The organism is Geodermatophilus sp. SMS 5-13 (assembly GCF_059428245.1).
In genome coordinates this window covers 4,697,945-4,927,066 of the sequence record NZ_CP165729.1, presented here as the reverse complement: position 1 = coordinate 4,927,066, position 229,122 = coordinate 4,697,945, and the positions used below count along the sequence as shown (strand labels likewise).

Genomic DNA, 229,122 nt, shown 5'->3' with positions numbered 1-229,122 from the left:
CGTCCGGACCGAGGACGGTGAGCTGGCGTGGGCCAAGAAGGCCGGCAAGCTGGCCAACCTCGAGAAGGTCCTGAGCGAGCACCCGCTGCCCTCCTCGACGCTGGGCATCGGGCACACCCGCTGGGCCACGCACGGTGGCCCCACGGACCGCAACGCCCACCCCCATCTGTCCTTCGACGGCAAGGTCGCGGTGATCCACAACGGGATCATCGAGAACTTCGCGCCGCTACGGGCCGAGTGCGAGGCCACGGGCGTCGAGTTCACCTCGGAGACCGACACCGAGGTCACCGCCCACCTGATCGCCACCGCCTACGCCGACGCCCCGGCGGGGCCGGGCCGGCTGGCCGAGGCGATGCGCGTGGTCTGCCGCCGGCTCGAGGGTGCCTTCACCCTGGTCGCGGCACACGCCGACGAGCCCGACACGCTGGTCGCCGCCCGGCGCAACAGCCCGCTGGTCGTCGGCGTGGGGGACGGCGAGTACTTCCTCGGCTCCGACGTCGCAGCCTTCATCGCGCACACGCGGGAGGCCCGCGAGCTCGGGCAGGACCAGGTCGTCGAGATCGATCGCGAGCGGGGCGTCACGGTCACCGACTTCTCCGGCACCGTCGTCGAGCCCACCGCCTACACCGTCGACTGGGACGCAGCGGCCGCCGAGAAGGGCGGCTACGACTGGTTCATGCTCAAGGAGATCGCCGAGCAGCCGCAGGCGATCGCCGACACGCTGCTCGGCCGGCTCGGCGAGCACGGTGAGCTGGTGCTCGACGAGGTGCGGCTGTCCGACCAGGAACTGCGCGACATCGACAAGGTCTTCGTCGTCGCCTGCGGCACCGCCTACCACGCGGGGCTGATCGCCAAGTACGCCATCGAGCACTGGACCCGCCTCCCGGTCGAGGTGGAGCTGGCCAGCGAGTTCCGCTACCGCGACCCGGTGCTCGACCGCTCCACCCTGGTCGTCGTCATCAGCCAGTCCGGCGAAACGATGGACACCCTGATGGCGCTGCGTCACGCCAAGGACCAGAAGGCCCGCGTGCTCGCGATCTGCAATGCCAACGGCTCGACCATCCCGCGCGAGTCCGACGCCGTCCTCTACACGCACGCCGGGCCGGAGGTGGCGGTCGCCTCGACCAAGGGCTTCCTCACCCAGCTGGTCGCCTGCTACCTGGTGGGGCTGTTCCTGGCCCAGGTGCGCGGCGTCAAGTACGCCGACGAGGTCGGCTCGGTCGTGGAGCAGCTGCGCCGGCTGCCCGACGCCGTCAGCGAGGTGCTCAAGGGCATGGAGCCGGTGCGCGAGCTGGCCCGCTCGCTGGCCGACCGCAACACGATCCTGTTCCTCGGGCGCCACGTCAGCTATCCGGTGGCGTTGGAGGGCGCGCTCAAGCTGAAGGAGCTCGCCTACATCCACGCGGAAGGCTTCGCCGCCGGCGAGCTCAAGCACGGCTCGATCGCCGTCATCGACCAGGGCACACCGGTCATCACCGTCGTGCCGTCGCCGCTGAGCCCGCTGCACGGCAAGACCGTCAGCAACATCCAGGAGGTCCGGGCCCGCGGGGCGCGCACCATCGTGATCGCCGAGGAGGGCGACGAGGAGGTCGTGCCCTACGCCGACCACGTGATCCGGGTGCCCCGGACGCCGACCCTGCTCGCCCCCGTGGTGACGACGGTGCCGCTGCAGGTGTTCGCCTGCGAGATCGCCGACACCCGCGGGTTCGACGTCGACCAGCCCCGCAACCTCGCCAAGTCCGTCACGGTGGAGTGACGACCGCCTGCGGCCACGATCAGCTGAGCTGATCCCGACGGGTCCTGGCTCACGGTGGGAGGTGAGCCAGGACCCGTTGCGGTGAGCCAGGACGCGGGAGCGGTGGTCCGCGGGTCACGGCAGACTGGGCCCGTGATCATCGGGGTGGGCATCGACGTCGTGCCCGTGCAGCGCTTCGCGGAGTCCCTGACCCGCACGCCCGGGTTGCGGGACCGGCTGTTCACCGCCGCCGAGCAGGAGACGCCGTCCGGGACGCCGCGCACCGGCGAGTCGCTCGCGGCTCGCTTCGCGGCCAAGGAGGCGGTCGCCAAGGCCCTCGGTGCCCCGGGCGACCTGCTCTGGCACGACGCCGAGGTGACCGTCGGCGAGCACGGCCGGCCGCGCCTGGAGATCCGCGGCACGGTCGCCGGCCGCGCCGCCCAGCTCGGCGTCACCTCCTGGCACCTCTCGCTCAGCCACGACGGCGGCATCGCCTCGGCGGTCGTCATCGCCGAGGGGCTCGGGCACGGCGGACCCGCGTGATCGGCCTCTACACCGCCGCCGAGGTGCGGGCGGCCGAGGCGCCCCTGCTGGCCGCCACCCCCGAGGGCACGCTCATGCAGCGCGCGGCCACCGCCCTCGCGACGGTGTCCCTGCGGCTGCTCGGCCGGGCCTACGGCGTCCGGATCACCGCGCTGGTCGGCGCCGGCAACAACGGCGGCGACGCGCTGTTCGCCGGCGCCGCCCTGGCCGGCCGCGGCGCGCAGGTGACCGCGGTCCTGCTCGCCCCCGACAAGGCGCACCCGGCCGGGCTGGCCGCGCTGCGCCGGGCGGGCGGCCGGGTGGTCACGGACGGCGACGACTGCCTCGACCGCGCCGATCTGGTCCTCGACGGCATCGTCGGGATCGGCGGCTCCGGGGGGCTGCGCCCACCGGCCGCGGCGGTCGTCGAGCGGGCCGCGACCGGCCCGGGGCTGATGGTGGCCGTCGACGTCCCCAGCGGGGTCGACGCCGACACGGGAGCGGTGCCCGGCGGGGTGTTCCCCGCCCAGCACACCGTGACCTTCGGCGCGGTGAAGCCCGGGCTGGTCGTCGGCGCCGGCCGCGGCTACGCGGGGACGGTGCACCTCGTCGACATCGGCCTGGACCTGCCGCGGGCGTCGGTCCACCAGCTCGCCGACGCCGACGTCGCGGCCCGGCTGCACCCGCCGGCGCCGGACGACGACAAGTACTCGCAGGGCGTCGTCGGCATCGTGGCCGGGTCGAGCACCTACCCCGGCGCCGGCGTCCTCTGCACCGGCGCCGCCCTGCGCACCCGGCCGGGCCTGGTCCGCTACGCCGGGACGGCGGCCGACGGCGTGCGCGCCGCCTGGCCGGAGGCGATCGTCACCTCCGGCCGCCCCTCGGACGCAGGCCGGGTGCAGGCCTGGGTCGCCGGGCCGGGCATGGGCACCGACGACGACGCGCGCAGCGTGCTCGCCGAGGTGCTGGCCACCGACCTGCCGGTGCTCGTCGACGCCGACGGGCTGACCATGGCGGCGCAGGATCCCGAACTGGTCCGGGGACGGGGCGCGCCCACCGTGCTCACCCCGCACGACCGCGAGTTCGCCCGGTTCGGCTTCGAGGTCGGCCCCGACCGGATCGGCGCGGCCCGCCGGCTGGCCGCCGAGCTCGGCGCCGTCGTCCTGCTCAAGGGCGACGCGACCGTCGTGGCGGGTCCCGACGGCGCGGCGTTCGTCAACGCCACCGGGACGGCGTGGCTGGCCACCGCCGGCACCGGCGACGTCCTCTCCGGGATCATCGGGGCCCTGCTGGCGACCGGGCTGCCCCCGGCCGAGGCGGCTGCGGCCGGCGCGCACCTGCACGGGCGCACCGGCCAGCTCGCCGCCGAGCGCGGTCCGCTGGTCTCGGGGGACCTCATCCGCCGGCTGCCCGACGCGGTCGGCCTGGTGCGCGGGGTTCCGGGGCGCCGCCTGGGAGACTCGTCGGTGTGAGTGATGCTCGGGCCGAGGTGGTCGTCGACCTCGACGCCATCGCGGCCAACACCGCGGTGCTGCGCGAGAAGGTCGGCCGGCCGCTCATGGCCGTCGTGAAGGCCGACGGCTACGGCCACGGCATGCTCCCCGCGGCCCGCGCCGCGCTGGCCGGCGGCGCCGACATGCTGGGCGTCGCCGTCATCGAGGAGGCGCTCGGGCTGCGCGCGGGCGGCATCACCGCGCCGCTGCTGGCCTGGATCCACGCGCCGGGGGAGGACTTCGCCGCCGCCCTGGCCGCCGACGTGGAGGTCTCGGTCAACGCCGAATGGGGCTTGACCGAGGTCCTCGCCGCCGCCCGCCAGGTCGGCCGGACCGCCCGGCTGCACCTGTTCGTCGACACCGGGCTCTCCCGTGAGGGCGCCACGATGGACGAGTGGCCGGGGCTGGTGGCCGCGGCCGCCCGCGCCCAGGCCGACGGCGAGATCGAGGTCGCCGGGCTGTGGAGCCACATGGCCTACGCCGACGCGCCCCGGCACCCGACGATCGGCCGGCAGGTCGCCGTCTTCGAGGAGGCCGTGGCCCTCGCCCGCGGCGCGGGGCTGACCGAGGCCCGGCGGCACCTCGCCAACTCCGCGGCGACCGTCGCCCTGCCGGACACCTGGTACGACATGGTCCGCCCGGGCGTGGCCGTCTACGGGCTCGACCCGCTCGGCGGTGACGCCGCCGACCACGGGCTGCGGCCGGCGATGACCGTCCAGGCCCGGGTCGCGCTGACCAAGCGCGTGCCGGCCGGCGTCGGCGTCTCCTACGGTCACACGTACTCGCCGGCCACCGAGACCACCCTGGCGCTGGTGCCGGTCGGCTACGCCGACGGCGTGCCGCGCGCCGCGGGCAACCGGGCACCGGTCCTGGCCGCGGGGGCGCACCGCCGGATCGCCGGGCGGGTGTGCATGGACCAGTTCGTGCTGGACGTCGGCGACTCCCCGATCCGGCCCGGCGACCGGGTCGTGCTCTGGGGGCCGGGCACGGACGGCGAGCCGACGGCGCAGGACTGGGCGGACGCCGTCGACACCATCCACTACGAGCTCGTCACACGGATCGGCGGCCGGTTCAGCCGCCGCTACGTGGGCTCGGCGGGCGCCGTCTGATGGCGCAGAAGCCGAAGAAGACCGCGCACCACGTCTCCAAGGGGCAGGCCGCCGGGATCGCCGGCGCCGTCCTCGGCCTGGCCGCCGCCGGCACCGCGGTGGGGGTCGCGGTCACCAGGGCGGTCGCCCGGCGGCGGCTTGGCCCGCCGCTGCCCGACGCGTCGGAGCCCGACGCGGAGCTGCGGGAGGACGACCCGCTCGGCCCCGCCGCCCGCCGGGCCGATCGCACCGCGCTGGTCCAGGCCGACGACGGCGTGCTGCTGTCGGTGGAGGAGGTCGGCCCGACCGATGCCCCGCTGACCGTGGTCTTCGTGCACGGCTACACGCTCTCGATGGCGTCGTGGACCTTCCAGCGGCTGGCCCTCGGCGCGGAGCTGGCCACCGCCAACGGCTCCCGCCCGACCGCGCGGCTGGTCTTCTACGACCAGCGGGGGCACGGCTCGTCCGGCCGCGGCACCGCCGAGCACGCCACCATCGAGCAGCTCGCCCGCGACCTCGTCGCGGTGCTCGACCGGCGGGCGCCGCGCGGGCCCGTCGTCCTGGTGGGCCACTCCATGGGCGGCATGACGATCATGGGGCTGGCGGCGCTGCACCCGGAGCTGTTCGGGGACCGCATCGTCGCCGCGGCGCTGCTGTCGACGTCGAGCGGCAACCTGGCCGACCTGAACTTCGGCCTCCCCGAGCTGCTGACCCGGGTGCGGGCGGCCGTGTTCCCGGTCGCGGCCTGGACGATGCGCCGCCGGCCGGCCTTCGCCGAGCGCACCCGCCGGTGGGCCGCCGACCTGGTCTCGGCGATCACCTGGTCGCTGTCGTTCTCCTCGGCCGAGGTCGACCCGCGGCTCGGGCACTACGTGGACGCGATGATGGCCGGCACGCCGGTCGACGTGATCGCGGAGTTCTACCCGGCGCTGGCCGGCATGGACCACACCGGGGCGCTCGAGCCGTTGCGCCGGGTGGGGGCGCTGGTGCTCACCGGGGACAAGGACCGGATGATCCCGATGGAGCACAGCGAGCTCATCGTGGACAGGCTCCCGGACGCCGACTTCGTGGTCGTCGCGGACGCCGGCCACCTCGTGCTGCTGGAGAAGCACGAGGAGGTCACCGCGGCGCTGTCCCGGCTGCTGCGCAAGGCCGCCGCCGAGGCCGGGGTGCCGGTGCGCCACCACTGAGCGGCGCCGTTCAGCCCCCGGGACCGCGGTCTCCCGGACCGCCGACCCAGCCCCGCGCCGACGCATGCCCCTGCGCGGTGGCGAGGTCCAGGGGACCGGCCCCGATCCGGCGCGGGGTCCGTGGCCGCTCGAAGACCCGCGCTCGCAGGTGTTGGTCCGGCAGGGCGTCGAGCCCGCCGAGCGCCACCCGCCGGGACGTGCCGGCGTCGTCGCGCCGGCGTTCCTCGCGCAGGACCTGTCGACCGGCCTCCGTGGGGAGGTGCTCCGGGAGGCCGCGCAGCAGGAGGGCGGGTCCGCGGACGCGGCGCACGAGCCCGGAGCGCTCGAGGTCCGCGGCGAGGGCGGTGACCCGTTCGTCCTCCGCGCAGCGGAAGCGCACGGTGTGCACGGACCGCCGCACCCGCTGGCCGACCGCGTCGAGGACCGCCGCCTCCACCGGGTGCCGGTAGCGCAGCAGCACCGTCTCCAGCTCTCCGGTCTCCGTCGCCCGCAGCCGCCCGTCCCCGAGCAGGGCCACGACGGCGGTGTCGACGGCGCGCAGCGGGCCGCCGGCGAGGCAGGCCAGGGCGTACACGTCGGCGGCGAGCGATGTTCCCGGAGCAGTCATCGTTTCTCCCGGTGCCGGACGGTCCCACACGCCGGATGCGGGTGTCGAGGCCCTGCTCAGCAGGAACCGCCGCCGCCGTCCGCGCCGCCGCAGCCGCCGTCCCCGCCGAAGCCGCCCCAGCCGCCGCCGTCGGCGCCGCAACCTCCGGCCCACATCGTCGGCACGTACGAGTGACCGCCGAAGTCGCGGGCCCGGGTCCGGCGGAGCAGCGTGGGGGGGTCGAAGAGCGAGGCCCGCAGCGTGGCGTCCGGCATGGCGCGGACACCGGTGAGGGCGACCAGCATCGCGCTGGTCCCCGGCGCCACATGGTCGGACGGCGGGTCGGCCTTCAGCCTGCGCAGCGCCGCCCGGCCGGCGCGGGTGAGCGCCGGCCGCGGCCGACCGCCGCGGAACCAGCGCTGCCGGCCGGAGAGCAGGCCGTCCGCGGCGAGCCGCTCGCCGATCGCGGCGATCCGCGGGTCAGCGCCGACCAGCCAGCGGAGCGTCAGCGCCGTCCGGCCCTGGCGCGAGCCCAGGGCGTCGAGGACGGCGGCCTCGACGGGGAACCGCCGGTGGACGTCGCTGACCGACAGCTCGCCCGTCGCCTGAGCCCGGACGCGGCCGCTCTCGGCCAGGGCCACCACCGCCGTGTCGACGACCTGGTAGGGGCCGCCGGCCAGGTAGGCGATGTCGTAGACGTCGTACCGGTCGAGCGCTGGTGCCGTGGTGGTCATCGCCATCCGTCCTTCGGTCGGAGGTGGTGTGATGCGGCCGCGCGCTCACGGTGGCACCGGTGCACCCATGCGCGAAAGATGGCTTGCAAGATTGCACGGATGCGAGCACGATCACCACGTGCTCGACAGCCCGTCCGTGCGCGAGCGCCGGCTCGCCCAGGAGCTCCGGCTGCTGCGCGAGGTGGGACAGCTGCACGGCAAGGACGTCGCCGAGCGGCTGGGCTGGTCGGCGTCGAAGGTGTCCCGCATCGAGAACGGGCGCATCGGCATCAGCCCGGAGGACCTCGAGCTGCTGCTGGGTCTGTACGAGGTGCCCGAGCAGCAGGCCGGCTTCCTGCGTCGGCTGGCGCCGTCGGCCCGGCCGAAGGGCTGGTGGGACGCCTACGCCGACACCCTCTCGGCCGGGTACGCCAACCTGATCCGCCTGGAGGCCGGCTCGCAGGCGCTGCGCTGCTACGCGGCGGTGATCCCGCACGCGTTGCTGCTGGCCCCGGACTACCTGCGCGAGGTCATCCTGGCGACCTGGGAGCGACCGGCGCAGGCGGAGATCGACCGCCGGGTGGCCGTGTGCCGCCGCCGCCAGGACCTGCTGGCGGCCGACCGGTCCGGCGGGCCGCTGCAGCTGTCCGCGGTCGTCGACGAGTCGGTCCTGCACCGGCGCGTGCAGCCCGATCCCGCGGTGCTGCGCGGCCAGCTCCAGCGGCTGCTCGAGGTCGCCGAGCTGCCGAACGTGACCATCCAGCTGCTGCCGTTCACGGCGGGCGTGCCGCCGGTGACCTCTGGCTCGTTCTCCGTCCTGGAGTCCCGCGCGACCGGCGCCGAGGACGTCGTCTACCTGGAGAACAAGACCCGGATCGTCTTCATCGACGCCGAGGCCGAGGTGCACCGCTACGCCCGGGCCGCCGACCTGCTCGGCGAGATGGCGCTGGACCCCGAGGAGTCGGCGGCCCGGATCCGCCGGGCGCTGGCCGACCTCTGACCCGCCCCGCCTAGGGTGCTGGCGTGCCCGCCCCCCGTCCGCCGCGCCTCGACGCGGCCGCCGAGGAGGTGGCGCGCACCGCCGCCGCGGCCCCGGACTGGGCGAGCCTGGCCGCGGCCGCCCGGCCCTGCGTGGCCTGTCCCGAGCTGGCGGCGTCCCGGCAGCACGTCGTCGTCGGCGACGTCCCCGCCGCCGGCCGGCCGCGCTTCGCGCTGGTCGGGGAGGCGCCCGGGGCGCAGGAGGACGAGACCGGCCGGCCCTTCGTCGGGAGGTCGGGGGCGCTGCTGGACCTGCTGCTCGCCGAGGCGGGGCTGGACCGGGGGCAGGCCGCCGTCCTCAACGTGGTCAAGTGCCGGCCGCCGGGCAACCGGACGCCGAAGAGCTTCGAGGTGGCGCGCTGCAGCGGGTGGCTGCGCCGCCAGCTCGAGCTGCTCGACCCGCCGGTCGTGGTCGCGCTGGGGCTGTCGGCCGCGAAGTGGTTCCTCGGCCCGCGCACCGTGCTCGCCGCCGTCCGCGGCGCGCCGCACGACGTCGGCGGCCGGGCGGTCTGGGCGACCTACCACCCCTCGGCAGCCATCCGGTTCGGGCCGAACGGCGCTCCCCGCGCGGGCCTGGCCGCCGACCTCGCCGCGGTGGCGGCGAGCTTGCAGGAGGCCGGCGCGTGAACCTCGAGCACACCCTGCCGACGCCTGCGGACACCCGCGCGCTCGGCGCCGAGCTGGCGAAGGTGCTGCGCCCCGGCGACCTCGTCGTCCTCGTCGGGCCGCTGGGCGCCGGGAAGACCGCGCTCACACAGGGCATCGGTGACGGCCTCGGCGTGCGGGAGCCGGTGACCTCCCCGACGTTCGTGATCGCCCGGGTGCACACCGGTGGGCGGCTGCCGCTGGTGCACGTCGACGCCTACCGGCTCGGCAGCGTCGCCGACGTCGACGACCTGGACCTCGACGCCTCGGCGGAGGAGTCGGTGACGGTGGTGGAGTGGGGGCAGGGGCTGGTCGAGCAGCTGGCCGACGAGCACCTCGAGGTGCGCCTGGACCGCCGCGACGACGACGTCCGGACGGCGGCCCTGGTGCCGCACGGCGCCGGCTGGGCGAGCCGGCTGGCCTGAGGCCTACCTGCGGAAGACGACCAGCCGCAGCATGACGAAGTTCCACGCCGTCCCCAGGCCCTGCGAGATCGCCCAGGCCACCGTCACCTTCCACCAGGTGTCCGGCAGGACGAGCAGCGCCAGCGCGTTCACGCCGAGGATCAGGAAGAACGTGGTGCCGTAGAGCAGCGCGAAGCCGGTCGCGCGACGGGCGCCGCCCTCCACCTTGAAGGCCCAGCGCCGGTTGAGGGCGTAGGCGGTCGCGGTGCCGACGACGAAGCTGATCGCGCGCGCGACGTAGGTGGGCGCGCCGAGGTGCAGGGCGAGCGTGTAGACCGACAGGTCCACGATCGCGCTGAACCCGCCGACGAGGACGAACCGCATCAGCTGGCCCAGGACCTCGCTGCGGGTCCCCTCGGTGGTCTTCTCGTCGATCACGAACACGTCCTCCAGGAAGCGGGAGCGCCTCACCCTAGGCGCGTGCCGGCCAGCTCCGCCGCACCGACGCCGGTCCGCGGTGCCCGTGTGACGGGAGGGTCCGTTCTGTCGGTGCGCGGGCCTACGGTGCGGTGCCATGACGCTTGCGGGCAGGGTGGCGCTCGTCGCCGGGGCGACCCGCGGCGCGGGCCGGGGGACGGCGGTGGCGCTGGGCGAGGCCGGCGCGACGGTCTACTGCACGGGCCGCACGACGCGGGAGCAGCGCTCGGAGTACGGCCGTGCCGAGACGATCGAGGAGACCGCCGAGCTGGTCACGGCCGCCGGCGGCACCGGGATCGCGGTGCGGGCCGACCACCTCGACCCGGCGCAGGTGGCGGATCTGGTCGCGCGGATCGACCGCGAGCAGGGCAGGCTCGACGTGCTGGTCAACGACGTCTGGGGCGGGGACCCCTTCATCGAGTGGAGCACCCCGGTGTGGGAGCACGACCTCGCGGTCGGCCTGCAGCTGCTGCACCGGGCCGTCGACACCCACCTGATCACGGCGCACCACGCCCTGCCCCTGCTGATCCGCCGGCCCGGCGGTCTGGTCGTCGAGATGACCGACGGGACGGCCGAGTACAACGCCGGGCACTACCGGGTGAACGCGTTCTACGACCTGGCCAAGGCCGCCGTGCTGCGCCTGGCCTTCGCCTGGTCCCACGACCTGGCGCCGTACGAGGCGACGGCGGTCGCGCTGACGCCCGGGTGGCTGCGCTCGGAGCACATGCTCGAGATCTTCGGCGTCACGGAGGAGACCTGGCGCGACGCGCTGGAGCGGGTGCCGCACTTCGTGATCTCCGAGTCGCCGCGGTTCGTCGGCCGGGCGGTGGCCGCGCTGGCCGCCGATCCCGACCGCCGCCGGTTCGACGGGCGGTCCCTGTCGAGCGGCGAGCTCGCCGGCGTGTACGGCTTCACCGACCTCGACGGGTCCCGGCCCGACGCCTGGCGGTACGTCGTCGAGGTGCAGGACGCCGGCAAGCCCGCCGACGCCACGGGCTACCGGTAGGTGTCAGCGGCGGATGCCGCGCACCCCCCGGTAGGTGTTCCGGGCCGCCCGCCGGGCCGCCCGCACCTGGCCGAAGAAGTAGCCGAGGTAGCCCCCTATCCCACCGCCGACGACCAACCCGGTCACGAAGGCATCCGACACGCGCGCCTCCTGTCGAGGGAGCCTGGTGGCGCGTCAGTGAAGGGAATCGCGCGGGCCCGGCCGCGGGCGACGCGCCGTCCCCGTGAGGTCGCTGTTCGGCTCTGGGCGAGCCCGAACCGTCGGTGGGCGCCGGGTCGCTCCACGTTCTCGGCGGGAGCCGCCGGCGGGCGCTCAGTAGTCTTGCCGTCCGTGCTCGTCCTCGCCCTCGACACCGCCACTCCGACGCTCGTCGCCGGCGTGGCCCGCTGGTCGGCCGGCGGGGCCGTCGAGGTGCTCGCCGAGCAGGCCGTGCCCTCCGGCAACCGGCACGCCGAGCTGCTGACGCCGGCCATCCGGGCGGCGCTGGCCGGGGCCGGTGTGGCCATGGCCGACCTCGGCGCGATCGTCGCCGGCCTCGGCCCGGGACCGTTCACCGGCCTGCGTGTCGGCGTCGTCACCGCGTCGACCCTCGCCGACGCCCGCGGCCTGCCCGCCGTCGGCGTCTGCTCGCTGGACGCGATCGGCGCGGGCGCCCGCACGGTGATCACCGACGCGCGCCGCAAGGAGGTCTACTGGGCCGCCTACGACGACGCCGGCGCCCGCGTCGCCGGGCCCGGGGTCGACCGGCCCGAGGAGCTGGCCGCGGCCGGGCCGTTGGTCGGTGACGAGCGCTTCGCCGAGCGGCTGGGCGCGCCGGTCGCGCCGGCCGACGTGACGACGGCGGGTCTGGTGGCGGCCGCGGCGGCGCAGCTGGCGGACCCGTCCTCGGCCGGGCCGCTGCTGCCGCTCTACCTGCGCCGCCCCGACGCCACCCCGCCGACCTCCATCAAGGCGGTCACCCGGTGACCTTGCTGCGGGCGATGCGGCTCTCCGACCTGCCCGCCGTCCTGGCGCTGGAGGAGGAGCTCTTCGCGCCCGACACCTGGACCGCCGCGATGTACCGCGACGAGCTCGCCCGCACCGACACCCGCTGGTACCTGGTGGCCGAGGACGACGAGGCCGTCATCGGCTACGGCGGCCTGATCGCCTATCCCGACGAGGCGCACGTGGCGACGATCGGCGTGACCACGTCCCGGCAGGGCGAGGGGATCGGGGCCCGGCTGCTCGACGCGCTGCTGGCCGAGGCCGACCGCCGGGGGAGCCCGGTCGTGCTGCTCGAGGTGCGCGCGGACAACGAGGTCGCGCAGGGGCTCTACCGGCGGCGCGGGTTCGCCGTGATCGGCCGGCGGCGCGGCTACTACCAACCCAGCGGCGCGGACGCCGTGGTGATGAAGAGGGAGCGGCTGTGAGCGAGCCCCTGGTGCTCGGGTTCGAGACCTCGTGCGACGAGACCGGCGTCGGCCTGGTCCGCGGGCAGACGCTGCTCGCCGACGCGCTGGCCACCTCGATGGCCGAGCACGAGCGCTTCGGCGGCGTCGTCCCCGAGATCGCCTCCCGGGCGCACCTGGAGGCGATGGTCCCGACCGTGCACCGCGCGCTCACCGACGCCGGGGTCCGGGCGGACGACGTCGACGCGGTCGCGGTGACCTCCGGCCCGGGCCTGACCGGCGCGCTGCTGGTCGGCGTCGCGGCGGCCAAGGCCTACGCGCTCGCGCTGGACAAGCCGCTCTACGGCGTGAACCACCTGGCCGCGCACGTGGCGGTCGACGAGCTGCAGCACGGCCGGCTGGCCGAGCCGTCGATCGCGCTGCTGGTCTCCGGCGGGCACAGCTCGCTGCTGCTCGTGCCCGACCTCGCCCGCGAGGTGCAGTCGCTGGGCCGCACGATCGACGACGCGGCGGGGGAGGCCTTCGACAAGGTCGCCCGGGTGCTCGGCCTGCCCTTCCCCGGCGGCCCGCCGATCGACAAGGCCGCCCGGGACGGCGACCCGGCGGCGATCGACTTCCCGCGCGGGCTGACCGGCCCCCGGGACGCCCCGTACGACTTCTCCTTCTCCGGCCTGAAGACGGCGGTGGCCCGCTGGATCGAAGCGCGGGAGAAGGCCGGGGAGCCGGTGCCGGTGGCCGACGTCGCCGCGTCGTTCCAGGAGGCGGTGGCCGACGTCCTGACCGCCAAGGCGGTGCGCGCGTGCCGGGACACCGGCGTGGACCACCTCGTGCTCGGCGGCGGGGTGGCGGCCAACTCGCGGCTGCGCGCGCTGGCCGAGGAGCGCTGCGCGGCGGCCGGGATCGTGCTGCGGGTGCCCAGCCCCCGGCTGTGCACCGACAACGGCGCGATGGTCGCCGCGCTCGGCTCGCGGCTGGTGGAGGCCGGGGTGGCGCCGTCGGCACCGGATCTCGGCGCGGACAGCTCGCTGCCGATCGACGTCGTCAGCCGGTAGCCGCCGGCGCGGCGAGGAACCCGTCGAGCTCGGCGCGCAGCCGCGGCACGTTGCCGAGCAGCGTGTGCCCGCCGCCCGGCAGGACGAGGAGCCGGGCGTCCGGCAGCCGCTGGGTCAGGGCGGCGGCCTGGGCCGGGCGGGGCACGGTGGAGTTCTGCGCCGTGACCACCAGCGCCGGCGCGCGGACGGCGGGCCAGTCGAGGGCGCCGGCGCACACCTCGGGGATCGCCACGTAGCTGTCGAACAGCGCGCCCTCGACCCGCGGCCCGACCGGCAGCGTGGTCGCCAGGATCTCCCGGAGCTCCCGGCGCTCCTCGTCGCCGAGTTCCCGCCAGGGGGTGCCGGTCATCGGCCGCAGCAGCGCGGGTACGCGGGTGAGCAGCCAGAAGGGCACCTCGCTGCGCAGCAGAGCCCGGAAGACGGCGCGCGGCGGCATGGCCGGTGCGGGGCCGGGGACGACGGGCGCCTCGAGGACCAGCGAGCGGACCCGGTCGGGGTGCCGGATCGCCAGCTGCAGGCCTGCCGCCGAGCCGGCCGACAGCGTGACGACGTCGGCGCGGTCGACGCCCAGGGCCCCCAGCAGCCCAGCGAGCGCGTCCGCCTGGTCCGCCGTCGTCGCGTGCGCGGGCAGCGGCGAGCCGGGGTAGCCGAAGCGGGACGGCGCGATCACCCGACGGCCGGGGCCCAGCCGGCGGCGTGCCCAGTCGACGCCCTGGTCGAAGCCCCCGCCGTTGCCATGCAGCACGAGGACGGCCGGGCCGGTCCCGTACGCGGCGTAGGTGACGAGTCCGGCGCTGGTGTGCGCGCTGTGCACCGGCACGGCCGGTCTGCCGAGCCGCTCGGAGGCGGCGCGGAGGTCGGCGCGGGCGCGGGCGGCCAGCAGCAACGCCGCTCCCGCGGTGAGCAGGGGCAGGGGGCGCACAGGCACGGGGACTCCCGGTCTCGGGGGGTGTGGGTGCAGGAAACCGGCACCCACACCCCCCGATCAAGCGGTGACGTCGCAGACGAGGGCGGTCGGTGCGCCGGCGACCCTCGTGGCGACGACGACGGCGGACTCCCGCCCCGGCCCGCGGAGCTGCCGGGCGAGGGTCTCGGGTTCGATCGGCGAGCCGCGCTTCTTCACCGTCACCTGCCCGACGCCGCGGGTCCGCAGCAGCGCGCGCAGCTTCTTGAGGTTGAACGGCAGCACCTCGGCCACCCGGTACGAGCGCACCCAGGGGGAGCCGGCCGCGGCGCCCGAGGTCAGGTAGGCGATCGTCGGGTCGACGAGCGTGGCGCCCAGTTCCTCGGCGACCAGCGCGACCAGACCCGAGCGGATGACGGCGGGATCGGGCTCGTGCAGCCAGCCACCGACCGGGCCCACCGGCGCCGGCCCGGGGTCCTCGTCGGCAGTCAACTCGAGGAACGTCCCGCCGGACAGCAGGGTCGCCCGGCGCCAGGTGGTGGACAACGCGGTGCCCCACAGCAGCGCCTCGGCGATCGAGCCTCCGGCGGAGACCCATTCGGCCTCCGCGCCGGCGGGCACGCGCTCGTGGTCCAGCCCGGGCGCCACCTTCACCACGGCCTGCGGCATCCGCTCGAGGAGAGCCGCGACGGTCGACCACGGCGGCGACCACCGGTCCGGATCGAGCTGCCGCCTGCCGGCGGCCCGTCGCGCCGGGTCGAGGACGGCGGCGCCGCAGCCGGCCACCTCGCCGCCACGCGCCGCGGCCACGAGTTCCACGGCGTCGCCCGCGACGACCCAGACCTCGTCAGCCAGGCCGAGCGCCTCCACGTTGGCCGCGGTGAGCTCGCGGGCCAGCGGGTCGCGATCGACGGCGAGCACGCGCGCGCCGGCGCGGGCCAGCGCCATCGTGTCGGTGCCGGCCCCGCAGCCGAGGTCGGCCACCGAGTCGGCGCCGCCCTCCAGCAGGCGGCGGGCGCGCCGCGCGGCGAGCTCCGGGCGGCCGGCCTGTTCCAGGGTGTCGGCGGTCAGGAACAGCAGGTCGGCGTCCGCACCGAACACCGGCCGGGCGCGGGCGCGCAGCCGGGCCAGCTCCCATGCCGGCCCGGCCAGCTCCGGGCCCGCCTCGTCGCGCAGCCGCGAGAGCCCCGGCAGCAGGTCGACGCCCTCGGCGAGCAGACCGGCGGCCCGCCGCACCGCCGCCGTCCCCTCCGCCGTCCGCAGCCGGAGCAGTGCGCCAAGCGCGGCATCGGCGGAGGCCGGGTCGGGTACTGGGGGCACGCGGAGAGCCTCGCGCACGTCGACGTCGCCGGGTCGGGGGACCCGGTTGAGCGGCTGGCACTCTCATGGGTAGAGTGCCAAATCGACACGGGCACAGTGGCCTGACCCCCGCGACGGCAGGCCGGTTCCCGTGCCACAGCATCAGCACCACTTATCAGCCGTCCGATCCCGAAGGGGGCGTCACGACGTGACGACCGCTACCAAGGTCAGCATCAAGCCGCTGGAGGACCGCGTCGTGGTCCAGGCCAACGAGGCCGAGACCACCACGGCCTCCGGCCTGGTCATCCCGGACACCGCCAAGGAGAAGCCCCAGGAGGGCACCGTCGTGGCGGTGGGCCCCGGCCGCATCGACGACAACGGCAACCGCGTTCCGCTCGACGTCTCCGTCGGCGACGTGGTGATCTACTCGAAGTACGGCGGCACCGAGGTCAAGTACGGCGGCGAGGAGTACCTGGTCCTCTCCGCCCGCGACCTGCTCGCCATCGTGGAGAAGTAGAAGGACCCCGTCCTCCTCATCCCTCGCGCGCTCGGGACGAGCCTCTGGACGGGGCCGTTCCAGCACGTCACGTGACCGCCCCGGCGACCCGTATTCCCGGGTCCCGGGGCGGTCGTCGTCTCACCCTGCGAACCCCGAGAGGTCTGGCATGGCCAAGATCATCAAGTTCAACGAGGACGCGCGGCGCTCGCTCGAGCGCGGCGTCGACAAGCTGGCCGACACGGTCAAGGTGACCCTCGGCCCGCGCGGGCGCAACGTCGTCCTCGACAAGAAGTTCGGCGTCCCCACCATCACCAACGACGGCGTGACCATCGCCCGTGAGGTCGAGCTCGACGACCCGTACGAGAACCTCGGCGCCCAGCTGGCCAAGAACGTCGCGACCAAGACCAACGACGTCGCCGGCGACGGCACCACCACCGCGACCGTGCTGGCGCAGGCGCTGGTACGCGAGGGCCTGCGCAACGTGGCCGCCGGCGCCAACCCGATCGGGCTGGGCCGTGGCATCAGCGCCGCGGTCGATGCCGTCCACCAGGCGCTGGACAAGGTCGCGATCCCGGTCGACGACCGCAGCGCGATCGCCGGCGTCGCCACGGTCTCCGCGCAGGACGCCACCGTCGGCGACATGATCGCCGAGGCGATGGACAAGGTCGGCCGCGACGGTGTCATCACCGTCGAGGAGAGCAACACCATGTCGACCGAGCTGGAGGTCACCGAGGGCGTCCAGTTCGACAAGGGCTACCTCTCGCCGTACTTCGTCACCGACGCCGACGCGCAGGAGGCCGTCCTCGACGACGCGCTCGTCCTGATGGTCACCGGCAAGATCAGCGCGCTCGCCGACCTGCTCCCGCTGCTGGAGAAGATCCTCAACAGCGGCGGCTCGCCGCTGCTCATCGTCGCCGAGGACGTCGAGGGCGAGGCGCTGTCGACCCTGGTCGTCAACTCGATCCGCAAGACCATCAAGGTGGTCGCGGTGAAGTCGCCGTACTTCGGCGACCGGCGCAAGCAGTTCATGACCGACCTTGCCATCGTCACCGGCGGCCAGGTGGTCAGCGAGGACGTCGGCCTCAAGCTCGACACCGTCGGCCTCGAGGTGCTCGGCACCGCGCGGCGCGTGACCGTCACCAAGGACGCCACCACGGTCGTCGACGGCGGCGGCTCGGCGGAGGCCGTCGCGGACCGGGTCGCGCAGATCCGCCGCGAGATCGAGGCGACCGAGTCCGACTGGGACCGCGAGAAGCTGCAGGAGCGGCTGGCCAAGCTGACCGGCGGCGTCGGCGTCATCCGCGTCGGCGCGGCCACCGAGGTCGAGATGAAGGAGAAGAAGCACCGGATCGAGGACGCCATCTCGGCCACCAGGGCCGCGGTGGAGGAGGGCGTCGTCCCCGGTGGCGGCTCCGCGCTCGTGCACGCGGCCGCGGCCATCGACGGGCTCGACCTCACCGGCGACGAGGCGACCGGCGCCCAGGCCGTGCGCCGTGCCCTGGACGCCCCGCTGGCCCGGATCGCGGCCAACGCCGGCCTCGAAGGCCGGGTCGTGGTCAGCCGGGTCCGTGAGCTCGGTCAGGGGCAGGGCTTCAACGCCGCGACCGGTGAGTACGGCGACCTGGCCGCCCAGGGCGTCGTCGACCCGGTCAAGGTCACGAAGGCCGCGCTCGAGAACGCCGCGTCGATCGCCGCGATGGTGCTCACCACCGACTCCGCCATCGTCGAGGCGCCGGAGCGGCACCACGACCACGGGGCCGGGCACCACACCCACGGCCACTCGCACGGCCACGGTCACGGCCACAGCCACTGATCAGCTGATCACGGCCTGAACGCCAGAGGGCCGGGTCCGGACATCGTCCGGACCCGGCCCTCTGGCACGTCTGTAGTGCTAGACCCCCGCGGCGACGGCGGCGGGCTCCGCGGCGATCAGCCGGGCCCGCTCCTCCTCGCTCATGCCGCCCCACACCCCGTACGGCTCCCGGACGGACAGCGCGTGCTTGAGGCACGCCTGGACCACCGGGCACTTCGCGCAGACGGCCTTCGCCGCGGCCTGGCGCCGGGCGCGCGCCGGCCCCCGTTCCCCGTCGGGGTGGAAGAAGAGGGACGTGCTCTCGCCACGGCAGGCGCCGTGCAGCTGCCAGTCCCACACCTCGGCAACGGGGGTCGGGAGTCGGCGGATGTCGGCCATGTCGTCCTCCTGGGCTCGGGTCGCGAGCCGGAGGGGGGCTGGTCCGGCTGCAAGGGGCCCGGTGCCCGAGGTCATCCGGGGTCAAACACACCCGGGGCGCGCATTTTCGCCCCATTTCCCCGAACGCGCGACCTCACCCCCGGGAGTGAGGGTGCCTGTTGCTCTCCGCACCGGTCGATCAAGGTGATTTCGGGTCGTGTCGACGACCGGGTGGGGGAACCCGGCCGCGGCACGACCCACGTTTCGGACCGGCGCCCCCTGGACGGGGGTTCCCCGTCCGAGCGACACCCGGCCGGGCGCTCTCCGGCAGGGAGGAACTGGCCGGCAACGCGTCCGGGGGAACGAGGAGCAGGCGTGATCGACGATCGGATGCGCGGTCCGGGCCACGGTGCCACGACCGTCTGGGTGTACGACGAGCGGCGTCGAGTGCGCGACGACGTCGCCTCCCGACTGGTGGCCCTGCCCTTCGTGGGCCGGGTCGAGGTGGTCGGCGACGCGCAGTCGCTGCTGTCGCGGCTGGCGACCCGCACGCCCGACGTGCTGCTGGTCGGCACCCAGCGGGCGGTCGACTCCGGCCTCACCGTCGCCACTCAGGCACTGCGCGCCCACCCGGGCCTGCCGGTGCTGGTGCTCGGCGCGCCCGACGACGCCGAGACCGTCCGGGCGGCCGTCGCGTTCGGTGCCCGCGGCTACCTGCGCTGGGACGCCAGCCCGATCGAGATGGGCCTCGGCCTCTCGCGGGTCGGCCTGCGCGCCGACGGCCGCATCCCGGTCCCGGCCGCCCCGCCGCAGCAGCTGGCCTCGGTCGGCGCCTCGTCGTCCTGGAACACCGCCCCGCTGGCCGGCTCGCAGCCGACCACCGTGCGCTCCACCGTCCGCGAGCTGGCCCCGGTCAGCCTGTCGATGCGCGAGATGCAGGTGCTCACCGGCATGAGCCAGGGCAAGAGCAACGCCCAGATCGGCCGGGAGCTCTACCTGTCCGAGGACACCATCAAGACCCACGCCCGGCGGCTGTTCCGCAAGCTCGGCGCCAAGGACCGCGCCGAGGCGGTGGCCACCGGCTTCCGCCGCGGCATGATGCAGTAAGACCGAGATCTACCCGACCGAGCCCCGGTGCCTCGTGCACCGGGGCTCGCGTCGCTTCTGGGGTCGAACTCGCCCTCCGGGGTCCTGCAGGACTCCAGGAGTGCGAACTCGACCCCGGGAGCTCAGTCGTCTCTCGCGTGGCGGCCGCGGCTCTCGGTCCCCGACTCGCGCTCGGCGGCCGCGGCGATGCCGTCGGCGTAGCCGCTGGCGTAGTCCCAGCTGACGTAGTCGTCGGGGTTCGGGTCGAACGGCGGCTCGTGCCGGCCGGTCTGCCCCTCCTCGAGCAGCTGCCGCAGGTTGGCCTGCATGAGCGCCCAGTCGACGTGGTGCTCTTCCTCGCAGTCCGGGCAGTCGACGACGATGCCCTTGACGCCGGTCGGCTCCAACAGGGTGCGGAAGACCTCGAGTTCGGCAAGGTCGTCGAGGACGCCCGCCCGCTCCTCCATGGTCAGCGGCGGCGGACCCGGTCGGTCGGCGGGCCCGAAGTCCGGTCCCGATGCGTCGTCCCAGCTGTTCACGGCTCCCACGGTAGTGCGACGGCAGGGGAAAGACCGCCCCCCTCACGCCGCCGCCTACGATCGGGGGGCGGTCCCCGCCTGCGCCCGGCCAGGGGCGCCCGTTGCCGCGGGACCCGAGAACCGAAGGGGTGGCCGCCGACGATGCAGCCCGACGATCGCGTGCCCGAGCTGCCGGCGAAGTTCGCTCCGCTCGGCCTGACCTACGACGACGTCCTGCTCATCCCGGGCGCGTCGGACGTCGTCCCGGCCGAGGTCGACACGAGCAGCCGGCTGACCCGGCGGATCCGGCTGGCCGTCCCGCTGGTCTCCAGCGCCATGGACACCGTCACCGAGGCCCGCATGGCGATCGCCATGGCCCGCGTCGGCGGCGTCGGCATCCTGCACCGCAACCTCGCCGCCGAGGAGCAGGCCGGCCAGGCCGACCTGGTCAAGCGCTCCGAGGCCGGCATGGTCACCAACCCGGTGACCGCTTCCCCGGACAACACCCTGGCCGAGCTCGACGCGCTCTCCGCCCGCTACCGGATCTCCGGCGCGCCCGTGGTCGACGCCGACGGCGTGCTGGTCGGCATCTGCACGAACCGGGACATGCGGTTCGAGACGGACAAGAACCGGCTCGTCCGCGACGTCATGACGCCGATGCCGCTGGTCACCGCGCCCGTCGGCGTGGACCCCGACACCGCGCTGCAGCTGCTGTCCCGGCACAAGGTCGAGAAGCTGCCGCTGGTCGACGAGGCCGGCCGGCTGCGCGGCCTGATCACCGTCAAGGACTTCGTCAAGCGCGACCAGTACCCGAACGCCACCAAGGACGCCGACGGCCGGCTGGTCGTCGGCGCCGCGCTCGGCGTCGGCGACGACGCGTACAAGCGGGCCGGCCTGCTGGTCGACGCCGGGGTCGACGTGCTCGTCGTCGACACCGCGCACGGCCACCAGCGGGCGGTGCTGGACATGGTCGCGCGGGTCAAGGCCGACTTCGGCGGGGACGGCGGCCTCGAGGTCGTCGGCGGCAACGTCGCCACCCGCGCCGGCGCGCAGGCCCTGGTCGACGCCGGCGTGGACGCGGTCAAGGTGGGCGTCGGCCCGGGCTCGATCTGCACCACCCGCGTCGTGGCCGGGGTCGGCGTCCCGCAGGTGACCGCCGTCTACGAGGCGGCGCTCGCGGCCGGGCCCGCCGGCGTCCCGGTGATCGCCGACGGCGGCCTGCAGTACTCCGGCGACATCGCCAAGGCCCTGGTCGCCGGCGCGTCGACGGTGATGATCGGCGGCCTGTTCGCCGGCGTCGAGGAGGCGCCCGGTGAGCTGGTCTTCGTCAACGGCAAGCAGTACAAGACCTACCGCGGCATGGGCTCCCTCGGCGCGATGCAGAAACGCGGCAACCAGTCCTACAGCCGCGACCGCTACTTCGCCGACGACGTCCTCTCCGACGACAAGCTCGTGCCCGAGGGCATCGAGGGCCAGGTGCCCTACCGCGGCCCGCTCGCCGGGGTCGCCCACCAGTTGGTCGGCGGCCTGCGCGCGTCGATGGGCTACGCCGGCGCGCCCACGATCGAGTACCTGCAGCAGCACGGCCAGCTCACCCGGATCACGTCGGCCGGGCTGGTCGAGAGCCACCCCCACGACATCCAGATGACGGTGGAAGCACCGAACTACCGGGGGCGATGACCATGCCCATCCGCGAGACCGTCGAGATCGGCCTCAACCGGTTCGCCCGCCGCGGCTACGACCTCGAGGAGGTGTCGATCGTGCCGTCGCGGCGCACGCGGGACGTCGACGACGTCTCCACTGCCTGGCAGATCGACGCTTTCCGGTTCGACATCCCGCTGGTCACCAGCCCGTCGGACGCCGTGGTCAGCCCCGAGACGGCGATCGCGGTCGGCCGGGCCGGCGGTCTCGGCGTCCTCAATGCCGAGGGGCTGTGGGCCCGCTACGAGGACCCGCTGCCGGTCTACCGGAAGCTGCGCGAGGCGGCCGGCCAGGCCGGCCCGCCGGTCGCGCTGCTGCAGGAGGTCTACTGCGAGCCGGTCAAGCCGGAGCTGATCACCGCCCGCATCAAGGAGATGCGCGACGCCGGGACGACGACGGCGGTGCGCGTCTCCCCGCAGCACACCGAGCAGCTCGCGCCCGCGGTGCTGGCCGCGGGGGTCGACCTGCTGGTCATCCAGGGCACGGTGGTCTCCGCCGAGCACGTGACCACGCAGGGCGACGCGCTCAACCTCAAGGACTTCATCGCCGACCTCGACGTGCCGGTGATCGTCGGCGGCGCCGCCGACTACCGCACCGCGCTGCACCTGATGCGCACCGGCGCGGCCGGGGTGATCGTCGGCGTGGGCGCCGACAGCTTCTCCACGACCGACCTGATCATGGGCATCCGGGTGCCGCTGGCCAGTGCGATCGCCGACGCCGCGGCCGCCCGCCGCGACTACCTCGACGAGACCGGCGGCCGGTACGTGCACGTCATCGCCAACGGCCGGATCGAGACCAGCGGCTCGATCGCCCGGGCGCTGGCCTGCGGGGCGGACGCCGTCCAGCTCGGCGAGCCGCTGCGGATCGCCCGCGAGGTCCCGGGCGGCGGCGTGTGGTGGGACTCCGTGGCCGCGCACCCGCGGCTGCCGCGCGGCGGGGCCTCGGCGCCGCTGCCGCCGGAAGGCTCGCTGGAGCAGGTGCTGCTCGGCCCGGCCGAGGAGGCCGACGGCCGCACCAACCTGTTCGGGGCGCTGCGCCGGACCATGGCCAAGACCGGCTACCGCGACCTCAAGGAGTTCCAGCGGGTCGACCTGGTGCTCGGAGGCTGACGCGTGGACTTCCCGACCGTCCTGGTCGTCGACTTCGGCGCGCAGTACGCCCAGCTCATCGCCCGGCGGATCCGCGAGGCCGGTGTCTACTCCGAGATCGTCCCGTCGACGACGCCGGCGGAGGAGGTCCTGGCCCGCAAGCCGGCCGCGATCGTGCTCTCCGGCGGCCCGTCCAGCGTCTACGAGCCCGGCGCCCCCCAGGTGGACCCGACGCTGTTCGAGTCCGGCGTCCCCGCGTTCGGCATCTGCTACGGCTTCCAGGCCATGGCGCAGTCGCTCGGCGGCACCGTCGCGCACACCGGCAACCGCGAGTACGGCGGCACCCCGCTGACGGTGACCACCGAGGGTCGGCTGTTCGGCGCCCTTCCGGTGCAGCAGTCGGTGTGGATGAGCCACGGGGACGCCGTAGCCGAGGCCCCGCCCGGCTTCACCGTCACCGCCACCTCCACCGGGGCGCCGGTGGCCGCGTTCGAGGACGTCGACCGCAAGCTCGCCGGCGTCCAGTTCCACCCCGAGGTGCGGCACACCGCGCACGGGCAGACGGTGCTCCAGCACTTCCTGTTCGACATCGCCGGCCTCGAGCCGACCTGGACGATGGCCAACGTCGTCGAGGAGCAGGTGTCGCGGATCCAGGAGCAGATCGGCGAGGGCCGGGCGCTGTGCGCGCTCTCCGGCGGCGTCGACTCCGCGGTCGCCGCCGCGCTGGTGCAGAAGGCCATCGGTGATCGGCTCACCTGCGTCTACGTCGACCACGGGCTGATGCGCGAGGGTGAGACCGAGCAGATCGAGCGCGACTTCGTCGCCGTCACCGGGGTCGACCTGCGGGTGGTCGACGCGCGCGAGCAGTTCCTGTCGGCGCTGGCCGGGGTGAGCGACCCCGAGGAGAAGCGCAAGATCATCGGCCGGGAGTTCATCCGGGTCTTCGAGCAGGCCGCGCTCGACGTCGTCGGCGACGCCAAGGCGCACGGCGAGACGATCGACTTCCTCGTCCAGGGCACGCTCTACCCCGACGTCGTCGAGTCCGGCGGCGGCACCGGGACGGCGAACATCAAGAGCCACCACAACGTCGGCGGTCTGCCCGAGGACCTCACCTTCACGCTGGTCGAGCCGCTGCGCACGCTGTTCAAGGACGAGGTGCGCGAGGTCGGCGTCCAGCTCGGGCTGCCCGAGGCGATGGTGTGGCGCCAGCCGTTCCCCGGCCCCGGCCTCGGGATCCGCATCGTCGGTGAGGTGACCCAGGAGCGGCTCGACGTCCTGCGCAAGGCCGACGCGATCGTGCGGGCCGAGCTCACCGCCGCAGGGCTGGACCGGGAGATCTGGCAGTGCCCGGTGGTGCTGCTCGCCGAGGTCCGGTCGGTCGGTGTGCAGGGCGACGGGCGCACCTACGGGCACCCGATCGTGCTGCGCCCGGTGTCCAGCGAGGACGCGATGACCGCGGACTGGACCCGCCTGCCCTACGACCTGCTGGCGAGGATCTCGACGCGGATCACCAACGAGGTGCGCGACGTCAATCGCGTCGTCCTCGACGTCACCAGCAAGCCGCCCGGCACCATCGAGTGGGAGTGAGCGGAGTGCCACGGCGCGGAGAACGCGCCCCTGGCACTCTCCATCACCGCGCTCGGTAGACCAGTCCGCGGCCGTCGGTCGTGACGAGGGTGAGGCGGTCGCCGTCGATCGCGACGGACGGCGCGCCGTCGAGGACGGCGAGCACGTGCTCGTCCTGGCGTCCCAGGTCCGCTGGGCAGCCGATGTCGTCGCGGGCCACGTCGAAGGTCAGGACGTCGCCGGCGATCTGCCACGGACCGGCGAAGCCGCGGCAGCCGGTCGAGCCGGTCGCCGTCCCGTCGTCGGCCAGCTGCAAGGTCGCCTCGCCGAGCACCGACGACGCCACGTCGCCGTCCAGCAGGGTGTCGAGGGTCCAGCTCGTCCCGGTCAGCTCCCGGTCGGGGACCGGTGCCTGCCGGGTGAACCGCAGCGCGACGTCGGCGCCGGTGAGCACCAGCTCGTCGCCCTCCCGGGCGGCCCGGTCGGCCACCCCGAGAGCGGTCAGGTAGGCGGTCTCGGCGGCCATGATCTCCGGATCGCAGCCCATCTCGGTGCCGCCCAGCCCGTCGATCGTCAGCGCGTCGCCGTCGAGGGTGTAGCCGCCCGAGTAGTGGTTGCAGAAGGAGATCCCGCGCAGCTGGCTGTCCTCGAACACCAGCGTCGCGGGAACTCCCGCGGGCTGCGGTACGCCGGACACGAGCACCCACTCGCCGAGCACGTCAGGGGAGGTGCCGGCCGAGCTCCCGGCGCAGGCAGCGGCCGCGAGCAGCGCCACCAGCACCAGCACCCGGATCACGGCCGCAGCGTGGCAGAAGGGCCCGGGGAGCGGTTGCTCCCCGGGCCCTCGCGTCCGCCCGACCGGCTAGCGCCGGTGGCGGGCTCGCCGCGTCTCGCGCAGCAGCAGGACGATCCCCGCGACGATCAGCACCGCCCAGAGGATGCCGCCGTCGTGGAACAGGGTGAGCGGCACGTCCACGCCGCTGAGCACCACGATCGCCAGGACGACGAAGGCGAGGCCCGGGACCAGCGCGACCAGGTCGACCCGCGGGCGGGGCGGGACGGGCAGGTCCTCCGTGGTGAGCGGCTGCACCTCCTGCCAGGCCCGCTCCTGCCAGGCGGTGGGCGTGGTCGGGAACTCGCTGTAGTCGGGTTCAGGCACGGGACACCTCCACGTCGCCGGCGCCGGAGTCGATGGTGATGACGAACTCGGGGTCGCCGTCGTCGGTCCAGGCGGCCGAACCGCTGCCGGCGAAGTAGCCGTCGGTCGCACCCTCGTCGAACACGTCGAGGTCGCCGATGCCCTGGTCGACGTCGATCTGGACGTCGGCCGAGTCGGGCACGAGCACCGTGAGGTCGCCGACACCGTGGTCGATGCGCGTCCGGATCGGCGCGCTGTGGTCGGACAGGGCCACGTCGCTGAGGTCGACGGTCAGGTCGCCGGCGCCGAGCTCGTACACCGGGCGGACCTGGCCGGCGCCGGCCGGCCGGTAGGTGCGGTCGCCGACGCCGCCGTCGAAGTGCCACGGCCCGCTCGAGGCCCCGATCGCCGCCAGCGACAGGACGGCGCCGATGGCGATCAGCCCGCCGCGGGCCCGCCGGCCGCCGGCGAAGGCGGCGGCGACCAGGCCGAGGCCGACGACGAGCAGCGCCGAGCCGAGGAAGCCGCGGGAGCTGATCTCCCAGACGCTGAACCGGTCGATCAGCACGAGGACGCCGACCACGATCAGCAGGCCGGCGATCGTGATGCCCGGGACCGGCGAGCGCGGCCCGGCCGCGGCCCGGCGGTCGGCGATCCGGTCGAGCGGCGCCCGGCGGTCGTGCGGGACGGCGTCGCCGGACGGCATGAGCAGCCACAGCAGCAGGTAGACGAGGACGCCGGAGCCGCCGGCGAGGGTGAGGGCGACGAACCCGACCCGCCAGAGCAGCGGGTCGACGCCGCTGTACTCGGCGAGGCCGCCGCAGACGCCGCCGATCATCTTGTCGCTGTTGCTGCGGCGGAGCCGAGTGCGTGCGGGCGGGCCGGGCGGCGGCGCCGGTGGCTCCCAGCCCGGGTCCACCGACGGTGTGGGGGGCGGTGCGGATGTCATGGCAGAAGCGTCCTCAGCACGGCAGGAGAAGACCATCGGGGAACGCCCCCATCCGACCCTGGTCCTCGCCACGCCCCCGACCCGGGTGATCACCGGTGTTCTCCCGGGCAGGGACGGTGCGACGATCGGAAACGTGAACAGCCCTGTCGCCGGTCCGCCGGCCGCCGGAGAGGCGCCCCGGCCGCCGCTGGCGCGCCCGCGCTCCGGCCGCGTGCTCGCCGGCGTCGCCGCGGGTACGGCCGCGCACCTGCGGCAGGACCCGCTCATGGTGCGGGTCGCCTTCGTCGTCCTCGCCGCCCTCGGCGTCGGCGTCGTCCTCTACGGGCTGCTGTGGCTGACCATGCCGGTCGCCGAGGAGGGCGCGGAGCCGGTCTTCGCGCTGTCGTCGGCCACGCCGCGGAGCACTCGCCAGCTCGTGGGGCTGGGCATCGCCGGCCTGCTCGCGGTCGTCCTGTTCGGCCAGGTGCTGTCGCTGGGGAGCGGCAACGTCGTCCTGCCGCTGGTGCTGGTCGCGGTCGGCCTCGCGGTGATCTGGCGGCAGCTGGACACCGACCGCACGCTCGCCCTCCCAGGCGTCCGCTGGGTGCTCGCCGGCGGGATCGCGCTGGCCGCGGGCGGCGTCGTCCTCCTGCTGGCGACGACCGGCCAGCTCGCCAACGCCCGCAACGGGTTCGCGGCGACCCTGGTGATCCTCGTCGGCATCGTGCTGGCGACCGCGCCGCTGTGGCGGCGGCTGCTTGCCTCGCGCGAGGCCGAGCGCGCCGCCCGGATCCGCTCGGAGGAGCGGGCCGCGGTCGCCGCGCACCTGCACGACTCGGTGCTGCAGACGCTGGCGCTGATCCAGCGCAGCGCCGACGACGCGGAGGCGGTCAGCCGGCTCGCCCGCGGCCAGGAGCGCGAGCTGCGCACCTGGCTCTACGAGCCGCAGGTCGCGGCCGGCGGCACCTGGGCCGGGCTGGTGGCCCGGATCGTCGCCGAGGTGGAGGCCGACCACGCGCTCACCGTCGACCCGGTGGTCGTCGGGGACGCCCCGCTCGACGACGCGCTCGCCGCCCTGGGCGCGGCCACGCGGGAGGCGTTGGTCAACGTGGCCAAGCACTCGGGGGTGACCTCCGCGGACCTCTACACCGAGGTCACGCCGGACCGGGTGTCGGTGTTCGTGCGCGACCGCGGCAAGGGGTTCGACCCGGAGACGGTGTCCGACGACCGGCGCGGGCTGCGGGACTCGGTGCGCGGCCGGATGGCCCGGCTGAGCGGGACGGCGGAGATCCGGTCGGCGCCGGGGGAGGGGACGGAAGTGGAGCTCGAACTGCCGCGGGAGGCGTCCGCATGACCGTGGCGACCGATGAGGTGCGGGTGTTCGTCGTCGACGACCACGCGATGGTGCGCGCCGGGGTGCGGGCCGAGCTGGGCGACGACGTCACGTTCGTCGGGGAGGCGGCGGACGTCGCCGGCGCGGTCGAGGGCATCCGGGCGACCGTCCCGGACGTCGTCCTGCTCGACGTGCACCTGCCGGGCGGCGGCGGGCGGGCGGTGCTGGAGAGCCTGCGGGCCGAGCTGCCCTCGGTGCGCTGGCTGGCGCTGTCGGTGTCCGACGCGGCCGAGGACGTCATCGCGGTCATCCGCGCCGGGGCCCGCGGTTACGTGACCAAGACGATCTCCGGACCGGACCTGCTGGCCGCCGTCCGCCGGGTCGCCGACGGCGACGTCGTGTTCAGCCCGCGGCTGGCCGGCTTCGTGCTCGACGCGTTCGCCGCGGCCGGCCCCGCCCCGGCGCCCGCGGAGGACCCGGCCACCGACCCCGGGCTGGACCTGCTGTCCGCCCGCGAGCGCGAGGTCATGCAGCTGCTGGCCCGCGGCTACACCTACCGGGAGATCGGCTCGCGGCTGTTCATCTCGGTGAAGACGGTGGAGTCGCACGCGTCGAACGTGCTGCGCAAGCTGCAGCTGTCCAACCGCAACGAGCTCACCCGCTGGGCGGCGACCAACCGGTTGCTGTGAGACGTGCGCTGCTCGTCGTCCTCCTGGTGGCCGTCGTCGTGACCGGGCTGCTGTGGGCGTTCCAGCGGCGGCTGATCTACCTGCCGCAGGGGTCGCCGGGACCCGTGCCGGCGGGTGCGCGGGAGGTCTCGCTGGAGACCTCCGACGGCCTGCGGCTGGGCGGGTGGTTCTTCGCGGCGGACGACGGGGCGCCGGCGGTCCTGGTCGCCAACGGCAACGGCGGCCACCGCGGGCTGCGGGCGCCGCTGGCCGAGGCGCTGCACGCCGCCGGGCTGTCGGTGCTGCTCTTCGACTACCGCGGTTACGCCGGCAACCCCGGCAGCCCGAGCGAGGAGGGGCTGGCGCTCGACGTCCGGGCCGCCCGCGCTTTCCTGCTGGAGAAGGTGCCGCCGGACAGGCTGCTCTACCTCGGCGAGAGCCTCGGCGCCGCCGTGGTGACCGAGCTGGCCGCCGAGCACCCGCCGGCCGGGTTGGTGCTGCGCTCCCCGTTCGTCGACCTCGCGGCGGTGGGCAGCGTGCACTACCCGTTCCTGCCGGTCCGGGCGCTGCTGCGGGACCGCTACCCGGTGGCCGAGCGCGTCGCGGACGTGCGGGTGCCGACCGTCGTCGTCCTCGGCACCGCCGACTCGATCGTGCCGCCGGAGCAGAGCCGCGCCGTGGCGGACGCGGCGGCCGACCTGGTCCGGCTGGTCGAGGTGCCCGGCGCCGACCACAACGACCTCGCCCTGCTCGACGGACCGCAACTGGTCGGGGCCGTCGTCGAGCTGGCCGGTCAGCTCGACTGAGCGGCCACGAAGGCGCGCGCCTCCTCGGCCAGCGACGGCCACTCGGTCGACGGGGCGACGACGACCCAGCCGTTCATCGGCCGGCCGTCCATCGGCTCGAACGGCTCGGCCCGGCCCGCGGCCACCAGCGCCTGCTGCCGCTCGGCGGGCAGCTTCAGCACCAGCCGCTCGTGCCACCAGATCGCGAAGAACTTCCGGCCCGTCCGCAGCCCCTGCGAGCCGAACATCCGGCCGCGGGTGACCTCGCCGCCCACGGCGCCGTCGGCGAGCTCGTCCCAGCCGCCGGGCGCGCTCATGCCGTGAACACCACGTGGAAGGCCTCGGCCAGCCGGCCCTCCGGCAGGCCGAACCGCTGCGCCGTCTGGCCCATCCAGCCGCGCACGAAGCCCTCGAGGTCGTCCACGTGGCTGACCTGGCTCTTGTGGCAGGACAGCGCCTCGATCTTGCGGGCGGCGACGTCGGTGACGTCGACGGCGTGGTCGGCCCGCGGGCTGGCGCCCAGCCAGACCTCCGACACCGTCCACGGCTCCAGGCCCTCGTCGGCCAGCAGCTCCGGGAACGCGAAGGGGTTGCGGGCGTCGGGGTAGACCGCCCGCAGCGTGGACTCGCCGACCGTCAGGTGGTCGGGGTGGCTGGCCCCGATCCGCTCGTAGAACCGCTCGGGCGAGCTGGTCAGCACCCGCTGGGGGCGCACCTGGCGGATCACCCGGCTGATGTCGCGGCGCAGGTCCAGCGTGAGCTCCAGCCGCCCGTCCGGATAGCCGAGGAAGCGGACGTCCTCGACGCCGCAGGCCGCGGCCGCCGCCCGCTGCTCGGCCCGCCGCAGCGGGCCCATCTCGTGCCGCGGCGTCTCGTCGAAGCCGCCGGCGTCCCCGTCGGTCACGATGCAGTAGCTGACCTCGGTGCCCGCCGCCGTCCAGGACGCCACGGTGCCGGCGCTGCCGAAGTCGACGTCGTCGGGGTGGGCGAGCACGCAGAGCGCGCGCTCCACGTGCTCCGCGGGCGTCGTCGGGCGGGCGAACGGGTTGGTCACCCGGCGCAGCCTAGGTTCCGCCCGGCGCCCCGGCGATCCCGGCCAGCTTGTCCGGGTTGCCCATGAAGAACACCCGGTCGACGAGCCCGTCGACGAGGACCAGCTGCAGGGCCATGTACGGCCCGTCGTCGGTCCACGCGACGACCGCCGGCGCGCCGTTGATCTCCGCGAACCCGATCCGGAGCCCGAGTCCCGCGGCCTGCGGGCCGACGCCGGCCAGGAAGCGGGCCACCTTGTCCGCGCCGAGGATGGGTCGCCGGGCCGCCGAGACCTTGCCGCCGCCGTCGGAGACGAGGACGACGCCGGGTGACATGGCCGCCAGCAGGCTCTCGACGTCCCCGCCGACGGCGGCGGCCAGAAGCCGTTCGGTGACCTCCCGCGCCTTCTGCGCGTCGGTGTCGAACCGCGGACGGCGCGCTTGGACGTGCTCCCGCGCCCGGTGCCCCAGCTGGCGGACGGCGGCCTCCGACCGGTCGAGGACTCCGGCGACCTCGGCCCACGACATGCCGAACACCTCGCGCAGCACGAAGACCGCGCGTTCGACCGGCGAGAGGGTCTCCAGGACGACGAGCACCGCCAGGGAGACCTGTTCACCCAGCTCGGCGGCCTCGGCCGGGCCGGGGTCCGGGTCGGTCAGCAGCGGCTCGGGCAGCCACGGCCCGACGTAGGTCTCCCGCTGGGCGCGGGCCGACCGCAGCCGGTCCAGGGCCAGGCGGGTGACGATGCGGACGAGGTAGGCGCGCTCGTCGGCAACGTCGCCGCGGTCGGCCGCCGACCAGCGCAGCCACGCGTCCTGCACCGTGTCCTCGGCGTCGGCGACGCTGCCCAGCATCTCGTAGGCGACGGTGAACAGCAGCCGCCGGTGCCGGTCGAACGCGGCGAGCAGCTCGTCGCCGGCGCCGACCGTCACGACGCCGCCCGAACCGGTGCCACGCGGGCCGCCGGGATCTCGCAGCGGTCCGTGAAGCCCTGGCTGGTCAGCCCGAGCGCGCTGTTGAACCGGGACCGCTCGTTCTCCACGGCGATCATCATCGTCAGCTCGACGAGCGCCGCGTCGTCGAGATGCGTGCGCAGGTCGGCGACCATCTCGTCGGTCACGGTGGGCGGGGTCGCCGTCGCCGCTTCGGCGTAGGCGAGCACCGTGCGCTCGAGGTCGGTGTAGACGTCGCTGTCCCGCCAGCGCGGGACGTCGCGCAGCTTGACCGGATCGACGCCCCGGTTCGTGCTGATCCAGTAGCCGAAGTCCACGCACCACGAGCAGCCGATGGCGGCGGCCGACGCCAGCTCGGCCAGCGCCTTGAGCGTGGGGTCGAGCCGGTGCCACTTCTCCACCGCCATCTCGAACCGGGCGTTGCCGATCAGCACCCGGGGGTGGTGCCCCATCGCGGCGGCCGGGTCGGCGACCACCCCGAATCGCCGTCGCGAGTACCAGGCGACCAGCCGGTTGACCGGCGTGCGGGGCGGGTCGAGCGAGATGCGTGCCATGACGAACTCCTCTTCAACGGGTGAACACCCATGAAGACGGGACAGGCACGGCGGATGTGACACCAGCGCGCCCGACGGGGCCTCCCGGTTCGGCGACGGGGGGGCCGACTTCCCGCCGGCCGACCAGCGCCGGTCGTAGGGCCCCGTCGTCAGAGGCGGCCGCGGCCCTGGCGGAGCAGCATCATCCCCAGCGTGGCACCGTCCGCACCGAGCGCGCCCTGGAACTTCGCGAGGATCTGCTGTTCGCGGGCCAGCGACAGGCGGGTGCCGCCCGCGGCCGCGCGCAGCGTGCCGATCTCCCGGGAGATGGCCAGCCGGCGCTGGACGAGCTCGATGATCGCGGCGTCGCAGGCGTCGATCTCGGTGCGCAGCTCGCCGATCCGGGCCGTGGGGTCGACGGCGGCGTCAGCGGCGGCGGTGGTGATGCTCATCGGAGGTGCTCCTCAGGGGCGGTCCGGGCCGTCGACCCCGAGAACGAGAAACGCCCCGGGCTCTCGGGCCCGGGGCGTCGGTTGCGGCGGTTTGCTCAGCCAGCGGCGACGGACACCGGATCCCGGTGACCGTAAAAAAAGCTGACCGTGGCGAGCACGGCGCGAAGTGTGCCACACCGACCGCGGACCGCGCCAGCAGTCCACAGGGGACGGGTGGGACGGGCGGTTCGGCGCCCGGAAGGGCGTCACCCGACCGGCTTACAGTGATGTCGTCATGAGCAGCGCCCAGTCAGCCCTTCCCGGTACCGCCACCCTGAAGCGCACCGCGCCGGGCTCGGCGGGTCGCGACCTCGACCGCATGCTCGCCGGCCTGAACGGCCCGCAGCGCGACGCCGTCGTCCACGAGGGCGGTCCGCTGCTCATCGTGGCCGGCGCCGGGTCGGGCAAGACCCGTGTGCTCACCCACCGGATCGCCTACCTGCTCGGCGCGCGGCACGTGCAGCCCGGCGAGATCCTCGCGATCACCTTCACCAACAAGGCCGCCGGCGAGATGAAGGAGCGGGTGGCGAACCTCGTCGGCCCCCGCGCCCGCGCCATGTGGGTGTCGACGTTCCACTCGATGTGCGTGCGGATCCTGCGCGCCGAGGCCGCCAAGCTGGGCCTGAAGTCGTCGTTCACCATCTACGACCAGGGCGACTCGGTCCGGCTCATGACGATGGTCGCCCGCGATCTCGACCTCGACGCGAAGCGCTACCCCGGCCGCAGCCTCGCCGCGCAGGTGTCCAACCTGAAGAACGAGCTGATCGACGAGGAGAGCTACGTCCCGCAGACGGCGCCGGAGAAGGTGCTGGCCGAGGCGTACAAGCTCTACCAGCAGCGGCTGCGCCAGGCGCACGCGCTGGACTTCGACGACCTGATCATGACGACGGTGCATCTGCTGCAGGCGTTCCCGGACGTCGCCGAGCACTACCGCCGCCGCTTCCGGCACGTGCTGGTCGACGAGTACCAGGACACCAACCACGCGCAGTACGTGCTGGTGCGCGAGCTGGTCGGGCCACCCGGCGGGCCGGTGCCCCCGGCCGAGCTCTGCGTCGTCGGCGACGCCGACCAGTCGATCTACGCGTTCCGCGGCGCCACGATCCGCAACATCGACGAGTTCGAGCGTGACTACCCCGAGGCCACGACGATCCTGCTGGAGCAGAACTACCGCTCCACCCAGCGGATCCTTCGCGCGGCCAACACCGTCATCGCCAAGAACACCGGCCGCCGTCCCAAGAACCTGTGGACCGACGCCGGCGACGGCGAGCTGATCGAGGGCTACGTCGCCGACAACGAGCACGACGAGGCCGCGTGGGTGGCCGAGCAGATCGACGCGCTGGTCGACGAGGGCAAGGCGGCGCCCAAGGAGATCGCCGTCTTCTACCGGACCAACAACGCCTCGCGCGTGTTCGAAGAGGTCTTCATCCGCGTCGGCATGCCCTACAAGGTCGTCGGCGGGGTGCGCTTCTACGAGCGCAAGGAGGTCCGCGACGCGCTCGCCTACCTCAAGGTGGTCGCCAACCCCGCGGACGTGGTCAGCCTCCGCCGGGTGATCAACACCCCGAAGCGCGGCATCGGCGAGCGGGCCGAGGCGTGCATCGAGCAGTTCGCCGACCGCGAGCGGATCGCCTTCGCCACGGCGCTGCGCCGGTGCAGCGAGGTGACCACCCTCGCGCCGCGGTCGCTGAAGAACATCCAGGAGTTCGTGGCGCTGCTCGAGGAGTTCGAGCAGCTGGTCGAGACCGGCTCGGGCCCGGCCGCGCTGCTGGAGAGCATCCTCGACCGCACCGGCTACCTCGCCGAGCTGTCGGCGTCGACCGATCCCCAGGACGAGGGCCGCGTCGACAACCTCAACGAGCTCATCTCGGTGGCCGCCGAGTTCGAGGCGGCCAGCCCCGGGGGGACGGTCACCGAGTTCCTCGAGCAGGTCTCGCTGGTCGCCGACGCCGACCAGGTCCCGGTCGCCGGGGACGACGCCGGCGTGGTCACGCTGATGACCCTGCACACCGCCAAGGGGCTGGAGTTCCCGGTCGTCTTCCTGACCGGCCTGGAGGACGGCGTCTTCCCGCACCTGCGCGCGCTCGGCGACCCGCGGGAGCTGGAGGAGGAGCGCCGGCTGGCCTACGTCGGCATCACGCGGGCGCAGCAGCGGCTGTTCCTCTCCCGCGCCCAGGTGCGCACCAGCTGGGGGCAGCCGGCGTACAACCCGCCGTCCCGGTTCCTCGACGAGATGCCGGCCGACACCGTGCACTGGGCGCGCACCGAGCCGGCCCCGGCGTCGACGTCCTACTCCTCGGCCCAGCAGCGGGTGGCCGCCACCGGGCTGTCGACCGGCGGACTGCGCGGCGGCCGCGGCAACCGCGAGGTCATCTCCGTCGACGTCGGCGACCGCGTCAGCCACGACGCGTTCGGCATGGGCACCGTGGTGGAGGTCAACGGCGTGGGCGACAAGGCCCAGGCGACGGTCGACTTCGGCTCCGGCGGCACGAAGCGCCTCGTCCTGCGCTACGCCCCGCTCGTCAAGCTCTGAGGCGCCGCCCCCGGAATGCTCTTGCGGTGTCGTGCGTGCTTCCGCGGTGCCGCGCACGACCGCACGAGCGGCAACAACACCGCAAGAGCCGAGGTCGACCCCGGGAGTGATCAGCCGACGGTGATGCCGCGCTCGGCGAGCCACTCCTGGGGGTCGAACGGCCGGCCGGTCATGCCGCCGCGGTGCAGCTCGAAGTGCAGGTGCGGGCCGGTCGACTGGCCCTGGTTGCCGACCTTGGCGATCTGGTCGCCGGCGTGCACGACGTCGCCGGCCGCCACGTCGTAGTAGCGCATGTGGCCGTAGATCTGCACGTTGCCGTCGGCGTCCTGGATGTAGACCGCGTTGCCGTACCCGGACGCCGGGCCGGCGCGGAGCACGACCCCGTCGGTGGCGGCGTAGATCGGCGTGCCCAGGGGAGCGGCCAGGTCGATGCCCCAGTGCATGGTGCCCCAGCGCGTGCAGAAGCAGGTGGTCAGCCGGCCCTGGGTGGGCAGCACCGTCTTGGGCTCGCGGGCGGCGCGGGATGCCGCCAGCTCGCCGAGGCGGGCCTGCGCCTCGGCCTCGGTGATGCTCTGCCGCGCCGCGGCGTCCTCCAGCCCGCCGGTCATGCCGATGTCGGAGCCCGTGCCGAGCCCGTAGTCGGCGGCCGTGGCCGAGATGTCGGTGGCGCCGCCGCCGGTGAAGGCCGGGATGCCGGCGATCACGGCGCCGGCGATGAGGGCGGCCAGCCACAGGGGTGCCCGCTTGCCGGGCGGCTGGGGGAGCCGTCGTGCGGAGAGTGCGGACAGGCGGCGGGTCGGCTCGCTCCGCTCACCCTCGGCCGCCTTCTCGACCGCAGGGGCGGCAGCGGGGAGGGTCCCGGGCCGGGGAAGGACCAGGGAGCTGGACACGGGTGCACCTTCCGGTGGATCGACGGCCACCGGTTGGTACCGGGGCCGTGACCGGACGGTAACGATGCGTCAGGAGTCGACAAAGCACCGTGCGGCACGTGTCGTGCCGACCGCGTTCCGTATGTGGCGAGTGGGACTCAGGCGACGGCGGCGGGTGCGATCGGGGCCGTCACGGCGGGCCGGCGGACGCCCGCCAGCGTGGCCGCGACCTCGTCGAGGACGCCCCGGTGGATCGGCAGCGACAGGTGCCCGACGCCGCGGACGAGGACGTTGCGCGCGCCGAGGTGGGGGTGATCGCACCGGCCCGAGCTCGTGGGCACGACCATCTGGTCGATGTCGCTGTAGATCGCGGTGATCCGCGTGGTGCAGCCCGGAGCCGGCTCGGCCAGCTCCTGCAGCAGTTCCGAGCCCGGCCGCAGCTGCCGGATCAGCGGCGCGGGGACGACGTGCGCCCACACCGAGCCCTCGTGCGGCGTCCCCAGCGTGACCAGCGACTCCACCCGGCGATCCCCGCCGAGGCGCTGGACGAAGTAGCGGGACATGAGCCCGCCGAGGCTGTGCCCGACCACGTGCACCCGCTCGTGGCCGGTCTCCTCGCAGATCGTCTCGATGTGCTCGCCGAGCTCGCGGGCGCCCTGGGCCACGTCGCGCAGCAGCGGGCTGTAGTTCCACGAGCAGACCGAGGAGAACCCGCGGCGGCGCAGGCTGCGGCGCATGACCGCGAAGACCGAACGGTTGTCGATCAGCCCGTGCACGAGCAGCACCGGGATGCGCGAGGCGAGCGGGTCACCGGCGAACAGCGCCCGGACGGCCGGCGGCTGGACGCCGGGCCGGAATCGTCCGTCGGGACGCAGCACCTCGGTGCGCGTGCCGAGCGGGTAGAGCAGCGCGTGACCGGCCACCCAGGCGAGCTCGGTCAGCCCCCCGGTGAGCGTCGCGGCGGTGCAGAGGGAGCGCAGGCCCCCTCGTGGCGGAACGGAGGGATCGGCGCCGGTGTGCGACTCTGGACCGGAGCCCGGATCGCTCGTGGGGCGCATGGACAGCTACCTCCGTCTGCTCCCACCGGAGAGGTCCGGGACCACCTGCCCGCCGGTGGCGGAGCACATCCGTTGTGCTCCGTTCACGCGACGGTAATGCCCGTGTGTGGTAGGCGTCACACAAGCGTTGCTGCTCATCGGCGGATCGAGGCCTGTTCGTGACCGTTCCTGCCCGAAGGGGGAGCCGTGCCCGCCCGCGACGCCCGAAGCGGACCCGCCCGCGACCGCGCCGCCAGCCGGAAGGACGGCGGCCGGTCCCGTCCTGACCGGGTCCCCGGTAAGCCGTCCGCCCGCCGCACGGGGGCCCGCAGGGACGGCGCGGCGCCGGCGGACGCGCTCGTCGTCGGCCCGGTTCCCGCGGCCGCCCGGGTCACCGGAGTTCTCCTCGTGCTGGCCGGTCTGACCGCCGTCGCCGGGCTGGTGCCCACCTACCTCGTCGTCGGCGGCACCGAGGTGTCGCTGGCGAGCGGTGTCGGCAGCGTGCTCGTCGCGCTCCTGGTCCCGGTCGCGCACCTCGTCGTCGGCGGGACCCTCGTCCGCGGCCTGGTGCCGAAGTTCGGGCTGGCCTACGCCGGGGTGTCCGCCGCGCTCGCGGTCGGTGAGCTGCTCATCGAGCTCTACCGCGGCAGCAGCTCCACCACCCGGCCGGGGGTCGAGGTCCTCGCCGGCGAGCGGGTCCTGACCAGCACGGTCGAGGTCGGCCCCGGCTGGGTGCTGGGCGTGGTCTCGCTCGCGCTCACCGTGCTCGCCGGCCTCTGCGCGGCGGTGGCGTGGGGCCGCACCGTCATGGAGGACGGCGGGACGCTCGACCCCGCCCGCTCGTCGCTGGCCGGCGGCGCCGTCCTGGTCGGCGTCGCGACGGTGCTCTGCCTCAGCCTGCCCGCGGCCGACGTCCCCGACCGGATCGTCACCGACCCCTCGACCGGGCTGCAGACCGTCGTGACCCAGGAGGGGCCGCAGGCCCTGCTGGAGCGGCCCGGCCTGGCGCTGCTCGGCGGCCTGCTGCTCGCCGGCGCGGTCGTGCTCTGCTCGGTCATCGCCCCGTCGCTGCGCCCGCGGCTGGCCACGGTCGGCGCACTGCTCGCGCTGGCGGTCGCGGTGCTGGCCGCCGGGCTGACCGGCGCCCGGGATGCGGCCGCCTCGACCGAGCTGGAGTGGACCGTCCCCGGCGCCGGCCTCGTGGTGGCCGGCCTGGCCTACGCGCTGCTCACCGTCCTGGCCTGGCGGCTGCGGCGCACGCCGGCCACCCGGCGGCTGTGACCGCCGCCACTACGCTGCCTGCCGTGGCGGAGGAACGCATTCGGGTGGTGATCGCCAAGCCCGGCCTCGACGGGCACGACCGGGGCGCCAAGGTGGTGGCCCGGGCGCTGCGCGACGCCGGCATGGAGGTCGTCTACACCGGCCTGCACCAGACGCCGGAGCAGATCGTGGAGACCGTCGTCCAGGAGGACGCCGACGCGGTCGGCCTGTCAGTCCTCTCCGGGGCGCACATGACGCTGTTCCAGCGGCTGGCCGAGCTCATGAGCGAGCGCGGCATCGACGACGTGGTCGTGTTCGGCGGCGGGATCATCCCGGACGCGGACATCCCCGAGCTCGAGCGCCTGGGCGTGGCCAGGATCTTCACGCCGGGCGCCACCACCACCGAGATCGTCGACTGGGTCCGCGAGCACGTCGGCGCCCCCGCCTGAGGCGGGGAAGACCAGCCGCGCGGTCACGAGGTCACCGGCAGGGTCACCTGCTGGACGGCGCCAGGTCCGGTCGTGAGCGTCACCGGCTGCGGCGCCGTCGACCCGCGGTAGGCCAGGTCGCCACCGGCGAGGACGACGGCCAGCCGGTGGCCGGGCTCGAAGCGGTGCACGATGCCCGGCAGCTCGATGGTCACCGGCTGCGTCACGTCGCCGATGCGCGCCGGCGAGATCAGCCGGTGCGGCAGCTCGACCGCGCCGTCCGGGCCGATGTCGTAGAGCTTGGCGAAGACCACCAGCTGCCCGGCCGGCCCGGCGCCCTGGGTGAGCGCGGCGGGGGAGTCCAGCCGCACGGTCAGCCGCGGGGAGCCGACGACGTCGAGCGGCCGGGTCAGCGGTGCGGTGGCGAACCGGATCGCCGTCCCCGGCGGGTCGGTCACCGGGCCGCTCTGGTCGAGGAACGACGTCTCGGTGTAGTTGGGGCCGACCGGCGCGACGCCGCTGTAGCCGCTCGTGCCCGGCACCACGGCGACGCGGCTGTCGACCAGCGCCCCGTCGCCGGAGAGGTAGAGGGTCCGCTCGCGGCCGACCGGGAACGCCGGCGCCGAGGCATAGGCACGGGCGGCGTCGCCCGTCGCCGCGAAGACCCAGTCGCGGAAGTACGTGAAGTCCAGCTTCGGCGCCGGGCCGCGGCCGAGCAGGTAGTGGTCGAACCAGGCGATCGCCTGCCGGCCCTGGTAGGACGACGCCGGATGCCGCTCGTCGAGCTCGCCGGCCACGGGAGTCAGGTTGCTGTGGCCCCACGACTGCCACTGCAGCGCCACCGGCGTGCCCTGACCCTTCAGTGCGGTGTAGGTCGCCACCGACTCCTGCAGGTTGAACAGCGTGTCGGCCTGGCCCTGGGCGAGCAGGGTCGGGACCCGGACGTCGGAGACGTAGCTCGCCACCGAGTTCGACCGCAGGAAGTCGATCGAGGCCTGGCTCGCGTACCCCTGGGCGGCGACCTCCAGCAGCGCCCGGCAGACCGGTGGGTCGAAGTTGCCGCAGTTCTGGTCCACGAAGGTCCGGAACCTCGCCGGGTCGGCGAGCGCCTGCAGGTCCTCGGCGCCATTGACCACGCCGAGCGTCGTGAACAGCGCCGACCACTGGTACTTGAAGACGCCGCTGCCGGCGTAGCTGGTCGAGCCGCTGCGCGCGGTGCCGCCGGGCAGGCCGCTGTTCTCTGGGTCGAGGGAGTACGCCAGGTCGTTCCAGGTGATCATCGGGACGATCGCGTCGAGCCGGTCGGTGCCGGCCGCGCGCTCGACCGCGGCGGTCGCGAACTGGATCTGGCCGCCGTAGGAGCCGCCGATCATGCCGACCGCGGGATCGTGCGGCGTGCCGGTCACGGCGTCCTGCCGGATCACCTGGTCGACGTGCACCGGCTGCCCGGTCGCGTCGTCGACGGCGGTGATCGACGGGTCGCCGCCGAGGAAGCGCACCAGCTGGGCGGCCGCGGCGCCGTCGTGCTCGCGGTCGTCGAGCGTGATCGGGCAGGGGTCGCCGTCGACGAAGCCCAGGCCGGTGTAGGAGAGGGTCACGTAGCCGCGCTCGCCGAAGCCCTGCGCGAGGTCGGCCTGGTCGGCCTTGGTGCCGCCGAAGCCGTTGGTGGCCAGCAGGGCGGGGCCGGGCCGCTGCGCGGTGACACCGGTCGGCAGGTACAGGTCGGCGTCGATCCGGCAGGTCCGGTCCTCGGGGCCGATGTGGGTCACCGTGATGGTGAGGTCGCGCGGCACGATGTCGGCGGCGGACGCCGGTGGGGCGAGCACGGCCAGCCCGGCCGCGGTCAGCGCGCTGGTGGTCAGGACGATGGCGGCTCGGCGCACCTCGGCGGCCTCCTCGGCGTCGGGAGCGGGTCGTCGTGACCCGGCCCACTCCTCAACGCGCGACTCGGCACGGGGTTACGCGCCAGTAGCCAACGAGCGCCGATGTGATGCGCCGCACCTCACCCTTGCCGGTGGAGCGGGCGAAAATCGCTCGGGCTACGGTGCCTGTTCGTGGATCTCTTCGAGTACCAGGCCCGTGACCTGTTGGCGTCGCACGGCGTGCCCGTGCTCCCCGGTGGTGTCGCCGAGACCCCGGAGCAGGCCGAGGCGATCGCCCGCGACATCGGCCAGCCCGTCGTCGTCAAGGCACAGGTGAAGGTCGGCGGCCGCGGCAAGGCCGGCGGCGTCAAGCTCGCCGACAACCCCGACGAGGCCAAGGCGCGCGCGCAGGACATCCTCGGCCTGGACATCAAGGGCCACATCACCCACCGCGTGATGGTCGCCCAGGCCAGCGACATCGCCGAGGAGTACTACTTCTCCTACCTGCTCGACCGCGCCAACCGGACCTTCCTGGCCATGGCCTCCCGCGAGGGCGGCATGGAGATCGAGCAGCTCGCCGTCGAGCGCCCCGAGGCGCTGGCCCGCATCCCGGTCGACGCGACCCAGGGCGTCGACGAGGCCAAGGCCGCCGAGATCGTCGACGCCGCGAACTTCCCGGCCGAGGTGCGCGACCAGGTCATCGCCGTCGCCCAGCGGCTGTGGGAGGTCTTCCAGAAGGAGGACGCCACCCTCGTCGAGGTCAACCCGCTGGCCAAGGCGCCCGACGGCACCGTCCTCGCCCTGGACGCGAAGGTGACCCTCGACGAGAACGCCGCCTTCCGGCACGACAACCGGGCCGGCCTCGAGGACACCGCCTCGGCCGACCCGCTCGAGGCCGCGGCCAAGGAGAAGGACCTCAACTACGTCAAGCTCGACGGCGAGGTCGGCATCATCGGCAACGGCGCCGGCCTGGTCATGAGCACCCTGGACGTCGTCGCCTACGCCGGCGAGGAGTTCGGCGGGGTGAAGCCGGCCAACTTCCTCGACATCGGCGGTGGCGCCTCGGCGGAGGTCATGGCCAACGGGCTGCACATCATCCTGTCCGACCCGGCCGTGAAGAGCGTGTTCGTCAACGTCTTCGGCGGGATCACCGCCTGCGACGCCGTCGCCAACGGCATCGTGCACGCGCTGCAGCTGCTCGGCGACGAGGCCACCAAGCCGCTCGTCGTCCGCCTCGACGGCAACAACGTGGAGGAGGGCCGGCGGATCCTCGCCGAGGCCAACCACCCGCTGGTCACCGTCGTGGACACCATGGACGGCGCCGCCCGCCGGGCCGCCGAGCTCGCCGCCTGACCGCCCCGTCCGAACAGGAATCCAGAGAGATGTCGATCTTCCTCAACGAGAACAGCAAGGTCATCGTCCAGGGCATGACCGGCTCGGAGGGGCGCAAGCACACCCAGCGCATGCTGGCCTCCGGGACGGCGATCGTCGGCGGCGTGAACCCGAAGAAGGCCGGCGAGAACGTCGAGTTCGACGGCTCCACCGTGCCGGTCTTCGGCAGCGTCGCCGAGGCGATGAAGGAGACCGGCGCCGACGTCAGCGTCATCTTCGTGCCGCCGGCCGGCGCGAAGGGCGCCGTCATCGAGGCCGTCGACGCGCAGATCGGGCTCGCGGTCGTCATCACCGAGGGCATCCCGGTGCACGACTCGACCTACTTCTGGGCGCACGCCCAGGGCGGCTCCACCCGGATCATCGGCCCGAACTGCCCCGGCCTGATCAGCCCCGGGCGGTCGAACGCCGGCATCATCCCGGCCAACATCACCAAGCAGGGCAAGATCGGCCTGGTCAGCAAGTCGGGCACGCTGACCTACCAGATGATGTACGAGCTGCGGGACATCGGTTTCTCCACCTGCGTCGGCATCGGCGGCGACCCGGTCATCGGGACCACGCACATCGACTGCCTCCAGGCGTTCCAGGACGACCCGGAGACCGAGGCGATCGTGATGATCGGCGAGATCGGCGGCGACGCCGAGGAGCGCGCGGCCGACTTCATCAAGGCCAACGTGACCAAGCCGGTCGTCGGCTACGTCGCCGGCTTCACCGCGCCCGAGGGCAAGACGATGGGCCACGCCGGCGCGATCGTCTCCGGCTCCTCCGGCACCGCGCAGGCCAAGAAGGAGGCCCTCGAGGCCGCCGGCGTGCGGGTCGGCAAGACGCCGTCGGAGACCGCGAAGCTCATGCGGGACATCGTCAGCTGAATTCGGCCACCCTTCAGGGGCCCGGGCCGAGCTTGCGAGGCGTGGGGGGAAGGGTGGTCCTTCTACGTCATGGCCGCTGCCCGGTGACCTCATGGGGTCGCCGGGCAGCGGTGTGTCCGGGCCGAGAGGACGCCGATCACGGACAGGGGACACCGGGCGTGCCAGTGTTGCGCGTAGCGACCAGGGCGGACACCATGCGCTCCGCAGGCCTGTCACTACTGAGGAGAACCCCGTCATGACCTCCAGTCAGCCCCCGCAGCCGCCGGGCGGGTACGGGCCGCCGCCGCAGGGCGGGCAGCCCGGGTACGGGCAGCAGCCCGGCTTTCCCCCGCCCGCGCCGGGGCAGCCCTACGGTCAGCAGCCGGGGCAGCCGCCGTACCCGCAGCAGGGGCAGCCCTCCTACGGTCAGCAGCCGCAGGGCCAGCCGCCCTACGGACCGCCCCCCGGCTACGGCCAGCAGCCCTACGGGTCGCCGCCCGGCTACGGCCAGCAGCCCTACGGCCAGCCCGCCTACGGGCAGCAGCCGGGCTTCAACCCCTACGGGCAGCCCGCGGCTGCCGGGGCCGGTGTCTCGTTCGACGCCGCCAAGCTGAAGATGGCGCACTACGTCATCGCCGGCGGCACGCTGATCTACCTGATCCTGTCGTTCTTCCCCTGGTTCGACTTCAGCGACTACGTCTTCGGCGTCCCGGACGACGCCACGTTCATCGACGAGTCGCTCAGCGGCTGGACCAGCGGCCTGGTCAAGTTCGCCTTCTTCCTGTTCCTGCTCGCCGCGGTGTGGGCGGTGCTGCCGGCGTTCTACGAGGTCAAGCTCGGCTTCCCGCGCGGCTGGATCACCGTCGGGCTGGCCGGTCTCGGGCTCCTGCTGACGCTGATCGCCTGGATCCAGTCGCTCGGCGGCGGCTTCTTCGTGTTCGCGCTGCTCGGCCTGCTCGTGGCCGCGGCGATCACGGTGTTCGCGCTCCTCTCCCTGCTGCCCGAGCTGCGCAACCGGCCGGCGCTGCCGGGCGGCCTGGCCAACGCGGCGCAGTGGGCCAACCAGCAGGCGCCGGACGTCACCGGCCAGTTCGGCGGCCAGCCCGGCCGCCCGGGCCAGCCGTACGGGCAGCAGCCCGGCGCGCCCGCCGGCCCGCCGCCTCAGCAGTACGCCCCGCCGCCGCCTCCTCCCGGCGCGGGGCAGGGCGGTCCGGCCCCGGCGGGCGAGCCGGGTCCGGCACCCACGGGGCAGGGCACGCCGCCGCCCCCGCCGTACGGGCAGCCGGGCCCGAGCGGCTCGAGCGCGTCCGGTGAGCAGCCGAGCGGGCCCACCGCCTGACCCACTGCACGCCACGACCGCCGACGGCCTCCGGGCCGCCGGCGGTCGTCGCGTTCGGGGCTCTCCGGCGCGTGCGCCGACGATCCGGCGGACGGCCTTGGGACAGTGGACCCATGGCCGTTTCCTCCCCACGGGCCCTGCTCGCCCGGCTGCCCGGATCCGGGCGGGACGGCGGACCGCTCCTGGGCTGGGCGGGAGCCGCGGTGGCGGCGGTCTCGCTGGCCGGGCTGGTCGGCCTCGGTGTCGCGGTCGTCGTCGTCTCGACGCTCGACCCGTCCGGCGGGCTCTCCGTCGGCGGCTCGGCCGCGCTGGCCGGGCGGCTGTGGCTGCTGGCCAACGGCGCCGAGCTCGACCTGCCGTCCGGTCCGCTGCGGCTGGCCCCGCTGCTGCTGACCCTCGGCATCGCCTGGGGGCTCGCCCGCGCGGGCCGGTTCGCCGTCCACGTCTCCGGCGAGGTCCCCCCGCGCGCGGCGGCATGGGCGACGGCGGCGATGGTCGCCGTCCACACGGTGCTGACCGTGCTGCTGGGGCTGGTCCTCGACGAGCCCGACGCCGGCGTGGCGCTGCTGCGCACCGCGGCCGGCGCCGCCGTCCTCGCACTGATCGCCTGCGGCTGGGGGGTGCTGCGCGAGTCGGGCGGGCTGGACGCCCTGCTCGACTCCGCGCCCGGGGCGGTGCGCCCGCTGCTGCGCGCCGTCGTCGCCGGGGTGCTCACACTGCTGGCGCTGTGCCTGGCCGTCGTCGCCGTGGCGGTGGCCGACGACGCGAGCGGGTACGCCGCGCTGTCCGGCGGCCTCGGCGGCGCGGGTGCCGGCGCGCTCGGGCTGCTCGGCCTCGCGCTGCTGCTCCTGCCCAACGCCGCGGCCGCCGTCCTGGGGCTGGCCGCCGGCCCGGGCTTCCTCGTCGGCACCGGCACGCTGGTCTCGGTGCACGGCGTGACGCTCGCCGCCGTCCCGGCCCTGCCGCTGCTCGCCGCCCTGCCGGACACCCAGGCCGTGCCGCTGCTCGCCTTCGTCTCGCAGGCGGTGCCGGCCCTGGCCGGCCTGGTCACCGGCGCGGTGCTCGGCCGCCGGATGGGCCTGGACGACGGCGGCCCGGTGATCGCCGGCCTGTGGGGCGTGGCGGCCGGCGTCCTGCTGGGGCTGCTGAGCGCCGTCGGGGTCTGGGTGGCCGCGGGCTCCCTCGGCGACGGCGCCCTCGCCGAGGTCGGGGCGCCGGCGCTGGCGACCGGCATCGCGGTCGGAGCGCAGGCCGGGATCGCCGCCGCCGTCGCCGCGGCGGTGAGCCGGTGGCGGTCCCGGGCTGACGGCGGCGCGTCCGGACGGTCGCACTAGGGTCGGGGGGTGTCCGCACCCGAGCCCACCCCGCGGGCGCGCGTCGTCGTCCTGCTGTCGGGGACCGGCTCGCTGTGCGCCGCGCTGCTCGACGCCGCCGACGACCCCGGCTACCCGGCCGAGGTGGTCGCCGTCGGTGCCGACCGCGAGGCGCCCGGGCTGGAGCACGCCCTCCGCCGCGGCCTGCCGACCTTCGTGTGCGCGCTGGGGGAGCACCCCGACCGCGCCGCCTGGGACCGCGCGCTGGCCGCCGCCATCGCCGCGTTCGAGCCGAGCCTGGTGGTCTCCGCCGGCTTCATGAAGATCGTCGGGCCAGCCGTGCTGGACGCGTTCGGCGGCCGGCTGATCAACACCCATCCCGCGCTGCTGCCGGCCTTCCCCGGCGCGCACGCCGTCCGGGACGCGCTGGCCGCCGGGGTGGCGGTGACCGGCTCGACCGTGCACGTGGTCGACGCCGGGGTGGACACCGGCCCGGTGCTCGCCCAGCGCGAGGTCCCCGTCGAGCCCGGGGACGACGAGGCGAGCCTGCACGAACGCATCAAGACGGTGGAGCGCGAGCTCCTGGTGGAGACGGTGGCGCAGCTCGTCACCGCGAACGCGACGAGGGAGAACTCGCGATGACCGACCGCACGCCGATCCGTCGTGCGCTGCTGGGCGTCTACGACAAGAGCGGGATCGAGGAGCTCGCCCGCGGCCTCGCCGCCGCCGGCGTCGAGCTGGTGAGCACCGGCGCCACCGCCCGGCGGATCGCCGAGGCCGGCGTCCCGGTCACGCCGGTGGAGAAGGTGACCGGGTTCCCCGAGTGCCTCGACGGGCGGGTCAAGACGCTGCACCCCGCCGTCCACGCCGGGATCCTGGCCGACCGGCGCAAGGCCGAGCACAGCGCGCAGCTCGACGAGCTCGGCATCGCGCCGTTCGACCTCGTGGTGGTCAACCTCTACCCGTTCACCGAGACGGTGGCCTCGGGCGCGTCCCCCGACGAGTGCGTCGAGCAGATCGACATCGGCGGGCCGGCCATGGTCCGGGCCGCGGCGAAGAACCACCCGTCGGTCGCCGTCGTCGTCGACCCGGCCCGCTACGGCGACGTCCTGGCGGCGGTGGCCGAGGGCGGGTTCACCCTGGGCGAGCGGCAGCAGCTGGCCGCCGCGGCGTTCCGGCACACGGCGACCTACGACATCGCGGTCGCCTCGTGGATGGGCAACGTGCTCGCGCCGGACGACGACGGCACCGGCTTCCCCGGCTGGGTCGGGGCCACCTGGCAGCGGGCCGACGTGCTGCGCTACGGCGAGAACCCGCACCAGCGGGCGGCTCTCTACCGGGGTGAGCGGCCCGGGCTGGCGCATTCCGAGCAGCTGCACGGCAAGGCGATGTCCTACAACAACTACGTCGACACCGACGCCGCCTGGCGGGCCGCGCACGACCACAACGACCCGTGCGTGGCGATCATCAAGCACGCCAACCCGTGCGGGATCGCCGTCGGCTCCGACATCGCCTCGGCGCACCGCAAGGCGCACGCCTGCGACCCCGTCTCGGCGTTCGGCGGCGTCATCGCGGCCAACCGCGAGGTCGACCTGACGATGGCCGAGCAGGTCGCCGAGGTGTTCACCGAGGTCGTCGTCGCGCCGTCCTTCACCGCCGACGCGCTGCAGGTGCTGACGACGAAGAAGAACATCCGCATCCTGCGGCTGCCGCACGTGCCCGGGCCCGGTGCGGAGCTGCGCCCGGTCAGCGGCGGGCTGCTGCTGCAGACCATCGACCGCATCGACGCCTCCGGCGACGACCCGACCACGTGGACCCTCGTGGCCGGCGAGCCGGTGGACGCCGTGGAGCTGGACAACCTGGTGTTCGCCTGGCGCAGCGTCCGCGCGGTGAAGAGCAACGCGATCCTGCTCGCGCACGACAAGGCCACCGTCGGCGTCGGCATGGGCCAGGTCAACCGCGTGGACGCCGCCCGACTGGCCGTGGCGCGGGCGGGGGACCGGGCCGCCGGGGCGGTCGCGGCCTCCGACGCGTTCTTCCCGTTCGCCGACGGCCTGCAGGTGCTGCTCGAGGCGGGGGTGCGGGCCGTCGTCCAGCCCGGCGGGTCGGTGCGCGACGAGGAGGTCATCGCGGCGGCCACCGCGGCCGGCGTCCCGATGTACCTGACCGGCACCCGGCACTTCGCCCACTAGCGGTGCGGGGTACGCGACCGCACGTCCGCCCGCCCGAGGACGGCGCCGTCGTCGAGGGGGAGGACTTCGCCCGGGTCGAGTGGGACTGGGTGGAGCTCTCGAACGTCACGTTCACCCGCTGCCGGTTCGACGACGCGTCGCTGTCGGAGCTGGTCACCCGGCGCTGCGTCTTCGAGTCGTGCGTGCTCACGGGGGTGCTGCTCGGCGGGTCGCGGCACTCGGGCTCGGCGTTCCTGTCCTGCCGGTTCGACCGGGCCAAGCTCTTCGACGCCGTGTGGGACGGCTGCAAGCTGACCGGCTCGCAGTTCCCGGGCGCGGAGCTGCGGCCCATGACGTCGACCGACAGCGACTGGAGCTGGACGGCGCTGCGTGGCGCGGACCTCTCGGGGCTGGACTTCTCCGGTCAGCGGCTGCGCGAGGCCGACCTCACCGACGCGGACCTGCGCGAGTGCAACCTGGTCGGCGCCGACCTGGACAACGTCCGCGTGCAGGGCCTGAAGCTGCGCGGCGCGGACCTGCGCGGCGCCTCCACCGAGGCCGTCAACTGGCGGGCGCTCGACCTGCACGGCGTCCGGCTGGACCTCGTGCAGGCGGTCTCGTTCGCCCGCGCCCACGGCGCCCTGGTCGCGGAATAGCGCCCGGGCGCCGGAGGGTCAGGGCGTAGCCGGGGTCGTCGTCCTGGTCTTCGGGCCGGTGAGCAGGGCCTTGAGCGAGCCGAGCAGGCCGAGGACGCCGACGGCGATGGCGAAGTAGAAGCCGACGCCGAACTCGCCGAGGTCCCAGCCGTTGTCCGCCAGCGGGACGAGCACGCCGGCGGCGACGGCGATGCTGACCAGCAGCGCGAGCAGGCCGAGGAAGCGGTGGGCGCGCGCGGGGATCAGCATCAGCAGCCCGAGGACGAACAGCACCCCGCCGCCGAGGATCACCGCCAGCGGTTGCCAGAACCCGGAGCTGAACAGCTTCCCGATGCCGTCGTCGGCGATCGTGTCGAAGCCGAGCCGCAGGATGTCCCAGCCCCGGGTGTCGTCCCGCGGCAGCCAGGACAGCACCAGGCTCACCCCGGCCGCGATGCCGGCGAGGATCAGCAGGAGCGCCGCGACCGCGTCCGCCCGGCGGACCTTGACCGGCTGGGTCGAGTACTGCGGGGTCGTGTAGTAGTTCTCGCCCGTCCCGGCGTAGGCGGGGCCCGCTCCGGCGTAGCCGGGCGCCCCGGACCCCATGGGGGCCGAGCCGCCGACGACCGGGGTGATCCCCGGCGTCGTCTGCTCCCGCCACGACTCGTCGGCGGGGCGGGGCTGCTGCTCCTCCTGCGCGGACCGGCTCCCGGCCGGGTACGGGGTCTGCTCGCGCTCGCTCATCTGGCTCCTCCGGCGGGTCGGCGGGCGCGGGAAGTCGCCCACGAACACGAGCCTAGGGCCGACGGCGGTCCCGGTGAGTCGTCTCGGGCACACTGTCGGTCGTGCCCGCGACGATCCTGGACGGCAAGGCCACGGCAGCGGCGATCCGCACCGAGCTCACCGAGCGGGTCGCGGCGCTGACCGCGGCCGGTCACCGGCCGGGGCTCGGCACGCTGCTCGTCGGCGACGACCCGGGCAGCCGCTGGTACGTCGACGCCAAGCACAAGGACTGCGCCCAGGTCGGCATCGCCAGCATCCAGCGGGAGCTGCCGGCGACGGCGACGCAGGCCGACGTGCTGCACGTCGTCGCCGAGCTCAACGCCGACCCGGCCTGCACCGGCTACATCGTCCAGCTGCCGCTGCCGAAGCAGGTCGACGAGTACGCCGTCCTCGAGGCGATGGACCCGGCCAAGGACGCCGACGGCCTGCACCCGGTCAACCTCGGCCGCCTGGTGCTCAACGTCCCCGGCGCGCTGCCGTGCACCCCGGTCGGCATCGTCGAGCTGCTGCGCCGCCACGACGTGCCGATCGCCGGCGCGGAGGTCGTGGTCATCGGCCGCGGCATCACCGTGGGCCGCCCGCTCGGGCTGCTGCTCACCCGGCGCAGCGAGAACGCCACCGTGACCCTGTGCCACACCGGCACCCGCGACCTGGCCGCGCACGTCCGGGGCGCCGACATCGTGGTCGCGGCCGCGGGAGTTCCCGGCCTGATCACGAAGGACATCGTCAAGCCCGGCGCCGCCGTCCTCGACGTCGGCGTCAGCCGGGTCGACGGCAAGATCGCCGGGGACGTCGCCCTCGACGTCGTGGACGTCGCCGGCCACGTGGCCCCCAACCCCGGCGGCGTCGGGCCGATGACCCGCGCGATGCTGCTGGCCAACGTCGTGGCCGCGGCGGAGCAGGCCGCGGCCGTCGAGGTCCTCTCGGCCTGATGTCGCAGCCGCCGCTCTACACCCGCCGGCCGTTCCTGGCCGGCCTGATCCGCCAGCTGCCGCTGCTCGTGGTGCTGATCGCGGTCGGCGTGGGGCTGCTGATGGTCACCTTCGAGCACTGGCGCATGGGCCTGGTCGTCGCCGGGCTGGCGCTGGTCGGGGGAGCGGTGCTGCGGCTGCTGCTGCCGGTCCGGCGGGTGGGGTTCCTCGCCGTCCGGAGCCGGCCGGTCGACGTCCTGCTGCTGGCGGGGACCGGGCTGGCGCTGGCGATCATCGCGCTCGCGATCCCCGCTGTCTGACCCCGTCACGGTCGCCCGCGGCAGGGGCCCTCCGACCCGCTCAGGCGCGTGGCGGGCCCCGGCGCTAGGTTGAGGGCCATGGCAGAGAAGTCCCGGTCGGGCAAGGTCACCGTCGTCGGCGCCGGTTTCTACGGGTCCACCACGGCTCTGCGGCTCGCCGAGTACGACATCTTCGAGACCGTCGTCCTCACCGACATCGTGGAGGGCAAGCCGGAGGGCATCGCCCTCGACATGAACCAGTCGCGGCCGATCGAGGGCTTCGAGACCAAGATCGTCGGCGTCGGCGGCGGCTCCTACGAGGGCACCGAGAACTCCGACGTCGTCGTCATCACCGCGGGTCTCCCGCGCAAGCCCGGCATGAGCCGGATGGACCTCATCGAGACCAACGCGAAGATCGTCCGGCAGGTCGCGGAGAACATCGCCCGGACCTCGCCCGACGCGGTGATCATCGTCGTCTCCAACCCGCTCGACGAGATGACCGCGCTGGCGCAGCTGGCCACCGGCTTCCCGAAGAACCGGGTGATGGGCCAAGCGGGCATGCTCGACACCGCGCGTTTCACCAACAACGTCGCCGAGGAGCTCGGTGTCCCAGTCGGCTCGGTGCAGACCCTGACCCTCGGCTCGCACGGCGACACGATGGTGCCGGTCCCGTCGCGGTGCACCGTCGACGGCAAGCCGCTGGCCGACGTGCTGCCCCAGGACCGCATCGACCACCTGGTCGAGCGCACCCGCAACGGCGGGGCCGAGGTGGTCGCGCTGCTGAAGACCGGGTCGGCGTACTACGCCCCCTCCGCCGCGGCGGCCCGCATGGCCCGCGCGGTCATGGAGGACTCGGGCGCCGTCATGCCGGTCTGCGCATGGGTGGACGGCGAGTACGGGATCTCCGGGGTGTACCTCGGCGTCGAGGCCGAGATCGGCCGCGAAGGCGTGCGCCGCGTGGTCGAGGGCGATCTGACCGAGAGCGAGCTGGCCGGGCTGCGCGAAGCCGCCGAGGCCGTCCGGGCCAAGCAGGCTGACGTAGCCGACCTCTGACCGCACCGGTCAGAGCTGCAGAGAGGGAACAACCAGCGTGAGCAAGATCAAGGTCGAGGGCACCGTCGTCGAACTCGACGGCGACGAGATGACCCGGATCATCTGGCAGTTCATCAAGGACCAGCTGATCCTCCCGTACCTCGACGTGAACCTCGAGTACTACGACCTGGGCATCGAGAAGCGCGACGAGACCGACGACCAGATCACCATCGACGCCGCCAATGCGATCAAGAAGCACGGCGTGGGCGTCAAGTGCGCCACGATCACGCCCGACGAGGCCCGCGTCGAGGAGTTCGGCCTGAAGAAGATGTGGCGGTCCCCGAACGGGACGATCCGCAACATCCTCGGCGGCGTGATCTTCCGCGAGCCGATCATCATGTCCAACGTGCCGCGGCTGGTGCCGGGCTGGACCAAGCCGATCGTCGTCGGCCGCCACGCGTTCGGTGACCAGTACCGCGCGACCGACTTCAAGTTCCCGGGCGAGGGCACGCTGACGATCAGCTTCCAGCCCAAGGACGGCGGCGAGCCGATCCAGCACGAGGTGTTCCAGTCGCCCGGCGGCGGCGTCGCGATGGCGATGTACAACCTCGACGACTCGATCCGCGACTTCGCGCGGGCCTCGATGAACTACGGCCTGCAGCGCAACTACCCGGTCTACCTCTCGACCAAGAACACGATCCTCAAGGCCTACGACGGCCGGTTCAAGGACCTGTTCCAGGAGGTCTTCGAGACCGAGTTCAAGGACAAGTTCGAGTCCGCCGGCATCACCTACGAGCACCGGCTGATCGACGACATGGTCGCGGCGTCCCTCAAGTGGGAGGGCGGCTACGTCTGGGCGTGCAAGAACTACGACGGCGACGTCCAGTCCGACACCGTGGCCCAGGGCTTCGGCTCGCTGGGCCTGATGACGTCGGTGCTGATGAGCCCCGACGGCCGCACCGTCGAGGCCGAGGCCGCGCACGGCACGGTCACTCGGCACTATCGCCAGCACCAGCAGGGCAAGGAGACGTCGACCAACCCGATCGCGTCGATCTTCGCCTGGACCCGGGGCCTGGCCCACCGCGGCAAGCTCGACAAGACCCCCGAGGTCACGCGCTTCGCGGAGACGCTCGAGAAGGTCTGCATCGACACCGTCGAGAGCGGTCAGATGACCAAGGACCTCGCGCTGCTGATCAGCCGCGACCAGGCCTGGCTCAACACCCAGGACTTCCTCTCGGCGATCGACAGCAACCTGAAGAAGGCCATGGCCTGAGACTCGGCACGCTGACGACGGCCCCTCGCCCGACCGGGCGGGGGGCCGTCGTGCGTGATCACCTCGGGTCCAGCGTTGCCTCAGCGCTCCTGAGGCAACGCTGGACCCGAGGTGATCACCGTCCTGTGGACAGCGACAGCGCAGAGGGGCACTCTCCCGGCACGCTTCCGCGGTGCCCGTGCCCCCTCAGCGCCCCTCGCTCCTGCGCGGGCGCGTCTTCCGGGGCACCTGGGCGGTGCGCGCAGGGGTCCTCACCGAGCAGCAGCTGCGCAGCCGCGCCTGGCGGCGGTTGCGTCGTGACGTGTACGCCGACGTGGCGCTGCCGGTCGACCACCGGCTGATGGCGCGAGGCGTGAGCCTGGTGATGCCGCGCAACGCGGCGATGGGCGGGCGGACGGCGGCGGTGCTCTGGGGCCTCGCTGATCTCGCCAGGCCGAGGAGCCCGTGGAGGTCGTCGTCCCGCCGGGCACCCGGTGGACGCCCGGCCCTGGTGTCGTCGTACGCAGCGCCGCGCTCGACGGCGACGTCGTCCGCGACGGACGGGGAATGCGCTGGACCGACCGCGTCCGCACGGCCGTGGACCTGATCCGGTGCGACGAGGCTGACGAATCCGTCGTGCTGCTCGACCGTCTCGTGAACGCACGCGTTGTCGACCTCGCCGACGTCCGTGCCGCGGTGCAGGCGCTGCCGCGGTGCAGGGGCAGCGCGGTCGCGCGACGCACCGCGGCCCTGGCCGACGGGCTGGCGGAGTCACCGCCGGAGACGCGCCTGCGACTGCTGTTGCACCGCTCCGGACTTCCCGTACCGATCGCCCAGTATCAGGTGCGTGTAGGTGGGCGGTTCGTCGCCAAGGTCGACTTCGCCTGGCCGGAGTACCAGCTCGCCGTCGAGTACGACGGTGTCTGGCACGGCGATCCGGATCAGTTCCCGAAGGACCGCCGGCGGCTCAACCGCTTGTCGGCGGTCGACTGGCGGGTCCACTTCGTGACGAAGGAAGACCTGCGCCGGCCCCATGCGCTCCTCGCGGAGCTCTCCCGGGCCCTCCCTCTGTGATCACCTCGGGTCCACCGTTGTCTCAGGGGCGGTGAGGCAACGGTGGACCCGAAGTGATCATGAAGTGCGACGGATCAGGCGAAGTCCTGGGTCCACCAGGGGCCGCCGGGGCCGTAGGCGACGCCGATGCCGATCCGCGAGTAGGAGCAGTTGAGGATGTTCGCCCGGTGGCCGGGGCTGTTCATCCAGTCGCTCATCACGGCCGCGGCGTCGCCCTGGCCGTAGGCGATGTTCTCGGCCATCACGGTCACGCCGGCGCGGTCACCGCGGTCGAACGGCGAGAGGCCGTCGGGGTCGTCGTGCGAGAAGAAGCCCCGGTCGCGCATGTCGGCGCTGAACGCCCGGGCGAGGCCGGCCAGGCCGTCGTCGGCCACGAGGGCGCCGCAGCCGGCGGCCGCGCGCTCCTGGTTCACCAGCGCGAGCACCTGCCCCTCGGCGCTGAGGTCCGCGGGCGCAGCCGGGGCCGCCGGCGCAGCAGCAGCAGCAGCAGCAGCCGCGGGCGCGGGAGCCGGTGCCGGCGCAGGAGCCGACTCGCTGGTCTCCGGGGCCGCCGCGGCCGGGGACGACGAGGTCGTGGTCTTCTCCGTCGTCTCCGGAGCCGCCTCGATGGCGGAGTCGGAGGCCGAAGGGACGTCGGCCGCGGGCACCTCGGTCGTGCTCTCCGGCGCGGCACCCGTGGTCTCGGGCGAGGTCTCCGTGGCGGGGGCCCCGTCCACGCCCATCCGCACCACACCCGAGCGCTCGCCGCCGCCGGTCCGCGACTCCCCGGACGACGAGGCCGCCGAGGCGTCCAGGCCGACGGTCGTGTCATCGGCGCTCGTGATGGCCGGGGCGAACGCCGGGATCGACAGCGCGATGCCGGCGACGACGCCGCAGACGAGCACGACCGGCGCGATCCGCCCGCGCAGCCGCAGGGAACGCGGCAGGTGGAAGGCCCAACGGGAGAGTGCCGCGGTGAGTCGCGCGAAGAGCGAGGGGCCGCTGGGCGAGTGGTGCACGGGAAGATCCTCACGAGCTGCTAGATCACGGATCGTTACTTTGTCGAGACTAGCCGTATCCGTGGCGTTACGGGGAGTCAGGAGTGAGGCAATTCACATTTCGCCCCGGTGAGTTGCGTCATCGGACCCGTGGTGGGCAGCGCCACCGACTGCGGGCAGCATGGAGGGGGTCCGCACCACCTGAACCCGAGGAGCGCGCCGCCGGTGAGCGACGTCTGGCTCAACATCATCATGGTCGTCGTCTTCGTCCTGATCGGCGGCGCCTTCTCCGGGGCGGAGATCGCCCTGGTCTCGCTCCGGGAGTCACAGGTCCGCTCCCTCTCGGAGAGGGGACGCCGCGGGCAGGCCCTGCAGCGGCTGCTCAGCGACCCGAACCGCTTCCTCGCCGCCGTCCAGGTCGGCGTCACGGTCGCCGGCTTCTTCTCCGCGGCCTTCGGCGCGAGCACCCTGTCGCGGCCGGTCGCCGACTGGCTGGTCGGCCTCGGCGTGAGCGACGGCCTCGCCGGCACCCTCGGCCTGGTCATCGTCACGATCGGGATCAGCTACCTGTCCCTCGTGGTCGGCGAGCTGACGCCCAAGCGGCTGGCCCTGCAGCGGGCCGAGGGCTTCTCGCTGATCGTGGCCTCGCCGCTCAACACGATCGCCAAGCTGTTCCGGCCGATCGTCTGGCTGCTGTCGAAGTCCACCGACCTGCTGGTCCGGCTGCTCGGCGGTGACCCGAAGCGGAGCGGTGAGTCGATCAGCCAGGAGGAGCTGCGCGACCTGGTGGCCGCGCACGAGTCGCTCACCAGCGACGAGCGCCGGCTCATCGACGAGGTCTTCCGGGCCGGCGACCGCGAGGTCCGCGAGGTCATGACCCCGCGCACCGAGGTCACCTTCCTCGAGGCGGGTATGACCGCCAGCCGTGCGGCCAAGCTGGTCGCCGAGCAGAACTGGTCGCGCTACCCGGTGGTCGGCCGCGACGAGGACGACGTCGTCGGCTTCGTGCACGTGCGAGACCTGTTCCTGCCCAACCACCCCGCCGGGCGCGCGGCGACGGTCGGCGACCTCGCCCGTGAGGTCAAGCGCCTGCCCGGCACGGCCGGCGTCCTCACCGCGCTCTCCGAGATGCGACGGGAGAACCACCACCTGGCCATCGTCATCGACGAGTACGGCGGCACCGACGGCATCGTCACCCTCGAGGACCTCATCGAGGAGGTCATCGGGGAGATCTACGACGAGTACGACGCGGAGGTCACCCCCGAGGACGACGGCCGCGCCGACGGCCCGCGCGAGGTCGACGGGCTGCTCAACCTCGACGACTTCACCGAGGCGACCGGACTGCAGCTGCCCGAGGGCCCGTACGAGACGGTCGCCGGCTACGTGCTCGCCGAGCTGGGCCGGCTGCCCGAGGTCGGCGACAGCGTGGAGGTCGAGGGCCGCACGCTCACCGTCCTGGAGCTCGACGGACGGCGGATCGCCCGGCTCGAGGTCAGCCGCCCGGCGTCGGGCAGCGGGGACGGCGCCGAGGTCGAGAGCGGCGCCGCGGCCGGCTGAGGTCAGCGGGCCCGCGCGACCTCCCAGGCGTCGCGGACGATCCCGGTCAGGTCCGCGTGCTGCGGCGTCCAGCCCAGGTCCGCGCGGATCCGCTCGCTGGAGGCGACCAGCTGCGCCGGGTCGCCGGACCGGCGGGCGCCGACCTCGACCGGCACCGGGTGCCCGGTGACCCGGCGGACGGCGTCGACCACCTCCTGCACCGAGAAGCCGGTGCCGTTGCCGAGGTTGTAGATCCGGTGCTCGCCCTCGGCCGGCGCCGGCAGGGCCAGCAGGTGCGCGTCGGCGAGGTCGGCGACGTGGATGTAGTCGCGGATGCAGGTGCCGTCGGGGGTCGGGTAGTCCTCGCCGTAGACGGTGAGGTGCGCCCGCTGCCCGGCCGCGACCTGCAGCGCGATCGGGATGAGGTGGGTCTCGGTGGTGTGCCGCTCGCCCAGGCCGTAGGCGGCGCCGGCCACGTTGAAGTAGCGCAGGCTCACCGCGGCGAACCCGTGCGCCACCGCGTACGAGGTCAGCATCGCGTCGACGGCGAGTTTCGTCGCCCCGTAGGTGTTGGTCGGCCGCGTGGGGGCGTCCTCCCGGATCGGCACCTGCTCCGGCTCGCCGTAGGTCGCCGCGGTGGAGGAGAAGACGATCCGGCGGCAGCCGGCGGCGCGCATCGCCTCGAGCAGCGCCAGCGAGCCGCCGACGTTGACGTGCCAGTACTCCTCGGGCGTCTGCTGCGAGGCCCCGACGAGGCTCTTGGCCGCGAAGTGCAGCACCGCCTCGGGCCGGACCTCGGCGAGCACGGGCGCCGAGTCGTGCAGCGAGGCCTCGACGAACCGCGCCCCGGACGGGACGGCGTCGGCGTGCCCGGTCGAGAGGTCGTCGAGGACGGTCACCTCGTGCCCGCCCGCCAGCAGGGCGGCCGTGACTACGCTGCCGATGTAGCCGGCTCCGCCGGCGACGAGTACGCGCATGGGGCCAACCCTAGGGAGGACGGACGTCGTGGTCTCCGCACGCCCCGCCGTGCAGGCGCTGCCTGCCTACAAGCCGGGACGCAACCCCGCCGACGTCGCCCGCGAGATCGGGGTGGAGCGCGCGGTCAAGCTGGCCAGCAACGAGACCCCGTTCCCGCCGCTGCCCGCCGTCCTCGAGGCGGTGGCGAGCGCCATGGCCGAGACCAACCGCTACCCGGACAACGGCGCCCTCGTCCTGACCCGGGCCCTCGCGGAGCACTACGGCGTCGACCCGGCGCAGGTCGTCGCCGGCTGCGGCGGGGTGTCGCTCTGCCAGCAGCTGGCGCAGTCGTTCAACGACCCCGGCACGAGCATGGCCTTCGCCTGGCGGTCGTTCGAGATGTACCCGCTCATGGCCCAGGTCGTCGGCGCGCGCAGCATCCCCGTGCCGCTCAGGGCGGCCCGGCCCGGTGGCCCGGCCGACACCCACGACCTCGAGGCGCTGGCCGCGGCGGTCGACGACACCACCCGGCTGGTCTGGGTGTGCAACCCGAACAACCCCACCGGGACGGCGGTCCGCCGCCCCGAGCTGGAGCGGTTCCTCGACGCCGTCCCCGAGCAGACCCTCGTCGTCCTCGACGAGGCCTACCGCGAGTTCGTCACCGACCCCGACGTCCCCGACGGCCTGGAGCTGATGCGCGGGCGGCCCAACGTGGCGGTGCTGCGCACCTTCTCCAAGGCCTACTCGCTGGCCGGGCTGCGGGTCGGCTACGTGATCGCCGAGGACCCCGCCGTCGCCGCGGCCCTGCGCAAGACGCACGTGCCCTTCAGCGTCTCCATCCCCGCCCAGGCCGCCGCGGTGGCCGCGCTGGGCTGCCAGGAGGAGGTCCGGCGTCGCTGCGCCGCCGTCGTCGCCGAGCGCGACCGGCTCACCGCCGCGCTGCGCGAGCGCGGCTTCGACGTCCCGGACAGCCAGGCCAACTTCGTCTGGCTGCCGGTGGGGGAGCGGACCGCCGAGCTCGCCGCGGCCCTGGAGGGCCGGGCGGTCATCACCCGCCCGTACGGCGAGGACGGCATCCGCGTCACGGTCGGCACCCCCGAGGAGGACGACGTCTTCCTCGCGGCCCTGGACGAGGTGCGCTCGGGCGCACGCGTGGCCTGAGGTTCGGCGTGGCCGATCGACGCCCCGAAACGGGGGAGTCGGAGCAGAAGGCCGCGGGGCGGCTGGTTTGATGGCCTCCGTGCCTCTTCCCCGTGTCCTCTCCGGCATCCAGCCGACGGCGGGTTCCTTCCACCTCGGCAACTACCTGGGTGCGCTGCGGCACTGGGTGAGCCTGCAGGAGACCAGGGAAGCGTTCTACTGCGTCGTCGACCTGCACGCGATCACGTTGCCGCAGGACCCGGCGGAGCTGCGCCGCAACACCCTCGTCTCGGCCGCCCAGCTGCTCGCGCTCGGCGTCGACCCCGACCGCTCCGCGCTGTTCGTGCAGAGCCACGTGCCGGAGCACGTGCGGCTGTCGTGGGTGCTCGAGTGCCTCACCGGGTTCGGCGAGGCCAGCCGGATGACGCAGTTCAAGGACAAGAGCCAGCGGGAGGGCACCGGGGCGGCCTCGGTCGGGCTGTTCACCTACCCGGTGCTGCAGGCCGCCGACATCCTCGTCTACCAGGCCGACGAGGTGCCGGTCGGCGAGGACCAGCGGCAGCACCTGGAGCTGACCCGCGACCTCGCGACCCGGTTCAACAGCCGCTTCGGCCAGACGTTCACGCTGCCCCAGCCGCGCATCCCCGAGGGTGCGGCGAAGATCGTCGACCTGCAGGCGCCGGACAAGAAGATGAGCAAGAGCCTGCCGCCGGCCGGCTGCGTGTTCCTGCTCGACGACGCCGCGGTCACCGCGAAGAAGATCCGGTCCGCGGTCACCGACACCGGCCGCGAGGTGGTCTTCGACCCCGAGGCCAAGGCCGGCGTCAGCAACCTGCTGACCATCCACAGCGCGCTGTCCGGGCGCAGCATCGCCGAGCTCGAGGTGCAGTTCGAGGGCCGCGGCTACGGCGATCTCAAGAAGGAGGTCGCGGAGGTGGTCACCGGGGCGCTGGAGCCGATCCGCGCGCGCACGCAGGAGCTGCTCGACGACCCCGCCGAGCTCGAGCGGGTGCTGGCCGCCGGCGCCGCCCGGGCCCGCGAGGTCGCCGCGCGGACCGTGGCGGAGGCCTACGAGCGGGTCGGCTTCCTGCCCCCGGCGCCGGAGAGCCGTCCGTGAACGACGACACCTTCGTCCCACGCAGCCGCAAGCCCGCCCCGCAGACCACGGTCCTCGGGGTCGTCGTCCCCATCCCGGAGCCCTGGTCGCAGCTGTTCGTCGACTGGCGGGCCAAGGTCGGTGACCCGCAGGCCAGCCTGGTGCCCCCGCACGTCACCCTGCTCCCGCCGACCGAGGTGCCGGCCGGGGAGCGGTTGGCGATCAGCGCGCACCTGGCCGCGGTCGCCCGGGCGCACCCGACGTTCGAGATGCACCTGTCGGGCACCGGCACGTTCAGCCCGGTGTCCGACGTCGTCTTCGTCGCCGTGGCCCGCGGGATCGGCAACTGCGAGCTGCTGGCCAACGACGTCCGCAGCGGCCCGCTCGCCCGCTCGCTGTCCTTCCCGTACCACCCGCACGTCACCGTCGCCCACGACGTGCCGGCAGACATGCTGGAGCTGGCCTACACCGGCCTCTCCGACCTCTCCGCCGAGTTCCGGGTGCGGCACTTCACCGAGTACGAGCAGACCGCCGACGGAGCGTGGGCGATCGCCCGCGAGTACCCCCTCACCGGCACGCCGCTCTGAACCGCCGCACCGGAAGGACGCGCGCGCCCGCGGGGGAGGGCCCAGACTCGGCCGGGTGACCAGCGCCCCGCCCGACCGCGCCCAGCGGTCCCTGGGACGGCGGGTCGCGGACGTCCCGAGCCGGGTCCAGCGGATCGCCGCCCGGCTGCGGCGACGCTGGCCCTGGATCGACCACCTGGCCCGCGCCGGCGGCCGCTACCAGCGCCGGCAGGGCGAGATCATGGCCGCCGGCGTCACGTACTACGCCTTCCTCGGCCTGTTCCCGGTGCTGCTGCTCGCTGCCGCGATCGCCGGGTTCGTGCTGTCCGGCAACGAGGTCCTGCAGCAGGAGCTGTTCGACGCGATCCGCGAGGCGGTGCCCGGCTCCACCGGCGACTGGCTGGTCGACCAGGTCACCGACGCGATCAACTCGGCCGGCGTGGTCGGGGTGATCGGGCTGGTCGGTTTCCTCTACGCCGGCCTGCGCACGATGGACAAGCTGCGCATCGGCATGGAGAACATCTGGAAGGGCTCGGTCGACAAGCCGGAGTTCCTGCGCGACAACCTGCAGGACCTGCTCGCCCTCCTGGCGCTGGGCGCCGCGGGACTGCTGAGCATCGGGCTCACCGGGTTCGTCACCCAGGCGACCGGGCGGGTGCTGGCGTTCCTGGGGCTGGACGACGCCCCGGGCTACGGGCTGCTCACCTGGCTGGTCGGCATCACGCTCGCGCTCGCCGGCGACACGATCGTCTTCCTGTGGCTGCTGCGCGTCGTGCCGTCGGTGTCGCACCCGCTGCGCCGGCTGTTGCCGGGGGCGCTGTTCGGGGCGGTCGGCCTCGAGGCGCTCAAGCTGGTCGGCGGCTTCTACCTGTCGCTGATCAGCACCAGCGTCACCGCGTCGGCGTTCGGCGGCGCCGTCGGCATCCTCGTCTGGATCAACGTGGTGGCGCGGTTCGCCTTCTTCACCGCCGCGTGGACGGCGTCGTCGCCCGCCGTCGAGGCCGCGCCCGACGGCGGACGCCGACGGTGAGGCCCAGCGCCGCGACCAGCAGCACCGCGGCCCCGGCCGCGACCCAGCCCAGCGAGAGCGAGGACGACGCCGCCGCGGGCGCGGCCGCGGTCGGCCCGGCGGGTGCGGTCGACCCGACCGGGGTCGACGACGTCGCCGTTGCCGTCGCCGGGACCTCGCCGGGCTCCACCAGCCGGCCGACGCCCTTCGTGCCGGCCGGGACGCTGAACCCCCAGTCCAGCAGGCGGGCCGCCTGGTCGGCCTCGCGCACCGGCCGGCGCTCGGTCTGCATGACGCTGACCACGATCCGCCGTCCGTCGCGCTCGGCCGCGGCGACGAAGGTGTGCCGGGCGGCGTCGGTGAAGCCGCTCTTCCCGCCCAGGATGCCCGGGTAGGTGGTCAGCAGCGGGTTCTGGCTCTGGATCTGGAAGCCGGGGCGGTCGGCCACCGCCGGCATGTCCGCGAGCGTGGTCTGCAGGATCGCCTCCGTCGTCGGGTCGGCGACGAGCTGCCGGAAGATCAGCGCCAGGTCGTAGGGGGACGACGACTGCCCCGCGACGTCCAGCCCGGACGGCGTCCCCGCGACCGTGTCGTAGGCGCCGATCCGCTCTGCCGTCTCGTTCATCGCCGCCACGGTCTCCGGCACGCCCCCCGCGGCCCGGGCCAGCGCGTTCGCCGCGTCGTTGCCCGACTGCATCATCAGCGCCCGGAACAGCAGCGACACCGGGTAGCGGCCGCCCTGGACGATGCCCACCCGGCTGCCCTCGATGTTCTCGTCCTCCGTCGTCCCGTCGACCACGAGGTCCGGCGGCAGCACCGGCGAGAGGGTGAGCAGGGTCAGGGTCTTCAGCGTGCTCGCGGGGTAGTAGCGGCCGTGCGGGTCCCGTGCCGCGAGCACCGCCCCGCTGCCTGCGTCGGCCACCAGCCAGCCGGCCGCGCCGATGCCGTCGGGCAGTGGCGGGGTGCCGTCGGCGACCACGAGCCCGCGGGTGTCGAGCTCCTCGCCGCCGACCGTGCTGCCGTCGGGGGCGCTGCCCTGCGGCGGCGGGCCGGCCGGTGGCGCGGTGGGCGTCGGCGCCGCGAGGTCGACGGTCGGCCGGGCCGGGGGCGTCGAGGGCGCGGCGGCGGCCCGCGGCGTCCCGGTGACCACCAGCGCCGCCAGGACGGCCAGGACGGCGATCAGCCGGATCGGCGCCGGTAGCGGTCGGGCGGACGGGCCTGGGCTGGGCACGCCTCGCACGCTAGCCCCGACGCCCCGACGCGCGGTTGCTGAACGGCTGCGTCGCAGGTCGGCGGCCGACTGTGAGCGCGCTTAACGATCGGGTCTCGGTCCTCGTCCGAGACTCCGGGGCGACGCCGGGCGCGGCTAGCGTCGCCCCCGACGTGCCGCCTCCGCGGCCGGCCGTGGGCCGGACGCGCGGTGGCACGGGCCCCGATGTTCCGGGGCGCGGCCCCCGCCGGACGGTGGGCGCCGCGCCCTCCCAGAGAGGAGATCGTCTTGCGCCGAGCGCGGATGACGAAGGCCGCGGCGCTGCTGCTGGCCGGCAGCATGGCCCTCGCGGCCTGTGCCAGCGACGAGGACACCAGCAGCAGCGGCGGCGGCAGTGGCGGCAGCGCCAGCAGCGGTGACCTGAAGATCGGCCTCGCGTACGACGCCATCGGCCGGGGCGACCGCTCGTTCAACGACTCGGCCTATGCCGGCGTCCAGGCCGCCATCGACGACCTCGGCGGCGACTTCACCGAGGTCACGCCCAACGAGGACGGCTCCGACCGCGCCGAGCTGCTCGCGCAGCTGGCCGAGCAGGGCTACAACCCGGTGATCGCCGTCGGCTTCGCCTACGACGAGGTGATCGCCGACGTCGCGGCCGACTTCCCCGACACCACCTTCGCGCAGGTCGACGGCTCGAACACCCTGCCCGACGGCAGCAGCAAGGGCGACAACGTCACCGGCCTGCTCTTCGCGGAGGAGCAGGGCTCCTTCCTGGCCGGTGTCGCGGCGGCGCTGAAGACCACGACGAACCACATCGGCTTCGTCGGCGGTGTCGAGACCACCCTGATCCAGAAGTTCCAGGCGGGCTACGAGGCCGGCGCCAAGGCGGTCAAGCCGGACATCGTCATCGACAGCGAGTACATCTCGCCGGCCGGTGACTTCTCCGGGTTCAACGACCCGGCGCGGGCCAACCTGCTGGCCTCGGCGATGTACCAGAGCGGCGCCGACATCGTCTACCACGCGGCCGGCGGCTCCGGGACGGGCGTCTTCGACGCCGCCGTCGCCAACAACGGCCGGGCGATCGGTGTCGACTCCGACCAGTACAACACCGTCGACGACCCCGCCCAGCAGGCGGTGATCATGACCTCGATGCTCAAGCGGGTCGACAACGCCGTGCAGGCGTTCATCGGCGACTTCGCCAAGGGCAACGTCGAGGGCGGCACCGACATCGTCAACGACCTGTCCACGGAGGGCATCGACCTGGCCACCAGCGGTGGCTTCATCGACGACATCCAGACCCAGATCGACGACTACAAGCAGCAGATCATCGACGGCACCATCACGGTTCCGACGACTCCGTGACGACGGTCCGGCGGGCAGGCGCCCGCCGGACCACACCCGACGGCGGGTCCGGGGGCGCGAGCTCCCGGGCCCGCCGTCGGGTCTGCGGCGCCTGTGCCGGCGGCCGCGGCCCCGGTGGACAGGCTCGATCCCGGGACGCCGGTGCAGCAGAGTGGACGCCGACGCCGCAGACCGCGGCCGGCGAGAACGAGGGAGAGGGCCGATGGCCACGACAGACGCCCAGGCCGCCGGTGGGGGGACCGGGCCGGACGGCGTCCCGTACGCAGTGGAGCTGCGGGGCATCACCAAGCGCTTCCCCGGCGTGGTCGCCAACCGGGACATCGAGCTCCGGGTCCGCCGGGGCGAGGTGCACGCGATCGTCGGGGAGAACGGCGCCGGCAAGTCGACGCTGATGAAGACCCTCTACGGGATGCACCGCCCCGACGAGGGCACCATCCACCTCGACGGGCGCGAGGTGCACTTCCGCAGCCCGGCCGACGCCATCGCCGCCGGGATCGGCATGGTGCACCAGCACTTCATGCTTGCCGACAACTTCACCGTCCTCGAGAACGTCGTCCTGGGCAGCGAGCCGACCAGCGGCGGGCGGCTCGACCGGGCCGAGGCGCGCCGGCGCATCGCGGAGATCTCCGACCGCTACGACCTCGGCCTGCGGCCCGACGTGCTCGTCGAGGACCTGGGCGTCGGCGACCGCCAGCGGGTCGAGATCGCGAAGGTGCTCTACCGCGGCGCCCGGACGCTGATCCTCGACGAGCCCACCGCCGTCCTCGTGCCGCAGGAGGTCGACCAGCTGTTCGGCAACCTCGCCGAGCTCAAGCGGGAGGGCCTCACGGTCATCTTCATCTCGCACAAGCTCGACGAGGTCCGCAAGGTCGCCGACGCGATCACCGTCATCCGGCGCGGCACGACGGTCGGCGAGGCCGACCCGCGGACGACGACCACCCGGCAGCTGGCCGAGATGATGGTCGGCACCGAGCTGCCCTCGCCGGAGACCCGCACCTCCACCGTGCGCCCCACCCCCGTCCTGGAGCTGCGCGACATCACGGTGCACAGCGCCGACGGGCGGACGCTCATCGACGACGTGTGCCTCACCGTCCGCGAGGGCGAGGTGGTCGGCATCGCCGGCGTCGAGGGCAACGGCCAGGCCGAGCTCGTGGACGCGATCATGGGGCTGCGTCCGCTGGCCGCCGGGACGGTGCTCCTCGGCACCGAGGACATCACCGCCTGGAGCACCCGCGCCCGCCGGGAGGCCGGGCTGGGCTTCATCCCCGAGGACCGGCACCGCCAGGGGATGCTGCTCGACGCCCCCCTGTGGGAGAACCGGATCCTCGGCCACCAGACCCGGCCGCCGGCGGTCAAGGGCTTCTTCATCGACCGCCGGGCGGCCCGCGCCGACACCGAGCGGATCATGCGCGAGTACGACGTCCGCGCCCCGGGGCCGGACACGATGGCCGTCGCGCTCTCCGGCGGCAACCAGCAGAAGCTGATCATCGGGCGGGAGATGAGCTCCACGCCGCGCCTGCTCGTCGCCGCGCACCCCACCCGCGGCGTCGACGTGGGCGCGCAGGCGGCGATCTGGGAGCTGCTCAAGGACGCCCGCGCCGGCGGCATGGGCATCCTGCTGATCTCGGCCGACCTCGACGAGCTGATCGGCCTGTCCGACACGCTGCAGGTGATGCTCCGCGGCCGGCTGGTGGCGACCCTCGACCCGGCCAGCGTCACCCCGGAGCAGCTCGGCGGGTACATGACCGGCGCGGTCGCGGCAGGTGCGGCGTGACCATCCTCCGACGGGTGGGCCTGGCGCTGCTGGGCCCGGTGCTGGCGATCGTCGCCGCGCTGATCATCTCGAGCATCGTGATCCTGCTGATCGGCGAGTCCCCGCTCACGGCGTTCCAGGTCATGCTCGACCTGGGCGACACGCCCTCGCAGCAGACCCAGTCGATCGTGGTGATCCTCAATCGGGCGATCCCGCTCTTCCTGGCCGGTCTGGCGGTGTCCATCGCGTTCCGGATGGGGCTGTTCAACATCGGGGTCGAGGGCCAGTACCGGCTCGCGACCATCCTCGCGGCGGCGGTCGGCGCGGCCGTGGCACTGCCCGCGCCCCTGCACGTCGCGCTGATCCTCGTCGTGGCGGTGGTGGTCGGCGCCCTGTGGGCGGGCATCGTCGCCGTCCTCAAGGTCACCCGCGGGGTGAGCGAGGTCATCAGCTCGATCATGCTGAACTTCGTCGCCGTCGGGCTGGCGTCCTACCTGCTGACCGGTCCGCTGCGCGGCAGCGCGGCCGGCGCCTCCATCGTCACGACGAAGGAGATCCCCTCCTCGGGCTGGTTCCCCGGCCTCAACGGCCTGCTCACCGGCCTGGGCCTCGCCGAGCCGCGCACCGAGCTCTACGGCTTCCTGCTCGTGGCGGTCGTCGTCGGGGTGTTCGTCGCCGTGCTGATCAACCGGACCCGGTTCGGGTTCGACCTGCGCGCCACCGGCCTGTCGCCGTCGGCGGCGACGGCCAGCGGGGTGAGCGCCCGGGGCATGGTCGTCAAGACGATGCTGCTGTCGGGCGCGGTCGCCGGCCTGATCGGGCTGCCCGACCTGCTCGGTGACCAGCACGAGTTCGGCACCCAGTTCAGCGGCGGCCTGGGCTTCCTGGGCATCGCGGTCGCGCTGCTCGGGCGCAACACCCCGGTCGGCATCGTGCTGGCGGCGCTGCTGTTCGCCTTCCTCGACCGCGCGGCCCTGCCGCTGCAGTTCGCCGACATCCCGTCGTCGGTGGTCACGATCATCCAGGGCACGATCGTGCTCGCCGTCGTCATCGCCAACGAGATCGCCCGCCGGCTGGCGTTGCGCTCCGCGGAACGCGTCGGCGCCGCCGCGGCCGCGCCGGCGCCCGCGGGCGGTGCCCCCGACGGCGGACGCACCGACGAGCGAGAGGGGGCGCAGGCGTGAGCGCCGTCGTCACCGAACCGCAGGCCCCGCGGACCGGCCGCGGGCAGCTGACCGACCTGCTGACCGGCGGCAGCCGCAGCCGGCGGCTGCTCCTGCTGCTCGGCGCGCTGCTGCTGCTGTTCTCGGTGGTCCGCGCGATCTCCGGCGAGCGGGCGCTGACGTCGTCCTCGACGTTCTCCGCGGCGCTGCTGCTGGCCGTGCCGATCGGGCTGGCCGCGCTCGGCGGGCTGTTCTCCGAGCGCGCGGGCGTGGTCAACATCGGCCTCGAGGGCATGATGATCCTCGGCACCTGGGGGGCCGGCTGGGCCGGCTACCAGTGGGGCTGGGGCGCGGCGCTGCTCGGCGGCGTGGTCTTCGGCGCGGTCGGCGGCCTGCTGCACGCGCTGGCCACGGTGACCTTCGGCGTGGACCACGTGGTCTCCGGCGTCGCCATCAACATCCTCGCCGCCGGCGTCGTGCGGTTCCTCTCCGAGCTGCTCTACGTCGACAACCCGGCCGGTGGCGGCGCCGCGCAGTCGCCGCCGCTGTCCAGCCGGCCGCCGTCGTTCTCGCTGCCGCTGCTGTCCTCCGGGCCGGACCTGCTCGGGTCGCTGGAGCAGCGCGGCTGGTTCCTGATCAGCGACCTGGCCGGGCTGCTGCGCGGGCTGACCAGCGGCGTCGGCGTGCTGACGCTCATCGCGGTGCTGCTGATCCCGGTGTCCTACCTCGTCCTGTGGCGGACGGCGTTCGGGCTGCGGCTGCGCTCCTGCGGGGAGAACCCGTGGGCGGCCGACTCGCTCGGCGTGCCCGTGTACCGGTTCAAGTACATCGCCGTGGTCATCTCCGGCGCGCTGGCCGGGCTGGGCGGGGTCTTCCTCGTGTTCATCGCGAACATCTACCGGGAGGGGCAGACCGGCGGGCGCGGGTTCATCGGCCTCGCCGCGCTGATCTTCGGCAACTGGCGGCCCGGGGGTCTGGCGGCCGGCGCCGGCCTGTTCGGCTACTCCGACGCGCTGCAGCTGCGCAGCCGGTCGGCCGTGGTGGCGCTGCTGCTGCTGGTCGCCCTGGTGCTCCTGGGCGTGGCGGTCTGGCAGATCGTGCGCAGCCGCATGCTGCACGCGGTGGTCGCGGCCGTCTTCGCCGCCGCCGGCCTGGTCGGCTTCCTGCTCATCGACGAGTTCCCGCCGGGGATCGTCTTCTTCACGCCGCACGTCACGACGCTGCTGGTGCTGTCGCTGGCGTCCCAACGGCTGCGCATGCCCAAGGCCGACGGCGTGGTCTACCGACGAGGAGAGCACTAGTGGTTTCCCCCAACTGGGACACCTTGCGGGCCGCTGCCCGCGAGGCGATGACGCACGCCTACGCGCCGTACTCGAAGTTCCCCGTGGGCGTGGCCGGGCTGGTCGACGACGGCCGGATCGTCACCGGCTGCAACGTGGAGAACGCCTCGTACGGGCTGGGCCTGTGCGCCGAGTGCGGCCTGGTCAGCGACCTGGTCCGCACCGGCGGCGGCCGGCTGGTCGCCGTCGCCTGCGTGGGCGGCGACGGGCAGCCGCTGATGCCGTGTGGGCGCTGCCGCCAGCTGCTGTGGGAGCACGGCGGCGCCGACATGCTCATCGAGACGGTGTCGCTGGGCATCGTGCCGATGCGCGAGGTGCTGCCGGACGCGTTCGGTCCCGACGACCTCGTGGCGGCCGGGGTGATCGAGCCCCGATGAGGAGCTTCGACGCCATCGACGTCATCCGGGCCAAGCGGGACGGCGCCGCGCTCTCGCCGGAGCAGATCCGCTGGATCATCGGCGCCTACACGCGCGGCGCCGTCCCCGACGAGCAGATGAGCGCCCTGCTCATGGCGGTGTTCTTCCGCGGGATGGCGCCGGACGAGCTCGCCGCCTGGACGCAGGCGATGATCGACTCCGGCGAGCGCAAGGACCTCTCGCCGCTGGGCCGGCCCACCGCGGACAAGCACTCCACCGGCGGGGTCGGCGACAAGATCACCCTGCCGCTGGCGCCACTGGTGGCCGCCTGCGGGGTGGCCGTGCCGCAGCTGTCCGGCCGCGGTCTCGGGCACACCGGCGGCACGCTGGACAAGCTGGAGGCGATCCCCGGCTGGCGCGCCGACGTCCACGAGGAGGCCTACCTGGCGCAGCTGCGCGAGGTGGGCGCGGTCATCTGCGCCGCGGGCAACGACCTGGCGCCGGCGGACAAGAAGCTCTACGCGCTGCGCGACGTGACCGGCACGGTGGAGTCGATCCCGCTGATCGCCAGCTCGATCATGAGCAAGAAGATCGCCGAGGGCGCCGACGCGCTGGTGCTCGACGTGAAGACCGGCTCCGGGGCGTTCATGAAGGAGCCGGACCTCTCCCGCGAGCTGGCCCGCACGATGGTCGGCCTCGGCGAGGCGGCCGGGGTCCGCACGGTCGCCCTGGTGACCGCGATGGACCGGCCGCTGGGCCGGGCGGCCGGCAACGCCGTCGAGGTGGCCGAGTCGGTCGAGGTGCTGGCCGGCGGCGGACCCGCGGACGTCGTCGAGCTCACCCTGGCCCTGGCGCGGGAGATGCTGGCCGGGGCGGGCCGGGACGACGTCGACCCCGCCGACGCGCTGGCGGACGGGCGGGCGATGGACGTCTGGCGGCGGATGATCCGCGCGCAGGGCGGCGACCCGGACGCGCCGCTGCCGCAGCCGGCGGAGAAGCACGTCGTCCCCGCCCCGGCGACCGGCACGCTCACCCGGCTGGACGCCTACGCCGTCGGCGTGGCCGCGTGGCGGCTGGGCGCCGGCCGGGCCCGCAAGGAGGACCCGGTGTCGGCCGCGGCCGGTGTCACGTGGACGGCGACCGTGGGGGAGCAGGTGACGGCGGGCCAGCCGCTGCTGGAGCTGCACACCGACGACCCGGCGCGCATCGACCGGGCGCTCGAGGCGCTGGCGGGCGCGATCGGCGTCGACACCGACGACGAGCGGCTCCCGCTGGTGATGGACCGCCTGACCCGGGCCGACATCTCCTAGATCACAGGGGGAGACTGTGCCCTCGTGACGCGTTCCTCCGCGGCCCCGGTGCTGGGTGCCGACGCCGGCCCGGCTGATCCCGCCGCGGCCATCTCGATCCGCGGGCTGGTGAAGCGCTACGGCGAGTTCACCGCCGTCGACGGGCTGGACCTCGACATCCGCCGCGGCGAGATCTTCGCCCTCCTCGGACCCAACGGCGCCGGCAAGACCACGACGGTGGAGATCTGCGAGGGGTACCGCGACCGGGACGGCGGCTCGGTGCTCGTGCTCGGCGTCGATCCCGCGGACGGCGACCGGGCGTGGAAGGCGCAGCTGGGGATCGTGCTGCAGTCGGGCGCCGGCGACAGCCAGCTGACCTGCCGCGAGCTGCTGCGCGCGCAGGCCGCGTACTACCCGGACCCGCGGGATCCCGACGAGGTGCTCGAGCTGGTCGGGCTGTCCGAGAAGGCCCGGTCCCGCGGGCGCTCGCTGTCGGGCGGCCAGCGCCGCCGGCTGGACGTCGCCCTCGGCATCGTCGGGCGGCCGACCCTGCTGTTCCTCGACGAGCCGACCACCGGGTTCGACCCGGAGGCGCGCCGGCAGTTCTGGTCGCTGATCCGCTCGCTGCGCGACCTGGGCACGACGATGCTGCTCACCACCCACTACCTCGACGAGGCCGAGGCGCTCGCCGACCGGGTCGGCGTGATCGCGCAGGGCCGGCTGGTGGAGGTCGCCGTCCCGTCCGCGCTGGGTGGCCGCGAGACGGCGCCGGCGGTGGTCAGCTGGACCGAGGTCGGCGAGCGGCGCACCGAGGCGACGGCGACACCCACGGCGTTCGTGCGCGAGCTGGCCGCGCGGTTCCCGGGGGAGATCCCCGACCTCGCGGTGGCCAGGCCGACCCTCGAGGACGTGTACCTGCGGATGATCGAGGGGCGCGAGCGGGCGTCCGAGCAGAGCGAGGGAGTGTCGCAGTGAGCACGCTCGAACGGCCGCTGCCCTCGGTGGCCGGCGTGTGGCGGATCCGGGCCGGGGTGGAGCTCAAGGAGTTCTTCCGCCAGCGCGAGTCCGTCGTCTTCACCCTCGCGTTCCCGGTGATCCTGCTGCTGGTGTTCGGCGCGGTGCTGGACTACGACATCGGCTTCGGCGTGAGCTTCACGCAGTACTTCATGGCCGGGGTGATCGCGGCCGGCATCCTCGGCGCGGGCCTGCAGAACATGGCGATCAGCATCGCCACCGAGCGCTCCGACGGCACCCTCAAGGGCCTGGCCGGCACGCCGATGCCCAAGAGCGCCTACTTCGTCGGCAAGGTCGTGCAGGTCCTCGCCGTCACCGCGGCGATCATCGTGATCCTGCTGTTCGTCGGCACCGTCTTCTACGGCGTGCCGCTGCCCTCGGGCGGCGACTGGATCACTTTCGCGTGGGTCGCGGTGCTCGGCTCCGCGGCGTGCACGCTGCTCGGCATCGCCGTCTCCAGCCTGGCCAAGAACGGCCGGTCGGCCTCGGCGACGATCACGCCGATCGCGCTGGTGCTGCAGTTCATCTCGGGCGTCTTCTTCCTGTTCAGCCAGGTGCCCCCGTGGCTGCAGACCATCGCGTCGTTCTTCCCGCTCAAGTGGATGGCGCAGGGGCTGCGGTCGGTGTTCCTGCCCGACGCGCTGGCCGCGCAGGAGCCGGCCGGGTCGTGGGAGCTGGGCCGGGTCGCGCTGGTCCTCGCCGTCTGGTGCGTGGCCGGGCTGGTGCTCTGCGTCCTGACCTTCCGCTGGCAGGAGCGCGGCGCTCGATGACTCGGTCGGGGAGGCCTCCGGGCCCTCGATCCTCGGTCGCATAACGTTCCGGACGTGCCCGCCGACCTGAACGCCGACTCGCTCCTCCGCGCCCCCAAGGTCCTGCTGCACGACCACCTGGACGGGGGCCTGCGGCCGCAGACGGTGCTCGAGTTGGCCGACGAGGTGGGCTACGGCGACCTGCCCGCCGACGACGCGGGAGAGCTGGGCCGGTGGTTCCGGCAGGCCGCCGACTCCGGCTCGCTCCTGCGCTACCTGGAGACGTTCGCGCACACCGTCGCGGTGATGCAGCGGCCGGAGGCGGTGCACCGGGTGGCCCTCGAGTGCGCCCTCGACCTCGCCGCGGACGGCGTCGTGTACGCCGAGGTCCGCATGGCCCCCGAGCTGCTCGCCGGCAGCATGCCGATCGAGGAGGCGGTCGAGGCCATGCTCGACGGCTACGCGGCCGGCATGAAGCAGGCCGCGACGGCCGGGACTCCGATCACCGTGGGCACCCTGCTGTGCGCGATGCGGCAGAACGACCGGTGGGACGACGTCGCCGGCCTCGTCGTCCGCTACCGCGACGCCGGCGTGGTCGGCTTCGACCTCGCCGGCCCGGAGGACGGGTTCCCGCCCGACCGCATCCCCTCGGCGATCGCCCTGCTCGACCGGGAGGGGGAGCACCGCACGATCCACGCCGGCGAGGCGGCCGGCGTCGAGTCGATCCGGGCGGCGCTCGACGGCGCGCGCGCCGAGCGGCTCGGCCACGGCGTCCGCATCGCCGACGAGGTGGCCGAGGACGGTTCGCTCGGCCCGGTGGCGCGACGGGTGCTCGAGGAGCAGGTGCCGCTCGAGGTCGCGCCGTCGTCCAACGTGCAGACCGGGGTCTGCGGCACGCTCGCGGAGCACCCGGTCGACCGGCTGCACCGGCTCGGCTTCGCCGTCACGCTCAACACCGACAACCGGCTGATGAGCGGGGTGTCGGTCACCAGCGAGCTCACCGACGTCGCGACGACGTTCGGCTGGACCTGGGACGACGTCCAGACGGTCACCGAGCGCGCGCTGGCGGCGTCGTTCGCCGACGACGACGAGCGGGCGCGGCTGCTCGCCGACGTCGTCCGCCCGGCGTACGCGGCGCTGCGAGCCTGATCACGCCCGGAATCTCCGGGTGATCGTCGCTGCTACCGTGGGTGTACCGGCACAAGGTCGGTCATCCTCCCGGACGGTTTGTCCGGGGACGAGCGCATCCGTGCAGATCCGGCGTTCCACACCTGGGCGCAGACGATCGCCAAGTGAGGCCGCCGGTAGTTGCGGCGGCCCTCCTCTTTCACGGGACGCGCTCCGAGCAGTATCGGAGCCCCACCCCGCATGTCTTTGGTCAACCCTGTGTCGTTCGAGTCGGACGACGCCGAGAACACCACCGAGAACACCACCGAGAACACCACCCCGGACACCGTCGAGGCCCCCGCCGGCCCGACCTTCGGCCAACTGGGCCTGCCCCAGCAGCTGGTGACCGCCCTCGAGCGGCGCGGCATCCGCCACCCGTTCGCCATCCAGGCCTCCGCCCTGCCCGACGCCCTGGCCGGGCGCGACGTGCTGGGCAAGGCCGCCACGGGCTCGGGCAAGACCCTGGCCTTCGGCCTGCCGCTGCTGGCCCGCATCGGCCAGGACGTCCGTCAGGGCCGCCGGGCCCCCCGTGGCCTGGTCCTCGTGCCGACCCGCGAGCTGGCCCAGCAGGTGCACGACAACCTCGCGCCGCTCGGTCAGTCGATCGGCGTCCAGCTCGCCACGGTCTACGGCGGCGCGCCGATGTACCGCCAGATCCAGCAGTTGCGCCGCGGGGTCGACGTCGTCATCGCCACCCCCGGCCGCCTGCAGGACCTGATCAACCAGGGCGAGGCCACGCTCGCCGACGTCGTCGTGACGGTCCTGGACGAGGCCGACTTCATGGCCGACCTGGGCTTCCTGCCCGTGGTCAAGGAGCTGCTCGACCAGACCACCCGCGACGCCCAGCGGCTGCTGTTCTCGGCCACGCTGGACGGCGAGGTCGACACGCTGGTCCGCCGCTACCTGAAGGACCCGGCCCGGCACGAGGTCAAGCGGGCCGGGGACGACGCCCCGCCGGCCGAGCACCTCGCGTTCAGCCTCGCGTTCCGCGACAAGCTGCAGGTGGCCACCGAGCTGGCCGGGCGCCCCGGCCGGACGATCGTGTTCGCGCGCACGCAGCTCGGCGTCGACCGGCTGGCCGAAAACCTCAAGGCCGCGGGGATCCGCGCCGAAGCGATCCACGGCGGGCTTCCGCAGTCGGCGCGCAAGCGCGCCCTCGAGGAGTTCACCGACGCCCGCTCGCCGGTGCTCGTCGCCACCGACGTCGCCGCCCGCGGCATCCACGTCGACGACGTCTCGCTGGTCCTGCACTACGACCCGCCGGCGGACTCCAAGACCTACCTGCACCGCTCGGGCCGCACCGCCCGCGCGGGTGCCGCCGGTGTCGTCGTCTCGCTGCTGCTGCCCGACCAGGTGGGCCAGGCCAAGCGGCGGTTCCGCCAGGCCAAGGTGGACCCGGACGTGAGCCGGATCCGCCCGGGTGACGCCCCGATCGCCGAGCTCGTCGCCAGCGGCGTGCCGGTCGAGCCGGTGGAGCGCCCGGCGCGGGAGCACCGGTCGCGCACCGGCGGCCCGCGCCGTCCGCGCCGCGAGGGCGACCGGCCGCGCCGTCCCTACGGCGAGCGTTCCTCCGGCGAGCGCGCGCAGCGCGACGGCGAGCGGGGTCCCAGCCGCTACCGCGGGCAGGGCCGCCGGCCCAACGACCGCACCTCCCGCTCCGCCTGACGTTCTCCGTGCTTTGTCGCGATCAAGTACGCGTACTTGATCGCGACAAAGCACGTCTCAGTCGCGCCAGACGAGGGCGCCGGTGACGGCGCCGACCACCTCGTCCCAGTCGCCCCTGATGGCGGCGGCGTCCTCCGCGGGCAGCGTCGCGCCGGGGTCGCGCTCCGCGCGCGCCACGGCCCGGCCCAGCGGCGCGGACGGCGCCAGCAGCTCGTCGACCCGCTTGAGCCCCGCGTACTCGGCGATGTCCCGGACGCCCTCGACCGGCTGCACGAACGCGCGGTGGTCGACCAGCCCGGCCGCGCCGTCGGCCACCTCGGTGAGCACCTCGGTCAGCTCGGTGAGGTCGTAGCGGTCCTGCTCGGCGGGCAGCGGCAGGGTGTCGGTGTCGGCGACCTCCGGCCACGAGGCGATCTCGGTGAGGTCGTGCTCCTCGGAGCCGGAGAGGAACCGCGCCAGGTCGGTCGGGGTGTCGAAGACGAAGATCTCGCCGTCGCGGCCGAGGAAGCGGGCGACGTCCTCGACGTAGCAGCGCAGCGTGACGCCCGCGGCCCCGGGGACGACGACCTCCACCGGCAGGATGCCGACGGCCTCCCAGAACTCCTGCGCGGCGGCGACCGCGGCCGGTGATGCGGTGATCCGGCTGCCCCCGCTGATCGTGCTCACCCCGGCGGCGGGGGCGGCCGGCGCAGCCGCGGCCTCCTCGGGCTCGTCGGCCGCAACCTCGAGCTCCTCGGGCTCGGCCTCGTCGGCGGCCTCGGCCTCGGAGGCGGCCGGGTAGTCCTCGAGGCGCACCGTGCCGCCGCCGGTCCAGTCCAGGTGCTCGGAGAGCTCCTCGACGACGTCCTCCCACAGCTCGTCGAGCGCGCCGCCGACGCCCACCCAGGCGTCCTCGCCGGACCGGCCGACGAAGGCCTCGACGCCCAGGCCGAGCGAGCCGACCTCGGGCCGGCCGACCAGGTCGGCGACCGCCTCGAACTGGCCCTCGGACTCCTCGTCGTCGTCCTCGTCGGTGTCCTCGTCGCCGGTGTCCAGGCACTCGGCCAGCCGGCCGACGATGTCGATGGTCGCGGCGAGCTCCTCCACCGCCCAGCGGTCGGGGTTCTCCGCGGCGATGTCGTAGACGCCGTCGAGGTCGTAGCGGTGGTCGTCGTCCGGAGTCAGGTCGGCCGCGCCCAGCCCGACGACGACCGGCCAGACCGGGTGGTCGGCCAGGTCGTGATCGGTGCGGCTGCGGCAGAACGCGGCCAGCGCGGCCGGGGTCGGGAAGAGGTGGACCTTGGCGGTGTCGTCCTCGCTGGTGCCGAGGAACGCCTGCCACTCCTCACCGTCCTCCTCCCACGGCGGCGCCCACAGGGTGAAGCCGGTGCGGTCGTCGAGGGTGAGGGCGATGGGGACGATGCTGGGCCTGGCCACGGGCCCATCCTGCCGAACGGGCCTGGGAACGTGCGTTCAGACCCCCATGGGATGCCAGGAGAAGGACCCCGTCCTCCCGACCCTTCGCAGGCTCAGGGTGGGGGCCGGGACGGGGCCTCACACGCCCATCGGATGCCAGACTGTTTTCGTCTCCAGGAACGGCGTCATGCGCGACAGGCCGGGGTCGGCGGTCCAGTCCTCGGGAGCCGCCCGCAGCACCCGCTTGATGGTGCCCGCCGCCTCCCGCTCGAACTCCATCGCCCGCCCGGCGGGCGCGCCGGTCAGGTCGATGCCGTCGACGTCGGCGTGCTCGGCCAGCCACGGGCCCAGCTCGGCGGCGTCCCCGGTGAGGACGTTGACCACGCCGGCCGGGACGTCGCTGGTGGCCAGCACCTCGCCGAGGGTGACGGCCGGCAGCGGGCGCTCCTTCGAGCTGACGACCACGGCGGTGTTGCCGCCGGCCAGCACCGGCGCCAGCACGCTGACCAGCCCCAGCAGGGAGGACTCCTGCGGCGCCAGGACGGCGACGACGCCGGTCGGCTCGGGCAGGCTGAAGTCGAAGTACGGGCCGGCGACCGGGTTGGCCCCGCCGAGCACCGACGCCAGCTTGTCGGTCCACCCGGCGTACCAGACCCAGCGGTCGATCGCGGCGTCGACGGCGGCCCGCGCCTTGGACGACGACACGCCCTCGCCGGCCGCGACCTCCGCGCAGAACTGCTCGTGCCGGCCCTCCATCACCTCGGCCACGCGGTAGAGCACCTGGCCGCGGTTGTAGGCGGTGGCGCCCGACCACTTGCCGAACGCCCCACGGGCGGCGACGACGGCGTCCCGGGCGTCCTTGCGGCTCGCCCAGGCGGCGTTGGCGAGGAAGGCGCCCTTGGCGTCGGTGACCTCGTAGGTGCGGCCGGACTCCGAGCGCGGGAACGCGCCGTTGACGTAGAGCTTGTAGGTCTTGCGGACGGCGAGGCGGTCGTTCACTTGGTCCCCTTCAGGTAGGCCGCCAGCCCGTGCCGGCCGCCCTCGCGGCCGTAGCCGGACTGCTTGTAGCCGCCGAAGGGCGACGTCGGGTCGAACTTGTTGAACGTGTTGGCCCAGACCACGCCGGCGCGGAGCTGGTCGGCGATCTTGAGGATCCGCGAGCCCTTCTCGGTCCAGATGCCGGCCGAGAGCCCGTAGGTCGTGTTGTTCGCCTTCGCCACCGCCTCGTCGGGGGTGCGGAAGGTGAGGACGGACAGCACCGGGCCGAAGATCTCGTCGCGGGCGATCCGGTGGGCGGGGGAGACGTCGGTGAACACGGTCGGCGGGAACCAGTAGCCGCGGTCGGGCAGCTCGCAGGCCGGCTGCCACTTGTTCGCGCCCTCGGCCTCGCCGATCTCCGACAGCTCGCGGATGCGCGCCAGCTGCTCGGCGGAGTTGATCGCGCCGATGTCGGTGTTCTTGTCCAGCGGGTCGCCGACGCGCAGCGTGCCGATCCGCCGCTGCAGGCTGGCGATCACCTCGTCGTGGATCGACTCCTGCACCAGCAGCCGGGAGCCCGCGCAGCAGACGTGGCCCTGGTTGAAGAAGATGCCCTGCACGATCCCCTCGACGGCCTGGTCGATCGGGGCGTCGTCGAAGACGATGTTCGCCGCCTTGCCGCCGAGCTCGAGGGTGAGCTTCTTGCGCGTGCCGGCGACCGCGCGGGCGATCTGGCGGCCCACGTCGGTCGAGCCGGTGAAGGCGACCTTGTCGACGTCCCCGTGCTCGACGACGGCGCGGCCGGTGTCACCCGCGCCGGTGACGATGTTGACCACGCCCGGGGGCAGGTCGGCCTGCCGGCAGATCTCGGCGAACAGCAGGGCGGTCAGCGGTGTGGTCTCGGCCGGCTTGAGGACGACGGTGTTGCCGGTGGCGAGCGCGGGCGCGATCTTCCACGCCAGCATGAGCAGCGGAAAGTTCCACGGGATGACCTGGCCGGCCACCCCGAGCGGCTGCGGCGCCGGGCCGAGGCCCGCGTAGCCGAGCTTGTCGGCCCAGCCCGCGTGGTAGAAGAAGTGCGCCGCCACCAGGGGGACGTCGACGTCCCGGGACTCGCGGATCGGCTTGCCGTTGTCCAGCGACTCCAGGACGGCGAACTCGCGGGCCCGCTCCTGCAGCAGCCGGGCGATGCGGAAGAGGTACTTGCCGCGGTCGGCCGGGCGCATCGGGCCCCAGACCTTGGTGAACGCGCGGCGCGCGGCGCGGACGGCGTGGTCGACGTCGGCCTCGCTGCCGGTCGCGATCTCGGAGAGGACCTCCTCGGTCGCCGGGTTCACCGTCTTGAACGGCGTCCCGGTGCCGTCGACGAACTCGCCGTCGATGAACAGGCCGTAGGACGGCGCGATGTCGACGATCGACCGCGACTCGGGGGCGGGGGCGTACTCGAACACGGTCATCTGCCTAGTCCACGCTGACGTAGTCGGGGCCGGAGTAGTGGCCGGTGCGGAGCTTCTGCCGCTGCAGGAGCAGGTCGTTGAGCAGGCTGGAGGCGCCGAAGCGGAACCAGTCGGGGGAGAGCCAGTCGGCGCCGGCGGTCTCGTTGACCAGGACGAGGTGCCTGACGGCGTCCTTCGTCGTCCGGATGCCGCCGGCGGGCTTGACGCCGATCTGCCGGCCGGTGGCGGCGCGGAAGTCGCGGACCGCCTCGAGCATCACCAGGCAGACCGGCAACGTGGCGGCGGGGTTGATCTTGCCGGTGGAGGTCTTGATGAAGTCGGCGCCGGCGAGCATGGCCAGCCAGCTCGCGCGCCGGACGTTGTCGAGGGTGACCAGCTCGCCGGTCTCGAGGATGACCTTGAGGTGCGCGTCGCCGCAGGCCTCCTTGACCGCGACGATCTCGTCGTGGACGTCGAGGTAGCGGCCGGCGAGGAATGCGCCGCGGTCGATGACCATGTCGATCTCGTCGGCGCCGTTGCCGACCGCGTCCTGGACGTCGGCGAGCTTGACCGCGCGGCTGGCCCGGCCGCTCGGGAACGCGGTGGCGACGGCGGCGACGTGGATGCCGGTGCCCTCGAGGGCCTCCCTGGCGACGCCGGCCAGGTCGCCGTAGACGCAGACGGCGGCGACCTGCGGCGCGGTGAGGTCGGTCGGGTCGGGACGGCGGGCCTTGGCGGCGAGGCTCCGTACCTTGCCGGGAGTGTCCGCGCCCTCGAGCGTGGTCAGGTCGACCATCGAGATCGCGGTGTCGATGGCCCACGCCTTGGCCGTGGTCTTGATGGACCGGGTGCCGAGCACTGCGGTCCGGGCCTCCGCGCCCACCTGGTCGACGCCCGGCAGGCCGTGGAGGAAGGCGCGGAACGCCGAGTCGGACCGGGTGACGTCGTCGTACGGCGGCATGGGCCCGGCGATGGGCCGCGCGTACGCCGACGGCGCGTCGGGCTCGAGCACGTGGGTCATGCCGATCATTGTCCCCTGACGGGCGTGCCGTCTCGACGCCGCTCACCCGGCCGGACGGCGGCCCAGCGAGGAGCGGAACCGTCGTCTCGCTCGACCGTTGCGGTCTCCGGGTGTGGCCGGTGCGTGGGCGCGAGTCCTGCCGACGCTCGACCCGGACGCCACGTACGGGTTCATGAGCCCGGAGCAGTGCCGCGAGCGGTACGGCCGCGAGCCGTTGCACTAGACCTGAGCCGGGTGTCCGTCAACCTCCACCAAACATGTGTGGATAGGCGGCTGACCTGGGGATTCAGGTCGCGGGACGCTCCTCGGATCGGTATGCTTCGAACGTCTGATCGAGTATCGGGGAGGTGTTCGTGGACGAGTTCACGTCGGTGCTTGACGCCCTCGCCGACGAGGACCTCCACGCCCTGACCGGGCCGCAGTTGCTCGACCGCACCCGGGCACTGGTCGCCGAGCGCAACCGGATCGACGCAGAACTGGCCCGCACCGTGCGCGTCGCGGACGGCCTGCGGGCGTTCGCCGGGGATGGGATGGCCACGGCGCAGTCGTGGCTGCGCGGGCACTGCCGGCTCTCCGGCAACGCGGCGTCGCGCGTGGTGCGCCACGGCCGGGCGCTGGAGCAGCTGCCCGCCGTCGCCGCCGCGCACGCGGCCGGGGAGCTCACCTCAGATCAGGTCGATGCCATCGGCAAGATCACCGGTCCGCGGCCGGTCGCGCTGGCCGCCGCCCAGGGCATCGACCTGACCGAGGTCGCCGCGGTGCTGGCCCGCTTCGCCGCCACCCAGCCGCACGAGGACCTGGTGAAGCTGGTGCACCAGGTGCTCGCCCGCCTCGACGCCGACGGCCCCGAACCCGATCCCACCGAGGAACGGTTCCTGACCTTCGCCAAGCACGCCGACGGGTCGGGCACCGGCCGCTTCCACCTCGACCCGCTGGGCATGGAGAAGCTGCAGGCCGCGATCGAGTCGCTGCTGCAGGCCCACCGGCCGGCCGGCGATGCGCGCACCCGGCCCCAGCAGCAGGCCGACGCCCTCGTCCAGCTGGCCGACATCCACCTGGGCTGCGGCACGCTGCCGCTGCTGCGCACCGTCAAACCCCAGGTCGCGGTCCGGGTGAACAGTGAGGACCTGGCCGACCCGGCCACCGGCAGGGGCGCCGCGCGGGCCGGGTTCGGCGCGGTCCTCTCCGCCGCCCGCGCCCGGCAGCCGGCCTGCGACGCCGAGCTGCGCCGCTATCTGCTCTCCGCCGACGGTGAGCTGCTCGACTACGGCCGCGCCCAGCGGCTGGTCACCCCCGGCCTGCGCAAGGCCGTCGAACTCCGGGACGAGCACTGCGTGTTCGCCGGCTGCGATGCCCCGACCCACTGGTGCGAGGTTCATCACGTCGTGCATTGGCTCTTCGGCGGCGAGACCTCCGCGGAGAACTCCGCGCTGCTGTGCGAGCGGCACCACACCCAGGCCCACCACGGCTTCCGCGTCGAACGAGACAGCAGCGGACGCTGGCACACCTACCGGCGCGACGGCACCGAGATCCTGGTCCTCCGCCCATCGGCCGACGACCCAGGGCTCGCCCGCGCCGGCTGACCGAGACGGTCCTGCAACGTGCGTGTGTCAGCGTGGGGTCATGGCGACCGCGACCCGGCACCACCCACTGCTGACCTGGACCACGGCCGTACCTCTGCTCTCGCTGATCGTGCTCGTCGCGACCTGGGGCAGGTCGTTGCCCTTGGCCGTCGAGCTCGTCGTGGCGATCGTGCTGATGGCCGCGGTCCTCGCCGCCGTCCACCACGCCGAGGTGGTGGCGCACCGGGTCGGGGAGCCGTTCGGGTCGCTGGTCCTCGCCGTCGCGGTGACGGTCATCGAGGTGGCGCTGATCGTGACGCTGATGATCTCCGGCGGCGAGGATGCGGCGTCGCTGCCGCGGGACACCGTCTTCGCGGCGGCGATGATCACCTGCAACGGCATCGTGGGTCTCTCGGTGCTGCTCGGGGCGCTCCGGCACAACGTGGTCGTGTTCAACGCCGAGGGCACCGGCGCGGCCCTGGCCACGGTCACGACGCTGGCCGTCCTGAGCCTCGTGCTGCCGACCTTCACCATCGGCCGGGAGGGCCCGCAGTTCTCGCCGGCCCAGCTCGCGTTCGCCGCGGTGGCCTCCCTGGTCCTGTACGGCGCCTTCGTGCTCACACAGACGGTGCGGCACCGCGACTTCTTCCTCCCGGTGGCCAACGGCCGTGCCCCGGTGGAGGACGAGCACGCCGCGCCGCCGAGCGCCCGGGCCGCGCTCATCAGCCTCGGCCTGCTGTTGGTCGCGCTCGTCGCCGTCGTCGGGCTGGCGAAGGTGGAATCGCCCGCGATCGAGGACGCCGTGGCGGGGGTCGGCTTCCCGCAGTCGTTCGTCGGGGTGGTCATCGCGCTGCTCGTCCTGCTGCCGGAGACGCTGGCCGCCGCGCGCGCCGCCCGCCGCGACCGGCTGCAGATCAGCCTGAATCTGGCCTTCGGGTCGGCCATGGCCAGCATCGGGCTCACCATCCCGGCGATCGCCATCGCCTCGATCTGGCTGGAGGGGCCGCTGCTGCTCGGGCTCGGGGCCACGCAGATGGTCCTGCTCGCCGTCACCGTCGTCGTCGGGATGCTGACCGTCGTCCCCGGGCGCGCGACCCGCCTGCAGGGCGTCGTCCACCTGGTGCTCCTGGCGGCCTTCCTCTTCCTCGCCGTCAACCCGTGAGCCCGGGATCGTGCCAGCGCCGATGGCGCCGGCGCACCCGGCCGATACGGTGGCGCCCGTGCAGCTGACCGTCGTCGACCACCCGCTCGCCCGTGCCCGGCTCTCCCGCATGCGGGACGAGCGGACCGACAACGCGAACTTCCGGGCCTCGCTGCGGGACCTCACGCAGATGCTGATGTACGAGGCGACCCGCGACCTGCAGCTCGCCGAGGAGCCGATCACCACGCCGGTCACCGGGACGACGGGCTACCGGCTGGCCGCGCCGCCGCTGATCGTGCCGGTGCTCCGGGCGGGCCTCGGCATGGCCGACACCGCCCACCGATTGCTGCCCGAGTCGCAGATGGGCTTCGTCGGCCTGGCCCGCAACGAGGAGACCTTCCAGCCGGAGGCCTACATGGCCTCGCTGCCGGAGTCGCTGGTCGGCCGCGAGGTGTTCGTCCTCGACCCGATGCTGGCCACCGGCGGTTCGCTGGTGCACTGCTGCGGCCTGCTCACCGGCCGGGGCGCCTCGTCGATCACCGTGCTCTGCGCGCTCGCCGCCCCGGAGGGGCTCATGCGCCTGGAGGAGAGCGGCCTGCCCCTGCGGGTGTTCACCGCCAGCGTCGACAACGGCCTGAACGACAAGGCCTACATCGTCCCGGGCCTGGGCGACGCGGGCGACCGCCAGTTCGGCGCCGTCTGATGCGCTTCGGCGTCCTCGGCACCGGCTTCTGGGCCGAGCAGGTCCACGCGGCCAGCCTGGCCGAGCACGGGGACGCCGAGCTGGTCGGCGTGTGGGGCCGCGACCTCGCCAAGGCCAAGGCGGTCGGCGCGCAGTTCGACGTCCCGGGCTACGCCGACGTCGACGCGCTGCTGGCCGATGTGGACGCCGTCTCCTTCTCGGTGCCGCCCGCCGTCCAGGTGCCGCTGGCGATCCGCGCCGCCGAGGCGGGCAAGCACCTGCTGCTGGAGAAGCCGATCGCGCTCACCCTCGAGGACGCCGACCGCCTCGTCGCCGCCGTCCGGGACAACGGGGTGGCCTCGGTCGTCTTCTTCACCTTCCGGTTCCAGGCGGGGACGGCGACCTGGCTGGCCCAGGCGGCGCGGACGAAGGTCATGGGCGGCGCGGGCAGCTGGCTCGGGAACCTCTACGAGCCGGGCAGCCCGTTCGCCGACTCGCCGTGGCGCAAGGAGCAGGGCGCGCTCTGGGACATCGGTCCGCACGCGCTGTCGCTGTTCATCCCGGCGCTGGGCCCGGTGACCGCGGTGCAGGCCGGCGCGGGGCTCGGCGACACCGTCCACCTGGTGCTGCACCACGAGTCCGGCGCGGCCTGCACCGTCACCCTCTCGCACACGGTCGCGTCCATGTCGAGCGGCATGGAGTTCTTCGTGCACGGCGACGCCGGCCGGATCACCCTGCTGCCCGAGGAGCGGGCGGCCAAGGCCGCGCACTCGGTCGCCGTCGAGGAGCTCACCGCAGCGGCGGTCACGGGCGGCACCCACCCGGTCGACGTCGGCTTCGGCCGCGACGTGGTCGCCGTCCTCGCCGCCGCGCAGCGGGCGCTGGACTCCGGCTGCCGCGAGCCCGTACCGCGCTGAGAAATCGGGGGAGCGATGGGCTTCGGGCAGTGGTACGTGCGCCGCGGGCGCATCTCTCGCGTCACCTGGTGGGACGCACTACGTGATCCCGATCGGGATGCTGGGCACGCTGGCGGGGATCGCCGACTCCTTCCTCGGCTACCCGGTGACCGTCCGCGTGTCCGCTGCGGAGCCGGTCGTCCAGTACGTCGGCGGACCGGTCAGCGTGCTCGTCGCGCTCGTGGTCCTGGCGCCGGGGGTGAGCGCGACCGTCGCCCGGCTGCACGACCGCGGCCACTCCGCCTGGTGGCTGTGCTGGCTGCTCGTCCCCGTGCTCGGCGACGTCGTGCTGTTCGCGCAGGTCGCGTGCCTGCGCGGCTGCCCGCTCCCCAACCGCTACGGGCCGCCCGTACCGGTGGGGCAGGCGGGCACCGTCGCCACGCGCGGCTAGAGCCCGAGGGCGGCGGCCATCTCGGCGCGCAGCTGCTCCAGCTCCTCCTCGCCTCGGCCGCGGGCGGCGATGACGCCGGCGTCGTCGTGCACCGGGACGACGGTCTCCAGGTAGGCCTTGAGCTTCGGCTCCGTGCCGCTCGGGCGCACGATCACGCGAACGCCGTCGCCGAGCAGCCGGACGGCGTCCACCGCCGGCTCCTCGGTCAGCAGGTCGGCGAACTCCACCGGGCGCCCGAGCAGCGCGGCCGGCGGGTGTGCCCGCAGCCGCGCCATCGCGCCGCCGATCAGCGAGAGGTCCTCGACCCGCACCGACAGCTGCCCGGTCGCGAACAGCCCGTGCTCGCGGGCGAGCTCGTCCAGCCGGTCGAGCAGCGTGCGGCCGTCGGCCTTGAGCTCGGCGGCCAGCAGCGACACCGCCAGCGCCGCCGAGATGCCGTCCTTGTCGCGGGCCACGGACGGCGCCACCGCGTAGCCCAGCGCCTCCTCGTAGCCGAACACCAGCGGCGCCTCGTCGGACCCGGCCCGCATGATCCACTTGAAGCCGGTGGGGGTCTCGGCGGACGGCACGTCGTGCGCCTCCGCCAGCGCGTGCAGCAGTGAGCCGCTGACCAGCGAGAACGCGTACGTGCCGCGCAGCCCGCGGCGGAGCAGCCAGTCGGCCAGCAGCCCGCCGACCTCGTCGCCGGTCAGCTGCCGGCCGTGGCAGACCACGGCACAGCGGTCGGCGTCGGGGTCCTCGGCGATCGCGACATCGGCGCGGATCTGCTCGGCGAGGGCCTTGAGCAGGTCGGTCGCGCCCGGCTCCTCCGGGTTCGGGAAGGCGACGGTCGGGAACGCCGGGTCGGGACCGTCCTGCTGGGCCACGGTCACCGGCGGCTTCAGCCCGGCGGCGGCGAAGACGGCGCGGGTGGTGTCGGCGCCGACGCCGTGCATCGCGGTGTAGGCGACGGTCAACTCCTCGCGCAGGCTCGCCGGCACCGCCGAGGGGTCGAGCGCCCGCACGACCGCGGCGACGTAGTCGGCCTCGAGGTCGTCCCCGAGGGTGTGCCAGTCGTCGCTGCGGGGGACGTCCTTCGCGGCGCCGACGGCGGCGATCGCCGCCTCGATCAGCGCGTCGGCCGGCGGCACGAGCTGCCGGCCGTCGCCGAGGTAGACCTTGTAGCCGTTGTCGTCGGGTGGGTTGTGGCTCGCGGTCACCATCACGCCGGCGACGCAGCCGAGGTGCCGGACGGCGAAGGACAGCACCGGCGTCGGCAGCGCCCTCGGCAGCACCTGGACGGCGAACCCGGCGCCGGCGAGCACCTCGGCGGTGATCCGCGCGAACTCGTCGGAGCGGCGCCGCGCGTCGTAGCCCACGACCACCCCGCCGCCGGCGTGCCCCTCCTGCGCCAGGTACGCGCCGAGCCCGGCCGCCGCGCGGGTGACCACCGCGGCGTTCATGCCCGCCGGCCCGGCCCGCAGCGGCCCGCGCAGCCCCGCCGTCCCGAAGGTCAGCGGGCCGGCGAACCGCCGCGCGAGCTCGTCGACGTTCGACGCCTCGATCAGCGACGCGATCTCCGCACGGTCGCCCTCGTGCGGGTCGTCGTCGGCCCAGTCCCGGGCGACGTCGAGCAGGCTCACGGCTCCTCCGGGGCGGCGACCTTCGCCTCGATGACGTCGGCGTCGAACGCCGGCAGCACGTACTCGCCCCCGACGCGCGCGTGCACCGGGTCGGCGAGGTCCGGCTCACCGTGCACCTCGGTCAGCGCCGCGGCGTAGACCTCGGCGTCGTCGGCCGGTTCGTAGCCCAGCGCCCGGGCCGCCGAGAGGTCCCACCAGTTGCGGGTGTTGTCCGAGACGCCCCAGACGACGGCGAAGCCGGGGGCGGGCGCGGTCAGCGCGGCGTCGACCAGCGCGACCGCGTCGGCGGGGGAGAGCCACGTCGACAGCTGGCGGGAGTTCGTCGGCTCGGGGAAGGCGCTGCCGATGCGCAGGCAGACGACGTCCATGCCGTAGCGGTCGGCGTACAGCGAGCCCAGCGCCTCGAGGGCCACCTTGGCCGCGCCGTAGTAGGTGTCCGGCCGCGGGGGCGCGTCGGCCTCGCGCAGCAGCCCGGCGCCCGGCCGTGGGGTGAACCCGGTGGCGTGGTTGCTGCTGGCCAGCACGACCCGCCGGACGCCGGCCCGGCGGGCGGCCTCCAGGGCGCAGTAGGCGGTCTCGATGTGCCCGCGGCTGATCGCCGGCCAGGTCGACTCGCCCGAGTTGCCGGCCAGGTGCACCACCGCCACGGCGCCCTCGGTGGCGTCGACCATCGCCTCCAGGTCGGCGGCGTCGGCGACGACGTGCTCCTCGCCCGGGCGGGTGTCCACGATCGGCACCACGTCCAGGCAGCGCACCGCCCAGCCCCGCTCCGGCAGCCCCCCGCGCAGCACCGTGCCGATGCGCCCGGCCGCGCCGGTCACCAGCACGGTCCCGCTCACGGCAGACGCCCGATGAACTCCACCAGGAACTGCCCGAGCCGCCCCGCGGCCGCGCGGCCGGCCGCCAGCACCTCCTGGTGGTCCAGCGGCTCACCGGTGATCCCGGCGGCGGCATTGGTGACCATCGACAGGCCCAGCACGTCCATGCCGGCCGCCTTGGCCGCGATCGCCTCCAGCGCCGTCGACATGCCCACCAGGTCGGCGCCGAGGCTGCGCAGCATCCGGATCTCGGCCGGCGTCTCGTAGTGCGGGCCGGGCAGCGCGGCGTACACGCCCTCGGTCAGTGCCGGGTCGATCGCGCGGGCCAGGGCGCGCAGCCGGGAGGAGTAGAGGTCGGTGCAGTCGACGAAGTGCGCGCCGACCAGCGGGGACGACGCGGTGAGGTTGATGTGGTCGCTGATCAGCACGGCCTGGCCGACCTGGTGCTCGGGCGCCAGCCCGCCGGCCGCGTTGGTGAGGATCACCGTCCGCGCGCCGGCCGCCGCGGCGGTGCGCACGCCGTGCGCGACCGCCTGCACGCCGCGGCCCTCGTAGAGGTGGGTGCGGCCCAGGAAGAGCAGCACGCGCTGGTTGCCGACCCGCACCGACCGCACCTCCCCGCCGTGGCCGATCGCCGTGGGCGCGGCGAAGCCGGGCAGCTCGGCGATGGCGACGGAGGCGCGCGCGGGGCCGAAGGCGTCGGCTGCCGGCGCCCAGCCCGAGCCCATGACGACGGCGACGTCGTGCTCCGACTCGAGGGCGGCGGTCAGGTCCGCGGCCGCGACGGTCGCCAGCTTGGCGGGATCGAATCCGGGCAGGGGCTCCACGGACGGCACGCTAACGCAGCGCCCGCCGCGGGTGCCGGTCGGTTGACCAGGCCGCGCAGGGCGGATGCTCCCTAGACTTCCGGAGGTGCAGATCCCCTTCGTCTCCTCCGAGCGCGCCAGCCTGGGCGTCGAGTGGGAGCTGCAGCTCGTCGACCGGCAGACGCGGGAGCTGACCTCCGGCGCCGTGGAGATCCTCGAGGAGATCCGGCCCGACGGCGCCGACGAGCACCCCAAGGCCAAGCACGAGCTGCTGCAGTCGACCGTCGAGATCATCACCGGCATCTGCGGCACGGTCGCCGAGGCCAAGACCGACCTCGCCGGAACGCTGGCCGAGGTCGTCGCCGCGGCCGACCGCCGCGGGCTCGGCCTCATGTGCGCCGGGACGCATCCGTTCACCGACTGGCAGACGCAGCAGATCTCGCCCAAGGAGCGCTACCTCGAGCTGGTCGAGCGCATGCAGTGGCTGGCCCGCCGGCTGCAGATCTTCGGCGTGCACGTGCACGTCGGCGTCCGGGCGCCGGAGAAGGCGATCCCGATGGTCAACGCGCTGACCCAGTACGTGCCGCACTTCCTGGCGCTGTCGGCGTCCTCCCCGTACTGGAAGGGGGCGGACACCGGCCTGGCCTCGGCACGCAGCAAGGTGTTCGAGAGCATGCCCACCGCCGGGCTGCCGTACCAGCTCTCCGGCTGGGACCAGTTCGAGAGCTACATGGAGACGCTGATCTCCACGCACGCCATCGAGAGCGTGCGCGAGGTGTGGTGGGACATCCGCCCGCACCCGAACTTCGGCACCGTCGAGCTGCGCATCTGCGACGGCCTGCCCACCCTCGACGAGATCGGCGCGGTCGCGGCGCTGTCCCAGTGCCTGGTGGAGCAGTTCGACCGCGAGCTGGACCGCGGCTACACCCTGCCGGTGCCGGCGAGCTGGGTGCTCCGGGAGAACAAGTGGCGCGCGGCCCGCTACGGCCTCGACGCCGACATCGTCGTCGACGAGAAGGGCACCGTGCGGCCGGTGCGCCAGGCGATCCTCGACCTGGTGGAGGACCTGGAGCCGACCGCCCGCCGGCTCGACTGCGCCGCCGAGCTGGCCGACGTCGAGCGGGTGCTCGCCGTCGGGGCGTCCTACCAGCGCCAGCGCGCGGTCGCCGCCGCCCACGACGGGGACCTGACCGCCGTCGTCGACAGCCTCATGGCCGAGCTGCGCAACGGGCTGCCCGCGCCGCAGCCCAGCGGGATGGCCTGATGACGCCGGTCGTCGAGAAGCTCGGCGCGGCCGTCGACGACTGGGTCGGCGCCCACGGCGCGCAGCTGATCTCGACCCGCCGACACCTGCACGCGCATCCCGAGCTGGCCTTCGCCGAGTTCGAGACGACGTCCTTCCTCGAGCAGCGGCTGCGGCCGGCGGGCCTCGCCCCCCGGCGGCTGCCCACCGGCACCGGCCTGGTGGTCGAGGTCGGCTCGGGGGACCCGGTCGTCGTCCTGCGGGCGGACATCGACGCGCTGCCGATCCACGACCTCAAGGACGTCCCGTACGCCTCCACCAAGGAGGGCCTCGCCCACGCCTGCGGGCACGACGTCCACACGACCGCCGTCCTCGGGGTCGCGCTGGCGCTGGCCGAGGCCGACGGGTTGCCGGGCACGGTGCGCTGCGTCTTCCAGCCCGCCGAGGAGACCGTCCCGGGCGGCGCGACCGAGGTGGTCGCCGCCGGCGTGCTGGACGGCGCCTCCCGCGCGTTCGCCCTGCACTGCGACCCGTCGGTGCCGGCCGGCAAGGTCGGGCTGCGCACCGGCCCGATCACCGCGGCCTGCGACCGGATGGACGTCGCGCTGATGGGGCCCGGCGGGCACACCGCCCGCCCGCAGCTCACCGTCGACCTGGTCGACGCCCTCGGCCGGCTGATCACCGAGGTGCCGTCGCTGCTGTCGCGGCAGGTCGACCCGCGGGCGGGCATGTCGCTGGTCTGGGGCGCGGTCAACGCCGGGATCGCGGCCAACGCCATCCCGCAGCGCGGCCACCTGCGCGGCACCGTGCGGGTTCTCGACCGCGACGCGTGGAAGGACGCCGAGGACCTCATCCGCTCCCTGGTCGAGCGGGTGGCCGCGACCACCGGCGCCCAGGTCGACGTCGACTACGTCCGCGGGGTGCCGCCGGTGGTCAACGACCCGCGGGCGGTCGCGCTGCTGCGGTCGGCCGCGCTGGAGACGGTCGGCAGCGAGAACGTGGTGCTCTCCCCGCAGAGCATGGGCGGGGAGGACTTCGGCTGGTTCGCCGACGTCATGCCCATCGCGCTGGCCCGCCTGGGCACCCATGGCGGGGGCGCGCCGCTGGACCTGCACCGCGGCACCTTCGACGTCGACGAGCGGGCGATCGGCGTCGGTGTGCGGCTGCTCGCCCGGGCCGCGCTGCACGCGCTGGTGGCCGATGCGGCACCCGCGCGCACGGGCCGCAAGGCCCCTGGCGACACTTCTGTCCGACGTGCCGTCGACGAGAGGCGGGAACCCGACGATGACTCCGGACCAGCAGAGCGCGCATCCGGCTGATGCCGACGTGCCGGCCGAGCACGAGATCCCCGAGGAGCTCGTGCTGGCCGGTGAGTTCCCGGCCGCGACGCGCGACGAGTGGCGCGAGCTGGTGGCCGGCGTGCTGCGCAAGGCCGGGCGGGAGCAGCTGCCCGATCCGGTGGAGGACGCGCTGCACCGCACGGTCGCGACGGGCGTGCGCGTCGCCCCGCTCTACACCCCCGAGGACGCCGGGGACCTGCCGTCGGCGGTCGGGGTCCCGGGGCTGGCGCCGTTCGTGCGCGGCGCCCGGGCGGGGGCGCACCCGGAGAGCGGCGTCCCCGCCGGCTGGGACATCCGGCAGCGGCACGCCCACCCCGACGTCGCCGTCACCCGGGAGGCGGTGCTCGCCGATCTGGAGAACGGCGGCACGTCGCTCTGGCTGGTGGTCGGCGACGGCGCGATCCCGGTGGCGTCCCTCGGCGACGTGCTGGACGGCGTCCTGCTCGACCTCGCGCCGGTGAGCCTCTCCGGCGGCCTGCCGGCCGCCGAGGCGTTCCTCTCCCTCGTCGAGGGCCGCACCGACCTGGCGCCCGGCGGCTCGCTCGGCCTGGACCCGATCGGCGTGCAGGCCGCGTCGGGGCAGGAGCAGGACCTCGCCGGGCTGGCCGACGTCGCCCGCCGCGCAGCCGCGCACCGCGACCTGCGCACCGTCACCGTCGACGCCACCGTCTTCCACGACGCCGGCGCCTCCGCGGTCGAGGAGCTCGGCTGCTCGCTGGCCGCCGGCGTGGCCTACCTGCGGGCGCTCACCGAGGGCGGGCTGTCCGTCGACGACGCCTTCGCCGCGCTGGAGTTCCGCTACGCGGCGACCGCCGACCAGTTCACGACGATCGCCGCGCTGCGCGCCGCGCGCCGGCTGTGGGATCGGGTCGGCGAGGCCAGCGGGGCCTCGCCCGACGTGCGCGCGCAGCGCCAGCACGCGGTCACCTCGTCGGTGATGACCACCCGGCACGACCCGTGGGTCAACATGCTGCGGACGACGGTGGCCTGCTTCGCCGCCGGCGTGGGCGGCGCCGACGTCGTCACCGTGCAGCCGTTCGACGCCGCGCTCGGGCTGCCCGACAGCTTCTCCCGCCGCATCGCCCGCAACACCCAGAACCTGCTGATCGAGGAGGGGTCGCTGGCCCGCGTCCTCGACCCGGCCGGCGGCTCCTGGTACGTCGAGTCGCTGACCGAGGACCTCGCGCAGGCCGCCTGGGCCTGGTTCACCGAGATCGAGCGGGCCGGCGGCCTGCAGCGCGCGCTCGCCGACGGGCTGGTGCGCGACCGGATCGCGCAGGCGTGGGAGGCCCGGGCGAAGCGGCTGGCCCGCCGCGCCGACCCGATCACCGGCGTCAGCGAGTTCCCGAACCTGGCCGAGAAGCTGCCCGAGCGGCAGCCCGCGGCCGAGACCCTGCCGACCGGTGGCCTGCCCCGGCTGCGCGCGGCGCAGGCGTTCGAGGAGCTGCGCGACCGGGCCGCGGCCGCCGGCGCCCGGGTGCACCTGGCCACGATCGGCCCGGTCGCCCGGCACACCGCCCGCGCCACGTTCGCCGCCAACCTGTTCCAGGCCGGCGGCATCGAGACGGCGACCGGGGACGGCGCCTCCGGCTTCGCGGAGGCCGGGACGACGGTGGCGTGCATCTGCGGCACCGACAGGGACTACGCGGAGTCCGCAGCCGGGCTGGCGCGGCAGCTGCGGGATGCCGGCGCGACCAGCGTGTGGCTGGCCGGCAAGCCGGAGCTCGCGGTGGACGGCGTCGACGGCTACCTGTACGCCGGGTGCGACGCCCTCGACGTGCTGACGACGGTGCACGAGCAGTTGGGAGTTCAGAAATGACGGGCATCCCCGACTTCGGGAACCTCGAGCTCGGCCGTCCGGCGGCCCAGGCGACCGCGGACGACTGGGCCAAGCGGTTCGAGGAGGCGACCGGCCGCAGTGCCGCCGAGGCGACCTGGGAGACGCCCGAGGGCATCGCCGTCCCCCCGCTGTTCACCCCGGCGGACCTCGACGGCCTGGACTTCCTCGGCACCTACCCGGGCATCGCGCCGTACCTGCGCGGGCCGTACCCGACGATGTACACGACCCAGCCGTGGACGATCCGCCAGTACGCGGGTTTCTCCACCGCCACCGAGTCCAACGCGTTCTACCGGCGCAACCTCGCCGCCGGGCAGAAGGGCCTGTCGATCGCCTTCGACCTGCCCACCCACCGCGGCTACGACTCCGACCACCCGCGGGTCGTCGGCGACGTCGGCATGGCGGGGGTCGCGATCGACTCGATCCTCGACATGCGGCAGCTCTTCGACGGCATCCCGCTGGACCGGATGACGGTCTCGATGACCATGAACGGCGCCGTCCTGCCGGTGATGGCGCTCTACATCCTCGCGGCCGAGGAGCAGGGCGTCGCGCCCGAACAGCTGGCCGGGACCATCCAGAACGACATCCTCAAGGAGTTCATGGTCCGCAACACCTACATCTACCCGCCGAAGCCGTCGATGCAGATCATCAGCGACATCTTCGCGTTCACCTCGCAGAAGATGCCGCGGTTCAACTCGATCTCCATCTCCGGCTACCACATCCAGGAGGCCGGGGCGACCGCCGACCTGGAGCTGGCCTACACGCTGGCCGACGGGGTGGAGTACGTGAAGGCGGGCAAGGACGCCGGGCTGGACGTCGACGCGTTCGCCCCGCGGCTCTCCTTCTTCTGGGCCATCGGCATGAACTTCTTCATGGAGGTCGCGAAGCTGCGGGCCGCCCGGCTGCTGTGGGCGAAGCTCATGACGGAGGCCGGGGCGAAGAACCCGAAGTCGCTGTCGCTGCGCACCCACTCGCAGACCTCGGGCTGGTCGCTGACCGCGCAGGACGTCTACAACAACGTCGTCCGCACCTGCCTGGAGGCGATGGCCGCCACCCAGGGGCACACCCAGTCGCTGCACACCAACGCCCTGGACGAGGCGCTGGCCCTGCCCAGCGACTTCTCCGCCCGGATCGCCCGCAACACCCAGCTGCTGCTGCAGCAGGAGTCGGGCACCACCCGGGTCATCGACCCGTGGGGCGGCTCGGCCTACGTCGAGAAGCTGACCTACGACCTGGCCCGCCGGGCGTGGGCGCACATCCAGGAGGTCGGCGAGCACGGCGGCATGGCGCAGGCCATCGACGACGGCATCCCGAAGCTGCGCATCGAGGAGGCCGCCGCCCGCACCCAGGCGCGCATCGACTCCGGCCGGCAGCCGGTCATCGGCGTGAACAAGTACCGGGTGGCCGCCGACGAGGCGATCGAGGTGCTGCGGGTCGACAACCGCGAGGTGCTCGCCCAGCAGAAGGCCAAGCTCGAGCAGCTGCGCGCCGAGCGCGACGAGGCGGCCACCCGCGAGGCGCTGGCCCGCCTCACCGACGCCGCCCGCGCGGCCGCGGAGGGTCGGCGGGATCGCGGGAACCTGCTCGAGCTGGCCGTCGACGCCGCCCGCGCGCACGCCTCCGTGGGCGAGATCTCCGACGCGCTGGAGGAGGTCTATGGCCGGCACGCCGCGCAGGTGCGCACCATCTCCGGTGTGTACCGCGACGAGGCAGGGACCAACGAGCCGGTCGAGCAGGCCCGCCGGCTGGCCACCGAGTTCGAGGAGGCGGAGGGCCGCCGGCCGCGCATTCTCGTCGCCAAGATGGGCCAGGACGGTCACGACCGCGGGCAGAAGGTGATCGCCACGGCCTTCGCCGACCTCGGCTTCGACGTCGACGTGGGCCCGCTGTTCCAGACGCCGGAGGAGGTCGCCCGGCAGGCGGTGGAGGCCGACGTGCACGTGGTCGGGGTCAACTCGCTGGCCGCCGGCCACCTGACGCTGGTCCCGGCGCTGCGCGACGCGCTCGCCGAGCTCGGTGCCGACGACGTGCTGATCGTCGTCGGCGGCGTGATCCCGCCCGACGACGTCCCGACGCTGAGGGAGATGGGCGCGGCCGCGGTCTACCAGCCGGGGACGGTCATAGCGGAGGCGGCGCAGGAGCTGCTGCGGACGCTGTCGTCGAGCCTCGGCCACTGATGGGACGTCGGGTCGACGTCCCTGCGCTCGCCGAGGGCGTGCTCGCGGGGAACCGGCGGGCGATGTCGCGCGCCATCACGCTGGTCGAGTCCAGCCGGACCGACCACCGGGAGCGGGCGCAGGAGCTGCTGGTCGAGCTGCTGCCGCGCGCCGGGGGAGCGCGCCGGGTCGGCATCAGCGGCGTCCCCGGGGTGGGCAAGTCGACGTTCATCGACCAGCTCGGGGTGACCCTGACCGGCGCCGGGGCGAAGGTGGCGGTGCTCGCCGTCGACCCGTCGTCGGCCCGCTCCGGCGGGTCGATCCTCGGCGACAAGACCCGGATGAGCCGGCTCTCGGTGGACCCGGCCGCGTTCATCCGGCCGTCCCCGACCTCGGGCACCCTCGGCGGCGTCGCCCAGGCCACGCGCGAGTCGATGGTCGTCGTCGAGGCGGCCGGCTACGACGTCGTCCTGGTCGAGACCGTGGGCGTCGGGCAGTCGGAGATCGCCGTCGCGGAGATGGTCGACTCGTTCCTGTTCCTGACGCTGGCCCGTACCGGCGACCAGCTGCAGGGCATCAAGCGCGGCATCCTCGAGATCGCCGACGTGATCGCGGTGAACAAGGCCGACGGGCCGGGGGAGACCGACGCGCGCTCGGCCGCGCGCGAGCTGTCGCAGGCGATCCGGCTGCTGCGGGGGCGGGGAGGTTCCTGGGACGTCCCGGTGCTCACCTGCTCGGGGCTGACCGGCGCCGGCCTCGACGCGGTCTGGGCCAAGCTGGTCGAGCACCAGGACCGGGCGAAGGCGTCGGGGGCGTTCGACGAGAAGCGCCGGACCCAGCAGGTGCGCTGGACCTGGCAGCTGGTGCGCTCGGCCCTGGAGCACCGGCTGCGCGCCCACCCCGGCGTGCGGGCGACGGCCCCGGACCTGGAGAAGGCGGTGCTGGCCGGCGAGGTCACCCCCGCGCTGGCCGCCCAGCAGCTGCTCGACGAGTTCCTCGCCAGCCCCGACGCGAGCACCGGGGACGTCCCCCGCCCGTGACGGGGAGCCGGTCAGCGCGTCGCGGCGCGCGGGAGCCGGAGGTCCGTCCGGGGCTCACCCGGGCGGTCATCGTGCGCGGCGCGGAAGGCCCGCTCCGGCGACATCATGACGAAGTGGGCCACCAGGTAGGTCACCGGGATGGCCAGGACGCCGACCACCAGCGGCGCGATCCGCTCGTCCAGCCCGACCCACTCCACCGCCACGGGCAGCAGCGCCGTCGTCATGCCGATGTTGGCCAGGTTGGACAGCGGGAACAGCGCGAACGTCCGCCAGGACGGCCGCACCCGGAAGGTGAACCGGCAGTTCACGAAGTAGGAGAACACCATGGCCACGGCCGTGGCCACGAGGTGCGCCACCAGGTACGGCAGCACCAGGCGCAACAGCAGGTAGCCCAGGTAGTAGACGCCGGTGTTGGCGACCCCGACGACGGCGAAGCGCAGCAGGCGTCCCAGCTTCACCGGCGACTCATGGAGAGCTCGTCGTCCAGCACCGGGAACGAGACGACGACGGGCTCGCGCGCGGCCGGGCGCTCCCGCTCGGTGCCCAGCGGCGCGGTGACCTGGCGCACGGCGCCGTCGCTGCTCTCCTTGACCAGGAAGTGCGGGCGGGCCTTGGTCTCCGCGTAGATGCGGCCCATGTACTCGCCCACGATCCCGAGCAGGATCATCTGCAGGCCGCCGAAGCCGACGACGGCGCAGATCAGGGTCACGTAACCGGGGACGGGGTTGCCGGACACGATCGCGTCCACCAGCACCCAGCCCGCGTAGAGGAACGCGACGACCGAGACCAGCGCCCCGAAGTGGATCGCCGTCCGCAGCGGCCGGGTGTTGAACGACAAGACCGAGTCGATGCCGTAGTTGAGCAGGTCGCGGAAGCGCCACTTGCTCTCGCCGGCCTCGCGGGGGGCGTTCTCGTAGTCGACGACGGCGGTGTCGAAGCCGATCCAGGAGAACAGGCCCTTGGAGAAGCGGTTGTACTCGCCGAGGGTGAGCAGCGCCCGGACGGCGGTCCGGCTCAGGATCCGGAAGTCGCCGACGCCGTCCTCGAGGTCGACCTCCACCAGCCGGTTGATCATGCGGTAGTAGACGCGGGAGACCGCGCTGCGCATCTTCGCGTCGCCTGTCCGCGTCCGGCGGGCCACCACCTGGTCGAAGCCCTGATCGAGGTAGGGCAGCATCCGGCCGATGAGCGACGGCGGGTGCTGGAGGTCGGCGTCGATGATCGCGACCGCGTCGCCGGTGGCCTGGCTCAGCCCCGCGAGCATCGCCGACTCCTTGCCGAAGTTCCGGCTCAGCGCGAGGTAGCGGAACCGCGGGTCGCGGCGGGCGGCGGCGCGCAGGATGCGCAGCGTCCCGTCCCGGCTGCCGTCGTCGACGAAGATGACCTCGTACTCGACGGCGAGGGCGCCCAGGGACGCGGTCAGCTCCTCGAGGAGGCGGTCGAGGACCGCTTCCTCGTTGTAGCAGGGGACCACTACCGAAAGCTTCACGGACGACGAGGTTACCCGCGACCGGCGCGCGTCGGGCCTGCGAAGAAGCCCGGAGGCGCGCATGGGAACGGCGGGACCCGTGGGATCCCGGCGGCGTCCGCAGCCCCACCGATCACATCCGGCACTCCCGCGTCCGCCCGGCCTCGGCGACGCCCGGCGGCACGTAGTCTTGCAGGTGACGGACGACCCCGGGTCCGAGAGATCGCACACCGCCCGGACGACTGCGCGCCGTGGAGGCGCAGCGCATCGTGGCGCACGGTCCCCGAGTCCGGAGGCCGGCCGTCGGGACGACGTCCGGGTCGCCGCCCAGCAGCGAGGAAGGCATCGCCGACGTGACCGCCACCGTGGAACAAGCCGAGAGCCCCGTCCGGACGACGATGTCGCACATCCGCGTGGGAACGTTCGCCGTCCGCACCGAGCTGGCCGGCCTCGCCGCGATCTTCCTGGCCGTCTTCGCGCTCAGCTACCTGGTCCCGTTCAGCGCCGACGACTGGACGTGGGGCGGCGAGATCGGCTGGGAGCGGTTCGAGAACTCCTTCGCCGGCTACAACGGCCGCTACCTCAGCAACCTGGCGATCCTGCTGCTGACCCGCGTCCCGGTGCTCGTCCCGTTCCTCGTGGCCGCCGGCATCACGCTCACGATCCACCTGCTGCTGAGGCTCACGGACAACCGCACGTTCCTCGGCTACGGGGTGGTCCTGACCCTGTTCCTCGGGATGCCCGTCGACGTCTGGCGGCAGACCGTCCTCTGGGCCTCCGGCTTCGTCAACTACGCCGCCTCCGGCCTCGCGATGCTCGTGTTCCTGTGCGCGGCGAAGACGGAGTGGTCCCGGCCGGCCGGCCACAAGGTGCGGCTGCGCACCTACGTCGGGATCCTGCTCGTCGGGTTCGCCTCGTCGCTGCTCATGGAGCACGTCACGCTCTACCTGCTCGCCGCGAGCGCGGTGTTCGTCGTCGTCCACCGCCGGACGTCCGGGGCGTTCCCGAAGGTCGGCCTGGCCTGGTTCGTCGCGTTCCTCGCCGGCGCGGCCGTCATGTTCACCAACTCGGCCTACCGGGCCGCGTTCGGCGGGTACAGCAACGGCTACCAGCACATCGACACGATCGGCAGTGACGGGTCGCTGCCGGTCCGGATGCTCAGCAAGCTGGCCGAGCCGATCAGCGCGTACGTGGCCACGCAGAACGTGCTGGTCGACCTGGCCGTCGTGGTGCTCGCCCTGCTGCTCGTGCACGCCCGCGGCGACGCGATCAGCCGGGGCCGGCGGCGGGCCCTCCAGGCCCTGGCGGTGACGTTCCTGGTGCTGGTCTCGGTGCTGCGGCTCGCGCGGCTGCTGCTGTGGCAGACCCTGGAGTACAAGGCGCTCTCGCTGCTGGCCGGTGGCGTCCTGCTGGCGCTGCTGGTGCTGCTCGCCCACGCGGTGGTCCAGGACGCCGGCCGCCGCGTGCAGCTCTACGTCGGGGCCGCCTCCGTCGTCGTCCTGGTCGCCCCGCTGACCCTGGTCGACCCGCTCAACCCGCGGTGCTTCTACGCCAGCTACCTGGTCCTCGTGGCGATCGTCAGCGTGCTGCTCAGGGAGGCCGTCGAGCGCGTCGAGGGGCTGCGCCGCTCGCGCAGCCTGCCGCTCGCCGCCGCCGGGCTCGCGCTGGCGCTGTACGCCCCGTTCTTCATGGCCTACTGGGTCGCCCACGCCGCCGCCGACGCCCGGATCGAGACGGTGCGGGCGGCCGTGGCCGCCGGCGAGGACCGGGTGGAGATCTCCGCGATGCCGTTCGCCGATCAGCTGCACAAGCCGGACCCGCGCGGCGAGTTCTGGGACACCCGGTTCAAGCTCTACTACGGGCTGCCCGCGGACCTGGAGATCGTCATCGTGCCGGTGACGCCCCCGAACTGACCGCGCCGGCCGGCCGGGGCGGTGCCGCCCCCGGTCAGCCCGTGCGGGGCAGCGGGCTGTCGGTGCTGCGCCGCCGGCGGTTGCGGGCTCCGTCGATCCGCGCGCCCAGCGTCGTCAGCAGCTCCCGGTAGTCCGCCTTCGTCCAGGTGCGGTCGGTCAGCACCGTCCACCGGCCGGGCCGGGTCGCCGGCGCCTCCTGCAGCGCGCGGCGCAGCTGCTTGTCGGTCAGCCCGAGGTGGTCCGGCGAGGTCGGCAGTCCGGTGCGCAGGTAGGCGGCGATCAGGTCGTCGTCGAGGTTCTCGTGCAGCAGCGAGGTCAGCAGCGTCGCCAGGCCCACCTGCAGCCCGTGCGCGTTCTTGGGGACGTCGAGGTGGGCGTCGAGGGCGTGGCTGATCAGATGCTCCGACCCCGAGCACGGACGCGACGAGCCGGCGATCGCCATCGCCAGACCGCTCATGATCAGCCCGCGCGCGAGCCCGGCGAGGGCCCGCTGGCCCTCCAGCTCGCCGATGGTCAGCACCGACTCCGCGGCCTGCTCGGCGATGAGGGCGCTGAACTCGTCGCAGCGGTCCTCGCCCCGGGCCTCGGCCAGCCGCCAGTCGCGCACGGCGGAGAGGTTCGACAGCAGGTCGCCGAGCCCTGCCCGGCCCGTGAGCGACGGGGCGGCCGACAGAAGGCCGACGTCGACCAGGACGCCCACCGGCATCTTCGCCGCCAGCGACTGCCGAACCCCGTCGCGGTCGACCAGCGAGGCGACCGGCGAGGTGATGCCGTCGTTGGCCAGCGCGGTCGGGACCGCGATCCAGTCGATGCCGACCCGGCAGGCGGCGTACTTGGCGCTGTCGAGGACCCGGCCACCGCCGATCGCGATGACGAGCTCGTCGTCCTCGGCGATGTGCCGCTGCGCCAGGACGGCGCACTCCTCGACCGTGCCCTGGGTGACCGGGACGACGTCGGGGTCGACGCCCATGGCGCGCAGGCCGGTCAGCGCCGTCTCGGCGATCTTCGCGGACGGACCGCCACCGGTGACGATGACCAGCCGCCGGTCCAGCCAGCCCATGTCGGCCATCTCCCGGGCGAGCTCGGGCAGGCAGCCGGAGGTGATCCGCATCAGGGCGGGGAAGACCGTGGTGCGGCTGGCGGCGGTCACGGCGCCACCGAACCCGCGGTCTCCAGGTCGGTGGGGTCGTCGATCTCCACCCACAGGGACCCGCCGACCTCGACCGCGCGGCACTCGACCCGGTCGAGCAGCCGCTCGTGGATCACCGTCTCGTACCAGCCGTTCGGGTTGCCGCCCGAGACGAGCCAGTCCTCCATCGCCTCGCGCAGCAGGCCCGCGGCCTCCGGGCCGAGCATGAGCATGCCGACGTACTCGCCGGCCGGGTCGGGCACGTCGACCTTGCCGATGTCGGTGATCCGGCCGCCGTTGACGGCGACCTTCATCGCCTCGTCGGTGAGGTGGCGGACGCCGTCGACGGCCAGGGTGGCCGGCGCCGTGGCGGCCCGGCTGTGGGTGACGAAGCCGTGGTAGAGCGGCGAGGGCGCGTACAGGTCGCTGTTGAGCAGGAACACCCGGCCGGCGCTGTCCGCGCACTTCCGCAGCGCGAGCAGCACCGAGTACCAGTTGTTGAGCGTCGCGAACTCGTCGTTGTAGAGCGTGCAGTCCCCGGGCAGGCCCTGGCTGTCGAGGTAGCCGGCCACCTCCTGCGCGCCGTGGCCGGTGACGACGAGGAGCTGCCGCCGCAGGTCGAACAGGTCGCCGAGCGCGCCCAGCTGCCGGTCGGCGATCGTGCCGCCGCCCACGGGCAGCAGCCACTTGGGAGCGGTGGCGGTCATCGAGCCGAGGCGGCTCCCGACGCCGGCCGCGAGGACGACGAGGACGTCGGAGTTCGGCACGGCAGTGTTCCTTCCGGTTGAGGGGTCGATCATGGCCCCGTCGAGCGGCACTCGCGCGAGCGGAGTTCGACCACGTAGTCGTTCGGGGCGCCCGCGGCCTCGGCGGCGTCGGCGATCGCGCCCAGGTGCCGGGCCGAGGGCAGGCCGCCCTCGAAGGCGTCGAGAGCGTAGACGTAGGCGACGGTGTCGCCGTCGAGCGCGTGCACCCGCAGGTGCAGTTTCCGGTAGAGCCCGTGGTCGGCGCCCTCCCAGGCGTCCAGGTTGCGCTCGTCGGCCTCGGTGAGGTCGTAGAGCGCGACGAACACGCCGGGGGAGTCGTCGTCGGCGGGCACCAGCGTGGCCAGCGCCCCCTCCCAGCCGTACTCCTCGGCGCCGAAGGTCAGCCGCCAGCCGCGGATCCACCCGGTGCCGGTGTGCGGGGAGGACGGACAGCGCCGCAGCATCTGCTCCGGGTCCATGTTGGATCCGTAGGCGGCGTAGAGGGCCATCGCCCGCCGAGCCTACGGCGCACCCCCGGCCCGGGAGGCGCCGCGGGGCTGCGGGGACAATGGCCGGGCGACATCCGCTCCACATCCCGGGGGAAGGGCTCCATGACCCGCATCGTCATCATCGGCGGCGGACCGGCCGGCTACGAGGCCGCGCTCGTCGCCGCGCAGCTCGGTGCGCAGGTCACCGTCATCGAGAAGGACGGCGTCGGTGGCGCCAGCGTGCTCACCGACTGCGTGCCGTCCAAGACGCTCATCGCCTCGGCCGGCGCGATGACCTCCGTGCGCGACTCCGCGGGCCTCGGCCTGGAGGGCGCCGAGCTGGCCACCGTCGGGCTGGACCTGGCCCGGGTCAACGCGCGGGTCAAGGCGCTCGCCCTCGCGCAGTCCACCGACATCCGCGCGCGGCTGACCGCCGAGGGCGTGACGATCGTGGCCGGCCGCGGCCGGCTGGCCGACGACGCCCCGGGGCTCGCGGCGCACGAGGTCGAGATCCTCGACGACGCCGGCACGGTGATCGACGAGATCGAGGGCGACGTCGTCCTCATCGCGACCGGCGCCGACCCGCGGGTGCTCGAGGGCGCCGAGCCCGACGGCGAGCGGATCCTCGACTGGCGGCAGGTCTACGAGCTCGAGGAGATGCCCGAGCACCTGATCGTCGTCGGCTCCGGCGTCACCGGCGCCGAGTTCGCCTCCGGCTACCTCGAGGCCGGCGTCCCGGTCACCCTGGTGTCCTCGCGCGACCGGGTCCTGCCCGGGGAGGACGCCGACGCCGCCGAGGTCGTCGAGCAGGTCTTCCAGGGCCGCGGCGGGCGGATCACCGAGCGCGGCCGCGCGGCGTCGGTGCAGCGCACCGAGAAGGGCGTGCTGGTCGAGCTGACCGACGGGCGCACGGTCGAGGGGTCGCACGCGCTGATGACCGTGGGCACCGTGCCCAACACCGCGGGCCTGAACCTCGAGCAGCACGGGGTGCAGGTCAGCGAGTCCGGCCACGTCGTCGTCGACCGGGTCTCGCGGACGTCGGTGCCCGGCATCTACGCCGCCGGCGACGTCACCGGCATCTTCCAGCTGGCCTCGGTGGCGGCGATGCAGGGCCGGATCGCGATGTGGCACGCGCTCGGCGAGGCGGTCACCCCGATCAAGCTGAAGACGGTCGCCGCCAACGTCTTCACCCACCCCGAGATCGCGACGGTCGGGGTGCAGGAGAAGGCGCTGCCGGACCACCCCGACGTCGAGGCCGTCCGCCTGCCGCTGGCCACCAACGCGCGGGCCAAGATGGCCGATCTGCACGACGGGTTCGTCAAGCTCTACGCCCGCCGCTCGACCGGGGTGGTCGTGGGCGGCGTCGTGGTCGCGCCCGGCGCCTCGGAGCTGATCCTGCCGGTCGCGCTGGCCGTCACGAAGGGGCTCACGGTCGACGACCTGGCGCACACCTTCGCGATCTACCCGTCGCTGTCGGGCTCGATCACCGAGGCCGGCCGGCGGCTGATGGGCACCGACGACCTCCAGTAGCGCGGGGTGGGTGCCACGTCGGCAGGAGAGCGCCGATAGGGGGAGCGTCACCTCTCCTGGGAGTTCCCTGTGCGTCTCCTCCGACGGCCGCGGCTGCGGTCGCTCACCGTCGCCGCGGCGGTGGCCATACCGCTGCTCGCCGTCCCCACGGCCGCGTTCGCCGAGGACATCCCGGCCGCCGGCGACGTCGTCATCGGCCGGCTGACCCAGGCGATCGCCGAGGACGACGCCGAGGGTGCGTCCGACGAGCTGCTCACGTGGGTCGAGCCGGACGGCGGCGCACCCGTGCGTCTCGCCACCGAGGAGGTGCCCGAGGACCTCGAGGTCGGGGCGACGGTACGGGTGACCGTGGGCGACCGGGTGGGCGACAGCGGCGATCCCGAGCCCGAGCACCGCGTCCTGGCCGCGACCACGGTCAGTGCGGCGCCGGAACCGCGGCCGGCCGCGACCACGCCGCCCGTCCGGCCCACCGAGGTCAGCATCGTTCTCGTCCAGCCCCGGGGGACGACGCGCGACGGCACCACGCTGCAGCAGCTCGTGGACATGGTGAACGGGCCCGTCCACGACTACTGGGCCGAGCAGACCGGGGGCCGGGTCGAGATCCAGGTGGGCCAGACCGGCGACTGGATGAGCTCGCCCTACGGCTGCGAGAGCACCGGCTATCTGGCGATGGACGCGATGGACGCGATCCACTGGAGCTACGGCGAGAAGAAGCACCTGCTCGTCTACGTCCCCTCGACGGCGACCGAGTGTCCCTACGGGGTGGGGGACCTGGGAAGTTCCGAGTCCTCCGGGGGCCGGGTGATGGTGCGGCACGCCCTGCCGTCCCTGATCGCTCACCAGCTCGGGCTCAACGTGGGTTTCCGGCCCTCCTCCCTGCTGCAGTGCGACGGGGCCGTCGACACCGGCGACTGCGTGATCACCGAGTCGGGCGATCTCTACGACGCCATGGGCGAGCCGTGGGAGCAGATGGGGAGCCTGAATCCGGCCCAGGCCGTCATGCACCACGCGCTGCCCGAGGCGCAGCGACGGACCATCGAGACCTACGACCCCGAGGACAGCCATCGGCTGCTGCCGACGGGCGGGCGGACGGGCCTGCGGGCGATCGAACTGGTCGACCGCGACGACCAGCACTTCTGGCTGGAGTACCGCGCGGCATCCGGTCAGGACGCCTGGCTCGGGACGGCCGGCAACACGGCGGCCCTGGAGGAGGGCGTGCTGCTCCGGCTCGGGCTCGACCCACGTGTCGATGACGAGGACGGTTCGCTGCTGCTCGACGCCACGCCCTCACCGCAGGCCGGGTGGGCGAGCGACCTCGAGGTGGCGCTGCCCCTGGGCACGCCGGTGCCCGTCGCGGACGGGGAATTCACGGTGGAGCTGACGAGCGTGACCCCCACGGGGGCGGACGTGTCGATCACGCCGTCCGGCTACGCCCATCCGGTGCACGTGGCGTACCGCGAGTCGGGTGGATCCGACGGCGGCCCCGGCTGGCCGGTCGCGGACATGGTGTGCGGGCTGCGGAACGGCGGCTGCTCCCGGGAGTACGTCGGCGGCTGGGTCTACTGGTCACCCGCCAGCGGGGGACACGTGGTCCCCGACTCCGCCCTCACTCGCCGGTGGATCGCGCAGGGCGCCGAGAACGGTCCCCTCGGATACCCGACCGGCGATGAGGTCTACATCCCGACCGGCGGCCTCCTGCAGCGCTTCGAGCGGGGCACCCTGGTGCACGACCCCTCGGCTGAGGTCTGGACGGTTCGCGGCGCCATCGGGCAGCGGTGGGACCGCTCCGGTGGAGTGGGTGGTCCGCTGGGCTACCCGGCCGGCGACGAGCGCTGCGGGCTGGTCCGCGGCGGCTGCTTCCAGCGGTTCGAGCACGGGAGCATCTACTGGTCGCCGGCGACCGGGGCGCGCATCGTCGACGCGGAGTTCTTCCCCGCCTGGGCCGCGCGCTCCTGGGAGCGCGGGCGGATGGGCTACCCGGTGACCGACACGATCTGCGGCCTGCGCGGCAACGGGTGCTTCCAGAAGTTCGAGGCCGGGTCGCTGTACGTCAGCGACACCTCCCACGGCGTCCACCTGGTGGGGGGAGCGATCGGAAACCGCTACGCCGCCGCGGGCTGGGAGAACGGCTCCCTGGGCTATCCGACGTCGGACGAGCGGTGTGGCCTGGTCCGCGGCGGCTGCTTCCAGACCTTCGAGCGGGGCTCCGTCTACTGGTCACCGGGAAGCGGCGCGCAGCCGGTCGGCGGGGCGATCCGGAACGCGTGGGGCACCGTCCATTGGGAGGGCGGCTCCCTCGGCTATCCCACCTCGGCGGAGCGGTGCGGTCTGGTGCGCGGTGGCTGCTACCAGAGCTTCCAGAGCGGGACGATCCACTGGTCCCCGGCCTCCGGAGCGCACGTCGTGCTCCCGGGCGGGATCCGCGACGCCTGGGCGGCGCAGGGCTACGAGCGCGGGTCCCTGGGCTATCCGGTGACGGAGCCCTACCCGGCCGCGGGCGGACAGGCCCAGCGGTTCCAAGGAGGGCTGCTCCACACCGACCGGTTCGGGCGGGTGTATCGAACCGCGTGATCCGTCGGGGGCGGTAGCGGCTGCTGGGGCGGGCGTGACGGATCGTTCCCCGATTCGGCTTGATCCGGTGCCGACGGCTGCCGAGGCCGCCGATGGGGAAGGGGATGCCTTCCTCCCCGTGCCGTCTCGCCGGCCGCCTGGCGACCGCCCTCGCGGTCTGCGCCGGCGTGCTGCTGCCCGCGGCGAGCGCCGCTGCGGACGAGCCGAGCGGTACCACCGTCGTCGGCGAGCTGGTGCAGGCCTATCCGGAGCAGGCGGAGCCCGAGCACGGCAGTGACGCCCCGCTGAGCTGGGTCCGGACGGCGGAGGGCGAGTCGGTCCGCGTGCCGACCGAGGCGCTGGCCGACGTCCCCGCCGGCGCCACGGTGTCGGTGGACGTCGGCGGCCGCCTCCCGGACGACGCCGCCGAGGACGGGTACGCACCGGCGGTCGAGGTGCGCGATGCCGACGTCCTCGACGCCCCGGCCGCCCCCGGTGCCCCGGCTGCCGCCGGGCTGACCAACCAGGTCACCGTGGCGATGGTCGTGCCGGCCGGCGGCGAGCGGGACGCCACCACGCTCGGCCAGGTCGTGGCCGCGGTGGACGGGCCGGTCGCGCAGTTCTGGTCGGCGCAGACCGGCGGCGCCGTCCGGCTCGGCGTGACCGATACGCACGACTGGCTGACCACCCGCGCCGGTTGCACGGACCCCAACGCGCTGTGGGACGAGGTCGCCCGGCGGGTGAACTTCGTCCCGGGCCCCGGCCGGCACCTCGTCGTCTACCTGAGCAGCCGGCCGGCCGCGCTGCCCGGCTGCTCCTACGCCCTCGGCGAGGTCGGCACGGGCGTGTCCTCGGGCGGGCGGCTCTACGTCCGCGACGCGCTGCCCTCGGTCATCGCCCACGAGCTCGGCCACAACTTCGGCCTCGGGCACTCCTCCGGGCTGCAGTGCGACGGGGCGGTGGAGGCCGGCACCTGCCGCACCCAGGGCTACCGCGACTACTACGACGTCATGGGCGCCTCGTGGAGCGCGCTCGGCGCGCTGTCCGCCGTGCAGGCCGACCGCCTCGGCGTCCTGCCGGCCGCCGCGCGGCTCGACCTCGCGCCCGGCGCGCCGGCCGGCTCCTACGACCTCGCGCCGCTGGCCGGCCCGGCCGGGACGCGGGCGATCCGGCTGACCGCGGCCGACGGCGCCGTCTACTGGCTGGAGGACCGGGCGCCGGTCGGCCAGGACTCGTGGCTCGGCACGGGCGACAACCGCTTCCGGCTCGACACCGGCGTGCTGCTGCACCGCGCCGGCGGGTTCCCCGACACGTCGCTCCTGCTCGACGGGACCCCGGGGCCGGCCGACGGGTGGGACGGCGACCTGCAGGCCGCCCTCCCCGTCGGCGTCCCCGTCGCCGTCGGCGGCGGCGCGTTCACCGTGACCGTGCAGGCCGTGACCGCCGGAGGCGCGACCGTCGCCGTCGTGGCCGCGCCCGGCGCCGTCGCCGCCGGCGCCGCCCCTGCCCCTGCCGCGCCCGCACCGGCCGGCGCCGTCCTGCCCGGCGAGACGCCGGACGGCGGCGCCGAGAAGACGCCGGCCACCGCTGCGACCCCCACCGCGCCGGCGACCGCCGAGAGCCCCACCCCGGGCGCTGGAACCCCCGCCCGCGGGGCGGCGGGTCCCGCCCCTGGGACCACCGCGGCCTCGACCGTCGACGGCAGGCTGGCCGAGGCGGCCGACAGCAGCGCCGCCGGCACGGCGCCGGCGCCGCTGGCCCTCTGGGCCGCGGTCGCGGCCGGCGCGCTGCTCGTGGCGGCGGCCGGGCTGGGGCTGCGCCGCCGCTCCGCCCTGCTCCGCCGCCGTCGCTGACCGTCGTCCGACCTGTTCGGCGGTGCACCGGCGGTCCGGGCGTGCCGATGACTACGACGACCCCCGTTCCCGAGGAGCTGCCGTGCACTACGTGCGCCCCGCGCGTGCCGTCGTCGTCCTGACCGCCGCGGCGGTCGTGGCCGGGGCCGCCGTCGCCGCCCCGGGCACCGCGCACGCGCAGGGACCGGCGAGGGGCGAGACCGTGACCGGTGTCCTCGTGCAGGCCTGGCCGGAGTACGAGCACCCCGCCGAGGCCGCCGCCCGCGGCGACGAGGGCCCGCTGAGCTGGATCGAGACCGAGGACGGCGAGTCGATCCGCGTCCCGACCGACGACCTCGCGGAGGCGGCGGACGTCCCGGTCGGCGCGACCGTCGAGGTCACGCTCGGCCGCACGGTCGTCGACGAGGCGGCCGACCGGGACGAGCTGGATCCGGCGCGGGCGGTCCTCGCGGCCACCGTGGTCGACCCGTCGCCCGAGCAGCCGCCCGTCGCGCCCGCCGACCCCGCGGTCACCGACGAGATCACCATCGTCCCGGTCGCGCCCCGGGGGACCCGGTCCGACGGCACGGACCCCGCAGCGATCGCGGCCGCCGTGGCGGGCCCGGTGGCCGACTTCTGGTCGCAGGAGAGCGACGGCGCCATCCGCATCGGAGTCGGCACCACCCACCCCTGGCGCACCGCCGCCCACGACTGCAGCGACCCGACCGCCCTGTGGAACGAGGTGGCCGCCAGCCGGGACATCGGCTGGACGCGCGCGACGGGCAAGCACCTGATGCTGTACCTGCCGCGGAACGCCGCCGGCTGCGCCTACGGGCTCGGCGAGGTCGGCTCCGGGCTCCGGGCCGGCGGGCGCTTCTACGTGACGGACACCGAGACCTCGGTCATCGCGCACGAGCTCGGCCACAACTTCGGGCTCGGCCACTCCTCCGAGCTGCAGTGCGACGGCGTCGTCGAAGAGGCCTCGTGCCCGGCCGGCCGGTACACGACGGCGTACAACGACCTCTACGACGTCATGGGCTTCTCGTGGGGCCCCATCGGCTCGCTCAACGTCGCGCAGGCCGACCGCCTCGGCCTGCTCCCGGCCGGCGAGAAGGTGGCGGCGAACACCTGGGCGCCGACCGCGACCTACACCCTGGCGCCGGTCTCCGCGGCCACGGGGACCCGAGCGCTGCAGCTCACCGACCCCTACGGCACGCGGTACTGGCTGGAGTACCGGGCGGCCTCCGGGCAGGACGCCTGGCTCGGCGACTGGCACACCAACCTGCCCGGCCTCCAGGAGGGCGTGACGCTGCGCCGGTCGAACCTCGCCCCCTACGCCGCGGACTCGTCCCTGCTCCTCGACGGCTCGCCGTCGAGGGCCATCGCCTGGCCGTACGACACGCAGGCGGTGTTCCTGCCCGGCCGCGCCGTGGCGGTCGGGCAGGGCGACTTCACGGTCACCGTCCTGAGCGTCACCCCGGGCGGCGCGGTCGTGCAGATCAGCCCCGGTGCGACCCCGGCCGGCGTCACGTACGCCGCGACCGGCGGGCCGGGCGGGCCGCTGGGCTCCCCGACCCGCCCCCTGACCTGCGGCCTGCGCTCGGGCGGCTGCTACCGGACCTTCGCCCACGGGTCGATCTACTGGTCACCGGCCACGCCGGCCGTCACGGTGACCGGTCCCGTCCGCGACCGCTGGGGCACGCTCGGCTGGGAGCGCGGCGCGATGGGCTACCCCGTGGCCGAGGCGGTGTGCGGGCTGCCCGACGGCGGGTGTGCCCAGGACTTCCAGGGCGGCACGCTGGTCGGCGGCCCCACCCGGCCGGTGCGCTTCATCCGGGGCAGCATCCGGACCGTGTGGCTCGCCGCGGGGGGCGCGAGCGGGAGCCTCGGCTTCCCGCTGACCGACGAGCGCTGCGGGCTGGTGGACCGCGGCTGCTACCAGCAGTTCCAGAGCGGCTCGGTGTACTGGTCGCCGGCCACCGGGGCGCGGATCGTCAGCGGCGCCGTCCGCGACCGGTGGGGAACGCTGAGCTGGGAGCGCGGCGAGCTCCGCTACCCGATGGCCGACGTCGTGTGCGGGCTGCCCGACGGCGGGTGCGCCCAGGACTTCCAGGGCGGCACGCTGGTCGGGAGCACGTCGACGGCGGTGCGCCCGTTGCGCGGGGCCATCCGCGCGAAGTGGCTGGCCGTGGGCGGCGCGGCCGGGAGCCTCGGCTTCCCGCTGACCGACGAGCGCTGCGGGCTGGTCGACCGCGGCTGCTACCAGCAGTTCCAGAGCGGCTCGGTGTACTGGTCGCCGGCCACCGGGGCACGGATCGCCGACGGCGCCGTCCGCGACCGGTGGGCAACGCTGAGCTGGGAGCGCGGCGCGCTGCGCTACCCGACGGCCGACGTCGTCTGCGGGCTGCCCGACAGCGGCTGCCTGCAGGACTTCCAGGGCGGCACGCTGGTCGGGAGCACCTCGACGGCGGTGCAGGTGGTCCGCGGCGCCATCCGCACGAAGTGGCTGGCGGCGGGTGGCGCGGCCGGCGACCTGGGCTACCCGGTGGGTGACGAGCGCTGCGGGCTGGTGAAGCGTGGCTGCTACCAGCCGTTCCAGGGCGGCGCCGTGTACTGGTCGCCCACGACCGGCGCGCGGATCGTCAGCGGGGCCGTGCGGGACCAGTGGGGGGCCATGGGCTGGGAGCGCGGCAGCCTCGGCTACCCGGTGGCGGACGCGGTCTGCGGGCTGCCCGACGGCGGGTGCGCGCAGGACTTCCAGGGCGGGACGCTGGCCGGCAGCACCATCGCGCCGGTCCACTCCGTCCGCGGCAGCATCCGGACCCGGTGGACGGCGTCCGGTGGTGCGGCCGGGGACCTCGGCTACCCGACCGGGGACGAGGAGTGCGGCCAGCGCAACGGCGGGTGCGCCCAGTACTTCGAGCGCGGCGCCGTGGTCTGGTCACCCGCCACCGGCGCGCACACGATGACCGGCGCCATCCTCACCGAGTGGCAGGGCGCCGGCATGGAGTGGAGCGGCTACGGCTACCCGCTCGAGGAGCCGCGGACCGTCGGCGCCGACACCGTGCAGCGGTTCCAGGGCGGCACGCTCACCTACGTGGCCGCCGAGGGCGCGGTGCACGGCTCCTGAGCCCCCGTCGGTCCTCCTAGCGGTACCGCACGACCGCACCGCCTCGCGGCGTCCAGGTGATCGTGCCGAACTGGAAGTTCTGCGCGCGTCCGCCGGGGACGGCGTACTCGTCGCTGGTCGGGAAGCCGAGGCGGGACCTCTCCCACCCGAGGCTCGCCCAGCGGCTGCGGATGGCGCCGCCGATGCTGTGCGCCCCCGTGGCGGCCGACCAGTAGACCGAGCCACCCTGGAAGTGGTTGTAGCGACCCCGGCCATCGGCCGTGGCCGACTCGCTCGTCGTCGGCAGGCCCAGGAAGCTCCGCTCCCAGCCCAGACCGCTCCAGCTGCGGAGGATGGCGCCGCCGATCTGACGGGCCCCGGTCGACGCGGACCAGTAGATCGAGCCGCCCTGGAAGTGGTTGTACCGGGCCTGCCCGTTCGGCGTGGCGCGCTCGTCGGTCAGCGGGTAGCCCAGCGGCCCCGTCGGTCCGCCCAGCCGCAGGTACTCCTTCAGGATGGCGCCCCCGACCGTGTGGGTCCCCGTGGTGGGCGAGGTGAAGGTCCGCGGCGTCCCGGGTGCCACCGGCGTGACGGCCGCGCTGGGTGCGCCGGCCGGGCCGGTGCCGAGGGCGTTGGTCGCGGTGACCGTGAAGGTGTGGGCGGTGCCGTTGGTCAGCCCGGTGACGGTGCAGGTGGTGGCGCCGGTGGTGGTGCAGGTGCGCCCGCCTGGGGAGGCGGTGACGGTGTACCGGGTGATGGCGCTGCCGTTGGCCGGCGCCGCCGTCCAGCCGACCGTGGCGGCGGCGTCGCCCGGCTGCGCGGTGACCGAGCCGGGCGCGCCCGGTGCAGCGGCCGGGGTGAGGGCGGCGCTCGCCGTCGATGCCGGGCCCGTGCCGACGGCGTTCGTGGCGGTGACCGTGAAGGTGTAGGCGGTGCCGTTGGTCAGGCCGGTGACGGTGCAGGTGGTGGCGCCGGTGGTGGTGCAGGTGCGCCCGCCTGGCGTGGCAGTGACGGTGTACCGGGTGATCGGGCTGCCGTTGGCGGCGGGCGCGGTCCAGGACACCGTGGCAGCCGCGTCGCCGCGCTGGACGGTGACCGAGCCGGGCGCGCCCGGTGCAGCGGCCGGGGTGAGGGCGGCGCTCGCCGTCGATGCCGGGCCCGTGCCGACGGCGTTCGTGGCGGTGACCGTGAAGGTGTAGGCGGTGCCGTTGGTCAGGCCGGTGACGGTGCAGGTGGTGGCGCCGGTGGTGGTGCAGGTCCGGCCGCCGGGCGTGGCAGTGACGGTGTACCGGGTGATCGGGCTGCCGTTGGCCGCGGCCGCGGTCCAGGAGACCGTGGCGGCGGCATTGCCCCGCTGCGCGGTGACCGCGCCGGGTGCGCTCGGCGCGGTGGCCGGTCCCGCCACGGTGGTCACGGCCAGGAGCGGGTCGATCAGCCCGGCGCCGAACTCGTCGTCGCGGCCGGCCGCGCCCAGGTCGCGGCTGGTGGCGGTGAGGGTCGCGGCCACCTGGTCGGCGGTGAGGGACGGGGCCTCGGCCCGCACCAGCGCCGCGGCGGCGGACGCGTACGGCGTCGCCATGCTGGTGCCGGACATGTACACGTACCCGCCCCCGGGGTAGGTGGAGACGATGTCCACGCCGGGAGCGGCCAGGTCGACGTAGCTGCCGGTGTTGGAGAACACCGCCGAGGTGTCGTCCTCGTCGGTGGCGGCGACGCCGACGACGCCGGGGTAGGCGGCGGGGTAGGAGGTGGGGTTGCCGTCCTGGCGCTCGTTGCCTGCGGCCGCGACGACGAGGACGTTCCTGGTCTGCGCGTAGCTGATCGCCGAGGCCAGCACCGGGTCGGCGGCCGGGCCGCCCAGCGACATGCTGATGACGTCGGCGCCGTGGTCGGCGGCCCAGAGGACGCCGTCGGCGATGTCGGAGGTCCAGCCGGAGCCGTCCGCGCCCAGGACGCGCACCGGCAGGATCTGGACGCCGGGGGCCAAGCCAGCGATGCCGTCGAGGTTGTCGGCCGTCGCGGCGATGATGCCGGAGACGTGCGTGCCGTGCCCGTGCGGGTCGACGAGCCCCTGGGAGCCGCTGGTGCGGTCGGCCATGTCGGCGCCGGGGAGCAGGTGAGCGGCCAGTTCGGGGTGCGTGCCGTCGACGCCGGTGTCGAGGACCGCGACGGTCTGCCCCGTCCCGGTCTGCTGCTGCCAGACGGTCTCCGCCTGCAGCGCGTCCAGCCCCCACTGCAGCGTGCGGAACGCGTCGTTGCTCAGCGGCGCTCCGGCGGCGGCTGCCGCGGCTTCCGCCGGGGCCGCGGCGGCCGGCGCGGGCTCGTCGGCGGGGATCGCCTCGCCCTCGCTCGCGACGCTGAGCTGCTGGTCGACGGTGACGGCGAGCGCGCCCTCGACCGCCCGGGCGGCCGTCACGGCGTCCGCGGCGTGCGCCCGGTCGGGTGCCTCGGTGACGGTGATCTCCGGTCGCCCGTCGGGGGTCTCGGAGAGCGTGACGAGACGCACCGGCCCCGCGGCCGGGGCGTCGGCGAGCACCTCCTCGACCGGCTCGGTGAGGCCGGTCGGCGCCGGTGGCTGCCACGGGTCCGCCGGGGCGGGGACCTGCTCCGACGGCGACGTCGTCGACTCGACGGGCACCGCGGGGCCCACGGACGGCCGGTCCGTCGGGAGCGCCGATCCGCCACCGGCGGCAGGCTCGGCGGCCGGGCCCGTGGTGGCGCCGCTGACCGCGCTCCAGGTCAGTCCGGCGGCGCAGACCAGAGCGGTGGCGGCGAGCAGGCCGCGGCGTCGACGGGCGTTGCCCGGGAGAGGGGAGAGGCGCACCTATCCGACGTCGACCGGACGATCCCGTTCCATAAGGGACCGTCCGGTGGGTTCACCTGAAAGGGGAGGGTCCGCGGCCCCGCCCCCGTCGTTCACTCCTGCGCGGCGTCGGCGATGGTGCAGAGGACGGCGCCGCTTGTCACGGTCGCGCCCACCTCGGCGGACAGCCCGGTCACCGTGCCGTCCTTGTGCGCGGTGATCGGCTGCTCCATCTTCATCGCCTCGAGGACGACGACCAGGTCGCCGGTCTTCACCGTGGCGCCGTCCTCGACCGCGACCTTCACGATCGTGCCCTGCATCGGGGAGGTGAGGGAGTCACCGGACGCGCCCGAGCCGCCGTGCCCGGAACCGCGCTTGCGCGGCTTGGCCGGTGCACCCGCCGCCCCGCCGCCCCCGCCGGCCGCCAGGCCCGCGGGCAGCGAGACCTCGAGCCGGCGCCCGCCGACCTCGACGACGACGGTCTGCCGGGGCGCCGCCTCCTCCTGCTCGGCCGGGGCCGCGCCGTAGGGCTCGACCTGGTTGTCCCACTCGGTCTCGATCCAGCGGGTGTGCACGGTGAACGGCTCGCTGGTGAACGCCTCGTCGCGGACGACGGCGCGGTGGAACGGGATCACCGTGGGCATGCCCTCGACGACCAGCTCGTCCAGGGCGCGGCGGGCGCGCTGCAGCGCCTCCTCGCGGCTGGCGCCGTAGACGATGAGCTTGGCCAGCATCGAGTCGAACGCGCCGGCGACCTCGCCACCCTGCTCGACGCCGGAGTCCCAGCGCACGCCGGGGCCCTGCGGGATCTCCAGGCGGGTCACCGGGCCGGGGGCGGGCAGGAAGTTGCGGCCGGCGTCCTCGGCGTTGATCCGGAACTCGATGGCGTGCCCGCGCGGCGTCGGGTCCTCGGTGATCTCCAGCGGCAGGCCGTCGGCGATGCGGAACTGCTGGCGGACCAGGTCCACGCCTGCGGTCTCCTCGCTGACCGGGTGCTCGACCTGCAGGCGGGTGTTGACCTCGAGGAAGGAGATCGAGCCGTCGGTGCCGACCAGGTACTCGACGGTGCCGGCGCCGTGGTAGCCGGCCTCTTTGCAGATCGCCTTGGCCGACTCGTGGATGCGCGCGCGCTGCTCGTCGGTGAGGAACGGCGCGGGGGCCTCCTCGACCAGCTTCTGGTTGCGCCGCTGCAGGGAGCAGTCGCGGGTGCCGACGACGACCACGTTGCCGTGCGTGTCGGCCAGCACCTGCGCCTCGACGTGCCGCGGCTTGTCGAGGAAGCGCTCGACGAAGCACTCCCCGCGGCCGAACGCGGAGACGGCCTCGCGCACCGCGGAGTCGAACAGCTCCGGGATCTCCTCGATGGTGCGGGCCACCTTCAGCCCGCGGCCGCCACCGCCGAACGCGGCCTTGATCGCCACCGGCAGGCCGTGCTCCTCGGCGAAGGCGACCACCTCGTCGGCGTCCTTGACCGGGTCCTTGGTGCCCGGCACGAGCGGCGCGCCCGCCTTGGTGGCGATGTGCCGGGCCTGCACCTTGTCGCCGAGGGCGATGATCGCGTCCGGGGAGGGCCCGATCCAGGTCAGCCCGGCGTCGAGGACGGCCTGGGCGAAGTCGGCGTTCTCGGACAGGAAGCCGTAGCCCGGGTGGACGGCGTCGGCGCCGGACTGCTTGGCGACGTCGATCAGCTTGTCGATGACCAGGTAGGAGTCGCCCGGCGTCATCCCGCCGAGGGCGAACGCCTCGTCGGCCGCGCGCACGTGCAGCGCGTCCCGGTCGGGCTCGGCGTACACCGCCACGCTGGTCAGCCCGGCGTCCTTGCACGCACGGGCCACGCGCACCGCGATCTCGCCGCGGTTGGCGATCAGGACCTTCTGCACCGGTGTTCTCCCTCGGAAAGTCGACCGTTCCGGACTGTAACCAGCCGGGCTGCCGCCCGGGACGGCGGGCGGGGGGTCAGCGCCGCCAGAGATCGGTGAGCGCCAGCCCGCGCTTGGCCAGTTGCGTGCGCAGCGTCGCCAGCGACAGCCCGACGACGGCCGCCGGGTCGCCGTCCACCCGCCGCACGAACGGCGCGCCGAGCCCGTCGAGGGTGAACGCGCCCGCGACGGCGAGCGGCTCCCCGGTGGCGAGGTAGGCCTCCAGCTCCTGCGGCGTGATCGACGCGAAGTGGACGACGGTCGAGACGACGGCGACGTCGCGGCTGACCACCGCGCCCTCCCGCACGTCGAGCAGCGCCTGGCCGGTGTGCAGGACCCCGCTGTGCCCGCCCATCCGCTGCCAGCGGTCGCGCGCCTCGTGCAGGTCGGCCGGCTTGCCGAACGCCTCCCCGCGGAACTCCAGCAGCGAGTCGGCGCCGATCACCAGGGCGTCGTCCTCCTGCTCGGCGACGGCCTTGGCCTTCGCGGCGGCCAGCAGGGCCACCCGCTCGGCCACCCGCGGCGCCTGCACCGAGGACTCGTCGAGCCGGCTGACCACCACATCGGGGGCCAGGCCCGCCTGCCGGAGCAGGTTGAGCCGGGCCGGGGACGCGCTGCCCAGGACCAGACGCCGATCCACGCTCATGCCAACCTCCCGGACGCCCGCCAGCCGCCGGGGCCCGCCTGCAGCGGACGGCGGTGGCCGTCGGCGAAGGATCCCCAGGCGCCGACCGGGGTGACCCGCCGGCGCTCACGCCGCTGCGAGAGCGCCGCGACGACGACGGTCAGCGCGGCGAGCTCCTCCGCCGTCGGCTCGCCGCGGAGGACCCGCAGCAGCGGCTGCTCGCTCACAGCGGGATGTTCCCGTGCTTCTTCGGCGGCAGGGACTGGCGCTTGTTGGCCAGCACCCGCAGCGCCTTGGTGACCTGTACGCGGGTGTGCGACGGCGGGATCACCGCGTCCACGTACCCGCGGTCGGCCGCGATGTAGGGCGAGAGCAGCGCGTCCTCGTACTCGGTGATCAGCTCGGCCCGGCGGGTCTCCGGGTCGTCGGCCGCGGCGAGCTCCTTGCGGTAGAGGATCCCGACCGCGCCCTGCGCGCCCATCACCGCGATCTGCGCCGTCGGCCAGGCGAGGTTGAGGTCGGCGCCGAGGTGCTTGGACCCCATGACGTCGTAGGCGCCGCCGTAGGCCTTGCGGGTGATGACCGTGATCTTCGGGACGGTCGCCTCCGCGTAGGCGTAGATGAGCTTGGCCCCGCGACGGATGATCCCCTCCCACTCCTGCGAGGTGCCCGGGAGGAAACCGGGGACGTCGACGAACGTCAGGACCGGGATGTTGAAGGCGTCGCAGGTGCGCACGAACCGCGCGGCCTTCTCGCTGGCGTCGATGTCGAGCGTGCCGGCGAACTGGGTCGGCTGGTTGGCCACCACCCCGACCGGGCGGCCCTCGACCCGGCCGAAGCCGACGACGATGTTCGGCGCCCACAGCTGCTGCACCTCGAGGAACTCGCCGTCGTCGAGCACGTGGCCGATGACGGTGTGCATGTCGTAGGGGCTGTTGGCCGAGTCGGGCACGAAGGTGTCGAGCTCGAGGTCCTCGTCGGTGAGCGCGTCGGGCAGCACGGTGTCGACCGGGCCCACCTCGACGGCGGGCAGCGGGTCGAGGTTGTTGCTCGGCAGGTAGGACAGCAGCGCCTTGACGTAGTCGAGGGCGTCGTTCTCGTCCTCGGCCAGGTAGTGCGCGACGCCGGACTTGGTGTTGTGCGTCCGGGCGCCGCCGAGCTCCTCGAGCGTGACCTCCTCGCCGGTCACCGTCTTCACCACGTCGGGGCCGGTGATGAACATCTGGCTGGTCTTGTCGACCATGACCGTGAAGTCGGTGAGCGCGGGGGAGTAGACGTGCCCGCCGGCGGCGGCGCCCATGATCAGCGAGATCTGCGGGATGACGCCGGAGGCGTGCACGTTGCGCCGGAAGATCTCGCCGTAGAGGCCGAGGGAGACCACGCCCTCCTGGATCCGCGCCCCGCCGCCCTCGTTGATGCCGATCACCGGGCAGCCGTTGCGCATGGCGAAGTCGAGGACCTTGACGATCTTCTCGCCGTAGACCTCGCCGAGGCTGCCGCCGAAGACGGTGACGTCCTGCGAGAAGATCGCCACCGGCCGGCCGTCGACCGTGCCGTAGCCGATGACGACGCCGTCGCCGAAGGGCCGGCGGTCCTCCATGCCGAAGTTGGTGGAGCGGTGGCGGGCGAACTCGTCGAACTCGGTGAACGAGCCCGGGTCCAGCAGCGCCTCGATCCGCTCGCGGGCGGTCATCTTCCCGGCGGCGTGCTGCTTCTCCACGGCCCGCTCGGAGCCGGCGTGGGTGGCCTCCTGCACGCGCCGCTCGAAGTCGGCGAGCTTGCCGGCGGTGGTGTGGATGTCGATGTCGCCGGGGACGTGCTCCCCGGCGCCCTGCAGTTCGGCCGCACTCACGCTTACCTGCCTCGCTCCGCTGGGACGTTGCGGCCCCGCTCGCCTGGACACGGATCACGCGAGGCTCTCGGGGCCGTAGCGTAGGTGACGTGCCGGACGCCACTTCCTCCCGCTGGTCGGACCTGGACCGCCCGGGGCTCGACGGCCCGGCCCTCGCGGCGGCGCTGACCCGCGACACGGGCCTGTGGCGCTCCCTCGAGGTGGTCGACACGATCGGCTCGACCAACGCCGCGCTGCTGGCCCACGCCGCGGAGGGCGCCCCGGAGGGCACCGTGCTCGTCGCCGAGTACCAGGAGGCCGGCCGCGGCCGGCTCGACCGCACCTGGACCTCCCCGCCGCGGGCCGGGCTCACCGTCTCGGTGCTCGTCCGGCCCGACGTCCCGGCCGCCCGCCGCGCCTGGCTGCCGCTGCTCACCGGCGTGGCCCTGGCGGAGTCGGTCGGCGACGTCACCGGCGTCCGCGCGTCGCTGAAGTGGCCCAACGACCTGCTCGCGCTCGACGGCCGCAAGCTCGCCGGCATCCTCGCCGAGGCCGCCGGCGACGCCGTCGTCGTGGGCACCGGGCTGAACGTCAACACGAACGCCGGCGAGCTGCCCGACCCCGGCACCTCGCTGTCGGTGGTCACCGGCGCGGCCGTCGACCGCGGCCCGCTGCTGCTGGCGTTCCTGCGCGCCTTCGAGCGGCGCTACCGCGCCTGGACCGAGGCCGTCGGTGACCCGGTCGCCAGCGGTCTGGCGCGGGACTACCTGGCCTGGTCCTCGACGGTGGGGACGACGGTCAGCGTGACGATGCCCGACGGCTCGGAGCTCGAGGGCGTCGCGCAGGCCGTCGACTGGGACGGCCGGCTGGTGGTCGCCACCGACGGCGGCACCGTCGAGCTCGCCTCCGGCGACGTGCGGCACGTGCGCCGCATGTGATGGAGGGGGCGCCGGCCCCTGCTGACTCCTCCATGGAACCCGACCGTGTGGTTACCGTCGGATCGCGGGTGGCCGCTGCCCCCGCACGGACGGGGCCCGTGGTGGCCGGAGCGATCACGAGTGCAGCCCGCTGCACGGGGAGTGCAGGACGTGAGCACCCACCTGGAGACCACCGGCGCCGCCTCGCCGGTGCAGCCGCGGCACCCAGGGCACCGTGCCGATCACCGGGCCGCCGCCGACACCGTCCGGTTCCACGCCGTCCGGCGCAGCGCAGGGGAGTCCCCCCGCGGCGCGGGGCATGAACTGCTGCGCGGCGCCGTCCTCCTCGCGCTCGCCGTCGTCGTGAGCGTCGCGGTCCAGTACGTCGTCGTCCGGCTGCCTGCCCCGGCGCGGTCCAACGTCGCGCCGGCGCTGCTCGCCTGGGGCAGCGCCGCGGCCCTCGCGGTCGCCGCCGTGACCGTGGTCCGCGCGCGGCTGTCACGCCGGCTGCGCGACCTGCTCGCGGCGACCGTCCTCTCCGGACTGGCCACGGCGACCGTGGCGCTACCGCTGCACCGGACCCTGTACTACCTGGGCGGGCTGACCGCCGACCAGCAGTTCCGCACCCAGTACCTGACCCGCCTCGCCGACAGCGCGACGCCGGCGGACATGAACTACGAGGGCCTCCCACCCTTCTACCCCTCGGGCTGGTTCTGGCTCGGCGGGCGGGCGGCCGCGCTGCTCGGCCTGCCTGCCTGGCAGGCCTACAAGCCGCTGTCGTTGCTCACGCTCGCGGTGGTGGCGGTCGCGGCCTACTGGCTGTGGAGCCGGCTGGTCGGGCCCCGGGTCGCGCTCCCCATCGGTCTGGTCGTCGTCGCCGCGGGGATCACCGGCCCGGTCACCGAGCCCTACTCGTGGGCGGTGGCGGTCCTGCTGGCGCCGGTGGCGGTCGTGTTCTGGCGCAGCGTCGAGCCCGGCGGCCGGCGCCGCTGGTCCCGGATCGTCGGGGTGGGCGTCTTCGTCGGCGCCGCGCTGAGCGTCTACACGCTGTACGCGGGCTTCGCGGCGGTCGTGGTGGTCGTGCTGGCGGGCTGGGGCGCCTGGCTGGCCGGGCCCGGTCGGCGGCGCGCGGCGCTCGGGCGATCCGCAGCAGCAGTCGCGGTCGTCGCCGTCGTCTCGGCGGTGGTGGCCCTCCCGGTGTGGGGGCCGTACCTGCTCGGCGTCCTGCGCGACGGCGCCGGTGACAACATGGCGGCGCACTTCCTCCCGGCCGCCTCCGCCGAGTTCCCGGCGCCGATGCTGACCCTGGACCCGTGGGGTCTCCTGCTCGCCGCGGGCTTCGGTCACGCGCTGTGGCAGGTGGTCAGCCGGACCGCCCGTGACCGGCGCACCGTGGTGCCGCTCGGCGTGCTCGTGGCGGTGGCCTACGCCTGGTACGCCCTGTCGACGCTGGCGCTGGCCTTCGGCACGACGCTGCTGGCCTTCCGCATGGAGAGCGTCCTGCTGGTGTGCCTCGGCGCGGCCGGCGTGCTCGCCCTGCGGCGGGGCGGGGTCCTGGCACTCGAGCGCTGGCCCGCGCAGACGCGCGACGGACGCTCGGCCGCCGTCCTGGTGGCCGCCGTCGTCGCGACCGTCGTGGGGGTGGCGGTCGTCCAGTCGAACCTGGAGGACGTCGACGAGCGGGTCGAGGCGGCGTACACCGACCCCTACCCGAGCGGGCCGAACGCCTACGGGGAGGTCCTCGACGGCCGGGAGGAGCGGTGGGTCGACGACCTCGCCGCGGTCATCGACGAGCGGACCGCGACCCCGCCCGACCGGCTCGTCGTGCTCAGCACCAACTACTCCCTGATGGCGTTCGAGCCCTACCGCGGCTTCCAGCAGATCACGCCGCACTACGCGAACCCCCTGGCGGACTACACCGCACGCGAGCGCTTCGTCGAGGGCCTCGGCGGGGTGCGCGACCCCGCCGAGCTCCTGCGGGTGCTCGACGCGGCGCCGTGGACGCCGCCCTCGGTCCTCGTGGTCACCCGGCAGCCCGACGGGCTGCACCTGCGGCTCGGCACGGACGCCTTCCCGGCCGCGCCCAACGTGGTCTTCCGCGACGTCGTGCTGCAGCCGTCCGCCGTCGCCGGGTGGGCGGCCGACGAGGTGGGACCGTTCACCGTCCTGGTCCGGCCGGGCACGTAGCCCGTCGGAGCCCGTCGGTGCCCGCGCCGGTGCGTGACCTGGCGGGCGGAGTCGGTCATCCTGACGCCGTGCCGTACCCCGACAAGGTCCTCGCCGACGACGAAGAGGTCGTCCGCCACCTGCATCCGCACTGGCTGACGATCTTCTGGCCGGTCGTCTGGCTGCTCGTCCTCATCGGCGCCGCCTCGTTCGGGGCGGCGGTGATCCCGGAGGGCCGCAACCAGGGGCTGGTCCGCCTGGTCGTGGCCGCGGCGGCCGTGGTCCTGGCCCTGTTCCTCGTCCTCGTGCCGCTGCTGCGCTGGCGCACCACGCACTACGTGGTCACGACGCACCGCCTGCTGTTCCGGCAGGGCATCCTGGCCCGGCACGGCCGCGACATCGGCCTGTCGCGGATCACCGACGTCTCCTACCGGCAGAGCCTCTGGGACCGGGTGATCAACTCCGGGACCCTCACCATCGAGTCCGCCGGCGACAACGGCGCCACCGTGCTCAAGGCGATCCCCGACAGCGACGGCGTGCAGCAGCTGCTGAACCACATGATCGAGGAGGACGCCGACCGCCGGGCCCGGGAGAACGCCGGGTACATCCGCGGTGAGGACGACGGCGGGACTGCGCCGGTCCGGTGGTGACCCGCGGCCCGGGTGCGGCTGGGGCGGCTGCGTCCCGTGTTCCGGCCGGGGCGGTGCGGACCGATCCGTCACGGCGCGGCGGGAACGACTGTCGGTGGGCTGACCTAACTTCCGATCCATGCGCCTCCTGCACACCTCCGACTGGCACATCGGCCGGTCGCTGCACGGCACCGACCTGCTCGCCGAGCAGGAGCGGGTGCTGGGCGGGCTCGCCGAGGTGGTGCGGGCCGAGGGCGTCGACGCGGTCGTCGTGGCCGGCGACGTCTACGACCGGGCGGTGCCGTCGGCGGATGCCACCGCCGTCCTCGACCGGGTGCTGACCCGGCTGCGGGCCGCGGGCGCGCGGGTCGTGCTCACCCCCGGCAACCACGACTCGGCCCGGCGGCTGGCCTTCGGCGCCGGGCTGATGGCCGTCTCCGGCGTGCACCTGCGGACGGCGGTGGCCGCGCTCGACGAGCCGGTGCTGCTCGCCGACGAGCACGGCGAGGTCGCGGTCTACGGCCTGCCCTACCTCGAGCCCGAGGTGGCCCGCGCCGAGCTCGGCGTCCCGGACGCGCGCGGCTCGGCGGCGGTGCTCGCCGCGGCCATGGAGCGCGTGCGGGCCGACCTGTTCCTGCGGCCGGGCGCCCGCTCCGTCGTCCTCGCGCACGCCTTCGTCGGGGGCGGGGTGCCCAGCGACAGCGAGCGCGACATCTGCGTCGGCGGTGTCGACCTGGTGCCGGCGGAGGTCTTCGACGGCGTCGACTACGTCGCGCTCGGGCACCTGCACCGCCCCCAGACGCTCACCCCGCGGCTGCGCTACAGCGGCTCGCCGCTGGCCTACTCCTTCGGCGAGGCCGGCCAGGCCAAGCAGGCCTGGCTGGTCGACCTCGACGCCGGCGGGCTGGCCGACGTGCGGGCGGTGCCGCTGCCCGCGCCGCGCGAGCTGACCGTGCTGACCGGGGAGCTGGCCGAGCTGCTCGCCGATCCCGCCCTCGCCGCGGTCGAGGAGCACTTCGTCTCCGTCCGGCTGACCGACGCCGAACGGCCGGTCGACCCGATGCGCCGGCTGCAGGCCCGCTTCCCGCACTGCGTGCACCTGGAGTGGATCGACTCCGGGGCCGGCGCCGACGGCCGCAGCTACCAGGAGCGGCTGCGCGGGCGCAGCGACCTGGAGGTGACCGGCGAGTTCGTCGCGCACGTGCGCGGCACCGTGGCGGCACCGGGTGAGCTGGACCTGCTGGGCCGGGCGCTGACCGCCGCGGTCGCCGCGGAGGGCGCCCGGTGAGGGTGCACCGCCTGAGCCTCTCGGCCTTCGGCCCGTTCGCCGGCCGGGTCAGCGTCGACCTCGACGACGTGGGCCGCGACGGGCTGTTCCTGCTCTGGGGTCCCACCGGCGCCGGCAAGACCACGCTGCTCGACGCGGTCGTCTTCGCGCTCTACGGCACCGTGCCCGGTGCCCGCGGCGAGGAGAAGCGGCTGCGCAGCGACCACGCCGACGAGGAGACGCGCACCGAGGTCGAGCTCGAGCTGACCCTCGGCGGGGAGCGGCTGCGGGTGGTCCGGCGGCCCGAGCAGCAGCGCCCGAAGCGCCGCGGCACCGGGACGACGACGGAGCAGGCGCGGCTGACCGTGCAGCGGGCCGTCGACGGCGGCTGGGAGGCGGTCAGCACCCGCATCGACGAGGGCTCGGAGCATCTGCGCACCCGCCTGGGCCTGTCCGCGGAGCAGTTCTGCCAGGTGGTGCTGCTGCCGCAGGGCGACTTCGCCCGGTTCCTGCGCGCCGAGCCCGAGGACCGCGGCCGCCTGCTGCGCACCCTGTTCGACGTGGGGCGGTTCGCCCGCGCCGAGGAGTGGCTGGCCGACGAGCGCGCCGCCGCCCGGGAGCGGCTGGAGCGGATCCGGAACCGGGCGGCGACCCTGGTCTCGCTGGTGGCGCAGGCCGCCGACGTCCCGGTGCCGGAGGAGCTGGCGCCCGAGGCGGTCGGCGCCGCGCCGCGGTCGGCGGTGGGCGCCTGGGTGCACCGGGTGCGCGGGGAGGCCGCCGTCCGCCTGGCCGAGGCCGAGTCCCTCGCGGCCGAGGCCGGGGCGGAGGCCGGCCGGCACGAGACCGCCCTCGCCGCCGCCCGGACCGAGGAGGAACGCCACCTCCGGCGCGACCGCGCCCGCGCGGAGCTGGCCCGGCTGGCGGCGGAGGAGGACGCGCTGGCGCCGCTGCGGGCCGAGCTCGAGGCCGGCCGGCGGGCCGAGCCGGCGCGCGACGTGCTCGAGGCCGCGGCCCGGGCCGCGCAGGCCGCCGGGACGGCTGGCACGTCGCTGGCCGCGGCGCAGCGGGCGTGGTCGGCGGTCGCGGCCGGCCGCGCCGCCGACGGGCTGCTGGCCCGCGCGCTGTGGGTCGAGGCCGCCGAGGTCCGGGCCCTGCTGCCGCGGGTGGCCGAGGCCGACCGGCTCGCCCGGGACGTCGCCGGCACCGCCCGGCTGGTCGAGCGGCTGACCGCCCGCTGCGCCGAGGGCGAGGCCGCCGCCGGCGCCTGGCCGGGCCGGATCGCCGAGCAGGAGGCGCGGGTGGCCGCGGCGGCGGAGGCCGCCGCGCGGCTGCCCGGCCGCACCGACGCCGTCGAGCGCCGCCGGGCCGCCGTGGCCGCGGCCCGCGCCGCCGGCTCGCTCGCGGCCGCCGTCGAGGCCGACCGCCGCGCGGCCGATGCCGCTCGCACCTTCTGGCTGGACGCCCGCGAGCAGTGGAACGACCTCCGCGCCCGGCGGCTCGACGGCATGGCCGCCGAGCTGGCCGCCGGCCTCCGGGACGGCGACGGCTGCCCGGTCTGCGGCGCCACCGAGCACCCGGCCCCGGCCACCGCGGGCGGCCCGCTGGTCACCCGCGAGGACGAGGACGCCGCGCGCGCCTCGGTCGAGGACGCCGAGGCCCGGCACACCGCCGCGCGGACCGCTGTGGCCGAGCGGGAGGCCGAGCTCGCACGGCTGCGCGGGCAGGCCGGCGACGACCCGCTCGATGCTCAGGAGCGCGCGCTCGCCGAGGCGGAGGCGCAGCTGCGGGAGGACGCCGGGCTCGCGGCCGGCCTCGACCGTGCCCGCGCCGAGCTGGCCGCCCGCACCGCCCGTCGCGAGGAGGCCGCGGCGGCGCTGGTCGCCGACCGCGAGGAGCTCGGCCGCTGCCGCGCGGAGCTGGCGGCGGCGGAGGAGGCCCTGGCGGCGCTGCGCGACCGGCTGGAGGCCGCCCGCGGGGACGACCCCGACCTGCCGGCCCGCGGCCGCCGGCTCACCGCCGAGGCGGAGCGGTGCGAGGCGCTGCTCGAGGCGGAGGCGGCCGAGCTGCGCGCCCGCGTCGCCGCGGAGGAGACCCGGGCCGCCGCCGAGACCCGCGTCGCCGAGGCCGGGTTCGCCGGCACCGACGCCGCCGCGGCTGCGCTGCTCGACCCGGCCCGCGCCGCGCGGATCGCGCAGCTGGTCGAGGACCACGACCGCGCCCGCGTCGTCGTCACCGCCACGCTCGCCGAGCCCGAGCTGGCCGACCTCGGCCCGCGTCCCGACCTCGCCGTCCTGACCGGGCGCTGCCGCGACGCGACCGAGGCCCGCGAGGCCGCGGTCGCCGACCTGGAGGCCGCCCGCCGCCGGACCGCCCGCCTCGACGAGCTCGCCGGCGACCTCATGGAGGTCGAGGTGCAGCTCGACGACCAGCGGACCGAGGCCCACCGGGTCACCGCCCTGGCCGACCTCGTGGGCGGCCGCGGGTCCAACCGGCTGAGGATGCGGCTGCAGTCCTTCGTGCTCGCCGCCCGGCTGGAGCAGGTGTCCGAGGTGGCCAGCCGCCGGCTGCAGGACATGTCCGGTGGCCGCTACACCTTCCTGCACAGCGACGCGCAGGGCCGGCACGGTGCCCGCGGCGGCCTGGGCCTGGACGTCTTCGACGAGTACACCGGCACCCGGCGGCCGACCAAGACGCTCTCCGGCGGCGAGAGCTTCATGGCCTCCCTGGCGCTGGCCCTCGGCCTGGCCGACGTGGTCACCGCCGAGAGCGGCGGCGTGCGCATCGACACCCTGTTCGTCGACGAGGGGTTCGGCACGCTCGACCCGCAGGCCCTCGACGCGGTCATGAACGTGCTCGACGACCTGCGCCGCGGCGGGCGGACGGTCGGCGTCATCAGCCACGTCGAGGAGCTGCGGACCCGCATCACCACCCGGCTGGAGGTCGTTCCCGGCCGGCACGGCTCCCGCCTCGCCGGGTGATCCGGCTCAGCCGGTGAGCGGGGCTCTGCGCCGGAACCAGCCGCGGGCGCGCATCCGCAGCACCGGGGTGCCGTCGCGGGTCAGCTCGAACAGCAGCCCCACCGTTCCCAGCTCCGGCGACCGGGACGACGGGCCGGTGTCCCCGATGGTGAGCTGTCCGCGCAGCACGTCGCCGGCCCGCACCGCGGCCAGCCACCGCACCTCGTCGAGGCCGGGGGAGGCGTCGGCCGCGGCCCGGTGCAGGACGGCGTCCACGTACATGCGCATGCAGAGGCTGGCGGTGAGGAAGCCGCTGGCGATCAGGCCGCCCCAGGAGGAGTCGGCGGCCCGCTCGGCGTCCAGGTGGTACCACTGCGGGTCGTAGCGCCGGGCGAACTCGACCATCTCCTCGGCGTCGACCCGAACCTCGCCGAGCTCGAACACCCGGCCGGGAGTGAGGTCCTCGAAGTAGAGCTCCGGCTCGCCGCTCACGCCACCACGCGCGCGCCGTCCGTGGCGTCCTCGTCGTTCGGCGCGGTGAACACCCACCGCCGGTAGCCGAGAAAGCGGATCACGCTGCCGAGCGCGATCGACGCGATGTTGGCGATCTGGATGACCAGCACGCTCTCCTGCCCCAGCGGGTAGCGCACCAGCGCGACGATGCCCGCGCCCAGCAGGAGGGTGGCGCAGTTGATGAGGACGAACACCACGCTCTGCCGGCCCGGCCGCTCGTGCTCGCGGTGCGAGAACGACCAGAACCGGTGCCCGAGGTAGGCCACGGTCATCCCGGCCAACGTCGAGGCGACCTTCGCGGTGACCGCGCCGACGCCGACCTCCGCGTAGAGGATCTGGAACAGCCCGACGTCCACGACGAAGGCCACCGCGCCCACCACCCCGAAGGCGCCGATCTCCTTCAGCAACAGCCGCCAGGTCGACCGGAGACGGCCGCTCAGGCGGGGCAAGGGCACCCGGCCAGTGTAGGGAGAGCGGGGCCCCGGCTACCCTGTCCGCGCCATGGCCGACGCGCTCGATCCCCGTACAGGACTGCCCGTGGTCGCCATGGTCGGTGGCGGCCAGCTCGCCCGTATGACCCACCAGGCCGCGATCGCGCTCGGCCAGTCCCTGCGCGTGCTCTCGACCGGCCCCGAGGAGTCCGCGGCGCTCGTCGCCGAGGACGTGCAGCTCGGCGACCACCGCGACCTCGCGGCGCTGACCCGGGCCGCCGAGGGCGCCACCGTGCTCACCTTCGACCACGAGCACGTCCCCACCGAGCACCTGCACGCCCTCGAGGCGGCCGGCCACCGGGTCGCGCCCGGCCCCGACGCGCTCGTGCACGCGCAGGACAAGCTGGTCCTGCGCCGCGCGCTCGCCGCGGCGGGGGAGCCGCAGCCGGCCTGGGCCGAGGTCGCGAGCACGGACGACGTCGCCGCGTTCGCCGCGGCGCACGGCTGGCCCGTGGTGCTCAAGACCCCCCGGGGCGGCTACGACGGCAAGGGGGTCTTCGTCGTCGGGGACCCGGCCGAGGCCGCCGCGCTCCTGGACGGGCACGGCGTGCTGCTCGCCGAGGAGCGGGTCCCGCTGGTCCGGGAGCTGGCCGCGGTGGTCGCGCGGTCGCCGTTCGGGCAGGTGGCCGCGTGGCCGGTGGTCGAGAGCGTGCAGCGCGACGGCGTCTGCCACGAGGTGCTCGCCCCGGCGCCGGGGCTGGACGACGCCCGCGCGACCGGCGCGCAGGAGCTCGCGATCCGCATCGCCGAACGGCTCGGCGTCGTCGGGCTGCTCGCCGTCGAGCTGTTCGAGACCGCCGACGGCGTGCTGGTCAACGAGCTGGCGATGCGGCCGCACAACACCGGCCACTGGACCATCGAGGGGGCGCGGACCAGTCAGTTCGAGCAGCACCTGCGGGCAGTCCTCGACTACCCGCTCGGCTCGACGGCGATGACCGCGCCGGTGGTCGTGATGGCCAACGTGCTCGGCGGGGCGGCCGCGGCGCAGGACTGGACCGGCCCCGCCCTCGACGAGCGGATGCACCACCTGATGGCGCACTGGCCGGATGTGAAGCTGCACTGGTACGGCAAGGGCCAGCGCCCCGGCCGCAAGCTCGGCCACGTGACGGCCCTCGGCGACGACCTCGAGGAGGTCCGCGCCCGCGCGGTCGCCGCGGCCCGCTACCTGGCCGACGGCGTCGTCGACCCCGCCTTCGCGTTCGCCGACGAGCACTGAGGAGCCTTCGTGAGTGAGCCGCTGGTCGGCATCGTCATGGGCAGCGACTCGGACTGGCCGACGATGCAACCGGCCGCGACCGCGCTGGACGAGTTCGTCGTCCCGTGGGAGGCGCACGTCGTCTCGGCGCACCGGACGCCGCGGCGGATGCTCGACTACGCCGAGTCCGCCGCCGGCCGCGGCCTGCGGGTGATCATCGCCGGGGCCGGGGGAGCGGCGCACCTGCCGGGGATGGTCGCCGCGGCCACCCCGCTGCCGGTCATCGGCGTCCCGCGCCCGCTGGACCGCCTCGACGGGCTGGACAGCCTGCTGTCGATCGTGCAGATGCCGGCCGGCGTGCCCGTGGCCACGGTGAGCATCGGCGGCGGCCGCAACGCGGGGCTGCTCGCCGTCCGCATCCTGGCCGCGGCCGACGACCGGCTGCGGGCCGAGGTCAGCCGCTTCCAGACCGACCTCGCCGACCAGGTGGTCGCCCGGGACGCGGCGCTCCAGCAGGCGCTCGGACCGCGCGCGAAGGGCGGGGATTAGGCTCGAACCCGTGGGTAGCAACGCGGGGCTGTATGCACTGACCGAGGAGCACGAGGCGATCCGAGAGGCGGTCCGCGAGATCGCCGAGCGGGAGATCGCGCCGCACGCCGCCGATGTGGACGCGCAGTCGCGGTATCCGATCGAGGCGCAGAAGGCGCTGACCGCCGCGGGCTTCCACGCCACGCACATCCCCGAGCAGTACGGGGGAGAGGGCGCCGACGCGATCGCGACCTGCATCGTGATCGAGGAGGTCGCCCGGGTCGACTGCTCGGCCTCGCTGATCCCCGCGGTCAACAAGCTCGGCTCGATGCCGATCATCCTGTCCGCCGACGAGGACCTGAAGCAGCGGGTGCTGGCGCCGATCGCCGCCGGCGAGGCGATGATCAGCTACGGCCTGTCGGAGCGGGAGGCCGGCTCCGACGCGGCGGCGATGAAGACCCGCGCCCGCCAGGACGGCGACTCCTGGGTGCTCAACGGCACCAAGGCCTGGATCACCAACTCCGGCGTCTCCTCCTGGTACACGGTCATGGCGGTGACCGATCCGGAGAAGGGCGCCAACGGCATCTCCGCCTTCGCCGTCCACAAGGACGACCCCGGCTTCGCGGTCGGGCCGAAGGAACGCAAGATGGGCATCAAGGGCTCGCCCACCTGCGAGCTGTACTTCACCGACTGCACGATCCCGGGCGACCGGATCATCGGCGCCCCCGGTACCGGCTTCAAGACCGCGCTGCGCACGCTGGACTTCACCCGCCCGACGATCGGCGCGCAGGCCGTCGGCATCGCGCAGGGCGCGCTGGACGCGGCGGTCGCCTACGTCAAGGACCGCAAGCAGTTCGGCACGAGCATCAGCCACTTCCAGGGCGTGCAGTTCATGCTCGCCGACATGGAGATGAAGGTCGAGGCCGCCCGGCACCTGGTCTACGTCGCGGCCGCCGCGGGGGAGCAGGGCCGCCGCGACGTCACCCGGGTCTCCGCCTCGGCGAAGGCCTTCGCCTCCGACGTCGCCATGCAGGTGACCACCGACGCCGTCCAGCTCTTCGGCGGGGCCGGCTACACCCAGGACTTCCCGGTCGAGCGCATGATGCGCGACGCCAAGATCACCCAGATCTACGAGGGCACCAACCAGATCCAGCGGATGGTCATCGCCCGCTCGCTGCTGCGCTGAGCGTCCGGCCGGGGCCCGTGCGGGCCCCGGCCGGTGTGCGTCAGCGGCGGGTCACCCGCCCGGTGGTGGTGTCGAGCACGAGCGTGCCCCCCTGGAACCGCTGGGTCGTCTGGGTGCCGGAGGTCACGGCGTCGGCGGCCGGGTAGCCCAGCGTCCCGCGCTCCCAGCCGGCGGCGCCCCAGGCGGTCTTGATCGCCCCCGACACCGCGTGGGCGCCGGTGGTCCGCGACCAGTACACCGAGCCGTTCTGGAAGGTCTGGAAGCAGCCGCCGGACACCAGACCGCAGACCTCGTTGGCCGTCGGGTAGCCCAGGGCGCTGTCCTGGGCGCCCGCCGTGAGCCAGTACGTGCGGATGGCGCCCAGGACGACCCGGGCACCGGTGGCCTGGCTCCAGTAGACCGTCCCGCCCTGGAACGCCTGCGAGCAGCCGCCGCCGGTCAGGTCGCAGACGCGGTCGGCCGTCGGGTAGCCCAGCGGGCCGTGCTCCCAGCCCTGCGCCTTCCAGGCGTCCTTGATCGGGCCGATCACGCTGCGCACACCCCCCGCCGTGGAGGAGTAGATCGAGCCCGTCTGGAAGTGCTGGTAGCAGCCGCCGCCGGCGAGGCCGCAGACCTGCTCCGTGACCGGGTAGCCCAGCGGACCGTTCTCCGACGACCGGGCGGCCCACTGCGTCAGGAAGTTCCCGGAGACGGTGTGCGCGCCGGTGGTGGGGCTGGAGTACACCGCGCCGCCCTGGAAGGTCTGGGAGCAGCCGTTGGACGCCAGCCCGCAGACCTGCTCGGCGGTGGGGTAACCCAGGGCCCCCCGCTCCCACTGCTGCGCGGCCCAGCGCTCCTGGACGGCGCCGGAGACGGTGTGCGTCCCCGTGGTCGCGGACGAATAGACCGCGCCGCCCTGGAAGTTCTGGAAGCAGCCGGTGTCCTTCAGGCCGCAGGTGGTGTCCCGCGTGGGGTAGCCGAGCGGCCCGCGCTCCCACTGCTGCGCGGCCCAGGCGTCCGCCACGGGTCCCGGCTTGACGGCGGAGGCGGGGGTGGACGCCGACACGTACACCGCGCCGTTCTGGAAGTTCTGGAAGCACCCGCCGTCGGTGTACCCGCACCGCTGGTCGGCGATCGGGTAGCCGAGGGCGCCGCGCTCCCAGCTCAGCGCGCCCCACTTGGTGAGGACGGCGCCGCTGACCGCCCACGAGCCGTTGGTCGCGGACGTGTAGACCGCGCCGCCCTGGAAGTTCTGGTAGCAGCCGGTGTCCCGCAGGCCGCACGTGGTGTCGTTCGTGGGGTAGCCGAGGGCTCCCCGCTCCCACTGCTGCGTCCCCCACTTGGTGAGGACGTCGCCGCTGGTGATCCGGGCGCCGGTCGCGGCCGACCAGTAGATGCTGCCGCCCTGGAAGTTCTGGAAGCAGCCGCCGTTCTTCAGGCCGCACACCTCGTCCCGGACGGGGTAGCCCAGCGGCCCGGTCTCCCACTTCTGCGCGTTCCACCGGGTGCGGATGGCGCCGAGCACCTGGTGCGCACCGCTGGCGCCGGTCCAGTACATGACCCCGCCCTGGAACTCCTGGAAGCAGCCGCCGTCCGCGAGGCCGCAGACCTCCTCGCGGGTGGGGTAGCCCAGCCGGCCCTGCTCCCAGCGCAGTTCGGCCCAGTGCCCGCCGATCGCGCCGCGCACGATCTGCGCCCCGGTCGAGGGGGACCAGTAGATCGAGCCGTTGGCGAAGGCCTGGAAGCAGCCGCCCTGGGCCAGGCCGCAGACCACGTTCGAGGTCGCGGCGCCCAGCACGGTCGACGCGGCCAGGGCCCGGGAGACGACGGCGTTCCCGCCGGGGGACTGCGTGGAGCCGAACCAGTCGGTGTAGTACAGCCAGAAGTTGCGGTTGCCGTACGCGCCGCAGGGGGCGGTCCCGTAGCCGGCGGCGAGCGCCGCGGCGTTGGGCTGGTAGGGCGTGTAGATGTACAGCCCGGCGGTGGCCTGGTTCTCGATGTAGACGTCGGAGCGGCCGCAGGAGGCGTCGGGGCTGTACAGGATCGAGTTGACCCGGCCGGCCTTGTAGTTGTAGCCGTTCGGGTTGCCGGCGTACACCTTGAACCGGCGCGCCGCGTTCCACACCTGGTTGTAGAAGCCGTAGTACTGGGTGTCGCAGGGTGCGGTGTCGGGGCAGCCGTAGCCCATGGCCTTCTGGTAGCGCGTGGCCGTGAGGTTGCTCCCGCTCAGGCGGACCAGCCCCTGCTCCTTCTGCAGGATGACCAGCAGCACGCGCTGGCTGATCCCGCAGGCCTGGCCGACCTTCGTGATGATCCAGGCCGCCGTCTCACCGGGGGCGCCGGCGTAGCCGCTGCAGTACGCGTCGCTGGCGCGGGTCCAGGTGGTCTCGGTGAAGTTCTTCAGGCAGGGCTGGGGCCCGTTCACGCACGAGGCGCCCTTGGTGTCCAGGAACGCCTGCACGTCGCCGGCGTTCATGGCGTTGCCGTCGAAGAACAGGTTGTCGCTGATGATGTTGCCGGCGCGGAACTGGCCGGTGTCGGCGGCGAGCTCGAGCTGTGGCGACGCGGCGGCCGGCGCCGGTGTGGTCGACGGGGCGGCGCCGCTGAGGACGTCGATCGTCAGGACGGCGGCCAGCAGGGTGAGCGCGAAGGCCGCGGAGATCAGCCGGCCGGGACGGGCGGACCTCACGGAACGGTCACCTCCACCGGCTCGGACGACCCGGTCGAGGTGGCCGACGTGTAGGTCACCACCGCCTGCCACGGGCCCGCGGCCAGCTCGCCTCCCGGGATCTCGAGCAGGTCGCAGATCGTCGTGCTGGCATCGGCGTTCGCGGTGCCCGACACCGTGTGCGACTCCCCGCCGCGGGTGAGCTCCAGGGCGCAGGTCCCGCCGTCCTGGACCAGGCTGCCGACGAAGGCGTTGACCTGGACCGACGAGCTGGCGGGATCCCAGCCGGCGTAGCTGAGGACGACGTCGGCCTGCCCGTCGGGAGCGGTCACGGGCGCATCCGTGGCCACCTCCTCGGGCGGCTCGGTCGTCACCGGCGTGGTGACGGTCGCGCGCGGATCGGGGACCGCGCCGCCCGTCGGGCCCGCGGGCGTGGACGCGGCGGCGGCCGGTCCGGCCTCGATGTCGGAGGTCGGCCGCAGCAGGTAGCCGCCGCCGGCCGCGAGAGCGACGAGGACGACGGCCACGAGCAGCCAGCGGCGACGAGTGGAGGACATGAACACCCCAGACGTGGTGCGGCTCAGGTTGCGAGCGCGGAGGAATCGGCCGTCGTCGACGTCGGCCGCGGATCACGAAGTAATCACGAAACGGATTCGGGTAATCACGGATAGTTGTACCGGACTCACCTGTTCCACCGTTTCACCGCTCCGTGTCGGCGGGTCGCGCACGAGTGGGAAGCGGCAGGTGGGACGGACGGGTCGCATGGATCGCGGCCGCGGGCCGGCCCGGCGAGGAGCGGCGCTAAGTCACTGGCTCCTCGAGCCGAGCATCCCTAGAGTTCGTGACCCAGCGAGTCCGATCGCGCCGAGGAGAAGCGCACGAGGTATCACCCGGCAGGCCTCAGGCCTCTGCCCCATGAGCCACTCCGTCGAAGGGGAGGCAGAGATGGACGGGTGGACACGTCTGCTGCGCCGCACGGCGGTGGCGCCGGTGGTTCTCGTCGTGGTGTCCTGCGGCGGAGCCGCGGAACCGCTCGGTGCCCCGCAGCCGGAGGCGTCCTCGGCGGACACCTCCTCGGCAGCGCCGCCCCCGGGGCCCGGTCCGGATCCGCAGCAGCAATCCGGCCCCGGTCCCCAGCAGCCCGACCCCGCTCCGCAGCCGGGGCCGCAGTCGAACCCGGGCCCGCAGTCGAACCCGGGCCCGCAGTCGAACCCGGGCCCGCAGTCGAACCCGGGCCCGCAGTCGAACCCGGGCCCGCAGCCGAACCCGGGCCCGCAGTCGAACCCGGGCCCGCAGCCGAACCCGGGCCCGCAGCCGAACCCGGGTCCGAATCCCGGCCCCCAGTCCGCCCCTGGCCCGAACCCGCAGCCGGGTCCGCAGCCGAACCCGGGGGCGCCGCAGCCGAACCCGGGGCCGAACCCGGGGCCGAACCCGGGGCCGAATCCCCAGCCGAACCCGCAGCCCCAGCCGAAGCCGCAACCGCCCAACCCGAACCCTCCGCCCGGGACCGTCTCGTTCGACCTCCCCGGCAACGGGGCCGAGCTCCAGGCGGCGGCTTGGGCGGACGCCTACGCCCGCGCATGCAGCGCCAAGGGCTACGACTCCGACTGTCTGACGCTGAACCTGTCTGTGATCAGTACGGCCGGGGGAAGCATCAACCCAGCACCTCGAGCGACGGATACCTTCGACGACCAGGGCAACACCCGTTACGAGGACGACCTCGGCAACGTGTACGCCCCGTGCGTCGTCACCCACATGGATCCGGATCCGGACAAGGGCGAGGGCGTCGACGTGCCTACCCCCACCACCGTCGACGTCACGGTCGAGTGCACGCCCGAGGTGGCGGCCGCGCCGGAGGGGGGTGGCGCGTGACGACGAGGACCGACGAGGTCGCCGACCGGGTCGCTCCTGCCCCGGAGGCCCGGCCGGCTGCTGCCGTCCCGGTCGGGTCGTCCGTGCCGCCGCCTGCGGCCGTGGACGCCGCGCCCCCGGGACAGCAGGACGAGACCCCCGACGCGTCGTTCGAAGCCGCCGAGGCCGTTCCGAAGGCGCTGCAGGTGATCGGGTCGATCGTCGCCCCGACCACGCTGCTGACCGCGCTGTTCTTCTACTTCGGGCTGCTGTACGCCATCGGCTACTACCGCTACTTCGGCGTGAACTACACCGTCCTCGACCTGCCGACGCAGGGCCTGCTCATCCTGAGCGCGAGCACCGCGATCGTCCCGCTGGGCACCCTGGCGGCGGCGGGGCTCCTGGCGCTGTGGATCTACCGGCTGCCGCTCGAGCGGTCGTCGGAGCGGGTCCGCTGGTGGCTGTACCGCACACTCTTCCCCCTCGTCGCCGTCGCGGGCGTCGTGCTGCTGGGCCTGGTGGCCGCCGAGACGCTGTTCCGCCTGACGGTGTTCCCGGCCTCCTTCCCGGAGGGCCGCGGGATCAGCCTGTCGGTGGGGGTGGTGCTGCTGGCCTGGGCCGCCCGGCTGCGGAGGATGCTCGCGCCGCGCGACACGGCCGAACCTGCGGTCACGGAGGCCGGGACGTCGTCCGCGGGGAGGATCCTGGCGCTGCTCCGGCGGGCCGCCCGGGCCCTGACCCGGCCGGGGCCGCCGGACCACCGGCCCGGCCACGTGGCCCTGACCGTCGCGAAGTGGGTCTGCGTGGCCGTCCTGTTCGGCGTCGGCCTGTTCTGGGCCGTGGGCAGCTACGCGCTCCGGCTCGGCCCGCAGGACGCGCAGGGGTTCGTGGCCAACCTGGCGTGCGCGCCCGACGTGGTCGTCTACAGCGAGCGGAGCCTCAACCTGTCCGCCGCCGGCCTGACGGAGGAGCCGTCCACCGGACCGGAGGGTGCGTACGGATTCCGGTACGCGGGGCTCAAGCTCGTCCCGCAGGCGGGGGACCAGTACCTCCTGCTGCCCGCCGACTGGACGTTCGGAGCTCGCCCGGCCATCCTGCTGCCCCCGTCGGACTCCCTGCGGCTGGAGTTCACGCCGGTGTGCTGAGGCGGCGGTCCGCCGGTCAGGCGTCGAGGAGCCGGTGCACCCCGGCCAGGCGCGCGTCGCCGGCCATCGAGGCCAGCCACGCCGACCAGCCGGGGCGGGCGCGCATCGCCTCCAGCGCGGTGCGGGCCGCGGCGCGGTCACCGCGGCGCGAGGCGGCCAGCGCCGCGTAGAGGTCCCGGGCGCCCTCGGGGGCGAACAGGGCGAGCGTCTCGTAGTCGCGCTCGTCGTAGGCGCGCTGCAGGTTGCGCAGCATGCGCAGCTGGGCGACCGGGTCGCCGGAGTCGTCGACCCGCAGGTCCATCCGCACGCCGTCGTCCTCGTCGGTCACCGGCGAGCCGCCGACGACGAGCAGCGCGGCGGACTGCCGGCCGCGCAGGTCGCCACCGGCGTCCTGCCCCGCGGTCAGCGCGGCGAGCAGCCGGTCGGGCAGGCCGCCGCCGGCGGCGGAGAGCGCCTGGGCCATCGCCGGCAGGACGTCGGTCGAGGCCAGCATGTTGCCCTGCACGCTCCACCCGTCGCCGACGAGGTGGCCGCTGGCGGGCAGCGACGTCCGGCCGGTGTCGGCGGCGACCCGTCCGTCGGCGGCGAGGACGGCGATCTGCCGGTCGGCGTCCTCGGCGGAGTGCGCCGCGCGCTTCACCAGCTCCTCGGGGGCGGCGCCCTCGGCCAGCCCGGTCAGCAGGGACTGCCCCAGCCCCCGCCGGCTGCGGGCCTGCACGGCCACGACGCCGATGCCCGGCCGGGCGCCCGGCACCGCCCGGCCGACGGCGAGGATGCACGAGGAGACCGCGATGCCCAGGTCACCGGTGGCGGGATCCCATGCGAGAACGCTGAAGGTCACGGGCGCTCCTTGCTGGCGCTCGTCGGCCCGTGCCCTAGGTGCTGCGCTCCTTGCTGACCTCGCAAGCTCGGTCAGGCCACGGCGGCGGGGATCGACATGGTCGGGACGTCGTCGGGCACGGTCAGCTTCGCGCCGGTCTTCTCGACCACCTCGTCGACGCTGACGCCAGGGGCGACCTCGCGCAGCACGAGGCCCTCGTCGGTGACGTCGATGACGGCGAGGTCGGTGATGACCCGGTCGACGCAGGCGGGTCCGGTGAGGGGCAGGGTGCACTCCTCGACGATCTTCGCCGAGCCGTCGCGGGCGACGTGCTCCATCATCACGATCACCCGCTTGGCGCCCTGGACGAGGTCCATCGCGCCGCCCATGCCGTTGACCATCTTGCCCGGGATGAGCCAGTTGGCCAGGTCGCCCCGGATGTTGACCTGCATGGCGCCGAGGATGGCGAGGTCGAGGTGGCCGCCGCGGATCATGCCGAAGCTCATCGAGGAGTCGAAGAAGCTCGACCCCGGCAGGATCGTCACGGTCTCCTTGCCGGCGTTGATCAGGTCGGCGTCCTCCTCGCCCTCGAACGGGTAGGGGCCCACGCCGAGGATCCCGTTCTCGCTGTGCAGCACGACGTGCACGTCGTCGGGCACGTAGTTGGGCACCAGCGTCGGCATCCCGATGCCGAGGTTGACGTACTGGCCGTCGACGAGCTCCTGCGCGACGCGGGCGGCGAGTGCATTGCGGGTGAGAGCCATCAGGCGGTCGCCTCCGAACGCGGCCGGGTGGTGCGGAACTCGATCTTCTTGCCCTCGGTGCCGACCACGACCACCTTGTGCACGAACACGCCGGCCAGGTGCACGTCCTCCGGGCGGATCTCGCCGGGCTCGACCAGCTCCTCGACCTCGGCGATCGTGACCCGCCCGGCCATGCCGGCCAGCGGGTTGAAGTTGCGGGCCGACTCGTGGAACACCAGGTTGCCGTGCCGGTCGCCGACGGCGGCGCGGACCAGGCCGAAGTCGGCGGTCAGCGCGGTCTCCATGACGTACTGCCGGCCGTCGAACTCGCGGACCTCCTTCGGCTTGCTGGCCTCGACCACCTTGCCGTCGGCGTCGTAGCGGATCGGGATGCCGCCGTTGGCCACCATCGTGCCGACCCCGGTGGGCGTGTAGAACGCCGGGATGCCGGCGCCGCCCGCGCGCAGCCGCTCGGCCAGCGTGCCCTGCGGGGTCAGCTCCACCTCCATCTGGCCGGAGAGGTAGAGCCGGGCCAGCTCCTTGTTGCCACCGACGAACGAGCTGATCGTCTTGCGGATCCGCCCGGCGTAGAGCAGCACGCCCAGCGCCTGGTCGTCGACGCCGCAGTTGTTGGAGATCGTGGTCAGGTTCTTCGTGCCCTGCTCGAGGAGGGCGTCGATGAGCTTGATCGGGACCCCGCAGAGCCCGAAGCCGCCGACGGCGAGCGTCGCGCCGTCCCCGATGTCGGCCACGGCCTCGCGGGCGCTGGCGACCACCTTGTCCATGAACTGACCCACCGTTCTCGTGCGGCCGGGAGACCCGTCTACACAGGTCGTCCCAGCGCGCGGATGCCGTCGATCTCGGGTCCGAGCGTAGCCGTGACCCGTTCGGCGGCCGCGCGGGCGGCGAGCCCGTCCGGATCGGGATGTCGGCAGAGGACCAGCGAGGCCCCGGCCGCGAGCGGTGCGAGCAGCCAGGCGACCGGTCCCGCCTCGGCGGCGGTCGCGTCGTCGACGAGGACGCGGTCGCCTGCGGCCAGCCCCAGCCGGCCGGCCAGCTCGGCCGCGGCCGCGGTCAGCCCGCCCAGCGTCAGCTCCAGCCCACCGGCCCGCAGCCCGGGGGAGGAGGCCTCCGGCGGCGTCCACGGGGCGAAGCGGTCCCCGGCCGCGCGCACCTCGAGCGCGAAGTCGCGGGCCTGCCCCGCGTAGCCGTTCATCCCCAGGCCCATCGGGTGCAGGGACAGGCCGAGCAGCTCGGCGCCTCCCAGCTCCTCCTCGACGGCCACCAGCCGGTCCTGCGACACCAGGACGACGTCGGCGGCGGCCAGCCCGCCCTCGTCCTCCGCGGGCGTGTCCAGGACGATCGCCCCGCAGCTCCACGCCGCCAGCAGCACGGCGGCGGTCTGCCAGTGCACCGGCAGGGCCAGCGCGACCGTGCTGCCCGGGCCGACGTCGAACTCCTCCTGCAGCAGGTTCGCCGTCTTGGCGACCCAGTTGGCCAGCGTGGTGGCGGACAGCTCCACCCGCTCGCCGGCCGCGTCGTCGTAGTAGGTCAGCAGCGGGGCCGCGGCATCGCGGCGGACCGCGGACTCGAGCAGCTGCGCCGGAAGAGTGGGTCTCGTGGTGGGCACGGGACAAGAGTGGCAGTGTGACGGAGCGTTCCCCCCGCGCGTCCCCGGACGGCCGGATCCGCGCGGCTACAGTCGGATCCCGATGAGCGCAACCTCCGGTACCAGCCTGACCCGGATCGACCACGCCCTGCTCCGCTCGACGCGGCGCACTCTCGGTGGCACCCCGGCCGTCCCCGTCGCCCAGGGCCTCTCCCACTTCGGTGAGCACGCCCTGGGCTGGCTCGCCCTCGGTGCCGCCGGCTGGCTCTCCGGCCGTCGGCGGACCGACTGGGTGGCCGGCACGGCCGGTGTCCTCGCCGCGCACGCGGCGGGTGTGGTGGTCAAGCGCGTCGTCCGCCGCGTGCGGCCGACGCTGGACGACGTCCCGGCGTTGGTGAAGACGCCGAGCCGGCTGTCCTTCCCGAGCGCGCACAGCTGCTCCACCGCCGCGGCGGCCGTCGGCTTCGGCCCCATGCTGGGCCGGCCACCCATGGTCGCGGTCACCGGCTTGATGCTGGTGTCGCGGGTACTGCTGGGCGTGCACTACCCGTCCGACGTCGTCTCGGGAGCGGTGCTCGGGGCCGGAGTCGCCACCGTCGTCCGGCGCCGCATCACCCGAACCGCAGGTAGGAAGGCATGACCGTGACCGCCCAACCGCACTCGAGCCCGCCCGCGGCCGCCGCGCCGGCGCACCTGAGCCCGGTGGACACCGGCACGCCGGGGACCCCGCCGGCCACCCTGCCCCCGAACCCGCCGCTCGCGCCGCGGCTGCCGGGCTGGCGGGGCACCTTCGCCTGGGGCCTCGTGCGCGCCGTGCGCCCGCGCCAGTGGGTGAAGAACGTCCTCGTCCTGGCCGCGCCGCTGGCTGCCGGCAAGATCTTCGAGCTCGACGTCCTCGGCCCGACGGCCGTCGCGTTCGTGCTGTTCTGCTTCGCCGCGTCCGCGGTCTACCTCGTCAACGACACGATCGACGTCGAGGAGGACCGCCGGCACCCGCGCAAGCGGTTCCGCCCGATCGCCGCGGGCATCGTGCCCAAGCCGCTGGCGATCGCGATGGCCGTGGTCTTCTTCGCGGTCGCGCTGACCGCGGGCGTGCTGCTGACCCGCCCGGCGCTGGCCTGGGTGCTCGGCGCCTACGTGGTCATCCAGCTGGCGTACTGCCTGTTCCTGAAGAACCAGCCGGTCATCGACCTCGCCGTCGTCGCGTCGGGCTTCCTGTTGCGCGGCATCGCCGGCGGTGTCGCCGCAGGGCTGACGCTGTCGCAGTGGTTCCTGCTGGTCGCGGCCTTCGGCTCGCTGTTCATGGTCGCCGGCAAGCGCTACTCGGAGCTGATCGTCGTCGGCGACGCCGCCGCGACCCGCAAGACGCTCAAGGAGTACTCCGCGAGCTACCTGCGGTTCGTCTGGAGCCTCTCGGCCGGCGTCGCGGTCACCGCCTACAGCCTGTGGGCCTTCGACATGGCCGGCGCGCACGACAACGCCGTGCCGTGGGCGACCATCTCGATCGCCCCGTTCGTCATGGCGATCCTGCGGTACGCCGTGGACGTCGACAAGGGCGCCGCCGGCGCCCCGGAGGAGATCGTCCTGGGCGACCGCGTCCTGCTCGGCCTGGGCGTCGTGTGGGTCGCCACGCTGGCGCTGGGGGTCTTCAATGTCTGACGCCACGCTGACCGACGCGCCGCTCGTTCCCCTCCACGGCTGGGGCCGGACGGCCCCCACACCGGCCGTGCTCTCACCCGTCCACGAGGACGACGAGGCGCGTCGTGTGCTCAAGGACGCCGGCGACCGCGGGCTGGTCGCCCGCGGCATGGGCCGCAGCTACGGCGACGCCGCGCAGAACGCCGGCGGGCACGTGCTCGACATGACCACGGCCAACCGGGTGCTCGCCGCCGACCTGGAGACCGGCCTCATCGAGGTCGAGGCCGGCATCTCGCTCGACGAGCTGATGAACCGGTTCGTGCCGCAGGGCTTCTTCGTCCCGGTCACCCCCGGCACCCGGCTGGTGACCGTGGGCGGGGCCATCGGCGCCGACATCCACGGCAAGAACCACCACGTGGCCGGCAGCTTCTCGCAGCACGTGCGCTGGATCGACCTGCTCACCGCCGACGGCCAGGTCCGCCGCATCAGCCCGGAGTCCGACCCCGACCTGTTCTGGGCGACCGCGGGCGGCATGGGCCTGACCGGCGTCATCCTGCGCGCCGCCGTCCAGATGAAGAAGATCGAGTCCTCGCGCTGCCTGGTCGACACCGACCGGACGCCGGACCTCGACTCGCTCATGACGCTGCTGGCCGAGACCGACCACCTGTACGAGTACTCGGTGGCCTGGATCGACACTCTCGCCAAGGGCAAGCGGATGGGCCGCTCGGTGGTCACCCGGGGTCGCTTCGCCAAGCTGGACGAGCTGCCGGCCAAGCGGCAGGCCGACCCGCTGAAGTACCACGGGTCGATCAAGGCCTCCGTGCCCGACGTCTTCCCGCCGGGGCTGCTCAACCTGGCCACGGTCGCCGCCTTCAACGAGGTCTGGTACCGGAAGGCGCCGAAGCTCAAGCGCAACCAGCTGCAGAGCATCCCGACGTTCTTCCACCCGCTCGACGCGGTGGGGAACTGGAACCGCATCTACGGCCCCCGCGGCTTCGTGCAGTACCAGTTCACCGTCCCGTTCGGGCAGGAGGAGGCCATGCGGGAGGCGCTGGACCGGCTCAGCTCCTTCGGAACGGCGTCCTTCCTGGCCGTGCTCAAGCGCTTCGGCCCGGGCAACCCCGGCATGCTGTCCTACCCGTCGCCGGGCTGGACGCTCGCGCTGGACATCCCGGTGATGAAGGGCCTGTCCACGCTGCTCGACCAGCTCGACGAGCTCGTCGTCGCCGCCGAGGGCCGGATCTACCTGGCCAAGGACTCGCGGGTGCGCCCGGAGACCTTCGAGAAGATGTACGACCGGCTCGACCAGTTCCGGGCCGTGCGCAAGCAGGTGGACCCGGACGGCGTCTTCACCTCGGACCTGGCCAGGAGGCTCGCACTGTGATCGACGCCCTCGGTTCCCCCGGGTCGCTGCTGCTCGTCGGCGGCACCTCGGACATCGCCGTGGCCACCGCCCACCGCTACCTGCGCGAGCGGCCGCTGCGGGTGATCGTCGCCGCGCGCGACACCCCCCGCCGCGCCGCCGTGGCCGAGGAGCTGCGCGGCGCGGGCGGGCTCGTGGAGGTCGTCGACTTCGACGCCGACGACCCGTCCTCGCCCAAGCGGATGGTCGCCGAGGCGGCCGCCGGCGGTGACATCGACGTCGCGGTGATCGCCTTCGGCCAGCTCGGCGCCCAGCAGCAGCTGGCCGGCGACGCCGACGCCGTCGCCGCGCTCGGCAAGGTCAACTACGTGGCGCCGGTCGTCGTCGGCACGGTGCTGGCCAACCACCTGCGCCACCAGGGGCACGGCGTGATCGTCGCCCTGTCGTCGGTGGCGGGGGAGCGGGCCCGCGCGTCGAACTTCGTCTACGGCTCGACCAAGGCCGGCCTGGACGCGTTCTTCAGCGGCCTCGCCGACTCCCTCGCCGGCACCGGCGTCGCCGTCCTCGTCGTCCGCCCGGGCTTCGTCAAGTCGAAGATGACCCAGGGGCTCGAGGACGCGCCGCTGGCCACGACGCCCGAGGCGGTCGCCGACGCGATCGTCGCCGGGGTCCGCAAGGGCAAGCACACCGTCTGGGTGCCCGGCGCCATGCGCTGGGTCATGAGCGGGCTGCGGCACACGCCGCGCGCGGTCTTCCGCAAGCTGCCCATCTGAGCCTCACCGGACACGACGACGCCCTGCCCCTCCGCGCGGAGGGGCAGGGCGTCGTCGTCGTTCGGCTCAGAGCGTCTCGGGCGCCAGCTTCTCCAGCTTGGCCGGGTCGATCTCCCGGTCGTGCAGGGGCAGCACCAGCTCGGTGACGACGTCGGTCAGCTCGGCGACGCGCAGGTTGAGCCGGCGCTCCTCCAGCAGCGCCTGCTGCATGTCGTCGAGCCTGCCCCACAGCCGCGCCTCGATCGCGTCGACCCGCTCGCGCTGGATGCGCTCCTGCTCCTGCAGGTGCGCGATCGCACCGTGCGCGGCCCCGAGCGAATCGAAGGCCTGCCGGTTCGCCTCGAGCAGCGCCTCGTACTCCGGCACCAGGTACTTGCGCAGGGCCTTCGCCGGTCCCCGCAGCGCTCGCTTCACGCGCGCCGCTGCCATGTGATCACCATCCTCGTCGTGGGGAGGGGCTTCCCCTCCGTGTTCCAGGGCAGGTTCTCGAGGGCCTCCTCGGTGTCGAGGGTCTCCTCGATCCGCAGGCCGTAGGGGGCCAGCTCCTCGGCGAGCCGCTCCAGCGGGGTGGCCCGGTGCAGCGGCACGCCGGTGCCGGGGATCGGCATCAGGTCGGCGCGCGGCACGTCGAGGTGGGCCTGGCCGCCCGAGCGCAGCACCATCGACAGCAGACGCAGCAGCTGGGGCCGGCTCACGTCCCACACCGTGGCGAGCAGGTCGCGGCCATAGACGACGACGGGCTCCCGGCGGGCGGCGACCTCGGCCCCCAGGGCCAGCATCCGGCGCAGGTCGTTGACGTTGATCGTCCGGAACCGGGCCGGCAGCCCCCGCTCGTCGGCGGTCTGCTGGGCGCGCGCGGTGGGCCAACGGACGTAGTCGATCGCGTCCACCCGGTGCCCCTGCTCGGCCAGCCACAGCGCGTCGTGGCCCCGTCCGGCCCCGAGCTCCAGGATCGGCGCGTCCGCCGGGATCCGGGCGTGCAGCCACCGCGCGTAGTCCGACGGTGCGCTGCCGAGCGGCACCCGCTCGCCCTCGATGTCGTAGCGGTACCAGTCCTCCCAGACCGTGCGGTCCATGCCGTAGTCGGAGAACCAGCCCCAGAACCGGTCCTGCATCGACTGCGGGATGTTGAAGCGGAAGGCGGGGTCGGGCGTCCGCCAGCCCGGGCCGTAGTTGGCCTCGAGCATGATCTCCGGCGTCCGCGGCGCGGGCTCCGGGCGGCCCTCGACGTCGATGGTGATCGGCGGGACGATCTGGTCGCGGGTCGCCCGCGCGCGCACGGCGAAGGTGTGCTGGAACCAGTTCTCGTCGTCGATGAACCCGGTGAACAGGTCGACGTAGGCGTCCGGCTTGCCCTCGTGCGCGAAGTGGATCTGCAGGTGGCCGCCGGAGGCGCGGACCGGGTTGAGCCCGGCGCCGCGCAGGGCCCGGCCGATGACGAAGTTCTCGCGGACCACGTCGACCGGGTGCGTGTGCCTGCTCAGGTACCCGAGGTCGGCGTCGTCGTCGTGCCGCATGATCTTGCCGTCGCGGTACGGGCCCAGCAGCGTGCCGCCCATGACGTAGACGTCGAGGTCGGGGAAGTGCTTGGCCAGGACCTCGCGGACCTCGTCGACGTGGTCGAGCATCCGCGGGATGGTCTGCGGGTCGTAGTCGGCCAGTGCGTGCCCGATGTTGCTGAACTTGTTGATGATCAGGCCGATGCCGAACCGGTCCTCGAAGCGCACCGGGTCGGGGCTGTCGCCGAAGCGGGCCCCCGCCTCGATGACGTCCGGCCCGCCGTCGACCGGCCGCAGGCTGATCACTGACGTGCCATTCAGGTAGGGCTTGAGCTTGAGCGGCCACGGCATCCGGCGGCCCGGGGCCGACGAGATGTCGACGAGCTCGGGGTCGAGGACCACGGGGAGCGCGTCGACGATGCGGAAGGACCAGATGCGGCGGCCGTCGAGCAGGACGTCGACGACGCGTTCCTCGTCCTCGGCTCCGGCGGAGAACCCCAGGCCGTCGGCGTCGAGGGTCAGATTCGCGAGCAGGATGGAGCTCCTCGATCAGGCGGTACGACCACGCGGCCGGTGAACGGCGGATGAGCGTGGCGGTACCGCGAGGCTAACAGTGGCTACCCCGCGTCGCGGCGGCGGTAACCGTCGATCAGTTGATGCAGCTCTCGTCCGCGGCGGTGCGCGCGTCCTCGCCCTCGGTGGGCACGGTGGGCGTCGGCGTGACCGCCTGCCCGACCCCGTTGAAGTCCGAGCCGAGGACGAGCTCGACCGTGCCGGTGGTCGCGTCGTCGACCTGGGTGAGGACCGCCCCGGGGACGGCGGCGGCGAGGGTGTTCGCCCGCGCCTCGTCGCCCGTGGCGTAGCGGATCTCGGTCGTCGTGTAGTCGCTGGAGTCGGCGTTGCCGCCGTTGCTCGGCACGAAGCCGGCCGTGCCGAGCGCGGTGACCGTCTCGGCCGCCAGCCCGGGGGTGCCCGAGCCGTTGTAGACGGCGACCTGCACCTGCGACGGCGCCACGGTCTGCGGCGCGGCCGGGGTGGTGCTCTCCTCCGGTGCCGGGGTGGGCTCGGCGGAGAGGTCGGCGAAGAAGCGGTGCAGCGTGTCCTCGTCCTCGAGCCGGAGGATGTAGCGGTTCTGGTCGTCCCGGTCGTCGCCGACGTAGGGGATGGTCTGGAACTCGATGGCGCCGGCGGTGACCGACTGCATCTGCTGCGCCAGCTGGAAGAGGTCCAGCGACTGGTCCACGGTGAGCGACTCGGCGGCCGCCTGCACCAGCTCGCGCTGCCGGCCGAGGTCGAGCAGGGTGTCCTCGGAGAGCATCTTGCGCAGCACGCCGGCGATGAACACCTGCTGGCGGATGATCCGGTCGAAGTCGCCGCGCGGCAGGCCGTGCCGCTGGCGGACGAACTTGAGGGCCTCCGCGCCGCTGATGACCTGCTTGCCGGCGGGGAAGACGGCGCCCGAGTAGGCGGAGTCGTCGACCGGCTCGCACAGGTTCACCTCCACGCCGCCGACGACCGAGGCGAGGTTGAAGAAGCCGAGCAGGTCGACCTCGGCGTAGTGGTCGATCTGCAGCCCGGTGAGGCCGCTGATCGTCTGCACGAGCAGCTGGGCGCCGGCGGCCTGCTTCGCGTCGTCGGGCTGGCCGCCGTCGACCGACTGGTAGCCGTAGGCGTAGGCCGCGTTGAGCTTGTCCCAGCCGTACCCGGGGATCTGCACGTACGAGTCGCGCGGGAAGGAGACGAACGAGGCGCGCGACCCGTCGGCCGGGATGTGCACCAGGATCATCGTGTCGGTGTTGATGCCGGAGTCCGTGCCGGCGTTGAGCTCGGCGAGCTGCTCATCGGTGAGATCGGCGCGGCTGTCGTTGCCGACCAGCAGCAGGTTCATCGCCGCGCCGTTGTGGGACGTGTCCTCGTTGCCCGAGGTCGGGATCGCATCGGTGCGGTTGACCGTCGCCTCGGCGACCTGGCCGAGGTACCAGCCCCAGCCGCTGGTCGCGAGCAGGGCGGCGGAGAGCACGGCGCCGACCACGCGCAGGACGACGACACCGCGGCGGGACCGCGGCGCACCGGTCCGGCCGGCGTGCGGGGCGGTGGACTCGGCCGCGCGCGAGCGGGCGGGGCGGCCGGCGCGCGGGTCGAGCCGCGGGGGGAGCGGGCGACTCGGGTGGTCGTCCGGCTCGGAGCGGTCTCGGCTCACGGTGTCCTTCCTCGGATCGTCCCGGCACGAAACGCCGGGCGACGGGCGCATGTTCCGACCACCGGGAGGCGGTACGGGGGGCGGCCGGCGGGAGGGGGGCCGGCGCGAGCGATGGTAGGCACGCGAGCTGAGCGCCTTCGGTGTCCGACACGGGGAACCGTCCGTCACCACGGCGGACGGCGTCCGACAGGCAACTAGCGTGCTCACAGTGCGCAGGAGTCACACCTCGGGGGGATGCCCCGCGGTACCGGCAACGGGAGGATCGGGAACATGCGGGTGCTGGTCACGGGCGGAGCGGGCTTCATCGGCTCCCACTACGTCCGCACCCTCCTCTCCGGGGGCTATCCGGGCTTCGAGGACGCCGAGGTCACGGTCTTCGACAAGCTGACGTACGCGGGCAACCTGGCGAACCTGGCACCGGTCGCCGACTCGCCGCGTTACCGCTTCGTCCGCGGCGACATCTGCAGCGCCGCCGACCTCGACGCCGCCCTGCCCGGGCACGACGTCGTGGTGAACTTCGCCGCGGAGTCGCACGTGGACCGGTCGATCTCCGGCGCGTCGGAGTTCGTGCTGACCAACGTGCTCGGCGCCCAGCAGGTGTTCGACGCGGCGCTGCGGCACGGCGTGGGCCGGGTGGTGCACATCTCCACCGACGAGGTCTACGGCTCGATCGACGAGGGTTCCTGGACCGAGGACCACATCCTCGAGCCGAACTCGCCGTACTCGGCGGCCAAGGCCGGCGGGGACCTGATCGCGCGCGCCTACGCGCGGACCTACGGGCTGAACATCTCGATCACCCGGTGCAGCAACAACTACGGGCCCTACCACTTCCCGGAGAAGGTCATCCCGCTGTTCGTCACCAACCTGCTCGACGGGCAGAAGGTGCCGCTGTACGGCGAGGGCGCCAACGTCCGCGACTGGCTGTTCGTCGACGACCACTGCCGGGGCATCCAGCTGGTGCTGGAGAAGGGCGCGCCCGGCGAGTTCTACAACATCGGCGGCGGCCGCGAGCTGTCCAACAAGGAGCTCACCGAGAAGCTGCTCGAGGCCACCGGCCGCGACTGGAGCTACGTCGAGAACATCGTCGACCCGCGCGGCGGCGGCCACGACCTGCGCTACTCGGTCGACTACTCCAGGACCGCCGCGCTGGGCTACGCCCCGCGGATGGGCTTCGAGGACGGCCTCGCCCGGACCGTGCAGTGGTACCGGGACAACCGGGCCTGGTGGGAGCCGCTGAAGGCCGCCGCCGCCACCGCCCGCGGCTGAGGGTGCCGATGCCGATCTCCTGGCTGGTCACCGGGGCCCACGGTCAGCTCGGCCGGGACCTGCGGGACCTGCTGGCCGCGCGCGGCGACGACGAGGTCACCGCCGTCGGCAGGGCCGAGCTGGACCTGACCGACGAACGCGCCGTGCGGGCCGCCGTCCGCGACTGGCTGGCGCGCACCGCGGCGGCCGGCCACCGGGCGGTGCTGGTCAACACCGCCGCCTACACCGCGGTCGACGCCGCCGAGACCGACGAGGCCACCGCGCAGGTGGTCAACGGTGCGGCCCCCGGCTGGCTGGCCGAGGAGCTGGCCGGGCATCCGGCGGGCACGGCCAGGCTGCTGCACGTCTCCACCGACTACGTCTTCGACGGGGCGGCCGACGAGCCCTACACCGTGGACGCGCCGACCGCGCCGCGCACCGCCTACGGCCGCACCAAGGCCGCCGGGGAGCGGGCGGTCGCGGCCGCCGGCGGCGAGGCGACCGTCGTCCGCACCTCGTGGGTCTACGCCCGTCACGGCACCAACTTCGTCCGCACCATGGCCCGGCTGGCCGCCGCCGGCGACCCGGTGCGCGTGGTCGACGACCAGGTCGGCTCCCCCACCTGGGCAGCCGACCTGGCCGCCGGGCTGATCGCCGCGGGGGAGCGCGCGGAGCCGCTGCCGCCGGTCCTGCACTACAGCAACGCCGGGGCGGTCAGCTGGTTCGGGTTCGCCCGCGCGGTGTTCGAGGAGATCGGCGCCGACCCGGAGCGGGTCCGGCCCACCACCACCGCGGCCTTTCCCCGCCCGGCCCCGCGGCCGGCCTACTCGGTGCTCGACCTGAGCGCGTGGGCCGCCGCCGGCCTGCCCGCGCCGCGTCCCTGGCGGGAGGCGCTCCGCGCCGCCCTGCGCGAGCCGCTCGAGCCCTGACCGCGGCGCTCGTGGGACGGGCGGGGCGACCGGGATCGGTGGGGCGGTCCGTCGTGGACAGTGCGCCGGAGCGCGGGTTACCTGTTCGTGACCTCTCCGCCGCGCCGCCGGCGGCTCTCGGCGTCGACGACGCCGTCCCCCCGCTCGAAGGGCTTCCTCGTGCGCCGCCTGCTCTCCGGCTCCCTCGCGTCCGCCGTCCTGACCGGAACCTTCCTCGTCCTCCCCGTCTACGCCGCGCCGGCTCCCGAGCCCGAGCCCGTGGCCGCGAGCACCGACGAGGTGCCCATGGGGTCGGTCGCCGACCCCGCGCCGGCCGCGGACGTGCAGGCCGGCACCACCGATCCCGTCGTCGGCGTCCCGTCCGGCGCGCCGACACTGACGGTCGAGAAGACCGCCGTCGACGAGTTCTCGCTGGTCGGGGTGACCTGGGCCGACGACCCGGCGGTGACCGACACGGTCGTGCAGGTGCGCGTCCAGGACGCGGCCGGGAAGTGGGGCACCTGGACCGAGGTCGGGCGCGAGGACGCCGAGCAGAACCCGAACGCCCGCTCCGGTGGCAGCCGGCGCGGGGGGACGGCGCCGCTGTGGACCGGGCCGAGCACCGGCGTCCAGGTGGAGCTGGTCACCCGTTCCGGCGCGCAGCCCACCGACGTGCAGCTCGACCTCGTCGACCCCGGCTCGAGCCCGGCCGACGCGATGCCGGGCACCCCCGAGATCCAGGACACCGCGGACGCCGCGATGGCGATGCCGGACGTCTACTCCCGCGCCCAGTGGGGCGCCGACGAGCGGATCCGCACCTGGGCGCCGGAGTTCGCGCCCACCATCAAGGCGGCGACGCTGCACCACACCGCCGGGTCGAACGACTACACGCCCGACCAGGTCCCGGAGATCCTGCGCTCGATCTACCAGTACCACGCGGTGAGCCTGGAGTGGGGCGACATCGGCTACAACGTCCTGGTCGACAAGTTCGGCCGGCTCTGGGAGGGCCGTTCCGGCGGCCTGGCCAGCACGGTCATCGGCGCGCACGCCGGCGGGTTCAACACCTACACCTTCGGCGTCTCGATGCTCGGCGACTACGACAAGGTCCCCGCGCCGCAGCCCATGGTCGACGCCGTCTCGGCGATCATCGCGTGGAAGTTCGAGCTGTACGGCGTGAACCCGAGCGGCACGACGTCTCTCACGTCGGCCGGCGGCGGGACGGCGCGGTACGCCAAGGGGACGGCGGTGACCCTGCCGACGATCTTCGGCCACCGCGACGTCGGCGCCACGGCCTGTCCCGGGCAGCACGGCTACGCGCGGCTGCCCGAGATCCGCACTGCCGTGGCCGCTCGGCTGGCCGGGTCCATCCCGGCGCGGTACGCGTCGGAGGCCGGTCTGCGGGCCGCGCTCGGGACGCCGGTCGGGACCGAGCAGTCCGCAGCGGGAGTGACCTGGCAGGAGTACACGAAGGGCCGGATGTACTCCTCGCCGTCCACCGGCGTCCACGCGATCACCGGCCAGATCCTGGCCAAGTACCTGGAGGTCGGCGGGCCGGCGGCGCTGGGTGCGCCGACGACCGACCAGGGCGTCGCACCGGACGGCATCGGCCGCTACAACCACTTCGCCGCGGCGTCCGTCTACTGGACGCCCACCACGGGCGCGCACGTGGTCCTGGGCCAGATCCGCGCCGCCTGGGGAGCCTCCGGCTGGGAGCGCGGGTCGCTGGGCTATCCGGTCTCCGACGAGGTGCTCGCGCCGGACGGCCGCACGCGGTACTCCACGTTCCAGCGCGGCACGGTGCTCTGGACGGCGCAGACCGGCGCGCACCCGCTGCTCGGCGCCATCGAGGACCGCTGGCTGGCCCTCGGCGGCCTCGGCTGGGGCCAGGGCGTGCCGACCACCGACGAGAAGCGCACGCCCGACGGCGTCGGCCGATACACGATGTTCTCCGGCGGCGCGGCCATCTACTGGAGCCCGCGGTCCGGGGCGCACGGGGTCCTCCCCCCGGTTCGGACCGTCTGGGGCTCCCTGGCGTACGAGCGCGGGGTGCTCGGCTACCCGATCGCCGACGAGGTGCTCACCGCGGACGGGGTGAGCCGGGTGACCGGCTTCCAACGCGGCCAGGTCTACCGCAGCGAGGCGACCGGCACGCACTCGGTCTACGGGGCGATCGCCACGAGCTACGTCCGGCTCGGCGGGGCGACCTCGCGCCTGGGCCTGCCGACGCGGGACGAGTACGCGGTTCCCGGCGGCCGGCGCACCGACTTCCAGCACGGCAGCCTGACCTGGAACGCCCGGACCGGAGCGGTCACGGCCGCCTATCGCTAGGCCTTCCCGGCGGGTCGGCTTGAGGGCCGGCCCGCCGATGACGAAGGACGTAGAGGAAACCGTCGGCTCACCGCCGGCCGACCGCTGCCGAGTTCCCCCGGAGGACCTCCTCGTGCGCCGCCTTCTCGTCGGACTTCTCGCCTTCCTGGGCCTGTCCGGGACGATCCTCACGCTCCCGGTCTGGGCTGCCCCGAGCCCGGAGCCGGAGCCGGTTGCCCCCACCACCGACGAGGTGCCGATGGGCTCGGTCGACGACCCGGCCCCGGCCTCGGAGGTCCAGGAGGGGACGACCGAGCCGGTCGACGGTGTCGCGGACAGCGCGCCGACGCTGACCGTGTCGAGGACGGACGTCGACGAGTTCTCCCTCGTCGGCGTCACCTGGGCCTACGACCCGGCGGTCACCGACACGGTCGTCCAGGTCCGCGTGCAGGACGTCGCCGGCGGCTGGGGCGAGTGGACGGAGGTCGGCCTCGAGGTCGCCGAGCAGGACACCGACGCCGACTCCGGCGCCACCCCGCGGGGCGGGACGGCGCCGCTGTGGACCGGGCCCAGTTCCGGGGTCGAGGTCGAGCTGGTGACCCGCACGGGCGCTCAGCCGACCGACGTGCAGGTCGACCTGGTCGACCCCGGCCAGAGCGAGGCCGACGCCGCGCTGGAGACGCCGGAGATCCAGGACACGGCGCACGCCGCCGCGACCATGCCGCCGGTCTTCTCGCGCACCCAGTGGGGCGCCGACGAGCGGATCCGCACCTGGGCGCCGGAGTACGCCCCGACGATCAAGGCGGCGACCCTGCACCACACCGCCGAGACCAATGACTACACGGCCGACCAGGTGCCGGCGATGATCCGGGCGATGTACAGCTACCACGCGGTCAGCCGGGGCTGGGGCGACATCGGCTACAACGTCCTGGTCGACAAGTTCGGCCGGCTGTGGGAGGGCCGCTACGGCGGTCTGGCCAGCACGGTCATCGGCGCGCACGCCGGCGGTTTCAACACCGGCACCTTCGGCGTCTCGATGATGGGCAACTACGACGTCGTCGACACGCCGCTGCCGATGATCGACGCCGTCGAGGCGATCATCGCGTGGAAGTTCGCCCTGTTCGGCGTCGACCCGCGCGGGACCACGGTGCTCACCTCCGGGGGCGGCAGCACCGTCCGGTACGCCGCCGGCACACGGGTGACCCTGCCGACGATCTTCGGGCACCGCGACACCGGGCTCACCGCCTGCCCGGGCCGCTACGGCTACGCCCGGCTGCCGGAGATCCGCGACCGCGTCGCGGCGATCGTGAAGGACATCCAGGAACCCACGATCAGCCAGCGGTACGCGGCCGAGCCGGCGCTGCGGACGCTGCTCGGGTCGCCGGTGGGCACCGAGCAGACCACCGCCGGGGTCCGCTGGCAGCAGTACCAGAACGCCTACATGTACTGGACCCCCCTGACCGGCGCGCACGTCGTCGGCGGGCAGATCTGGGGCGTCTACATGGCCGAGGGCGGCCCCGCCGTGATGGGCACGCCGACCACCGACGAGCAGAGCACCCCGGACGGCGTCGGCCGGTACAACCACTTCGCCAACGGCTCGTCGATCTACTGGACGGCGAGCACGATGGCGCAGTCGGTGCACGGCTTCATCCGGCAGCTGTGGGCGTCCACCGGATGGGAGCGCGGCCCGCTGGGTTACCCGACCTCCGGTGAGCGGTCCGCTGCCGGCGGCCGGTTCAACACCTTCCAGCACGGCACCGCCTACTGGACGGCCGCCGGCGGCGCCACCGAGGTGCACGGCGACATCGCCGAGGCCTGGGATGCGCTCGGCGGCCTCGACTGGGCCGTGCCGACCGGCCTCGTCCGCACGACGGTCGCCGGCGGCCAGTACAACACCTTCGCCGGCAACCGGGCGATCTACTGGTCGCCGGCCACCGGGGCGTACCCGGTGATGGGGCAGATCCTCAACGGCTACCTGGCCAAGGGCGGTCCGCGCGGCGTGCTCGGCTACCCGACCTCGGAGGAACGCGGCGCCTCCGGCGGAGTCCGGTTCACCATGTTCCAGGACGGCCTCATCTACTGGACCGCGGCCACCGGCCCGCACGTGGTGCAGGGCTCGATCGCCCGGAAATGGCTGGCCCTCGGCGCCCTGAGCAGCGGGTTCGGCGTGCCGACCACGGACGAGCGCGCCACGCCCGACGGCGTCGGCCGGTACAACCACTTCGCCAACGGCTCGTCGATCTACTGGACGCCGGCGACCGGCGCCCAGTCGGTGAGCGGCCAGATCCGCAACCTGTGGGGCGACCTGGGCTGGGAGCGCGGCCTGCTGCGCTACCCGACGAGCGACGAGACGCCGACCGCCGACGGCCGTGGCCGGATGAACACGTTCCAGACCGGCGCCGTCTTCTGGTCGCCGACGGTGGGCGCGCACGCCGTCTACGGCAACATCTACAAGCGGTACGCAGCACTGGGCGGGGTGACCTCCTCGCTGGGGTACCCCACCAGCGACGAGTACGCGGTCCCCGGTGGCCGGGCCAGCGACTTCCAGCACGGCCGGATCACCTGGACGGCCGCGACCGGGGCGATCACGGTCACCACGCGCTGAGCTGCCCGGAGGCGATCAGCGGCTGAGGGGAGGGGTCAGCCTCCCCAGCCGCTGATCGCCTCCGCGCGCACGGTCGTGGCGGGGGACTCGACGTCGACCCGGGGATCCCAGCGGTAGAGCCCGATCGGCCGCTCGAGCGGGCGGTGCTCCAGGTACACGGGGACCGGCACCTGGGTCACGAGCTCCCGCGCCGCCGTGTACGGGCCGCCGACGGCCTCCGCGACGCTGATGTCGCCCGCGCCGTCGGTCGACACGATCCGCCACCGCGGCAGGTCGGTGAGCCCGTTCTGCTGGACCGAGAGCGTCTGGCACGGGAGCACGAAGGCGACCGGCCAGTCGACGAGGGCCGGTTGGGCCGGGTCGACGACGTCCGCGAGCGGCTCGGTCACCGGGACCCGGGGCACGGAGACGCTCGTCGGGACGGCGGTCGCCGACGCGCCGTCCTCGGCGACCAGCCGGACGACGTCGGCGTCGGCCGGGGCGTCGCCGGGCGCCAGGCGCGCGTCGCCGGCCCGCGGTTCCTTGTCGGTGGGCGGGAGGCCGACGCTCCGGAGGACCGCGACCTCATCACCGGTCACCCGGCCGAACTCGGCGACCAGCCGGTTCTCCGCCCGCCGGCTGCCCGTCGTCGTGACGACGAGCGGCAGGTCGCCGGCCTGGAAGCCGTCGGGGAGGGCGTACCAGCCGGTGGTCAGCCGGGCCGGGCCGTCGCCGTCCGCACCGGTGTGGCCGGTGGCCGACCAGCCCGGCAGCCCGACGCCGGCCATCGCGAGTGGCGGCCCCACGGCGGTGTCGCCATCGGAGATCTCGGTGAAGCCGTCGAGCACCGGCGCGCTCGGCACCGGGGCCGGCGCGAGCAGGCCGGCGCTCGGATCGGTCTCGACGCTGAGGTCCTCCGCCAGGCCGCACGGCTTGCCCCGGACGGTGTTCAGCGCGTCGGCGGCCAGCGAGTACGTGTCCCGCCGCTCGTAGCTGGACTTGGCCAGGCTCGCGTACGGGAGCAGGACGGTCAGCACGAGCAGGACGACGGCCGCGAGGCTCGGGGAGGGGAGCAGCCGGGGCAGCGGCACCGGGGCGTCGGCCGCGTCGCGGGCGCGCGCCCAGACCACCAGGACGGCGGTGATCCCGGCGACCAGCAGGGCCGCGGCGAGGAACCACGTGGAGAAGGACTTCCCGAGGACCGTCGGGGGGATGTCGTTCCACGGCACGTCGGCGTTGGACAGGTACGCGTACTGGTTCCAGCCCGCGTAGGCGACGGCGGCGACGAACAGGACGACGGTCAGCGCGGCCCCACCGCGGGCGAGGACGCCGGTCGGCGCATGACCGAGCAGCGGGCCGCGGCCCGGTTGCACCGACGCCCAGGTGGCCCGCCGGTCGAACAGGTGCAGGCCGAGCACGATCAGCGCGGTGCCGACCGGGACGAAGGCACCGAAGTGCAGCGTCCACTTGGTGGGGGTGAACAGCAGGACGACCAGCGAGAGGCCGAGGGTGACGAGCAGGCGGTCGGCGACGTCCCGCGCCGCCGACTCCGGCCAGCTCCCCGACCGCCGCTGCCACAGGATCCCGACGACGGCGGCCGCCGTGAGCAGCACCGGGACGCGGCGGACGATCGTCCCCTGCAGGTCCCCGGTCAGGAGGAGCAGGTAGTAGCGCTCGGGCTCGGCCGACCAGGCCAGGGCGCCGGGGAGGTCGTTGCGGATCCGGGTGGCCTGCAGCACGGCCGCCAGGCTCTGGTCGGCGAACATGAGCAGCAGCGCCGAGGCAGCCGCGGCGGCGGCCGCGACCGCGAGCACGAGCAGGCCGAGGCCGTCGCGACGCCGCGCCAGCCGCAGGATCGGCACCGCCGCCGCGGCGTAGGGCAGGAACGCCACGGCGCCGGTCGGGGTGACGGCGAGCGTGGCGCCCGCGACGACGATGCCGACTAGCAGCGGCAGCATCCGCTCGCGCGCGAGCCCGCGCTCGACGAGGACGAGGACGGCGGCGAACCCGGCGGCGACCCACGCCTCCGGGCGCAGCCCCAGGTCGCCCGGCAGCCACCACACCGCGAAGGCGAGCGCCGCCAGGGCGTGCATGCCGGGCCGGCGGGCGAAGGTGCCCAGCCGCGGCAGCAGCCCCCGGCTGATCAGGAACCAGGTCGCGATCCCCAGGAGGGTCGACGGCACGCGCATCCAGACCGTCGACGAGCTCACGCCGGACCAGGCGACCAGGACCTCGTAGAACCACCCGAACGGCGCCTCGGGCGCGTTGAACCAGCGGAAGACGTTGCCGATGTAGCCGTTGGCCGCCCGGCTGTGGACGATGCCTGCGATGTAACCGTCGTCCACGGTGAGCGAGCCGATCACGTTCCACACCAGCAGGCCGAGCACGACGCCGGCGTCCACCGCCCAGCGGCGGATCCGGCCCTCGGGCGCCGGCGCGGCCTCGTCCTGCTCGGGACGCCGTCCCCGCTCGGCGCGCGCGACGGGGACCAGCGCGGCGGCGAGCGACAGCACGGCGAGCACGCCGAGGGCGGTCTTCAGCGGCGACGGGGAGGTCTGGAAGGCCGTGTCCGCGGTGACGTCGACCGACAGCCCGGCCGGATCGTCGCTCGCGCTGAACACCCCGGCGACGACCGGCCGCACGTCGCCGTCCCGCTGCGCCACCACGCGGCCGTCGAGGCGCAGCGTCGTCGACGCGGGGGTGCTCGCGAGCGTCCACGTGCAGTCCCCGGACGCCGGCAGCGCCTGCTCGGGCAGGTCGGTGCGGCCCGTGCGGAAGCGGACGGCGTCCCCGGTCGCCGTCACGCGCAGGCCGTCGAGGACCGGCTCGTCGGCGACGCGCTCCAGGGGCACGGTGGACAGGAGGACGTCCCCGGCACCCGCGGCCCGGACGGCGGCGCAGTCGACCGAGGCGGTCAGCTCGGCCGGCTTCTCCAGCATGAGCGGGATCGCCACCGCGGCCGCGTCGCCGGGCGCCGCGGGCCAGCTGTAGACGGCGTCGGGCCGCTCGACCGGCGCGAGCACGAAGGCCACCGCGGAGATCAGGGACAGGCCGGCCAGCGCGAGCACCGCCACGCGCGGCCGGGCGGCCCGCCGCAGGGCAGGGGTGTCCGAGGGCATGCGGCCGAGCGTAGGCGGGCTCGCGCGGGAGCCCCGGCGTCCAGGGCGACCGCGGCGCCCCGGAAGGACTACTCCGTCCCACTCGCACCCGCCGTCCCGGTGGCCCCCTCAGCGCGCGGCCGCCCGGCGGCGCGAAGGTAGCCTCATCGAACGTGGCTGTGACCGAGTCCTCGAACGCTGCGTGGACGGCGACCAGACGGGACCTCGTCAACGGCTGGCGCCAGCGGGAGCTGTGGGCGCACCTGGGCTGGCAGGACATCAAGCAGCGCTACCGCCGCTCGGTGCTGGGCCCGATCTGGATCACGATCAGCATGGCCGTCACCGGCGTGGGGCTGGGGATCCTCTACGCGGGGCTGTTCAACAACCCGCTGGACGTGATGCTGCCGCACATCGTCGTCGGCTTCATCATCTGGGGATTCATCTCCGGGTCGATCCTGGACGGCGCGAACGTCTTCATCGCGAACGAGGGCCTGATCAAGTTCCTGCCGGCGCCGGTCTCCGTGCACGTGTACCGGCTGGTGTGGCGGCAGACGCTGCTGTTCGCGCACAACCTGATCGTCTACGTGATCATGCTGATCATCTTCCCGAAGCCGCTGGGCTGGTCGAGCCTGATGGCGTTCCCGGCGTTCGGCCTGCTCGTGCTGAACGCGCTCTGGGTGGCGTTCTTCCTCGGCATGGCCAGCGCCCGGTTCCGGGACCTCAACCCGATCGTCGGCAGCGTCGTGCAGCTGGTGTTCTTCATCACGCCGATCGTCTGGATCTACGAGGACTTCCTCAACAGCCCGAACCCGGCGATCGCCGAGCGCGCCCGCCTGGCCGAGCTCAACCCGTTCCTCCACTTCGTCGAGATCCTGCGGCGGCCGATGCTGGGCCAGGAGAACCTCTGGCACAGCTGGGTCGTCGTCCTGGGCATCACCGTCGTCGGCTGGACCGTGACCCTCATGGCGATGCGCCGCTACCGCGCGCGTGTGGCCTACTGGGTCTGACCCGCCGCGAGAGGGGTTCATCCGCATGGTCCGCATCGAGACCCGGGAGGCGTGCGTCGACTTCCCGATCTTCGACGCGAAGTCGCGTTCCCTGAAGAAGGCCGTGCTCGGCGTGGTCGGGGGCACCATCAACTCCGACGACCACAAGGTGCCGGTCATCCAGGCGCTGCACGACATCACGCTGACCCTCGAGGAGGGTGACCGGGTCGCCCTGGTCGGGCACAACGGCGCCGGCAAGTCCACGCTGCTGCGGCTGCTGTCGGGCATCTACGAGCCCACGGCGGGCACGGCGACCGTGCGGGGCCGCGTCGCGCCGATCTTCGACCTCGGCGTCGGGATGGATCCCGAGATCACCGGCTACGAGAACATCATGATCCGGGGCCTGTTCCTCGGCATGAACCGCAAGCAGATGGAGGCCCGGGTCGACGAGATCGCCGACTTCTCCGAGCTCGGCGACTTCCTGAACATGCCCCTGCGCACGTACTCGACCGGTATGCGGGTCCGCCTCGCGCTCGGCGTGGTGACCAGCATCGACCCCGAGATCCTGCTGTTCGACGAGGGCATCGGGGCGGTCGACGGGGCGTTCCTCGCGAAGGCGAAGGACAAGCTGACCGAGCTCGTCGAGCGCGCGGGGCTGCTGGTGTTCGCCTCCCACTCCGACGAGCTGCTCGGCCAGCTGTGCAACAAGGCCATCTGGATGGAGCACGGCCGGATCAAGCAGCTGGGCGGGCTGCGCGAGGTGCTCACCGCCTACAAGGGCAAGGACCCGTTCCTGGACAAGGCGTCCACCTCGGCATGACCGCCGTCCCGCCCACCGTGGTGGCCGTCGTGGTCACCCGTCAGCGCCCCGAACTGCTCGCCGAGAGCCTCGCCGCGCTCGCGAAGCAGACCCGGCCGGTCGACGGCGTCGTCGTCGTCGACAACGGTCCGGACGAGGACACCGCCCGGGTCGTGGCCGCCTCCGGACTGCCGAGCACCTACGTCCCGTCGCGCCGCAACCTCGGCGGCGCCGGCGGGTTCGCCCTCGGCATGCTCACCGCGCTGGCGCAGGGCGCGGACTGGGTCTGGTGCGCCGACGACGACGGCCGGCCCGGCGGGGCGACGGTCCTCGAGCAGTTGCTGGCGTGCGCGGCCGAGCACGACCTCGCCGAGGTGTCGCCGGCGGTCGTCGACAAGGCCGATCCCGGGCGGCTGGCGTTCCCGCTGCGCCGGGGGCTGTCCTGGCGGCGCACCCTGGCCGAGTTCGCCGACGTCGACTTCCTGCCGCGGTACGCGTCGCTGTTCAACGGCGCGCTGTTCCGGGCCGACGCGCTCGAGGCGGTCGGCGTCCCGGACCTGCGGCTGTTCCTGCGCGGCGACGAGACCGAGATCCACCGGCGGCTGGTCCGCTCCGGGCTGGCCTTCGGCACCTGCCTTCGGGCCACCTACCTGCACCCGCAGGGGACCGACGAGTTCCTGCCGATCCTCGGCGGCCGGCTCTCCGCCCAGTACCCCGGGGACGACGCCAAGCGCTTCTTCACCTATCGCAACCGCGGCTACCTGATGGCCCAGCCGGGCATGCGCTGGCTGTTCCCGCTGGAGCTGGTCCGTTTCTCGTGGTTCTTCCTGTCCCGCCGGGACGTGCGGGGGCTGCGGACCTGGCTGGACCTGCTGCGCCAGGGCCGCCGCGAGCGCTTCACCCGCCCCTGACCTCGGAGCTCCGCTCCCGCAGCGGTCTCCTGCCGCGGCGCTCTTGCGGTGTCTCGCACGCTCCCGCGGCGCTGCGCGACCGCGAGAGCAGGCAGAACACGGCAAGACCGCCGGGACATCGCCCTGTCGGTCTCGCCCACCCGTGAGGGGATGGGCGAGACCGCCGGGTCACTGCGTGAAGGCCTTCTGCCAGTTCTCCGCGGAGGTCAGGTCTCCGTAGGCGGCCCGGTACTGCTCCATCAGCTGCGGGAACCGCTTGCGGATCTCCCGGTTCAGCCGCGCCGAGCGGGTCATCAGCTCGCGGAACTTGGCCGGGTCGCGGTGCCGGAAGGTCACGCCGCGGCCGTCGGCCGTCCCGACGGTGGCGCGGTCGAGCTGGGCGAGCACGAACCACTGCGCGTCCGGGGCCGGCACCTGCACCTGCGGCCGCTCACCGGGGGCGCGCACCGGGCGCAGGCTGCTGCGCAGCGCGCGCAGGGCCGCCTTGCCGATCGCCACCTTGCCCGCCGGCGGGGTGGCCATGCCCTCGACGACGACCGGGTCCAGCTCCGGCTCCGGGATCGCGGCCCGCTCGGTGATGACCTGGCTGTCGGCGAAGGTCTTCTGCAGCGCCCGCACGTCGCCCAGCGCCGTGGGCAGGGCCGGGAAGACCGCCTCCGGCCCGGCGAGGAAGTCCTCGTAGGCCTTCAGGTGCAGGGCGACCGCCGAGTACTCCAGCTTGAGCAGGTGCTTGAGGTCGGCCTTGAGCTGGCTGCGGACGATGCCGCCGGTGTCGGCGTGCGGGCTGTGCAGCGCGGCCACGATCAGCCGGTTGCGGGCGAAGAAGTACGCCTGCCAGTCGCTGACGTCGTCCTTGTCGGTCCAGGCCAGGTGCCAGATCGCCGCGCCGGGCAGCGTGCAGGTGCGGTGCCCGGCGGCCTTGGCCCGCAGCCCGTACTCGGCGTCGTCCCACTTGATGAACAGCGGCAGCGGCAGGCCGATCTGCTCGGCGACCTCGCGCGGGATCAGGCACATCCACCAGGCGTTGTAGTCGACGTCGACCCGGCGGTGCAGCTCCTCGGTCTCGCGCAGCGACTCCTCGGCGAAGTCGTGCTGCATCACCCCGTACGCGGCCGGGCGGTACAGGAAGCTGAAGCGGTCGACGGACTCGCCCATGGTGTGCAGCACCGAGCGGTCCTGCAGGGCGAGCATCTGTCCGCCGACCAGCATGAGCTCGTCGGTGAACCGGCTGAAGGTCAGCGCCCGGTGCAGGCTGTCGGCCTCGAGCTGGACGTCGTCGTCGAGGAACAGCACGTGCGTGGCGTCGGTGTGCGACAGCGCCTCGTGCATGGTCCGGGCGAAGCCGCCGCTGCCGCCGAGGTTGCCCTGCTCGACCAGGCGCAGCCGGTCGCCGAGCTGCGCGGCGACCTCGGGGAAGCCGGCGTCGGCGCGGACCTTGCGGTTGCCCTGGTCGGCGACCACGACCGCGGTCAGCTCCGCGGAGACCACCGGGTCGGAGGCGATGGTGGAGACGGCGGCGACGCAGTCGTCGGGCCGGTTGAACGTGCAGATGCCCACGGCCAGCCGGCCGGGACGCAGCGGCTCACGGTCGGCGTACCAGCCGGCCTCGACGACGGTGAGGTCCTCGTCGGCGGTCAGGTCGAACCAGTACCAGCCGCCGTCGACGAACGGCGTCAGGTCCAGCTCGAGCTCGAGCTCGGACTTCCCGCCGGAGACGGCGGCGCCGGCGGCGTGCACGATCGTGCCGTCGGCCTTCGAGCGGTACACGTCGATGCGGCCCGCGCCCGACAGCCGCAGCCGCAGCACGACGGCCGGCAGCGACGTCCACCGCCGCCAGTAGGCGGCCGGGAACGCGTTGAAGTAGGTCGCGAAGGAGACCTCGTCGCCGGCCGCGAGGTGGCCGGTCGCGCGGTCGTCGACCCGCACCCGCCCGGAGCGCTCCTCGTCGACGTAGAGCGTGCGGACCTTGCGGGGGTCGGCGGGGCGCGGCATCAGCACCCGCTGCAGGAGCGTCACGGCCTTGCCGGGGACGAGCTCCCCGGGGGAGAGGTCGGCGACGAGCTCGGGGGACGTCGGCGAGGTCATGGGAAGGGATCAGTCCTCAGGTCGTCGTTCGCGTGCGGTCGTGCGGGTTCAGTCGTCGAGGCTGCCGTCGAGCGACGCGCCCTGGTCGAAGAACGGCCGGATGCGGTTGTCGAACATCGAGAGCGCCGAGCCGATCGCCATGTGCATGTCCAGGTACTTGTAGGTACCCAGCCGGCCGCCGAAGAGCACCCGCCGCTCCTCGGCCTCCTTGGTGGCCAGCTCCCGGTAGCGCTCCAGCTTGGCGCGGTCCTCGGGGGTGTTGATCGGGTAGTACGGCTCGTCCCCGCTCTCGGCGAAGCGCGAGTACTCGCGGACGACGACCGTCTTGTCCTCGGGGTACTTCCGCTCGGGGTGGAAGTGCCGGAACTCGTGGATGCGGGTCCACGGCACGTCCTCGTCGGCGTAGTTCATGACCGACGTCCCCTGGAAGTCCCCGATCGGCAGCACCTCGGTCTCGAAGTCGAGGGTGCGCCAGCCGAGCTCCCCGGCCTCGTAGCCGAAGTACTTGTCGATCGGCCCGGTGAACACCGTGGGGACGTCGGTGGGCAGCTGGTCGCGGACGTCGAAGTAGTCGGTGGACAGCCGCACCTCGATGTTCGGGTGAGCGGCCATCCGCTCGAGCCACGCGGTGTAGCCGTCGACCGGCAGGCCCTCGTAGGTGTCGTTGAAGTACCGGTTGTCGAAGGTGTAGCGCACCGGCAGCCGCGCGATGACCGCCGCGGGCAGGTCGGTGGGCTCGGTCTGCCACTGCTTCTTCGTGTAGCCGCGGATGAACGCCTCGTAGAGGGGGCGGCCGATCAGCGAGATCGCCTTCTCCTCGAGGTTGGTCGCCTCGGCGGTGTCGAGCTCGCCGGCCTGCTCGTGCACCAGGGCCCGCGCCTGGTCGGGGGAGAAGCTGCGCTCGAAGTACTGGCAGATCGTCCCGAGGTTGATCGGCAGCGAGTACGTCTTGTCCTTGAAGATCGTGAAGACGCGGTGCTGGTAGTTCGTGAACTCGGTGAACTGGTTGACGTACTGCCAGACCCGCTCGTTCGAGGTGTGGAACAGGTGGGCCCCGTAGACGTGCACCTCGATGCCGGTCTCGGGTTCGGGCGCCGAGTAGGCGTTGCCGCCGATGTGGTCACGCCGGTCGAGGACGAGGACCTTCTTGTCGAGCTGGCTGGCCACCCGTTCGGCGACCGTCAGGCCGAAGAACCCGGAGCCGACGACGACGAGATCCGGCCGATCATCAGTCACGCCCACCGACGATACCGTCGTGCGTCCGGCGCCTCGGGAGCGCAACGGAACTCCGGGACGAAACAGTCCCCCTCCGCCGCACGCGTCCCAGGAGGCACGCAGGCAGCGGTGCGGCGGGTCAGCCGGTGCGCAACGCCGCCACCAGCCAGTCCCCGACGCGGGTAGTGACGAAGTCCGGGGAGGACAGCGCCGAGATCGGCAGCCGCACCGACCAGCGGTGCGACCGGGGGCCAGCCGGATCCCAGGTGGTCGAGCCGAACGTCACGGCGTCGCCGTCGGTGCGCAGGACGAACACCGTGGGCGCGTCCGGCTCGGCGCGCAGCATCGCCGCGACCCGATCGGGTTCCGAGGCGGCCAGGTCCTGCAGGAACTCCTGCCGGGCCCGGTACTCGCCCAGCGGATTGCTGTACAGCTCCCACCACTGCAGGTAGCCGTACATCGGGGTGGTCGCGAGCAGCGGGACGTCGTCGGTCAGCACGACCCCTGTGTCCGGCCGGCCGGCGGACCGGGCCACGCGGGCGGCCGCGGCGGCCAGCTGGTCCACGGTCGGCTGGGCCGCGGCGTCCTGGCGCGCCTCCGGCGAGGCCAGCACCGGCACGGTGCCGTCGGGATAGGGGATGTCGTGGGCCCGCTGCCGCAGGACGCCGTCCATGTCCATCCACTCCCGCGCGTGCCCGGAGAGGCCCACGAAGAGCAGGACCGCCAGCGTGGCGGCGGCCAGCCGCCGCCACGGGACCGACGGCGAGCGGGCGGACGCCCACGCCAGGAGCCGGGAGCCGTGCTCGACCACGGTCAGCGTGCCGCCGGCGAGCAGCGTGACCCCGAGGATGAGCAGGAGCCGGTGGAAGAGCACCCCGGACCCAGCCTGGCCGGCGACCAGCTGGAGGACGCCGAAGAGCAGGACGGTGACCAGCAGCGCCTGACAGCCGCGGAGCCGCGCGAACCGCTCGCCGTGCAGGCCCAGCAGCGCGACGGCGCCCACCGCCGCCAGGACGAACCAGGGGCTGGCGAACGGCTCCACCAGGTGGACGTAGGAGCCCTCGTTCACGTAGGAGGTCGCGGACGCCGGAGGGGCGCCCTCCTCGACGTACCGGAGGAGGAACGGCCCGAGCCAGGGCAACACCAGCACGACCGACGTGCCCGCGGCCAGGAGCACCTCGAGCCACCGGCCCCGGCCGGTCCCGCGCCGGACGACGAGGACCAGGACGGCGACGGCGGCGACGGCCGCGTAGAGCAGGTACGCCCACGCGGCGGCGGCCAGCGCCGCCCCCAGCAGCAGCCCGCGGCGCCAGGAGAAGCCACCGCCGCTCCGGGCGAACCAGGTCAGCAGCGGGGGGAGCGAGAGGATGACCGGCAGCGCGTAGGGCTCGTACGCCCCGGCCATGAGCGTCTCGGTGCCCAGCCACGCCGCCGAGGCCGACGGCAGCCCGATCACGGTGACGGCGAGCAGCACCGCCGACGTCCGGAGGCCTACGGACCGCCGCCACAGCCAGAAGGCGAGCGCCCCGCCGGCGTACAGGGACGCGACGGCCACCCACTTGTAGGCCTGCCAGGCCGGGACGTCGGTCAGCCGCGCGATCAGGCCGACGAGCCAGAACCAGCCGGGGGCGTAGAAGGCCGGCACGTCCCGGTAGGTGTAGTCGGAGAGGCTGCCCAGGTCGTCGGCGAACCGGGCGGCGTACTCCATGCGGAAGGAGTTGTCGCCGGAGGGGCCGGCGAAGTACCAGTCGGTGCCCTGCAGCGCGATCAACGTCAGGCCGGGCAGGACGGCGGCGGCCAGGGCGGCGGCGGAGTGCTGGGCCAGCCGTCCCCGGCGGGTGAGCAGCCAGGCGAGGACCGGGGCGGTCACGAGCACGACGGCCGACGCCTGGTACTGGGACCGCAGCTGCGTGACCGGGGGCAGGACGGCGTAGGCGAGGAGCACCGCGGCCGGCACGGCCACCCACGGCAGCAGCGGGACCAGGCGACCACGACGGGAGGAAGCGGGCGGCCCGTGGTGCGGGTCGACCGAGGAGGTGCTCGGCGACCGCACGGCGCCCTGGATGGTCTGTGTGCCCATGTCGCCTGGTGCATCCCGCCCTGTGGTCACCGATTCCCGTCTCGCCTCGTGCGCCCGACCAGCGCACGACCTCGTCAGGGTGGCCTCGCGACTGTACGTCGCACGACCGGCTGCCCGGCCGGCGCGCGGGGGCGACGCTCCGCATCCTCCTAGAGTCGACGTGTGCCCGATCCTTCCCCCCGCAGGCCGTTGCGTGTCGTGGCCGTCACCTACTCGCCCGGGCCGGCCCTCGAGGGGTTCGTCGGGTCGCTGGCCTCCGCGACCACCCGGCCGGTCGAGGTCGTCCTCGCCGACAACGGCTCGACCGACGGCACCCCCGAGCGGGCCGCGGCGGCGCACCCGCACGTCCGGCTGCTGCGCACCGGCGGCAACATCGGCTACGGCGCGGCGGTGAACGCCGGGCTGGCCGGGCTCACCGACGGCTACGCCCTCGTGGCCAACCCCGACGTGCAGTTCGAGCCCGGCGCGGTCGACGAACTGCTCGCCGTCGCCGCCCGCTGGCCGCGCGCTGCGACGGTCGGCCCGGCCATCCGCACCCCGGAGGGCGAGCTCTACCCCTCGGCGCGCGATCTGCCGCGGCTGTCCACCGGCGCCGGGCACGCCCTGCTCGGCTGGGCCTGGCCGGCCAACCCCTGGACGGCCCGCTACCGGCGTGAGCGGGAGGCGCCGCGCGAGCGCCCGGCCGGCTGGCTGTCGGGCTCGTGCTTCCTGGTCGACCTCGCCGCGTTCTGGTCGGTCGGCGGCTTCGACCCCGGCTACTTCATGTACTTCGAGGACGTCGACCTCGCCGAGCGGCTGGGCCGCGCCGGCTACCTGCACGTCTACGCGCCCTCGGCGCTGGTCGTGCACGAGGGCGGGCACTCCACCCGCCGGGAGCCGCACCGGATGCAGCGGGTGCACCACACCAGCGCCCTGCGCTACCTGTCGCGCCAGTACCCGGGCCGGCGGCACGCGCCGCTGCGGGCGGCGCTGCGCGCCGGGCTGGGCGCCCGGATGCTGGTCTCCTACGTCAGCGGCCGGGTGGCCGCCGGCGCGCGGTTCCAGCGCCGGGCCACCGAGCTCACCGCCGCCCGGCTCGGCGGCCGGCGCCGGATGCGGACGAAGGGCTGACATGCGGCACGCGGTGATCATGGCCGGCGGGTCCGGGACGCGGCTGTGGCCGCTGTCCCGCGCCGGGCGGCCCAAGCAGCTGCTCGACGTCGTGGCCGAGCCCGGCGGGGGAGCGCACAGCCTGCTGGCCGAGGCCTTCGCCCGGCTGCAGGCGGTGCTGCCGACGGAGAACATCTGGGTCTGCACCGCCGCCCGCTACGGCGCTCAGATCCGCGCCGCGCTGCCGGAGCTCGGCGCCGACCGCCTGGTGCAGGAGCCGGTGGCGCGCGACACCGCCAACGCCGTCGGGCTGACCGCCGCGCTGGTCGCCGACACCGACCCCGACGCCGAGCTGGCCGTCGTGAGCGCCGACCACGTGATCCGCCCCGTCGAGCGGTTCGCCGCCGCGCTGCGCACCGCCTACGACGCCCTGGCCGTCCGGCCGGACGCGCTGGTCACCCTCGGCATCCGGCCCACCGCGCCGGCGACCGGGTTCGGCTACGTCCAGCGCGGCCCGGCCACCGAGGTGGCCGGGGTGGCGGAGGCCGCGTCGTTCCGCGAGAAGCCGGACCTCGCGACGGCGCAGCAGTACCTGGCCTCCGGCGAGTACCTGTGGAACTCGGGCATGTTCGTCTGGCGCGCCGCCACCGTGCTCGACGCGCTCGCCGACCACCTGCCCGAGACGGCCAAGGGTCTGGACCGGGTGGTGGCCGAGGCGCCCGGGCCCGCGCGCGACGCCGTCCTCGCCGAGGTGTTCCCGACGCTGCCGAAGATCAGCGTCGACTACGCCGTCCTCGAGCCCGCCGCCGCCCAGCCGGGCCGGGTGCTGGTCGCCGACCTCGACGTCGACTGGCTCGACGTCGGATCGTGGCCGGCGCTGGCGCACACGCTGGACCAGGTCGACGGCAACGCCGTCCGCGGTCTGGCCGTGACCCTCGACGCGGCCGGCAACATCGTCTTCAGCGCCGACCCCGAGCACCTGGTCGCGCTGGTCGGCGTGCGGGACAGCGTCGTCGTCCACACCGCCGACGTGACCATGGTCTGCCCGGTCGGCGAGGCCGAGCGGGTCAAGGAACTGCTGGCCGCGGTGGAGGAGAGACACGGCCTCCGGTTCAGCTGAACGGGGTGGCTAGCCTGCCGGGCATGAAGACCTACGACGTCGCCGCGGTCGTCTCGGGTGGAGCCTCCGGGCTCGGCGAGGCCACCGTCCGTGAACTGGCCCGCCGGGGGGCGGCCGTGACCATCCTCGATCTGCAGGAGGAGCGGGGGAAGGCGCTCGCCGACGAGCTGGGCGGGCACACCACCTTCGTCCGCACGGACGTGACCGACCCCGCCTCGGTGCAGGCGGCGGTCGAGGACGCGACGGGCAAGGACCGGCCGCTGCGGATCGCGGTCAGCTGCGCCGGCATCGGCTGGGCCCAGCGGACCGTGGGCCGGGGCGGCGAGCCGCACGACTTCGACGCCTTCGTGAAGGTCCTGACGGTCAACACGGTCGGCACCTTCAACGTGCTGCGGCTGGCCGCCTCGGCGATGTCGCAGACCGAGCCCCTGGAGGACGGCGAGCGCGGCGTCGTCGTCAACACGGCCTCGATCGCGGCCTTCGACGGCCAGATCGGCCAGCTGGCCTACTCGGCGTCCAAGGGCGGTGTGGTGGGCATGACACTGCCCGCGGCCCGCGACCTGGCTACCGTCGGAGTCCGCGTCTGCACCATCGCGCCCGGGCTGGTCGACACCCCGCTGCTGGGCTCGCTGCCCGAGGAGGCCCGCCAGGCCCTCTCGGCCGGCATCCCGTTCCCCAAGCGGCTGGGCCAGCCGGGGGACTTCGCCGAGCTGGCTCTCGACATCGTCGAGCACGGCTACCTCAACGGCGAGGTCATCCGGATGGACGGCGCCCTGCGCATGGCGCCCAAGTAACCGTTCGCACCCTCCCTACGGAGTCTTCCCTGAGCACCCCTCCGTACGAATCGGTCTGGCGGCCGGACTGGCCGCTGGACGCGCGCCGCGCCCTCTTCCGCGACCTGCGCGGGACCGGCGACCCGACGCTGCGTCACGTCTCTTCCGGCACGGCCGAGGACGGCACCTGGCGGACGACGTCCACCCCCGACGGTCCGGCGACCGTGCACGTGCGCACGGTCGCCGGCCCGGACGGGCCCGAGGTCCGGGTGCGGGCGTGGGGGCCCGGCGCGGTGTGGGCCGGCAGTCGCGTCCCCGGCTGGCTGGGCGCCGAGGACCGCCCCGAGGACTTCGACCCGGCGGGGCACCCCCTGCTGCGGGAGGTGCACCGGCGCTCCCCGTGGCTGCGACTGGGCTGTACCGGCCGCACCTGGGACGCGGTCGTGCCCGCCGTCCTCGAGCAGAAGGTGACCACCCTCGAGGCGCACCGGGTCTACCGGGAGCTGCTGCGGCTGGCCGGCGAGCCGGCGCCGGGCCCGGCGCCGGCGGGCATGCGGGTGGTCCCGACGCCGGAGCGGGTGCTGGCCGTCACCGACTGGCAGTGGCACCGGTGCGGCCTGGACGGCGCCCGGCGGCGCGCCCTGCGGGCGGTGGCGTCGGTCGCCTCCCGCCTCGAGCCCGGCGACGCCGACTCCCCGACCCTGCAGAAGAAGCTCCGGACGGTGCCCGGCATCGGCGTCTGGACGGCGGCCGAGGTGGTGCAGCGCACCCTCGGCGACCCCGACACCGTCAGCTACGGCGACTTCCACCTGAAGAACCTGGTCGGCTGGTCGCTGGCCGGCCGCAAGACCGACGACGACGGGATGATGGAGCTGCTCGAGCCCTGGCGCGGGCACCGCCAGCGGGTGGTGCGGCTGCTCGAGATCGGCGGCCGCATGCCCCCCCGGCGGGGCCCGCGAGTGGCACCGACCGACTACCGGCGCCGCTGAGAGCTCAGCAGAACTTCTGCTCCGCGGCGAACGGGTCGATCGGGATCCGCAGGCTGGTCCGCTCCGGCGAGCCGACGAGGTTGTCCCAGAACCGGTCCCAGGTCATGGGGTCGTTGGTCGCCGCGATCAGCTCCGCGGCCTCGCCGCAGGACAGCGCGTGCCGCGCGGCCGCGATCATGTCCGGCGCGGGCAGGTCGTCGAACTGCCGCTCGGCCATCTCGGGAGAGCCGTAGCGGGCGAGCATGTACCAGGCCGGGAAGATCTTCTCGTGCCCGGGCCGCCCGGGCGGGCCGGCCTCGATGTGGCTGTTGATCGGGTCGGTGAGACCCAGGCCGTCGAGCACGAACACGTCCAGGTCGGCCGCGACCCCGTAGAACCCGGCGTTGCCGACGGAGAAGACCGTGCCGCCGTCGGACGGCCCGATGACCGAGACCGGCGTGTCCGGGGTGACCGGCACGACCTGGACGGCGATGACGTCCTCGCCGTCCTCCTTGAGCTGGTTCACCTGGGCGGTGTAGTTGCTGACGCCGGCGCCGCCGTGGTCCTCCAGGGTGACCGGGTTGGTCACGCCGGCGAGGTTCGCGTAGAAGCCGCGCTCGTCGGCGATGCCGCTGGGGCCGACCGAGCCCTCGTAGTCGGTGCGCAGCGCGGCGGCGGACACGACCGCCCAGGCGGCCGTGGCGGTGATGACGACCGCGCTGATCCAGACGCGGACGCGGGCGAGCGGGACGACGGCGACCGGGCACAGCGCGAGGAAGAGGCTGGGCATCAGCAGGCGGGCGTGCATGAAGTCGCCGCCGACGCGGACGACGTACAGGGCGTGGACCGCCGCGGCGAGGACGACGACGCCGACGAAGGACCACTCCCGCTTGCGCCACGGGACCGAGGGCAGCAGCAGCGCGAGCGTCGCGACCGCGAGGATGGCCGGGATCCAGAGCAGATGCGGCGCGACGAGGTCGGCGAGGTAGACCGCGCCCCGGCCCCACAGCGGGCGGCTGGACTCCTTGGCCACCCCGGTGTTGGGGACCAGCAGGCCGTAGTAGCCCATCCGGAAGACCTGGTAGGCCACCGGGACGACACCGGCCGCGACCAGGCCCAGCAGGCGCCGCCACCACGTGCCCGTGGCGATCACGGTCATCCAGACCAGGAGCAGACCTGCGATGACGACGAAGTCAGGGCGCACCAGCGGACCCAGGCCCACGAGGACGAACAGCCAGACCGGGCGGCCGGCACGGGTCGGCTCGGCCTGCAGCCAGCGGACCAGCCCCCAGAACGAGATACCGATCCAGGCGAACGACAGGCCGGTCTCCAGGCCGGAGGTGAGGAAGTCCCAGGTGGGCGGCAGCGCCAGGAAGATCACCGTCCCGAACGGGATCATCAGCCGGGCCGGGGTGCCGGCGAACAGCCGCCGGGCGCCGAGCATCGCGAACAGCACGCCGGTCACGGAGCCGACCAGCCCGAGGACGACCGAGGCCCAGGCGGCGTTGTCTCCGGGCACGATCCACTCGGCGACGGTGAGGACGGCCAGCCAGGCCGGGCTGGTGGCCACCTCGGCCCGCTCGGGCGCGGAGAAGACCGGGCCGTTGCCCGCGAGGATGTTCTCGACGACCCGGAAGTTGATGAACGCGTCGTCCGACGTCCACCGCAGCAGCCAGCCCGCCACCAGCACACCGGCCAGCACCGCACCGAACAGCACCCGCTCCAGCGGGCCGGAGCGGACCGGCCCGGCCGACGCCGGGGCGGTCTCGTCGGCCGCCGGCCGCTTGTTCCCGTGCGCCGGCGCGTGCCCGGCCGGGGGCACGTCCGTCTCGGCCTGCGGCTTGTCCGTCGTCTTCACATGGGGTCCAGGAGGGTGTCGGAGGCGGCGGGCGCCTGGGGGACAGTGTGTCCCCGGCGTGGCCGCCGGCGCGGTGATCGGTACGTGGTCATCACTGCCCGGTCAGCAGAACTTCTGCTCCGCGGCGAACGGGTCGACCGGGATGCGCAGGCTGGTCCGCTCGACCGAGCCGGTGAGGTTGTCCCAGAAGCGGTCCCAGGTCATGGGGTCGTTGGTGGCGGCGATGAGCTCGGCGGCGTCCCCGCAGGACAGCGCGTGCCGCGCGGCCGCGATCATGTCGGTCGCCGGCAGCCCGTCGACCTGGCGCTCGGCCAGCTCCGGGGAGCCGTAGCGGGCCAGCATGTACCACTCGGGGAAGGCCTTCTCGTGGCCGGGCCGCCCCGGGGGGCCGGGCTCCATGTGGCTGTTGACCGGGTCGCTGAGGCCCAGCTTGTCCAGGGTGAAGACGTCCAGTCCCGCGGCCACCCCGTAGAAGCCGGCGTTGTACACGTAGAAGACGGTGCCGCCGTCCGAGGGCGCGACGACGGCCACCGGGGTGTCCGGGGTGACCGACCCCACCTGGGTGGCGATGACGTCCTGCCCGTCGTGCTGGAGCTGGTTGACCCGGTCGGTGTACGCGCTGATGCCGGTCCGCCCGTGGTCGGCCAGGGTCACCGGGTTGGGGATCCCGGCGCGGCCGACGTAGAAGCCGCGCTCGTCGGCGATGCCGCTGGGGCCGACCTGGCCCGCGTAGTCGACCCGCAGGACGGCGACCGAGGCCGCCGCCCACACCGCGGTGGCGGTGAGCAGGACGGCGCTGATCCACACCCGCGCCCGGGTGAGCGGCACGGCCGCGATCGGGCACAGCGCGAGGAACAGGCTGGGCATCAGCAGGCGGGCGTGCATGAAGTCCCCGCCGACGCGCACCACGTAGAGCGCGTGCGCTGCGGCGGCCAGGAACACCACGGCGACGAGGGACCAGTCCCGCGTGCGCCAGGTCAGCGAGGGCAGCAGCAGGGCGAGCACGGCCACCGCGAGCAGCGCCGGGACGTAGAGCAGGTGCGGCGCGACGAGGTCGGCGAGGTAGACCGCGCCCCGGCCCCACAGCGGGCGGCTGGACTCCTTGGCCACCCCGGTGTTGGGCACCAGCAGGCCGTAGTAGCCCATCCGGAAGATCTGGTAGGCGACGGGCAGCACGCCGGCGGCGACCAGCCCGAGCAGCCGCTTCCACCAGGCCCCGCGGGCGACGACGGTCATCCAGACCAGCAGCAGGCCGGCGATGATCGCGAAGTCCGGGCGGACCAGCGGGCCGAAGCCGACCAGCACGAACAGCCACACCGGGCGGCCGGCGCGGACGGGCTCGGTCTGCAGCCAGCGGACCAGCCCCCAGAAGGAGATCCCGATCCAGGCGAAGGACATGCCGGTCTCGAGGCCGGAGGTGGTGAAGTCCCAGGTGGGCGGCAGCGCCAGGAAGATCGCCGTCCCGAACGGGATCATCAGCCGCGCGGGGGTGCCGGCGAACAGCCGCCGGGCGCCGAGCATCGCGAACAGCACGCCGGTCGCCGTGCCCAGCAGCCCCAGCACGACCGAGGCCCAGGCGACGGTGTCGCCGGGCACGATCCACTCGGCCACCGTCAGCACCGCCAGCCAGGCCGGGCTGGTGGCCACCTCGGCCCGCTCCGGGGCGGAGAACACCGGGCCGTTGCCGGCCAGGATGTTCTCCACGACGCGGAAGTTGATGAATGCGTCGTCCGACGTCCACCGCCGCAGCCAGCCCGCCACCAGCACACCGGCCACCACCGCACCGAACAGCACCCGCTCCGGCAGGCTCATCCGGCCGGGCCGGTGGGCGCGGGTTTCGTCGTCCACCCGTTCGCCGGGAGTGACGGTGGGGCTGTCCAGGGTGATGCTCGACAAGGCTTCGTCCGTCCTCGTGGGGGCACGGTCATTGCTCGGTGGTGGGCGGTCGCGCGGGGGAGGCCCACCGGACGGCGGAACACACGGGCTGGCAGGAGCCCACCGGCATCGTCCGCCGTCCAGCGTACGGGCTGGTCGACGCCCAGGGGCACTGCCGTGCCGACGGCCGGCAGCAGGCGCCCCGGACGTCACAGCCGCCCCTCTCGCCGGGCGTCAGCAGAACTGCTGCCCGGCCGCGGCCGGGTCCAGCGGGATGCGCATCGAGGTCCGCTCGACCGAGCCGGTCAGGTTGTCCCAGAACCGGTCCCAGGTCAGCGGCTCGTTGGTGGCGGCCAGGAGCTCCGCGGCCGCGCCGCAGGACAGCGCGGCCCGGGCGTCGGCGATCATCTCCGGCGCCGGCAGGTCCCCGCCGGTCCGCTCGGCCAGTTCGGGGGCGCCGTAACGGGCCAGCAGGTACCAGGCCGGGAAGCGCTTCTCGTGGCCGGGGCGGCCGGGCGCCTGGGCCTCCAGGTGGCTGGCGACCGGATCGGTCAGGCCCAGGTAGTCGAGCACGAAGACGTCGGTCCCGGCGGCCACCCCGCGGAACCCGGCGCTGCCGACGGAGAAGACGACGCCGCCGGACGACGGGGCGAGCACGTCGGCCTCGGCGTCCGGGCCGGTCGGCCCGACGGCGATGATGTCGGCCCCCTCGCGGTCCAGCTCGGCCAGCCGGGCACCGTAGGCGGACAGGCCGCCCTGGCCGTGGTCGGCCATCGTCACCGGGTTGGGGACGCCGGCCTTGCGGACGTAGACGCCCCGCTCGTCGGCGAAGCCGCTCGGGCCGATGTGGCCGGCGTAGTCGACCCGCAGGACCGCGACGGAGGCCGCCGCCCACACCGCGGTTGCGGTCAGCAGGACGGCGCCGACCCAGGCACGGGCCCGGGAGAGCGGGAGGGACGCGATCGGGCACAGCGCCAGGAAGAGGCTCGGCATGAGCAGGCGGGCGTGCATGAAGTCCCCGCCGACGCGGACGACGTAGAGGCCGTGAACCGCGGCGGCGAGCAGGACGACGGCGGCCAGCGACCACTCCCGCCGCCGCCAGCCGACCTTCGGCAGCACGAGGGCGAGGAGGACGACGGCCAGCAGGGCCGGCACCCACAGCATGTGCGGGGCGACCAGGTCGGCGAGATAGGTGAGCCCGCGCCCCCACAGCGAGCGGCTGGACTCCTTGGCGACCGCGGTGTTGGGCACGAGCAGGCCGTAGTAGCCCATCCGGAAGATCTGGTACCCGACCGGGAGGACGCCGGCCGCGACCAGCCCCAGCCCCCGCTGCCACCAGCGGCCGGCGCCCACGACGGTCAGCCACAGGAGGAGCAGGCCCGCGATGATCGCGAAGTCCGGGCGGACCAGCGGGCCCAGCCCGATGAGCACGTACAGCCACACCGGCCGGCCGGCGGCGGGCCGCTCGGCCTGCGTCCACCGCACGAGGCCCCAGAAGGACAGGCCGATCCAGCCGAAGGCGAGGCCGGTCTCCAGCCCGGAGGTGGTGAAGTCCCAGGTGGGCGGGAGCGCCGCGAAGATCGCCGCGCCGAAGGGCACCATCAGCCGCTTGGGCGTGGCGGCGAACAGCCGCCGGGCCCCGAGCATCGCGAACAGGACGCCCGCCGCCGTCAGGAACAGCCCCAGGACGACCGAGGCCCACGCGGCCGCCGATCCCGGCACGACCGCGTCGGCCCCGGCGAGGATGAACAGCCACAGGGGGCTGGTCGCCACCTCCACCCGCTCGGGCGCGGAGAACACCGGCCCGTTGCCGGCGAGGAGGTTGTCGACGACGCGGAAGTTGATGAAGGCGTCGTCGGTGGTCCAGCGGTGCCGCCAGCCGAGGACGAGCACGACGGCGACGACGCCCGCCGTCAGCAGCCGCTCCAGGAGGGCGAAGCGGTCCGAGGGACCTGCCGGCGCGACCTCCTCCGGTGCCACGTCGGGGAGCTCGGGGGCGATCGGCGCCTCGGCTGTCTGCGTCACGGTCTCGTCCGTCCTCGTGGGGAAAAGGCACTGGTGCGGTTCACCCACGGCCGCGCGATCGGTGTCGCTCCTGGTGAACGGGTAGCCCTTGCTCATGGCAATCGACCGGCTACGCAGTGTCTTCGGACGAGTCTAGGGGGTCACCGGCGAGGGTGAAGCCGAAAGACCGTTTCGCAACGCGCCATCGCCTCCGTCGTCACATCCGACTCATTCCTTCACGGACGAGCAGGTGCGGCAGGGGATCAGTGCCCCTCGAGCAGGCCCAGAAGGTAGGCGCCGTAACCGCTCTTGGCCAGGGGCTCGGCGATCTCCCGCAGGGCGACGTCGGACAGCCAGCCCTGCCGCCAGGCGACCTCCTCGATGCAGCCGATCTTGAGGCCCTGGCGCTCCTCGACCACGGAGACGAACTCGGTGGCCTGGCGCAGCGAGGCGAACGTGCCGGTGTCCAGCCACGCCGTCCCGCGGTCGAGGACGGTGACGGTGAGCCGGCCCTGCTTCAGGTAGTGCTCGTTGATCGCGGTGATCTCGAGCTCCCCGCGCGCGCTCGGAGTGATGCCGCGGGCGATCTCGACGACCTCGCGGTCGTAGAAGTACAGCCCCGGGACGGCGTAGGAGCTCTTCGGCCGGGGCGGCTTCTCCTCGATCGAGAGCACCCGGCCGGCGTCGTCGAACTCCACGACGCCGTAGTCCTGCGGGTTGGCCACGTGGTAGGCGAAGACGTGACCGCCGTCGGGCTCGGGCAGCCGGCCCAGGGCGGTGCCCAGGCCCGCGCCGTAGAAGATGTTGTCGCCGAGGACCAGCGCCGCGGCCTCGCCGCCGAGGAAGTCCGCGCCGATGAGGAAGGCCTGCGCCAGCCCCTCGGGCCGCGGCTGGACCGCGTACTCGATGCGCATGCCCAGCCGGCTGCCGTCGCCGAGCAGGGCGCGGAACGCGTCGCTGTCGCCCGGAGTGGTGATGACCAGCACCTCGCGGACGCCGGCCATCATCAGCGTGGAGAGCGGGTAGTAGATCATCGGCTTGTCGTAGACCGGCATCAGCTGCTTGCTGACCGCCTGCGTGATGGGGAACAGGCGGCTGCCCGTGCCGCCGGCCAGGATGATCCCGCGCATGATCGGCAACGGTAGGCGATCCGGGCAGCTCAGGGCCGCGGCGTCCCCAGCCACAACCTCCCGACGAGTGAGCTGCCGCCCGGCGTGCCCACCGGCTCCCAGCGGGTCGCCCACCCCTCGGCGTGCAGCTGGATGATCGCCGCGCCGAGCAGCGCGCCCAGGTTGAGCTCGGCGGTCAGCGTGGCGCGCTCGGGCAGGTGGACGTCGACGACGCCGTCCTCCTCGCCGCCGAAGCGCAGCACCACCGGGAACTCCGGCAGCGCCTCGCTGGCGATGCGGAACGCCTCGGCCACGGCCGCCAGCTCACCGTCCCGGGGGACGAGGTCCTCGCTGGGCCTGCGGGCGGCCACCAGGTCGCGGCTGCCGTAGGGGAACAGGTCGCCCGCGCCGAGGCGCACCAGCGGACGGGTGCCGGCGTCCTCGCCGTCCGGGCGGGCGACGGCCAGCCCGCGGACGACGGCCACCGGCACCCCGGCGAGCTTGCCCTTGACGAGGTCCGCGGCGGCGGCCAGCTCGTCGACGACGGCGACCTGGGTGGTCTCCAGCGTGTTGCCGTGCCGGTCGACCGCGCCGCGGTGGTCCTCGAGCGCGATGATCCCGGCCGCGCCGACCGCCACGTCGGTGAGGCCCTCGCGCCAGGTGCGCCCGAAGGTGTCGCTCACCACGACCGCGACGTCCACCCCGAGCAGCTCGCGCAGCCGTCCGCGCAGCGCCCGGGCGGAGGCGTCGGCGTCCTCGGGCAGGAGGACCAGGGAGTCCCCGGCCACGTTGGAGGCGTCGATGCCGGCGGCCGCGACCACCCAGCCCTGCCGGGTCTGCACGATCTTCAGCGGCCCGCGCCGGGCGACGACCCGCACCGCCTCCTCGTCGATGGCCCGCTGGCGCGCCGCCTCGCGGTCCTCCCCGGGCGGCACGGAGACCAGCCGGCCCTCGACCTTGGACACGACCTTCGACGTGACGACGACGACGTCCCCGTCGGCCAGCCAGGGCGCGGCGCCGGCGATCGCCGCCGCCAGGTCGTCGCCGGGGCCGAACTCGGGCAGCCCCGGCACCGGGTGCACCGAGTAACCGTGCTCAGGCACCGGCGGCGTCCAGGGCGGCGCGGGCGAGGGTGGCGGTCGTCTCGGGGTCGGACATGAGCAGCGGCACCTGGCGGACGTCGACCCCGGGGACGTCGGCCTCGTCCTCCGGCGCGACCAGCCAGGCGTCGAGCAGCCCCCCGTCGCCGCGGGCGCCGTAGTGCCGGCCCACGCCCTCGGCGCTGACCTCGATGCCGAGCACCGGCAGGCAGCGGTCGGCCATACCCCGGACGACGGCCCCGCCGACGATGGGGGAGACCCCGACGACCCGCCCCCGGGTGGCCAGCAGCGCCTCGCGCAGGCCGGGGACGCCGAGGATCGTGCCGATCGAGACGACCGGGTTGGACGGCGCCAGCAGCACCGCGTCGGCGGCGGCGAGCGCCTCGGCCACGCCCGGGGCCGGGCGCGCCGAGTCGACGCCCACCTGGACGAAGGCCGACGGCTCCAGCGCCGCCCGGTAGCGGACCCACCACTCCTGGAAGTGGATCGCCCGCTGCCGCGTGCTCGGCTGGTCGCCGTCCTCGGGGTCGGCGACGACGACGTGGGTCTCCACCCGCTGGTCGCTCATCGGCAGCACGGTGACCCCGGGCTGCCAGCGGTCGGCGATCGCCGCGGTCACCTGGGAGAGCGGATAGCCGGCGTCGAGCAGGCGGGTGCGGATCAGGTGGGTGGCCAGGTCGCGGTCGCCGAGGCCGAACCAGGTCGGCTCGGCGCCGTACGCGGCCAGCTCGTCCTTGACCGTCCAGCTCTCGCCGACCCGGCCCCAGCCGCGCTCCTCGTCGATGCCGCCGCCGAGGGTGTAGACCACGGTGTCGAGGTCCGGGCAGATCCGCAGACCGTGCATCGTCACGTCGTCGCCGGTGTTGACGATCGCTGTGACGTGGCTCTCCGGGGCCGTCGATCGCAGTCCCCGGAGAAACCGGGCTCCCCCCACGCCTCCGGCGAGCACGACGATCTCCACGAAACGCATCGTGCCGCATGGCAGTTGTCGACTGTTTGACCGGCGTGTCGGGTGGGCCGGCGAGAAATTGACGAACGACCGTGACACCTGGGGTTTCTGTGGCGATCCGCTTACAACGCGCGAAGTTGACGCCCTCGGAGCGACACGCGTGTAATTCCCGCGGTGTCATCCAGTGCAGAGCGGCCCGGGAACGTCTCGGAGAACGCGCACCGGGACGAGAGCGAGAGGGGACGCATCGTCATGGCGGAGGTGTCGTGGTTGAGCGATTACATGGGCGCGTCCGAGCGGTCCGCTGACCGGTTCGGCCTGGGCTCCGACCACGGCGTCGCCGGGCCGCTGGGCGGCCAGGGCATCGCGGGCCTGCTGGGCATCGGCCTCGAGGCCGACGCGCAGTCGTGGCAGGAGCGGGCGCTGTGCGCGGAGACGGACCCGGAGGCGTTCTTCCCCGAGAAGGGCGGCTCCACCCGCGAGGCGAAGAAGATCTGCACCGGCTGCGAGGTCAAGGCCGAGTGCCTGGAGTACGCGCTGGCCAACGACGAGCGCTTCGGCATCTGGGGCGGTCTGTCCGAGCGCGAGCGGCGCCGCCTGCGCCGCCGTGCCGTCTGAGAAGGGACCCCTGCCCCACCGCTCGCATGCGCGCGGCGGGCCCCTGCAGGGGGCCACACAGCCGCCGACGGTTCCCGTCGGCGGCTGTGGTCGTATGAGGGGGTGCTCACCCGGGTCGCCGTCGGCCGCGCCCGGGTGGTGCGGGAGATCCGCGCCGCCGCGCCGCTCATGGCCCGGCTGCGCGCGCCCGTTCCGGCGCGTGGCCCCTGGCTGACCGCCGTCCTGACGGCGTCCGCCGCCTCCCGGCCGGTCGCCGTCGTCGTGGAGCCGCACCCGCAGGGCCGTCCGGCCGGCCTGGCGCTGCTGGACCTGCGCCCCCGCGGAGTGGCCGTGGAGGCGACGCTGCTCGGCAGCTCTCCGGCCGGCCCCGCCCCCACCGGCCGGCCGCCGGGCCGCCTGCTCGCCGCCGACGCCACGGCCGCCGATCTGCTCGCGGCCGGCATCCTCGAGCTGCTGGGCTCGCTGCGCCGGCCGTGGACGCTGCGGCTGGCCGGACTGCCGCTCGGCTGCCCGACCACGGCAGCCCTCGCCGCCCGGCTGCCGAGCGCGTCCTTCGGCAGCGGGCGCACCGAACGGCTGGTCGACGAGCTCGGGCCGGGAGCCCGCACGACCGATCCCCGGGCGCTCGACCGGGCCCTGCCGGCATTGTTCGCCCGCGAGCCGCACCGCCGGGCGCGGACCTTCCTGCGGACCGCCGCCCGGGTGCACGCCGCGATCGGCCAGTTGGAGCTCGCGGTGGTGGGGGAGCGGGCGGCGCTGCTCACGCTCGTCGACGGCGCCGACCGCTGGCCCTGGTGGGGGTTCGCCGACGACGGTGGGCTGCGCCGCGAGATGGGCGCGCCGCTGGTCTCGCTGAGCGCGACAGGCGGCCCCCGGCTCAGGCTCCGGCGCGCATCGCGCTGACCTCGCGGTCGTCGACCGACTCCGCCCGGCCCTCGCCGAGGACGAACTCGCCCGAGGCCGCCGTCCAGCCGTCGGTGAGCTGCCGGTCCGGCCGCACCGTCACCGTCAGCGCGTACAGCCGCCCGGTGTAGACCGGTCCGGTGCCGTTCGGGCGGGTGTAGGTCGGGAAGCGCCCCGACAGCCGCAGGCCGCCGCCGGACCGGGTCACCGCCAGCGCGGGCGCCGGGAGGTCGGCGTACTCGGTCAGCGAGCGTCGGCAACCCGCGGCGGCCGGGTCCGGCGGCGGGCGGTCGGCCATGCAGTTCCACGTCGGCAGCCGCACGTGCGCCAGCGCCGTCGCCTCGTCGGCGACGGTCACCTGCACGGTCGGATAGGTGACGGTGACCCCGACGGCGCGCGGCTCGAGGACCACCCCGCCGAAGGCCAGCCGGGCCGCGACGCCGTCCGGCCCGAGGGGCACGGCGCGGTCGGCGAGCGTCCCGGCGCCCGTCTGCCCGGAGGACGGCGCCGCGGGGACCGGCAGCGCGGTGGCGGACGGCGTCGCCGTCCCGGTCGGGCGGGCCGGCTCCGGCGGCTGCCGGCGCTCGCCGACGGCGGCGGCCACCGCGGCGACGGCGATGAGCGCGAGCGCGGCCACGGCCACGGCCACGAGCACCCGGCCGGGGGCCGCCGTCGGCGCGCCGGTGCGAACCGGCGGGGAGGACCGCGCGGTGCCGGCACCGGGGGAGCCGGGCGGGCGCTCGCGGAAGGCCGGCAGGTCGTCGTGCGGGTAGACGCCGGGCGGCGCCGGCTCGGGCCCACCCGGGCGGGAACCGGCCGGCCGGCGGGTCAGGATCAGCGCGGCGAGCAGCGCCAGCGCCAGGACGCCGACCGCGACGGCGATCCCGAGCGCGAGGGCCGGCCCGGGTGCCGCCGTCTGGACGTCCATCGCGCCCAGCATCGCAGCACGCCGGCCGGCCGATGACGGCGCGGCGTAGCCGGCTCCCCGCACCGCGTGGTCCCCCCGTGCTTGGATGCGCGGCGATGAGCGACGCGCGGCGACCGGCCGACGAGGGCGCCCGCGCGCGGGTCGAGGCCCTGCTCGCCGAGCTGGGCATCGAGGAGCAGCTGCTGTCGGTGGTCGACCTCGCCGCGGCGCTCGGCGTCGTCCAGGGTGTGCTGGCCGACCGCGTCGTCGACCTCGCGGTCACCGAGAACGGCCGGCTGCGGCTGCGCGCCGAGCTGCGCGGCCGCCGGTGGGCCGAGGAGCGGGCGGTCGCCGTCCCCGAGGTCCTCGCGGCCAACGACGACGGGCGCTGGATGGTGTCCGGCCGGGTGCACGGCGTGCCGGCCGGCGGGCCGAGGTGGGCGCAGGCCGCCGTCGAGTCGGCCGTGCGCATCGCGCCCCTGCCCGCGCCGCCCGGGGAGCCGTGGCAGCCGCCGCGCGGTCCCGCGCTGGGCCGGGCGCGCGCTTCTGTCGAGGACGCCGGCCGGCTGGTCCGCGGCGGGGTGCGGCTGGCCGAGCTGCGGGCGATCCGGGCCGCGACCCGCCAGCTGCCGCTCTCCGAGGTCACCCACGGCGACTTCCGCGCCGCCAACGCCGTCCTCGACGAGGAGCAGGGTCGGCTGGTCGTGCTGGAGTGGACGGCCGTGAGCCCGGGCCCGCGGCACCGTGACCTGCTCACGCTGTGGGCCACGACCGCCGACGACGAGGACCGCGAGCTGATCGCCGACGTCGTCCTGGACCGGACCGCCGGCTGGGAGCAGCCCGACGTCGGGCTGCTCTGGCACGCGGTCGCGCTCGAGCAGCTGGTCGCGCGCCTGACCCGGCCCGACCGCGGCGACGGACTGGACGTGGCGTTCGCCCGCGCCCGCCTGGCCGAGGCCCGCCGCATCGCCAAGGACCTCGGCGCTTAGCCGGTGGGGTCGATCTCCTCGGGATCGCGGCCGAGCAGGACGGCGACCTGGTCGACGACGACGTCGCGGACGAGGTCGGCGAGGTCGTCGCGGTCGTGCGCCCGGATCTCCAGCGGCCGGCGGTAGACGATGATCCGCGGCGGCACCTCGCGGCCGTTCTCGCGGTGCGCCGGGAGCACCCGCGCCAGCGGCACGCTGCCGTCGTCCAGGACGTCGGCGTCGAGCACCACCTCGTCGGGGCTGGTGTGCTCGACCCAGGGGACGTCCTCGACGGCGAACTCCACCCCGGCCAGCTCGCGCTCCCAGCGGCGCTCGAGGTCCTCGACGGCGTCGAGCACCAGGTCGTCGAACTGCTCGGCGCGGCTGCGCGCCAGCGGCACCTCGTCGGGCACGAGCCGGCCCCGCAGCCCGCGGCCGTGGCGGTCGCGGCGCGAACGGGTCGGTCGGCTGGGCGGTCGCGTCATGTCGGGTGCGAGCCTACGGCGACCGGGGGACGGCGGCCCTGATCAGCGCGGCAGGCGGCGCCACACGGCGCGCGGCAGCAGCCGCATCCCGAAGAAGACCGGCCGCAGCACCGGCGGCACCCACACGGTGCCGCGCCCTCGGGCCAGCCCGCCGACCACGGCGTCGGCGACCTGCTCCGGCGTGCTGGAGAACGGCGCCGGCGCCATCCCCTCGGTCATCCGCCCGATCACGAACCCGGGTCGCACCAGCAGCAGCGACACGCCCGACCCGGCCAGCGCGTCGGCCAGCCCGCTGGCGAAGCCGTCGAGGCCGGCCTTCGCCGAGCCGTACACGTAGTTGGCCCGCCTGACGCGCACGCCGGCCACCGAGGAGAAGACCACGAGCGTGCCGCGGCCGGCGCGGCGCAGCAGGTCGGCCAGCAGCGTGAGCACGTGCACGTGCGCCACGTAGTCGGTGTGCACGACGGCGACGGCGGCCGCGGGGTCGCGCTCGGCCGCCGCCTGGTCGCCCAGCACGCCGAAGGCGACGACGACGGTCGCGGGGACGCCGACGCGCGCGACGACCTCGTCGAGGACGGCGGCGTGCCGGCCCAGGTCGTCGGCGTCGAACTCGACCCGCTCCACCGCGGTGGCGCCGGCGCGCCGGAGCGCGGCCTCCTGCTCGTCCAGCTCGGCCGCGCGCCGCGCGGCCAGCACGAACGTCCGGCACCCGCGCGCGGCGAGCCGTTCGGCGACCGCGACGCCGATCTCGCTGCGCCCGCCCAGGACGAGCACCGGACCGCTGTCGGGACCCACGGGGTCATCGTGCAGGATGGGAACCGGCCCCGGATTCCCGGTGTGCCTGCTGCCGTCGACGTGGGTACGGCGTTACTGTGCCCAGCGTGAGGAACCGGTGGTGAGGCAGTCACGTCGCTGCTCGCGCAGCGGCTGCGCGCAACCGGCAGCGGCGACCCTGACCTACGTCTACGCGGAGTCGACCGCTGTCGTAGGGCCGTTGGCGACGTTCTCCGAGCCGCACAGCTACGACCTGTGCGAGTTCCACGCCGAGCGGCTGACCGTGCCGCGCGGCTGGGAGGTCGTGCGCCACGAGATCGACGTCGAGGACTCCGGCCCGACCGGCGACGACCTGCTCGCCCTCGCCGACGCCGTGCGCGAGGCCGCCCGGCCCGAGCCGCCGCGGAACCCGGCCGACGACGGCAGCGGCACCCGCCGCGGCCACCTGCGCGTCCTGCCCGACCTCAGCTGAGGGCGGACCCCCGTCCCGCCGCTGCCGCGGCCCGGACCGCGCGCCGTTAGTGTTCGGGACGTGCGCGATCTCTCTGCGGTCGTCAAGGCCTACGACGTGCGCGGGGTCGTCCCCGGGGAATGGGACGAGGACGTCGCCCGTGCGCTCGGCGCCGCGTTCGCGGAGTTCGTGACGGCCGACAGCGGCGCCACCGCCGTCGTCACCGCGCACGACATGCGCGAGTCCTCCGCCCCGCTCTCCCGCGCCTTCGCCGAGGGCGTCACGGGCCGCGGCGTCGACGTCATCGAGGCCGGGCTCGGCTCGACCGACCTGCTCTACTTCGCGGCCGGCTCGCTCGACGTGCCCGGCGCGATGTTCACCGCCAGCCACAACCCGGCGAAGTACAACGGCATCAAGATGTGCCGCGCCGGGGCCGCCCCGATCGGCCAGGAGTCCGGGCTGGCGCGGATCCGGGAGCTGGCCGAGCGGGACACCTACGACCGCGATCCCGGCCGGGTCGGCACGGTGACAGCGCGCGACGTCCTGCACGAGTACGCGGCGTACCTGCACTCGCTGGTCGACCTCTCCGCGATCCGGCCGCTGCGGGTCGTCGTCGACGCCGGCAACGGCATGGGCGGGCACACGGTGCCGGTCGTCCTCGAGGGGCTGCCGCTCACCGTCGTCCCGCTCTACTTCGAGCTCGACGGCTCCTTCCCCAACCACGAGGCGAACCCGCTCGACCCGGCCAACCTGGTCGACCTGCAGGCCGCCGTCCGCGAGCACGGCGCCGACCTCGGCCTGGCCTTCGACGGCGACGCCGACCGGGTGTTCGTCGTCGACGAGCGGGGGAAGGCGGTGAGCCCGTCGGCGATCACCGCGCTGGTCGCCGTCCGCGAGCTGGCCAAGGGCCGCGGGACGACGATCATCCACAACCTGATCACCTCGCGGGCGGTGCCGGAGATCGTGCGCGAGCACGGCGGCGACCCGGTGCGCACGCGGGTCGGGCACTCCTTCATCAAGGCCGAGATGGCCCGCACCGACGCCGTGTTCGGCGGCGAGCACTCGGCGCACTACTACTTCCGCGACTTCTGGCGCGCCGACACCGGGATGCTGGCCGCCATGCACGTGCTGGCGGCGCTGGGGGAGCAGAGCCGGCCGCTGTCGGAGCTGGCCGCGGCCTACTCGCGCTACGCCGCCTCGGGCGAGATCAACTCCACCGTGGCCGACGCCGCCGACCGGACCGCCGCCGTCCGCAAGGCGTTCGAGGAGACCGACGGTGTCAGCGTGGACGAGCTCGACGGGCTGACCGTGTCGCTGCCGGACGGCGCCTGGTTCAACCTGAGGGCGAGCAACACCGAGCCGCTGCTGCGGCTCAACGTCGAAGCGCCCGACGCGGCCCGCATGGCCGAGGTGCGGGACCGAGTGCTGGAGCTGGTGCGCGCATGAGCGGTCCTCTGGGCCTGGATCCCGTCCTCCTCGAGATCCTCGCCTGCCCCGACACCCACCACAGCCCGCTGACGGTGGACGAGGAGGCCGGGGAGCTGCTCTGCACCACCTGCGACCGCGCGTTCCCGGTGCGGGACGGGATCCCCGTGCTGCTGCTCGACGAGGCGCGCCACCGTGGAGGCCAGGGGACATGACCTCGCCCGAGCTCGCCGAGGAGGTCCTCGACGACCTCGAGCTGCTGCGTGCCCGCGACCCGCGCGGCCTGCTGCCGGCCGTCGCCGGCGCCGGCGCGCAGGTGCGCGAGACCGCCCGGCTGACCGAGGAGGCCGGCCTGGAGCGGATCACCTCCGGCGGCCGCCCCCGCGGGCTGATCATCGTCGCCCGGCGCGAGGGCGCGGTCGCGGCCTCGGTGCTGCGGGCGCTGCTCGGCCCCGCCAGCCCGGTCACCGTGGACGTCGTCCCGGGGCCGGCGCTGCCGGTGTGGGCCGGGCCCACGGACATCGCGGTGGTGGCCACCCGCACCGGGGCCGGCCGGTACGCGGTGGCCCCGGCCTACGACGCGGCCCGCCGCGGTGTCTCGCTGCTCGGCATCGGCGCCGAGGACGCACCGCTCCAGGCGGCCTGCTCCACCGCCCGGGCGCCGTACGTCGCCCTGCCGCGCAGCCGGGTCCGCCACACGACCCTGTGGTCGATGCTGACCCCGCTGCTGCGGCTGGCCGTCGACCTCGGGCTGGTCGCGGAGTCGGTGGCCGACCCCGAGGCGGTCGCCGCGGCGCTCGACGAGATCGCCTCCGAGTGCGGCCCGGCGCAGGAGTCGTTCGTCAACCCCGCCAAGACCCTCGCCCTCGAACTGCTCGACGCGATGCCGGTCATCGCGGCCGAGGGGCCGCTCGCCGGCGCGGCGGCCGCGCGGGTCGCCGACCAGCTGGCCACCCTCGCCGGGCTGCCGGCCCCGAGCTTCCGGCTGCCCGACCAGCGGGTGGCCGCCTACGCCGTGCTGGGCGGGCCGCTGGCCCCCTCGGACGGCGAGGACGACTTCTTCCGCGACCGCGCGGACGACCGCGGCCGCCGGCTGCGGCTGCTGACCATCCGCGATCCCGACGCCGGCGGCCTCGACGGCGGAGGGGAACGCGAGCCCCGGTCGGCCGCCGAGGCCATGAACGAGACGCTGCGCACGGCCGCGGCGCACAACGTGCCGGTCAGCGGCCTGGCCGAGCACGGCGAGCCGGAGCGGTTCCCCCGGCTGCCCCGCCTGGCGCGGCAGCTGGCCGTCGCCGACTTCAGCGCCGTGTACCTGGCGCTGGCACTCGACTCCGAGAGGGCCCATCACGGATGACCACCGACTCCGCGCAGCCGGCCACCGCCGCCGAGCAGTCCCACGGCGGCGGGCACGGGGGAGACCACGGCGGCGGCACGGCCATCATCGCCGCGCTGCTGGCCAACCTCGGCATCGCGGCGGCCAAGTTCGTCGCCTTCTTCGTCACCGGCGCCTCGTCCATGCTCGCCGAGGGCATCCACTCGGTCGCCGACTCCGGCAACCAGGTGCTGCTGATCATCGGCGGCAAGCGCGCGAAGCGGGCGGCCACCCCCGAGCACCCCTTCGGTTTCGGTCGCGACCGCTACGTCTACGGCTTCCTCGTCGCGATCGTGCTGTTCAGCGTCGGTGGCCTGTTCGCCATCTACGAGGGCGTGCACAAGCTGCAGCATCCCGAGGAGCTGGAGTCGCCGATCTGGGCGATCGGCGTGCTCGTGGTGGCGATCGTGCTCGAGGGCTTCTCGCTGCGCACCGCCATCAAGGAGACCAACGAGGTGCGCCGGCCGGGGGAGAGCTTCTGGCAGTTCATCCGGCATGCCCGGGCGCCGGAGCTGCCCGTCGTCCTGCTGGAGGACACCGCCGCCGAGACCGGCCTGGTCTTCGCCCTCCTCGGGGTCGGGCTCACCGCGCTGACCGGCGAGCCGGTCTTCGACGCCCTCGGCACGATCCTCATCGGTCTGCTGCTCGTGGCGGTGGCCGCGGTCCTCGGGGTGGAGACCAAGAGCCTGCTGCTCGGCGAGGCCGCGACCCCGGATGCGCAGCGGCGGATCGTCCAGGCGCTCGAGGGCGGTGACCACACCCTGTCGGTCATCCACATGCGCACCCAGCACCTCGGGCCCGAGGAGCTGCTCGTGGCCGCGAAGATCGCCGTCCGGCACGACGAGACGGCGGCCAGCATCGCGCGGGCCATCGACGAGGCCGAGGCACGCGTCCGCGCGGCCGAGCCCTCCGCCCGGGTCATCTACCTCGAGCCCGACATCCGCCGGGCCGGCGAGGAACCGCGCCCCGGGGAACCGGCCGCCGTCCCGGAGTGATCGGCGAGACATCGGAACGGTGCGCCACGGGGGGACAGTCGGGAGCGTGAGTCGGACGGAGCTCTCGCCGGCGCGACGCCGGGCCGACCGCGCCCGGCTGCCGGACGAGGTGGTCGACGTCCTCGTGGTCGGGGGCGGGGTGACCGGCGCCGGCGCGGCGCTCGACGCGGCCAGCCGCGGGCTGTCCGTCGCGGTGCTCGAGGCGCGCGACTGGGCCGCCGGGACCTCGAGCCGGTCCAGCAAGCTCATCCACGGCGGGCTGCGCTACCTCGAGCAGTTCGCCTTCCCCCTGGTGCAGGAGGCGCTGCACGAGCGCGCCCGGCTGGTGCAGACGATCGCGCCGCACCTGGTCACGCCGCTGCCGTTCCTCCTGCCGCTGACCGCGCCGGTCTGGCAGCGGGCCTACTACGGCGCCGGGGTGGCGCTCTACGACGTCCTCGGGGCCGCGCTGGCCGCCGACCGGGGCATCCCGACCCACCGGCACCTGTCCCGGCGGGCCACCCTCGAGGCGTTCCCCGGCCTGCGCGCGGACGTCGTCCGGGGCGCGATCCGCTACTGGGACGCGCAGGTGGACGACGCCCGGCACACGCTGGCCGTCGTCCGGACGGCGGCCGGCTACGGCGCGCGGGCGCTGTCCAGCGCGCGGGTCACCGGCCTGCTGCGGGACGGCGACCAGGGGCCGGTCGTCGGCGTGCGCGTCGCGGACCTGACCGACGGGTCGGCGTTCTCGGTGCGCGCCCGCAGCGTGATCGCCGCGACCGGCGTCTGGAGCGACGACGTCGGGGCGATGCTGGGCGTCGAGGCGCCCAGCCTGCGCGTGCGGGCCTCCAAGGGTGTGCACCTGGTCGTGCCGCGGGCCGCGATCGACGGCCACCTGGTCTCGCCGACCGGCCTGATCCTGCGGACGCCGACCAGCGTGCTGTTCGTCATCCCGTGGGGCGAGCACTGGATCGTCGGCACCACCGACACCCCGTGGCGGCTGGACCGGGCGCACCCCGCGGCCAGCAGCGCCGACATCGCCTACCTGCTCGACCAGGTCAACCGGGTGCTGACCCGGCCGCTGACCACGGCGGACATCGTCGGCGTCTACGCCGGGCTGCGGCCGCTGCTCGCCGGGGAGGCCGACCAGACCAGCCGGCTCTCCCGGGAGCACGCCGTCGTGACGCCGGTGCCCGGCCTGGTGCTGGTGGCCGGCGGCAAGTACACGACCTACCGGGTGATGGCCGAGGACGCCGTCGACGCGGCCGTCGCCGGGCTGCCCGGGGTGCCGGCCTCGCGCACGGCACACCTGCCGGTCGTCGGGGCCCGCCGGTGGGACGCCGTCCGGGGCAGCGGGCCGCGGCTGGCGGCGGCGTCCGGGCTCACCGAGGCGGCCGTCGACCGGTTGCTGCACCGCCACGGCGACCGGGTGGACGACGTCCTGGCCCTGGTCCGCGCGGACCCGGCGCTCGGCCGCCCGCTGGCCGGCGCGCCCGGCTACCTCCGCGCCGAGGTCGTCCACGCCGTGACCGCCGAGGGGGCGCTGCACCTCGACGACGTGCTGACCCGCCGCACCCGCGTCTCCATCGAGACGGCGCACCGGGGCGTGGAGTCCGCGCCCGAGGTGGCCGGGCTGATGGCCGGCCCGCTCGGCTGGGACGACGAGCGGCGCGACCGCGAGGTGGAGCACTACCTGGCCCGCGTGGCCGCGGAGCGGGAGTCCCAGCGGATGCCGGACGACCGGACGGCGGACGCGGCCCGGCACGGCGCTCCCGACGTCCGGGCCTCCGCCGTCTGACCCCATGGGGGGTTGCGCGGCGCCGAGGAGACCGGCGGCATAGGGGGAGTGCCCCCCGCGCACGTAATCTCGGCAGCGATGTGGCCACTGACCAGTGCGGTCCGCTGCTACCCGTGGGGTAGCCGCACCGTGATCCCGGAACTCCTCGGCCAGCCGGTGCCGTCCGAGCGACCGCAGGCAGAGCTCTGGATGGGGGCCCACCCCGACGACCCGAGCCGGCTGCCCGACGGGCGCGGCCTCGACGCCGCGATCGCCGCGGACCCTCAGCGGCTGCTCGGCGACGCGGTCGTGGCCCGCTTCGGCGCGCGGCTGCCGTTCCTCATGAAGGTGCTCGCCGCCGAGACGCCGCTGTCGCTGCAGGCGCACCCGACGCCCGAGCAGGCCGAGGCCGGCTACGCCGCCGAGGAGGCCGCCGGCGTCCCGCAGGACGACCCGACGCGCACCTTCAAGGACCCGTACCACAAGCCCGAGCTGCTGCTGGCGCTCTCGACCTTCGAGGCGCTCTGCGGCTTCCGCCCGGTCGAGGAGTCGCTGCACTGCCTGGCCAAGCTGCAGCTGCCCGAGCTCAAGCCGACGATCGCGGCGCTGGCCCGCGGGGGCCTGCGGGCGGCTATCCCGCAGCTGCTGGCCCTGTCGGAGAAGCGGCGGAAGTCGCTGGTCGACGCGGTGGCCGCGAAGGCGGCGTCGTTCGTGGCCGCCCACGACCCGGAGTTCATCAACACCTACCGCTGGGCCGCGGCGCTCGCCGAGTCCTACCCCGGCGATCCGGGCGTGGTCATCTCGCTGATGTGCAACCACCTCAAGCTCGCCCCCGGCGAGGCGGTGTTCCTGCCGGCGGGGAACCTGCACGCGTACCTGTCCGGCGCGGGCGTCGAGGTGATGGCCAGCTCCGACAACGTGCTGCGTGGCGGGCTGACCGCCAAGCACGTCGACCTGGCGGCGCTGATCGAGGTGCTCGACTTCACCGACGGCCGGGTGCCGGTCATCCATCCGGTGCTCGGGCCGGGCGGTCTGCGCTACCCGGTGCCGGTCGAGGACTTCGACCTCACCCGGGTCCAGCTCGGCGGCGAGAGCGGCATCCTCACCACCCGCGGTCCGCAGGTCCTGCTGTGCACCGAGGGGACGGCGGTGCTGGCCTCCGCCGACGGGGAGCTGGTGCTGGCCAAGGGGGAGTCGGCGTTCGTGCCGGCCGGGGCGCCGGTGAGCGCCCGGGGCCCCTCCGTCCTGTACCGGACCACGACCGCCGTCTCCTGAGCCGGGGCCCCGCGCGGGTTACCCTGGTCGACGGCACGAGCCCCGCCGAAGCCTCGGCATGCTCGCTCTCTTTCGACGACACATCCCGACCGAGAGCGCTCGCCCCTGAGGCCGGGCGCGGACGTGGAGCGACATGACTGGCACGCGTGTGCTGACCGACGGCGACTTCAAGGTCGCCGACCTCTCCCTCGCCGGCTTCGGCCGCAAGGAGATCCGCCTGGCCGAGCACGAGATGCCCGGCCTCATGGCCCTGCGCGAGGAGTACGGCGCCGAGCAGCCGCTCGCGGGCGCCCGCATCGCCGGCTCGCTGCACATGACCGTGCAGACCGCCGTCCTCATCGAGACGCTCGAGGCGCTGGGCGCCGACGTCCGCTGGGTCAGCTGCAACATCTTCTCCACGCAGGACCACGCCGCCGCAGCGATCGTCGTCGGCGACGGCACCCCCGAGCAGCCCACCGGCGTCCCGGTGTTCGCCTGGAAGGGCGAGACGCTCGAGGAGTACTGGTGGTGCACCCAGCGGCTGTTCGAGTTCCGCGACGCCGACGGCGCGATCGTCGGCCCGAACATGCTGCTGGACGACGGCGGCGACGCCACGCTGCTGGTGCACCTGGGCACCCGCTTCGAGGCCGAGGGCGCCGTCCCGGAGGCCACCGAGGCCGACTCCGACGAGTACGGCGTCATCCTCGCCGCGCTGCGGCAGAGCCTGACCGAGGACGCGCAGCGCTGGACCCGCATCGGCCAGGGCATCTCGGGCGTCACCGAGGAGACCACGACCGGCGTGATGCGCCTGTACGAGCTCGCCCGCGACGGCCGGCTGCTGTTCCCGGCGATCAACGTCAACGACTCGGTGACCAAGAGCAAGTTCGACAACCTCTACGGCTGCCGGCACTCGCTCATCGACGGCATCAACCGGGCGACCGACGTGATGATCGGCGGCAAGGTCGCCGTCGTCTGCGGCTACGGCGACGTCGGGAAGGGGTGCGCGGAGTCGCTGCGCGGCCAGGGCGCCCGCGTGATCGTCACCGAGATCGACCCGATCTGCGCGCTGCAGGCCGCGATGCACGGCTACGAGGTGACCACGCTCGACGAGGTGATCGGCAAGGCCGACATCATCGTCACGGCCACCGGCAACAAGGACATCATCACCGCCGAGCAGCTCGCCCGGACCAAGCACCAGGCGATCGTGGGCAACATCGGGCACTTCGACAACGAGATCGACATGGCCGGTCTGGCGCGGACGCCCGGCATCGAGAAGACCAACATCAAGCCGCAGGTCGACGAGTGGCGGTTCCCCGACGGCCACACGATCATCGTGCTCTCCGAGGGCCGCCTGCTGAACCTCGGCAACGCCACCGGGCACCCGAGCTTCGTGATGAGCGCCTCGTTCGCCAACCAGGTGCTCGCCCAGATCGAGCTGTGGACCAGGCGCGCCGAGTACGAGGGCAAGGCCCCCACCGTCACGGTGCTGCCGAAGAAGCTCGACGAGCACGTCGCGCGGCTGCACCTCGACGCCCTCGGCGTGACGCTGACCGAGCTGACCAAGGTGCAGGCCGACTACATCGGCGTGTCCGTGGAGGGTCCGTTCAAGAGCGACCACTACCGCTACTGACGGCCGGAGGGACTTTCCGCACGGAAAGTCCTCAGGGGGGACACCCGGCCGTGTGTCTTGCGGCCGGGTGGCGCCGCCTTTCGAGCTGGACAGCGCAGAATGGGCGCCGTGCCACCCACCGCGCCGCAGAACGGGCATAGCCGGGGCCGAGTCCTGGTCGTCGACGACGACGCCGCTCTCGCCGAGATGCTCGGCATCGTCCTCCGCCGTGAGGGCTACGAGCCCGCGTTCGTCTCCGACGGCAACCGGGCGGTCGGCGTCTTCCAGCAGACCCGGCCCGACATCGTGCTGCTGGACCTGATGCTGCCGGGCCGCAACGGGCTGCAGATCTGCCAGGACATCCGCCAGCAGTCGACGGTGCCGATCGTGATGCTGACCGCGAAGGGCGACACGATCGACGTCGTCCAGGGGCTCGAGGCCGGCGCCGACGACTACGTGACCAAGCCGTTCAAGCCGGTGGAGCTGGTCGCCCGCGTCCGCGCCCAGCTGCGCCGCGGCGAGACCGGGCAGGCGGAGAACCTCTCGATCGGCGACGTGCAGATCGACGTCCCGGCCCACCAGGTCACCAGGGACGGCGTGCCGATCCAGCTCACCCCGCTGGAGTTCGACCTGCTCGTCGCCCTGGCCCGCAAGCCCCGGCAGGTGTTCACCCGCGAACTGCTGCTCGAGCAGGTGTGGGGCTACCGGCACGCGGCCGACACCCGGCTGGTCAACGTCCACGTGCAGCGGCTGCGGGCGAAGATCGAACGCGACCCCGAGAAGCCCGAGGTGGTGCTGACGGTGCGCGGGGTCGGGTACAAGGCCGGCCCGCCGTGACCGGCTGCCCGTGACCTCGGAGATCGACGGCCGGACGACGGCGCCGGCGGCCCGCTCCACCGGCACGCTCGACTCCGGGCCGGCCGCGCCCCCCGCGCGCCCCCGGATCCTGCCGCCGCCCCCCGCCGAACCCGCGGAGGAGCGCGGGCCGGTCCTGCCGCGGCTGGGCACGGCGCTCGCCGAGCGCACCGGTGCCACCGGCCGCTGGGTCTCCGACACCTCCCGCCGGCTCGCCGCCCGCACGGTGCACGCCTGGCGGTCGTCGCTGCAGGTCCGGATCGGCGCGATCACCATGGCCGTCGCCGGCACGGTCGTGATCATCGTCAGCGTCGTCCTGTTCAGCCAGATCCGCGATCAGCTGCTGTCGGTGAAGAAGCAGGCGGCGATCGACCAGGCGCAGCTCGGGGTGTTCTACGCGCAGAGCCAGGTGACCGGCATCGCCACCGGCGACGCGGCCAGCGTTCGCGCGACCCTGGACCGCACCGTCCAGCAGCTCAAGGCCCGCGCCGGCTCGGCCGGCGACTTCGACGTCGTGATGGTCTACCGCAGCGGCGACACCGAGCGGACGGCGACCAGCCGGCGGTTCGTGTGGCCGGCGATCCCGGCCGACCTGCGCGCCGACGTCGACTCCGGCGGGCAGTCCTACCGCTACGCCCTCGTGCCCGACGGGGACCCCGGCATCCCGCAGCCGACGCTGCTGATCGGTGCCTCGGTGCCCGGGGACGCCGGCAGCACCGAGCGGATCGGGCTGTACTACGCCTTCCCGCTGGACCAGGAGGCGGAGAGCCTCGCCCTGATCCGCAGCACGGTCATCATCAGCGGGATCGCGCTGACCCTGTTCGTGGTCGGCATCGGCGTCCTGGTCACCCGGCTGGTGGTCGACCCGGTGCGGCGCGCGGCGGGGACGGCGCAGCGGCTCGCCGAGGGCCAGCTCGAGGAGCGCATGCTCGTCCGCGGCGAGGACGACCTTGCCCGGCTGGCCACCAGCTTCAACGCGATGGCCGACAGCCTGCAGCGCCAGATCACCCAGCTCGAGGGGCTCTCCCACCTGCAGCAGCGGTTCACCTCCGACGTCTCCCACGAGCTGCGCACGCCGCTGACCACGGTGCAGATGGCCGCCGACGTCCTCTACGAGTCGCGCACGGACTTCCCGTCGCACGTGGCCCGCTCGGCCGAGCTGCTGCGCGCCGAGCTGGACCGGTTCGAGGGGCTGCTGACGGACCTGCTCGAGATCAGCCGGTACGACGCCGGCGCCGCCGTCCTCGACCCCGAGCCGACCGGGCTGGGCGTCCTCGTCGCGCGCGTGGTCGACGCGATGGGCTCGCTGGCCGAGATGCACGCGACGCCGCTCGTCGTCCACAAGCCCGCCGACGAGGTGATCGCCGAGATCGACGCCCGCCGGGTCGAGCGGATCCTGCGCAACCTCATCGGCAACGCCATCGAGCACGGCGCGGGCAAGCCGGTGGAGATCACGCTGGCGTCGAACCCGACGGCGGCCGCGGTCACCGTGCGGGACTTCGGGGTGGGCCTGAGCCCGGCCGAGGCGCAGCACGTGTTCGACCGGTTCTGGCGGGCCGACCCCTCGCGGGTGCGCACGGTCGGCGGCAGCGGGCTCGGGCTGTCCATCAGCCTCGAGGACGCCCGGCTGCACCGCGGCTGGCTGCAGGTGTGGGGCCAGCAGGGGGCCGGCGCGCAGTTCCGGCTCACCCTGCCGCTGGTCGCGGGCGGCGACCTGACCAGCTCGCCGCTGCCGCTGCGCCCGACGATCGTCCGCCGTCCGACGGGGCGGCCGGCGGTGCAGCCGTGAGGCGGTGGCCGGCCGTGCTCGCGGCCCTGCTGGCGCTGGCCGGCTGCTCGACGGTGCCGACCAGCTCGCCGACCGTGCAGATCACCCAGGCGCCGAGCCGGCCCGACGACACGGTCGGCATCGAGCCGCTGTCCCCGGAGCCGGGAGCGACCCCCGAGGACGTCGTCCGCGGGTTCCTCGACGCCGCCGCCAGCGCCACGCGCGGGCACCCGGTCGCGCGCGAGCACCTGACGCCCGAGGCCGCGCGGTCGTGGTCGGACGAGTCCGGCATCACGATCCTCAGCCAGGACTACTCCGCGGTGACCACCGACAACGGGACGATCCGCGTCACCGCGGACCTGGTGGGCACCGTCGACCCGCGCGGCATCTTCACCGTCGGCGACCAGGAGGCCTACACCCGCGAGTTCACCCTGGAGCAGGTCGACGGCGAGTGGCGGATCAGCGATCCGCCCGACGGCCTGCTGATGCTGCAGCCGGACTTCGCGCGGCTCTACGACGAGCTGACCGCCTGGTTCCTCGACCCCACCGGCCAGCGGCTGGTGGCGGACCCGCGGTACCTGATCGCCGGCGAGTCGCAGCCGACGGCCCTGGTCGACCGCGAGCTGGCCGGGCCGTCGTCCTCGCTGGCCGCGGGGGTGCGCAACCCGCTGGCCGGCGCGGAGCTGCGCCGGGCGATCGAGCTCTCGGGGCAGACGGTCACCGTCGACCTGACCAACGTGTCCCCGGAACCGTCACCGGAGCTCAACGAGCTCTGTGCGCAGCTGGTGTGGACCCTCGAGCCGTTCTCGGCGCGCAACGTGCAGATCCTCATCGACGGCGATCCGGTGTCGATCGAGGGCGTGCCGGCGCTGCAGACGGTCGACGACTGGGCCTCCTTCGACCCGGAGAGCTCGGCGGTCGACGCCGTCGGGCACTACCTGACCCGCGGCGCGCTCTACACCGTGCCGGGAGCCCCGGCCCCCGGGCCGGCCGGCGCCGGGGCCTACGGCCTGACCGGCGCCGCCGTCTCGGCCGATCAGCGCACCGGGAAGCTGACGACCATGGCCGGGACGGCGAACGCGCCCGGCGGGGCCGCCCTGCTGACCGGGCCGTACGGCGGCGACCTGACCCCCGTGCTCACCGCGGGCACGCTCACGATGCCCACCGTCGCGGCCACCCGTGCCGAGATCTGGGTGGTCCGCGACGGCGACGCCGTCGTCCGGGTGCCCGGTGTCGGCGGCCCGCCGCAGGCGGTGAGCACGCCGACGCTGCCGGGCCTGGGCCGCGCGCAGGAGCTGCAGCTCTCGCCCGACGGCGTCCGCGCGGCCGTGGTGATCGACGGGCCGGAGGGTCCGCGCCTGTACGTGGGCACCATCGTCCGCTCCGAGGACGGCGGGGTGTCCCTGCCCGACCTGCGCCAGGTGGCCCCGTCGCTGACCCAGGTGGTGGACGTCGCCTGGCGCTCCAGCAGCAGCCTGCTCGTGCTCGCCGGCGACGCCGGTGAGGACCGGATCGTGCCCTTCGAGGTGGGCGTCGACGGCTGGGGTCTGGACGACGTGCCGACCGCCGGCCTGCCCAGCCAGCCGACCGCGGTGGGTGCGGCGCCCGGCCGGCTGCCGCTGGTGAGCGCCGGCGGGACGATCTGGGAGTTCTCCGGGGGCACCTGGGTGACGCTGGTCCGCGGCCAGGAGCCGCTGCAGGGCACCGATCCGTTCTTCCCGCTGTAGATCCACAGATCGGGCGGCGGCCGGTCCCCGGGCCGGGAGCGGCGACAGGGTGGGGCGGTGCAGCTCGCCCGGGCCCGCGCCCACGCCACGGCCCTCGCCGACCTGGTGCTGCCCCGCACCTGCGCCGGCTGCGGGCTGCCCGGCGCCGTCGTGTGCCACCGCTGCGGCCGGCTGCTCGCGCGCCCGCACCTGGCCACGCCGCGTCGGTTCCCGGCCGGCTTCCCGCCGACCGTGGCCGCGGGCGCGTACGAGGGGCCGGTGCGTGCCGCCGTCCTGGCGTTCAAGGAGCGGGGCCGGGCCGAGCTCGGGCAGGTCCTCGGGACGGCGCTGGCGCTGGCCGTGGCCGGCGTCCTGCGCGGCGTCCCCGGGCCGGTGGGGCCGGTGCTGCTGGTGCCCGTGCCCTCCTCGGCGGCCGCGCTGCGGACCCGCGGTCGCGATCCGGTCCGCGAGCTGACCCGCCGGGCCGAGGCGGAGCTGCGGGCGGCCGGCGTCGCCGCGGCCGAGGCGCGGCTGCTGCGCCGCCGCGGGCGGGTCCGCGACTCGGCGGAGCTCTCGGCGGCGCAGCGGCGGGCGAACCTGGCCGGGAGCTTCCTGCCCGCCGGCACGCCGCCGGCCGGCGCGGTCCTCGTGCTGGTCGACGACGTGGTGACCAGCGGCGCAACCCTGACCGAGGCGGCTTCGGTGCTCGCGCCGGCACGAAGCGTCACGGGCACGCCGGTGCTCGCCGCGGTGGTGGCGGCGACGCCGCGCCGTGACCCCGTGGCCGCAGGCGGCAAGGCATCGATCGGGTGAACGAAGGACGTCGGGCGGTCGACTGTCGGGACCCCAGATGAGCGACTAGCGTCGAACCGATCACAGCCCGCTCCGAACGGGAGGTCTCATGGAGATCGTGGTCCGTGGCCGCAATGTCGAAGTCCCCGATCATTTCCGGCAGCACGTCTGGGACAAACTCACCCCGCTGGACCGTTTCGACGGCAAGCTCAAGATCCTGCGCATCGACGCCGAGCTCTTCCACGAGAAGAACCCGCGCCAGTCGGGCAACTGCCAGCGCGTGGAGATCACCCTGCGCGGCAAGGGTCCCGTGGTCCGCGCCGAGGCCAGCGCGCCGGACTTCTACTCCGCGCTCGACCTGGCCGCAGGCAAGCTCGACGCACGCCTGCGCCGCGCGGCCGACCGCCGCCGGGTGCACCACGGCCGCCGGACCCCCGAGAGCGTCCGGATCAACGGCAACACCGCCGCCGACCTCGGCGTCAGCGAATCTCTCGACCTCGACCGGCAGCTCGCCGAGGGTCCGCACGTGACCGATCTCGACGAGCACCTGCCCGGCCGGATCGTGCGGGAGAAGCAGCATCCCGCGACCCCCATGACCGTCGACCAGGCCCTCCACGAGATGGAACTGGTCGGCCACGACTTCTTCCTCTTCCAGTGCGCCGACACCGGCCGCCCCACGGTCGTCTACCGGCGGCACGCCTACGACTACGGCCTCATCCGGCTGGTCGACGTGCCGCTCAACGGCGACTCCGCCGCCGCGCAGGCTCCCGCCGCGCCGGCGACCGTATAAGGACGAACGGAGGCCGGGTGCGCAGGTTTCCTGCGCGCCCGGCCTCCGCTCAGTCACCGGGCAGCCGCGAGAACAGCGCCGCGTCGCCCCGGCTGCCGTCCCGGTACTCCAGGCAGGACCGCAGCACGCCCTCCTGCGTGAACCCGGCCCGCCGCGCGACCACCTGCGACGCCGTGTTGCGGACGTCGGCCACCAGGTGCACGCGCGGCGCACCCAGCCCGAGCGCCCACTCGGCCAGCGCGTGCGCGGCCTCGGCGGCATACCCCTGGCCGCGGGCCTCGCGGGCGACCCAGTAGCCGATCTCCGGGCCCAGCTTGCCGGGAATCAGGTGGACGCCGCTGGAGCCGACGAGGACGCCGTCCGCCTCGATCGCGACCACGAGCGCGCTGCCGTCGGCCCGGGCCCGCGCGGCCTGGGCGAGGAACTCGCGCGCCCGCTCGCGGGTGTAGGGCACCGGGATCGCGAAGATCCAGCGCTGGACGTCGGGGTCCTGGCAGCCGGCGAACACCGCGTCCTCGTCGTCCGGGCGGTAGGGGCGCAGCACCAGCCGCTCGGTGCGCACCACCTCGGTGGTCAGGTCCAGGTGGTCCAGGTTCACGCCCTGATGGTCAGGGGTTGCCCAGCATCCGGTCGACCGAGATCTCCAGGACGAGGCGGCGCGGGTTCTCCCGTGGCCTGCGGTAGCGGCGCGCGTAGCGGTCCTCGGCGTCCCGCACGGCCGGCGGGTCGTCGCGCACGACCGCCGTCCCCTCGAGGGTGAGCCAGCGACGTCCCTCGACCTGGCAGAGCGCCACCCGCTCCCGCGCCCGGACGTGCCGTGCCTTGGCCGACGTGCCGGAGGTGATCACCCGCGCGGTCCGGGTGTCCGCGTCGAAGGTGAACCCGACCGGGACGACGTGCGGGCTGCCGTCGGCGCGCAGGGTGGTGAGCGTGGCCAGGTGCCGCTCGGTGAGGAAGGTGAGCAGGTCGGGACTGAGGTGATCGAGGTCGACGGCCACCGGGGGAGAGTACGGACGACGCGGTGCGTTCCCGGGACGGTGGTGCTGGTCGAGCCGCCTACCCTGTGCTTGTGGTGTTCTCGAAGATCCTGCGTGCCGGCGAGGGCAAGATCCTCCGACGACTGTCCAAGATCGCGGATGCGGTGGAGTCGCTGGCGGACGAGACGGCCGAGCTGACCGACGCGGAGCTGCGGGCCAAGACCGACGAGTTCAAGCAGCGCTACGCCGACGGCGAATCCCTGGACGCGCTGCTGCCGGAGGCGTTCGCCGTCGTGCGCGAGGCGGCCACCCGCACGCTGGGCCAGCGGCACTACCGGGTGCAGATCATGGGCGGCGCCGCCCTGCACCTGGGCAACGTCGCCGAGATGAAGACCGGTGAGGGCAAGACGCTGACCGGCGTCCTGCCGGCCTACCTCAACGCGCTGGCCGGCGAGGGCGTGCACGTGGTCACCACCAACGACTACCTCGCCCAGCGCGACGCCGAGTGGATGGGCCGCGTGCACCACTTCCTCGGCCTCAAGGTCGGCACGATCCTGTCCGGCCAGACCCCGGCGGTGCGCCGGGAGATGTACGCCTGTGACATCACGCACGGCACGAACAACGAGTTCGGCTTCGACTACCTGCGCGACAACATGGCCTGGAGCAAGGCCGACCTGGTCCAGCGCGGGCACTTCTACGCGATCGTCGACGAGGTCGACTCGATCCTCATCGACGAGGCCCGCACCCCGCTGATCATCAGCGGCCCGGCCGAGCAGAGCGCGAAGTGGTACCAGGAGTTCGCGCGGATCGCGCCGCTGCTGAAGAAGGACACCCACTACGAGGTGGAGGAGTCCAAGCGCACGGTCGCGATCACCGAGGAGGGCGTCGAGTTCGTCGAGGACCAGCTCGGCATCGACAACCTCTACGAGGCGGTCAACACCCCGCTGATCGGCTACCTGAACAACGCCCTGAAGGCCAAGGAGCTCTTCCACCGCGACCAGCAGTACATCGTCAGCAACGGCGAGGTGCTCATCGTCGACGAGTTCACCGGCCGCGTGCTGGCCGGCCGCCGCTACAACGAGGGCATGCACCAGGCCATCGAGGCCAAGGAGAAGGTGGCGATCAAGGACGAGAACCAGACCCTCGCCACGATCACGCTGCAGAACTACTTCCGGCTCTACGACAAGCTCGCCGGGATGACCGGTACGGCGTCCACCGAGGCCGCCGAGCTGCACCAGACCTACAAGCTGGGCGTCGTCCCGATCCCGACGAACAAGCCGATGATCCGCGACGACCGCTCCGACGTCATCTACAAGACGGAGAAGGCGAAGTTCGACGCGGTCGTCGACGACATCGCCGACCGCAACGAGGCGGGGCAGCCGATCCTGGTCGGGACGGCGAGCGTCGAGAAGTCCGAGATCCTCTCGAAGTTCCTGCTCCGGCGCGGGATCCCGCACGAGGTGCTGAACGCGAAGAACCACGCGCGGGAGGCGCACATCGTCGCCCAGGCCGGGCGGCTGGGCGCGGTCACCGTGTCGACCAACATGGCCGGCCGCGGCACCGACATCCAGCTCGGCGGCAACCCCGACTTCATCGCCGACGAGGCGCTGCGCACCCGCGGCCTGTCACCGGCGGAGACGCCCGAGGAGTACGAGGCGGCCTGGGACGACGCGCTCGAGGACGCCAAGGCGCAGGTCAAGGCCGAGCACGAGCAGGTCGTCGAGGCCGGCGGGCTCTACGTGCTGGGCACCGAGCGGCACGAGAGCCGGCGGATCGACAACCAGCTGCGCGGCCGCTCCGGCCGGCAGGGCGACCCCGGGGAGTCGCGGTTCTACCTCTCCCTCGGCGACGACCTGATGCGCCGGTTCAACGGCCCGATGCTCGAGTCGATGATGAACACGCTGCGGGTCCCCGAGGACCAGCCGATCGAGTCGAAGATGGTCACCCGGGCGATCCGCTCGGCGCAGACCCAGGTCGAGCAGCAGAACTTCGAGGTCCGCAAGGACGTCCTCAAGTACGACGAGGTGCTCAACCGCCAGCGCACCGTCATCTACGACGAGCGGCGCACCATCCTCGAGGGCCTGGACCTGCAGGACCAGATCCAGTCGATGATCGACGACGTCGTCACCGCCTACGTCACCGGCGCGACCGAGACCGGCTATGCCGAGGACTGGGACCTCGAGCAGCTGTGGACCGGCCTCAAGGCGCTCTACCCGGTCGGGCTCGGCCGGCAGGCGCTGCTCGACGAGGTGGCCGACGGCGACCAGGCGGCGCTGTCGGCCGAGGACCTGAAGAAGGCCCTCATCGAGGACGTGCACCGCGCCTACGACGAGCGCGAGGCCAAGCTCGGCGCCGAGGTCATGCGCGAGCTCGAGCGGCGGGTGCTGCTGTCGGTGCTCGACCGCAAGTGGCGCGAGCACCTCTACGAGATGGACTACCTGCGGGCCGGCATCCACCTGCGCGCGATGGCCAACCGCGACCCGGTCGTGGAGTACCAGCGCGAGGGCTTCGACATGTTCAACGCGATGCTCGACGGCATCAAGGAGGAGTCGGTCGGCTTCCTGTTCAACCTCGAGGTCAAGACCAAGGAGGAGCAGGAGGCGGAGGCCAGGGCCAAGCAGGAGGAGGCCGAGGCCCGCGCGCTGGCCGCCGCCCAGGAGGGGACGGCGCGGGTGCTGGCCCGCCAGGCCGCGCAGGCCGAGGCGGCCAAGCAGGCCACCGCCGGCGACGGGGCGACGGGCACCGCGACCGCCCGCCGCAGCGCCCGGCCCGCCGCCGAGACCGCCGCGGAGGCGCCCGCCGCGCCGGCGCCGTCCGGCACCGGACCGCAGCTGGCGGTGAAGGGTCTCGACGCGCCCAAGCCGCCGGCGAACCTCAGCTACTCCGCGCCCAGCCTCGACGCCTCCCCGAAGGAGAGCGGCGCGGCCAAGGCGGCCAAGACGGCGACCGTCTCGGGCACCAAGGAGCCGTCGCGGAACGCCCCGTGCCCCTGCGGGTCGGGCAAGAAGTACAAGTTCTGCCACGGGGCGTCGCACTAGGACGCCGGGGTCACCTGGTGGCGGCGTCCCGGACGGTCTGCTCCGACTCGGCCAGCCAGCGCCGGGAGGCCGCCGCCCGGGCCCGCGCCTCCGACTCCCAGTAGTCGCGGAAGGGGCCGTGGCCCGCGGCGACGTGCGCCTCGATCAGCCGGCAGAACCACTCCAGGTTCTCCCGGACGGCCGGCACCAGCCGCACCCGGTCGGCGCGGTCGACGCCGTAGGCGTCCACGAAGCGGCGGAAGCGCTGGAGGCCCCGGCCGCGGCGCGCGTCGTGGATGAAGTCGTCCGGGCGCAGCGGCGCCCACAGCCGGGCGGCGCAGGCGACGTCCCACAGCCGCGACCCGGGGGCGGCCAGGTCGAAGTCGATGAGCGCGACCGCACGCCCGTCGCGGAAGACGACGTTGTCCAGGTTGGGGTCGTTGTGGCTGACCAGCTCGCCGGCGTATTCCCCCGGCGGTGACGACGGCCAGCGGTAGGGCGACGGGTCGAAGGCGGCGACGGCGGAGTGGTAGTCCCGCAGCAGCTCGGCCACGCTGACCAGCGCCTCGTCGGTGAGCGCCCAGTCCGGGTACGGCCGCAGCACCGTCGTCCCCGGCACGTAGCTCAGGACCTCCCGCCCCCGCTCGTCGATGCCGAGGAAGCGCGGGGCGCCGTCGAACCCCACGGCCTCCAGGTGACGGAGCAGGGCGTGGGTGGCCCGGCTGGTGGCGCGCTGGGGACGGCGCACCGTGTCCCCGATCCGGAACACTCCGCCGCGGTTGGCGATCCCGCCGACCAGGACCACCTCGCCGCCGCGCCGCTCGCCCGGATCGGCCCCGGGCGGCGGGCGCCGGCCGGTCACGCCGGTTCGAGCAGCGCCCGGGCGACGGCCGCGTGGGTCACGAGACCGTCGATCAGGCCACTGCGCAGCGCGGCCCGGGCCGCGGTGATCTTGGGTGCCCCGTACGCGATGGCGATGACCTCCGGGATGGCACGCATCTGCTCGGCGCCGATGCCGATCAGCCGGTCGCTGAGCCCGCACCGCACCGGCTCGCCGTCCGCCGCGAGGAAGACGCCGGAGACCTCGGCGCAGACGCCGAGCCGCCGCAGCGTCCGCCGGTCGTGCTCCAGCGCCGTGTCGTAGAGCGTCGACTGCCCCGGCGACCAGAGCCCGACGCCGACGACGGCCTTGGTGACCCGCGGCAGCTGGGCGAAGGCCAGGGCCACCTCCCGCTGCTGCCGCAGGGCCTGGGCGGTGGCGGAGTCGGGCAGCGTGAACGGCGCGTAGAAGACGTACGCCGGCCCGCCGGCCGCCCGGGCGACGTCGCGCACGATGTCGATCGCGCTGTCCTCGCCGTCGGGCATGGCGACCGCGCCGGTGAGCTGCACGACCGGCACGGGGGCCAGCCGGGGGAGTGCCCGGGCCATGGCCCCGACCGAGCGCGACCAGGCGACGCCGAGCACGTCCTCCGGGCGGACGAGCTCGGCCAGCAGTTCCGCGGCCACCTGACCCAGGTGCTGCCGCACGGCCGCGTCGTCGCTGTCCCCGGGGTCCACGACCACCGCGTGCTCGAGCCGGTACCGGTCCTTGACCCGGGCGGACAGGTCGACGTCGATGAGACCCCGCCGGCCGATCTCGATGCGCACCAGACCGCTGTCCCGCGCGGCGTCGAGCAGCCGCGCCACCTTGAAGCGGCTCAGCCCGAACTCGTCGGCGATCTCGATCTTCGACCGGCCGTCGAGGTAGTAGCGTCGCGCAACCGAAGCCGACAGCACCGTCGCCGCGGGCCCCGCGAGCCGACTCGTCATGGCGTCACTCCGCTCATCTGAGCGCCTGGCGCCCATATTGGCAGTCGAGCATTGCCACGAAAAGGTGTGACTCACGACACTTGTGCGCACACTGTCGGGGGGACGGCATCCCGATCGGCGTGACGAGCGATCGCCGCGCGACCTGGGCCGCATCCCCTCCTGACTCTCGTCTCGGGAGGCATCGACGTGACCGCACAGGTAGAGGCGCCGGCCAAGTCCTCGGGCGCCAGGATCGCGGTGCAGAAGTTCGGCACGTTCCTCTCCGGGATGATCATGCCGAACATCGCCGCGTTCATCGCGTGGGGCTTCATCACCGCGTTCTTCATCGAGACCGGGTGGACGCCGGTCGCCGGCCTCGGCGGTTTCGGCGAGGCCGCCGACGGCACTCCGAACATCGGCCTGGTCGGCCCGATGATCCGGTTCATGCTGCCCCTGCTGATCGCCATGCAGGGCGGCCGGATGGTCTACGGCGTCCGCGGCGGCGTGGTCGGTGTCGTCGCCACGATGGGCGTCATCATCAGCACCGAGCAGCCGATGTTCCTCGGTGCCCTGATCATGGGTCCGCTCGCCGCCTGGGTGATGAAGCAGGTCGACAGGATCTGGGAAGGCAAGATCAAGCCCGGCTTCGAGATGCTGGTGAACAACTTCTCCGCCGGCATCCTCGCCGCCGCCCTCGCCGTCCTGGGCTACTTCTCGTTCGGCCCGGTCATCGAGAACGTCTCGACGGCGCTCGGCCACGGCGTCGACTGGCTCGTCGACCACAGCCTGCTGCCGCTGGCCAGCCTGATCATCGAGCCGGCGAAGGTGCTGTTCCTCAACAACGCCATCAACCACGGCGTGCTGACCCCGCTCGGCATCACCCAGTCGGCGCAGGACGGCTTCTCGATCCTGTTCCTGCTGGAGGCGAACCCGGGGCCGGGCCTCGGCGTCCTGCTCGCCTACTGCTTCTTCGGGACGGGCCTGGCGCGCAGCACCGCGCCGGCCGCCGCCGTGATCCACTTCTTCGGCGGGATCCACGAGATCTACTTCCCGTACGTGCTGATGAAGCCGATCCTGCTGCTCGGCACCATCGCCGGCGGCATGGTGGGCATCGGCACGCTGGCGATCACCAACGCCGGCCTGCGCGCGCCCGCCGCTCCCGGCTCGATCATCGCGGTGCTGGCGCAGACGCCGGGTGGCAAGTTCTTCCCGGTCATCCTCTCGGTGGTCCTCGCCTGCCTGACCTCGTTCGTCATCTGCTCGCTGCTGCTGCGGCTGAGCCGCAAGAAGGTCGGCGACCTGGCCGAGGCGACCGCCGAGATGGAGTCGATGAAGGGCTCGAAGAGCCGGGTCGCCGGCGTCCTCGCCCCGGAGATGGCCGAGGCGCAGAAGTACGAGGACATGGCGGAGGCCGCCGAGGAGGCGCACGAGGCCAAGTCCCGTCACACGCCGATCCACCGGATCGTCTTCGCCTGCGACGCCGGCATGGGGTCGAGCGCGATGGGCGCCTCGGTGCTCCGCAACAAGATCAAGAAGGCGGGGTTCGGCGACGTCACCGTGTCCAACGTGGCGATCGCCAACCTGACCGACGACATCGACCTGATCGTCACGCACAAGGACCTGACGCCGCGGGCGCAGAGCATGTCGCCGTCGGCCCAGCACGTGTCCGTCGACAACTTCATGAACAGCCCGAAGTACGACGAGGTCGTCGAGGAGCTCAAGCGGACGAACGCGCACAGCGCTCCGTCGGCCAACTGAGGGAGCGGTGCGATGAGCGACATCCTGAGCCTGGACCAGATCAAGGTCCCGGGCGCCGCGACCAGCAAGGACGACGCGATCCGGGAGGCCGGCCAGCTCCTGGTCGACGCCGGCGCGGTGAGCCCGGCGTACGTGGACGCGATGTTCGAGCGGGAGAAGTCGGTGTCCACCTACATGGGCAACTACCTCGCCATCCCGCACGGCACGAACGAGGCGAAGGACACCATCGCCCGGTCGGCGCTCTCGGTGGTGCGGTACGACCCGCCGATCGACTGGGACGGCAACGAGGTCCGGTTCGCCGTCGGGATCGCCGGGGTCGAGAACGGGCACCTGGAGATCCTCGGCAAGGTCGCGATCCTGTTCTCCGACACCGACGAGGTCGACAAGCTCGTCGCAGCCGCATCGGCCGAGGAGCTCTACAACCTGCTGCACGCAGTCAACGACGAGGGGGACGACGCATGAAGGCCCTGCGGTTCTACGCGCCGGAGGACGTGCGCCTCGAGGACGTGCCCGAGCCCGAGTGCGGCCCGGACGAGGTCAAGCTGCGGGTCCGCAACTGCTCGACCTGCGGCACCGACGTCAAGATCTTCCACAACGGGCACCAGAACCTCAGCCCGCCGCGGATCATGGGGCACGAGATCGCCGGCGAGGTCGTGGAGGTCGGCAGCAACGTCAGCGGGTGGTCGGAGGGCGATCGCGCGCAGGTGATCGCAGCCGTCCCCTGCGGGGAGTGCTACGAGTGCCGCCGGGGCTGGATGGCGGTCTGCTCCAACCAGACCTCCGTGGGCTACCAGTACGACGGCGGCTTCGCCGAGTACCTGGTGGTGCCGCGCCAGGTCCTGAAGGTCGACGGGCTCAACCGGATCCCCGACTCGATCGGCTTCGACGAGGCGTCGGTCGCCGAGCCCTTCGCCTGCGCGATCAACGCCCAGGAGCTGGTGCACGTCGGGGACGGCGACACCGTCGTGATCTTCGGCGCCGGCCCGATCGGCTGCCTGCACACCCGGCTGGCGCGGGCGAACGGGGCGAGCCGGGTGTTCCTCATCGACGTGCTGGCCGACCGGCTGGCGATGTCCGCCGACGCGGTCAAGCCCGACGAGGTCATCAACGGCCGGGAGGTCGACGTCGTCGCGCACGTCAAGGAGCTGACCGACGGGCGCGGGCCCGACGTCGTCATCACGGCGACCGCGGCCAACGTCACGCAGGAGCAGGCGATCCAGATGGCCGCGCGGCGCGGGCGGATCTCCTTCTTCGGCGGGCTGCCGAAGACCAACCCGTTCATCCAGTGCGACTCGAACCTGGTGCACTACCGCGAGCTCATGCTCATGGGCGCCAACGGTTCGGCGCCGTCGCACAACAAGCGGGCGCTGGAGTACATCGCCAGCGGCCAGGTCCCGGTGAAGGACCTGATCACGGTGCGGCTGCCGCTGGAGAAGGCGCTCGACGCCTTCGACATCGTCGCGAAGGGTGAGGCGATCAAGGTCACCATCGAGCCCTGACACGCACCGCTCCGGCGCGGTCAGCCGATCTGCAGGGCCGTGCAGCGCCAGCGGCCGTCGATGCCCTCGAGGCGGGCGGCCACAGCGTGTGCCCGGCCGGCCCGCCGCGCCACGGCGCTGATCTCGGCGACGCCATCCACCGGCTCGCAGACGTGCACCGGGCCGACGACCAGGGGTGCGGTTCCTCCCGCGCACCAGCGCGGGCGGGTGCCGCGGGACAGGGCGGTGTAGACGCCGAGCGAGGTGAGCGGCTGGAGCTGGCTCATCGGCCGCCGGCCGGCCAGCACCTCCAGCGTCGTCGTGATCAGCCGCCGGCCGGACTGCCGCAGGTCCGGCAGGTCGGCGCGCGCGGACCAGGTCGGGCCGAAGTCCGGATCCGCCACCCCCGAGCCGGCCGCCGACCGCGGCCGCGGTCCGGGACGGTGCGGGGGACGGGGCGGGCGGACGCCGGGGACCACCAGCCGCACCGGCCCGTCCTCCAGCGGCGGCTGCGGGGTCGGGACCACCACGAGCCGGAGCGCGGGCCGGCGCGGCGGGACGGGGGTGGTGGCGGTCTCGGGAACGGCGGGCTCGGTCATGACGGACTCCCTGATCGGAACGGGTGGAGGCGCCGGGGGAGCGGCGGAGAGGTGGTCAGGCGGCGGGTGGCCGGAGGACCTGGCCGGGGAGGAGCAGATCCGGGTCGGGGCCGATGACCGCGGCGTTGGCCTGCCACCAGGACCGGACGGCGACGGCGATCTCCGGATCGGACGGGGCCCGGCCGGTGTCCTGGCGCAGCCGCGCCGCCGCGATGTCCCAGAGGCAGTCCCCGCGGACGACGACGTGCTCCCCGGCGGCTGGGGCCGGTGCTTCGGCCGGCGCCTCGGCCGGTGCTTCGGCCGGCGGCTCGGCCGGTGCCGGGGCCGGCCAGTCCGGCACGACCCGGGCCGAGCTCCCGATCGCGGACGGCCAGTCGAGCGCCGCCGCCGCGGGCTGGAGCGGCGGCGCGGCGCTGGCGACCATCGGTGCCCCGACGCCCACGCCGAGGCCGACGCCCAAGGCGACCGCCGCGGCCCGGCGGGCCGCGCGGGGCAGGACCGCCCGGACCAGTGCCCGCGCCGTCGCGCCGAGGAGGCCGGGCAGGGCCGAGGCAGCGGTCAGGGCCAGGCCGAGGGCGCCCCAGGCCCAGATCCCCCAGGCCAGCAGCGTGGCCCAGGCCAGGACGACGGCGTCCGGCCCGGCGGCGTCGGACGTCCGCTGAGGGTGGGCCACCGCCGCCTGCACGGTGCCGACGTCGGGGCTCAGCGCCCACAGCGCCAGTGCGACCAGCCCCATCGCCAGCGTGGTGGCGGCCCTTCGCCGTCCGGACATGCGACCTCCTCGGTATGACGAAACGAGACTAAATCAAGCAAACGCAAGCAAATGCAAGAGTTCACATGCATCTAGGCTCGGGGGCGGGAGGTGGCCGATGCGGTGGCAGCAGTTGTTCGCCGACCTGCGCGCGCAGTTCGACGAGGCGGAGGCGGCGGCCGACCGCGCCGAGTCGGCGTCCCGTGTGCGCGCGGAGGTCGGCGCGATCCGGCTGGCCGACCGGCTCGGCGGCGCGCTCGGCCGGCCGCTGACCCTGCGCTGCCGGGGGGCCGGGCAGCTCTCCGGTGTGCTCGCCGATGTGGGCGCGGACTGGCTGCTGCTCGAGGAGGAGGCGGGGCGCGAGGCGCTGGTCGCGACCGCGGCCGTGCTCGCCGTCGGCGGGCTGGGGCGGCAGACCGCCGTCCCGCCGGAGGGTGGGGTGGTCCGGGCGTCGCTGGACCTGCGCCGGACCGCGCGGGCGCTCGCCCGCGACCGCAGCGCCGTGCATGTGGTCCTCGACGACGGCGGCATGCTGACCGGGACCGTCGACCGGGTCGGGGCGGACTTCCTGGAGCTCGCCGGGCACGCGCTCGACCAGCCGCGGCGGGCCGGTGCGGTGCGCGGCGTGCAGGCCGTCGTACTGGCGGCGGTGGCCGTGATCCGGACGGCGCCGCCCGGGCTGGACTAGATGTGCTGCCCGGACAGGTTGGTCAAGCGCGTGATCGGGGGACGGTTTCCGATCGCGGTGTGGGGCCGGTGATGGTTGTACTCGTGCAGCCAGGCCGGCAGTGCCTTTCGGCGCGCTGATTCGCTGAGGAACATGCGGCCGAAGGCCCAGCCGTCGGCCAGGGTGCGGTGGAACCGTTCGATCTTGCCGTTGGTCTGCGGCCGATAGGGCCGGGTCCGCTTGAGATTGATCCCGAGCTCGGCGCAGGCATCGCGCCAGGCGTGCGAGCGGTAGGCCGAGCCGTTGTCGGACAGCACCCGCTGGGTGGTGACGCCCCGCGCGGCGAACCAATCCACCGCGCGGCGCAGCACGCCGATCGCGGTGGCGGCGGTCTCGTCGTCGTGGGTCTCGGCGTAGGCGACGCGGCTGTGATCGTCGATCACCGTGTGCACGAATGCCGTGCCGATCACCGGGTTGTGGTGGGCGTTGCGGGGCGTGCCGGGCGTGGCCGCCCGGTTCTTCTTGCCCTGCTGGCGCCCGACGTAGCGCCAGCCGCCGCCGTCGGGGATGTTGCCCAGCTTCTTGACGTCGACGTGCAGCAGCGAGCCGGGGTACTCATGTTCATAGCGGCGGATCGGCTCGCCGGTGGCCCGGTCGACATGGGAGAGCCGGTTGAGCCGGCAGCGAACCAGCACCGCGTGCACGGTCGAGGGCGCCAGGCCGACGCGGTCGGCGATCTGGACTGGGCCGAGGCGCTTTTTCCAGCGCAGGTGCACGATCTTGCGCACCACCGGCCGCGGCGTCCGGCGCGGGCAGGAATGCGGTCGTGAGCTGCGATCCTGCATCGCCGCCGGGCCGCCCCGGCGGTACCGGTCGGCCCAGCGCTTGGCTGTGGGCCAGGAGACGTTGAACACCGCCGCGGCGTAGCTGATCGACCAGTTCTCGTCGACCACGGCGCGGCCGAGCTTCAGCCGGTGACGAGGGGTCAGGGCAGCGTTAGCGTGAGACACGAGGACCTCCGGGTTGGTGAGCGGGTGCCTTCAGCAGCCCCACTCCACGTCCGGAGGTCCTCCCTCCACAAGATCGATCAGTCAGATCGAGTGGTCACACGCCCTCGACCAACGTCTCTGGTCAGTACAACTAGATCCGGCGGCTCAGCCGCGCCGGCGGCGGCTCGCGGTGGCCACGGGCGGGTCCGCGTCGGCCGTGGCGCCCTGCTCGGCCGGCGGCTCCTCGGGCACCGTGCCCGCGCGCGCCTCGGCGTACTTCTGCTGGATGAAGCGCTCGAGCTCGTCGACCTCGACCCGCCACTGACCGCGGCCACCGATCTGGATGGCGATCAGTTCCTTGCGCCGGACCAGCGCATAGGCCTGCGACCACGACACGTTGAGGATCTCCGCGACGTCGTCGAGGGTCAGGAAGCGGGGTGTGGGCATCGGTGCGTCTCCGTCCGTCGCGGCCAGTCTGTCAGCCGCACCGGTGGCATGTGACCACCGTCCACACCCGAACGTGTGGACGGCGAATGCGCCCATCGTCGTCCATGACGCATCATCTGCATCCGATCGCGCCCGTCCGAGAGCGTCGATCACCATTCGAGCTCCCGCGCGCGGGACGGATCGGAGGACCGCAGCCGTGACCGCCGTGCGCCCCGCGCCCGCATCTGCCGCGCCGGCCGAGGGGCCCGCCCCGCGGCGGGTGCGCCCGCCCCGGTGGCTGGACCTGCGCCTGGTGCTCGGCCTGCTGCTGGTGCTGGGCTCGGTGCTGCTGGGCGCCCGCGTGGTCTCCGCCGCCGATGCGACCGTCCCGGTGTGGGCGGCCGCCGCGAACCTGGCGCCGGGCACCGTGCTGACCGCGGACGACCTGGTGTCGGTGGACGTGCGCCTGGACGACACCGGGACGTCCTACCTGTCGGCGTCGACGAGCCCGGAGGGGCGCACGCTGTCCCGGGCGGTCGGCGACGGCGAGCTGCTCCCGCGCTCCGCGCTGACCGAGCCCGACGAACTGGTGCAGCTGGCGCTGCCCGTGCAGGCCGGCTTCGTCCCGCCCAGCCTGCAGCGCGGGCAGCTCGTGGACGTCTACGCGGTGGCCGACCCGGTGGCCGGCGCGACCGCCGTCGCCGACGGCTCGGTCACCGCGGTGGTCACCTCCGCGCCGGTCCAGGCGATCTCCGGCCGGTCGGAGGGCGTGCTGTCGACGCCCACCACGACGGTCCAGGTCGTGGTCTCGGTGGCGGCCGACGAGGCGTCCGACGTCCTGGCCGCGATCGGCGGCCGGCCGCTGGTCGTGGTCGCGCACGGCTCGATCGACTCCGGGGACGCGACCCCCGCGGCCGGCGACACGGTGGCGGAGCCGACGGACTGATGGCGCTGCAGGTCTTCACCGCTGTCACGGGCGCCGCCTGGGAGTCCGAGCTCGTCGGCGCCCTCGACCGGGCCGACCACGGGGTCGCCGTCGTCCGGCGGTGCGTCGACGTCGCCGAGCTGCTCGCAGCCGCCGCGACCGGCACCGGGCAGGCCGCGCTGCTCTCGGCGGACCTGCGCCGGCTGGACGTGGACGCGGTGGGCCGCCTGGAGGCGGCCGGGGTCGCGGTGGTCGGGCTGGTGGAACCCGGCGACGAGCGGGCCGCCGAGCGGCTGCGTCAGCTGGGTGTGGCCCGGGTCCTGCCCGCCGATGCCGAGCCCGACGCCATCGCCCAGGCGCTGCGTGAGGCCGTCGCCGGGGCGCCGGCCGGCGGCCGCGACGTCGGAGACCCGCGCGCTGCCCTTCCGGTCCTCGGCGCGCCCGAGGTTCCGGAGGAACGCCCGGCCGGACGGGGCCGCGTCGTCGCGGTGTGGGGGCCGCTCGGGGCGCCCGGCCGCACGACCGTCGCAGTCGGCGTGGCCGACGAGGCGTCCCGCCTGGGCGTCTCGACACTGCTGGTGGACGCGGACGTGTACGGCGGCGTGGTGGCACAGGTCCTGGGTCTGCTGGACGAGTCACCCGGGCTGGCCGGCGCGGCGCGGCAGGCCGGTCAGGGTGGGCTCGATGCCGGCGTGCTGGCCCGGCTGGCGTGGACCGTGCGGCCGCACCTGCGCGTGCTGACCGGCCTGGCCCGGGCCGACCGGTGGCCCGAGCTGCGCCCCCGCGCGGTGACCGCCGTCCTGGACGAGGCGCGCCGGCTCGCCGAGCTCACCGTCGTCGACTGTTCCTTCTGCCTGGAGGAGGACGAGGAGCTCTCCTTCGACACGGCCGCGCCGCGGCGCAACGGCGCGACCCTCGCCGTCCTCGAGGCCGCCGACACCGTGCTGTGCGTCAGCGGCGCCGATCCGGTGGCCCTCCAGCGGACGGTGCGTGCCCTCGGGGAGCTGCGCGAGGTGCTGCGCGACGCGGAACCGGTCGTGGTGGTCAACCAGGTGCGACGGGGGCCGGTGCCCGGCGACGTGCGCGCCGAGATCGCCGGTGCGCTGGAGCGCTTCGCCGGCCGCGAGGTCGGGTTCTTCCTGCCCGCGGACCGGCGCGCGACCGACGCGGCGCTGGCCGCCGGGCGCACGCTCGCCGAGGTCGCGCCCGGCTCCCCGCTGCGCGCCGCGGTGCGGGCGCTGGCCGCGGCGATGGCCGGGGTCCCGGAGCCGGCGTCGTCCGGCCGCCGGCTGACCGGTCGCCGCCGGGCCGGCTGAGGCCCACGTCACGGACGCCGCTGCGGACTGTCCGGTGCCGACGGCGGGTCGTAGCGTGAGCACCCGATCTGCGAGGAGAACGATGGTCGAGCGGCTGACGGCACTGGAGGCCTCGTTCCTCTACCTGGAGGAGCGCGACACCCCGATGCACGTCGGAGGCGTGCTCATCCTCGAGGCCCCGCAGGACGGGCTGACCGCTATCGAATCGCTGGTGGAGGCCCGGCTGCCGCTGGTGCCCCGGTACCGCCAGCGGGTGCTCGAGGTGCCCGGGCACCTGGCCAACCCGGTGTGGGCGGACGACCCGGACTTCGACGTGGCGTACCACGTCCGGCGCTCCGCGCTGCCGCGGCCGGGGACGGAGGCGCAGCTGCTCGACCTGGTGTCCCGGCTGATGTCGCGGCTGCTGGACCGCAACCGCCCGCTGTGGGAGCTCTACGTCGTCGAGGGGCTGGCGGGCGACCGGATCGCGGTGGTGACGAAGACCCATCCGGCCCTGGTCGACGGGCTCAGCGCCATCGACATCGGCCAGGTGCTGCTCGACGTGGACCCCGAGGCGCCGGAGCCGGGCCCCGAGGAGTGGGCGCCGCGCCGCCCCCCGCGGTCCGCCGAGCTCGTCCGGCAGGCGCTGGAGGAGTACGTGCGCCGTCCGTCGGCGGTCGCGGAGACGGCCCGGCACGCGGTCACCGATCTGCGGGCCAGCGCCGCGCGTCTCGCGGTGGTGGGCCGCGAGGTGGCCCGGACCGCGCGCTCGGCGGTCTTCCCGGCTCCGCAGACGCCGCTCAACGCGAGGACGGGGCAGCAGCGCCGCGTCGCGGTGGCGCGGGTGACCCTCGACGAGATCAAGAAGGTCCGGGCGACCCACGGCGGAACGGTCAACGACGTGCTGCTCACCGTCATCTCCGGTGCGCTCCGGGAGTGGCTGCTCTCGCGGGGGGAGCGGGTCGTCGGGTCGACGTCCGTGCGGGCGCTGGTGCCGGTGTCGCTGCAGGACGCCGACGCCTCGCCGGGTGGCCGGGTGACCTCGTTCCTGGTCGAGCTGCCGGTGGGTGAGCCCAACCCGTACGTCCGCCTCGCCCGGCTCGGCTACGCGTTGCGCGGGGTCGCCCAGGAGGGGCAGTCCGTCGGTGCCGACCGGCTGATCGCGCTGACCGGCTTCGCGCCGCCGACGATGCACGCGCTGGGCGTGCGCGCCGCCCGGGGCCTGTCCCGGCGGCTGTTCAACCTGGTCATCACCAACGTCCCGGGGCCGCAGGTGCCGCTGTACGCGGCCGGCAGCCGGATGCGGGAGGTGTTCCCCGTCGTCCCGCTGGTCCGCGGCCAGGGGCTGTCGATCGGCATGACCAGCTACGACGGGTGCGTGTTCGTCGGGCTCAACGCCGACCGCGACAGCGTGGGGGACGTCGACATGCTCGCCGACCTGATCGAGCAAGTCGCGGAGCTGGTGCGCACGGCCGGCTGATCGCGGTCCGGCACCGGTGGCCGCGGGCGGACCCGTCCGCGTTACGGTCGCCGTCCATCTTCGAAGGGAGCGAGCCGGGTGCGGATCTACCTGCCGGCGACGACGACCGTGCTGCGGACGCTGGTGGACGAGGGACGCGTGCCCGGTCCGCACACAGCCTTCGCGGTCACGCCGGGGTTGCGGGAGTTCTACGCGGTGAGCGAGGCCGAGGCGGACACCGAGGAGCTCGAGTACGCCGCCCTGCTGGCCGCGGCCCGCGCCAGCCTGCGGCTGATCGACATCGACCCGACCGCCGCACGGCGGCGGGTGGTGCTCGCCGCCGACGTGCCGGATGCGTCCGTCGAGATCAAGGACGACCCGGCCGTGGACCCCGATGCCGAGCGCGGCACCGTCCGCATCGACGGCGACATCGCCATGCGCGACGTCGCCAGCGCCCACATCGACGGCGCCGAGGCCGAGAACGACGTGCGCGCCGCGGTGAACGTGGTGCTGGAGGCCGACCTCGGCAGCGACGACGCCCAGTTCGTCGTCGACCAGGCGGAGGGACACGAGCTCGCCTGGTACGCCACCCAGGAGATCGGTCCCGCGCTCGACGTGCTCTGACATCGGCTCCGGCTACCCGGCGACCCGTCGGCGGGCGACCTGCACGCGCTCGGCCGTCCCACCGACGACCAGCCAGCCCGAGCCGGGCCGCACCGGCACCGGAGTGCGGGGCAGCCGGATGCCGAGGACGTCGGCGTCGCCCGGCCCCGGAGTGAGCAACAGCCCGGACCGGCTGCGGCGCAGGGCTGCGAGCGGGCCCTGGTAGTACCGGGCCACGTCGGCGGCCTGCCCCGCGGCGAGCAGGACGACGGGTCCGCCGGCGCCGGGTGCCGGCAGGCCGGTCAGCACGGGGGAGTCCGCGAGCAGCGCGACGTCGTCGACGAGCACGACGCGGGGTCGACCGGTGGGCGCGGCCAGCCAGCCGGCCAGCTCCTCCGCCACGCGCGCCGGCTCGCGCGCGTCGAGCCTGCGGATGCCGGCCGGATCGTCCGGCGCCGCGCAGGGCTGCACGCCGATGCTGACCACGGCCGCTCCCGCGTGCGCCAGGTGCGCACCGAACGCGTGCAGGGCGCTGCTGCGTCCGCTGCCCGGTGGGCCGAGGACGAGCAGCCCGCCGGTGCGGTGGACGTCGACGGACCGCGTCGCGCCCTCGTCCCCGCCCGGGCCGATCGCCACGGAGAGCACCGACCGGGCGGCGGTGTCCGGGGCGGCGGGTTCCGGCAGGGGCAGTTCGGGGTCGGGTGGCAGCTCGACGATCCGCAGCGCACGCGCCGGCTCGCCCCGCACCCCGGCCGTCGGCCGGGGGAGCGCGAGCTGGCACTCGACGGCCGTCTCGCCGAGCAGCGCCCGCCCCGGCGGCCGGGCGTCCGGGACGGCGCGGGCCGGGATGCCGGCCACCGCGTAGTCGGCGCGGTCGGGCAGGGGCAGCACCAGCCGGTGGTCGACGGCCGCGGCCAGGCGGCCTCCCGGCACGGCGCGGTCGGCGGTGAGCACGCTGGTGAGGCCGACCGCGGCACCGTCGCGCACCAGCCGGAGCAGTGCGGCCGAGCCGCGGGCGGGATCGGCCTCGTCCAGCTGGGTGCTCAGCGACTCCACCCCGTCGACGAGCAGCAGCAGCGCGGGTGCGGCCGATCCGCCTGAGCCGGCGCGCCGCGCGGCGACCTCGTCGGCGAGCCGGTCGAGCAGCCGCACCGTGCGCAGCGGGTCGTCCGCGCCGATCGTCGTCCCGCTGTGCGGCAGCCCCGCCGCCTCGGTCGCCAGAGCACCGCCGCCGTGGTCGAGCACGTGGACGTGCAGGTCCTCCGGGCTGCGCCGGCAGACGGCCTCGGCGAGCACCGTCCGCAGCATCGTCGTCCGTCCGCTGCGCGCGCCGCCGACCGCCAGCCAGCCACCGGCAGCGGCGAGGTCGAGCTCGAGGGGCTCCTGCGACTGGGCGTCGGGCCGGTCGACCAGCCCGATGCGCAGCCGGGTGCCGAGCGGTCCCTCGGAGGACCGGACGCGGTCGAGCTCCGTCGCCTCGAGCCGGTTCGGCAACGGCGGCTGCCAGGGCCGGTGAGGACGCCCGCTCCCGCTCTCGACCGCGTGCCGTCGCAGGGCCCCGGACAGCCGGGCGAGATCGCTCTCCCCGGACGACCCGGTCGGCCGAAGAGATCGACCGTCGTGCGGCCACGACCAGCGGCGGACGAGCGGCTCGGCCTCGGCCGCCGGCACAGCCGTCGAGACTCGGGCGATCTGCACCTCGGCCGGGGCCGCGTTGCCGGGCCGGAGGAACGCGCGCCCCGGCAGGTCGACCGGGAGGAAAGCGGCCTGGCTCGTGCCCAGGACGTCGCGGGAGTCGGCCTCGTCCGTCGTCCGCAGGCAGATCCGCAAGCTGCAGTTGGCCCGGATCTCGGGCGACACCACCCCGCCGGGTCGCTGGGTGGCGAGCACCAGGTGCACGCCCAGGGACCGGCCCCGCTGCGCGATGCCGACGAGGCCGCCGACGAACGACGGGTGCTCCTCGGCGAGCGTGGCGAACTCGTCGACGACGATGACCAGCCGGGCGAGGTCCACGGTGTCCGGCAGGGCGGACACGTCGGCCACGCCGTGCTCTGCGAGGAGCGATTCGCGTCGGGTCAGCTCGGCGCCGAGGGAGCGCAGCGCCCGTTCGGTCGACTGCTGGTCGAGGTCGGTGACCAGCCCGACGGTGTGCGGGAGCGCGACGGCCTCCGTGAACGCCGCGCCGCCCTTGTAGTCGACCAGGAGGAACGAACAGCGGTCGGGCGGGTGGCGCAGCGCCAGCCCGGCGATCCACGCCTGCAGCAGTTCCGACTTGCCGGAGCCCGTGGTGCCGGCCACGAGCGCGTGCGGGCCCTGACGGCAGAGATCGACCCGCACGGGCCCCTCCGCCGTGCGGCCGATCGTGGCCACGAGCGAGTCCCGGGAGCGCGACCAATCCCCGGTGAGCCGGCCGGCGTCGTCCAGACCCAGCCCGTCCCCGGCCAGGTCGAGAAGGCGCACCTCACGGGGCAGGGCCGCCGCGGCACTGGAGGGCGCCAGGCCGGCGAGGTCCCGCGCCAGCGCGGCGGCCGACGGACGCGGCAGCCGGTCGACGACCACCGAGGAGTCCTCGGGCGATCCCGCCCGTCGCAGCGTCGCGCGGTCGCCGGTCTCGCCCGAGAGGCGGAGCTCGGCGTCGGCCGCCACCGGCAGCTGCTCGCTCGTGGGGGCCGCTGTGAGGACCGCGACGCCGACATCGCGTGCGGCGCGCAGCGCGGCCGCCACGCGCGGATCCACGGGGCGGTCCACGACGACGACCAGCCACGGCAGTCGCCCGGGAGCACCGGATCCGGGGGCGTGCTCGGCCAGGGCGGCCCGGCGCGCGGCGACCGCTGCGGCCACCCACCGCAGCAGGGGCTCGTCGGGCGCATCCGCGCCGCCGGTCGGACGGCGGGGAGCGACGTCGGTGCTGCGCAGGTGCGGCAGCCACCGCAGCCACAGCCAGTCCGGGAAGTTGTCGGCGTCGGTGACGAGGGCCAGGTGCACCTCGTCGGGGCCGTGGAGCGCGGCGAGCTGGCCCGCCGCCGCCGCCAGCACGCCGGTCGTACGCGCTCGCGGACCAGTGACGGCGAGGCCTCCACCGGTGCGGAGGTCGACCACGACCGGGAGGTCGTCGGCGACCTCGCGCACCCGCTCCCCGTCGGGCTGGACCCGCGTCACCCCGGTCGGCCCGCGACCCGTGCCGACCCGGATCTGCAGCGCGTCCGGATCGGCCCGCCGTCGTTCCCACAGCCGGCTCGACCGGCGCCGGGCCGCCGTCGTCAGCGTCGCCAGGTCCGGCCAGGCCGTCTCGGCCGCTCGACGGTGGGCCCGGACGGCGTCGGCCAGGCGCGTCTGAGCCTCCGAGAGCGCGAGCGCGTGGGCGGTCGCGGCGCGCCGTCCGTCCCGGCGCCCCGACCAGCGCTCGGAGCTCCAGGTGCCGAGCGCGACCACCGGGCTGAGCAGGGCGAAGAAGAGGAACTGCGGCGTGTGCAGCAGCCACGCCATCGCGATCCCGCCCAGGGCGGGCAGCGCGATCGCGATCCACGCCAGGCGGCGGTGGGGCAGCGGCGCGGGAAGGCGCGGGAACTCCACGGCGACCTCGTCCCGGGAGCCGAGCAGGCGCGGCGACGGACGCAGCCGGACCCGTCCACCAGGCCCCTGCTCGACCGACGCGGCCGCGTCCTCCGGGCCGCGGACGGTGACGGCGCTGACCCCCACGCGCAGGACCGCTCCGCTCGGCCAGATCTCCGGTTCCCCCTCGAGGTCCCGGCCGTCGAGTCGGGTGCCGTTCGTCGAGCCCAGATCGGTCACGGTGATCCGGCCGGCGCCGACCGAGATCTGCGCGTGGCGGCGGGACACGTCGGGGTCGTCGAGACGCAGCGTCGCCTCGGCGCCGCGCCCGAGGGTGTGCCGCCCCTGGTCGAGCGGCACGGTGCGCCCGGCCTCCGGCCCACCGACCACGTGCAGCTCCAGCGCGCTCGAACGCTCGCGGGAGCGGGAGCGCGGGCCGGGCCGGCCGAGGCCCAGCACGGCCCCGTGCGCGAGCTCCGGTGAGCTCAGTGGCAGGTCGTCGGCCAGCCGGCTCGAGCCGGACCAGAGAGCCGGAACCGCCAACCCCAGCTCCCGCGCGAGGACCGGCAGGACACCGCCCAGCCGTTCGTCGTCGTGCGCCATCACCTCCACGTCGACGGCGCCGTCGGGCGAGCGCAGGGTCCAGGAGCGTGGGATGCGCTGCGGGCGGGACGCGGGCGGCTCGGTCACCCGGGGATGGTGACCTGCGCGCCCGGCCCGGCGGGCGTCGGAACGACCACCTGTGGACAACCGGCTCGCCTGTGGACAACGCCGGGGAGGGCCGGCGCCGCCCACCTAGCGTTCCGGCCGGACCGGGAGAGGCCCGGGATCGGAGGAGGAGCCGTGAAGGTCGACATCGCCACCCTGCAGTCGATGGCCGGGCAGTGCCGCGCGGAGGCGGCCGACGCCACCGGCCGGCAGGCCACGCTGTCCAGCAGCATCAACGCCTCGGTGCTGGACGGCTGGACCGACAGTCAGGCCGCGGCGAGGTTCAGCGAGCTGTACGAGCAGTGGCGGATCTCCGCCCAGGGGGTGGCCGACGCGCTCAACGGCATGGGGGGATTGCTGAACAACGTCGCGGCCTCCTATCAGCAGCACGAGGCCGACATGGCGGCCCGCATCGGCGCGCTGATCTGACCTCGGCCCGGCGGGGAGCGGCGCCCGGCCGCTTCCTGCCGCTCAAGCCCGGCCGGGGGCCGAGGTCGCCGCGGTCCTCCGCCGGCCGCGGACGACGTGGTCGACGCTGTACCGGCCGGAGCCGACCGCGGCGAGCAGGAGCGCGGCCGCGCCCAGGGTCAGCACGAGTTCGTAGCCGCCCTGCTCGACGAACAGGGGGCATGGCTACGAGACGTCCCATCGACGCGGAGACAGGGGCCGGCGATCGGGGAGCGCCGCCGACCGTGGGGCGCGCGTGACTGGGCGCCGCTCGAGTCCGTCCCTCGCCCACCACGGTAGGAGCCGGTCCGCCGGCGCTCGGGGAGGGGGGCAGGGAGGTGCACCGTAGGATTCCCGCCAGTCCAGACGGGTCACCGGTGCTTCGTGGTGGGCGGGCGGCTCGCCGATCTCCCGGTGGGGCCGTGCTCCCGGGCGACCGTGTGCCCGCACGCGCGTCGACAGCGGGAGGCAGCAGATGCAGTTCGGTCGGTACTACGAGGAGTTCGAGGTCGGGGCCGTCTACAAGCACTGGCCCGGAAAGACCGTCACCGAGTACGACGACCACCTGTTCTGCCTGATCACGATGAACCACCACCCGCTGCACATGGACGTGCACTACGCGGAGGAGACCACCGACTTCGGCAAGAACGTCGTCGTCGGCAACTACATCTACTCCCTGCTGCTGGGCATGAGCGTGCCCGACGTGTCGGGCAAGGCCATCGCCAACCTGGAGATCGAGTCGCTGCGGCACGTCGCGCCGACGTTCCACGGCGACACGATCTACGGCGAGACGACGGTGCTCGACAAGACCGAGTCGAGGTCCAAGGACGACCGCGGGATCGTCCACGTCGAGACGATCGGCTACAAGCAGGACGGCACGGTCGTCTGCATCTTCCGGCGGAAGGTGATGGTGCCCAAGCGCTCCTACGGCGAGAGCCGCGGCGGCGAGCAGCCGGGTCGTCCGGAGCCGGTCCGCAAGCAGTAGCTCAGGCCGGCAGCACGCCCCAGTCGCGCAGGGTCTCCACGAGGCCGGGCGTGCAGGCCAGCCCGCCGAGGGCGTCCGCGGCGGCCCAGGTCACGGCGTCGGCGTCGTCCCCCGCGACGGGCACCGCGGCAGGATCGACCGGCGTGCATGCGAAGTCGACGACGTCGTAGACGACCGCGCCGGTCGGGATGCGCACGCGTCCGACCGGCGCGCCGGCCTGCACCTCCAGGCCGGTCTCCTCGCGCACCTCGCGGACGACGGCCTGCTCGGCGGTCTCGCCGGCCTCGACCCGGCCGCCCGGCAGCGACCAGAGCCCGCGGCTCGGCTCCTGCCCCCGCCGGATGAGCAGCAGCCGGCCCGCCGCGTCCCGCACGACCGCCCCGACGCAGGGGACCACCGGGGGAGAGTCCAGGTGGCCGGCGGGTTCGGCGGCGTCCATGCGCGGCAGGCTACGCACCGCGCACCTGCGGCGAGCGCCCCGCAGGCCCCTGCGCTTGACGGAACCCGTCGCTCACAGGACCGTGATGCGCGATGAGCGTCTCCCCGGTCTGCCCTCGGTGCGGAGAGCAACTGGTCGTGCGCCCCGGCCACACCGCGCAGGCCTGGTGCCACGTGCACGGCGCTGTCACCCCGCTGCACCACACCGCGCTCATCGCGCACGACGCGATCGCGGCGGTGACCGCCGACGCCCGCGTGCCCGCCTGGGTCCCTGACCCGATGCCGACCGGCTGGACGGTCACCGGCCTGGCCTGGGGCGGTGAGCCGGGCGCCCGCGCGATCGTCGTCGACACCGCGGGACCGGCGCCGCTGGGCGGGTCGGCCGAGCTCGTGCTGGTGGCCGAGGAGCCCGGCACCGGCGTCGGCTGCGGCTACGCCGGCCTGCCCGGTCTCGACCCGGGCGACGTCATCACCGGGCCCAACTCGGTCGACGTCAAGGCCGCCGGTCAGCGGGCGCCGCTGTGGGCGGTGCCGACGACCGACGACCGGGCCGCGTTCGTGGGAGAGGCCTACGGCGTCTGGCTGTGGCTGGTCATGTGGCCGATGAACGCCGCGTGGCTGCTCGCCGAGCAGCTGGAACTGCTCGACCTGCGCGACCGCCTGTACCCCGATCTGCCGCTCGGGCCCCCGAGCGAGCACCTGCTGCCGGGCGCGTGACCGGAGCGGTCCGCACCCGGGTCGGCGCGTCGGGGCCGCGCCGGGTGGGACCTGTGTTACCCATGGGACGAAGCGGTTCGCCACCCCCGGTGGGCCCTGTCCACGCGGGCTCCAGGTGCTGGAGCCTGTCCTCGTCCGTGCGTCCCCGGAGGTGACGATGAGCCTGAAGAAGGTCATCGCCTGGTTGGTCGTCGCCTTCGTCGTCTTCTACGTGATCAAGTTCCCGGAGGCCTCGGCGGAGATGGTCAAGAGCGCCGGCACCGCCCTCGGCAACGCCGCGTCCTCCCTCGCGGACTTCGTCGGCTCCCTGGTCTGACGTGACGCGGCCGGCCGCGCGGCGCCCGCCGGAGAGCGAGCCTCCCCGGACGATGTACGAGGGCCGCCGGGCCCGCAAGGACGTCGCCAAGTACCTCCTCGAGGGCGAGGAGGTGGTCATCGCCACCCGCCGGCACTGGGCCTCGCTCGCCGAGCCGGTCGCCAAGTCGCTGCTCCCCCTGGTCCTCGGCGGCTGGCTGCTCACCCTCGACCCCGACAACCGGTTCACCAGCATCACCGGGCTCCTGCTGCTGGTGGTGGGGTTCGGCTACCTGGGCCTGCGCGGGGCCGAGTGGTACATGCGGCACTTCATCGTGACGCCGCGCCGGATGCTGCTGACCTCCGGCGTCATCGTCCGCACGGTCACCCTGCTGCCGCGCCGCCGGATCACCGACCTGACCTGGCAGGAGACCCTGTTCGGGCAGCTGCTGAACTACGGCACGTTCCGCATCGAGTCCGCCGGCCAGGCCCAGGCCCTGTCCCGCGTGACGTTCCTGCCGCACGCCGACGTCCTCTACGGCAAGCTCAGCGAGTTGCTCTTCCCCGGCGACAACGGGGACGGCGGCGACGACCTGGGCGACGCGGAGCCCCCGCCGGCGCCCCGCCGGCCGCCACCGCAGCCCGACAGCGAGCAGCGCGACACCCAGCCGATCCCGCGGCCGGAGGGCTGACCGGCGCCGGTCGCGTGATTGCCCGGTGACCTGCTGGGGCAGGGTGGACGCGATGCGGATCGACCTGCACACCCACTCCTCGGTGTCCGACGGCACCGACACCCCAGCCGCGCTGATGGCCACCGCGCGCGAGGCGGGTCTCGACGTCCTCGCGCTCACCGACCACGACACCACCGACGGGTGGGTGCTCGCCGAGGCGGCCCGCCCGCCGGGGCTGACCGTCGTCCCCGGCATGGAGCTGTCCTGCCGCTGGTTCCCAGACGGCGACCGGCCGATCAGCGTGCACCTGCTCGCCTACCTCTTCGACCCGGAGCACCCCGGGCTGATGAGCGAGCGCACCCGGCTGCGGGAGGAGCGGCTCGGCCGCGGCGAGAAGATCGCCGCGGCGCTGGTCGCCGCCGGCTACCCGATCAGCTGGGAGCGGATCGTCGAGGCCAGCGAGGGCGGCGTCGTGGGGCGCCCGCACATCGCCCGCGCCCTGGTGCAGGCCGGCGTCGTCGAGTCGGTCGACGCGGCTTTCGCGACCCTGCTGCACCCGCGCAGCCCGCACTACGTCGCCAAGCGGGACACCGACGTCCGGGAGGGCATCGCGCTGGTCCGCGCCGCCGGCGGCGTGCCCGTCTTCGCGCACGGCCTGGCCACCAAGCGCGGCCGGGTCGTCGGCGACGACGCGATCCGCGCGATGGCCGACGCCGGCCTGCTCGGCCTGGAGGTCGACCACCCCGACCACAGCGAGGAGGAGCGCGAGCACCTGCGCGGCCTGGCGAAGGAGCTGGACCTGATCATGACCGGCTCCAGCGACTACCACGGCACCAACAAGACGACGCCGATCGGCGCGTGCACCACCGAGCCCGAGCAGCTGGCGGCCCTCCTGGCCGCGGGCACGGGCAGCGCGCCGTTCCGCGACTGACGGCGAACCGTCGGCGATCCCGGTTAGCGTGGGAGCGTGAGTGCCGCACAGCTGGAGATGCCGGGCATGCCCCAGCGGCTGTTCCCGGCCACGCCGAGCAAGCTGGCCTGCTTCAGCGACTGCCCGCGGCGCTACCGGTTCAGCTACGTCGACCGCCCCACCCCGGCGAAGGGCCCGGCCTGGGCGCACAACAGCGTCGGCGCGGCCGTGCACGCGGCGCTGCGGTCCTGGTACGAGCTGCCGATCGGGAAGCGGACGACGGGGGCGGCCCGCCAGCTGCTCTACAGCGTCTGGTCACCGGTCGGGTTCCGGGACGACGAGCAGGCCGCACGCTGGCGCGCCCGCGCCGCCGGGTGGCTGACCGACTACGTCGCCGGTCTCGACCCCACCGACGACCCGGTCGGCACCGAGCGCACGGTCGGCTGCACCACCGGGCGGCTGGCGCTCTCCGGCCGCGTCGACCGCATCGATCAGCGGGGCGACGAGCTGGTGATCGTCGACTACAAGACCGGCCGCTCGCCGAGCACCGACGACGACGCCCGCGGATCGCCCGCGCTCGCTGCGTACGTGCTCGGTGTGCGCCGGACCCTGCGCCGGCCGTGCTCGCGGGTGGAGCTGCACCACCTGCCCAGCGGCACCGTCGCCGCCTTCGAGCACACCGAGCGGTCGCTGGCCAACCACGTCCGCCGCGCCGAGGACGTCGCCGCCGACATCGGCACCGCCACCGCGGCCCTCGAGGCGGGGGAGGACCCGGACGTCGCTTTCCCCGTCGCCCCGGGCATGCAGTGCAGCTGGTGCGACTTCCGGCCCAGCTGCCCGGCCGGCCAGGCGGCCGCGCCCGCGCGGGAGACGTGGAGCTTCCTCGCCGCGGAGGACGACGCGCTCAGCCGGTGAACCCGCGGACGGCGAGCGAGACGCCGAGCACCGTCATGACGACGGCGATCGCGCCGTCGAGCACCCGCCACGCGGCCGGCCGCGCGAACACCGGCCGCAGCAGACGGGCGCCGTAGCCGAGCCCGGTGAACCACGCCAGGCTGCCCAGCCCGGCCCCGGCCGCGAACTGCCAGCGGTGCGCGCCGTACGTCGACGACATCGAGCCGAGCAGCACGACCGTGTCCAGGTACACGTGCGGGTTCAGCCAGGTCAGCGCCAGGCAGGTGCCCACGGTGACCGCCAGCCCGGTGCGGGCACCCGCGGCCGCGGAGGGCAGCAGCGCCCCGGGCCGCAGCGCCCGCCGGGCCGCGGACAGCCCGTAGGCCAGCAGGAAGGCCGCCCCGGCGAAGCACACCGCCGGGATCAGCCACGGCACCCGGGACAGCGCCGCTCCCGCGCCGAGCACCCCGGCTCCGATCAGCGCGACGTCCGAGGCCGCGCACACCGCGACCACGGCGGTCACGTGCTCCAGCCGTAGCCCCTGCCGGAGCACGAACGCGCTCTGCGCGCCGATCGCCACGATCAGCCCGAGGCCCAGCGCGAGGCCGGAGGCGAGCGCGAGCAGGGCGGGGGTGTCGAGCACGGGAAGGACGGTAGGAAGCGCAGAGACGCGCGTCCAGTTCATGATTCGCACTCATCATTAGGGTTGCTTCATGGACTTCGACCTCGCCCAGCTGCGGGCGCTGGACGCGACGGTGCGCGAGGGCACGCTCGAGGCGGCCGCCCGCGCCCTGCACGTCACGCCGTCCGCGATCAGCCAGCGGCTGCGCGCGCTGGAGGTCGCCGCCGGGCGCGTGCTCCTCGTGCGCACCAAGCCGGTGCAGGTCACCGAGTCCGGCCAGGCGGTGCTGCGCCTGGCCCGCCAGGTCGCCCTGCTCACCGCGGACGCCGTCCACGAGCTCGGCGGGGCCGGCGACACCGACCGGCTGCCGCACCTGCCGATCGCGGTCAACGCCGACTCGATGGCCACCTGGGTGCTGCCGGCTCTCGCGCCGCTGGCCGCCGACTTCGCCTTCGACCTGCACCGCGAGGACCAGGAGCACACCAGCGCCCTGCTGCGTGCCGGGACGGTCATGGCCGCGGTCACCGCCGAGGCCGATCCGGTACCCGGCTGCAGCGTCACCCGGCTGGGCGGGATGCGCTACCGCCCGATGGCGTCGGACGCGTTCGCCGACCGGTGGTTCCGCCAGGGGCCGACGACGGAGGCGTTGCGGCGGGCGCCGGTCGTCGTCTTCGACCGGCACGACGACCTGGAGCACCGCTACCTGCGGTCCCGCGGCGTGGCCGACGCGCCGCCGGCGCACTACGTGCCCGCGTCGGCGGACTACCTCGCGGCGGTCGCGCTCGGCCTGGGCTGGGGCATGCTGCCGGACCAGCAGCTGCGCAGCAACGTCGGCGTGGTCGACGTCGACCCGGACGGCGAGGTCGACGTCGTCCTGCACTGGCAGCAGTGGAAGCTCCGGTCGGCGAGCCTCGACCGCGTCCGCGAGGCCGTCCTGGCCGCGGCCCGCACCGAGCTGGATCAGGCGGAGAGCGGACCCGCCACCCGCTCGTAGCCGGCCCACACGATCGGCGAGCGGCGCGCCCGCTGCGGCAGCGCCAGGGTCGCCTGCCGGAAGGCCCGCAGCGCCGCGGTCGTCGCCGCGTCGGTGAGCCCGAAGCCCGGCATCGAGTACGTCCGCCGTGCCCAGCGGGGCAGCGTCGCGAAGGACAGCGCGGCGAGGGTGCCCCACGCCGGGCGGGCGGGGGTGAGGAACCGGACCCACGCGGGCATCGGCGGCAGCAGCACCAGCCGCGCGGCCTCCCGGGCGGCCGGCGTCATCGCCAGGGAGGGACGGAGCCGCTCGAAGTAGGCGGCCAGCTCGGCGACCGAGCGCGGCACATCGGTCTCCACCGCGCCGATCAGCGCGGCCGCGGTCACCTGCTCGGCGACGTACCGGTCGGCGTCGCCGTCGGTGAGCGGCACGCCGGCCCGGCGGGCGACCGAGAGCAGTGAGTCGACCTCGCAGCAGTGCACCCAGAGCAGCAGGTCGGGATCGTCGACCCGGTACGTGCGGCCGGTCGTCGCCTCGGTGCCGCCCAGCCGCCGGTGCAGGCCGCGCACCCGGCGCACCGCGCGCAGGGCCTCCCGCCGGGTGCCGTAGGTCAGGGTGTCGACGTAGGCGGCAGTGCGGGTCAGCCGCGGCCACGGGTCGCTGCGGGCGTCGGAGTTGCGCGCGACGCCGTCCATGGCGACCGGGTGCAGGGCCTGCAGCAGCAGCGCGCGCAGCCCGGCGACGGAGAACGAGGGGTCGACGTGCACCCGCCATGTGACGCTCTCGGGTCCGAAGAACCCGAGCCGGTCCTCCTCGTCGGTGAAGTCGCGCGCCGAGAGCATCAGGCCACCGAGGAGTCCGACACCGCGAGGCCGCCCCAGAAGTCGAGGAGGACCGCCAGGGTGCGCTGCGGGTTCTCGATGGAGGGGGAGTGGATCGACCCCGGGATGACCTCGTGCCGGGCGCCGAGCCGGGCCGCCATGTCGGCCTGCGCCGCCGGGGTCCACGCGTCGTCGGCGACGCCGTGCGCGACGAGCACCGGCACGCCGGCCGCGGCGAGCTCGGCGACCCGGTCGGGTTCGGTGGTCATCGTGTCGGCCATGCCGCGCAGCCCGGCCGCGCTGTTGGCGAGGAACCGGCGGGAGAGGAACGCCCGGGTGGGCGCGGGCACCGCCTGCGCCTTCGGATCGGTCATCGCCAGCTGCTCCATCGCCTCGTGCACCGCCGGCACGCCGCCGGCGTCCAGCAGCGGGCCGAGGTGCTCGAGCAGGTCGGCCCGCGGGCCGGTGAGCTTCGACGGCCCCGACCCCAGCAGGGTCAGCGAGGCGAACAGCCCCGGCTCGGCCAGGACGGCGGCGCGGCTGACCAGGCCGCCGAAGCTGTGCCCGAGCAGGTGCAGCGGGCCGGGGTTCTCCGCGCGCAGGGCCCGGCCCACCGCGAGGAGGTCCGCGGCGAGCTCGGCCATCGTGTAGGCGCCCGGGTCGTCGGGGCCCGGCGACTCGTACTGGCCGCGCTGGTCGAGCGCGACGGCGCGGTACCCGGCGGCGCACAGCGGGCGCAGCAGCGGAGCGAAGTCCTCCTTGCTGCCGGTGTAGCCGGCGACCAGCAGCACGGTGCCGCTGTCGGCGGGACCGGTGTCCAGCGCGACCAGCGGACCGGCGCCCCCGGTGAGCCTGCGGTGCGCCGCGTCGTGGTCGGCGAGCTGGCGCAGGTCGGTGGGGGCGATGGAGAGCGGAACGGCGTCGGAGGAGCCACCGGGCAGAACCATGGCCCCAGTGAACCGCGTCGCGGACTCGGATGCCGCCTACCGGTAGGCGATCACCCGGTCGGGCAGCCCGTAGACCACGACGTCGCCGACCGGCGTGCTCGTGCCGCCCGCCGGGAGCCCGTCGACCGCCGCCCGGTCGACCTCCTCGCCGGACAGCGCCTCACGGACGACGAAGCCGCTCTCCTCGGGCACGTAGAGCGGCTCGGTGCCGGCGTCGACCTTGAGCCCGCCGCTGGCCGCCGTGGGCAGCCCCAGCGCCGGCCGTTGCCAGAGGACGTCGCCGAGGTCGGCGGCCCGCGCGACGAGCGTGCCGTGCGCCCACACCAGGACGACGGGGCCGGCGACGGTGGACACCGGCGGCTCCTCGGCGTCGGACGCGGGCAGCTTCTCGGTGGCCGCCATGGCGCCGTCCCCGGCGGCGAGGACCTGCAGCTCGTCGCCGACGACCAGGCTCACGCCCCAGTCGGCGCCGGCGAGCGCGATCTCCTGACCCTCCTCGACCGGGACGTCGCGGGTCCACTGCGCCTTGCCGTCGGCGGCGTCCATGAGCCGCACGCGGGGCGCGGTGGTGCCGGTGCAGCGCTCGAGCACGGCGACGCCGGAGGTGCCGGCCGTCGCGTCCAGGATCCGGCAGTCCTCGGGGGTGTAGCGCCAGCGGATGTTGTCGCCGAGCGGGTCGATGACGACGACGCTGCCGCGGCTGACCGCCAGCACCAGGTTGCGGGTGCTGGTCAGCGTGACGTCGGAGTCGAGGTCGACGCTGCGCGTCCAGGCGTAGACGCCGGTGTCCGCGTGCAGCCCGACCACCTCGTCGCAGCGGATCTCCGTGCGGTAGACGGCGACCACGATGCCGTCGGTGGCGGCCAGCCCGCACAGCCGGGCGTTGCTGCGGGTGTAGTGCCAGGCCTGCACGCCGGTGACCGGGTCCAGCGCCGCGATGCCGTGCCGGTTCCCGACGATCACCCGGCCGCTCTCGACGACCTGGCGGGGCAGCACGTCCGCGGGCGCGGACCACGCCTGCGCCAGCTCGCCGGCCGGCGACCCGGTGGGGTCGGCGGCCGGCGAGGCGGTCGAGCGGGAGGTGGCGGCCGCGTCGGAGCCGCGCCACAGCAGGACTGCGACCACGGCCAGCGCGAGGGTGGCCGCCGTCCAGACCCACACCCGCAGCGGCGGGCGGCGCAGCGCGGGCACCGGAGGCTAGGCGGCGGACTCGGAACCGCCACCGCGGTTGGCCCCGCCCCGGCGGCGACGACGGCGGCGCGGCTTGGGCGCGGCGCCGTCCTCACCGGTGGTGGCGGCGACCGGCGCGGCCGGCTCGCTGCCGGCGGCCGCGGCCGCCCCGCCGCCGCGGGTGCGCCGGCGCGGACGGCTCTTGCGCGGCCGGTCGGCGTCCTCGCCCTCGGCGGGACGGGCCGGACCGCGACCGCCGCCGGCGCGGTGCTTCTTGCCGGTCTCGCCGAGGTCCTCGAGGACCTCCGCGTCCAGGCCCTCGCGGGTGCGCTGGGCGCGCGGCAGGCGGCCGGTCGCGGTCTCGGGGACGTCGAGGTCGGCGTAGACCCACGCCGAGGTGGAGTAGGTCTCCGGCGGGTTCTCGAAGTCCAGGTCGAGCGCCTTGTTGATCAGCTGCCAGCGGGGGATGTCGTCCCAGTCCACCAGCGTGACCGCGACACCCTCCGCGCCGGCGCGGCCGGTGCGGCCGATCCGGTGCACGTAGGTCTTCTCGTCCTCGGGGCACTGGTAGTTGACGACGTGGCTGACGCCGGTGACGTCGATGCCGCGGGCGGCGACGTCGGTGGCGACCAGGACGTCGACCTTGCCGCTGCGGAAGGCGCGCAGCGCCTGCTCCCGGGCCCCCTGGCCGAGGTCGCCGTGCACGGCCGCGGCGGCGAAGCCGCGCTCGACCAGCTCGTCGGCCACCTTCTGCGCGGTCCGCTTCGTGCGGCAGAAGACCATGACCAGGCCGCGGCCGCGGGCCTGCAGCACCCGGGCGAGCAGCTCGGGCTTGTCCAGGTTGTGCGCCCGGTAGATGAACTGCGTCGTCTGCGGGACGGTCGAGCCCTCGTCGTTGCCGTGCGCGCGGATGTGCGTCGGCTGGGTCATGAACGACCGGGAGAGGGTCACGATCGGGCCCGGCATGGTGGCCGAGAAGAGCATCGTCTGCCGCTGCGCCGGGACCATGCCGAGGATCCGCTCGATGTCGGGCAGGAAGCCCAGGTCGAGCATCTCGTCGGCCTCGTCGAGGACCAGCACGCGCACCTTGCCGAGGATCAGGTGGCCCTGCTCGGCCAGGTCCAGCAGCCGGCCCGGGGTGCCGACGACGATCTCGACGCCGGCCTGCAGCGCCGAGACCTGCGGCTCGAACGCGCGGCCGCCGTAGATGGCCTGCACGCGGATGCCGCGCTTGGCGCCGGCGGCGGTCAGGTCGCGGGCGACCTGCACGCACAGCTCACGGGTGGGGACGACGACCAGCGCCTGCGGGACGCCGTCGCCGCCCTCGGCCGGCGGGACGACCCGCTGCAGCATGGGGACGCCGAAGCCGAGGGTCTTGCCGGTGCCGGTGCGGGCCTGCCCGATCAGGTCGTGGCCGGCCAGCGCCAGGGGGAGCGTCAGCTCCTGGATGGCGAAGGTGCGGGTGATGCCGACCTCGGCCAGCGCGGCGACGACGTCGGGGTGGATGTCGAAGTCGCTGAACAGCGGCGCGGTCTCCTCGACCGGTGCGCCGCCGAGCTGCTCGACGTCCTGCTCGAGCTGCTCGGGGGCCGGGGCCCCGGTCTCGGCGTGCTCGAGGTCGGTGGGGGAGTCGGTGGGGGTGTTCTCGATGGTCAGTGCTCTCGCCTCAGGTTCGCTGGGGGACAGGCGGTCCCGCGGCGGATTCCGCCGGACCTGCGCTGTCCCGGATTCGGTGTCGCGCGATCAGTTCCAGCGCCGACACCGCCAGCGGACCGGGCATCGGGGAATGGGCCCAGGTGGCTCGCCCGGAAAGGGCGTCGCTCGGCGTTCGTCAGCGCGCAGATACATACCGAAGCGAACCAGACGGCTCGCCGATTCCCATGCTAGCCGAGGCACCGGTTAGCCTCGGCGCGCCGCGACGGAACTGTGGCCCGTCCCACTCGAAAGGGGAGCGCGTGTCCGAGGTCGACACCCGCGCCGTCGTCGACCTGCTGGGGGCGCTGGCCTACGCCGAGCTGACCGCCTTCGACCGGCTGGCCGAGGACGCCCGGCTGGCGCCCTCGCTGGAGGGGCGGGCGGCGCTGGCCCGCATGGCGGCGGCCGAGATCGGCCACCACGGGCGGCTCACCGACCGGCTGCGCGAGCTGGGCGCCGACCCCACCGGGGCGATGACCCCGTTCGTCCGCGCGCTGGACACCTTCCACGAGAGCACCCGGCCCAGCACGTGGCTGGAGGGGCTGGTCAAGGCCTACGTCGGCGACGGGCTGGCCTCGGACTTCTATCGCGAGATCGCCTCGTTCCTGCCCGAGCAGGACCGCGCGCTCGTACTTGAGGTGCTCGCCGACACCGGGCACGCCGACTTCGCCGTCCGCGAGGTGCGGGCGGCGATCCGGGCCGACCGGCGGGTCGCCGGCCGCCTGGCGCTGTGGGGACGGCGGCTCGTGGGGGAGGCCATGTCGCAGTCGCAGGCGGTCATCGCCGAGCACGACCAGCTGGCCGAGCTGATCGTCCAGGGCACCGGTGACCTCGCCGGGGTCGGCCGCCTCATCGAACGGATCACCGCCGCGCACACCGAGCGCATGAAGACCCTCGGCCTGAACCCCTAGAAGTGCGAACGGGGCGCCTCCGCGATGCGGAGACGCCCCGTCGTGGGAACCGGTCAGGCGCCGGCGATGAACCCCACGCGGCGCTGGTCGGCCTGGGCGATCTCGACGTAGGCGATGCGGTCGACCGGGACGACGATGCGGCGACCGCGCTCGTCCTCGAGCGTCAGCAGGCCGCTCTTGGTCGAGCCGGCCATCGCCGCCGACACCTGGGCCTCGATCTCGTCAGGGGTCTTCGGGCTGTCGATGACCAGCTCCCGGGGGGAGTGCTGAACACCGATCTTGACTTCCACGGGGCGGATGCCTCCTCGAGTTGCGCGGCTGTCCTCACGCTAGCCCAGCGGGCGGCGACGGCACCCACCGTGGAGCTGCGCCGTCAGCGAACTAGTGGTCGTCCAACCGGGGGAAGCCGGAGATGCCGCGCCAGGCCAGCGACGACATCAGCGCCACGGCCGCGTCGCGGGACACGGTGCCCTTGCGCGGCAGCCACCACCGGGCGCTGGTCTCGGCCAGCCCGGTCAGCCCGGAGGCGAGCAGCAGCGCCTGCTCGGGGTCGGACCCGGTGTCGCCGGCGATCACCTCGGCGATCGCCTCGACGCAGGCGCGGGTGCCGCGGTCGACGACGGCGCGGACGTCGTCGTCGTTGCGCAGGTCGGACTCGAAGACCAGGCGGAAGGCCTGGCCCTCGGCGTCGATGAAGTCGAAGTAGGCGCCCACCGCCGCGTCGACCCGCGCCCGGTTGTCCTCGGTGTCGGCCATCGCCTGCGCGACCCGTTCGGTGAGCTCGTCGACGTGCTGCTCCAGCAGGGCCAGGTACAGCTCGCGCTTGCCCGGGAAGTGCTGGTAGAGCACCGGCTTGCTGACCCCCGCGCGGTCGGCGATGTCGTCCATCGCGGCGGCGTGGAAGCCCTGGGCGACGAAGACGTCCTGCGCCGCCTGCAACAGCTGCATGCGCCGTGCCCCACGGGGCAGGCGCGACGTGCGACGGCCCGGAGCCGGGGCCTGGCGGGCGTTCGTCATGGCGGCGCAGATGTTACCGGTGGGTCACCCGCGGCGCGCTGCGTAGCGCCCGGAGTTACCGTCGGCCGGGTGCGCCACCCCGTCGTCCCCTCGTCCCCGTCCAAGACGACGTTGCCGGCTCTCGAGCACGTTCCGCCGCCGTGGCCGGGGGAGAAGGTGCCGATCCGCGGGGGTGAGGTGTTCGTCCGCTGCACCCCCTGGAGCGGGCCG

The 229,122-nt window shown here is 74.3% G+C and carries 208 protein-coding genes (2 of these 208 only partly in view); 126 read left to right on the top strand and 82 right to left on the bottom strand.

All coding sequences use genetic code 11. The features are described 5' to 3' along the window. The 5 genes from glmS to AB3388_RS23750 all read left to right on the top strand — a co-directional run. A protein-coding gene (gene glmS / locus AB3388_RS23770) for a glutamine--fructose-6-phosphate transaminase (isomerizing) (RefSeq protein WP_495407792.1) crosses the window boundary here: on the top strand, positions 1 to 1,756 show its 3' portion. Its footprint begins 104 nt before the window's first position; only the last 1,756 of its 1,860 coding nucleotides appear in the window; the start codon falls outside the window, past its left edge; its stop codon occupies positions 1,754 to 1,756. 132 nt (positions 1,757 to 1,888) lie between these two features. Further along, positions 1,889 to 2,278 (top strand): holo-ACP synthase, encoded by a 390-nt coding sequence (locus tag AB3388_RS23765; RefSeq protein WP_495407791.1) that lies wholly within the window; start codon positions 1,889 to 1,891, stop codon positions 2,276 to 2,278. Then, on the top strand, positions 2,275 to 3,729 hold the full coding sequence (locus AB3388_RS23760) for an NAD(P)H-hydrate dehydratase (protein ID WP_495407790.1): 1,455 nt from the start codon (positions 2,275 to 2,277) through the stop codon (positions 3,727 to 3,729). Before AB3388_RS23765 ends, AB3388_RS23760 begins: the two co-directional genes overlap by 4 nt. Then, positions 3,726 to 4,859, top strand: a complete 1,134-nt coding sequence (gene alr / locus AB3388_RS23755; RefSeq protein ID WP_495407789.1) for an alanine racemase — start codon at positions 3,726 to 3,728, stop codon at positions 4,857 to 4,859. The genes AB3388_RS23760 and alr overlap by 4 nt, the downstream gene beginning before the upstream one ends. Beyond that, positions 4,859 to 6,028, top strand: a complete 1,170-nt coding sequence (locus tag AB3388_RS23750) for an alpha/beta fold hydrolase (RefSeq protein WP_495407788.1) — start codon at positions 4,859 to 4,861, stop codon at positions 6,026 to 6,028. The genes alr and AB3388_RS23750 overlap by 1 nt, the downstream gene beginning before the upstream one ends. A 10-nt stretch (positions 6,029 to 6,038) precedes the next feature. On the opposite strand, the gene AB3388_RS23745 is transcribed toward AB3388_RS23750, so the two are convergent. Together AB3388_RS23745 and AB3388_RS23740 are read right to left on the bottom strand one after the other, a co-directional pair. Further along, a complete protein-coding gene (locus AB3388_RS23745) occupies positions 6,039 to 6,635 on the bottom strand; it encodes a TIGR04222 domain-containing membrane protein (protein WP_495407787.1) in 597 nt (198 codons plus the stop codon). A 56-nt stretch (positions 6,636 to 6,691) separates the two neighbouring features. Beyond that, positions 6,692 to 7,348 carry a TIGR04222 domain-containing membrane protein gene (locus tag AB3388_RS23740; protein ID WP_495407786.1) on the bottom strand — a complete coding sequence of 219 codons (657 nt, stop codon included), beginning with the start codon at positions 7,346 to 7,348 and terminating at the stop codon, positions 6,692 to 6,694. A gap of 118 nt (positions 7,349 to 7,466) precedes the next feature. Between AB3388_RS23740 and AB3388_RS23735 the strand changes: the two genes are divergently transcribed. Genes AB3388_RS23735 through tsaE form a run of 3 tightly spaced genes read left to right on the top strand, consistent with a single transcriptional unit; the run spans position 7,467 to position 9,435 of the window. Further along, positions 7,467 to 8,327 (top strand): helix-turn-helix domain-containing protein, encoded by an 861-nt coding sequence (locus tag AB3388_RS23735; protein WP_495407785.1) that lies wholly within the window; start codon positions 7,467 to 7,469, stop codon positions 8,325 to 8,327. A gap of 23 nt (positions 8,328 to 8,350) precedes the next feature. After that, the gene (locus AB3388_RS23730; protein ID WP_495407784.1) at positions 8,351 to 8,992 is read left to right on the top strand and encodes a uracil-DNA glycosylase; all 642 of its coding nucleotides are present in this window, start codon (positions 8,351 to 8,353) and stop codon (positions 8,990 to 8,992) included. Continuing rightward, on the top strand, positions 8,989 to 9,435 hold the full coding sequence (gene tsaE, locus AB3388_RS23725) for a tRNA (adenosine(37)-N6)-threonylcarbamoyltransferase complex ATPase subunit type 1 TsaE (RefSeq protein ID WP_448626886.1): 447 nt from the start codon (positions 8,989 to 8,991) through the stop codon (positions 9,433 to 9,435). The genes AB3388_RS23730 and tsaE overlap by 4 nt, the downstream gene beginning before the upstream one ends. 3 nt (positions 9,436 to 9,438) lie before the next feature. Here tsaE and AB3388_RS23720 read toward each other — a convergent pair whose 3' ends face one another. Next, positions 9,439 to 9,885: a GtrA family protein gene (locus AB3388_RS23720; RefSeq protein WP_495407783.1), complete on the bottom strand. Its 447-nt coding sequence runs from the start codon at positions 9,883 to 9,885 to the stop codon at positions 9,439 to 9,441. 103 nt (positions 9,886 to 9,988) lie between these two features. Here AB3388_RS23720 and AB3388_RS23715 point away from each other — a divergent pair, with 103 nt between their 5' ends. Beyond that, positions 9,989 to 10,897, top strand: a complete 909-nt coding sequence (locus tag AB3388_RS23715) for an SDR family oxidoreductase (RefSeq protein WP_495407782.1) — start codon at positions 9,989 to 9,991, stop codon at positions 10,895 to 10,897. A gap of 3 nt (positions 10,898 to 10,900) precedes the next feature. On the opposite strand, the gene AB3388_RS23710 is transcribed toward AB3388_RS23715, so the two are convergent. Beyond that, positions 10,901 to 11,038 carry a hypothetical protein gene (locus AB3388_RS23710; RefSeq protein WP_495407781.1) on the bottom strand — a complete coding sequence of 46 codons (138 nt, stop codon included), beginning with the start codon at positions 11,036 to 11,038 and terminating at the stop codon, positions 10,901 to 10,903. A 189-nt stretch (positions 11,039 to 11,227) separates the two neighbouring features. Between AB3388_RS23710 and tsaB the strand changes: the two genes are divergently transcribed. Genes tsaB through tsaD form a run of 3 tightly spaced genes read left to right on the top strand, consistent with a single transcriptional unit; the run spans position 11,228 to position 13,337 of the window. After that, positions 11,228 to 11,863: a tRNA (adenosine(37)-N6)-threonylcarbamoyltransferase complex dimerization subunit type 1 TsaB gene (gene tsaB, locus AB3388_RS23705; RefSeq protein WP_495407780.1), complete on the top strand. Its 636-nt coding sequence runs from the start codon at positions 11,228 to 11,230 to the stop codon at positions 11,861 to 11,863. After that, positions 11,860 to 12,306 (top strand): ribosomal protein S18-alanine N-acetyltransferase, encoded by a 447-nt coding sequence (gene rimI / locus AB3388_RS23700; protein ID WP_495407779.1) that lies wholly within the window; start codon positions 11,860 to 11,862, stop codon positions 12,304 to 12,306. Before tsaB ends, rimI begins: the two co-directional genes overlap by 4 nt. Next, the gene (tsaD, locus tag AB3388_RS23695; RefSeq protein ID WP_495407778.1) at positions 12,303 to 13,337 is read left to right on the top strand and encodes a tRNA (adenosine(37)-N6)-threonylcarbamoyltransferase complex transferase subunit TsaD; all 1,035 of its coding nucleotides are present in this window, start codon (positions 12,303 to 12,305) and stop codon (positions 13,335 to 13,337) included. Before rimI ends, tsaD begins: the two co-directional genes overlap by 4 nt. Here the strand turns inward: tsaD and AB3388_RS23690 are convergent. Together AB3388_RS23690 and AB3388_RS23685 are read right to left on the bottom strand one after the other, a co-directional pair. Next, positions 13,327 to 14,265 (bottom strand): alpha/beta fold hydrolase, encoded by a 939-nt coding sequence (locus AB3388_RS23690; protein WP_495407777.1) that lies wholly within the window; start codon positions 14,263 to 14,265, stop codon positions 13,327 to 13,329. The genes tsaD and AB3388_RS23690 overlap by 11 nt on opposite strands. 57 nt (positions 14,266 to 14,322) lie before the next feature. Beyond that, a complete protein-coding gene (locus AB3388_RS23685; protein WP_495407776.1) occupies positions 14,323 to 15,561 on the bottom strand; it encodes a THUMP-like domain-containing protein in 1,239 nt (412 codons plus the stop codon). A 187-nt stretch (positions 15,562 to 15,748) separates the two neighbouring features. On the opposite strand from AB3388_RS23685, the gene groES reads away from it, so the two are divergent. Together groES and groL are read left to right on the top strand one after the other, a co-directional pair. After that, complete coding sequence (gene groES / locus AB3388_RS23680; RefSeq protein WP_495407775.1) at positions 15,749 to 16,057, top strand: co-chaperone GroES; 309 nt, start codon at positions 15,749 to 15,751, stop codon at positions 16,055 to 16,057. A gap of 148 nt (positions 16,058 to 16,205) precedes the next feature. Further along, on the top strand, positions 16,206 to 17,852 hold the full coding sequence (gene groL / locus AB3388_RS23675) for a chaperonin GroEL (RefSeq protein ID WP_495407774.1): 1,647 nt from the start codon (positions 16,206 to 16,208) through the stop codon (positions 17,850 to 17,852). A gap of 78 nt (positions 17,853 to 17,930) precedes the next feature. Here the strand turns inward: groL and AB3388_RS23670 are convergent, their stop codons facing one another. Beyond that, the gene (locus AB3388_RS23670; RefSeq protein WP_448626896.1) at positions 17,931 to 18,230 is read right to left on the bottom strand and encodes a WhiB family transcriptional regulator; all 300 of its coding nucleotides are present in this window, start codon (positions 18,228 to 18,230) and stop codon (positions 17,931 to 17,933) included. Between the two features lie 354 nt (positions 18,231 to 18,584). Here AB3388_RS23670 and AB3388_RS23665 point away from each other — a divergent pair, with 354 nt between their 5' ends. After that, the gene (locus AB3388_RS23665) at positions 18,585 to 19,316 is read left to right on the top strand and encodes a LuxR C-terminal-related transcriptional regulator (protein ID WP_495407773.1); all 732 of its coding nucleotides are present in this window, start codon (positions 18,585 to 18,587) and stop codon (positions 19,314 to 19,316) included. Positions 19,317 to 19,438: 122 nt separating this feature from the next. On the opposite strand, the gene AB3388_RS23660 is transcribed toward AB3388_RS23665, so the two are convergent. Beyond that, complete coding sequence (locus tag AB3388_RS23660) at positions 19,439 to 19,834, bottom strand: DUF5319 family protein (protein ID WP_495407772.1); 396 nt, start codon at positions 19,832 to 19,834, stop codon at positions 19,439 to 19,441. A 141-nt stretch (positions 19,835 to 19,975) separates the two neighbouring features. Between AB3388_RS23660 and guaB the strand changes: the two genes are divergently transcribed. The 3 genes from guaB to guaA are packed head-to-tail and all read left to right on the top strand — an operon-like array spanning position 19,976 to position 24,189. Beyond that, positions 19,976 to 21,493: an IMP dehydrogenase gene (guaB, locus tag AB3388_RS23655; RefSeq protein WP_495407771.1), complete on the top strand. Its 1,518-nt coding sequence runs from the start codon at positions 19,976 to 19,978 to the stop codon at positions 21,491 to 21,493. 2 nt (positions 21,494 to 21,495) lie between these two features. After that, entirely contained in the window at positions 21,496 to 22,623 is a 1,128-nt protein-coding gene (locus AB3388_RS23650) for a GuaB3 family IMP dehydrogenase-related protein (protein WP_495407770.1), read from the top strand. A gap of 3 nt (positions 22,624 to 22,626) precedes the next feature. Beyond that, the gene (gene guaA, locus AB3388_RS23645) at positions 22,627 to 24,189 is read left to right on the top strand and encodes a glutamine-hydrolyzing GMP synthase (RefSeq protein WP_495407769.1); all 1,563 of its coding nucleotides are present in this window, start codon (positions 22,627 to 22,629) and stop codon (positions 24,187 to 24,189) included. A 43-nt stretch (positions 24,190 to 24,232) separates the two neighbouring features. Here the strand turns inward: guaA and AB3388_RS23640 are convergent, their stop codons facing one another. From AB3388_RS23640 to AB3388_RS23630, 3 genes are all read right to left on the bottom strand, one after another. After that, entirely contained in the window at positions 24,233 to 24,964 is a 732-nt protein-coding gene (locus AB3388_RS23640; protein ID WP_495407768.1) for an META domain-containing protein, read from the bottom strand. A gap of 66 nt (positions 24,965 to 25,030) precedes the next feature. Further along, positions 25,031 to 25,327, bottom strand: a complete 297-nt coding sequence (locus AB3388_RS23635; RefSeq protein ID WP_495407767.1) for a hypothetical protein — start codon at positions 25,325 to 25,327, stop codon at positions 25,031 to 25,033. Next, entirely contained in the window at positions 25,320 to 26,255 is a 936-nt protein-coding gene (locus AB3388_RS23630) for a PspC domain-containing protein (RefSeq protein ID WP_495407766.1), read from the bottom strand. Before AB3388_RS23630 ends, AB3388_RS23635 begins: the two co-directional genes overlap by 8 nt. A gap of 133 nt (positions 26,256 to 26,388) precedes the next feature. On the opposite strand from AB3388_RS23630, the gene AB3388_RS23625 reads away from it, so the two are divergent. The 3 genes from AB3388_RS23625 to AB3388_RS23615 are packed head-to-tail and all read left to right on the top strand — an operon-like array spanning position 26,389 to position 29,041. After that, the gene (locus AB3388_RS23625; RefSeq protein WP_495407765.1) at positions 26,389 to 27,588 is read left to right on the top strand and encodes an ATP-binding protein; all 1,200 of its coding nucleotides are present in this window, start codon (positions 26,389 to 26,391) and stop codon (positions 27,586 to 27,588) included. After that, complete coding sequence (locus tag AB3388_RS23620) at positions 27,585 to 28,256, top strand: response regulator (protein WP_495407764.1); 672 nt, start codon at positions 27,585 to 27,587, stop codon at positions 28,254 to 28,256. The genes AB3388_RS23625 and AB3388_RS23620 overlap by 4 nt, the downstream gene beginning before the upstream one ends. Beyond that, positions 28,253 to 29,041: an alpha/beta hydrolase gene (locus AB3388_RS23615; protein WP_495407763.1), complete on the top strand. Its 789-nt coding sequence runs from the start codon at positions 28,253 to 28,255 to the stop codon at positions 29,039 to 29,041. The genes AB3388_RS23620 and AB3388_RS23615 overlap by 4 nt, the downstream gene beginning before the upstream one ends. Here AB3388_RS23615 and AB3388_RS23610 read toward each other — a convergent pair. The 5 genes from AB3388_RS23610 to AB3388_RS23590 all read right to left on the bottom strand — a co-directional run bounded on the left by AB3388_RS23610 (position 29,029) and on the right by AB3388_RS23590 (position 31,990). Then, a complete protein-coding gene (locus AB3388_RS23610; RefSeq protein WP_495407762.1) occupies positions 29,029 to 29,337 on the bottom strand; it encodes a TfoX/Sxy family protein in 309 nt (102 codons plus the stop codon). The two genes, AB3388_RS23615 and AB3388_RS23610, sit on opposite strands and share 13 nt — an antisense overlap. Next, complete coding sequence (locus tag AB3388_RS23605; RefSeq protein WP_495407761.1) at positions 29,334 to 30,074, bottom strand: PIG-L deacetylase family protein; 741 nt, start codon at positions 30,072 to 30,074, stop codon at positions 29,334 to 29,336. The genes AB3388_RS23610 and AB3388_RS23605 overlap by 4 nt, the downstream gene beginning before the upstream one ends. 10 nt (positions 30,075 to 30,084) lie before the next feature. Beyond that, positions 30,085 to 30,984 carry an RNA polymerase sigma-70 factor gene (locus tag AB3388_RS23600; protein WP_495407760.1) on the bottom strand — a complete coding sequence of 300 codons (900 nt, stop codon included), beginning with the start codon at positions 30,982 to 30,984 and terminating at the stop codon, positions 30,085 to 30,087. Further along, positions 30,981 to 31,559, bottom strand: coding sequence for a carboxymuconolactone decarboxylase family protein (locus AB3388_RS23595; protein WP_495407759.1), 579 nt, complete (start codon positions 31,557 to 31,559; stop codon positions 30,981 to 30,983). Before AB3388_RS23595 ends, AB3388_RS23600 begins: the two co-directional genes overlap by 4 nt. A gap of 149 nt (positions 31,560 to 31,708) precedes the next feature. Next, the gene (locus AB3388_RS23590; protein ID WP_495407758.1) at positions 31,709 to 31,990 is read right to left on the bottom strand and encodes a chorismate mutase; all 282 of its coding nucleotides are present in this window, start codon (positions 31,988 to 31,990) and stop codon (positions 31,709 to 31,711) included. Positions 31,991 to 32,264: 274 nt separating this feature from the next. Here AB3388_RS23590 and pcrA point away from each other — a divergent pair, with 274 nt between their 5' ends. After that, a complete protein-coding gene (gene pcrA, locus AB3388_RS23585) occupies positions 32,265 to 34,559 on the top strand; it encodes a DNA helicase PcrA (RefSeq protein ID WP_495407757.1) in 2,295 nt (764 codons plus the stop codon). 110 nt (positions 34,560 to 34,669) lie between these two features. Here the strand turns inward: pcrA and AB3388_RS23580 are convergent, their stop codons facing one another. Together AB3388_RS23580 and AB3388_RS23575 are read right to left on the bottom strand one after the other, a co-directional pair. Continuing rightward, entirely contained in the window at positions 34,670 to 35,449 is a 780-nt protein-coding gene (locus tag AB3388_RS23580) for a M23 family metallopeptidase (RefSeq protein ID WP_495407756.1), read from the bottom strand. Positions 35,450 to 35,586: 137 nt separating this feature from the next. After that, the gene (locus tag AB3388_RS23575) at positions 35,587 to 36,486 is read right to left on the bottom strand and encodes an esterase/lipase family protein (RefSeq protein WP_495407755.1); all 900 of its coding nucleotides are present in this window, start codon (positions 36,484 to 36,486) and stop codon (positions 35,587 to 35,589) included. A gap of 186 nt (positions 36,487 to 36,672) precedes the next feature. Between AB3388_RS23575 and AB3388_RS23570 the strand changes: the two genes are divergently transcribed. Both AB3388_RS23570 and icmB read left to right on the top strand, forming a co-directional pair. Further along, positions 36,673 to 37,746: a hypothetical protein gene (locus AB3388_RS23570; protein WP_495407754.1), complete on the top strand. Its 1,074-nt coding sequence runs from the start codon at positions 36,673 to 36,675 to the stop codon at positions 37,744 to 37,746. Positions 37,747 to 37,769: 23 nt separating this feature from the next. Further along, positions 37,770 to 38,174 (top strand): coenzyme B12-dependent isobutyryl CoA mutase small subunit, encoded by a 405-nt coding sequence (gene icmB, locus AB3388_RS23565; protein ID WP_495407753.1) that lies wholly within the window; start codon positions 37,770 to 37,772, stop codon positions 38,172 to 38,174. Positions 38,175 to 38,197: 23 nt separating this feature from the next. Here the strand turns inward: icmB and AB3388_RS23560 are convergent, their stop codons facing one another. Then, on the bottom strand, positions 38,198 to 40,036 hold the full coding sequence (locus AB3388_RS23560) for a CocE/NonD family hydrolase (RefSeq protein WP_495407752.1): 1,839 nt from the start codon (positions 40,034 to 40,036) through the stop codon (positions 38,198 to 38,200). Between the two features lie 171 nt (positions 40,037 to 40,207). Here AB3388_RS23560 and sucC point away from each other — a divergent pair, with 171 nt between their 5' ends. The 7 genes from sucC (at position 40,208) to AB3388_RS23525 (ending at position 47,731) form a co-directional block, all read left to right on the top strand. Continuing rightward, the gene (gene sucC, locus AB3388_RS23555; RefSeq protein WP_495407751.1) at positions 40,208 to 41,368 is read left to right on the top strand and encodes an ADP-forming succinate--CoA ligase subunit beta; all 1,161 of its coding nucleotides are present in this window, start codon (positions 40,208 to 40,210) and stop codon (positions 41,366 to 41,368) included. Positions 41,369 to 41,397: 29 nt separating this feature from the next. Next, a complete protein-coding gene (sucD, locus tag AB3388_RS23550; RefSeq protein ID WP_495407750.1) occupies positions 41,398 to 42,273 on the top strand; it encodes a succinate--CoA ligase subunit alpha in 876 nt (291 codons plus the stop codon). Positions 42,274 to 42,508: 235 nt separating this feature from the next. Then, on the top strand, positions 42,509 to 43,591 hold the full coding sequence (locus tag AB3388_RS23545) for a hypothetical protein (RefSeq protein ID WP_495407749.1): 1,083 nt from the start codon (positions 42,509 to 42,511) through the stop codon (positions 43,589 to 43,591). Between the two features lie 113 nt (positions 43,592 to 43,704). Next, positions 43,705 to 44,925, top strand: coding sequence for a cell division protein PerM (locus AB3388_RS23540; protein ID WP_495407747.1), 1,221 nt, complete (start codon positions 43,705 to 43,707; stop codon positions 44,923 to 44,925). Between the two features lie 9 nt (positions 44,926 to 44,934). Beyond that, positions 44,935 to 45,546: a phosphoribosylglycinamide formyltransferase gene (purN, locus tag AB3388_RS23535; protein ID WP_495407746.1), complete on the top strand. Its 612-nt coding sequence runs from the start codon at positions 44,935 to 44,937 to the stop codon at positions 45,544 to 45,546. Then, the gene (gene purH, locus AB3388_RS23530; RefSeq protein ID WP_495407745.1) at positions 45,543 to 47,096 is read left to right on the top strand and encodes a bifunctional phosphoribosylaminoimidazolecarboxamide formyltransferase/IMP cyclohydrolase; all 1,554 of its coding nucleotides are present in this window, start codon (positions 45,543 to 45,545) and stop codon (positions 47,094 to 47,096) included. The genes purN and purH overlap by 4 nt, the downstream gene beginning before the upstream one ends. Before the next feature lie 2 nt (positions 47,097 to 47,098). Further along, positions 47,099 to 47,731 carry a pentapeptide repeat-containing protein gene (locus tag AB3388_RS23525; protein ID WP_495407744.1) on the top strand — a complete coding sequence of 211 codons (633 nt, stop codon included), beginning with the start codon at positions 47,099 to 47,101 and terminating at the stop codon, positions 47,729 to 47,731. 18 nt (positions 47,732 to 47,749) lie between these two features. Here the strand turns inward: AB3388_RS23525 and AB3388_RS23520 are convergent, their stop codons facing one another. Next, a complete protein-coding gene (locus AB3388_RS23520) occupies positions 47,750 to 48,454 on the bottom strand; it encodes a hypothetical protein (protein ID WP_495407743.1) in 705 nt (234 codons plus the stop codon). A 101-nt stretch (positions 48,455 to 48,555) separates the two neighbouring features. Here AB3388_RS23520 and AB3388_RS23515 point away from each other — a divergent pair, with 101 nt between their 5' ends. The 5 genes from AB3388_RS23515 (at position 48,556) to AB3388_RS23495 (ending at position 53,061) form a co-directional block, all read left to right on the top strand. Next, entirely contained in the window at positions 48,556 to 49,425 is an 870-nt protein-coding gene (locus AB3388_RS23515) for a bifunctional methylenetetrahydrofolate dehydrogenase/methenyltetrahydrofolate cyclohydrolase (protein ID WP_495407742.1), read from the top strand. After that, a complete protein-coding gene (locus tag AB3388_RS23510) occupies positions 49,425 to 49,724 on the top strand; it encodes a DUF3017 domain-containing protein (protein ID WP_495407741.1) in 300 nt (99 codons plus the stop codon). The genes AB3388_RS23515 and AB3388_RS23510 overlap by 1 nt, the downstream gene beginning before the upstream one ends. A gap of 78 nt (positions 49,725 to 49,802) precedes the next feature. Then, positions 49,803 to 50,756: a malate dehydrogenase gene (gene mdh / locus AB3388_RS23505; protein WP_495407740.1), complete on the top strand. Its 954-nt coding sequence runs from the start codon at positions 49,803 to 49,805 to the stop codon at positions 50,754 to 50,756. Between the two features lie 37 nt (positions 50,757 to 50,793). Then, complete coding sequence (locus AB3388_RS23500) at positions 50,794 to 52,008, top strand: NADP-dependent isocitrate dehydrogenase (protein ID WP_495407739.1); 1,215 nt, start codon at positions 50,794 to 50,796, stop codon at positions 52,006 to 52,008. 444 nt (positions 52,009 to 52,452) lie between these two features. Continuing rightward, positions 52,453 to 53,061, top strand: coding sequence for an endonuclease domain-containing protein (locus AB3388_RS23495; RefSeq protein WP_495407738.1), 609 nt, complete (start codon positions 52,453 to 52,455; stop codon positions 53,059 to 53,061). A 74-nt stretch (positions 53,062 to 53,135) separates the two neighbouring features. Here AB3388_RS23495 and AB3388_RS23490 read toward each other — a convergent pair whose 3' ends face one another. After that, positions 53,136 to 54,059, bottom strand: coding sequence for a CAP domain-containing protein (locus AB3388_RS23490; RefSeq protein ID WP_495407737.1), 924 nt, complete (start codon positions 54,057 to 54,059; stop codon positions 53,136 to 53,138). Positions 54,060 to 54,263: 204 nt separating this feature from the next. Here AB3388_RS23490 and AB3388_RS23485 point away from each other — a divergent pair, with 204 nt between their 5' ends. Continuing rightward, positions 54,264 to 55,595 (top strand): hemolysin family protein, encoded by a 1,332-nt coding sequence (locus tag AB3388_RS23485; RefSeq protein WP_495407736.1) that lies wholly within the window; start codon positions 54,264 to 54,266, stop codon positions 55,593 to 55,595. Positions 55,596 to 55,597: 2 nt separating this feature from the next. Here the strand turns inward: AB3388_RS23485 and galE are convergent, their stop codons facing one another. After that, complete coding sequence (galE, locus tag AB3388_RS23480; RefSeq protein WP_495407735.1) at positions 55,598 to 56,551, bottom strand: UDP-glucose 4-epimerase GalE; 954 nt, start codon at positions 56,549 to 56,551, stop codon at positions 55,598 to 55,600. A gap of 28 nt (positions 56,552 to 56,579) precedes the next feature. Between galE and hisC the strand changes: the two genes are divergently transcribed. The 4 genes from hisC to AB3388_RS23460 all read left to right on the top strand — a co-directional run bounded on the left by hisC (position 56,580) and on the right by AB3388_RS23460 (position 60,363). Beyond that, positions 56,580 to 57,692, top strand: coding sequence for a histidinol-phosphate transaminase (gene hisC / locus AB3388_RS23475; protein WP_495407734.1), 1,113 nt, complete (start codon positions 56,580 to 56,582; stop codon positions 57,690 to 57,692). A 70-nt stretch (positions 57,693 to 57,762) separates the two neighbouring features. Continuing rightward, positions 57,763 to 58,788, top strand: a complete 1,026-nt coding sequence (gene trpS / locus AB3388_RS23470) for a tryptophan--tRNA ligase (RefSeq protein WP_495407733.1) — start codon at positions 57,763 to 57,765, stop codon at positions 58,786 to 58,788. Further along, positions 58,785 to 59,354, top strand: coding sequence for a 2'-5' RNA ligase family protein (locus AB3388_RS23465; RefSeq protein ID WP_495407732.1), 570 nt, complete (start codon positions 58,785 to 58,787; stop codon positions 59,352 to 59,354). The genes trpS and AB3388_RS23465 overlap by 4 nt, the downstream gene beginning before the upstream one ends. Before the next feature lie 55 nt (positions 59,355 to 59,409). After that, positions 59,410 to 60,363 carry a YihY/virulence factor BrkB family protein gene (locus AB3388_RS23460; RefSeq protein ID WP_495407730.1) on the top strand — a complete coding sequence of 318 codons (954 nt, stop codon included), beginning with the start codon at positions 59,410 to 59,412 and terminating at the stop codon, positions 60,361 to 60,363. On the opposite strand, the gene AB3388_RS23455 is transcribed toward AB3388_RS23460, so the two are convergent. Beyond that, entirely contained in the window at positions 60,296 to 61,573 is a 1,278-nt protein-coding gene (locus AB3388_RS23455) for a D-alanyl-D-alanine carboxypeptidase family protein (RefSeq protein WP_495407729.1), read from the bottom strand. The genes AB3388_RS23460 and AB3388_RS23455 overlap by 68 nt on opposite strands. Before the next feature lie 267 nt (positions 61,574 to 61,840). On the opposite strand from AB3388_RS23455, the gene AB3388_RS23450 reads away from it, so the two are divergent. The 10 genes from AB3388_RS23450 (at position 61,841) to AB3388_RS23405 (ending at position 73,410) form a co-directional block, all read left to right on the top strand. Next, entirely contained in the window at positions 61,841 to 62,914 is a 1,074-nt protein-coding gene (locus tag AB3388_RS23450) for a BMP family lipoprotein (RefSeq protein ID WP_495407728.1), read from the top strand. Between the two features lie 202 nt (positions 62,915 to 63,116). After that, positions 63,117 to 64,688 carry an ABC transporter ATP-binding protein gene (locus AB3388_RS23445; RefSeq protein ID WP_495407727.1) on the top strand — a complete coding sequence of 524 codons (1,572 nt, stop codon included), beginning with the start codon at positions 63,117 to 63,119 and terminating at the stop codon, positions 64,686 to 64,688. After that, positions 64,685 to 65,851: an ABC transporter permease gene (locus tag AB3388_RS23440; protein ID WP_495407726.1), complete on the top strand. Its 1,167-nt coding sequence runs from the start codon at positions 64,685 to 64,687 to the stop codon at positions 65,849 to 65,851. Before AB3388_RS23445 ends, AB3388_RS23440 begins: the two co-directional genes overlap by 4 nt. After that, entirely contained in the window at positions 65,848 to 67,131 is a 1,284-nt protein-coding gene (locus AB3388_RS23435) for an ABC transporter permease (protein ID WP_495407725.1), read from the top strand. Before AB3388_RS23440 ends, AB3388_RS23435 begins: the two co-directional genes overlap by 4 nt. Next, a complete protein-coding gene (locus tag AB3388_RS23430) occupies positions 67,131 to 67,547 on the top strand; it encodes a cytidine deaminase (RefSeq protein WP_495407724.1) in 417 nt (138 codons plus the stop codon). Before AB3388_RS23435 ends, AB3388_RS23430 begins: the two co-directional genes overlap by 1 nt. After that, the gene (locus AB3388_RS23425) at positions 67,544 to 68,836 is read left to right on the top strand and encodes a thymidine phosphorylase (protein WP_495407723.1); all 1,293 of its coding nucleotides are present in this window, start codon (positions 67,544 to 67,546) and stop codon (positions 68,834 to 68,836) included. The genes AB3388_RS23430 and AB3388_RS23425 overlap by 4 nt, the downstream gene beginning before the upstream one ends. 24 nt (positions 68,837 to 68,860) lie before the next feature. Continuing rightward, the gene (locus AB3388_RS23420; RefSeq protein ID WP_495407722.1) at positions 68,861 to 69,790 is read left to right on the top strand and encodes an ABC transporter ATP-binding protein; all 930 of its coding nucleotides are present in this window, start codon (positions 68,861 to 68,863) and stop codon (positions 69,788 to 69,790) included. Continuing rightward, positions 69,787 to 70,599 carry an ABC transporter permease gene (locus AB3388_RS23415; RefSeq protein WP_495407721.1) on the top strand — a complete coding sequence of 271 codons (813 nt, stop codon included), beginning with the start codon at positions 69,787 to 69,789 and terminating at the stop codon, positions 70,597 to 70,599. The genes AB3388_RS23420 and AB3388_RS23415 overlap by 4 nt, the downstream gene beginning before the upstream one ends. Before the next feature lie 54 nt (positions 70,600 to 70,653). After that, positions 70,654 to 71,727, top strand: coding sequence for an adenosine deaminase (locus AB3388_RS23410; RefSeq protein ID WP_495407720.1), 1,074 nt, complete (start codon positions 70,654 to 70,656; stop codon positions 71,725 to 71,727). 237 nt (positions 71,728 to 71,964) lie between these two features. Continuing rightward, a complete protein-coding gene (locus AB3388_RS23405) occupies positions 71,965 to 73,410 on the top strand; it encodes a DEAD/DEAH box helicase (protein WP_495407719.1) in 1,446 nt (481 codons plus the stop codon). Positions 73,411 to 73,467: 57 nt separating this feature from the next. On the opposite strand, the gene AB3388_RS23400 is transcribed toward AB3388_RS23405, so the two are convergent. From AB3388_RS23400 to deoC, 4 genes are all read right to left on the bottom strand, one after another. Continuing rightward, positions 73,468 to 74,826, bottom strand: coding sequence for a SatS C-terminal domain-containing protein (locus AB3388_RS23400; RefSeq protein ID WP_495407718.1), 1,359 nt, complete (start codon positions 74,824 to 74,826; stop codon positions 73,468 to 73,470). A gap of 117 nt (positions 74,827 to 74,943) precedes the next feature. After that, on the bottom strand, positions 74,944 to 75,804 hold the full coding sequence (locus AB3388_RS23395; RefSeq protein WP_495407717.1) for an aldehyde dehydrogenase family protein: 861 nt from the start codon (positions 75,802 to 75,804) through the stop codon (positions 74,944 to 74,946). Further along, positions 75,801 to 77,240, bottom strand: coding sequence for an aldehyde dehydrogenase family protein (locus tag AB3388_RS23390; RefSeq protein ID WP_495407716.1), 1,440 nt, complete (start codon positions 77,238 to 77,240; stop codon positions 75,801 to 75,803). The genes AB3388_RS23395 and AB3388_RS23390 overlap by 4 nt, the downstream gene beginning before the upstream one ends. 4 nt (positions 77,241 to 77,244) lie before the next feature. Further along, positions 77,245 to 78,240 carry a deoxyribose-phosphate aldolase gene (gene deoC, locus AB3388_RS23385; RefSeq protein WP_495407715.1) on the bottom strand — a complete coding sequence of 332 codons (996 nt, stop codon included), beginning with the start codon at positions 78,238 to 78,240 and terminating at the stop codon, positions 77,245 to 77,247. Between the two features lie 353 nt (positions 78,241 to 78,593). Between deoC and AB3388_RS23380 the strand changes: the two genes are divergently transcribed. The 5 genes from AB3388_RS23380 to AB3388_RS23360 all read left to right on the top strand — a co-directional run bounded on the left by AB3388_RS23380 (position 78,594) and on the right by AB3388_RS23360 (position 82,972). Further along, positions 78,594 to 79,823 (top strand): HNH endonuclease signature motif containing protein, encoded by a 1,230-nt coding sequence (locus AB3388_RS23380; RefSeq protein ID WP_495407714.1) that lies wholly within the window; start codon positions 78,594 to 78,596, stop codon positions 79,821 to 79,823. Positions 79,824 to 79,863: 40 nt separating this feature from the next. Then, on the top strand, positions 79,864 to 80,964 hold the full coding sequence (locus AB3388_RS23375) for a calcium:cation antiporter (RefSeq protein ID WP_495407713.1): 1,101 nt from the start codon (positions 79,864 to 79,866) through the stop codon (positions 80,962 to 80,964). A 58-nt stretch (positions 80,965 to 81,022) separates the two neighbouring features. Continuing rightward, complete coding sequence (gene upp, locus AB3388_RS23370; protein ID WP_495407712.1) at positions 81,023 to 81,646, top strand: uracil phosphoribosyltransferase; 624 nt, start codon at positions 81,023 to 81,025, stop codon at positions 81,644 to 81,646. After that, entirely contained in the window at positions 81,646 to 82,542 is an 897-nt protein-coding gene (locus tag AB3388_RS23365; RefSeq protein ID WP_495407711.1) for a Gfo/Idh/MocA family protein, read from the top strand. The genes upp and AB3388_RS23365 overlap by 1 nt, the downstream gene beginning before the upstream one ends. Before the next feature lie 82 nt (positions 82,543 to 82,624). Continuing rightward, the gene (locus tag AB3388_RS23360; RefSeq protein WP_495407710.1) at positions 82,625 to 82,972 is read left to right on the top strand and encodes a DUF805 domain-containing protein; all 348 of its coding nucleotides are present in this window, start codon (positions 82,625 to 82,627) and stop codon (positions 82,970 to 82,972) included. Here the strand turns inward: AB3388_RS23360 and AB3388_RS23355 are convergent. The 3 genes from AB3388_RS23355 to AB3388_RS23345 are packed head-to-tail and all read right to left on the bottom strand — an operon-like array spanning position 82,969 to position 86,239. Further along, a complete protein-coding gene (locus AB3388_RS23355; protein WP_495407709.1) occupies positions 82,969 to 84,594 on the bottom strand; it encodes a phospho-sugar mutase in 1,626 nt (541 codons plus the stop codon). The genes AB3388_RS23360 and AB3388_RS23355 overlap by 4 nt on opposite strands. Beyond that, the gene (locus AB3388_RS23350; protein WP_495407708.1) at positions 84,591 to 85,433 is read right to left on the bottom strand and encodes an NAD-dependent epimerase/dehydratase family protein; all 843 of its coding nucleotides are present in this window, start codon (positions 85,431 to 85,433) and stop codon (positions 84,591 to 84,593) included. Before AB3388_RS23350 ends, AB3388_RS23355 begins: the two co-directional genes overlap by 4 nt. Then, on the bottom strand, positions 85,430 to 86,239 hold the full coding sequence (locus AB3388_RS23345) for a purine-nucleoside phosphorylase (protein WP_495407707.1): 810 nt from the start codon (positions 86,237 to 86,239) through the stop codon (positions 85,430 to 85,432). The genes AB3388_RS23350 and AB3388_RS23345 overlap by 4 nt, the downstream gene beginning before the upstream one ends. Positions 86,240 to 86,324: 85 nt before the next feature. Here AB3388_RS23345 and AB3388_RS23340 point away from each other — a divergent pair, with 85 nt between their 5' ends. Genes AB3388_RS23340 through meaB form a run of 5 tightly spaced genes read left to right on the top strand, consistent with a single transcriptional unit; the run spans position 86,325 to position 93,834 of the window. Continuing rightward, on the top strand, positions 86,325 to 87,482 hold the full coding sequence (locus tag AB3388_RS23340; protein WP_495407706.1) for a glutamate--cysteine ligase: 1,158 nt from the start codon (positions 86,325 to 86,327) through the stop codon (positions 87,480 to 87,482). Further along, positions 87,482 to 88,780 carry an amidohydrolase gene (locus tag AB3388_RS23335; RefSeq protein WP_495407705.1) on the top strand — a complete coding sequence of 433 codons (1,299 nt, stop codon included), beginning with the start codon at positions 87,482 to 87,484 and terminating at the stop codon, positions 88,778 to 88,780. The genes AB3388_RS23340 and AB3388_RS23335 overlap by 1 nt, the downstream gene beginning before the upstream one ends. Further along, complete coding sequence (locus AB3388_RS23330) at positions 88,746 to 90,620, top strand: methylmalonyl-CoA mutase family protein (RefSeq protein WP_495407703.1); 1,875 nt, start codon at positions 88,746 to 88,748, stop codon at positions 90,618 to 90,620. Before AB3388_RS23335 ends, AB3388_RS23330 begins: the two co-directional genes overlap by 35 nt. Further along, positions 90,617 to 92,815 carry a methylmalonyl-CoA mutase gene (gene scpA / locus AB3388_RS23325; protein WP_495407702.1) on the top strand — a complete coding sequence of 733 codons (2,199 nt, stop codon included), beginning with the start codon at positions 90,617 to 90,619 and terminating at the stop codon, positions 92,813 to 92,815. Before AB3388_RS23330 ends, scpA begins: the two co-directional genes overlap by 4 nt. Beyond that, a complete protein-coding gene (meaB, locus tag AB3388_RS23320) occupies positions 92,815 to 93,834 on the top strand; it encodes a methylmalonyl Co-A mutase-associated GTPase MeaB (RefSeq protein WP_495407701.1) in 1,020 nt (339 codons plus the stop codon). The genes scpA and meaB overlap by 1 nt, the downstream gene beginning before the upstream one ends. Positions 93,835 to 93,845: 11 nt before the next feature. Here meaB and AB3388_RS23315 read toward each other — a convergent pair whose 3' ends face one another. Both AB3388_RS23315 and AB3388_RS23310 read right to left on the bottom strand, forming a co-directional pair. Next, positions 93,846 to 94,292 carry a GtrA family protein gene (locus AB3388_RS23315; protein ID WP_495407700.1) on the bottom strand — a complete coding sequence of 149 codons (447 nt, stop codon included), beginning with the start codon at positions 94,290 to 94,292 and terminating at the stop codon, positions 93,846 to 93,848. Then, positions 94,289 to 95,323 (bottom strand): glycosyltransferase family 2 protein, encoded by a 1,035-nt coding sequence (locus AB3388_RS23310; protein ID WP_495407699.1) that lies wholly within the window; start codon positions 95,321 to 95,323, stop codon positions 94,289 to 94,291. The genes AB3388_RS23315 and AB3388_RS23310 overlap by 4 nt, the downstream gene beginning before the upstream one ends. Before the next feature lie 332 nt (positions 95,324 to 95,655). Between AB3388_RS23310 and AB3388_RS23305 the strand changes: the two genes are divergently transcribed. Continuing rightward, complete coding sequence (locus AB3388_RS23305) at positions 95,656 to 97,215, top strand: DUF6056 family protein (RefSeq protein ID WP_495407698.1); 1,560 nt, start codon at positions 95,656 to 95,658, stop codon at positions 97,213 to 97,215. 34 nt (positions 97,216 to 97,249) lie between these two features. On the opposite strand, the gene AB3388_RS23300 is transcribed toward AB3388_RS23305, so the two are convergent. Genes AB3388_RS23300 through AB3388_RS23290 form a run of 3 tightly spaced genes read right to left on the bottom strand, consistent with a single transcriptional unit; the run spans position 97,250 to position 99,599 of the window. Next, the gene (locus AB3388_RS23300) at positions 97,250 to 98,365 is read right to left on the bottom strand and encodes an iron-containing alcohol dehydrogenase family protein (RefSeq protein WP_495407696.1); all 1,116 of its coding nucleotides are present in this window, start codon (positions 98,363 to 98,365) and stop codon (positions 97,250 to 97,252) included. Then, a complete protein-coding gene (locus AB3388_RS23295) occupies positions 98,362 to 99,111 on the bottom strand; it encodes a phosphocholine cytidylyltransferase family protein (RefSeq protein ID WP_495407695.1) in 750 nt (249 codons plus the stop codon). Before AB3388_RS23295 ends, AB3388_RS23300 begins: the two co-directional genes overlap by 4 nt. Before the next feature lie 29 nt (positions 99,112 to 99,140). Continuing rightward, a complete protein-coding gene (locus tag AB3388_RS23290; RefSeq protein ID WP_495407694.1) occupies positions 99,141 to 99,599 on the bottom strand; it encodes a gamma-glutamylcyclotransferase family protein in 459 nt (152 codons plus the stop codon). Between the two features lie 102 nt (positions 99,600 to 99,701). Between AB3388_RS23290 and AB3388_RS23285 the strand changes: the two genes are divergently transcribed. The 4 genes from AB3388_RS23285 (at position 99,702) to AB3388_RS23270 (ending at position 108,620) form a co-directional block, all read left to right on the top strand. Beyond that, positions 99,702 to 101,108 (top strand): NAD(P)H-quinone dehydrogenase, encoded by a 1,407-nt coding sequence (locus AB3388_RS23285; RefSeq protein WP_495407693.1) that lies wholly within the window; start codon positions 99,702 to 99,704, stop codon positions 101,106 to 101,108. A 69-nt stretch (positions 101,109 to 101,177) separates the two neighbouring features. Next, positions 101,178 to 103,679, top strand: coding sequence for an LGFP repeat-containing protein (locus tag AB3388_RS23280; RefSeq protein WP_495407692.1), 2,502 nt, complete (start codon positions 101,178 to 101,180; stop codon positions 103,677 to 103,679). Between the two features lie 104 nt (positions 103,680 to 103,783). After that, positions 103,784 to 105,511 (top strand): zinc metalloprotease, encoded by a 1,728-nt coding sequence (locus AB3388_RS23275; RefSeq protein ID WP_495407691.1) that lies wholly within the window; start codon positions 103,784 to 103,786, stop codon positions 105,509 to 105,511. An 82-nt stretch (positions 105,512 to 105,593) separates the two neighbouring features. After that, positions 105,594 to 108,620: a M12 family metallo-peptidase gene (locus AB3388_RS23270; protein ID WP_495407690.1), complete on the top strand. Its 3,027-nt coding sequence runs from the start codon at positions 105,594 to 105,596 to the stop codon at positions 108,618 to 108,620. Positions 108,621 to 108,636: 16 nt separating this feature from the next. Here the strand turns inward: AB3388_RS23270 and AB3388_RS23265 are convergent, their stop codons facing one another. From AB3388_RS23265 to AB3388_RS23245, 5 genes are all read right to left on the bottom strand, one after another. Next, positions 108,637 to 111,423 (bottom strand): S8 family serine peptidase, encoded by a 2,787-nt coding sequence (locus tag AB3388_RS23265; protein ID WP_495407689.1) that lies wholly within the window; start codon positions 111,421 to 111,423, stop codon positions 108,637 to 108,639. 92 nt (positions 111,424 to 111,515) lie between these two features. After that, positions 111,516 to 113,282: an acetyl/propionyl/methylcrotonyl-CoA carboxylase subunit alpha gene (locus AB3388_RS23260; RefSeq protein ID WP_495407688.1), complete on the bottom strand. Its 1,767-nt coding sequence runs from the start codon at positions 113,280 to 113,282 to the stop codon at positions 111,516 to 111,518. A 76-nt stretch (positions 113,283 to 113,358) separates the two neighbouring features. Continuing rightward, positions 113,359 to 113,967, bottom strand: a complete 609-nt coding sequence (locus tag AB3388_RS23255) for a Maf family protein (protein ID WP_495407687.1) — start codon at positions 113,965 to 113,967, stop codon at positions 113,359 to 113,361. Then, positions 113,964 to 114,173 (bottom strand): acyl-CoA carboxylase subunit epsilon, encoded by a 210-nt coding sequence (locus AB3388_RS23250; protein ID WP_495407686.1) that lies wholly within the window; start codon positions 114,171 to 114,173, stop codon positions 113,964 to 113,966. Before AB3388_RS23250 ends, AB3388_RS23255 begins: the two co-directional genes overlap by 4 nt. After that, positions 114,170 to 115,798 (bottom strand): acyl-CoA carboxylase subunit beta, encoded by a 1,629-nt coding sequence (locus AB3388_RS23245; RefSeq protein ID WP_495407685.1) that lies wholly within the window; start codon positions 115,796 to 115,798, stop codon positions 114,170 to 114,172. Before AB3388_RS23245 ends, AB3388_RS23250 begins: the two co-directional genes overlap by 4 nt. An 89-nt stretch (positions 115,799 to 115,887) precedes the next feature. Between AB3388_RS23245 and AB3388_RS23240 the strand changes: the two genes are divergently transcribed. The 5 genes from AB3388_RS23240 to AB3388_RS23220 all read left to right on the top strand — a co-directional run bounded on the left by AB3388_RS23240 (position 115,888) and on the right by AB3388_RS23220 (position 123,734). After that, positions 115,888 to 116,715, top strand: a complete 828-nt coding sequence (locus AB3388_RS23240) for a biotin--[acetyl-CoA-carboxylase] ligase (RefSeq protein ID WP_495407684.1) — start codon at positions 115,888 to 115,890, stop codon at positions 116,713 to 116,715. A 150-nt stretch (positions 116,716 to 116,865) separates the two neighbouring features. Beyond that, positions 116,866 to 118,881 carry an arabinofuranosyltransferase gene (locus AB3388_RS23235; protein WP_495407682.1) on the top strand — a complete coding sequence of 672 codons (2,016 nt, stop codon included), beginning with the start codon at positions 116,866 to 116,868 and terminating at the stop codon, positions 118,879 to 118,881. A gap of 68 nt (positions 118,882 to 118,949) precedes the next feature. Beyond that, complete coding sequence (locus AB3388_RS23230) at positions 118,950 to 119,510, top strand: PH domain-containing protein (protein ID WP_495407681.1); 561 nt, start codon at positions 118,950 to 118,952, stop codon at positions 119,508 to 119,510. A gap of 118 nt (positions 119,511 to 119,628) precedes the next feature. Beyond that, positions 119,629 to 120,777 (top strand): exonuclease SbcCD subunit D, encoded by a 1,149-nt coding sequence (locus AB3388_RS23225; RefSeq protein WP_495407680.1) that lies wholly within the window; start codon positions 119,629 to 119,631, stop codon positions 120,775 to 120,777. Then, positions 120,774 to 123,734: an AAA family ATPase gene (locus AB3388_RS23220; protein WP_495407679.1), complete on the top strand. Its 2,961-nt coding sequence runs from the start codon at positions 120,774 to 120,776 to the stop codon at positions 123,732 to 123,734. The genes AB3388_RS23225 and AB3388_RS23220 overlap by 4 nt, the downstream gene beginning before the upstream one ends. Before the next feature lie 6 nt (positions 123,735 to 123,740). Here the strand turns inward: AB3388_RS23220 and AB3388_RS23215 are convergent, their stop codons facing one another. After that, entirely contained in the window at positions 123,741 to 124,205 is a 465-nt protein-coding gene (locus tag AB3388_RS23215) for a MaoC/PaaZ C-terminal domain-containing protein (protein WP_495407678.1), read from the bottom strand. After that, positions 124,202 to 124,681 (bottom strand): GtrA family protein, encoded by a 480-nt coding sequence (locus AB3388_RS23210; RefSeq protein ID WP_495407677.1) that lies wholly within the window; start codon positions 124,679 to 124,681, stop codon positions 124,202 to 124,204. Before AB3388_RS23210 ends, AB3388_RS23215 begins: the two co-directional genes overlap by 4 nt. 46 nt (positions 124,682 to 124,727) lie before the next feature. On the opposite strand from AB3388_RS23210, the gene AB3388_RS23205 reads away from it, so the two are divergent. The 3 genes from AB3388_RS23205 to AB3388_RS23195 are packed head-to-tail and all read left to right on the top strand — an operon-like array spanning position 124,728 to position 127,626. Continuing rightward, a complete protein-coding gene (locus tag AB3388_RS23205) occupies positions 124,728 to 125,933 on the top strand; it encodes a 5-(carboxyamino)imidazole ribonucleotide synthase (RefSeq protein WP_495407676.1) in 1,206 nt (401 codons plus the stop codon). A 9-nt stretch (positions 125,934 to 125,942) separates the two neighbouring features. Beyond that, positions 125,943 to 126,461, top strand: coding sequence for a 5-(carboxyamino)imidazole ribonucleotide mutase (gene purE / locus AB3388_RS23200; RefSeq protein WP_495407675.1), 519 nt, complete (start codon positions 125,943 to 125,945; stop codon positions 126,459 to 126,461). 10 nt (positions 126,462 to 126,471) lie between these two features. Beyond that, a complete protein-coding gene (locus AB3388_RS23195) occupies positions 126,472 to 127,626 on the top strand; it encodes an acyl-CoA dehydrogenase family protein (RefSeq protein WP_495407674.1) in 1,155 nt (384 codons plus the stop codon). Between the two features lie 40 nt (positions 127,627 to 127,666). On the opposite strand, the gene AB3388_RS23190 is transcribed toward AB3388_RS23195, so the two are convergent. Both AB3388_RS23190 and AB3388_RS23185 read right to left on the bottom strand, forming a co-directional pair. Next, positions 127,667 to 130,294, bottom strand: coding sequence for a hypothetical protein (locus AB3388_RS23190; RefSeq protein ID WP_495407672.1), 2,628 nt, complete (start codon positions 130,292 to 130,294; stop codon positions 127,667 to 127,669). Next, entirely contained in the window at positions 130,291 to 130,830 is a 540-nt protein-coding gene (locus AB3388_RS23185) for a hypothetical protein (RefSeq protein ID WP_495407671.1), read from the bottom strand. The genes AB3388_RS23190 and AB3388_RS23185 overlap by 4 nt, the downstream gene beginning before the upstream one ends. Positions 130,831 to 131,902: 1,072 nt before the next feature. Here AB3388_RS23185 and AB3388_RS23180 point away from each other — a divergent pair. After that, complete coding sequence (locus AB3388_RS23180) at positions 131,903 to 132,145, top strand: hypothetical protein (RefSeq protein WP_495407670.1); 243 nt, start codon at positions 131,903 to 131,905, stop codon at positions 132,143 to 132,145. Next, positions 132,142 to 133,269, top strand: coding sequence for a hypothetical protein (locus AB3388_RS23175; protein WP_495407668.1), 1,128 nt, complete (start codon positions 132,142 to 132,144; stop codon positions 133,267 to 133,269). Before AB3388_RS23180 ends, AB3388_RS23175 begins: the two co-directional genes overlap by 4 nt. Positions 133,270 to 133,285: 16 nt before the next feature. On the opposite strand, the gene AB3388_RS23170 is transcribed toward AB3388_RS23175, so the two are convergent. The 4 genes from AB3388_RS23170 to AB3388_RS23155 form a co-directional block, all read right to left on the bottom strand. Further along, a complete protein-coding gene (locus AB3388_RS23170; RefSeq protein WP_495407667.1) occupies positions 133,286 to 134,110 on the bottom strand; it encodes a DUF1028 domain-containing protein in 825 nt (274 codons plus the stop codon). Between the two features lie 71 nt (positions 134,111 to 134,181). Then, a complete protein-coding gene (locus AB3388_RS23165; RefSeq protein ID WP_495407666.1) occupies positions 134,182 to 134,853 on the bottom strand; it encodes a 3-oxoacid CoA-transferase subunit B in 672 nt (223 codons plus the stop codon). Further along, the gene (locus AB3388_RS23160) at positions 134,853 to 135,617 is read right to left on the bottom strand and encodes a CoA transferase subunit A (RefSeq protein WP_495407665.1); all 765 of its coding nucleotides are present in this window, start codon (positions 135,615 to 135,617) and stop codon (positions 134,853 to 134,855) included. Before AB3388_RS23160 ends, AB3388_RS23165 begins: the two co-directional genes overlap by 1 nt. A gap of 38 nt (positions 135,618 to 135,655) precedes the next feature. After that, positions 135,656 to 136,462, bottom strand: coding sequence for a TIGR03089 family protein (locus AB3388_RS23155; RefSeq protein ID WP_495407664.1), 807 nt, complete (start codon positions 136,460 to 136,462; stop codon positions 135,656 to 135,658). An 82-nt stretch (positions 136,463 to 136,544) separates the two neighbouring features. On the opposite strand from AB3388_RS23155, the gene AB3388_RS23150 reads away from it, so the two are divergent. The 4 genes from AB3388_RS23150 to dprE2 (AB3388_RS23135) are packed head-to-tail and all read left to right on the top strand — an operon-like array spanning position 136,545 to position 140,215. Then, positions 136,545 to 137,081: a phosphatase PAP2 family protein gene (locus AB3388_RS23150; RefSeq protein ID WP_495407663.1), complete on the top strand. Its 537-nt coding sequence runs from the start codon at positions 136,545 to 136,547 to the stop codon at positions 137,079 to 137,081. Further along, positions 137,078 to 138,100 (top strand): decaprenyl-phosphate phosphoribosyltransferase, encoded by a 1,023-nt coding sequence (locus tag AB3388_RS23145; protein WP_495407662.1) that lies wholly within the window; start codon positions 137,078 to 137,080, stop codon positions 138,098 to 138,100. The genes AB3388_RS23150 and AB3388_RS23145 overlap by 4 nt, the downstream gene beginning before the upstream one ends. Beyond that, positions 138,093 to 139,463, top strand: coding sequence for a decaprenylphosphoryl-beta-D-ribose oxidase (gene dprE1 / locus AB3388_RS23140; protein ID WP_495407661.1), 1,371 nt, complete (start codon positions 138,093 to 138,095; stop codon positions 139,461 to 139,463). The genes AB3388_RS23145 and dprE1 overlap by 8 nt, the downstream gene beginning before the upstream one ends. Beyond that, positions 139,460 to 140,215 carry a decaprenylphospho-beta-D-erythro-pentofuranosid-2-ulose 2-reductase gene (gene dprE2, locus AB3388_RS23135; protein ID WP_495407660.1) on the top strand — a complete coding sequence of 252 codons (756 nt, stop codon included), beginning with the start codon at positions 139,460 to 139,462 and terminating at the stop codon, positions 140,213 to 140,215. The genes dprE1 and dprE2 (AB3388_RS23135) overlap by 4 nt, the downstream gene beginning before the upstream one ends. 66 nt (positions 140,216 to 140,281) lie before the next feature. On the opposite strand, the gene AB3388_RS23130 is transcribed toward dprE2 (AB3388_RS23135), so the two are convergent. The 3 genes from AB3388_RS23130 to AB3388_RS23120 form a co-directional block, all read right to left on the bottom strand. Further along, on the bottom strand, positions 140,282 to 140,644 hold the full coding sequence (locus AB3388_RS23130) for a DUF6752 domain-containing protein (RefSeq protein ID WP_495407659.1): 363 nt from the start codon (positions 140,642 to 140,644) through the stop codon (positions 140,282 to 140,284). Beyond that, complete coding sequence (locus tag AB3388_RS23125; protein WP_495407658.1) at positions 140,626 to 142,116, bottom strand: class I SAM-dependent methyltransferase; 1,491 nt, start codon at positions 142,114 to 142,116, stop codon at positions 140,626 to 140,628. The genes AB3388_RS23130 and AB3388_RS23125 overlap by 19 nt, the downstream gene beginning before the upstream one ends. Before the next feature lie 247 nt (positions 142,117 to 142,363). Next, entirely contained in the window at positions 142,364 to 143,914 is a 1,551-nt protein-coding gene (locus AB3388_RS23120) for an LCP family protein (RefSeq protein WP_495407657.1), read from the bottom strand. Positions 143,915 to 144,184: 270 nt separating this feature from the next. On the opposite strand from AB3388_RS23120, the gene rfbB reads away from it, so the two are divergent. From rfbB to AB3388_RS23100, 4 genes are all read left to right on the top strand, one after another. After that, complete coding sequence (rfbB, locus tag AB3388_RS23115) at positions 144,185 to 145,180, top strand: dTDP-glucose 4,6-dehydratase (protein ID WP_495407656.1); 996 nt, start codon at positions 144,185 to 144,187, stop codon at positions 145,178 to 145,180. 8 nt (positions 145,181 to 145,188) lie between these two features. Continuing rightward, positions 145,189 to 146,088, top strand: a complete 900-nt coding sequence (rfbD, locus tag AB3388_RS23110; protein WP_495407655.1) for a dTDP-4-dehydrorhamnose reductase — start codon at positions 145,189 to 145,191, stop codon at positions 146,086 to 146,088. Between the two features lie 87 nt (positions 146,089 to 146,175). Continuing rightward, entirely contained in the window at positions 146,176 to 148,395 is a 2,220-nt protein-coding gene (locus AB3388_RS23105) for an N-acetylmuramoyl-L-alanine amidase (protein ID WP_495407654.1), read from the top strand. Between the two features lie 112 nt (positions 148,396 to 148,507). Next, positions 148,508 to 150,979, top strand: coding sequence for an N-acetylmuramoyl-L-alanine amidase (locus tag AB3388_RS23100; RefSeq protein ID WP_495407653.1), 2,472 nt, complete (start codon positions 148,508 to 148,510; stop codon positions 150,977 to 150,979). 35 nt (positions 150,980 to 151,014) lie between these two features. On the opposite strand, the gene AB3388_RS23095 is transcribed toward AB3388_RS23100, so the two are convergent. Beyond that, complete coding sequence (locus AB3388_RS23095; RefSeq protein WP_495407652.1) at positions 151,015 to 154,077, bottom strand: arabinosyltransferase domain-containing protein; 3,063 nt, start codon at positions 154,075 to 154,077, stop codon at positions 151,015 to 151,017. A gap of 152 nt (positions 154,078 to 154,229) precedes the next feature. On the opposite strand from AB3388_RS23095, the gene wzm reads away from it, so the two are divergent. Genes wzm through glfT1 form a run of 3 tightly spaced genes read left to right on the top strand, consistent with a single transcriptional unit; the run spans position 154,230 to position 156,752 of the window. Continuing rightward, positions 154,230 to 155,063, top strand: coding sequence for a galactan export ABC transporter permease subunit Wzm/RfbD (gene wzm / locus AB3388_RS23090; protein ID WP_495407651.1), 834 nt, complete (start codon positions 154,230 to 154,232; stop codon positions 155,061 to 155,063). Positions 155,064 to 155,088: 25 nt separating this feature from the next. After that, on the top strand, positions 155,089 to 155,862 hold the full coding sequence (gene wzt, locus AB3388_RS23085) for a galactan export ABC transporter ATP-binding subunit Wzt/RfbE (protein WP_495407650.1): 774 nt from the start codon (positions 155,089 to 155,091) through the stop codon (positions 155,860 to 155,862). Then, complete coding sequence (gene glfT1 / locus AB3388_RS23080; protein WP_495407649.1) at positions 155,859 to 156,752, top strand: galactofuranosyltransferase GlfT1; 894 nt, start codon at positions 155,859 to 155,861, stop codon at positions 156,750 to 156,752. Before wzt ends, glfT1 begins: the two co-directional genes overlap by 4 nt. A 168-nt stretch (positions 156,753 to 156,920) precedes the next feature. Here the strand turns inward: glfT1 and AB3388_RS23075 are convergent, their stop codons facing one another. The 3 genes from AB3388_RS23075 to AB3388_RS23065 form a co-directional block, all read right to left on the bottom strand. Next, positions 156,921 to 158,837, bottom strand: coding sequence for a glycosyltransferase (locus AB3388_RS23075; protein ID WP_495407648.1), 1,917 nt, complete (start codon positions 158,835 to 158,837; stop codon positions 156,921 to 156,923). A gap of 48 nt (positions 158,838 to 158,885) precedes the next feature. Beyond that, positions 158,886 to 160,073, bottom strand: coding sequence for a UDP-galactopyranose mutase (glf, locus tag AB3388_RS23070; protein ID WP_495407647.1), 1,188 nt, complete (start codon positions 160,071 to 160,073; stop codon positions 158,886 to 158,888). Between the two features lie 118 nt (positions 160,074 to 160,191). Further along, positions 160,192 to 162,132 carry an arabinofuranosyltransferase gene (locus AB3388_RS23065; RefSeq protein ID WP_495407646.1) on the bottom strand — a complete coding sequence of 647 codons (1,941 nt, stop codon included), beginning with the start codon at positions 162,130 to 162,132 and terminating at the stop codon, positions 160,192 to 160,194. 162 nt (positions 162,133 to 162,294) lie between these two features. On the opposite strand from AB3388_RS23065, the gene AB3388_RS23060 reads away from it, so the two are divergent. From AB3388_RS23060 to AB3388_RS23045, 4 genes are all read left to right on the top strand, one after another. Next, on the top strand, positions 162,295 to 163,242 hold the full coding sequence (locus tag AB3388_RS23060; RefSeq protein WP_495407645.1) for a glycosyltransferase family 2 protein: 948 nt from the start codon (positions 162,295 to 162,297) through the stop codon (positions 163,240 to 163,242). A gap of 1 nt (position 163,243) precedes the next feature. Then, positions 163,244 to 164,341, top strand: a complete 1,098-nt coding sequence (locus tag AB3388_RS23055; RefSeq protein ID WP_495407644.1) for a mannose-1-phosphate guanylyltransferase — start codon at positions 163,244 to 163,246, stop codon at positions 164,339 to 164,341. Between the two features lie 23 nt (positions 164,342 to 164,364). Further along, on the top strand, positions 164,365 to 165,135 hold the full coding sequence (locus AB3388_RS23050) for an SDR family NAD(P)-dependent oxidoreductase (RefSeq protein WP_495407643.1): 771 nt from the start codon (positions 164,365 to 164,367) through the stop codon (positions 165,133 to 165,135). 203 nt (positions 165,136 to 165,338) lie between these two features. Further along, positions 165,339 to 166,103 (top strand): DNA-3-methyladenine glycosylase family protein, encoded by a 765-nt coding sequence (locus AB3388_RS23045; RefSeq protein WP_495407642.1) that lies wholly within the window; start codon positions 165,339 to 165,341, stop codon positions 166,101 to 166,103. A 4-nt stretch (positions 166,104 to 166,107) separates the two neighbouring features. Here the strand turns inward: AB3388_RS23045 and AB3388_RS23040 are convergent, their stop codons facing one another. From AB3388_RS23040 to cofD, 6 genes are all read right to left on the bottom strand, one after another. Continuing rightward, complete coding sequence (locus tag AB3388_RS23040; protein ID WP_495407641.1) at positions 166,108 to 167,940, bottom strand: arabinofuranosyltransferase AftB family protein; 1,833 nt, start codon at positions 167,938 to 167,940, stop codon at positions 166,108 to 166,110. Positions 167,941 to 168,042: 102 nt separating this feature from the next. Then, positions 168,043 to 169,836: an arabinofuranosyltransferase AftB family protein gene (locus AB3388_RS23035; protein WP_495407640.1), complete on the bottom strand. Its 1,794-nt coding sequence runs from the start codon at positions 169,834 to 169,836 to the stop codon at positions 168,043 to 168,045. Between the two features lie 213 nt (positions 169,837 to 170,049). Further along, positions 170,050 to 171,840 carry an arabinofuranosyltransferase AftB family protein gene (locus tag AB3388_RS23030; RefSeq protein ID WP_495407639.1) on the bottom strand — a complete coding sequence of 597 codons (1,791 nt, stop codon included), beginning with the start codon at positions 171,838 to 171,840 and terminating at the stop codon, positions 170,050 to 170,052. 242 nt (positions 171,841 to 172,082) lie between these two features. Beyond that, positions 172,083 to 172,949, bottom strand: coding sequence for a glucose-1-phosphate thymidylyltransferase RfbA (gene rfbA, locus AB3388_RS23025; RefSeq protein ID WP_495407638.1), 867 nt, complete (start codon positions 172,947 to 172,949; stop codon positions 172,083 to 172,085). 29 nt (positions 172,950 to 172,978) lie between these two features. Next, positions 172,979 to 174,031, bottom strand: coding sequence for a coenzyme F420-0:L-glutamate ligase (locus tag AB3388_RS23020; protein ID WP_495407637.1), 1,053 nt, complete (start codon positions 174,029 to 174,031; stop codon positions 172,979 to 172,981). Further along, a complete protein-coding gene (gene cofD / locus AB3388_RS23015; protein ID WP_495407636.1) occupies positions 174,024 to 174,989 on the bottom strand; it encodes a 2-phospho-L-lactate transferase in 966 nt (321 codons plus the stop codon). The genes AB3388_RS23020 and cofD overlap by 8 nt, the downstream gene beginning before the upstream one ends. Positions 174,990 to 175,247: 258 nt before the next feature. Here cofD and AB3388_RS23010 point away from each other — a divergent pair, with 258 nt between their 5' ends. Then, positions 175,248 to 175,595, top strand: coding sequence for a WhiB family transcriptional regulator (locus AB3388_RS23010; protein WP_495407635.1), 348 nt, complete (start codon positions 175,248 to 175,250; stop codon positions 175,593 to 175,595). Between the two features lie 102 nt (positions 175,596 to 175,697). Continuing rightward, the gene (locus AB3388_RS23005; RefSeq protein ID WP_495407634.1) at positions 175,698 to 176,498 is read left to right on the top strand and encodes a hypothetical protein; all 801 of its coding nucleotides are present in this window, start codon (positions 175,698 to 175,700) and stop codon (positions 176,496 to 176,498) included. Here AB3388_RS23005 and AB3388_RS23000 read toward each other — a convergent pair. Then, on the bottom strand, positions 176,473 to 177,426 hold the full coding sequence (locus tag AB3388_RS23000; RefSeq protein ID WP_495407633.1) for a hypothetical protein: 954 nt from the start codon (positions 177,424 to 177,426) through the stop codon (positions 176,473 to 176,475). The two genes, AB3388_RS23005 and AB3388_RS23000, sit on opposite strands and share 26 nt — an antisense overlap. A 95-nt stretch (positions 177,427 to 177,521) precedes the next feature. Here AB3388_RS23000 and AB3388_RS22995 point away from each other — a divergent pair, with 95 nt between their 5' ends. After that, positions 177,522 to 178,394, top strand: a complete 873-nt coding sequence (locus AB3388_RS22995) for a phosphotransferase (RefSeq protein ID WP_495407632.1) — start codon at positions 177,522 to 177,524, stop codon at positions 178,392 to 178,394. On the opposite strand, the gene AB3388_RS22990 is transcribed toward AB3388_RS22995, so the two are convergent. Together AB3388_RS22990 and dprE2 (AB3388_RS22985) are read right to left on the bottom strand one after the other, a co-directional pair. After that, positions 178,391 to 178,858: a metallopeptidase family protein gene (locus AB3388_RS22990; protein ID WP_448627026.1), complete on the bottom strand. Its 468-nt coding sequence runs from the start codon at positions 178,856 to 178,858 to the stop codon at positions 178,391 to 178,393. The two genes, AB3388_RS22995 and AB3388_RS22990, sit on opposite strands and share 4 nt — an antisense overlap. A gap of 42 nt (positions 178,859 to 178,900) precedes the next feature. Continuing rightward, positions 178,901 to 179,653 (bottom strand): decaprenylphospho-beta-D-erythro-pentofuranosid-2-ulose 2-reductase, encoded by a 753-nt coding sequence (dprE2, locus tag AB3388_RS22985; RefSeq protein ID WP_495407631.1) that lies wholly within the window; start codon positions 179,651 to 179,653, stop codon positions 178,901 to 178,903. A gap of 100 nt (positions 179,654 to 179,753) precedes the next feature. Between dprE2 (AB3388_RS22985) and AB3388_RS22980 the strand changes: the two genes are divergently transcribed. The 13 genes from AB3388_RS22980 (at position 179,754) to hpf (ending at position 194,408) form a co-directional block, all read left to right on the top strand. Beyond that, positions 179,754 to 180,104, top strand: coding sequence for a DUF3499 domain-containing protein (locus tag AB3388_RS22980; protein ID WP_448627028.1), 351 nt, complete (start codon positions 179,754 to 179,756; stop codon positions 180,102 to 180,104). Positions 180,105 to 180,164: 60 nt separating this feature from the next. Continuing rightward, positions 180,165 to 181,529: a phosphomannomutase/phosphoglucomutase gene (locus tag AB3388_RS22975; protein WP_495407630.1), complete on the top strand. Its 1,365-nt coding sequence runs from the start codon at positions 180,165 to 180,167 to the stop codon at positions 181,527 to 181,529. Next, positions 181,526 to 181,723, top strand: a complete 198-nt coding sequence (locus AB3388_RS22970) for a Trm112 family protein (protein WP_448627030.1) — start codon at positions 181,526 to 181,528, stop codon at positions 181,721 to 181,723. The genes AB3388_RS22975 and AB3388_RS22970 overlap by 4 nt, the downstream gene beginning before the upstream one ends. Continuing rightward, a complete protein-coding gene (locus AB3388_RS22965) occupies positions 181,720 to 182,865 on the top strand; it encodes an SIS domain-containing protein (protein WP_495407629.1) in 1,146 nt (381 codons plus the stop codon). Before AB3388_RS22970 ends, AB3388_RS22965 begins: the two co-directional genes overlap by 4 nt. After that, a complete protein-coding gene (locus tag AB3388_RS22960) occupies positions 182,862 to 183,878 on the top strand; it encodes a cation diffusion facilitator family transporter (protein WP_495407628.1) in 1,017 nt (338 codons plus the stop codon). The genes AB3388_RS22965 and AB3388_RS22960 overlap by 4 nt, the downstream gene beginning before the upstream one ends. Before the next feature lie 46 nt (positions 183,879 to 183,924). Next, positions 183,925 to 185,655, top strand: a complete 1,731-nt coding sequence (locus tag AB3388_RS22955) for a glycerol-3-phosphate dehydrogenase/oxidase (RefSeq protein ID WP_495407627.1) — start codon at positions 183,925 to 183,927, stop codon at positions 185,653 to 185,655. A 78-nt stretch (positions 185,656 to 185,733) separates the two neighbouring features. Then, positions 185,734 to 186,909: a mannose-6-phosphate isomerase, class I gene (gene manA, locus AB3388_RS22950; protein WP_495407626.1), complete on the top strand. Its 1,176-nt coding sequence runs from the start codon at positions 185,734 to 185,736 to the stop codon at positions 186,907 to 186,909. A 133-nt stretch (positions 186,910 to 187,042) separates the two neighbouring features. After that, positions 187,043 to 188,518 (top strand): adenosylhomocysteinase, encoded by a 1,476-nt coding sequence (gene ahcY / locus AB3388_RS22945; protein WP_495407625.1) that lies wholly within the window; start codon positions 187,043 to 187,045, stop codon positions 188,516 to 188,518. A gap of 99 nt (positions 188,519 to 188,617) precedes the next feature. After that, a complete protein-coding gene (mtrA, locus tag AB3388_RS22940) occupies positions 188,618 to 189,334 on the top strand; it encodes an MtrAB system response regulator MtrA (protein WP_495407624.1) in 717 nt (238 codons plus the stop codon). Positions 189,335 to 189,344: 10 nt separating this feature from the next. After that, positions 189,345 to 191,141 carry an MtrAB system histidine kinase MtrB gene (mtrB, locus tag AB3388_RS22935; protein WP_495407623.1) on the top strand — a complete coding sequence of 599 codons (1,797 nt, stop codon included), beginning with the start codon at positions 189,345 to 189,347 and terminating at the stop codon, positions 191,139 to 191,141. After that, positions 191,138 to 192,847, top strand: coding sequence for an LpqB family beta-propeller domain-containing protein (locus AB3388_RS22930; RefSeq protein WP_495407622.1), 1,710 nt, complete (start codon positions 191,138 to 191,140; stop codon positions 192,845 to 192,847). Before mtrB ends, AB3388_RS22930 begins: the two co-directional genes overlap by 4 nt. Before the next feature lie 57 nt (positions 192,848 to 192,904). Next, complete coding sequence (locus AB3388_RS22925) at positions 192,905 to 193,639, top strand: ComF family protein (protein WP_495407621.1); 735 nt, start codon at positions 192,905 to 192,907, stop codon at positions 193,637 to 193,639. A gap of 88 nt (positions 193,640 to 193,727) precedes the next feature. Then, positions 193,728 to 194,408, top strand: coding sequence for a ribosome hibernation-promoting factor, HPF/YfiA family (gene hpf, locus AB3388_RS22920; RefSeq protein ID WP_495407620.1), 681 nt, complete (start codon positions 193,728 to 193,730; stop codon positions 194,406 to 194,408). 49 nt (positions 194,409 to 194,457) lie between these two features. Here hpf and AB3388_RS22915 read toward each other — a convergent pair whose 3' ends face one another. Together AB3388_RS22915 and AB3388_RS22910 are read right to left on the bottom strand one after the other, a co-directional pair. Then, positions 194,458 to 195,006 carry a GNAT family N-acetyltransferase gene (locus AB3388_RS22915; RefSeq protein WP_495407619.1) on the bottom strand — a complete coding sequence of 183 codons (549 nt, stop codon included), beginning with the start codon at positions 195,004 to 195,006 and terminating at the stop codon, positions 194,458 to 194,460. 10 nt (positions 195,007 to 195,016) lie between these two features. After that, positions 195,017 to 195,406, bottom strand: a complete 390-nt coding sequence (locus AB3388_RS22910) for a TIGR03618 family F420-dependent PPOX class oxidoreductase (protein WP_495407618.1) — start codon at positions 195,404 to 195,406, stop codon at positions 195,017 to 195,019. A gap of 74 nt (positions 195,407 to 195,480) precedes the next feature. On the opposite strand from AB3388_RS22910, the gene secA reads away from it, so the two are divergent. Next, entirely contained in the window at positions 195,481 to 198,423 is a 2,943-nt protein-coding gene (gene secA, locus AB3388_RS22905; RefSeq protein WP_495407617.1) for a preprotein translocase subunit SecA, read from the top strand. 10 nt (positions 198,424 to 198,433) lie between these two features. Here the strand turns inward: secA and AB3388_RS22900 are convergent, their stop codons facing one another. Next, positions 198,434 to 199,264 (bottom strand): phosphotransferase, encoded by an 831-nt coding sequence (locus AB3388_RS22900; protein ID WP_495407616.1) that lies wholly within the window; start codon positions 199,262 to 199,264, stop codon positions 198,434 to 198,436. After that, positions 199,261 to 200,211 carry a sugar-binding transcriptional regulator gene (locus AB3388_RS22895; protein ID WP_495407615.1) on the bottom strand — a complete coding sequence of 317 codons (951 nt, stop codon included), beginning with the start codon at positions 200,209 to 200,211 and terminating at the stop codon, positions 199,261 to 199,263. The genes AB3388_RS22900 and AB3388_RS22895 overlap by 4 nt, the downstream gene beginning before the upstream one ends. A 186-nt stretch (positions 200,212 to 200,397) precedes the next feature. Between AB3388_RS22895 and AB3388_RS22890 the strand changes: the two genes are divergently transcribed. From AB3388_RS22890 to AB3388_RS22880, 3 genes are read left to right on the top strand one after another with little or no spacing between them, the layout of a single operon-like run. Continuing rightward, the gene (locus AB3388_RS22890) at positions 200,398 to 201,948 is read left to right on the top strand and encodes a PTS mannitol transporter subunit IIBC (protein ID WP_495407614.1); all 1,551 of its coding nucleotides are present in this window, start codon (positions 200,398 to 200,400) and stop codon (positions 201,946 to 201,948) included. Between the two features lie 12 nt (positions 201,949 to 201,960). Then, positions 201,961 to 202,410: a PTS mannitol transporter subunit IIA gene (locus tag AB3388_RS22885; protein ID WP_495407613.1), complete on the top strand. Its 450-nt coding sequence runs from the start codon at positions 201,961 to 201,963 to the stop codon at positions 202,408 to 202,410. Next, complete coding sequence (locus AB3388_RS22880) at positions 202,407 to 203,447, top strand: zinc-dependent dehydrogenase (RefSeq protein WP_495407612.1); 1,041 nt, start codon at positions 202,407 to 202,409, stop codon at positions 203,445 to 203,447. Before AB3388_RS22885 ends, AB3388_RS22880 begins: the two co-directional genes overlap by 4 nt. 20 nt (positions 203,448 to 203,467) lie before the next feature. Here the strand turns inward: AB3388_RS22880 and AB3388_RS22875 are convergent, their stop codons facing one another. Then, the gene (locus AB3388_RS22875) at positions 203,468 to 204,025 is read right to left on the bottom strand and encodes an Rv3235 family protein (protein WP_495407611.1); all 558 of its coding nucleotides are present in this window, start codon (positions 204,023 to 204,025) and stop codon (positions 203,468 to 203,470) included. 55 nt (positions 204,026 to 204,080) lie between these two features. Continuing rightward, positions 204,081 to 204,797: a LysM peptidoglycan-binding domain-containing protein gene (locus AB3388_RS22870; RefSeq protein WP_495407610.1), complete on the bottom strand. Its 717-nt coding sequence runs from the start codon at positions 204,795 to 204,797 to the stop codon at positions 204,081 to 204,083. 97 nt (positions 204,798 to 204,894) lie between these two features. Here AB3388_RS22870 and AB3388_RS22865 point away from each other — a divergent pair, with 97 nt between their 5' ends. Then, a complete protein-coding gene (locus AB3388_RS22865) occupies positions 204,895 to 205,464 on the top strand; it encodes a hypothetical protein (protein ID WP_495407609.1) in 570 nt (189 codons plus the stop codon). On the opposite strand, the gene AB3388_RS22860 is transcribed toward AB3388_RS22865, so the two are convergent. Beyond that, complete coding sequence (locus AB3388_RS22860) at positions 205,461 to 206,453, bottom strand: IS481 family transposase (protein ID WP_495406221.1); 993 nt, start codon at positions 206,451 to 206,453, stop codon at positions 205,461 to 205,463. The genes AB3388_RS22865 and AB3388_RS22860 overlap by 4 nt on opposite strands. A 144-nt stretch (positions 206,454 to 206,597) precedes the next feature. Continuing rightward, positions 206,598 to 206,879 carry a helix-turn-helix domain-containing protein gene (locus AB3388_RS22855; RefSeq protein ID WP_495407608.1) on the bottom strand — a complete coding sequence of 94 codons (282 nt, stop codon included), beginning with the start codon at positions 206,877 to 206,879 and terminating at the stop codon, positions 206,598 to 206,600. A 196-nt stretch (positions 206,880 to 207,075) separates the two neighbouring features. Here AB3388_RS22855 and AB3388_RS22850 point away from each other — a divergent pair, with 196 nt between their 5' ends. From AB3388_RS22850 to AB3388_RS22835, 4 genes are all read left to right on the top strand, one after another. Continuing rightward, entirely contained in the window at positions 207,076 to 207,804 is a 729-nt protein-coding gene (locus AB3388_RS22850) for an SAF domain-containing protein (RefSeq protein ID WP_495407607.1), read from the top strand. Further along, on the top strand, positions 207,804 to 209,099 hold the full coding sequence (locus tag AB3388_RS22845; RefSeq protein ID WP_495407606.1) for a CpaE/TadZ family protein: 1,296 nt from the start codon (positions 207,804 to 207,806) through the stop codon (positions 209,097 to 209,099). The genes AB3388_RS22850 and AB3388_RS22845 overlap by 1 nt, the downstream gene beginning before the upstream one ends. An 82-nt stretch (positions 209,100 to 209,181) precedes the next feature. Then, on the top strand, positions 209,182 to 210,558 hold the full coding sequence (locus tag AB3388_RS22840) for a WS/DGAT/MGAT family O-acyltransferase (RefSeq protein WP_495407605.1): 1,377 nt from the start codon (positions 209,182 to 209,184) through the stop codon (positions 210,556 to 210,558). Between the two features lie 78 nt (positions 210,559 to 210,636). Next, positions 210,637 to 211,161 carry a DUF6912 family protein gene (locus tag AB3388_RS22835; RefSeq protein ID WP_495407604.1) on the top strand — a complete coding sequence of 175 codons (525 nt, stop codon included), beginning with the start codon at positions 210,637 to 210,639 and terminating at the stop codon, positions 211,159 to 211,161. 12 nt (positions 211,162 to 211,173) lie between these two features. On the opposite strand, the gene AB3388_RS22830 is transcribed toward AB3388_RS22835, so the two are convergent. Beyond that, positions 211,174 to 215,382 carry a type VII secretion EssC family protein gene (locus AB3388_RS22830; protein WP_495407603.1) on the bottom strand — a complete coding sequence of 1,403 codons (4,209 nt, stop codon included), beginning with the start codon at positions 215,380 to 215,382 and terminating at the stop codon, positions 211,174 to 211,176. A gap of 153 nt (positions 215,383 to 215,535) precedes the next feature. On the opposite strand from AB3388_RS22830, the gene AB3388_RS22825 reads away from it, so the two are divergent. Then, positions 215,536 to 215,829, top strand: coding sequence for a WXG100 family type VII secretion target (locus tag AB3388_RS22825; protein WP_495407602.1), 294 nt, complete (start codon positions 215,536 to 215,538; stop codon positions 215,827 to 215,829). A 42-nt stretch (positions 215,830 to 215,871) separates the two neighbouring features. On the opposite strand, the gene AB3388_RS22820 is transcribed toward AB3388_RS22825, so the two are convergent. Next, the gene (locus AB3388_RS22820) at positions 215,872 to 215,994 is read right to left on the bottom strand and encodes a hypothetical protein (RefSeq protein ID WP_495407601.1); all 123 of its coding nucleotides are present in this window, start codon (positions 215,992 to 215,994) and stop codon (positions 215,872 to 215,874) included. 328 nt (positions 215,995 to 216,322) lie between these two features. Between AB3388_RS22820 and AB3388_RS22815 the strand changes: the two genes are divergently transcribed. After that, a complete protein-coding gene (locus tag AB3388_RS22815; protein WP_495407600.1) occupies positions 216,323 to 216,832 on the top strand; it encodes a MaoC family dehydratase in 510 nt (169 codons plus the stop codon). A gap of 1 nt (position 216,833) precedes the next feature. Here the strand turns inward: AB3388_RS22815 and AB3388_RS22810 are convergent, their stop codons facing one another. Beyond that, positions 216,834 to 217,271 (bottom strand): NUDIX hydrolase, encoded by a 438-nt coding sequence (locus AB3388_RS22810; RefSeq protein WP_495407599.1) that lies wholly within the window; start codon positions 217,269 to 217,271, stop codon positions 216,834 to 216,836. Between the two features lie 92 nt (positions 217,272 to 217,363). Here AB3388_RS22810 and AB3388_RS22805 point away from each other — a divergent pair, with 92 nt between their 5' ends. The 5 genes from AB3388_RS22805 (at position 217,364) to AB3388_RS22785 (ending at position 220,777) form a co-directional block, all read left to right on the top strand. Next, positions 217,364 to 217,987 carry a DUF6758 family protein gene (locus AB3388_RS22805; RefSeq protein ID WP_495407598.1) on the top strand — a complete coding sequence of 208 codons (624 nt, stop codon included), beginning with the start codon at positions 217,364 to 217,366 and terminating at the stop codon, positions 217,985 to 217,987. Between the two features lie 157 nt (positions 217,988 to 218,144). Then, positions 218,145 to 218,303 (top strand): hypothetical protein, encoded by a 159-nt coding sequence (locus tag AB3388_RS22800; protein ID WP_495407597.1) that lies wholly within the window; start codon positions 218,145 to 218,147, stop codon positions 218,301 to 218,303. 52 nt (positions 218,304 to 218,355) lie between these two features. Next, positions 218,356 to 218,973, top strand: coding sequence for a PH domain-containing protein (locus tag AB3388_RS22795; protein ID WP_495407596.1), 618 nt, complete (start codon positions 218,356 to 218,358; stop codon positions 218,971 to 218,973). A 52-nt stretch (positions 218,974 to 219,025) separates the two neighbouring features. Then, positions 219,026 to 219,883, top strand: coding sequence for a PHP domain-containing protein (locus tag AB3388_RS22790; RefSeq protein ID WP_495407595.1), 858 nt, complete (start codon positions 219,026 to 219,028; stop codon positions 219,881 to 219,883). A 36-nt stretch (positions 219,884 to 219,919) separates the two neighbouring features. After that, complete coding sequence (locus tag AB3388_RS22785) at positions 219,920 to 220,777, top strand: RecB family exonuclease (RefSeq protein WP_495407594.1); 858 nt, start codon at positions 219,920 to 219,922, stop codon at positions 220,775 to 220,777. Here the strand turns inward: AB3388_RS22785 and AB3388_RS22780 are convergent. Further along, positions 220,767 to 221,399 (bottom strand): LysE/ArgO family amino acid transporter, encoded by a 633-nt coding sequence (locus AB3388_RS22780; RefSeq protein ID WP_495407593.1) that lies wholly within the window; start codon positions 221,397 to 221,399, stop codon positions 220,767 to 220,769. The two genes, AB3388_RS22785 and AB3388_RS22780, sit on opposite strands and share 11 nt — an antisense overlap. A gap of 70 nt (positions 221,400 to 221,469) precedes the next feature. Here AB3388_RS22780 and AB3388_RS22775 point away from each other — a divergent pair, with 70 nt between their 5' ends. Beyond that, positions 221,470 to 222,372, top strand: a complete 903-nt coding sequence (locus AB3388_RS22775; protein ID WP_495407592.1) for a LysR family transcriptional regulator ArgP — start codon at positions 221,470 to 221,472, stop codon at positions 222,370 to 222,372. Here the strand turns inward: AB3388_RS22775 and AB3388_RS22770 are convergent. The 4 genes from AB3388_RS22770 to AB3388_RS22755 are packed head-to-tail and all read right to left on the bottom strand — an operon-like array spanning position 222,339 to position 226,771. Continuing rightward, complete coding sequence (locus AB3388_RS22770) at positions 222,339 to 223,193, bottom strand: oxygenase MpaB family protein (protein WP_495407591.1); 855 nt, start codon at positions 223,191 to 223,193, stop codon at positions 222,339 to 222,341. The genes AB3388_RS22775 and AB3388_RS22770 overlap by 34 nt on opposite strands. After that, entirely contained in the window at positions 223,193 to 224,119 is a 927-nt protein-coding gene (locus tag AB3388_RS22765; protein ID WP_495407590.1) for an alpha/beta fold hydrolase, read from the bottom strand. Before AB3388_RS22765 ends, AB3388_RS22770 begins: the two co-directional genes overlap by 1 nt. 36 nt (positions 224,120 to 224,155) lie before the next feature. After that, complete coding sequence (locus AB3388_RS22760; protein ID WP_495407589.1) at positions 224,156 to 225,310, bottom strand: outer membrane protein assembly factor BamB family protein; 1,155 nt, start codon at positions 225,308 to 225,310, stop codon at positions 224,156 to 224,158. A 6-nt stretch (positions 225,311 to 225,316) separates the two neighbouring features. Next, entirely contained in the window at positions 225,317 to 226,771 is a 1,455-nt protein-coding gene (locus tag AB3388_RS22755; protein ID WP_495411480.1) for a DEAD/DEAH box helicase, read from the bottom strand. A 473-nt stretch (positions 226,772 to 227,244) separates the two neighbouring features. Between AB3388_RS22755 and AB3388_RS22750 the strand changes: the two genes are divergently transcribed. Further along, positions 227,245 to 227,895: a ferritin-like fold-containing protein gene (locus AB3388_RS22750; RefSeq protein WP_495407588.1), complete on the top strand. Its 651-nt coding sequence runs from the start codon at positions 227,245 to 227,247 to the stop codon at positions 227,893 to 227,895. Between the two features lie 53 nt (positions 227,896 to 227,948). On the opposite strand, the gene AB3388_RS22745 is transcribed toward AB3388_RS22750, so the two are convergent. Both AB3388_RS22745 and AB3388_RS22740 read right to left on the bottom strand, forming a co-directional pair. Beyond that, on the bottom strand, positions 227,949 to 228,185 hold the full coding sequence (locus AB3388_RS22745; RefSeq protein ID WP_495407587.1) for a DUF3107 domain-containing protein: 237 nt from the start codon (positions 228,183 to 228,185) through the stop codon (positions 227,949 to 227,951). 91 nt (positions 228,186 to 228,276) lie between these two features. Further along, a complete protein-coding gene (locus AB3388_RS22740; RefSeq protein WP_495407586.1) occupies positions 228,277 to 228,843 on the bottom strand; it encodes a TetR/AcrR family transcriptional regulator in 567 nt (188 codons plus the stop codon). 138 nt (positions 228,844 to 228,981) lie between these two features. On the opposite strand from AB3388_RS22740, the gene AB3388_RS22735 reads away from it, so the two are divergent. After that, on the top strand, positions 228,982 to 229,122 hold the 5' portion of the coding sequence (locus AB3388_RS22735; RefSeq protein ID WP_495407585.1) for an alpha/beta fold hydrolase. Its footprint extends 855 nt past the window's final position; only the first 141 of its 996 coding nucleotides appear in the window; its start codon is at positions 228,982 to 228,984; the stop codon falls past the right edge of the window.

Coding starts and splice junctions, on each gene's coding strand:
- AB3388_RS23650 (WP_495407770.1), top strand. CDS start 21,496: ATGCCCATCCGCGAGACCGTCGAGATCGGCCTCAACCGGTTCGCCCGC.
- AB3388_RS22740 (WP_495407586.1), bottom strand. CDS start 228,843: ATGCAGCTGTTGCAGGCGGCGCAGGACGTCTTCGTCGCCCAGGGCTTC.
- AB3388_RS23425 (WP_495407723.1), top strand. CDS start 67,544: ATGAGGAGCTTCGACGCCATCGACGTCATCCGGGCCAAGCGGGACGGC.
- AB3388_RS22990 (WP_448627026.1), bottom strand. CDS start 178,858: ATGACGCGACCGCCCAGCCGACCGACCCGTTCGCGCCGCGACCGCCAC.
- rfbB (WP_495407656.1), top strand. CDS start 144,185: ATGCGGGTGCTGGTCACGGGCGGAGCGGGCTTCATCGGCTCCCACTAC.
- AB3388_RS23510 (WP_495407741.1), top strand. CDS start 49,425: ATGTCGCAGCCGCCGCTCTACACCCGCCGGCCGTTCCTGGCCGGCCTG.
- AB3388_RS23630 (WP_495407766.1), bottom strand. CDS start 26,255: ATGACATCCGCACCGCCCCCCACACCGTCGGTGGACCCGGGCTGGGAG.
- AB3388_RS23165 (WP_495407666.1), bottom strand. CDS start 134,853: ATGGCTCTCACCCGCAATGCACTCGCCGCCCGCGTCGCGCAGGAGCTC.
- AB3388_RS23075 (WP_495407648.1), bottom strand. CDS start 158,837: ATGACCTCGCCGACGTCCCCCGAGCTCGTCGCCGACCTCTCCCCCGGG.
- AB3388_RS23540 (WP_495407747.1), top strand. CDS start 43,705: ATGGCCGTTTCCTCCCCACGGGCCCTGCTCGCCCGGCTGCCCGGATCC.
- meaB (WP_495407701.1), top strand. CDS start 92,815: ATGGGACGTCGGGTCGACGTCCCTGCGCTCGCCGAGGGCGTGCTCGCG.
- AB3388_RS23065 (WP_495407646.1), bottom strand. CDS start 162,132: ATGGGCACACAGACCATCCAGGGCGCCGTGCGGTCGCCGAGCACCTCC.
- AB3388_RS23750 (WP_495407788.1), top strand. CDS start 4,859: ATGGCGCAGAAGCCGAAGAAGACCGCGCACCACGTCTCCAAGGGGCAG.
- AB3388_RS22810 (WP_495407599.1), bottom strand. CDS start 217,271: ATGGACGCCGCCGAACCCGCCGGCCACCTGGACTCTCCCCCGGTGGTC.
- hpf (WP_495407620.1), top strand. CDS start 193,728: ATGGAGATCGTGGTCCGTGGCCGCAATGTCGAAGTCCCCGATCATTTC.
- AB3388_RS23595 (WP_495407759.1), bottom strand. CDS start 31,559: ATGGCACGCATCTCGCTCGACCCGCCCCGCACGCCGGTCAACCGGCTG.
- rfbD (WP_495407655.1), top strand. CDS start 145,189: ATGCCGATCTCCTGGCTGGTCACCGGGGCCCACGGTCAGCTCGGCCGG.
- AB3388_RS23205 (WP_495407676.1), top strand. CDS start 124,728: ATGGCCGACGCGCTCGATCCCCGTACAGGACTGCCCGTGGTCGCCATG.
- AB3388_RS22840 (WP_495407605.1), top strand. CDS start 209,182: ATGGTCGAGCGGCTGACGGCACTGGAGGCCTCGTTCCTCTACCTGGAG.
- AB3388_RS23520 (WP_495407743.1), bottom strand. CDS start 48,454: ATGAGCGAGCGCGAGCAGACCCCGTACCCGGCCGGGAGCCGGTCCGCG.
- AB3388_RS23610 (WP_495407762.1), bottom strand. CDS start 29,337: ATGAGCGCGCCCGGCGGCTGGGACGAGCTCGCCGACGGCGCCGTGGGC.
- AB3388_RS23545 (WP_495407749.1), top strand. CDS start 42,509: ATGACCTCCAGTCAGCCCCCGCAGCCGCCGGGCGGGTACGGGCCGCCG.
- AB3388_RS22965 (WP_495407629.1), top strand. CDS start 181,720: ATGACCTCGCCCGAGCTCGCCGAGGAGGTCCTCGACGACCTCGAGCTG.
- manA (WP_495407626.1), top strand. CDS start 185,734: ATGTGGCCACTGACCAGTGCGGTCCGCTGCTACCCGTGGGGTAGCCGC.
- AB3388_RS23145 (WP_495407662.1), top strand. CDS start 137,078: ATGACCGTGACCGCCCAACCGCACTCGAGCCCGCCCGCGGCCGCCGCG.
- AB3388_RS23185 (WP_495407671.1), bottom strand. CDS start 130,830: ATGTCCTCCACTCGTCGCCGCTGGCTGCTCGTGGCCGTCGTCCTCGTC.
- sucD (WP_495407750.1), top strand. CDS start 41,398: ATGTCGATCTTCCTCAACGAGAACAGCAAGGTCATCGTCCAGGGCATG.
- rfbA (WP_495407638.1), bottom strand. CDS start 172,949: ATGCGCGGGATCATCCTGGCCGGCGGCACGGGCAGCCGCCTGTTCCCC.
- AB3388_RS22960 (WP_495407628.1), top strand. CDS start 182,862: ATGACCACCGACTCCGCGCAGCCGGCCACCGCCGCCGAGCAGTCCCAC.
- mdh (WP_495407740.1), top strand. CDS start 49,803: ATGGCAGAGAAGTCCCGGTCGGGCAAGGTCACCGTCGTCGGCGCCGGT.
- AB3388_RS23335 (WP_495407705.1), top strand. CDS start 87,482: ATGACGCCGGTCGTCGAGAAGCTCGGCGCGGCCGTCGACGACTGGGTC.
- ahcY (WP_495407625.1), top strand. CDS start 187,043: ATGACTGGCACGCGTGTGCTGACCGACGGCGACTTCAAGGTCGCCGAC.
- AB3388_RS23225 (WP_495407680.1), top strand. CDS start 119,629: ATGCGCCTCCTGCACACCTCCGACTGGCACATCGGCCGGTCGCTGCAC.
- AB3388_RS22800 (WP_495407597.1), top strand. CDS start 218,145: ATGAGCCTGAAGAAGGTCATCGCCTGGTTGGTCGTCGCCTTCGTCGTC.
- AB3388_RS23000 (WP_495407633.1), bottom strand. CDS start 177,426: ATGGACGTCCAGACGGCGGCACCCGGGCCGGCCCTCGCGCTCGGGATC.
- AB3388_RS22995 (WP_495407632.1), top strand. CDS start 177,522: ATGAGCGACGCGCGGCGACCGGCCGACGAGGGCGCCCGCGCGCGGGTC.
- AB3388_RS22970 (WP_448627030.1), top strand. CDS start 181,526: ATGAGCGGTCCTCTGGGCCTGGATCCCGTCCTCCTCGAGATCCTCGCC.
- AB3388_RS22765 (WP_495407590.1), bottom strand. CDS start 224,119: ATGGTTCTGCCCGGTGGCTCCTCCGACGCCGTTCCGCTCTCCATCGCC.
- AB3388_RS22880 (WP_495407612.1), top strand. CDS start 202,407: ATGAAGGCCCTGCGGTTCTACGCGCCGGAGGACGTGCGCCTCGAGGAC.
- AB3388_RS22885 (WP_495407613.1), top strand. CDS start 201,961: ATGAGCGACATCCTGAGCCTGGACCAGATCAAGGTCCCGGGCGCCGCG.
- AB3388_RS23575 (WP_495407755.1), bottom strand. CDS start 36,486: ATGCGCCCCACGAGCGATCCGGGCTCCGGTCCAGAGTCGCACACCGGC.
- scpA (WP_495407702.1), top strand. CDS start 90,617: ATGACGGGCATCCCCGACTTCGGGAACCTCGAGCTCGGCCGTCCGGCG.
- AB3388_RS23620 (WP_495407764.1), top strand. CDS start 27,585: ATGACCGTGGCGACCGATGAGGTGCGGGTGTTCGTCGTCGACGACCAC.
- pcrA (WP_495407757.1), top strand. CDS start 32,265: ATGAGCAGCGCCCAGTCAGCCCTTCCCGGTACCGCCACCCTGAAGCGC.
- AB3388_RS23150 (WP_495407663.1), top strand. CDS start 136,545: ATGAGCGCAACCTCCGGTACCAGCCTGACCCGGATCGACCACGCCCTG.
- AB3388_RS23740 (WP_495407786.1), bottom strand. CDS start 7,348: ATGACCACCACGGCACCAGCGCTCGACCGGTACGACGTCTACGACATC.
- AB3388_RS23745 (WP_495407787.1), bottom strand. CDS start 6,635: ATGACTGCTCCGGGAACATCGCTCGCCGCCGACGTGTACGCCCTGGCC.
- dprE1 (WP_495407661.1), top strand. CDS start 138,093: ATGTCTGACGCCACGCTGACCGACGCGCCGCTCGTTCCCCTCCACGGC.
- guaB (WP_495407771.1), top strand. CDS start 19,976: ATGCAGCCCGACGATCGCGTGCCCGAGCTGCCGGCGAAGTTCGCTCCG.
- AB3388_RS23050 (WP_495407643.1), top strand. CDS start 164,365: ATGAAGACCTACGACGTCGCCGCGGTCGTCTCGGGTGGAGCCTCCGGG.
- groL (WP_495407774.1), top strand. CDS start 16,206: ATGGCCAAGATCATCAAGTTCAACGAGGACGCGCGGCGCTCGCTCGAG.
- trpS (WP_495407733.1), top strand. CDS start 57,763: ATGGCCTCCGTGCCTCTTCCCCGTGTCCTCTCCGGCATCCAGCCGACG.
- AB3388_RS23055 (WP_495407644.1), top strand. CDS start 163,244: ATGCGGCACGCGGTGATCATGGCCGGCGGGTCCGGGACGCGGCTGTGG.
- AB3388_RS23285 (WP_495407693.1), top strand. CDS start 99,702: ATGACCCGCATCGTCATCATCGGCGGCGGACCGGCCGGCTACGAGGCC.
- AB3388_RS22775 (WP_495407592.1), top strand. CDS start 221,470: ATGGACTTCGACCTCGCCCAGCTGCGGGCGCTGGACGCGACGGTGCGC.
- AB3388_RS22845 (WP_495407606.1), top strand. CDS start 207,804: ATGGCGCTGCAGGTCTTCACCGCTGTCACGGGCGCCGCCTGGGAGTCC.
- AB3388_RS22870 (WP_495407610.1), bottom strand. CDS start 204,797: ATGTCCGGACGGCGAAGGGCCGCCACCACGCTGGCGATGGGGCTGGTC.
- AB3388_RS22795 (WP_495407596.1), top strand. CDS start 218,356: ATGTACGAGGGCCGCCGGGCCCGCAAGGACGTCGCCAAGTACCTCCTC.
- AB3388_RS23715 (WP_495407782.1), top strand. CDS start 9,989: ATGACGCTTGCGGGCAGGGTGGCGCTCGTCGCCGGGGCGACCCGCGGC.
- AB3388_RS23590 (WP_495407758.1), bottom strand. CDS start 31,990: ATGAGCATCACCACCGCCGCCGCTGACGCCGCCGTCGACCCCACGGCC.
- AB3388_RS22865 (WP_495407609.1), top strand. CDS start 204,895: ATGCGGTGGCAGCAGTTGTTCGCCGACCTGCGCGCGCAGTTCGACGAG.
- deoC (WP_495407715.1), bottom strand. CDS start 78,240: ATGACCCACGTGCTCGAGCCCGACGCGCCGTCGGCGTACGCGCGGCCC.
- AB3388_RS23290 (WP_495407694.1), bottom strand. CDS start 99,599: ATGGCCCTCTACGCCGCCTACGGATCCAACATGGACCCGGAGCAGATG.
- AB3388_RS23255 (WP_495407687.1), bottom strand. CDS start 113,967: ATGAGCGTGGATCGGCGTCTGGTCCTGGGCAGCGCGTCCCCGGCCCGG.
- AB3388_RS23365 (WP_495407711.1), top strand. CDS start 81,646: ATGCGCTTCGGCGTCCTCGGCACCGGCTTCTGGGCCGAGCAGGTCCAC.
- glfT1 (WP_495407649.1), top strand. CDS start 155,859: ATGACCGCCGTCCCGCCCACCGTGGTGGCCGTCGTGGTCACCCGTCAG.
- AB3388_RS23375 (WP_495407713.1), top strand. CDS start 79,864: ATGGCGACCGCGACCCGGCACCACCCACTGCTGACCTGGACCACGGCC.
- galE (WP_495407735.1), bottom strand. CDS start 56,551: ATGCGCGTACTCGTCGCCGGCGGAGCCGGCTACATCGGCAGCGTAGTC.
- AB3388_RS23160 (WP_495407665.1), bottom strand. CDS start 135,617: ATGGACAAGGTGGTCGCCAGCGCCCGCGAGGCCGTGGCCGACATCGGG.
- purH (WP_495407745.1), top strand. CDS start 45,543: ATGACCGACCGCACGCCGATCCGTCGTGCGCTGCTGGGCGTCTACGAC.
- AB3388_RS23445 (WP_495407727.1), top strand. CDS start 63,117: ATGGCCACGACAGACGCCCAGGCCGCCGGTGGGGGGACCGGGCCGGAC.
- wzt (WP_495407650.1), top strand. CDS start 155,089: ATGGTCCGCATCGAGACCCGGGAGGCGTGCGTCGACTTCCCGATCTTC.
- AB3388_RS23330 (WP_495407703.1), top strand. CDS start 88,746: ATGACTCCGGACCAGCAGAGCGCGCATCCGGCTGATGCCGACGTGCCG.
- AB3388_RS22770 (WP_495407591.1), bottom strand. CDS start 223,193: ATGCTCTCGGCGCGCGACTTCACCGACGAGGAGGACCGGCTCGGGTTC.
- mtrA (WP_495407624.1), top strand. CDS start 188,618: ATGGGCGCCGTGCCACCCACCGCGCCGCAGAACGGGCATAGCCGGGGC.
- AB3388_RS23390 (WP_495407716.1), bottom strand. CDS start 77,240: ATGACCGTGTTCGAGTACGCCCCCGCCCCCGAGTCGCGGTCGATCGTC.
- AB3388_RS23670 (WP_448626896.1), bottom strand. CDS start 18,230: ATGGCCGACATCCGCCGACTCCCGACCCCCGTTGCCGAGGTGTGGGAC.
- AB3388_RS22875 (WP_495407611.1), bottom strand. CDS start 204,025: ATGACCGAGCCCGCCGTTCCCGAGACCGCCACCACCCCCGTCCCGCCG.
- AB3388_RS22805 (WP_495407598.1), top strand. CDS start 217,364: ATGAGCGTCTCCCCGGTCTGCCCTCGGTGCGGAGAGCAACTGGTCGTG.
- AB3388_RS22855 (WP_495407608.1), bottom strand. CDS start 206,879: ATGCCCACACCCCGCTTCCTGACCCTCGACGACGTCGCGGAGATCCTC.
- AB3388_RS22790 (WP_495407595.1), top strand. CDS start 219,026: ATGCGGATCGACCTGCACACCCACTCCTCGGTGTCCGACGGCACCGAC.
- AB3388_RS22815 (WP_495407600.1), top strand. CDS start 216,323: ATGCAGTTCGGTCGGTACTACGAGGAGTTCGAGGTCGGGGCCGTCTAC.
- AB3388_RS22895 (WP_495407615.1), bottom strand. CDS start 200,211: ATGACGAGTCGGCTCGCGGGGCCCGCGGCGACGGTGCTGTCGGCTTCG.
- AB3388_RS23275 (WP_495407691.1), top strand. CDS start 103,784: ATGCCTTCCTCCCCGTGCCGTCTCGCCGGCCGCCTGGCGACCGCCCTC.
- AB3388_RS23130 (WP_495407659.1), bottom strand. CDS start 140,644: ATGGCAGCGGCGCGCGTGAAGCGAGCGCTGCGGGGACCGGCGAAGGCC.
- AB3388_RS23095 (WP_495407652.1), bottom strand. CDS start 154,077: ATGCCCTCGGACACCCCTGCCCTGCGGCGGGCCGCCCGGCCGCGCGTG.